This is a genomic window from Desulfatitalea tepidiphila, assembly GCF_001293685.1.
GTDB classification, from domain to species: Bacteria; Desulfobacterota; Desulfobacteria; order Desulfobacterales; family Desulfosarcinaceae; genus Desulfatitalea; species Desulfatitalea tepidiphila.
The window spans coordinates 284,760-515,445 of record NZ_BCAG01000006.1 but is presented as its reverse complement, the minus strand read 5'-3'; the positions used below and the strand labels follow the sequence as shown (position 1 = coordinate 515,445).

Below are 230,686 nucleotides of genomic sequence, written 5' to 3'. Positions count from 1 at the left end.
CGCGGCTGGTATTCCAACGGCGCCGCTTTCGCCACGGCAAGCCATGTCCCGCGAGCCGGCGCTCAACCCGGCGTTGCTGGCGGCCGTTGGCGTGCCCGATGCGGTCATGGATGCCTGGCGTCTGGCCATGGCCTTTTTTGCCACGGCCCGGGCCAACGGCGCCGCGATCCGAACGTTTTGTGAAGTGACGGACCTGAAGATGCTCGGCAGGCAGGTGGCCGGCGTCCGGGTGATCGACCACCGCAGCGGCCTGAGCGAGACCATCGGCGCGGATCTGGTGGTCAACGCCGCCGGCCCCTGGTCCGGCCGCATCGCGGCCATGGCCGGTATCGGCGTGCCCATCCAGCCCGGGCCGGGCGTGATGGTGGCGGTGCGCGGCCGGGTCACCCAGGCCGTGGTCAATCGCCTGCATCCGGCCGGTGAGGGCGACATCATCGTGCCCCAGCGCCGCTTGAGCGTGCTGGGCACCACCGCCTGGCTGGCCGACGATCCGGACCAGGTCACGGCTCCGGCCGAACACGTGGCCCGCCTCTTCTCACTCTGTGCCGAACTGGTGCCCGCCGTGGCCGCCATGGCGCCCCATGCGGTCTGGAGCGCCAGCCGCCCTCTGCTGCAATCCAGCCAGGATCAGGATCCCTTCGCCATCAGCCGGACCTTCGATTGTTTCGACCACGCCGCCCGGGATGGAATCGAGGGGCTGGTCACCCTGATCGGCGGCAAGGCCACCACCATGCGGGCCATGGCCGAGCAGACCGCAGACCTCATCGGCCGCAAGACCGGCCGCGACATTGCCTGCCATACCCGGGAGACGATCTTGCTGCCTTATCGGCGCTATTGGCGGGGTGACATGGGTAATTAATGTCGTTTGCCTAAGGCGTTCAGGTGTCCTGCGGGCGGGGATTAACCCCGCCCCTACGCCGCCGGTGCATGGTAGCGGCCGGTGCCACCACCCGAATCTCGTAGGGGCGGGCTTTACGCCCGCCCGAAACATCCGTATCATTTAAACGACAGTGACATGAAAAGTGAAACGACCGAAAAAAAACCATCGCCTCAAATCGAATTCAGGATCGAACGCTACAAGCCGGGTCTGATCGATCCGCCCCGCTTTCAATCCTTTCGCGTGGCGGTCGATGACCAGATGAGCGTGCTGGACGGTCTGGAGCAGATTCGACTGCGCCAGGATGCCGGCCTCATGTACCGCCACTCCTGTCACCACAGCGCCTGCGGGACTTGCGCCTGTCGCATCAACGGCATCGAACGGCTGGCCTGCACCACCCTGATATTATCGCTGAATACGGAAACCGTGGTGCTCGAACCGTTGCACGGCTTCCCGCGCCTGGGAGATCTGGCCGTGGAAATGACCCCATTTTACCGGGATATCGATCCCGCCTGGTCGCTGCTCACACCGGCCGAATCCATCGAAGGCGCCGCCGAGCCGGCCGCGGATCCACCCCTACGACTGGAGGCCTGCATCGAATGCGGCTGCTGTGTCTCTTCCTGCCCGGCGGCCCACCGCAACGCCGAGTTCATGGGACCGGCCGCTTTGGCTGCCCTACATCGCCAGATGGCCAAGGTGGATTCCCCCCGACAGCGTGACCTGCTTGCCGCGGCCGCCTCGCCGCGCGGCGAGCGCCTGTGCGAGCGCGCCCTCAACTGCAGCCGGGTTTGCCCTACCGACGTCTACCCGGCGCGTCACATCGCCGACCTGCGGCGACTGGTAAAAGCATAGGGGACGGCGCCGTCTCGCAGAAAAAAAATGCCCGACCGATAGAACGGTGCGGGCATTTCAGGAATCAGAAGAGGCAAGCTCATCGATCCGGACAACTCGGTTTACTCTTTCTGGGCAGCCGCCTGCTCGTGGGGATCGCGATCTTTGAACAGCAACCCCTTGAGCCATTTCACGCCGAATTTGAACAGGGCCACATCGTCGGTTTTGAGCTGCGCTTCGGTCTCCGGATCCACCGGCATGCGTTTGAGAAAGGTGCTGCCGAAGACGAACTCCCGGAATTTGTCGACGTTGTAGCTGACCATGAAGAACATCTGTTTGGCCTGCTCGGTCAGTTTGATGTTGGGGGGAAACGAGCGTTTGCGCACCACCAGGTCGGTCCATTCGGCGTTGACCGCGTCGCGTTCGTCCACGGCCTGGTCTTTGCGCCACTCGGCGACGGTCCAGTCGCAATCCTCCTCGAACCCTTTGCAGTGCGGTTCGTTGATGAAAAAAAAGAAACCGTCGTCATCGGCGCCTTCCTTGTGTTGCAGGCTGGCCACGCCCAGCGGATAGTAGCGGCAGGCGGTGGGGCGGTCTTCATAGACGATGCAACCGTCCTCGCGTACAAACGGACACGACTCTTGTTCGTCGTCGAGGTGCTTGAGGGTGACCATGGGCAGGTCGGTCTTTTCCAGCAGGTGGGGTTCGGTGTAGATGGCCAGAAACTGGTCCGAGGGCAGATCCAGGCGCTTCTTGAGGCGGATCACGTCGTAGGGCGTCAGGATGATGTTGATACCCCGGCAGCACTGGGTGAAGCAAGAGATGCCGGGGTGGCATTTGAATTTGAATCGGCTATTGTATCCGAGCCGCATGGGATTGATGCGTGCGTCGGTGGCTTGATTGTCGGTCATGATCGTTGTTTCCTTTCTTAAACCGCCTGGGCTCTTTCTCGTACGATGTCGTACACCCGGTCCAATTCGGCCAGTGTCAGGGCCGCGATGGGTACAGGTGGATTCAGAAAAGCGGAAGGCGTCATATATTTCATCATCATGTGCTGAAAATGCTCGTGGTCACTGAAATCCTCCCGGGCATAGGTCTTGAGTCGCCGCAACTTACCCTTTCGGCTCAATTGGAAAAACACATACCCGCTTCCATCGATCAGGCAACCATGATAGCCCCGGGTGTGGTATTTGAGCGCAATGATCTCCATATGCCGTCTTCATGGGCGGCGCAGCCCGCCGTGGACAATTCAAGCATCCTACATCAGCTTGGCATTGATCCACAAGTGACAAAAGATGCCGGCCACATACCCGAGGGCGATCACCGGGGTCCATTTCAGGTGCGCGCCGAAGGTATATTTGCCCCGGGCCGTTCCCATCAGGGCCACGCCGGCCGCGGATCCGATCGACAGCAGGCTGCCCCCCACGCCGGCTGTGAGCGTGACCAGCAGCCACTGGCCGTGGGACATTTCCGGCGACATGGTCAAAACGGCGAACATCACGGGGATATTGTCCACGATGGCCGATAGTATCCCCACCATGGCGTTGGCCATGGTGGGGCCCAGGTCGTGATACATGAATTGGGAGATGACCGCCAGGTAGCCGAATTGGGCCAGGCCGCCCACGCAGAGGATGACCCCATAGAAAAAGAGCAGGGTGTCCCATTCGGCCTGGGATATGCGCTTCATGATGTCGAAGTGGGCCACGGCCTGTTTCTGAGCGGTAAAATCCTGCAGCACCTCCACCGCGCCGATCACCCGACCCTCTCTATCTTTCAACGGCAAAGCCGAAAAGGTGATCCATTTGCCGCCGTTGCCCACCTCGGGAAAGAATGCGCTTGAATCGTAGGCGTTTTCTACATGGGGGTTTTTACGAAAGCCTTGTTTGTAATGTTGTTCAATGGCCTTTTCAGGCTGGTAGTCGATGATCAGATCGGCCATTGAGGGCCGCTTGCGCGGGTAAAATGGCTGCCACTGGTTCTGGGTGCCGATCATCTTTTCGGCCTTGAGTCCGGTGAGTTCCTCCAGGGCATGGTTCCAATGGGTGATCACGTGGTTTTTATCGATGGCAAAGGTGGGTTCGGGAATCCTTTCAATTATTTTGTCGAAACTCACCTTGCGTTCCACCAGCCGCATGAGCGGCTGGTAGGAGAGGTCGCCCCGGGTGCCGAGGATGCCGTCGTAGGATTCGCTGCGGCCCTCATACCATTTGATATAGTAAGCAAACCCGCCCAGATAGGCCATGCCCAGCATCATGCCGGCGGCCGGCGGCAGATGCAGAAAGTTGTGGAACGACACGGCGGTGATGATGGTGGCCAGAAACAGGCCGATGATGACGAAGCCGCCGAACTTGACCCGGATCTTCTCCTTGAGTCTTTGGGGAGGCTCGTTGCCCACGGCCAGGCTCATGAAAATCGCCGGGATCAACCAGTTGACCGCCGACGGCAGGAAGATGTCGAAAAATTCATGAAAGGCCAACTTGCCTTTTTGCCACACCATCAATGTGGTGATGTCGCCGAATGGCGAAAAAGCCCCGCCGGCATTGGCCGCCACCACCACGTTGATGCAGGCCAGGGCCACGAATTTGACATTGTCGCCGGCCACGGCCATGACCACCGCTCCCATGAGCAGGGCCGTAGTGAGGTTGTCGGCCACCGGTGAAATGAAAAAGGCCAGCAGACCGGTGATCCAGAAGATCGACCGCAGTGAAAAACCACGGCTCACCAGCCAGGCGCGCAGGGCCTGGAACACGTTGCGCTCTTCCAGGGAGTTGATGTAGGTCATGGCTGCAAGCAGGAACAAGAACAGCTCCGCATATTCGAGGAGATTGTGTTGAATCGCCGCGTGGGCGCTGTGGGTGTCGCCCTGTTGCAGATAGGCCAGGGCCAGCAGCACCCAGATGACTCCGGCGGCCAGTAGTACCGGTTTGCTTTTGCGCAGGTGGATCTTGTTTTCCAGGGGTACGAGGGTGTAGGCCGCGACAAACATGAAGATCCCGAAATATCCATAGAAAGTGCCGGTCATGTCGGCCACTGCGGCGCCATGCCCATCAGCGGCCAGAGCCAGTGCCGGTACCCCTATGGTCATTAAAATGAGGATGATCCGTATCATTGCATTTCCTTTGTCATGGTGCGCCGCCCGACCTCCCGGTACCGGGCGCTGCAACCCATCGGCAGATCGTTTGTCCGGAAGATGCAGGCGTTGTGCGCTCTCCGAAGATTAAAAAAACGACCAACTTATGTGGATCACTTCCCCAGGTCAAGGAAAATGTCCTGGGGCTATCGATTCTAACTGAATGCCATTCAGTAAACCCGGAGAGGGTGGGGCAGGTGGCCGATGCCTGTTTGGGCGTTTATGGTAAAAAGGGGTTGAATCAGACGGCTGGATTGACCGCTTGACCGGATGCGGATTCCGCCTTGAACCGGTTGTGGTAGTGCAGCACTTTTTTGATGTAACGCTTGGTGGCGCCGAAAGGCGGGATGCCCCCATATTTATGCACATATCGGCTGCCGGCATTATAGGCCGCCAGGGCGAGGCGCACATCCCCCGAAAAGCGGTTGAGGAGTTGCTTGAAATAGCGGACGCCCCCATCGATGTTCATGGCTGGATCAAAGCTGTCTTTCACGCCCAGCGCCTTTGCGGTGCGTGGCATGAGTTGCATGAGGCCTCTTGCGCCGCGATGGGATACGGCCTGGGGATTGTAGTTGGATTCGGCAAAGATAATGGCCCGGATCAGGTCCACGTCCACCTCATAGGTTTGCGATGCCTGCAGAATGTGCTCGTAAAATGGAGGCGCTTCTGAAGGTTCTTTCCGATCTTCCCCACCGGCGGTCAGGACGGCCGGTGGGGGAAGGGTGGCGGGTTGGAGGTTATCTTCGAATGCGTGCAAGGGCATGTTGCCGATCAGGTCGAGGGATAGTCTCGGTACGGAAGGTGCCATCGTTTCCGGTAAAAGGATGTCGATGACCGGAACAATGTGGTGGCCCTGGCTGCAGATGCCGGATGGGATGACCAGCAGGCCCAGCACGACATAGAGTACGATGCCGTGTTTCAGAGTCCTTTGCAGGTCCTTTTGTTCCATATGACCCATCCATGTCATTCTGAAGAAAGTGTTCCTCCTGTCGGTGTGGCGCTGATGGTTGAGTACAGTACCATCAACAATCGTGCCAAGGCGGTTAAATGATAAATGCATATAAAAAATCAGGTGGTTGAATAGTTGTGCGCAACGGGTTGTTGTGAAAAGGAGGTTATGGTTTTTGAGAAACAGGGTTTTGAATTGTGAATTCCAGTTCATAGTACTGCCTCCATGCGTGTGATATCGCCCAGTAGAGGGAGCAATGGATGTACCATCGTCGTTGTGGGTGGGCCTCGCACATGGATAAGAATTTGAAAATAATATAAAATATCATAATTGAGGTTGGCTTGGGGGGGAAAGGGGCGGCCCTATCCGACGATCAATCTGACAGGTTGACGGGTCCGAGGCACAAGCGGCCGCTTTCAATCTGATAGCCGCTATCTTGAATAGCGTCCCGGCATGGCATGATCCCCGGGCTCAAAGTCGAAATCGACAGCGTCGATGCCGGGCAGGGAGGTGAGGGTGTACGTGACCGACTGGAGATAGCTCGTGGCACCGGTGGTGCCCATGGTCTGGGTCAGTTGCAGGTCCGGCACGATGCGCACATAGGCGACAGTTCCCTCGATTTTGATCAAATCGGCGCGAGGCAGTTTGGACTGGCCGAACCTGCGGTTCAGTTCGGCCAAAAGGGTGGTGGGTTTGGCATAGTCATAGGACTTGACCGGTAACGGTTTTTCACCTTCTCCAAAATACCAGACGCTTGGACCGAAGCGTTGTGCGAGTCTGCGGGACCATTGGGCGAGTTCCTCGTTTTGGGCCGTCAGGTTATCCTGTTCCACCCGCAGGTCTGCCAGCTCGGATTCGAGTTGTTGACAACGTTGTGCGATCCGTGCGTTTTGCGCATCGAGGGATTGGATGATGCTTTGGCGTTGATCGAGTTCATGCCGGAGCGAATCAACCTTCTGATTGTCACAGCCCGCCTGGCAGGCCACGACGGCGAGGCAAGCTAAAAGCAGTCGCCAGGATGATGTCATGGGCCATTTCGCTTGTTTCAAGGGTTGATGGTCGTGTCGGTCATCCGGTGGATGCGCCCGCGTGTTAACGGCCGGTTTCGCTTCGCTGCAGATACAACTTGGCATCGGCGCTACCGAAATTGGCCGCTCGGGTCATTTCCACCTGGGCCTCCTTGTGGCGGCCTGAGCGAAGCATGATCCAGGCACGCCCATACAGGTACCGACCGTTGGTCGGGTCGAGCCGAATGGCCTTTGACATATTTTCCAGGGCATTTTGATAGTCGCCCATTTCGCCGTAGGCGACGCCCATATCAAAATAGGCTTCGCTGTTATTGGGGGACAGGGCCAGCGATTTTTCAAAGGCCCTGATGGCGGCGGGAAAATTGCCATAGGTACTGTACAAGCCCCCCTTGTCCATCCAGTAGGCGGCCGTATCTTGCCCCGGCACGGCGGGGTTGCGGTACTCGGCCTGTGTTGTCGGCGTGTGGATCATCAGGGCGATCAAGCCTATAAAGACGAAACTTGCCACTTTCTGACAGATCGTCGCGTTGGGCATGGCGAGAGACTCCTTTAAATGAGTATGACGTTTCGTTTGCCGATTTCATGCATCTGCTTGAACGGCATCATCTCATCACAATACCGGACCGTTTGACAACCCCGATTTTGGTTTCAGTGGAAATGCGGCGATGGACCGTATCCGACACGGGTGAGGCGGTCCTGGATGAAGAGACGGCGAAGGGTGGCGGCGGGTGAAAAAAGCAAAAGGGCGCAGGTTTCGCGCCCTTTGCAGTTGGATGGGCCAGAAGCTCCGGCAACGATAATTGCCGGCCGGTCTTCGGGTTATTTCAAGACCAGATCGGGGGATCGAAACCGACCGAGGCAACGGCGAACAAAAGATGTGGCCGCATAGGTAATGCCGATCGTCACGAACGAGAGGCAGAAAAACAACACAAACATCAATGCCAGGTAGAGCACTGCGGCGATGATAAAGTCGATCATGGCACGACACCTTTCCTTTTGGGGTTCCTTTGATCAACGATAAAGCAATTAGTTTGCCATAAGGTCGAAATGCGCGCGGGTACCATGAAACAGTTTGATCTTTTTATATATTATTTTTCAAAAAGCCTGGCTCGATCCAGGGGCGGAACATGGCGGGCACTTCACTTTGAGAGGAAAAGGCAATATAAAATGAGAAAATCATTTCATACTGAGAGGGTTGGCTGAACCGGCCGCAAGCTTTCGTACAAGGCGATTCCCACGGCCGTTGACAGGTTGAGACAACGAATCTCCTCACAGATGGGAATATAATAGGTATGGCGTTCGAATCGAGACAGGATGGCTGCCGGCAGCCCCCGGGTTTCGGATCCGAATACCAGAAACAATCGGGTCATCGCCGGCAGCCGCCAGTAAGGCTGTCGGCCGCCCTTGGTCAGCAGGACGATTTCCTCCTCTTTGGGTGCCATACCGGCCATGAAGTGTTCAAAGTCGTCCCATACAGAAAGGGAAACCCTGGGCCAGTAATCGAGGCCGGCACGTTTGACCTGTTTGCTGTCAAGGGAAAAGCCCAGCGGACGCACCAGGTGCAGCATGGCGCCGGCCCCCAGGCAGGTTCGACCGATATTGCCGGTGTTCCAATGCACCTCGGGGGCCACCAGGACCACGTGGCGCTGGCGGCCGGTGACCTCCGCCATGGATCGACTTGGGTTCAAGGGTTCGATTTCTCCTATGGTTTCCGGCTTTGGTCCGGCCGTTGCGATTTCCTTCTATCGTCTCCCGATTCACTTGACAATTATCAATTCAACCCGTTCCAGGCCGCCGAGATGCAGCCGGACTCAAGTATTTTTCGCAGGGTGCGATAACATGCATGATGAGGATCGGCCCGGAAGGAATCGTACATGGAATTATCACCCATAAGCACCAATACGGCAATGGCGGGTATCGTGCGCCAGCTCGAGACCAATGCCACGATGCAAACGGCCATTCTCAAGCAGATGGCCGAAAGCCAGCAGGAGATGGCCGAAATGTTGCAGCAGCTCGGTCTTGGACTGAGCGTCGATTTACACGGGTGATGCCCGAAGTGCCTGTTTTTAATAAAGTTTAGCGCACCGATGGCGATAGCAGGCATGAGTCCGTACGGCCGAGGGGGGGCACCTATGCCGAGTTTGCAACGCCAGGACGAAATGTTCGGCGACATTGCAGTGAGAGAAAACCTGGTGACCAGGGAGAAGATCGAACGCGCCCTGGTGATCCAGCGCTGCATTTCGGGCCGAACCAAAGTCTATATGCCCCTCGGATCCGTGCTGCACAAAATGGGGTTGTTGACCGAGGAGCAGGTGGACCGGGTGCTGGCCTTGAAAAACGGCATCCTGCCTGAAGAGGCGGCGGCAGGGGAAGATGCGGCTGTTGACAACGGCCCCCAGTATTGCGACCCGAACACCTGTCTGAACATCGCCGTCTCCGATGACAAGCTCACCGTTACCATCGCACCGGCGGGTAATAACTTTGTCGCACCCCCGATCCATGATGTCAAACGCCTCTTGGCAGAGCGCGAGATCGTTTTCGGCCTGATCAGCGATCAATTGCTCTCCGCCCACCTCGAAAAGAGCCCCATGCCCATCGACCCCTTTATCGTTGCGCGGGGAGAACCACCTGTTCCAGGACGACCGGCCGAAGTGCGCTACTATTTCGACACCGATCCCATGCGCATCGGCACCCTGCTCGAAGATGGCACCATGGATTGGAAAAACCGTGGCGACATCCCCCAGGTCAAGGAGGGGGATCTGCTGGCGGAAAAAGAGGGCGGTGACCCAGGCCGGCCGGGAACCAATGTCTATGGTCTGGAAGTGCCGCCGCCGCGGATCAAGGAACCGGCCTTGAAGTTTACCAAGGGTGCCGGACGGTCGGAAGACGGGCAGCAGATCGTGGCCAAATGCGACGGCATGCCCAAGCTCGGTATCGATGGCCGCATCGGTGTGTTCAAGGTGCTGCCCATCGATGGGGATATCGGCGTCGAAACCGGCAATATCGACTTTGACGGCCACATAGAGGTCAATGGCGGCGTTACCAGTGGTTACAAGGTGACCGGCGCCAGCCTGAGCGTCAAGGAGATTCAGAATGCCAGGATCGAACTGAGCGAGGATCTGATCAGCGATGCCGGCATTTATGGGTCCAAGGTTATCGTCGGTGGGAACCTGAAGGCGAGCCACCTCCACAATTCCACGGTGGAGGTGCTGGGCGACCTGGTAGTGCAAAAGGAGATCTTCGGTTGCACTATCGCCATCAACGGCCGTTGCCTGGTGGAGAGCGGCAAGATCATCGCCTCCACGATCACGGCAAAAAAGGGGGTCCAGGTCAAAGACATCGGCACCCAGGCGTCCAAGCCCAGCGAGCTGACCGTGGGGGTGGATTTCAAGTTCCAGCGCGACATGGAGCTGGCCGAACAACAGATCGAGCAGTTGGCCGAGTCGCGCGCGGCGGCCGAAGCGGAGGTGGCCCAGCTCAGGGGCCGAATCGATGATCTGGATGCAGAGTTGGGCGCCGTGGCACAGGACCAGGACGGTTGCATGGTGCAAAAGCGTCAGCTTGAAGCAAAGCTCGAGACGCCGACCATCGCCGCCAGCGCCGAAAAACGGAGCCTGATTGAGGAGCTGATAGACGATTTGGGGAAAAAATACGATCAGCTCGATGAGCAAGTCAAAAGAATCATGTCCCAGGACGACCTGGTGCGCGCCAAGATGGCCGCCTTGCAACATCAGATCAAGGAGATGGAAGAGCAGAGCGACGCCGCGGCGGAACAAATGGCGGTTTTGGAGGAGGCCGCCAAACTCGATCCCGGCATCCCGGTGGTCAAGGCCAGCGGCATGGTCTACTCTAAAACCTCGGTGGTCGGTCCCCACAAAAAGATCATTATCCCCAATGAGATGCAAAACGTTCGCATCGCCGAGTACGAGGAAGATCCCAAACAATACGCCATGAAGATTTCAAGTCTCCGCTAGTTGCTTGACAGCTACCCCACCCTAGGCTAACTCTACCCACGAGCTTTTCAGGTCCCTGCTGTAGACCCGGTCCAAATCCGTGTTGTGGCCGAAACCCATTCAAATTGAAGGAGAGGTTATGAAAGACGTCGTTATCGTTTCGGCTTGCCGAACGGCTATCGGTGGTTTTGGGGGTTCCTTGCGCGATCAACATGCCGCCCACATCGCCAGTGTGTCGATGAAGGAGGCCCTATCGCGCGCCAAACTCGATCCGGCCCTGGTCGACGATGTGCGTTTCGGCTGCTGCATGGAGCCGGCCGATGCGCTGAACGTCACCCGCGTCGGCGCTCTGCTGGCCGGTATTCCTGACAGCGTGCCAGCCGTGACCATCAATCGGGTCTGTATTTCCGGCATGGAGGCGGTCATCTCCGGCATGGCCATGATTCAAACCGGGATGGCGGACATCATCCTGGCCGGCGGCGTGGAGCACATGTCCGGCGTCGCCTATCAGGTGCCCAAGGCGCGCTGGGGCTGCCGCCTCCAGGACCACACCTTTGTGGATGCGCTCATCTGGGCCCTGCACTGCGGATCGCACATCATCCCCCATCCCGAAGACGGTCCGGTGGATGCAAGCCAGCCGCCGCTGAGCCTCTTTAAAGGCAAACCCTATATCATGGGGCACACGACCGAATTCATCGCCCAGCATCACGGCATTTCCCGCGAGGAGATGGACGAGGTGGCCCTGCGCAGCCACAACAATGCCGAGCGTGCCACCCGCGACGGCGACTTCAAACCCGAAATCGTGCCCATTGAAATCCCCCGCAAAAAGAAAGAGCCCCTGGTGTTCGACAAGGACGAGCATTTCCGCCCCGGCCTGACCATGGCCGATCTTCAGAAACTGCCCCCGGCCTTTATACCCAACACCGGCAAGGTGACCGCCGGCAACAGCAGCGGCATCAACGATGGCTCGGCCGCCATGGTGATCATGTCCGCCGAAAAAGCCAAGGAGCTCGGCTTGCAGCCCCTGGCACGCATCCGGGCCGTGGGCCGCGGGGCCTGCCATCCCTCGGTCATGGGACTTTCCCCGGTGCCGGCGGTGCGCCATCTGCTCGACCACAGCGATTTGAAGCTGTCCGACTTCGAACTGATCGAACTCAACGAGGCCTTTGCCGGTCAATACCTGGGGTGCGAACGGGAATTGAACCTCAACCGCGAGATCACCAATGTCAACGGCTCGGGCATCGGGCTGGGCCATCCGGTGGGCGCCACCGGTTGCCGTATCATGGTCACCCTCCTGCATCTGCTGCGCAGCCGGGGCAAGAACCTGGGGCTGGCCACCCTGTGCGGCGGCGGCGGCGTATCCATGGCCTGCGCCATCGAGACCCTATAGGAGTTCTTATGATCATCGGGGTGCTCAAAGAGATCAAGGCCGAAGAGAACCGGGTGGCCATGACGCCGGCCGGCGTGGAGATGCTGCACCGCGCCGGCCATACTATTCTGGTGGAAAAGGGGGCCGGCCGGGGCAGCGGTTTTCCCGATGAGGCCTATGCCCAGGCCGGGGCCCAAATCACGGCCAAGGCGGCAGCCATCTACAAGAAGGCCGAGATGGTGATGCACGTCAAGGAACCCTTGCCCCAGGAGTATGGGCTGATCCGATCCGGTCAGATCGTTTTCACCTATTTGCATCTGGCCGCCAACGAAACGCTGACCCGGGCCCTGATCGACGCCGGATCGGTCAACATCGCCTACGAAACCATCAAAAAGACGGACGGGACCCTGCCGCTGCTCACCCCCATGAGCGAAGTGGCCGGGCGCATGGCCATCCAGCAGGCCGCCAAATACCTCGAAATGGCACAGGGCGGCCGCGGCGTGCTGCTGGGCGGCGTACCGGGCGTCGATCCGGCCACCGTCGTGATCATCGGCGGCGGCGTGGTCGGCACCCATGCGGCCAGGATGGCCTGCGGCCTGGGGGCCAAGGTCTATCTGCTCGACAACAATCTTCAACGCTTGAGGCATCTGGCCGAGGTCATGCCGGCCAACTGTTTTTTGCTCATGTCCAGTCCGGCCGTTCTGCGCGATCTGATCCAGAAGGCCGACGCGGTGATCGGTGCGGTGCTGATTCCCGGCGCCAAGGCGCCCCGCCTGGTGACCCGGGAGATGCTCAAGACCATGAAACCAGGGTCGGTGCTGGTGGATGTGGCCATCGATCAGGGGGGATGCTTCGAGACATCCCGTCCCACGACCCATGCCGATCCGGTGTATGTGGTGGATGGCATCGTTCACTACACCGTGGCCAACATGCCGGGGGCCGTGGCCAAGACCTCCACCTGGGCCCTGACCAATGCCACTTTGCCGTATGCCCTGGAGATTGCCGACAAGGGATGGCACCGGGCCATGCAGGAGAGCGCGGAGATGAGATCCGGTGCCAACGTCGTTCTGGGCAAAGTAACCCACCCGGCGGTGGCCGAAGCCTTCGGGATGACCTATTCACCGTTGGAGCAGGTGCTTTAAATGGCAGGACCGGCATCTGCGCACCTGGTCTGGGCCGAGATCGACCTGACCGCCATTGCCCATAACGTCCGCGAGCTGCGGCGCATCGTCGATCCGAAGGCGCGCCTGCTGGTGGCGGTCAAGGCCAATGCCTATGGTCACGGTGCCGAGCAGGTGGCGCGCATGGCCCTGACAAACGGGGCCACGGACCTGGGGGTGGCCCGCATCGACGAGGGGCTGGCGCTGCGACGGGCCGGTATCGCGGCTCCCATCCTGATTTTTGGATTCACGCCGTCCGACCGGACGGCCGAATTGATCACCCATGCCCTCGTGCCCGCGGTCTATTCCCTGGAAAACGCCCGGGCCATGGCCGCCGCAGCCCGGACCCAAGGCCGAACCCTGCCGGTTCATATCAAGGTCGATACGGGCATGGGGCGACTGGGAATTCCTTGCGGGGATCAGGGCGGCGCCGGTATCGACACGGCCGCCGAGACGGTCGAACGCATCTCCCGGATCGACGGCCTCGTCATCCAGGGGATTTTCACCCATTTCGCCACCGCCGATCAGGCCGACAAAGGCTACGCCCGCCGGCAGTTCGATCTTTTTTCGAGACTTCTCGATCGGTTGGCCTCCCGCGGGGTGAAGGTAGGGTTGCGTCACGCCGCCAACAGCGGCGCCATCATGGAGATGCCCGAGACCCATCTGGATATGGTGCGGGCCGGCATCTCCCTCTACGGTCTCTATCCCTCCGAAGAGGTCGATCGCGGCCGCATCGATTTGAAGCCGGCCCTTTCACTCAAAGCCAGGATCGTCCATCTCAAACCGGTGACGGCCGGCACCTGCATCAGTTACGGATGCACCTTCCAGACACGCAAACCCACAGTTATCGCCACCGTGCCGATCGGATATGCCGACGGTTACAGCCGGGGATTGTCCAACCGGGGCACCATGCTGGTCCGCGGGCAACGGGTGCCCATCGTCGGCCGGGTCTGCATGGATCTAACCATGATCGACGTGGGCGGGGTGCCGGGTGTATCTATGGGCGACGAGGTGGTGTTGATCGGCCGTCAGAATGGGGCCGGGATCAGCGCCGATGAAGTCGCCGCGACGCTGAGCACCATCAACTATGAGGTGGTGGCGGCCCTGACAGATCGGGTGCCGAGGGTCTATATCCTCAATTCTGAACGATCGGGCTGATCTGAATGGTCACCCGTCGGTTGGCCGATCGGCCTTCGGGGGTGCTGTTCGAGGCGATGGGCTGGGTTTCGCCCCGGCCCGCGATGAGCAGACGCTCTGGCAACACCTTCTGGCCCGCCAGGTATTCGGCCACGCTGCGCGCCCGCCGTTCGGACAACTGCTGATTGTAGCTCTCCGCGCCCACATCGTCGGTATGGCCGATCACGTCGATGGTGGTCTTGTTATATTCGTTGAGCACGATGGCCACCGAGTTGAGCACCTCGTAAAAATCGGCGCTGATGTCCGATGAGTCGGTGCGGAAGGTGACATTGCCGGGCATGTTCAGCATGATCTGGTCTCCGACGCGGGTCACGCTGACGCCCGAGTTGCCCAGGCGCTGGCGCAGCTTGGCTTCCTGGACATCCATATAGTAGCCGACACCGCCGCCGGCCAGGGCGCCGACGCCGGCGCCGATCAGGGCATTGCGCTGCCGGTCCTTGCTCTTGGCGGTGATCAGGCCGATGGCCGCGCCACCCAGAGCACCCACACCGGCGCCGATGGCCGCCTTGCTCACCTGTTTTTCCTGGGTATAGGGATTGATGGTCGTACAGGCAGAAAGGGCGAATTGGGCACACAGTGCCAGAGCGAACCAACGGGTCATCGTTTTCTTCATTTTTTCCTCCTCTTGGGGCCGTTGCGCCTGGTCCGCAGACGGTTAACGTCGCTTGGTGTTTTTGGAATGGCCGCCGCCATAGCGGCGCGCCAGGTCACGATACGCCAGCTGGCGGCCGCCGAAGATATCCAACGCACTGCCCACCGTAAAGTCGATGCGGCCGTCTCCCAAGCGTTGGATGGTTTCCAGGGCGGCCTGGGAATCTATACCACCGGCGTAGGTGATCGGAATGCCCGCCCATCGGCCGAGCAGGGCCACCAGGTCGGTTTCGATACCCTGGCAGCGGCCTTCGACGTCCACGCCGTGCACCAGGTACTCATAACAGAAAGGCGCCAGGCGGTCCAGAAGCCGGGGCGTGATACATTCACGCGTAAACGTCTGCCATCGGTCGGTGACGATAAAATAATCGTCGCCCTTGCGCCGGCAGCTCAAGTCGAGGACCAGGCGATCCGGACCCACGAGGCGGCTTAGCTGCCGGAGCCGATCCATATCCACGGTGCCGTGGTGAAACACCCAGGAGGTCACGATGACCGCCGCGGCGCCCGCATCGAGCCATCGGGCGGCATTGTCTATTGTCACTCCCCCGCCGAGTTGCAGACCGCCGGGCCATGCGGCCAGGGCCGCTTCGGCCGCCTGCCGGTTGCCGGGTCCCAATTGAATGACATGGCCGCCGGTCAGGTTGTCCCGCCGGTAAAGGCGGGCGAACCACTCGGGGGGTTGCCCGGTTTCGAAATTGGTCTGCACCCCTTCCGGATCGTCGTCCGACAGGGAGCCGCCCACGATTTGTTTGACTTTGCCTTGATGCAGGTCGATGCAGGGGCGAAAACGCATGGTGTCGATGGCCCTATCCTCGCGATAATCGAGCATTCGCCGAGCGAAAAACCTTCTCTTACCATCTTTTGCCGACACTGAGAAGCCATGAATGGCCTTGGCAGATATTGGATTTTTTCGGTGTCGTCAAATTTCACCGTTGCGCCGATGCCGCTTCGCTCTGTTCGATCAATTCCATCACGGTTTCCAGCATGGGCGATGGCAATGGCCGCCATTTGGGGTGCATGGCCTTGTCGTCGAACCAGGTGAACTCAACGGCGTCGATCTTGGCCGGAATGACACGCTCGTTGTTCATGCCATAGCGTGAGGCGGGGTAATACTCCACATAGGTCATCCGCTGGGGTGCGATGTTGAATTGATGGGCGACGCAGGTGGCGATGTGGCTCGTACAGCTACGTACCGACACCGATCTCAAGCCGGTGCCGGTGTGCGGCAGGTCGGACACGACCACCACGATGGGCTTCAGAAGCGTGACGTTCCTGTGGTCGCCCCGTGACAGATCGAAAATACGAAGGCGGCATCTGCCGGCCGCCAGCTGATAGACGCCGCCGAACCCCTTCCAGGTGAAAATATCGTCATGGATCAACATGGCCACTCCGTTGTTTGAGATGGCAGATAAGCTAATCATGCGAAGCGGTTTCGTCGAGACCGGGAAAAGAATGGTCCTTATAACCGCTTGGTCAGGGTGCCGTACAACCGGACCAGCTTGTCGGGCAATTCGCGCACATCTCCGATGACATGGTGGTGCAGGCGTCCGTAGAGATCGTCGAGTCTCGGATCGCTGCCGATGTTGACGGTGATGGCCTTGACATGAATGCTTTTGGCGCGGGCCTCCTGCACCGCGCGCCGGGTGTCGGCGATGGCGTAGTCGGCCTTGTAGCCCAGGTCGTTGGGAAAGCCGTCGCTGACGATGATGATCAGTCTCACCCGCGACGGCACCGGCGCCAGGCAGGCGGTGGCGTGGCGGATGGCGGCGCCCATGCGGGTGCTGCGTTGGGGCGTGAGGGCCGACAAGCGCGCCTGAACCTTTCCGGCGAAGGGATCGTCGAACCCTTTGATGCGGAAATAGTCCACCGAGTGACGGCCGGTGCCTGAGAACCCGGCGATGGCAAAGGTGTCTCCCACCACCTGGAGGGCTTCGCAAAAAAGCACCAGGGCCTCCTTGGCGACCTCCAGTACCGTGCCTCTTCCCCCGACGACAGGATTGGCCGTGGATCGCGATAGATCGACCAACAGCAGGACGGCCACGTCCCGTTCGTGTTTGAGCCGTTTGATGAAGAGGCGGTCCGAAGGCGTGCGGCCGGAGCGCAGGTCCACCGCAAAGTCGATGAGAGCGCGATGGTCGAAGGCGTCGCCGTCCGGCCACTGCCGCAGGATGGTCAAGCCCTCGGGTTTGAGATACTCGAAAGCCCTGCGGATGTGCGCCACCAGACCACGGTAATGATCCAGGGTGCGACGGTAAAAATCGCCGTTGCCGCCGGCGGGCACCACCGACTCCTGCACACGGACATGATCATGCAGATAGTCCTGGAGTTGGTCGTTCCACTCCGGGTAACGAAACCCGGTCGTATCGTCGCCGGACACCCCCGCCGATTGAACCCCGGCCTTTTCCAGCAGAAGATTCAGGTCAGCCTCGTTCAAATCGAGGGACAAGGCGGCCTGGCGGCCCCTGATCCGGGCGCGCGACAAGACGAGGCTGCGCACGTCCTCGGCGGAGAGGCGGCCCTGCCCGTCGCTCAGTTTGTCCTGCACGTCGGACAGATAGACGGAGAGCCCCTGTTCGGCCAGCCGGATCTTGACCCTTGCGGCTTGCATTTGCTGTTCGGCCGAAGCCCTGGCGACCAGGTCCCAGTGCAGGCGGCGTCCGAAGGGGGTGGTCAACCGGTCGTATCGCCGGTGCGAGGCGCGCAATTCCGCGATGAAGTCGTCATAGGCCAGGCAGACCAGTCGAGCGCAGCATTCGATCGGGGCGTTCGCGTTCAGGTGGCCGCGCCACGTTGCGGCCCGTTTGTGAAAAAGAGGAGCAGGGTGCCGGTACGTGCCGGCGGGTCCGATCGGCATATCCAGCACCAGGTGATCGTAGAGTCCCACCAGAACAGATGATCTGGATGAGGATCGCTTCAGAAGCAGCGCTTCGGCCCGCAGCAGGGGCAGGGCCTGTTTCATCAAGCCAGGATAATGGCCGGCCAGGTAGCCCGTGTTTCGGGTCTGGGCGAAGAGTTCGAAAAGATCCTCGGCCAGGCCGGGATGGTCGAAGCCGTTGATAAACCGCAGGACATCGTTCGCCGTCGCGTCGGCGGCCTGCTCCCGTCGGGTGCTGTGTTCGGCCACCTCGGGATAGAGATCCACAGCTTTCTCGAGATCGAAGGCAAAGGTGCCGTTTTCGAAATATCCGGCTTCCAGGCGGACCAGGATTTTGGCCAGTTGAAGGTTGTCGTCGCGGCGTTCGAAGCGGTCGATCTCGTCGGCCAGATAGATCGTTCTGCCATCCGAGGCGATCCATTGAATGTCCGTTCGAGTGGGGCCCGAGAGCGCCTTGACGGGCACCGGCCGACCGATTCGGGCATTGAGGTAGCGGTCAAGAGGGCCCTTGACCTGGGCGAGGGGCACCACCACGAGCAGTCGGGCATAGGCCGCCTGGCCCGCCTTGGAGGACAACCCGATAAAGGCGAGACCTGCATTGGCCGATTGGCGATATCTGGCCAGGGCCTGGTCGAGGTAATCGTTCAGGTCCCGGGGCGCCAGAAGTCCCAATCCGTTTTGCATCCCTTCCAGAAAGGCGTCCACCAGTTGCAGATCGATCGCCACCACCCGGACAAAGGCTTCGATCTGGGCGGCCCGGCGTCGCGGCACAAAGCTTCGCACCGCCCTGGGAACCACATAGACCAGCCGGACGCTCAGGTTGTAACTGATCTGCTGTTCGAAAAGCGTTGACAGGAGTTCCAGATAGGCCCGGGCCGATGCCCCCTCGCCCGCTTGGAGCAGCTCGGTCAGGACGGCCAGGGGCTCTTTGAGGGTATAGGTGCCCTTGGTGCGCATGATCGCCAGGGCGTGTGTGAAGGGTTCGAGCAGCGGAGGATCGGCTAAGAGGACCGCGGCCAGGTGGTCGGCCAGGATGCGCCCCAACGCCGGACCAGTGCGGGTGGCTTCGCGGACCCGATCCATGTAAACGGTCGTTTTGGATGGATCGCCCCGTTCGACCAGGCGCATCAAACCGTCGCTGACAGAGCGGCCCAGGCCGGCCTCCTGGGTCAGCGCCCAGATCATGTCATCCACCACCCGGGCAAGCCATTCGTCATCGGGCCGGTCGGCGAGCAATGCCAGTCGTCCGGTCACCCGGACATGAGTCTCCGGATCGGCGATGCGCAGTTTTTCCAGTGGGGCCATTTCGTTCATGATGATGTGGGCTATATCCGGATTCGGGTGCAAAGACAAGGTGGGGTCAGGGAGATGCCGCCCCCGGACAGCCCAGGGGTTTGGAGGGAATGACGAGGCGGTTATTCGCCGGCTTCGATGTCAGGGCTGCCCTCCACGATAGCGCCCATGCCGCCGCAATGCCGGGTGATGTCGCCCACCCGGGCTGCTGGCCGGCCGTCGATATAAATCGACTGGCTCGCCCCGGCCACGGTCCAGACATTGGCGCCGCAGCACTGGGCGTGCTTTCCCGTGTCGCCCAATCGCAATGCGGGTTTTTGATTGATCAGGACGGTGTCGGACCCGGTCACGGCGGGGCCGATCACCGTATGGCTGCATTCCGGACACCCGTGGCTGTCTTTTTCCGCGCGGGCCTTGTCTCCGAGCCGGGCCAAACCGGGCAAGGGGTCCTCCTTCATCGTTATGATCCTTTGAGATGTCGGTCAGCGATCCTGTCTGCCTGCCGCGCACATGGAATCGAGGAGCGCATCCCACAGGTATAGTTTTTCTTCCAGGTGTCCGTCCCTGGATTCCATATCGACGACGACCCTGGGCCAATGGGCGGAATCCTTTTTCCCCAAATGCATCCAGGTGAAGGACAGGGTATTGCGGCCGTTTTCCGTAAATCTTTCGATCAACTCTTCGCCCGGCAGGCCTGCGACCGTGCGCTGGCCGGAACGCAGCTTCTCGATCTTCAGATCTCCGACGAGCTTCATCATCAGGGAGTTGGCCGCCCGCTCCAACAGGCCGATCTTGTTTTCCTCGTGCACCACCCAGGTCATGATATGAATTTTGAGCCGATCGTCCAACGCATGTTCCCGAAAGACGATATCCACGCTCTCTTTATATTCGAAGGGCAGATCGACGGCACCGTACCGCAGGTAAAAGGCATCGCGGCCGTCGACGACCTCGACACGGTTGAACCGCTTTTCCGGGGCACGATAGGCCCGGGCGATGTCGGTGGAAATTTCATAGATCGTCTCCTTGGCAGAGAGCTTTTTGTCCCACGCCTTGATCCATAAGCCGGTTGGACCCGTATTGAGCAACAAATCCATGGCGCCATAGTGGGGATCCAACGGTTCATTGAAGTATAGTACCGTTTTACACCACACTCCGATTCCAGCGATCTCCCGCTCTTCGATGAGCGCACTGGACACCCCTTTAGGCGCCTCGCGTCGGTTAATTTTTTCAATGTGATGGTTCCAAGTATTTAGGGGGTCTTCTTTGTCTTGCCAGACGATTTCCTCGATTTTGCGACCCTGAAAAGAGTATCCGCCGGAAAAGGTCATGGCGGCAGGGATGTCGACGACAAAGCGGCCGACGCCGCAGGTGCGCGTGTGTTCGTTGAAACGGTGCATGGGTTGGTTCCTGTTCGTTGGGGCGCAGCCGGCCATGATGGCAACTGTTGCCAGGGCGGCCGCCCATCTGCAAAAGATGGGGCTCATGCGCCGGTTTCGTGTCTGATCTTGGCTTTGCATAGGTTTTCAATCACCTTTATCGTGATGTGCCGGGCCGTCGCCGTGTTAAAGATCCGGTCGTGGGTTCGGGCATGGTCGTTTTCATCGTCGGCATCGATGGACACCGTTCCGTCGGGGCCCTTGTCGTAAAAACTGGGGCGGGCGGCCAGGGCACGGCCCGATGCGTCGGGCACCGTGCCGTCGCCCGAGCCTGTGGGCGGCGATACCGCGTAAGCCCAGATCGATTCGGTGTGCCAGCGGTTGGGGATCTCGAAGGCCGCCGGATCGTCCAGATACATATCGCGATCGGTATCGATCACCTGGTTGTGCGCGTCGCGGAACTCGAAAAAGTGCTTGCCCTCCAGATGCTGCAGGTCGAAGAGCTGCCGGCCGGAAAACTTCTGGCAGCCGATTTCGATGCGATCTGGGGTTTCGAGCGCCGTACCGTAAAACTGGTAGGTTTCGGGATGGGCGTAGTTGCCGAGATTCTCATGGAATACCTTGGCCTTGTTTAAATTGAAGGAGAAATTGTGCCACGCACTTTTGTCTTCACTTGTATGGCGGCTGTTTTTGCGACTGGTTTTTTCTCCCAGCCACCGGGGATCGATCAAGCGAAAGGGGGCCTCTTTGGCGCCGTAGATTTCGTCGTAGGGATCGCCCCGGCGGGGCAGATCGAGGCTGTGGCCGTGGCGGCCCCGGTAGTGCAGCCACTCGGCGCGGCCCTCGTTGGTGCGGTACGCCCGGGTGGGCAGCAGCTCCAGGCCGCCGGGCATGTGGGCCATGAGCAGGGTCACCTCAGGGCCTTCGTCGCCCAGCACCCGTTCGGTGAGCGTGTCGGAGATCTTGCGGATCGGATGGCACAGCCAGTCCCACAGCGAGCCGTCCAGCTCCCGGAACCCGTGCTTGATGCGCTGGTAGGCGGCCGGGGCCCCGAAGGCGGGCTGGGCGCCGTGCAGCACCCCCAGCACTTTGGATTCGGCGCCGTGCAGCTTGCAGGCCGAGCGGGCCACCAGCCCGCCCATGGAGTGGGTCACCAGGATCACCTGCCGGCAGGGCTGGATCCGGCCCTGTTCATCGATCACCCGGTCGATGTAGTCCGCCAGGGCCCGGCCCGAGGCGTGGCTGGAATCGGTCCAGTTGTAGCCGAAGGCGTACACCGGAAGGTCGAAGCAGACATCCAAAGTCGCGGGCCACTCGTGGCCGGCCAGGGCGCCGAGCAGGCTGCCGTAATGCTGCCAGGCCACCGTGCCCCATCCGCGATCTCTTCCCGGTTCGGGCACTTCGGCGTTGTCCGGATCGACGACCAGGAAACCATCGCTGTAAATTGTATCCCCGATGAGATACTTTTTGCGATCCTCGGGGGTGATAAAAATCCGCCCATACTTTATCAGCATGAATCCCTTGGCATCCGGATCCCACACCTTATCCCCACCCGCGGCTTGTTTGAGACGGCTGCCCATGATGCCGGGAACCAGGATGATGGGCAGGGTCTCCTTGCGGATGGCGATCTGATTGATCAATGGATCATTCTCCGGTGCGGTCTTGAGTCCCTGGATCGGCTTGAACAGATCCTGCCACCCGATGTCGATACGGTGGATGCGCTCATGAATCATCGCATTTGTCCTGTGTTTCCATCCCTTGAGATCCCTTGATCGCCTCCGCATCAAGGCAAAAACCATTCAGGCGCAGGCCATACTCTCCAGTCGGCACGTCCCGGTTCCAGATGGCGTTGAAAGACGAATCGAGCGGCCCGGGTTTTGTCATCCGCGTCGGGCCGTCGATGTCATAGCCTGTTTGCAACCATGCGGACAGATCGATTTTGGAATCGGCCAGGGTCTTTGCATGCTGAAAGCAAGCCGACAGGTTTTCGACATCGGGCAGGTTGCAGTCGTTTTTCCGATTCGGTTCCATGGCCACATCATCGGGTGACGCTTTCCCGTGTGAATCTCTTCCGGCGGCCGGTGGACCATCGGTTTGGCCGGGCAACGCCCCGATCACCTCCTGGGGCTGCCGCGGGGCCTGGACAATACAGCCGCGGCCCGTTCCCGGGCTGCCACCGCTGTTGAGCTTGATGCGGGGGCCGACCAGCGACACCCCGTCCGCATCGATGGTCATGAATCCGGCCCCGGCCTTGAGGGTCAGGGTCTTGCCGGCCGAAATCAACAATTCGGTGCCGGCGTCGATATGGATCTGGCGATCGCTGGCCAGGCCGTAATGGCCGGCGACCCTCTCCTGACGGTCGCGGCCGACGGTTTGGGACACGCTGCCGTCGACCTGCTGGATGCTGTCGGCGTGAACTGTGAGGTGGGCGTCGCCCGCAATCGCTTCGATCACATCCTTTTCGATGCGAGTGTGGGCATTGGCGCCCACGCGGGTGCGTCGGTCGTTGTTTACTTGCAGGTCCATGTCCCGCTGGGCATGGACGAAGATGTGTTCTTGCGCATGTCGATCCTCGAAACGGATTTCGTTAAAGCCACCGCCGCCCGGTGTACAGAGGCTTTTGAACGTAGAGATGCTTTTGTGGGCGGGCAGGTCGTAGGGTGGCGGATTTTCGCCGTGAAAGGCCCGGCCGGTGATCAGGGGGCGATCCGGGTCGCCTTCGAGGAAGTCGACCACCACCTCCTGGCCAATGCGCGGGATGAACATGCTGCCCCAGCCCGTGCCGGCCCAGCTCTGGCTCACCCGCAACCAGCACGAGCTGCGATCGCCGGACCGACCCCGGCGGTCCCAGTGAAAACGGACCTTTACCCGCCCGTACCGGTCGGTGTAAATTTCTTCGTCTTTGGGTCCGGAGACGATGGCGGTCTGGACACCCGGAACCGTAGGCTTTTGCATAGGTGCGGGTCGGAAAGGCACATCGGCGGGCAGCGCCTCGAAGTCGTTGATATATCGGGTGCCCCGGCCATGGTCGCTTCGTTCGGCCAGCACCTGGGGCTGCTCGCCGCGGTGAACGATCGACTGGAGCAGAAAATCTCCTGCACTATCGCCGCTGTCCAAATGGAACGTAAACCCGGGAACAAAGCGGGCCACCACGCCCTGCCCCTTGATCGTGCGGCGGGTCATCACCGTCTGCTCCAGGCGTACCCTAGCCAGTCGGCGGCCATTTTCGGGCAGTGCATAGATGCCGGGATAATCGTAGCGTTCGAGGCGGGCGAAGCGGTCGCACTGATCGCCGGTGGTGAGGTCAAGGGCCGGCTTTTTGAAGTTGAAATCGCGCTGGGTATAGCGGCCGCTCGTGATGCGTCGCTCGTGCTGGATCGTCAGGATGGTCTCCCGGTCGGCCGATAGACCGCCTCCAGGGTTCAGCGATATCGGTTCTCCGTCGGGAAGGGGGGGATAACACACCGTGCCGTCGCCAAAGACCATCCGATGCTGATCCCGGCCGTGTTCGAAGAAAAAGAAGATGCCTTCTTCGGCCAGCAGGCGGCGGATGAAATGCAGATCGCTTTCGCGGTACTGTACACAATAATTTCGCCGGATATACTTCTCTTGAAGACGGAAGACATAGGCCTCTGGAGTGATGCCGGCCTCCTCGAAGACCTGGGCCACGATACCGGGCACATCCAGATCCTGGAAGATCCGGCAGTCGTGGCGCAGATCGAGCAGGGCGGCCTGTGGCATCAGCAGAGCGTCGTAAAGATGGAACCGTCCCGATCGACCGGTGTGCCGGCAGAGGTATACGACGCCATGGAAGAACCGATCGCCATCGTTGCTGTCGATGGTCAGCAGACCGCTATGGCCCAAGGCCGCATCCGTTTCGATCTCTTCTTCGACGGCCAGATTCAACTCCACACGGTACAACTCGGACAGGTCCTCCCGGGCCTTGAAGGCGGCCACCCTAAAAGAGATGCCGCCGGCCCGGAAGTGAAAGCGGGATTGATTGGATGCCGTGTGACCGGCCATTTTGCCTCCGTGCTTACTCTTTGGGTGACCGCCAGTCGTCCGAGCCCGAGGTTCCGGCCGCTTCATGGGTCCAGGTGATGCTTCGGTAGGTGAAGGAGACTTCTTCCAGATGGGTGAAGTGGACCATTCCCGGGTCCTGGCAATTGGGCATGTGCGCTGTGATGTCGGTGATGATCGCGTCTTCGAGCTCGATGGTGAAGTAGTGCTCCTGAGTGCCGGACGGATCTGTCCGGAACCATTTGAGCGTGCAGGTGTTGAGCTTTTCGCCCGAGCAGAGTGCCGTGTAGAGCATGGGCGAAGATTTGTCGAACACCTTGGTGACGACCAGGGGTCGGTGCACGCGTTGGCCGGTAGGCTGCCCGCTCTGCGGATCGGTCGGTACGGTCACCTCGTGTTTGAATCCCTGGATCAGGATTTCGTCTTCGTGGCCCTCCTGGTAGACGTTTCCCACACTGGTGATGGTAAAAGCGCCTTCGGTGATGTGGCCCTGGCTGGCGCCTTGGATGGTCAGGTAAGCTGGGGTCGGCATGGGGATTCCTCCTTTTCTTTTTCTTCTTTACTTGGGTTGGGGCATCCTTCGCAAAAGGATCAGCCCGGATAACATTGGGATGAACCATCGATTTCCGTCAGAATGCGTTCGCACGCCGGAAGAACATACGCGCCGCGGTCGAGTCGCCGCCGTGACGCAAAAAAAGACAACGCAACACAGAGTGGGAGATCCTCACGTTTCAGAAATGGTCGATTGGCGTGTGTGACAGCCTGTTCATCTCGCCGCGCGGTCCCATGAGAGATGGGCGGAGGTTCCGAGACATGCTTCAGATATGAGAGCGATCGGACCGATCGGGTCTTAAAGCCAGACGGGCTTTCGGACATACCTGCGCGGCAGGGCAAGACGCGATTATCGCTATCGCGGGGCTCAAGGGCGTTAATGGTTGCGATGATGGGATACCCGCTGAGCCGCTTTTCGTCATGTCGACGTTCGCGGATGACTTAGGAAAAATAGAACGGGCTGTCAACCCAAAATTTCGCGTGGCTGGATCTTGTGCTTTTTTGGGCGATTCAGAGCAATGACCGGAGACGGGGTCATCAAATTGTAGGGCTCGAATGTTTCCTTGCACCGAAGGCGCATTCAGTCTGCGTTCCAATGGGGAAGAATCGCGTCGTTGACTCGTCGCCAGAGATCTCCGCCTTCGGGGCGGACCTTGTTATCGACGCCGATGACCGGCACGGTCCCCATCAGGGCATTGGCGGCGAGTACCTGGTCGGCCTGAAGCAGCATTTCGGGCCGGACGATGGTTTCGTGGATACGATATCCCCACTGAGCCAGCAGCCGGCAGGCGGCTTCGGCCATCACGCCTGGCAGGACGGTCGGCGATGCGGGGCGGATCACTTCGGCGCTGTTTACGATCAGAAGATTGGCGGTGTGTGTCTCCGAAACGCTTCCGTCCGGATTGAGCACCAGTGCTTCGTCGTATCCGTTCTCCCTGGCCCATTGACCGCCTTTCAGGTAGTAAAGATAGTTGAGGGTCTTGTGGCCGGCCAGGGGGCTCTGGCGTGGGTGGGGGAAGGTGCCTAGTCTGATGCCGGGTGTGTTCAGCGTCTTCAGCCGGTGGCTGTAGGGTCGCGCGGTCACGAACAGGGCATGGTCCCAGGGCGCTCGATCGCGGCTGCCGCGGGTGGCCAGAATTTTAACGGCGGCGCAGCGTCGGGACAGGTCATTGGCGGCGACCACCTGGGCAATGACGTCGGCCCATGTCAGGTCGGGCGGGTCGTCGGGCATCAGGGCGCGCCAACTGCGGTCGAAGCGGGCCACGTGGCCGTCGAGCAGTGGGACGGCGCCGCGATCCACCCGTATGGTTTCGAAGAGGCCGAAGCCATAGAGCAGGCCCTGGTCGGCGATGGAGACGCGGGTATCCGCCGCACGCATCAGTCGACCGTTGTGCCACACGATGGTCTCGGGCGCCGGCAGCGTGCATTCGTTCTGGCACGCGGCCATAAGGGTTCGGCCCTTGTGAAGGGTCTCTTCGTATTCGGCCTGGGGGTCGGAGTCGAAGACGATGCCGCCGCCCACGGAGAAGCAGAGCGATCCGCCGGTGATCGTTGCCGTGCGGATGGCGATGGACAGATCCATGGTGTCGTGGAAGCTGATATAGCCGATACTGCCGCAATAGACATGTCGCCGGCAGGGCTCCAGTTCGTCGATGATCTCCATGGCGCGAACCTTGGGGCAGCCGGTGATCGAACCGCCGGGAAAGGCAGCCCGGATCAGATCCGCGCTGTTCCGGTCTTCATCCAGTTCGCCTTCGATGATCGAGACCAGGTGGTAGACATTGTCGTAGGCCTCCAGGCGTTTGTGATGGGCCACCGTGACGCTGCCGGCCCGGCACACTTTGCCGATGTCGTTGCGCAGTAGGTCGACGATCATCGACAGCTCGGCATCGTCTTTCGGGCTCTCGAGCAGTTCCCGGCGCATGGCCTCGTCCTTTTCGGCCGTGCCGCCGCGCGGGCGCGTCCCTTTGATCGGCCGGGTTTCTACACGGCGGCCGTTTTGCAGCAGGAAGCGTTCGGGCGAGGTGGAGACGATCTGGTGGTCGCCGGCTTGGACGAACGCGAAAAAGGGGGCCGGGTTCAGGGTGAAAAGCCGCCGGAAGTAGGCAAAGGCACTGCCCTGAAATGGCACGCTGAATCGCTGGGAGAGGTTGACCTGGTAGACATCGCCGGCACCGATATAGTCGATGATCCGCTGCACCGCAGTGCGGTACCCGTCGGCCGTGAAATTGGCGGAGGGGCCTTGAGCTCCGATGGTAAAGGCTTCGCTCTCCACCGGGAATGTGTTCACGGCGTCATGGAATCGGGACACGATGCGAACCGCATCGGTTTCGGGTTCCCGGCGCAACGGGACCATCAGCCGGGTCGATTCGGTTTTTCGATCATGCACCACGACGAGGGACGGCGCCGTTAACAGCATGTGCGGCAGTCGCAGGTCGTCCACGCTGGTTTTGGGCAGCCGTTCGATGTCGTCCTTGAGATCGTAGGCCAGGTAGCCCATCAGCCCGGCGGCCAGAGGGCCGGGCCAATCGCCCTCGGGCAGCCGCACCGTGTCGACGATCTGGCGAAGCAGATCGCTGGCCGAACCGGAGAGTTCAAAGGAGCGATCGTCGAGGCTGAGGGCCATGCGGTTTTTGCGGCTTCGCAGCGTCATCCAGGGATCGATACCCAGAAGATGGTGGCGGGCACTGTCCTGCTCGCCGCCGCTGAGCAACACGACCGTACCGGGCAGATGGGCGAAGCGTGCGGCCAGATCGATGAACGGCATTTTCAGCGGGTAAGGCTGCACGTGCACGCCGGTCAGGGTGGCCGGAGGGATCGGCGGTTTAGTGGGCGATGCGTTGGTCATGGGGATTTTCCATGGGTCCGAGTTTGAGAAAGTTTTCCACCAGGGTGAAGCCGTGTTCGGTGAGAAAACTTTCCGGGTGGAATTGCACGCCGCACAGTGGGTATCGCTGGTGGCACATCCCCATGATGGTGTAATCGTCGCTGCGGGCGGAGATAACCAGTTCTTTCTCCAGCGCCGCGGGAGCCGGCGATACGGCCAGGCTGTGATAGCGGGCCGCGCGAAAGGGATTGGGCAAACCGGCGAAGATTCCTTTGCCGAAGTGGGTGACCGGGCTGGTCTTGCCGTGCATGGGGTGGCGGGCCGGAACGGTGCGGCCGCCGAACACTTCGTTGAGGCACTGCATTCCCAGGCAGACCCCCAGAATGGGAACACGTTGGTACCAGTGCCGGATCAGGTCCATGGAGATGCCGGCGCTGGCCGGATCCTTGGGTCCGGGGCTGATCAGTATATAATCGGGCCCGAGGGCTTCGGAACGGTCCAGATCGATGGCGTCGCTGCGATAGACCTCCACCGTCAACGGGTACTGGCGAAACATCTGCACCAGGTTGTAGGTGAACGAATCGTAGTTGTCGATAACCAGCAGCTTCACGGTTTATTACCCCAAAGAAAACAGCCACCCGACATGAGTCTGGGTGGCTGAGCCTATGGCATAACTCATCTTGGAATCAAGCCTTGGATGGCTTGATTGAATCCATCGCGATGATTGATAGGGGAAAACGTGCGGTCCGTCAAGCGGAATTGCGGGCCGTCAGCGATTCCAACGGAATGCGATTCATTAAATCCGGCCCGGGTGGAACAGGTGGCCGATGCCACACGCCAAGCGGTCAAGAGCCAGTAAAATGCACGGCGGGCGGCCCAGAAACTCGCTGCGCTCAAACAGTCTGGGCCGCTTGTCCGCCGTATGCATTTAACTGGCTCTAAGACCGCAGGCTCACGTGGCCCTGGCCACCTGCCCCACCCGGGCCTGCCATCTCCATTGTGATGCGGGTGTAAACTTCAAAATATTATTGAAAAGCACGTCCTTCAGGGTGAATCACATTCAGGCAAAATTGCTGGCAAGCCGGACAATGGACTATGGCCTGCACCCATGATAGAAATTGCATATCCTGCTTGGAAAGGAAACGCCGCCCGTCGATGACGCCGCCATTCGCCCAACGCCGACTCATCCTGTTCGGCCGCTATCCGCGCCCGGGAGAGACCAAAACCCGGTTGATACCGTTGCTCGGGCCTTTGGGGGCGGCCGAGCTTCAGCGCGAACTGACCGAGCGAACCCTGGCGACGATGACGCGTGCCGGTCTGGCGCCGGTGGCGTTTGCCTATACCGGCGGTACGCCGGCGCAGATGGGGCGTTGGCTGGCCGGCCGGCGGGTCGGCCTTTATCCCCAGGAGGAGGGGAATCTGGGCCAACGCATGCAAAGCGCCCTTGAAAACGCACTGGCGACGGGCGCACGCCAGGCGGTGCTGGTGGGAACCGATGTTCCCGGCCTGTCCGCATCCCACCTGGCGCAGGCTTTCGCGGCCCTGGACTCCCACGACCTGGTGTTCGGGCCGAGCCGGGACGGCGGTTACTGGCTGGTGGGAACTCGGCGGCCGGCGGGGGTGTTCGACGGCATCGCGTGGGGGACCGGCCGGGTGCTCGACCAGAGCCTGGATCTGGCCAGGCGGCAAGGCCTGTCGGCGGCCCTGCTGCCGCCCCTCGACGACATGGACACGCCCGAGGATCTGCGCGCCTGGCGGCCGGCTTATGATTGGCGCCGGCCCTACCTGAGTGTCGTCATTCCGGCTCTGAACGAGGCGCCGCGCATCGCCGCAGCCGTGGAACAGACCTTGCGGCCGGGCGTCGAAACCCTCGTGGTCGACGGCGGCAGCCGCGACCAGACACCGCTGCTGGCGCGCCGCGCCGGCGCCGAGGTCCTGGTCACGTCGCCCGGTCGGGCTGTGCAGCAGAACATCGGCGCCGCAAAGGCCCGGGGGCGGGCCCTGCTCTTTCTGCATGCCGATACCCGCCTGTCCGCTGATTTCGATCTGCAGCTGTTCGAGGTGCTCATGGATCCGCGCGTGGCCATGGGCGCCTTCCAGTTCAAGACCGATCTGCAGGGGCGGACCATGCGCTGGATCGAGGCTGCCGCACGCCTGCGGGTGCGGTGGCTCAGGCTGCCTTACGGCGACCAGGCCCTGTTCATGCGTCGAGCAGGTTTTTGGCGGGCGGGCGGTTTCCCCGAGGTGCCCATTGCGGAAGACCTTTTCCTGGCCCGAAACATGGCCGGGCTGGGCCGCATCGTGCTGGCCCCCGGTGCGGCTATCACCTCGGGCCGGCGCTGGCGCCGGCTGGGCATAGTGCGCACCACCCTGATCAACTACCTCATCGCCGCCGGCTGCCTGGCCGGGGTCGATCCCAATAGACTGGCGCCCCTTTACCGGTTGGGCCCGCCCTGTCCGCGGCGCTGCTCGAAGGGAATGACAGCGATTTGGAATCGGACTTTCCATTGAAGGCGGTTGGGATTTCCCGCGGACTTCCGAAACAGGCGCGTGCACCCGAGGCTTCCAACTCGTCCCTGGTGCCGTACCCCCAGAGCACGCCGAAGGCGGGAATCCTGTTTGCCTTTGCCCCGATGATGTCGTGCTCGCGATCCCCGATCATTGCGGTTTCGGACGAATCGATGGATTCAGCATCCAGGATGTGGGCGATCAAACTCGCCTTATCGCCCCGTGCGCCATCGAGTTCGCAGCCGTAGATGCTTTTGAAGTGGCCGCTGAGGCCGAAATGATCGACAATTCGTTCGGCGAAAATCCATGGCTTGGCGGTGGCCACATATAGCGTGTGGCTGAAGCTTGAGAGGGTTTGAAGCATTTCGGGGATGCCGTCGTAGACCCGATTTTCAAACAGGCCGACCGCACCGAACCGCTCCCGATAAGCAGAAACCGCCTCTTCGACCAGTTTATCATCATCCGTGCCGAGCAGCACCGCCAGGCTTTTCCTGAGCGGTGGCCCGATGCACCAGCGCAGCTCGGCAAGCGGGGGGCACGGCCGACCCATGACCGCCAAGGCATGCGCGATGCAGCGGGTAATCCCTTCAAATGGGTCGGTCAGCGTGCCGTCGAGATCGAAAAAGAGATGCATGGCCCACCCTTTGCGTTAACCTCGTCGGATTGCGACGGCAGGTTATTTCTTCTTGATGGCGCGATACACGACCAGCAGCAGAATGGCGCCGCCTGTGGCCAGGACGATGCTGCCGATATTAAAACCGGTGACCGGCCCGAGCCCCAGAGAGGATCCAATGAATCCGCCTACGAAAGCGCCGCCTATGCCAAGCAAAATGGTGATGATGATCCCTCCCGGGTCTTTGCCCGGCATGATGAACTTGGCGAGCACCCCAACGATCAAGCCCATGACAATCCAAGACAGAATTCCCATCGCCGACCTCCCTTTTCAATGCCACCTTCGGTTTAATGCCTTTTTGCAGACGACACCCGGATCGTGCTTGTTCTTTCAATCGCTTTGTACCAATCATTGTCCACTCCGGGCAAGAGACGATTCGGCTTGTTTTTCATAACGATCTTTGCGACAAAAAAGAATGCCGGAATGCCGGTCGATCCCTGATACACATGCCTCTCTTACCGACGTGAAGGAGTCCGCAATGAACCCGGAAGGCTCCCCGCCAATGGACCCAATTCAAGCGTCCGTCCCTACCCCGAACACTGTCATGACCTTCTCATGGATGCGCCCGTGGGGGTTTTTATCTCTACGCCCGAGGGTCGCCTCCTGTACGCCAATCAGCTCCTGGCAAGACTGTATGGCCATGACACGCCCCAGGCCATGCTCCGTTCCGTTACGGACATCGGTGAACAGCTCTATGCCGATTTCAAAGACAGAGATGAATTCCGGCGGCTTTTGCACGCGAACGGGCGAGTGGCCAACCATGAGTGCCGGATGATTCGTCGGAACGGATCCATTTTTTGGGCGTCACTCAACGCCAGTGTGATGCGGGAAGAAGAAGGGGGGGCGGTCCTGTTTCAAGGTTACGTCCTTGATATCACCGACCGCAGGCAGGCCGAGGAAAATTCCCGCCTTTCCGAAGAAAAATTTGCCCAGGTCTTCATGGCCGCGCCGAACGCCATTGCTATCATTCGATTGGACGATGGCATCATCGTCGACGTGAACGCGGCTTTCGAAGAAACTACAGGCTGGAAGCGAAGCGAGATTATGGGCCAGGCTATGGCAGCCAGCGGGTTCGGGGTCGATCCGCAAGAGCGGCGAACCCTGCTGACCGAACTGAAAAAGGGCCGCGATGTGTTGAACCGCGAGTTCAGGTTTCGCTGCAGGAACCTGTCAGATCGCGATGGGCTATATTCGGCCCGTCCGATCCTGATCGATGGCGTGCCGCATTATATTTTCATTCTGCAGGACGTCACCCAGAAAAAGCAAGCCGAAGAGGCCATGTTCCTGACCCAGTTCGCCATGGATCAAGCTCCGGACAGCATCCTCTGGGTGGATGACCAGGGTCACCTGATTTACGCAAACCGCGCGGCCTGCTCATCCATGGGGTTTACCCAGAATGAGCTTTTGCGAATGAAGGTCTTCGATGTGGACCCGGATTTCCCTGCATCGGGTTGGGAACAACACAAAATCAACTTGAAGCGATTGGGTCGGATGACCTTCGAAGGCCGCCACCGGACCAAGGAGGGCCGGCTCTTTCCCGTGGAGGTGACCACCAATTATATTGAATACAAGGGCCGCTTTTTAGGCATCGCCTTTGACCGGGACATCACCGAGCGGAAAAAGGCCGAGGAGGAACGGGACAAATTGCAGCTTTCCCTGTTCCAGGCCCAAAAGATGGAGTCCCTGGGTATCCTGGCCGGGGGTGTGGCTCACGACTTCAACAACCTGCTTCAGATTATGGGGGGCAACATTGAGGTGCTGCTCGCCAAAAGTCACCCCGGTGATCCCGACGGGAGCCGCTTGGCGACCGTGTCCAGATCCATTGAGCGGGCCGGAAGGCTCGTTCAGCAACTGCTTTTGTTCGGCCGCAAGGCCTTGGTGCAGCGCAAGCCTCTGGACCTGAACCGCGAGGTGGACGAAGCCGTCAAGATCTTGGAGCGGACCATCCCCAAGATGATCCTGATCAAACGGCATTTGGCGGGCAACCTCTGGCCGGTGAACGTGGATCCGGTCCAGGTGGAGCAGGTTTTGCTCAACCTGGGCGCCAATGCCGTGGACGCTATGCCCCATGGCGGAAAACTCGTGGTGGAGACCAAGAACATCCTGCTGGACGTCGGTCTTGCCACGGGAATGGGCATGGAAGCCTCGCCTGGCCCTTACGTGCTTTTAACGGTGACGGATACTGGATGCGGCATGACCAGGGAAACTTTGGCCCACGTCTTCGACCCGTTTTTCACCACCAAGGAGGTGGGCAAGGGCACCGGCTTGGGTCTGGCCTCGACTTACGGCATCGTCAAATCCCATGGTGGACACATCCAATGCTACAGCGAACCCGGACAGGGTACGACTTTTAAAATCTATTGGCCGGCATTGGACCAGGAAGAACTTTTGCCTGAATCCCCTCTTGCCCTGGACATGCCCCGGGGCGGGAACGAGACCGTTCTCGTGGTGGACGATGAGCCGGAAATACGGGATTTGACCCGGGAGATTTTGAAATCCTTCGGGTATCGAGTGCTCCTGGCGGAGAATGGGGAACAGGCCCTGGAAATTTTTGACCGGAAAAAGGGAGAAATCCAATTGATCCTCCTCGACTTGAACATGCCCGGCATGGGCGGAACCAAGAGCTTGCAGGAGCTGTTGTCTCGTGATCCCTCGACAAGGGTGCTCATATCCAGCGGCTACACGCAAAACGGCCATGCCCGCGAGGCGTTGGTTTCAGGGGCCAGGGGGTTCATCGGCAAGCCATACCAGATCAAGGATCTGGCGGCCAAGGTGCGTGCGGTCCTGGATGAATAGAGCCGTCGGCTGATCGTCTGAATGCAAGAAGGCCATCGCTCGATATCGGGCGATGGCCTTTGGATTGTTGCGTTCCGGATCGCAGATCGAACAGACCGTTCCGGTGGCAGGTCGGTTACCGGTTGGCTTTGCGGTAGCCGAGCTGATCCTGGGCGATGATGGTCTTGCAGATATTGGCAGAGCCTTCCACCATGACGTAGGTGGGGATGTCCCGGTAGAACCGGGCGATGGGATACTCGGTGGAGTAGCCGTAGGCGCCGAGGATGCGCAGGGCGTAGTTGGCGCACTTCATGGCGGTTTCGCCGGCGAAGTATTTGGCCTGGGCCACTTCCATGCCGTTGCCCAGCTGGCCGGCGTCCTTCTGCAGGGAGGCCCTGTAGACCAGCAGGCGGGCCGCTTCCACGTCGCAGACCATCTGGGCGATCAGGTCCTGGTTCATCTGGAACTTGCCGATCTGCTGGCCGAACTGCACACGCTGGTTGCAGTACTTGGTAGCGATGTCCAGGCAGGCCTGGGCACAGCCCACCGCGCCGGCGGCCGCCGACAGGCGGGTGTTGTTCAGGGAACCGAAGACGATTTTGGCACCGTCGCCGACATTGCCCAACAGGTTCTCCTTGGGCACGCGGGTGCCGTCGAAGAAGATCTCGCCGGTGGGCGAGGAGTAGGAGCCCATCTTGTCCAGGTCGGTGGTTTTGATGCCGTTGAAGTTGCGCAGCTCGACGATGAAGGCCGAGAGCCCTTTGCCTTTTTTGGCCTTGTCGGTGAAGGCGTAGCAGATCACCACGTCGGCCTGGTTGGCATTGGATATCCAGGTCTTGGAGCCGTTGAGGATGAAACAGTCCTCTTTTTCCTCGGCCTCGGTCTCGATGGACATGATGTCCGAGCCGGCATTGGGTTCGGTGATGGCAAAGCCGCCGAGGTAATTGCCTTCGCACAGCTTGCGCACATACTTTTGTTTGGCGGCTTCGGTACCGTATTTATAGATGGGAAATGCGCAGCCCAAAGCCGACAGGTTGTACTGCACGCGCAGCGAGCTGGAAACCCGGGCGATCTCTTCGGTGATGATCGAGGCGGCCAGCCACCCCATGTTTTCTCCGCCATACTCTTCGCCGATGACGGCGCCGAAAAATCCCAGATCGCCCATGGGACGAATCACCTCTTCGATGGGCAGGTAATGTTTGGCATCCCATTCGTCCACGAAGGGGGCGATTTTCTTCTTGGCGAAATCCTGTACGGCCTTGCGCAACATTTCATGTTCTTTGGAAAGTTTGAAATCCATGGTTGACTCCCTTTAAGTTTTTTATTCGAAACCGTATCGCTGAGTGGTGCTGATGCCGGCAATGCCGGACTATTTCCGTTCCAGAATGCCGGCAATGCCCAGGCCGCCACCGCCACAGATGCACTCCATGGCCATGCGGGTGCCGCGCCGCCGCATTTCGTGCAGCAAGGAGACCAGCACGCGGGTGCCGGTGGCGGCGATGGGATGACCCAGGGAGATGCCCGAGCCGTTGACATTGACCTTGCCGTAATCATCCGGGCCCACGCCCATCTCTTTCAGGTCGGCCAATACTTGGGCGGCAAAGGCCTCCTGGATTTCGATCAGTTCCATCTGTTCGATGGTGGCGCCGGTCTTTCTCAGGACCTTGTCTGCGGCCACGGCCACCGTTCGATAAGCGTGGCGCGGGTCGTCGCCGGCCACCACGCAAGCCTTGAAGGTGGCCATGGGTTCGATGCCCAAAGCTTCGGCCTTTTCCCGGCTGGTCACCACCACGGCGGCGGCGCCGTCGTTTTCAGTTGAGGAGTTGCCGGCCGTGCAGACGCCGCCGAGCACGGGCTTCAGCTTGGCCAACTGGGCCAGGGTGGTGTCGCTGCGAGGGTTTTCGTCCTGGGTCACGAGGATCGGGTCACCCTTGCGCTGGGGTACCGGCACCGGGATGATTTCTTCGCTGAATTTGCCGGCGGCGATGGCAGCGCAGGCTTTCTGGTGGCTTTCCAAAGCCCACTGATCGCAGGCTTCCCGGGAGATCTGCTCGACTTCGGCAGCGGTTTCGGCCCAGGCCATCATCGAGGGCAGAACCCCAAAGCGGTATTCGGGTTGGGACATGACCCGTGCGCGCTGGATGCGGTCGTAGAAGCGCAGGCCCCAGATGCTGAGGTCGCCGTGTCCGCGGGGCATGCCACCGGTGCCGCCCACGCCCCATTTGATGTTGCCGGGCAGATAGAACTCGGCGTTGCTCATGCTTTCCACGCCGCCGGCCACCACGATTTCGGCGTCTCCGGACTGGATCAGGGAGGCGGCGAAACGCACCACGTCCAGGCCGGTGCAGCAGCGGCGGTCGAGGGTGACGCCGGTGATGGTGTCCGGCCATCCGGCCGTCAGCAGTCCCATCCGTGCGATGTTGACATATTCACCGTTTTGATAAGCCTGACCGAAGATCACTTCGTCCACATCGGCCGGGTCGACCCCGGCCCTTTCCACCGCGGCATTCATCACCAGGGCGGCCAGGTCGTATGCTTCGATAGTTTTAAGGGCCCCCATGTAACGTCCCACCGGCGTTCGGACGCCGCTGACAATAACCACTTCTTTCATGCGATTTCCTCTTTTGTGCCCATCGACAAACGGCCGATTCGCCTATTTGTAGGCAGGCACCCTTTCTATCCCAGAGATACAGGTACGGAATGGATATCTATCGATCGAGTGTGAACAATCCGCCATTTTGTGCCAAGCAAATTCCCATAACAACATCCTTAAGGTGTGTCAACAATCACCATGGCCTACGGCCGACAGCGGCCAAGTCCCATCAAGTGATGGAATCTCGCCCGGTGACAATTGCCGGCATTGTTCAGGTTTGTCCGGATAGCCGCCAAAAGCATGGTTGCAGGCAGCCGTTCTCACTGAATGTGATTCACCCTGAAGGGCGTGCATCCCAGCAGTTGTTTGATAAAAAGATTCGCGTGGCAACGGTTATGGCAGGCCCGGGTGGGGCAGGTGGCCAGGGCAACGTGAGCCTGCGGTCATAGAGCCAGTTAAATGCAAACGGCGGACAAGCGGCCCAGACTGTTTGACCACGGCGCAGGCCGGGGGAGTTTCTGGACCGCCCGCCGTGCATTTTTACTGGCTCTTGACCGCTTGGCGTGTGGCATCGGCCACCTGGTCCACCCGGGCCGGGTTTAATGAATAGTATTCAGTTAGAATCCCTTAAAGCATGCTTGCAGGCTTGCATGTTGATGGGGTGTGGTGTTATTGTTTTTCAATTCGGCCAGTCCGCACCGTTGCAGCCGGCGATCGATGTACCCATTCCATTGTTTGAGGAGATGTCCATGCAGTTAACCGTTACCCGCAGAGATCAGTTGAAGTCAAAGCCGGACGAAAACAAACTTGGTTTTGGCACGCTTTTCACCGACCACATGTTCAATATGGATTATGCGCCGGATAAGGGTTGGCACAACGCGCGCATCGAACCTTATGCGCCTTTCGTACTGGACCCGGCCACCATGATTTTTCATTACGGCCAGGGCATTTTCGAAGGACTCAAGGCGTATCGCACCGCCGACGGCCATATCCAGATGTTCCGGCCCCAGGCCAACCTCAAGAGGATGAACTATTCGGCCGGCAAACTTTGCATCCCGAAGATCGACGAAGCCTTTGCCCTCGAGGCGCTCAAGGAGCTGCTGCGCGTCGAGCAGGCGTGGGTGCCGTCTGCGCCGGGGACCTCTCTTTATATCCGTCCCACGGTGATCGCCACCGATCCTTATCTCGGCGTGCGTGCATCGCATACCTATCGCTTCTATATCATCCTGTCGCCGGTGGGCGCCTACTATCCGGAAGGGTTCAATCCGGTCAAGATTATGGTAACCCGTGAGCATGTGCGTGCGGTACGCGGCGGCATCGGCGACACCAAGACCATGGCCAACTATGCCGCCAGCCTGCTGGCCGGCGAAAAGGCCCATGAGGCCGGCTATACGCAGGTGTTGTGGTTGGACGGCGTGGAGCAAAAGTATGTAGAAGAGGTGGGATCGATGAACATCCTGTTCGTTATCGACGGCGAGTTGGTCACGCCCATGCTCAACGGCAGCATCTTGCCGGGTGTTACCCGCGATTCGGTCCTGGCGCTGGCCAAGTCCTGGGGGATGCCGGTAAGCGAACGCAGGATCAGCATCGATGAAGTATTCGAGGCCCACACGGCCGGGCGTCTTTCTGAAATTTTCGGTTCGGGCACGGCGGCCGTGGTCTCTCCGGTGGGCGAGCTCAAGTATGAAGATCGTGTGATCACCATCGGCGGTGGAAAGGTCGGTCCCGTCGCCCAACGCCTGTTCGATATCATTTCAGACATCCAATACGGCCGGGCTAAGGACACCTTGGGCTGGATCGAGCCGGTGCTTTAGGCGGCCAGTAGTCCAAGATCCCTTATTCGGGCGACCCTGCCGTACCGGCGGGGCGCCGTTCATAAAGGAGCGATCCATGCAGGTACGCAAGGCTGTTTTCCCCGTCGCAGGTTTGGGCACCCGGTTTCTCCCGGCAACCAAGGCGATGCCCAAGGAGATGTTGCCGGTCGTAGACAAACCGCTGATCCAATATGCGGTGGAAGAGGCACTGAACGCCGGCATCAGCGAAATTATCTTTGTGACCGGGCGCAGCAAGCAGGCCATCGAGGACCATTTCGACCATTTTTGCGAACTGGAACATACCTTGATGGCGCGCAGCAAGGATGCCCTCCTCAAGGAGATCACCCTGCTGGTCCCCGAATCGGGAACCTTTATCTATACCCGTCAAAACGAGCCATTGGGGCTGGGGCACGCCATCTGGTGTGCCCGCAAGATCGTCGGCAACGAACCGTTCGCCGTCTTGCTGGCCGACGACCTGATGAAATCGGAAAAGCCGGTTCTCAAACAGATGATCGAGCGGTTCGAAAGCCTGCAGTCCTCCCTGGTTTGCGTGGAGGAGGTCGACCCGACGGCCACGGCCAGTTACGGCATTCTCGACGCCGATCCACCAAAAGATCGTATTACCCGGGTTCGCGGGCTGGTGGAAAAGCCGGCACCGGCCGAGGCGCCGTCCAATCTGGCCATTATCGGCCGGTATATCCTGACGCCGGAAATCTTCGATATCCTGGAGCGCAAGGAGACCGGCGCCGGCGGCGAGATTCAGATCACCGACGCCATGGCGCGGCTGCTGGCGACGCAGCCGATTTACGGGTACCGCTACGAAGGCGAACGCTTCGATTGCGGCACCAAGGTGGGTTTTCAGATGGCCAATCTCTCGTATGCCCTGGACCGGACCGATCTTCGCGATCGCCTGCTCTCTTTTCTGCGAGGCACCTTGAACGTCTGTGGGTAGGATCGCTCCTTGCGTGCAATGTTCACGCGGTGGGTTGCACATGCACGGCGCTGACATGACCAAGAACATCGGATTCGTCTCCACCCGTTTCGCGGGTACCGACGGGGTGACCCTGGAGGCCAGCAAGTGGGCCCAGGTGCTCGAACAGGCCGGTCACCGCTGTTTCTGGTTGGCCGGGGAGCTGGATCGGGACCCGGAAATCTCCATGCTGGTGCCCGAAGCCTATTTCCGGCACGAGAAGAATCAGTGGATCAATGACCGCGTTTTCGGCCACAAGAGCCGCAAATCCAATGTCACCGATACCATTCATGCGGTCAAGACGCTGATCAAGGTGGCTCTGGGTGAATTCATCGAGCAGTATGCCATCGACATGCTGATCGTTGAAAATGCCCTGACCATTCCTTTGCACATTCCCCTGGGCGTCGCCCTGACCGAATTGATCGCCGAGCGCCAGATTCCCACCATCGCTCACCACCACGATTTTTACTGGGAGCGCACCCGTTTCAGCGTCAATGCGGTGGATGATTTTCTGCGCATGTCGTTTCCGCCCAAGCTCAACAGCATCGCCCACGTGGTGATCAACTCCGCGGCCCAGGAGGAGCTGGCCCTGCGCACCGGCATTTCATCGACCGTGATCCCCAATGTGTTAGATTTTGAAAACAGTACCCCGATCGATCCAGACCATGCCGCCGCATTCAAACAGTCGGTGGGGTTGACGCCGGAAGATAAGATGATCCTCCAACCGACCCGCATCGTCCAGCGCAAAGGCATCGAACACGCCATCGAACTGGTCCGGCGACTCGGCGATCCCAGATACAAACTGGTGATTTCCCACGAAGCGGGAGACGAGGGATTCGAATATGCCGAGTGGCTCAAGGTCTTTGCCCGGGAACACGGCGTGGACCTGCGCCTGGTCAACACGCAGATGAGAGATCCGTTCAATGGTCATGGCCGCCGCGGCAACGCCCCTTATTCGCTCTGGGATATCTATCCGCATGCCGACTTCATTACCTATCCCAGCTTGTACGAAGGCTTCGGAAACGCCTTCCTCGAGGCGATCTATTTTAAAAAGCCCTTGCTGATCAATCGCTATGCCATTTTCGTGCGCGATATAGAACCCAGAGGGTTTGATGTGATCGTCATGGACGGATTCCTGACCGAAAAGAACGTACGCCACGTGCGCGAGACGCTTGAATCCGAAGGGCGGCGTAAACAGATGGTCGAACACAACTATGCCGTGGCCCGGCGCTATTATTCTTACGACGGGTTGCGGCACTGGCTCAATATGCTGATTTACGGCTTTTTCGGGGTGACGGGGGGGTGAAGCCGTCCGGCGCCGCCACTCAGCCGTTGAGTTCTCATCCGTTTGTATTATCTTGCCGATATATGATGTATCCGCCCTGTTAACCCAGACCCAATAGCGTCTTTCAATCCACCTCGGAGCGTTCATGGCATCCAAAACATACAAGAACGTCCAAATCCATCAAACGCCGGCGCCTGGCAGCCATATCCTCCGGTTTCGCGGGGATATGATCCATCTCCATCTCCATGTGGCCCCATCTCCGGCCGGCGCTGCTTACGTTCGGACCAACCTGGGCAAGGCGCGTATCATCCGGCGGGAGATCATCCGTAATATCGAATTCAACGAGGCGCCCCAGGCGCGCGATTGGTACGACATCCCCATGATTCAAACAGGCGAGGGCCACTACGAGGTGAGTTTGCCGCTCAACGAGGTGGGACACTTCGAGGCCAAGTGCCTCTTTCTGCCCGAGGACCGGAATGAGCCCCTGTGGCCGCCCGGATCCAATACGGCCATCAATGTGGAACCGGCCGATACGGTATGCGGCAATATCATCTACAATGCCTTCGTGCGTCAGTTCGGCCCCAACAAGGGCCGGCCGTACAGCGATATGTCGGACGTCGCCGAGTGCATGCGGGTTCTGGACAATGCCCACTATACGGTCATCCCGCCGTCCGGCACCTTTCGCGACGTGATTGCCGAGCTCGATTTTATCATGGGGCGCCTGGGGTGCCGCCTGCTGCAGCTGCTTCCCATCAATCCGCCCCCGACCACCTATGCCCGCATGGGTCGCTATGGCAGCCCTTACGCCGCCTTGAGTTTTACGGCCGTGGACCGGGCCCTGGCCGTGTTCGACCCGGCCGCCACACCGCTCGAGCAATTCATCGAACTGGTCGATGCGGTGCATGCCCGGCGCGGCAAGGTGATCCTCGATATCGCCATCAACCACACGGGTTGGGCCGCCAGCCTGCACGAAACCCATCCCCAATGGCTGGTGCGTCAGGCGAACGGTGAAATCAAGAACCCAGGGGCCTGGGGAGTGGTTTGGGCCGATTTGACCTCCCTGGATTACAGTCACCAGGATATGTGGACTTACATGGCCGATGTTTTTCTCACCTGGTGCCGGCGCGGGGTGGACGGTTTCCGCTGCGACGCCGGGTACATGATTCCCCTTCCGGCCTGGCAGTACATCATCGCCAAGGTGCGCGACCAGTTCTCCGACGCCCTGTTTCTGCTCGAAGGGTTGGGCGGTAAAATATCGGTCACCCGCGACCTGCTCGACCGGGCCAATTTCAACTGGGCCTACTCGGAGCTGTTTCAGAATTACGACCGGAGCCAGATCGAGCACTATCTGCCCGAGGCCCTGGAGATCAGCGACACCGACGGCATCACCGTTCACTTTGCCGAAACCCACGACAACAATCGCCTGGCCGCCACCTCGGCCACCTATGCCCGCATGCGGACGGCCCTGTGCGCCCTGCTGGCGCCCAACGGCGCCTTCGGCTTTGCCAACGGGGTCGAGTGGCTGGCCACCGAAAAGATCAATGTCCACGAGGCGTGTGCGCTGAATTGGGGCGCTTCCGAGAATCAGGTCGACGTCATCGCTCACTTGAGTCGTTTGCTCAAGACCCATCCAGCTTTCGGTCCCGGGGTGCAGTTGACCCTCATCCACCGGGGGGAGGGCAATTTCATCGCCCTGGCGCGGCATCACCTGCCCAGTGGCCGTGGTGTGGTCGTCGTGGCCAACCTGGATGCCGTCCGGCCGGTGACGGCCGGCTGGGATGCCGCCAGGGCCCCGTTTTTAAAGCCGCCGGTAATAGATCTGGTCAGCGGACAGCCCGTCGCCATTGTTCACAAGGATGAGCTGGGGCAGATCGATCTGGCCGCCGGGCAGGTCGTCTGCCTGGCCGACAGCCGGGATGGATGGGCGTCTGCGGCTCCCGAAGATCCCTATACGCCGCCGCCGGCCGTCCTGTTGCAGTGTCTGCGGGCTAAGGCGCTGGAAGTGATGGTGGTTTTCAGAGCCGTCGCGAGCGGTGATCTCGATGCGGCCGCGCGGCGGTTGCAGGCCGATCCAGAGGCTTTTTGCCGCGGTCTCGATCCCCGGGTGGAGATGCCTCGCCTGGTGCGCTGGCAGCTTCCCACAGACCTTCGGCGCGAGGTGATGGTGCCGCCCGGCTTCCTGTTGCTCGTTCATGCGCCTCACCCCATGCGCGCCCGGATCGTGGAGGGCGAACGCGTCCTGGCTCAGGAGGATAGCCTGGCCGGCAGCGACGGGCACGCCTTTGTGCTTTTTGCGCCATTGCCGACACCGGTCGCCCACCGGCCGTGTGAACTGCAGATCGTCAGTTTCGAGCCCGATGGGCCCGTGCACCATCGCGCCAGGCTGCTCTATCTGGCCGATGGGCGCAACGCCCGGGTGCGCACCGCTTTCAGCCGAAACGAGTGTCATCAGACCCCGTTGCTGGTGTTAGGGACCAATGGAAGAGGCGCCATGATGCGGGTGCGCGCCGACTGGCGCCGGTTGGATAGCCGCTACGACGCCTTGCTGGCGGCCAACCTGAATCCTGATTTTCCGGAAGATCGGCGCATCCTGCTGGCCCGTTGCCGCGGGTGGGTGGTCTACCAAGGGTATTCCCAGGAGATCAAACCCGATTGTCTCGAACATTTCGGTTTCGATTATGAGGGCGGTGCCTGGTGGCGCTATCAGATTATCGCCGGACAGGGCGAACACATCGTCTTGCAGGTACGGGCTCGCATGCTGCCCGATCGGGCCAACATGGTGGCTATGCAATTCGAGCGGCTCCATCGGATTTCGGGCGAGGCCGAACTGGCCGATGACCAGGCCGTCACGCTCGTGATTCGTCCTGACATCGAAGATCGCAACTTCCATGAATGCACCAAGGCCTTTTCCGGGCCCGAAACCCTGTGGCCCAATGCCCTCACGGCGCATAAGAAAGGGTTTCGTTTCGCCCCTGGCGCCCATCATGCCCTGGTCATGCAGCAGGACCAGGGACGCTTTGAGATCGAACCGGAGTGGTATTATATGGTGCATCGATCCCTGGAGGCCGGCAGGGGACTCGATCCGAATTCCGATTTGTTCAGCCCGGGCTACTTTTCCTGCCCGCTGAGGGGCGGGCAGCGGATCATGTTGACCGCCTGGGTTGAAACCCCGTCGGCGCCCAAGGCCAAGCCGCCGGCCGCGCTGGATGGGTCCATCGAGGGAGACGACATGCCACTGGAAGGCGCCATGGCCGCCGCCCTGAAACAGTACGTGGTGCTCCGGGGCGAATTCAATACGGTCATTGCTGGATTTCCCTGGTTTCTCGATTGGGGGCGCGATACCCTGATCGTGGTGCGCGGCCTGATCGCCGCCGGCCATCTGGAGACGAGTCGCGCGATCCTGTTGCAGTTCGCCCAGTTCGAGGCCAACGGCACCCTGCCCAACATGATCCGCGGAAACGATGCCGGCAATCGGGACACCTCTGATGCGCCTCTATGGTTTTTCACCGCCTGCGCCGATTTGGCGGTTGCCGAAGGGCGGGACGATTTTCTCGATCAGCATTGCGAGCGCCGTTCGATCCGGCAGATCCTGGTGGACATGGCCGGCGCCTTGATGGCCGGCACCCCTAACGGGATCCGCATGGATCCGGGGTCGGGTCTGCTCTTCAGCCCCGCCCATTTTACCTGGATGGATACCAATTATCCGGCCGGTACGCCGCGCGAGGGCTATCCCATCGAAATTCAGGCGCTGTGGTATGCCGCCCTGGTCTTTCTATCGGATATCGATCCAGCGGCCGGCTCGGCCTGGAAGGATCTGGCCCAACGCGTCCGGAACAGCATCCAGACCCGTTATTGGCTCCCCGATGCCGGCCATTTGAGCGATTGTCTGCATGGTTCCCCGGGCACACCGGCCGACCAGGCCCGGCCGGACGATGCCCTGCGTCCCAACCAGTTGCTGGCCATTACCCTGGGGGCCGTGGAAGATCCCGAAATGGTCCGCCGCATGCTGGATGCCTGCCAGCGGCTGCTCGTTCCGGGGGCCATCCGCAGCCTGGCCGACCAGCCGGTCAAGGCGCCCCTGGTCATTCAAAGGGAAGGACAGCTGCTCAACGATCCCATGGCACCCTACTGGGGCCAGTATCAGGGGGATGAGGACACGCGACGCAAGCCGGCCTACCACAATGGCACGGCCTGGACATGGCCGTTTCCGTTATTCTGCGAGGCCTGGGTTCAGCGGTACGGACGTTCCGCGGCACCGGCCGCCCTGGCCTGGCTGTCGAGCAGCCTGCAGCTGATCAACAGCCATTGTGTCGGCCATGTGCCGGAGATCGTGGACGGCGATATCCCCCACACCCAGCGGGGTTGCGATGCCCAGGCGTGGGGGGTCAGCGAGTTGTTGCGGGTGTGGCGCAAGGTGAGGGCGGTATAGGTTACGGCTTCTGTCACCTGCTCCATCCTTGCCGGGTACAATGATGAGCATAGAGTTAGAATCGCTGAGTTGGAATCGCTTTGGTTGACAAACCGCGGTGCTAAAACTATCTATGGAGCGAACAGCAACCCCATGCGACACCTCTTTCTCGTCGATCGATGGCGCGTGTTTGAGCGCGATCCTTGCTCCCCGCTGGCATGTCTTCATTGTCGATATCAAGCCGCGCATGGCAACCAGGCATAATACCCAGGAGAGAGCGATGAGCACCAAAAAGCAGTATCTTAAAAACAAACCCTATTGCAAAGTGACGTTTCGCCTGACCAAGGAATTTGCCGGTAACGGCAAGAACGCCGGCCTCGCGGGGGAGTTTAACGATTGGCAGGCCGAAAAGACCCCCATGAAGGCCCTCAAGAACGGCGATTTCACCGTAACGGTCAACTTGGCCACCGGAAGGGAATACCAATATCGATTCGTTGTGGATGGCGCCTACTGGATTACCGACACGCAGGCCGATAAATATGTGCATGCCGGTATCGCCAACACCCAGAACGGGGTGGTGGTCGTTTAGGGGTCTCTGTTTCATCCATCGATCGTTCTCAACCGCCGGCAAAACGTGCCGAAAGGGTAGGCGCCTTTCATTCCCAAGCGCGGTCTGAGATTAAACTCGATGGATTCGTAAGTAGGCGTTGCCAGGCGGCGCTGTAAAAGGCTCAAGATCAAGGCGCGCGACATTCCGTGTCCTGAGGTGTACTTGCCCTACGCCGCAAGGACCACGGGATGAGCGCAACGCAGATAATGGACCTTTTAGGGTGACGTCAAACTCGAGTCCCGGCACTGGCCCGGTAACATGTGAATCTGTCCCACAGGAGTCGTCCGATGAAGCACATACAAGCCTTTCAGGTATTTCCCAAGTTGCCAAGCTCGCTGAGTTTTCTCGGCGTTCTGTCGCGCAACTTGTGGTGGTCGTGGAAACCCGACGCCATCGAATTGTTCCGACGCGTGGATCCGCGTCTTTGGGAGGCGTCCGGTCGCAATCCCATTGTTTTCGCCACCAAGGTCTCTCAGATCCGGTTGAAAAAGCTGGCCGCTGACGACAGCTTCCTGGCCCATCTGGACCGGGTTCGGCAGCAGTTTAAAGAACGCGTGCTGGCATCGCCCGATCTGGGCACCAATCCATACGGTTCAACCGCCCGCATCGCCTATTTCTCCATGGAGTTCGGTATCCACGAAAGCCTGCCGCTGTTTGCCGGTGGTTTGGGCGTTCTTGCCGGTGATCATCTCAAGTCCGCGTCCCACATGGGACTTCCCATGGTGGCGGTGGGGTTGCTCTACCGCCAGGGCTACTTCCGCCAACTGCTCGATCCCAACGGCTGGCAGCAGGAGACCTATCCGGAGACGGATCTCTACTCCCTGCCGCTGGTGCGCGTAAAAGACAGCGCCGGCGTCGAACTGCGCATCCAGGTTGAGGGACCTGACGGCGATATTCTGGCCGATGTCTGGAAGATCATGATCGGCAGGGTTCCCCTGGTGCTGCTGGATACCAATGTGCCCGAGAATCCACCGGCCATCCGTAATATCACCGCCCGGCTCTACAACAGCGAGCCGGGCGTTCGTCTCGCCCAGGAGGTGCTGTTGGGGATCGGCGGCATGCGGGCGCTCAAAGCCATGGGGATCGAGGCCACCGTGTGCCATATGAACGAGGGGCACAGCGCCTTTGCCAACGTCGAGCGACTGGCCCAGTGGGTCGAGGCGCATCAAGTTGATCTACCGACGGCATTGGAGGCGGTGGCACGCACGTCGGTTTTCACGACCCATACACCGGTGGCGGCCGGGCATGACGAATTCCCGCCCGAGTCGGTGCGGCCGTATATTCGAAATCTCGCCAAGCGGATGGGCGTGACCGAGGACGAGATCCTCTCCTGGGGGCGAACGGGCAACGCCCATCCCCATGGCCCCTTTTCCATGTTCATCCTGGGGTTGCGTCTCTCCGAACACTGCAACGGCGTGAGCCGCCTGCACGGACGGGTGGCGCGGCGCATGTGGGCCCATGTGTGGCCGGAACGGTCGGTGGATGACATACCGATCAAGCATGTGACCAACGGCATTCACGTATCGAGTTTTATCGCACCCGAAATTTTCTTCCTCTTCGAGCGCTATCTGGGACCGGAGTGGCATTACAGCAGCCGCAAGGGGGAGAATATCGAGCGAATCGGCGAGATCTATGACGAAGAGCTCTGGCGCGCTCATGAAATGGCCCGGGCGCGCTTGATCAGTAAGGTTCGGGACCTGCTGGTCAAGCAGTACGAACGGCGCAGCGCACCGATTTCGGTGGTCAAGGCCGCCGAAAATGCCCTGGATCCAGAGGTGCTGACCATCGGGTTCGCCCGCCGGTTCGCCACCTACAAGCGGGCCAACCTGATCCTGGGCAATCCGGCGCGGCTCAAGGCGATTCTGACCAACACGTCGCATCCGGTTCAGATCCTATTCGCCGGCAAGGCCCATCCCCAGGACAACGAGGGTAAGGAGCTGATCAAAAACATCATTCAGTTCGCCAAAACCCACGACGTGCGCAGCAACATCGCTTTTCTGGAAGATTATGACATGGGCATCGCCCGTCACCTCGTGCAGGGTGTGGATGTTTGGCTCAATACGCCCAGGCGGCCCATGGAGGCCTGCGGGACTTCCGGCATGAAAGCCGCCATCAACGGCGTTTTGAACCTGAGCATCCTCGATGGTTGGTGGGACGAGGGGTACACCTCCGAGCGCGGTTGGAGCCTGGGCAGCGGCCAGGAGACGGCCGATCAGGGGTACCAGGATGCCGTCGATCAGCAGGCCCTCTACAATATCCTGGAAAACGACGTCATCCCGATGTTCTACAACCGGTCTTCGGGCAACATGCCGACCGAGTGGCTGGCCAAGATGAAGGCCTCCATGAAAATGGCCATGGCCGATTTTTGCAGCCACCGCATGATCAACGAATATCAGCAGCGGTTTTACCTTCCGGCCGTGCAACGCCATCGCGAACTGATGGCCGATGGCGGCGCCGAGGCCAAGCGATTGAGCGTCCTGCACAAGCGGCTCAGGGATTGTTGGAAGGATATCCGGATCGAAACCCCCGAGCGCGACCATGAAGGGCCCTTCCAGGTGGAAGATACCTTCACCGTCAGCGCGGTGGCCCATTTGGGCAGTCTCGACCCCGACGAGGTCGATGTGGAGTTGTATTACGGTCGCATGAAGGGCACCGCGGAACTGGAAATCGGACTCACCCAGAAGATGGAGATGGTCGAAGATCGCGGGGAAGGCAGTTATCTGTTCCGCTGCACGGTGACCTGCCGGGATTCGGGGCGTTACGGCTTTACGGTGCGCATCGGCCCCCGCGCGGACGACTGGATCCGATTTACGCCTGGATTGCTCACCTGGGCTTGACGCCGGTTTTACTTTTTATTTTTGGTATTCTATGATGTTTTGATTTTTCAACGGCGCACCCACCTCCAATGCCGGCTCCTTGGGCTGGCTGAAAGATCGATATGGCGAAAAAGCAAAAAAAACCTCGGATCCTGATCGTTACCCCCGAGGTGACCTATCTTCCCGACCGCATGGGTAGCCTGGCCAACTATCTAACGGCCAAGGCCGGCGGCTTGGCCGACGTATCGGCCGCCCTGGTCAGCGCGCTCTTTCATCAGGGCGCCGATGTGCATGTGGCATTGCCCGACTATCGCTCGATTTTCGAGGACCGCCTGGCCCCGTTTCTCAGGCGGGAGCAGCGTACCCTGCACCGGGTGATGCCCAACGACCGCATTCACCTGGCCGAGGATCGGGCCTTTTTTTACCTCAACCGCGTCTATTCCAACTATGGAGGGGAAAACACCCATATCTCCCTGGCGTTCCAGCGCGAGGTGATCAACAACATCGTGCCGCGGGTGCGGCCCGACCTCATCCACTGCAACGACTGGATGACCGGTCTGATACCAGGCATGGCCCGGCAGATGGGCGTTCCCTGCTTGTTTACGATTCACAATATTCACACGGTCAAGACCACTCTCTCCCATATCGAAGACCGTGGCATCGATGCGGCCTACTTCTGGGATCACCTCTATTACGAGAACTTCGCTGCCAGCTATGAAGAGGCCAGGGAGAGCGTCCCCGTCGATTTTCTAGCCAGTGGCGTGTTTGCCGCCCACTTCGTCAACACGGTCAGTCAGCGTTTTCTCGACGAGATCGTCGAAGGACGCCACCATTTCATCGCCCCGCCGCTGCGCCAGGAGTTGACCAACAAGGTCCGGGCCGAATGCGCCACGGGCATTCTCAATGCGCCGGATCCGGGTTTCAACCCGGAGAAGGATCAATTCCTGTTCGAGACCTATGGATCCGAAAACCACTTGTCGGCCAAGCGTAAAAACAAGAGGGATCTGCAGCGGTTGCTCGGGCTCCTCGAAGACGAACGGGCGCCGGTCTTTATCTGGCCCTCGCGCCTCGATCCGGTCCAGAAAGGGTGCCAGTTGCTGGCCGATATCTTCTATGGCGTGATTTCCAAATACTGGGAGCAGGGACTGCAGGTGGTCTTCGTGGCCGACGGTCCTTACCAGAATGTCTTCCGCAACATCGTCAATCAGCACGAATTTCACCAACGGGTGGCGGTGTGCGATTTCAGCGAGCGCCTGGAGCACCAGGCTTACGGTGCGGCGGACTTTGTGTTGATGCCCTCTCTATTCGAGCCCTGCGGCCTGCCCCAGATGATCGGCCAGATTTACGGTGCCCTGCCGGTGGCCCACAACACGGGCGGCATTCATGACACGGTGTCCCAACTCGACGCCGATCGGGATACGGGCAGTGGATTTCTCTTCGATATTTACGACGCCCAGGGCCTGCTGTGGGCCGTGGACCGTGCCATGGACTTTTTCCAGTTGCCCGATCCGATCAGGGAGCGCCAGATCACCCGTGTCATGCGTCATGCCATGGAGACCTTTACCCATGCGTTCAATGCCCGGCAGTATATCGACCTTTATGAAAAAATGCTGGAAAGGCCCTTGCTGCATTAGCGATGATAACAGACAATGACCGGCAGCGCGCCATGCGCTTCATCTCTTCCGACGACTACCTCGAGCTGCACCTCGAGGCCATCGCCCGTCGCATTGCCCTGATCTCGAGCACGTTGCGGGAACTGACCGACGGGCAGGGCGCTTTGGGCGATTTTGCATCGGGCCATACTTACTACGGCCTGCATTTTCATGATGGAGAATGGGTGTTGCGGGAGTGGGCGCCCAATGCCACGGCCATCCATTTGATCGGAGATGTCAGCAGCTGGCAGCCGCATGAAGATATGGCGTTCCAGCGCATCGATGCCAACGGGACGTGGGAATTGCGGTTGCCGGGCGAAAGACTCCGGCACGGGGACCTGTATCGCCTCTATATGCAGTGGCCCGGCGGCGTCGGCGACCGTATTCCGGCCTGGGCTCGGCGGGTCGTGCAGGACCCTGTGACCCATATCTTCAATGCCCAGGTTTGGCATCCGGAAAAACCTTACCCGTGGCAGGTGGAGAAATTCACCGCGGCCGATGAGCCGCCACTGATCTACGAAGTTCATGTGGGCATGGCTCAGCCCGAGGGGCGCGTGGGCGGCTATGTCGAGTTTACCGAAAACGTGTTGCCCCGCGTGGTCGCGGCCGGCTACAACACGCTGCAAATCATGGCCATCCCCGAACACCCCTATTACGGCAGTTTCGGTTACCATGTGAGCAGCTTTTTCGCCCCGTCGTCGCGCTTCGGCACGCCCGAGGAATTCAAGGCGCTGGTGGATGCCGCCCATGGGGCAGGACTGCGGGTGCTCATCGATCTGGTTCACTCCCATGCCGTGAGCAACGAAGTCGAAGGCATCAGCCGCTATGACGGCAGCGAGTACCAGTTTTTCCACAAAGGCCATCGCGGTCGTCACATTGCCTGGGATTCGCGCCTCTTCGATTATGCCAAGCCCCAGGTGCTCCACTTCCTGCTGTCCAACTGCCGCTACTGGCTGGATGAATTCCGCGTGGACGGGTATCGCTTCGACGGCATCACCAGCATGCTTTACCTGGATCATGGCCTGGGAAAAGCTTTTACTTCCTATGAGGACTACTTCAATCCCAACGTGGACGAAGACGCCTTGTGCTACCTGGCCCTGGCCAACCAATTGATTCACCAGGTGCGACCGGATGCGGTCACCATCGCAGAAGACGTCAGCGGCATGCCGGGCTTGGCCAGACCCTGGGAAGAGGGAGGCATCGGGTTCGACTACCGGTTCGCCATGGGTGTGCCCGACAACTGGATCAAGCTCACCAAGGATATCCGGGACGAAGATTGGCACATGGGCGGCCTCTGGTACGAACTGAACAACCGCCGGCAGGACGAACGGACCATCTCCTACACCGAATCCCACGATCAGGCCCTGGTCGGCGACAAGACCCTGATCTTCCGCATGATCGATGCCGAGATGTACTACCACATGGGCATGGGCGACCACCACATGGTCGTGGATCGCGGTATCGCGCTGCACAAGATGATCCGGTTGATCACCCTGGCCACGGCCGGTCACGGATACCTGAACTTCATGGGCAACGAATTCGGTCACCCCGAATGGATCGATTTCCCCAGGGAAGGCAACAACTGGTCTTATCACTACGCCCGCCGCCAGTGGCACCTGGCCGACGACCCCAACCTCAAATACTCCCAATTGGCCCTTTTCGACCGGGAGATGATCGCCCTGGCGAAGTCGTACAACGTGTTGGCCTCGCCCGCCGCCCGCCTGCTCTGGGAGCGCGATGACGACAAGATCCTGATCTTCGAGCGTGGCGGATTGATATGGGCTTTCAACTTCAACCCCACCCGTTCGTTTGCCGACTACCAATTTTCCTCTCCACCGGGAAAGTACGACATCGTGCTCGATTCCGACGATGTGCGCTTCGGCGGCTACGACCGCATCGACCGCACCATCTCCCACGTCGCATTGGCGGCCCGGGATAAATTTCATCCCCCCCATCGGCTCAGCATCTACCTGCCCCATCGCACTGCGCTGGTCCTTAAACCCGGGAAGAAAGTGTAGTTTTAAGTGTTTTGTTTTGATGGCGATGTCAAAAGTCGTTGCCGTTGTGTACGAGAAAGACAAGCCGGCGGCATGACCGGGCGGTCCTCAGCTTTTCTTGTAGAGGTGGAATAACTTCATCACTTTTTCGACGTAGCGCTGGGTTTCGTCGTAGGGGGGAATGGTCTGGTAGCGTTCGACGGCGGAAGGACCGGCGTTGTAGGCGGCCAGGGCCAGGGGCAGCTGGCCGTCGAAACGCTCGATCATGGCTTTGAGATAGCGGGCGCCGCCCATGATGTTCTCCCATGGGTCGAAGGGATCGCTGATGTCCAACAGTTCGAGGTTCTGGGGCATGATCTGCATCAATCCCAGTGCCCCTTTTTTGGAAACCGCCCGCGGGTTGAAGTAGGACTCCACGTGGATCAAGGCCTTGAGCAGCGAGGAAGAGAGGCCGTTTTCCCGCGCCGCTTCGTTGATCACATCGTCGTAGTTCTGGATCGGACGCCATGTCTTGGGACGCGTGGGCGTTTCCCGCATGTAGACCTTATAGTCGCTGGAGGTGGGCGTGTTGGTGAAATGCAGGACCCCTTCGCTGTCGATATAGAGATAGATGTCGGCTTGGGCATACGGCATGACAAATAGTGTCAATCCGACAAAAATTGACGTGCATAACCCGATGATTGTTTTTCGCCCCCCCGCCATTTCGTTTCGCTATCCCCGAATACCGCAACCTTTTGAAAACATATTCGATCGGTCTGTTTACAGATCGCCTTCGGCCGAAGTCAAACTATCGGCCCCTCCATCGAAAAACTTGAATCTTTCGGCTTTTTAAGGCACGCCGGCGATCCGTTCGCCGGTGAAAAATGCAAAAAATATACCTTTTTAATCTTCTGCCACGATTTCAACCTCGGTCGTGATGTCGGCCACGCCGCGCACGGTAGCCGCTACCGAGCAGAATTTTTCCTGGGAGAGTTTCACGGCCTGGCTTACCGCTTTTTCCGTCAAATCTTTGCCGCTGACACGGTACCTTAGATGAATTCGCCGGTAGGCCCATGGTGGTTTGGCATCCTGCTCGCCATCGGCGATGATTTCGAGCATGGTGAGCGGCTTGCGCTTTTTAACCATTATATTGAGGACATCGTAGGCAGTGCAGGCCGAAAGGCCGATCAGCAGCATTTGGGAAGGGCTGACCCCTTTGGCCGGATCGTCTCCGGATAGGACAACGGAGTGATTCCGGGAGTCGGTCCCCACGAACTGTTTGCCCGTCAACCAGCGAACGGTAGTGGTCGGCATGTCGTGCTCCTCTTAGGATGGATGGCGTGATAGGGCAGCTTTCGCAATTTTCGGATGTGACCTACCATACTGATTTCCGGCCAAGGGTGCAAGGCTTTCGAAAAAGCTTCTTGCACCGGCGTCCGGTATGGTAACCTATCCCAAATCGTTTGATCGGAGAAGAGACGTTATGCCCTTTTGGTCTTGGTTCATAGTCGCGCTGCTGCTTGCTGGATTGGGTTGGTGCGGTCTTCGTATCCGCGCCCAGGCCCTGCGGTTGGAACGGCTGCGAAAGGCGCTCAACGAGGCAAAGCTTCGTGTGCACGCCCTGGAAACGGACCAGCAGCGCTTCGATAGCCATCGTGAAAACAAAGAAGATCGCTTGCGGGGCTATTTGAAGCTCATGGACGAACTGATCAACACGATTCCCAACCCCATCTATTTCAAAGATGCCCAAGGCGTTTTTCAGGGGTGTAACCAGGTATTTTCAAGGGCTGTGCTGGGATTGACCCGCGATCGCATCATCGGCCGGCGGCCACAGGATCTGCCCGATCAGATACCGCCCGACTTGGCCGCCACCTATCAGCACCAGGAACTGGTGATGATGCAAAAGGGGTTGTCCCACACTTTCGAGGCTGAGGTGCAGTGCGCCGACGGACAGCGGCGGGATTTCCTGTTCAGCCTGGCGCTCATCCAGAATCAGGATAAAGAGGCGATCGGCAGTGTGGCCGTTCTTTCGGATCTCACCGAAAAGAACCGGGCCGCCCGGGACCGGGCGCAAAAAGAGAAGCTCGAAGGCGTGCTCGAAACCGCGGGCGGCGTCTGTCATGAGTTCAACCAGCCCCTGCAGGCACTTTCCGGTTATCTGGAATTGCTCAGCCTCAAAATCGCGTCGGATGAGAAGGCTTCAGAGTATATCGCCAAGGCGCTCGAACAGGTCGAGCGAATGGGCTCCATCACCTCGAAACTGCAAGGCATTACCCGGTACGAAACCATGTCCTATGCCGCAAAAACCAAAATCATCGATATCCACAAATCTTCGGAATGATCCAGCCGATCGCGTTCATTGAATGGATTGGACTGGATTTATTTTTCAATCATCGAGACGTCCGACACCCCCTTTCCAAAGAACGGACCCATCATTACCGCAACGCATTGAAAAGGGAACTTGTATTTCCTTTTTTAATGGATTCCAAAATTGCTGTTTTATTAAATTAAACTAATAATATCGGATCGTTGTTGGGTCTCATGCGTTTCGTGGAGGCGTTTTAGGGTGGAATTGAAAAAAACAGGAATCGTCGATTCCGATCGGTTCGGGCGGCACAATTTTAACTGCATGATATATCATGGAAAAATATTTGGCACGGGATTTGTCCGCAGCCTGTTCCCAAAGCGTATCACCGACGTCACTTTTAATTGCCGGCCATGCCGGAAGAAGGAGAACCTCGAGCAATGCCTATTCATCAACGACGTCCAGCCAAAGCCAGAGCAGATGTCAAATCCAGTTGTGCCAACACGGTGGCTGCGGAGGTCGAAGAGGAGCCTCCAAGTCAGGAGGCGGCAACGCCCATCAGCCTGCCTGCTGAAAAAAGGATCAAGCACAAGCTTTCCATCCAACCTTCGCCTCCCGACACCCCTACACCGCGCAGACGTTTCAAACAGCTTTACTATCCCACGGTCACCGAACGTCAGTGGAACGACTGGCGGTGGCAGATCGCCAACCGGGTGCACACCCTTGCCCAACTGGAGAAGTTTCTCGATCTAACCGATCGTGAGCGTCACGCGGCCATGGGATTGCAAACCAACCTGCCGCTGGCGATTACGCCCTACTTTATGAGCCTGCTGGTGGGCCACGGATCCGATTATGCCTTGCGCAAAACCGTGGTGCCCGTGGTCGATGAATTTGTCAAATCCGTCGGTGAGGATGATGACCCCCTGGGCGAAGATACCCAGAGCCCTGTGCCGGGACTGGTGCATCGTTATCCCGACCGCGTGCTCTTTTTGACCCTGGACTTTTGTTCGACCTATTGCCGTTACTGCACCCGTTCCCGGGTGGTGGGGCATGGTCGACTGTTTTTCAACCGCCGTCGTCTGGAAAATGCGCTGGACTACATTCGCCGCACCCCCACGGTCCGGGATGTGCTGCTGTCCGGCGGCGATCCACTCACCCTGGGCGATGCGCGCCTGGATTGGCTGCTCACTCAATTGCGCCAGATCAAGCATGTGGAGATCATTCGCATCGGCACCAAGATTCCTGCGGTATTGCCCCAACGGGTGACGCCGCAACTCGTCAAGATGTTGCGCCGCCACCACCCGCTCTGGATGAGCCTGCACTTTACCCATCCCGACGAGTGCACGACCGAGTCTTACCGCGCCTGCCAGCGTCTGGCCGACGCGGGTATCCCCCTGGGCTCACAGACCGTGCTGCTCAAGGGGGTCAACGATTCGGTGGAAACCATGAGCGCGCTGGTGCATCACCTGCTTCAGATGCGGGTGCGCCCCTACTATCTCTATCAGTGTGATCCGATTTCCGGTTCGGCGCACTTTCGTACGCCGGTGGAAAAAGGGTTGGAGATCATCCGCGGATTGCGCGGGCACACTTCCGGCTATGCGGTGCCCACCTACGTCATCGACGCGCCGGGAGGGGGGGGCAAGGTGCCTCTGATGCCCGAATACGTCATGGGCCGTGAACATGGCCATGTCGTTTTGAAAAACTACGAAGGGAACCTTTACAAGTATCCGGACTGCTGTTGAGCGATTCCGGAATCGGCCGCACGACAGAGGGCGGCGATAGATGACCGCGTTATCCAATGAAACCGGCGGGCAGGCCGGGGGAGGGCGCTTTCGGCCCATCGCCCCGGAACCCACCGGTGGGGTGTGTTTATGTCAAACATGTGCCCGCAATGGAAGAAGTTGCTGCCAGGGGCATGATATCTATGTGACATGGGGGGATTGCCGCAGAATACTGAGCCACACCCGGCAATCGGATATTATTGAATACCGGGCCTGCGGCGATGCCGCCTATGCGGATCAGGATGACGATCCGGTCTGGCAGCAGCAGGTCTTTCGGCCCGACGGTACCCGCCGCGTGCTGAGACAGCGCGAGAGTGGAGATTGTATTTTTTTGACCGCCACGGGTTGCCAATTGCCGTTGGCTGTGCGACCCTTGGTTTGTCGTCTGTTCCCCCATGTCTATTCAGCGATAGGGTTGGCCCATCGATGGGACATGGAATGCCTGGCCGCGCGGATCGACCCCGCTGCGGTCGTCGCGGCCGGTATCGCCGGTGTCGGAGATGCGGAAGCCGTATGCTGGCATCGAATGCTGTATGATGAAATCATGTGGGAGGGTCTGGTCGATGAAGATTGGGCTGACCTATGACCTGCGGGCCGACTACCTTGCGGCCGGCTATACGGAAGAGGAGACGGCCGAGTTCGATCGCGCCGACACCATCGACGCCTTGGAGAATGCCCTGGCGTCGTTGGGCTACCAGAGCGACCGCATCGGACATGCTCGTCATTTGATGGCCCGCTTGGCGGCCGGCGATCGCTGGGACATGGTATTCAACATCGCCGAGGGGATGCATGGCATCGGCCGCGAGGCCCAGGTACCGGCCATGCTGGACGCTTACGAGATTCCCTATACCTTTTCCGATCCATTGGTTATGACCTTGACCCTGCACAAGGGCATGACCAAACACGTGTTGCGCGATGCGGGCGTTGCCACGACTGATTTTACCGTGGTTGAAGGCCCCCAGGACTTGCGCCGGATCGCTTTCGGTCCGCCCTATTTCATCAAACCGGTGGCTGAAGGCACGGGCAAGGGGGTGACGCCCGATTCCATCGTGCGCCGGCGGGACGATCTGGGTGCGGCCTGCCGCAATCTGCAGGTCGCCTTTGACCAGCCGGTGCTGGTCGAGCCTTTTTTGTCCGGCCGTGAGTTTACCGTGGGTCTGGTGGGTACCGGCGCCGATGCCCGGGTCCTCGGGACCATGGAGGTGCTTCTGCTCAAGCAGGCTGAGCCCAATGTTTATTCCTACGTGAACAAGGAGCGTTGCGAGGACCTGGTTTCCTATCGACTGGTGCGACCCCAGGAGGATACGGTCGTGGCCCGGACCGAGGCCGTGGCCCTTGAGGCCTGGCGGGTGCTGGGCTGTCGAGATGCCGGACGGGTGGACCTTCGCTGTGACACGCAACAGGATCCCATGTTCATGGAGGTCAACCCCCTGGCCGGCTTGCATCCCCAACATTCGGACCTGCCGATATTGTGCAACCTGCTGGGGATCGCTTACGTGGACCTGATCGGACAGATCATGCGTTCGGCCCTGAAACGGGTCCGCCAGCAAGCCGGGAAAAAGGGGGGGCAGGCCTTTGCGCGTCGTGGTGGTGCATAATGCGGTCCAGGAGGGGGGGGCGCCGGACGAGCAGGATGTGCTGGTGCAGGCCGAAATGGTCGGTGCCGCTTTGCATCGTCTGGGGCATGAGACCCTGCGTTTCGCCTGTGACCTGAATCTGACCGATATCAAGGGAAAAATCGAGGCTGCAGGACCCGATCTGGTGTTCAACCTGGTCGAGGCGCTGGATGGCAGCGGCCGGCTGATTCATCTGCTGCCCTCTCTGCTGGATGCCATGGGGCAGCCCTACACCGGCTCATCGGCCGAAGCGATCTTTCTCACCTCCAACAAGATCCTGGCCAAGACGCGCCTTCACGCGGCCGGCGTGCCCACGCCGGTATGGGTCGGGCCCTGCAACGGAAGCCGGCCCTGTGTGCTTCCCGCCAGCGCGGAGTGGCCGTCGCGCTGGATCGTCAAATCGGTCTGGGAACATGCCTCCATCGGCATCGATGCGTCGGCGCTCATAGAGGGTGCCGAGACCCCCCATCTCAATGCCGTGCTGGCCGAGCGGGCGCCCCATCTGGGCGGCGACTGCTTTGCCGAAGCCTTTATTCCAGGACGTGAATTCAACCTGTCGGTACTCGACGGGCCGAGCGGACCGGTTGTGCTGCCGCCGGCCGAAATCGTTTTCGAGGGTTTCGGTGAGGACCAGCCGCGCATCGTCGGCTATCAGGCCAAATGGGACAGCGACAGCTACGCCTATCACCACACGCCGCGCCGTTTCGATTTCGGCGGCGAGGACGGCCTGTTGCTCGATCAGCTCGAAGCCATGGCTCTTCGCTGCTGGGAGCTGTTCGACCTGAGTGGCTATGCCCGGGTCGATTTTCGTGTGGATGCCGAGCAGTTGCCCTGGGTTCTGGAGATCAACGCCAACCCGTGTCTGTCCCCCGACGCCGGTTTCGCCGCGGCGGTCGAGCGGGCCGGTCTGACCCTGGACGAAGCCGTGGCACGCATCGTCGAGGCCCGGGGTTTGAGCCATGCTTAAAATCAGAAGAATATACGACGATGTGTTGCCCATCAACCGGGAGATCCTCAAACAGGTGCAGCAGATCCTGCGCACGCGGTTCAACGCGGTGCCCGAAGAGGAGATCGAGCAGATCGGCGAAAAGCTGCGCAATCCGTTCAAACAGCGCTTCCGCACCATCTTGCTGGTGGCCGAAAATTTGCGGCGCCGCGTGCTGGGTTTCGCCATGGTGCTGCACGAGCCGGTCATCGGGTTCTGCTACCTGGATTGGATCGCCCTAGCCGGCGGCAAGACCGGCGGCGGCCTGGGCAGCGCCCTCTATGACCGCGTGCGCGGAGAGGCCGTGGACCTGGAGGCCAGGGGGCTATTTTTCGAATGTCTGCCTGACGATCACGAGCGTTGTCCGGATGAGGCCCTGCTCCGGGAAAACCGGGCGCGCCTGAGGTTCTACGAACGTTATGGTGCGCGACCCATCGTGGATTCGGGCTACGAAACGCCGGTGAAGCCCGGCGACACCTGCATGCCGCACCTGGTCTACGACGGCCTGGACCGCACCGCGCCCCTGCGTCGGGACTTCGTTCAGAAGGTGGTACGGGCCATCCTCGAGCGCAAATATGCCGAATACTGTCCGCCCGACTATGTGAACCGCGTGGTGGGCTCGTTTCAGAAGGACCCGGTGCCCCTACGGCCTTTTCGCTATGTGAAGCCCGAGGCGGTGCGCAGCGCGGTGGAAGGGCGCTCCATCGAGCAGATCGCCCTGGTCGTCAACGACAAGCACGACATTCACCACGTGCACGAACACGGCTACGTGGAGGCGCCGGTGCGGGTCAGCACCATCCGCAAGGCTCTGGACCCCAGCGGCCTTTTTGCCGTCAGCCCGCCGCGGGCCTTCGGCGAGAAGCACATCACGGCCGTACACGATGCCGACCTGGTCAACTATCTGCGCCGCGCCTGCGCCGAGATGCCCGAAGGCAAGTCCCTCTATCCTTATATCTTTCCGATCCGCAACAAGACCCGGCCGCCCAAGGAACCGTCGGTCTTGTCCGGCTACTACTGCATCGACACTTTTACGCCCATCAACCGCAATGCCTATCCGGCGGCCCGCCGGGGGGTGGACTGCGCCCTGACCGCTGCCGCCGAAATCCTGGCCGGACGCCGCATCGCCTATGCCCTGGTTCGACCGCCGGGCCACCATGCCGAGCGCTGCGCCTTCGGCGGCTTCTGCTACTTCAACAACAACGCCATTGCCGCCAACTTCCTCAGCGCCCACGGCCGGGTGGCCATCCTGGACATCGACTATCACCACGGCAACGGCCAGCAGGATATCTTCTACCGCCGCTCCGACGTACTGACCATCTCTATCCATGGCCATCCCAAGTTCGCCTATCCCTATTTCACCGGTTTTGAAGACGAGCGCGGCGAGGGTGAAGGGGAGGGTTTCAACCTGAATCTGCCGCTGCCTGAGACGGTAGACGGAGAGCTCTATGCCAAGACCCTGTCCAGGGCCATCGAACGCATCGCGGCTTTCAAACCCTTGTTTCTCGTGGTGGCACTAGGGCTGGATACGGCCAAGGGCGATCCCACGGGTACCTGGCGGTTGGGTGCCCGTGATTTTGAAAACAACGGCCGCATGATTGGTGATCTGAACCTGCCCACCGTTGTGGTCCAGGAGGGGGGCTATCGCAACCGTACCCTGGGCACAAGCGCGGTCCATTTTTTCAAGGGGTTGGTGGCGGCGCGCGTCAAGGCGGCCGAGCAGCAACCGGCGGCGAGGGAGAACATGCACGGCCTGCGGTGGCGCGATACCCTCGAACCCCAGGACCCGGAGCGCATCCGCCGGCTGGTGACCGTCACCGGTTTTTTCAATCCCGAAGAGGTCGATGTGGCCGAGGAGTTGGTCACCGAGCGCCTGGCAAAGGGCGAGGCCAGCGGCTATTACTTCATCATGGCCGAGCATTACGGCCGCCTGGTGGGTTACGCCTGCTACGGACCCATCGCCGGCAGCGCCAACAGTTTCGATCTGTACTGGATCGCCGTACACCCCGAATTCCAGCGCCGCGGACTGGGACGCCGCCTGATCAAGGAGACCGAGCGGCGCATCCACAAGGCCGGCGGCAGGCGCATCTACGTGGACACCTCCCAACGGGCCGAATATGCAAGCACTCGGATATTCTACGAAAATTGCGGCTACCGGCTCGAAGCCACCCTGAAGGATTTTTACGCCCCGGGCGATGGCAAGGCCATCTATTTGAAAATTTTGAAGTAATCAGATTTTTAGGGCATCGGCCAGCGCCCAGGTGAGAAAGCGGGCATAGACCGGCCAGACCCGATCGCCATATCCACCGGCCATGAGAAAAGCGGCGGGAATGTCCTGCCGGCGCAGGAAGCGGTAGATCAGCTGGTCCCGGGCCAGCATCTGGTCGATGGAGAGGCTCAGGCCGGCTGTTGAGGGCAATTCGTCCGCCTCGTAAGGATCGGCCCCGTTCACGACGATGGCCAGGTCCGCCCGCCCCATTTGTGACAACCGCTGCAAGCCTATTTCCAGACGTTCAATGTAGGCCGATTCTTCCCCGGAGGCGATGGGGATCTCGATGTCGCTGGGAATGAATACCGGATTGGCCGTGCCGTCCGGAAGGCAAGCCGGGCCGTCCAAAGGCCAACCGTCGGCCATGTGAATGCTCAAGGTGAGGATGCTGGCGTCGCCGGCGGTCAGCGCGGCGGTACCGTCTCCCTTGTGGGCGTCGACATCGATGACCCATACCCGGCTGACCGCGCCCTCGGCCTGGAGCTTACGTGCCGCGATGACGATGTCGTTGACCATGCAAAAGCCGCTGCCGTGGTCCCGATGGGCGTGGTGCATGCCGCCGCCGAAGTAATAGCAGAAGCCGTGAGCCAAGGCCAGGCGGCCGCATTGGGTGGTGCCGGCCGCCTTGACCAGCATCCGTTCGAACAGCTGGCGCAGCGGGTAAACGGCCTTTTGGGGCGCATAGCGGTGGTAGGTGCCGTCGGCCGCGATGAGTTCATAGGTGGCCAGTATCTCCGTTTCCAGTCCATCCGAAAAGAGACGCTGCACGTATTCGGGGCTGTGGACGCGCATCAGATCATCCCTTGAAAGCCGTTCGCTGACCGTTGGATGATGCCAGCGGCGGACCATTGGGCCGATTGTCGGATGCTCTGTCAGGGCGGCAAACGTCCGTGTGGCGCGGCTGTCGCGGACGGGGATCAGAATGCCGAACGGTTCCAGGCTCATGGGGATGGATGTATCGTAGAGGATCATCTGTTTCTCCCGGGGGGTGAAGGGTTGCTATCAGATGCATCTATTTTGGAACAATAAGTATGAAAGTACGAAAGTACAAAAGTATGAAAGTTAAGGAATCCTATCTATTTTTAAATCGGGGATCCGATGGCGTGGTAATGGTTTTTGACAGTCATGGTAATCCACTTATCTTATTGGCCTGGAAGTACAATGAGAAGGAGAGAGGGGTATGACCCGGAAATCACAGCGTGCACGGGACGGTGTCAAGTGAATGATTGATAATGGAGATGGGATGATAGATCGCAAGCATGTTTGCCCCTGGTGGTTTTGCTACACGTTCGACAATCCGTTACGGAAGCTGTTTCACCGGCCGGACCGCATGTTCGCGGCGATGATACGTCCAGGCATGGCAGTGGCCGACATCGGTTGCGGGATGGGGTATTTCACCATTGGTCTGGCCCATCTGGTCGGATCGACCGGCCGGGTGATCGCCGTGGATCTGCAACCGGAAATGTTGGTGCGTGTGGCGCGGCGGGCGCGTAAGGCCGGAGTGTCCTCGGTGGTCGAAACCCGGCTGTGTCAGAGCGATTCACTGGACATAGATGAGGCGGTGGATTTTATCCTGGCGTTCTGGATGGTCCACGAAACGCCCGATCCTCAGGTGTTTTTCAAACAGGTCCGCGAGATTTTAAAGCCCGGCGGCCGCATGCTGGTGACCGAGCCCAAGTTTCATGTGTCCGATGCGGCGTTTCAACAGGAGTTGGAGATGGCCGAGGCGGCGATGCTGGCGGTCAAGGGGCGCCCGGACACGGCCTTGAGCAAGACGGCACTGCTCGAAGCGGTTTGAACAGAACCGGGTGAGGAGACGTTGGCTCGACGGGGTAAAAAAAGGCCCCCGCTTCTTTCGAAGCGGGGGCCTTTTCGGTTGGAGTGGAGAGAGGTCGTCGAATCCTGACCTATGCCATGGCTTTCGCCTTTTTGTCGGCGTGCCGCTGGTAGATCGGATGAAGCAGCGACGGGTCCTTTTTAATTCGTGCCTTCTGCATGAAGAAAACCGCCGCCCAGAGTCCGATACCGATGAAATCGACGATGATCACCGGCATATCCACGCCCACCGCCCAGATCAGGAGCTTGGGGAAGAAGAGCAGCAGGGTGGCCACCGCATAGATGATCCACTCGAGTATGGTGGTGGGGCAGAGGAAATAACCCATGGTGAGACTGCCGAAGGCGATGGTGCCCAGCACGATGGTGGTCCAGGTACTGATCACCTGGTACCAGGGCATGATGAAATCGGGCCCGCCCAACAGAAATCCCGGTGAAAAGGCGAAGATGAAAGGCCCCATATAGAGCATCTTGGCGAACTTGAACGAGGTCCAGCCTGTCTTCCAGGGGTCTGACCCGGCGATGGCGGCGCCGGCGTAGGCGGCTACGCAGACCGGCGGCGTGATGTTGGAGTCCTGGCTGAACCAGTAGACGATCATGTGCGAGGCGAGCAGGGCCCAGGCGAGCTTGGACATGATGGCGATGTACTGCGGATCATTTGGCATCAAGGTGTCCAGGGGTGCCTTGAATTCGCGCAGGCTCATGCCGAACTGGGTCTGGATGATCATGTCGCTCAAGGCGCCCACAGCCAGAACAGCCGTGATTAGATAGGCCGCAGTGACCGGAACGCCCATGCCCAGCACCAGGGAGGCGAGGCCGACGAGCAGGATCGCCAGGGGCAGGGAGCCGAACGAGAGTTCGATGATGATCTGGGAGAACTTGAGACCGATGCCGGTCAGCTGAATGGTGCCCACGATGATGCCGATCACGCCTACCGTGGCACCGATGACCAGGGTGGAGCGCGATCCTTCGATCATGCAATTGAGGATCTCCTTGGCGCCCATACGGTGGTCGCTGGTCAGCCAACTGATGCCCACGCAGGAGAGAATCGCCCAGAAGGCCGCGTAACCGGGTGAGTAGCCGAGGAGCATCATCACCACGATGATCACCAGGGGCAGGGACATGAACCATTGCTTCTTAAGGATCTGCAGGGCCGTGGGTGCGTTGGGATCCTTGAGACCCACCAGGCCGTAGCGCTTGGCTTCGAAGTGGACCATGACGAAGACCGACAGGAAATACATGAGGGCCGGAAAGATGGCCATCAACATGATCTTGACGTAGGGAATCTGGGTCATCTCGGCCATGATAAAGCCGCCGGCGCCCATGATGGGGGGCATGAACATGCCGCCGATGGAGGCCGACGGCTCGATGGCGCCGGCCACGTGGGGTCTGAAGCCCGCTTTTTTCATCAGTGGAATGGTAAAGGCGCCGGTGGAGACCGTGTTGGCGATGGCCGAGCCGGAGACCGAGCCGAAAAATCCCGACGCCATGACAGCCACCTTGGCCGGTCCGCCTACGGTTCGTCCGGCCAGGGCCATGGGCACATCGAGGAAGAAACGGCTGGCGCCCGACGCTTTGAGAAACGAGCCGAAGAAGATGAACAGGATTACGTAGGTGACCAGAACGGTGGCCATGATACCGAAGACACCCTCTTCTTTCAGATAGATGTGGTTCAGGGTGCGGGTAACGGTGAACCCTTCATGAGCAAAGGCGTTGAGGATGGGGATGTGGTGCAGCACATCACCCCAGAAGCCATAGCAGAGGAATGCCAGGCCAACGATGGTCATGGACCATCCCAGCATGCGCCGGGCCACCTCCAGGGAGACGAGAATACCCAGCATGCTGATGGCCGTGTCCAAGGCATTTTCCGACCCCATGCGGTAGTTGATGTCCTGGTATTCGACCATGAAATAGCCGACCACAAAGGCGGACACCAGGGCCAGCACGACGTCCAGCAAAAGGACGGAACCGCCATGGCGCTTGATTCCCCAGACCTTGATGGGCAGGAAGAACGATACGGCTGCCACGAGGCTGACGATGGCATAGAACCAGTTGATGCCCGCAAACGGCTCTTCGGCGCCCTTGCTGCCCAGCAGAAAATGGAGCGCGAAATAGACGCTCAGGAAAATGCATGCAAAGGAGCCGGCCGCATCGATATAGTACCCTTTCATCTTGGGGTTCTTGTCGGTGAACGGATAGTGGATGCATATCATCATGTAGGTCAGCAGGACATAAATCCCCAGGAAATACTGGGTGTCCACCGGGGTGGCGGCGCTATACATGTAAAAGAGCACCATAAAGATGCCCATGGCTGCGCTGATGTAGAACCAGGTGCCGGTGGCGATGTTGCGGCCGGACTTCTCATCTTTCTCGATAAGCTTCTTGAGTTTTTCCTGGTCGCCGGCCGCTGGGATGTTTTCGGTGTCGCTCATTTTTGTTTCCTCGATGGCATGGGCGGGATCCTGCCCTTAAAAGGTTCGGGTCCCGTTCCAGCAGACAAACCGATTGTTATGGGCAAGGGGGGATCGGCGCATGGCCGTCCCCCCTTTTTCTATTATGCTTTGATATTAATCGCCCAGGACGGTGATTACGGCATCAACTTGGCCGGAATCTCCTTGCCCTGTTCCTTCCAGAATTTCACCGCACCCGGGTGCAGGGGCACCGATGCGCCGCGGAAGGCGTTTTCCAGGTTCATCTCTTCGAAGGTCTTGGCGGCCGTGACCATGGCCTCCATGCCGTCTTTGGACCACAGGGTCTTCATGACCGCATAGACCAGATCCTCGGAGAGATCTTTGTTGGCGATGAGCATGGTCGAGTCCTGGAAGGTCTGGCATTCGCCCACATCCTTGCCGTAGATGCCGGCCGGAATGGTGGTCGGGCTGTAGGCGAAGGCATCGTAAAAACCGGTTTTTTCAGCTTCCAGACCCACGTCGACCAAGTTGATCTTGGCCTGGACACTGGCTTCGATGATCGATCGGTTGGGATAGCCTACCAGCACCCAGAAGGCGTCGATCTTGCCGTCTTTGAAGGCGCTGGCCGCTGCCGAGTATCCCATGAAGGTGGGTTTGAAGTTGTCCCACACGCCGATGTGGCGGAAGAAGCGTTCGGCACTGGCCGCGGCACCGGAGCCCGCATTACCCACGGCCACGCGTTTGCCCTTCAGGTCAGAGGCCGAGTTGATACCGCTGCCGGCATTGATCACGAGCTGGGCAGGTGCGCCGTACAGGTAGCCCAAGACGCGTTGGCCAGAATATTTGTTTTCGTCCTTGGGCAGTTTGCCCACATATCCCAGGGCGCTGTCAACGGCGTAGGCCAGGCCGAAATCGGACTCTCCGCTGGAGACCCGTTTGAGGTTTTCCACCGATCCGCCCGAACCCACGGATGAGGCTTTGATGTTGGCATTGACCTTGGGTACATAGATGGCCATGGCGTTGGAGAAGGTGTTGAAAGTGCCGCCCGTGGGTCCGCCGCCGATCTGGACGCTGTAATCCTGGGCCATGGCCGGTGTCGCCAACAGCGCCAGAGCTGCAACGAGCACCATTAGGTGAAAGCTGAACTTTTTCATGTCTGACCTCCTTGAATTGTTATTGGATCGGATGGGATGAGGGTGAAGCAGGGTGAAGTGCTTGTGCCCCTTTTAATGATCAGACACTATCCGTTGCAACCTCGCCGGTCAATTGGGTGATTTCTGATTTCCATGTAGGTGAATTTCTTACAAACATGGATCTTTTACGGGTCCTTTGGCTCGGGCTGTCCGCATGCGTCATCCTTGCCGGGTCATATGCATAGCATTCAGTTGGAATCCCTGCTGCCTCATCTGTTGACTTGACAGGGCATCGGGCAGCCATATATAGGGGCTAAATTTTAGGCTGTCTAAATATTTTTCTAATTAAACTTTAACCAATTTAAATAATGGGTGACATGATGAATGATTCCGATCAGCTGGAACAGGCCCGGTTCATTTATACCACCGGCCGGCTGATCCACGAACGGATCCTCAGGGTCCACAGCCGCCATCTGGCGGCCCGGGCCGGGGCCATCGGCAGCGAATTGTCGGTGGCCCAGCTGAACATGATCGCCATTCTCAGCCAGCAGGGCCCCCTTTCCATTGGCGGGCTGGCCGACCAGTTGGGGACTACGGCCCCTTCGGCATCGGCCATGGTGGATCGCCTGGTGGAAAAGGGCGTGTTGCTGCGGGAGCAGAGCAGCGAGGATCGCCGAAAGGTGGCGGTGCGGATTTCACCTGAGGCCGTCAAGGAGATCTCCGCCGTGGAAGAGAGCCTTTTTCGGTTATTCCGGGGATTGGTGGAAAAATTGGATCCCGACACGACCCGGAAATGGTGTGAGGTCCTGGCCGCCATCCAAAAGGTGATCATGGACGACGAGGCTTATGGATCGGGCATGGCCGGCTGATGTGCGGCATGCCGGTTATGATGGATAACGGGAAGTGTCGAAGAGGTGATGTTTTGAGTCATGATGCAGCCCCACATTCCCAGGTGGTTCGCCAGCGTTATATGTTGCGGATTGTTCTTTGCACGGTGATCGTGCTGGCCGGTATCTCCGGATTCATCGCCCTGGCCAGCCTGAAAAAGCCGCCGGCCGAGGTTCTGGAGGGCGAGCGGCCGCTGAAAGTCAAGGTGGAGAAGATCCAGGCGGCTTCGATCCCGGTGACGATCACGGGATACGGCCAGGTGCGCACCGTTACGGCGGTCCATATCTCGGCCGAGGTGGCGGGTCAGGTGGTGGCCGTGCATCCCAGGTTGCGGGTCGGCGAGCGCATCGTGGCCGACGAAGTTTTGTTCCGCATCGACGATCGCAATTATGCCGCCGCCGTTGCCCAGGGGATGGCGGAGGTGGATCAATTGGCCGGCGTAGTGGCACGGCTGGAAAAACAGGCCCGGATCGACGCCCAGCGGCTCAGGACCCTGGAGCGCAACCGGGAATTGGCCGGCGCGGAGTTTCAGCGGGTGAGCAATTTGTTCGACGAGCACCAGGTCGGAACGCGGTCGAGCGTGGACCGGGCCGAACAGGCCTACAATACGGCCGTGGACCAGGCCGATCAGATGGCCCAGGCCGTGGCCCTCTATCCGATCCGCATCCAGGAGGCCGGCAGCACGCTGGCGGCCGCCCGGGCAAGGTTGCAGCTGGCGCACGCCAACCTGGCGCGTTGCGAGGTCCGCGCTCCCTTCGACTGCCGTTTGACCCTGGCCGCCGTGGAACAGGGACAGTATGTTTCTCCCGGGCCGCCGCTTTTGACCCTGGCCGACGATCGCCTGCTGGAGATTCAGGTGCCTTTGGACAGCCGGGATGTGCGTCAATGGATGCGTTTTGCCCCGGCATCCGAGCCGGTCAACCAGGCCTGGTTCGGTCAACCCGAAACGGTGGCGTGCCGCATTCGCTGGAGCGAGGACAAGGCGGGGCATGCATGGCACGGCCGTTTGCACCGCATCGTGGCCTACGATGAGAAGACACGCACGATTACAGTGGCGGTGCGCATCGCGGCAGCCGATGCCGTGGCGGGCAATGGGGACCTGCCCCTGGTCGAAGGGATGTTCTGCTCCGTGGAAATACCCGGCCGGACGCTGCCCCAGGCCTTCAGAGTGCCCCGGTCGGCGGTAAGTTTTAAGGATACCGTATTCGTTGCTATGGACGGACGGCTCAAGACCGTGGCGGTGCAGGTGGCCCGGCTCGATGGTGATCACGCATACATCACCGGCGGCCTGAACGAAGGCGATGCGGTCATCGTCACCCGCCTGGTCGATCCACTGGAGAATAGCATGCTTGAAGTACTGAACGATCGCTCCTAGTGAGTTTCCATAGGAAGATTTTCGATGAAACATTTTCTGGCATCCTTTGCTCGTAATACCGTTTTCGCAAACATCATGCTGGTGCTCATGCTGGCCGCCGGCGGACTGACCACCTGCTCGATGACCCGCGAAAATTTCCCCGAATTTTCCCTGGACATGATTTTGATCACCGTGCCTTTTCCAGGTGCCGATCCTGAAGAGGTGGAAGAGGGGGTGAGCCGCAAGATCGAGGAGGCCCTGGAAGGGCTCGAGGGCATCAAGCTGATCGAAACCCACTCGGCCGAGAACGTGAGCACCACCCGCATCGAGGTCTTGGAGAATTATGAGATCGAAACGGTGCTGGACGAGGTGCGCACCAAGATCAACGCCATCTCCAATTTCCCCGTGGATGCCGAAAAGCCGGTGATCGAAGAGATGAGTGTGCTCGATCCGGTGGTCCTGCTATATCTTTCTGCCGACATGTCCGAGCGGCGAATCAAGGAGTGGGCCGAGCTGTTCAAGGACGAATTGCAGCTGCTGCCTGAAATTTCACGGGTCAGCGTCTTCGGCACCCGGGATTACGAAATCGGCATAGAAGTGTCCGAGGAGCGCCTGCGGCGATATGGCCTCTCTTTCGATCAGGTCGCCGCAGCCGTACGGCGCAGCAACCTCAACATGGGTGGCGGCACCATCCGCACCCAGGGCGAGGAGATCCGTTTGCGCACCATGGGGCGCCGTTATACCGACAAGGAGCTGGCCGATATCGTGGTATTGGCACTTCCCGACGGGCAGATCATCACCTTGGACCGCCTGGCCGACATCAAAGACGACTTCAGCGAGGATCCCATCGCCGCTACAATCAACGGCGAACCGGCCGTGATCCTCATGGTTTTCAAGACCACCGAAGAGGATGCCCTGGCCATCTCCAGGGCGGTGCAGGATTTCGTGGCCCGGCGGCAGGCGCAGCTGCCGGCAAGTGTCAGCCTGAAGGTACTCTACGACAATACCGACATGCTCCAGTCGCGCATCGACCTGATGCTCAAAAACGGCTTCATCGGCATGTTCATCGTCTTTGTGCTGCTTTACATTTTTCTCAGCGCCCGACTTTCGCTCTGGGCCGGCATGGGTATCCCCATCTCCATTGCCGGGGCGATGGTGATCTTATGGGCAATGGGCGGCACCATCAACATGATCTCCCTGTTCGGGTTTATCATGGTGCTGGGTATTGTGGTGGACGACGCCATCGTCGTGGGCGAGGCGATCTATGTACACCGCAAAAACGGCGAGCCACCGCTGCAGGCGGCGGTGGAGGGGGTCAGCGAGGTGGGCATGCCGGTGGTGGCGGCCGTCCTGACCACCATCGTCGCATTTCTGCCGTTGCTCTATGTGGGCGGCATCATGGGCAAGTTCATCGCCATCATGCCGGTGGTGGTGATCGCCTGCCTGGCGGTGTCGCTGATCGAATGCATGTTTTTGCTGCCTGCCCATCTGAGCGATCTACCCGATCCCAACCAGGCCGATGGCCGGCCCCATCCCGTCGTGCGGCAGTTCGAACGCCTCCAAAAGGGCACGGCCAACGGCATGGAGTGGTTTGTCGATCGGGTGTATACCCCCTTTTTAAAAAAGGCCCTCTTCTGGCGCTACATCTCTCTTTCCACGGCCATCGCCATTTTGTTCCTCAGTCTCGGCCTGGTGGTCGGCGGCCTCCTCAAGTTCGAGGTGCTGCCCGATATCGACGGCTTCATCATGACTGCTACTGTGGAATATCCCAGCGGCACGCCTGCCGAAGTCACCGCCGATGCTCTGGGGCACATCGAGGCGGCCTTGCTGCGCCTGCAGGAGAAGATCCCGACCCTTTCCGGCGAGCCGCTCATCGAGGATCGCCTCAGTCTGGTGGGTCAGACCCTCGAGGACATTCCGCGCAACGGCCCCCACTTGGGGTCGGTGCAGGCCATTTTGCTCGATTCCGAGCGCAGGGGGATGCATGCCAAAAGGCTCATGTCCCTGTGGGAGCAGGAGATCGGTCCCATCCCGGGGATCAAGTCCCTGACATTTGCCGGCCTGAGTGCCGGTCCGCCCGGAGATCCCATCGAGGTTTGGATTCAGGGCCACCAGATGCCGGATATCCTGGACGCTTCCGAAGCGTTGATGGCGCGGCTCCGAAAGTTCGACGGCGTCTATCAGACCCGCTCCGATTTTTCCCCGGGCAAGAACGAGATCCGCCTTTCGCTCAAACCCGAAGCCCACACCCTGGGTCTCACTGTGGACGACCTCGCCCGCCAGATCCATGCCGGCTATTTCGGGTACGAGGCCCTGAGGCTGCAGCGCGGTCGGGATGATGTGCGCGTCAAGGTCCGTTACACGGCCGACGAACGGAGCCGGCTGTCGGATCTGGCCCAGGTGCGGATTCGCACGGCTGACGGGCTTGAGGTGCCCCTCAATTCGGTGGCCGAGTTGACCCATGCCCCGGGTTATGCCACTATCAACCGGGCCGACGGAATGCGCAGGGTCACAGTGAGCGCCGCGGTAGACAGTTCCAGGGCCAACGCCAACGAGATTATTGCGGAGTTGAATCACTCTTTTTTTCCACAACTGATGTACCAGTATCCGGGTGTGCGGGTGGCCCTTCAGGGAGAACAAAAAAAGATGCGCGAGGCTTTCACGCCCCTCGGCATCGGTTATCCCATGGCCTTGCTGGGGATTTTCGTGGTTATTGCCACCATGTTTCGTTCCTATCTGCAGCCGTTCGTCATCATGTTTACCGTGCCGTTCGGGATCATCGGCGCCGTCTTCGGTCACCTGCTCATGGGCTATGACCTGTCGATGATGAGCGCCTTTGGTATGGTGGCGCTCACCGGCGTGGTGGTCAACGATGCCATCGTGATGATCGAACGCGTCAACGAGAACCTGGCCGAGGGCATGCCCTTTTTCGACGCGATCATCGCCGGTGGGGCACGCCGCTTCCGAGCCGTTTTCCTCACCACGGTGAGCACCGTGGGCGGGTTGGCGCCGCTGATCCTGGAGACCGATTTCCAGGCCAGATTCCTGATTCCCATGGCCCTGGCCCTTGCTGCTGGCGTTGCGTTCGCCACGGCGTTGACCCTGGTGATGATCCCGAGCCTGTTGGCCATTCTCAATGATCTGCGTCGCGTGGTACGGCGATGGCAAACCGGGCAGTGGCCGAGTCGCGAGGCGGTCGAGCCGGCGGCCGGTCGCCGAATCGGCGATCCAATGGCCTCGTCGATGCCGGGGCAGGCGCCATCTTCTGCCGTATCACATTTTAACCTTCCGGCCAGGCCGGACCAGGAGTATGGGGTATGACTTCACTGTTGTATCGAACGCTGTTATCTATCTTGTCCGCGATGGGCCTGTGCGCGATGGGGCTGTTGGCCGTAGCGCCCGTCTGCTCGGCCGTAGAAGGGGTGCCGACAGGCGATCCGACCGAAGCGCTGAAGGAGATTCGGGTTCTGGACCTCCGGACCGCCGCGCAAATTGCACTGGCCGGCAACCCTTCCCTGGCGGCGGCGCAGGCCCGGGTGATGCAGGCGGGTCAGGTCGTCCGGCAGGCCCAGGCTCCCTATTGGCCCCAGATCGATGCCAAGGCCGGGGCTGTCCGCATGGATCTTTCGGAAAGAGAGCTCGACAACCAGCGGCTGTCATACGATTTGATCCGGGGATTGTATCCACCGGGAACCGTTCCGACCTTTGACAGTGTATACAGCAATCCCGAAGAGTACTACTCAGCCGGCCTGTCGGCCACCTGGCTTCTGTTCGACGGTCTGGCCCGTGAGTTCACCCTGGCGGCGGCCCGTTACGGGGAAAAGGCCAGCCAGGCGGCCCGGGACGATGTCGAGCGGCTGCTGCTGTCCGCAGTTACGATCGCCTATCTACAGTCCCAGCTGGCGTTGGAGAATGTCAAGATCGCCAACGAAGACGAGCGCTTCAACCAGCGCCAGCTCGTCGAGGCGCGTCTGCGATACGAGGTGGGCACCGGGGCCTTGAGCGACGTGCTCAATTTCGAAGTGCGCGTCAATGCAGCCAAGAGCGCCCGCATCCAGGAGGAGCGCGGCTACCGCGCCGGTCTGGCCAGCCTGGCCGCTCTGTTGGGACTGCCCCAGGGGCGCTTGCCCGGGCATGTGGGCCTGGCCGAACTGGCGCCGACCACACCGCCGGAACTGGCCGAGCCCGACGGCCCCGGGTCGGTGGCACTGGCCCTGAGCCTGCGGCCCGATTTGAAACGCTTCGATTGGATCGTGCAGCAGGCCGACGCAGGGGTAAAAACAGCCCGGGCCGGATACTACCCGACCCTCGCCCTTACCGCCAGCTATGATGGCGAACGCAGCGAAGATTTCGATTTCGAGAGTGAAGATTTCGGCAACTCCGTCGGCGTGGGGCTGACCTGGAACCTGTTTGCCGGCGGCCTGACGCGGGCGCGCACCAGCGAAGCCAGGGCGCGCCTTTACGAGACCGAGAAGCTGCGCGGCGACGCCCAGGTGCAGGTGGCGTCGGAAATCGAAAAGATCATCGCCGAGATCGAGTCGGCCCAAGGCGTGCTCCGTCTCCAGGAGTCCAATACGGCCCTGGTGCAGCAGCAGCGGGACCTCGTGGAGAAAGAGTACCGTGCGGGCGTGGGCTCGCTGGTGCGCCTGAACCAGGCCCAGCGCGATTTGAATGTGTCACAATCACAGCTCGCCCAGGCCCGGGTGGCCCTGCGGGTGTCCTGGTACAATCTGCAGACGGCCACCGGTCAGATTATAGAAACCTTCAAGAATTGATAAAACCGCAAAAAGCCGCAGAGGCGTCATCCCGGCGAACGCCGGGATGACGGAAAAAACGAATTTCGGACGTTTTACGGTGCCGTTAAAAATTGACGGTTTCGCGAAAGTCCGAAATTCAACGATTCGGCGGTCCTATTCACTGAACCCATAGTGGTAGATTTCATATTTGGTCTGGCCGCCCAGGAGGGCATCGATTTTTTGTTGAATCTGCTGCCGCTCAGTGCTTTCAAGCCATTTGATCCAGTCCTGTGAAGATTGCCAGCTGCTGATGACCAGGAATTCTTCGGAGTTGTTCAGGTTCCGCAGCGTTTCGCCCGAAATGTAGCCATCCTGATTCATGGCCAGGGAACGCATCTGCCTGAACAGGGGAATCATCTCGCGCGCTTTGCTTTCCGGTACGACTCGTTTGATCAGGGCTTTTACTGCCATACGAACCTCCTTAAGGATTAGGGGTTGTTGGACACGGCCTCGGCGGGGCGCGCAGCAGGAGACGGTCAGGTGGTGCGGGAGCGGAGAAAGTTCAACAGGGTGATTGCGGTATCGGCCGTAATGCTCCCCGTTTCAACGAGGATGCATGGTGCGGTATGCATGGCACCACTATATGTGCAGGCCGTGGTTCAAGTCAAAGGCAATTTTACCACCCGGGCCGCTGCGGACCGATTCCGGGATCCCTTCAATCGACCCCGTTCGTCTGAAGATGCATAACTTTGCTTGATATGCGCGTCCGGAGCCATTAGATTGATATCGGTTTCAGGAACGGCATCGGATCCGATTCCCGGGATGACCGGAATGGCGATCGTAGCGGTGCAGCAAGCGGCCCGCGGCCGCCGATTGAAAGCCAAGGAGAAAAAAATGCAGATACTCGTACTTTTCTATTCCAAGGGTGGCAATACGCGCCGTTTGGCAGAAGCCGTTGCAGAGGGGGCCGGTCAAGTGGATGGCGTTCAGGTCCTGTTGCGTCACACCGATGAGGTGAGCCGCGAGGATTTCGTACAGAGCATGGCGGTCATCGCCGGATCACCCGTCTATTTCGGCACCATGGCGGCGCCGTTGAAGAAGGTATTCGATGACTACGTCGGGGTGCGCAGGCGTATGGAGAACAAGATCGGTGCGGCCTTTGCCACTTCGGGAGATCCCACCGGTGGCAAGGAGACCACTTTGATGTCAATTCTCCAGGCCCTGCTGATCTACGGCATGGTCATTGTGGGTGATCCGCTGTCGGCCACCGGTCATTATGGGGTGGCCTGCGTGGGGGCGCCGGATAGCGGGACCAGTGAAAACGCAAAAAAGATGGGCCGCCGCGTGTCCGAACTGGCCAAGTTGATCAGCGACAACGGGATGGTGGGCGTCACTAAATAGGGCCGATCCCCAAATGGCCTGTTTGTGGGCGGCCACTGAATATCTCCCCCTCCGCCTCGTCCACCTCATACAGGTCAGCCCTGCGCCATTTCAGATTCACCCCAGACAGAAAGGAGCGCCACTTGCCCTCTGCGGATTCGTCACAGACATCCCGATTCGATGTGATCATTGTCGGAGCGGGGCCGGCCGGTCTGTTTGCCGCCTATTGGCTGTGCGAGCACTCGGATTTGAAGGTGCTCATGGTGGATAAGGGCAAACCGCCGGAACGGCGCCAATGCCCGATGAAGACGACAGGAGAGTGCCGCCACTGCAAGCCATGCAATGTTCTGTGCGGTCTTGGCGGGGCCGGACTCTTTTCGGATGGCAAGCTCAATTACATCGAAAAGCTGGGCAAGACCGACCTGACCCAGTTCATGAGCCGGTCGGCGGCCCAAACGTTGATCGGGGAGACCGAAACGATCTTCAACCGGTTCGGCATGGACGGCCCCGTCTTTCCCACGGATATGGCCGCGGCCCAGCAGATCCGCAAGGCCGCCAAGCGCTTCGGCATCGATCTGATGATCATCAAGCAGAAGCACCTGGGCAGTGACCGCTTGCCCGCGCATATCGCCGGCATGGTGGATCACCTGCGCGCCAGGGGGGTGGTGATTCACAGCTCCGAGGAGGTGCGCGAGATACAGGTGGACCACGGGCGGGTCGTCGGTATCGCGACCCAACGCAAGGCCTACCATGCCCCATATGTCATTCTGGCGCCCGGTCGCGCCGGGGCCGATTGGATGGGGCGGGTGGCCGCCCAATTCGACCTGGGGGTTCAGCAGCGCGGTATCGAGGTGGGTGTCAGGGTGGAAGTGCACAACGATATTCTGCATGATCTGTGCGAAATCATTTACGATCCGACCTTTTTCATCCAAACGGCCAAGTACGACGACCAGACCCGTACCTTTTGCACCAATCAGGGCGGTTACGTGGCCCTGGAAAACTACAGCCGCTTTGTTTGCGTCAACGGCCATGCCTATCAGGAGCGTAAGTCGGAAAACACCAATTTTGCTTTTTTGTCCAAGGTGGTGCTCACCGAGCCGGTGACCGACAATCAGGCTTACGGTGAGGCGATCGGGCAGTTGGCGACGCTCATCGGCGGCGGTCGACCGATCCTGCAGCGCTTCGGGGATCTGAAGCGCGGTCGCCGCAGCACCTGGCATCGTATCGAAAAGGGTTATATCCGTCCGACTCTGACCAATGTGGTTTGCGGGGACATTGCCATGGCCCTGCCCGAACGGATACTGACCAACCTCATCGAAGGCCTGGAACAGCTCAACCGGGTGGTCGCCGGCGTTTCCAACGACGAAACCTTGTTATACGCTCCCGAAATCAAGTTTTTCGCCACCCAGGTGGAGACCGATGCGCATCTGGAAACCAAGGTTCACGGACTCTATGTCGCCGGCGATGGACCGGGCGTGGCCGGCAATATCGTTTCGGCCGCCGCCACAGGATTGATGCCGGCCAAGGCCATCTTAACGAAGTCGGGATTGGATGGGGGAGGCCAGGAGGATTAGATTAGTGCGGGTTCGGGCGGTCGCCATGCACCATGGGGTTTTCGGGCGCCGCACAGGTGGGGGGCACACCGAGGACGCAGGCGAAGGCCGAGACCATTTCATCGAGGGTAAACGGCTTCTTGAGAAAAAAGTGCCGCCCCTGTTCCAGGATTTTTTTGGAGCGATCGTCCATTTCTGAACCACTGGCAATGATCACCTTAAGGTTTGGGTTCAAGGCAGAGAGGGCCGTGAACACTTCATATCCATCCATTTCGGGCATGATCATATCCAGAATGACCACATCGATGACATCGGACCTGGCTTCATAGATGCGTATCGCCTCTTGACCGCTCGTGGAGAGGAGGGCCTTGAATCCAAGGCCTTCGACCAATTCACCGACATATTCCAGAATCACCGCCTCATCGTCCACCACCAGGACGTTTCTGCCGTTGCTGCCGATGAGCGGTACGGGCGTCTTTTCCCTGGGTTTGGGTAACGCGTCGCCGGCGGCCGGAAAAAGCAGCAGAAAAGTGGCGCCTTCACCCAGGCCGGAAGCAACCCGGATGTGGCCGTGATGGCTCTTGACGACACCGTAGACCGAGGCCAGGCCCAGTCCGGTACCGCGTCCAATCTCCTTGGTGGTGAAAAATGGCTCGAATATGCGTTTGATCGTGGTTTCATCCATGCCGATACCCGTATCGGCGATCCTGATTTCGATATAGGGCCCTGGGCTCAGTTCGCCCCACTGCTCCTTCAACTCCTCGTCCAGGAGCCTGCGGGTGGCGACGGTCAACTCTCCGCTGTTGGGCATGGCATCCACGGCGTTGATGAAGAGATTGAGAAGCACCACCTCCATCTGCCCCTGGTCGGCATTCAAGATCGGCGGTCGTGCCTCCAGATGACGATGAATACGGATTTTCTTGTTGGTCCGCTGAACCACGTTCAGGGTATCCTCGATCAACTGATGTAAATCGACGGGACGAATGACCGACTGTCCCTTGCGGGCATATCCGAGCAGTTGGCGGGTGAGCGAGGCGCCGGATTGGATCTGGTCCTCGATCCGCCTGAGTTTCTCGCGTGCCAGGGCGTCGTTGCCGGCTTCTATCCGCAGCAGCGAGACGTTGGCCTGCATGCCCATAAGAATGTTGTTGAAATCGTGGGCGATGCCGCCGGCCAGGGTGCCGATCGCCTCCATTTTCTGCGACTGCATCAACTGGGATTGCAGGCGGGTTTCTTCGGTGGTGTCCTTGGCAATACCGATGAAGCCGGTGATGCGCCCCTCCTGATCGGAGTTGACCGATGCCGTGAAGTCGAAAATGTGCATTTCCCCGGATTCGCTCTGAACCCGTACACTGCTTTCCGCCATGGTTTGCTTGCCGCTCATCAGGCGCTGGTAGATCTGGTTGCAGCGCCGACGCTCCTCATCGTTGATAAAATCGGTGAAAGGGCGGCCTTCAACGGCATCCTTGGCATGGCCCAGGATTTTTTCCCATGTGGGATTGACGTAGGTGATGATCCCGGCGACGTCGAGGATGACGATGATGACCGGCGCATTTTCGCTGAGCGATTTAAAGCGCTCTTCGCTGCGGCGCAGTGCCTCCTGGGCGGCCATGGCCTCCGTGATGTCCCTGAGGATCACCAGGTGACCGGTTAGTTTTTCGTTTTCGCGCAACATCGATGCGTCGACCTCGAGGAACCGCCGTACCCCGTTGTATTGGATCGAAACAGTGGCCGGCGGTCCCGATTTTTGTGGATCGCTGGGCAGGGTCATTTCAGGTAACCAGGAGATGATCTGGTCCACATCCCGACCGATGACATCGGCTTGCCGCACTTCGGCCAGTTGCGCGGCGGCTGAATTCATATCGAGAACACGACGATGGGTATCGATGACGATAACGCCGTCCCGCATGTTCTGAATGACAAAATCGCGTGCAATGGGAACGATATCGAGCAGTCGATAGCGGATGATGCCCCACATGATGGCCAGACCGCTGATGCTGAAGGCAAAGGGGGTCAGGTCGAGACGGGGGAAAGGATGGGCTCCGGTGAGGAACAGGACGTTGCACAGCCAGGGTGCACCGGCCGCAATCAACAGCGAAATGACCTGGCTGCGGTAAATGCGTTGGGCATCCATCAGGGATTTGGCGATGAAGGCAAATCCCATGAACAGCAATGCATAGGAATAGGCGGTGTGAATCCAGAACCAGATGCCGAATTTTCGTGAAATGAGATAAAAATCACCGTCGCGAAAGGAGGTCATACTCTGAAACATCAGATGATGAAGCCCGTTGGTGGCCACCAATACCACGGTCACCAACGGAATTGCGGCCAGCCAGAACAGGTGTCCCAATTTCAGGGCGCGGATCCGATTGGCATAATAGAGGCTGAAGATGAACCATGCCACCGGGACGATGGCAATGAAGAGATACTTCAGGTCCCCGCTGAATACTTTAGTTTGATGATCATACGAGGCGACTTCGAAGATCGTCAATAAGGCCCACATGGCCACGGACACCATGAGGGCCCCAAAGGCGTGATTGCCCAAGGTCGGGCGGTTTTTAAGCGCCGCAATGGCGAGAATCGTCGAAATACCTACCGCTGCCAGCAGCAAAAGCGTGTACGGTTGATCGAAAAAGGGCATTGGGCTTTAATTCACTGTTCAGAACAATGCATCATCCGTCCGACACCGGTGGCCGTGAACACTCTGCACGGTTGGCCTTTTTGCACCGGGTCAAGCGGCAAGAATGGGTGTCGGGTTCCGTTTGCGTTCGATGTTTCATGTATAAAGGGTATCGGGTTTTGTCAAACGTAAAAGCCGGCGCTGCCCATTCCCCAGCGCCGGCTTTTACATTAAAAAATAATTGCTTAGTCTATAGCCTGGCTCATCACCGTACTCACCAGGCGCGAGAATCGGCCCGGGTCGTCGAGTTTGCCGCCTTCGGCGATGACGGCCAGGTCGTAGAGCATCTGACTATAATCTTTCAATACGGCATTGTCGCGGTCGTTTTCATACACGGCTTTGATCTTGGCCATTACCGGATGGTCCATGTTGAGTTCCAGCACCCGTTTGACCTCCGGCGGCTTCTGCCCGGCCGCGCGCATCAGTTTCTCCATGTAGGCGCTCATGTCGTAGTCTTCGCCGGAGAGGCAGGCCACCGACTCCTTGAGGCGGTCCGAGGCCTTGACCTCTTTGACCTTGGCTTCGAGCTGGCCCTTGATGAAACCGAAGAGGGCCTTGAACTCCTCCTTTTTGGCCTCTTCGACCTTGTCCAGCGCCAGATCACCCTTTTCCGCGCTTTTGAACGGCTTGCCGTCATATTCGGTCAGGGCCTGCATGGCCCACTCGTCCACCGGATCGGCCATGAGCAGCACTTCGTAGGATTTGTCCTTGAGCTTTTCCAGCAACGGGCTGTTGATCAACGCGTTGAGGTCGTCGCCGGTGATGTAGTAGATCTCTTTCTGGTCGGGCTGCATCCGCTTGATATATTCGTCGAGGGAGACCCACTTGCCTTCGGACCGGGTGGTCTTGTACCTCGCCAGCGATGCGATTGTATTCCGTTTGTTGGTGTCGGTATAAATGCCTTCCTTGAGAACGGCGCCGAACTCCTCGTAAAATTTTTCATAGTCCTCGGCCGACATGTCGGTGAGCAGGTCCAGTACCTTCTTGACCAGATTGTTGCGGATATTCATCACCAGCCGGTCCTGCTGCAGGATCTCGCGGCTCACGTTGAGGTTCAGATCCGGGGCGTCCACCACCCCTTTCACGAAACGCAGGTATTCGGGCACCAGTTCCTTACAGTCGTCCATGATGAAGACCCGCTTGCAGTAGAGCTGAACACCGTGTTTGCGTTCGGGCTGAAAAAGGTCGAAAGGCGCCTTTGAGGGGATGTAAAGCAGCATGTCGTACTCGGTGGTGCCTTCGAGCTTCATATGCAGCCGGGCCAGGGGCGGGTTCCAGTCGTGGGCCAGGTGCTTGTAGAACTCCTCGTGGGTCTTGTCGTCGACCTCGTCCTTGGGTTGGGCCCAGATGGCCTTCATGGAGTTGATGGTCTCTTCTTCGACCACGCGCCGTTTGGTCTCGCCGATGGGCTTGCCGTCCTTGTCCTTGATGATCGCCTCGTCGGGCAGGGGCACCTCTTTTTCCACGTCCATCACGATGGGGTAGGCGACGTAATCGGAGTGCTGCTTGATGATCCTGCGGATCTGCCACTGATCGGTAAAATCGGGCTCATCCTTGTCCGCCTGCTTCAGGTGCAAGGTGATGGTGGTGCCGCGCTTGTCCTTTTCGGTGGCCTCGATATCGAAACTGCCGTCGCCGCTGGACTCCCAGCGCACGGCCTGATCTTTTGGCGCGCCGGCCGCGCGGGTGACCAAGGTGATTTTTTCGGCCACCATAAAGGCGCTGTAGAAACCGACGCCGAATTGGCCGATGAGCTCGGGGGTGAGCATTTCGGCGCTCTGGGCCTGCTTGAGCATCTCCATGAAACCAGCCGTTCCGCTCTTGGCGATGGTGCCGATGTTCTCCATGACCTCGTCAAAGGTCATGCCGATGCCGTTGTCGCTGACCTCGAGAGTCCGGGCGATGCCATCGGTCTTGATTTTGATTTTGAATTCGGCGTCGTCGGCCAGCAGCTCCAGCTCGGTCTGGGACTTGAAGCGCAGCTTGTCGATGGCATCCGATGCGTTGGAGATCAGTTCCCGCAGGAAGATCTCCTTGTTGGAATAGAGGGAATTGATGATGAGGTTGAGAACCTGACGAACTTCGGTCTTGAACTGGTGGGTCTGTCGTTTGCTTTCCATACCGACTCCTCTTCGACTCCTTTCATGAAATGATCTTGATCCGGAAATTCGTCTTAATAATGGGTGAAAAAACGCGATTGTCAACCGGGTATCGGCGCTGTCAGCGATTCTATCTGACTGTTATTCATTAGACCCGGCGTGGCTGGAGCAGATGTCCGATGCCACACGCCAAGCGGTCAAGTGACGGTAAAATGCTCGGCGGGCATATCTGAAGTTCGATCCTATGGGTTGGTCCTAAATGCCGTATGGTCTAAGGGTTAGGCCTGGCGGGAGTCTTTTCGCTGATATTTTTTGAGGCGGTGACGCAGCGTGTTGCGGCTGATGCCCAGCATTCGGGCCGCCCGGACCTGGTTGTTGCCGCATGCTTCCAGGGCTTTCAAAATGATCGTTTCTTCCACCATATCGATGACGTTGGCATGGACCCCTTCTTCCGACAGGCGAAGGATATCCGGCAACACGTCCTGCAGCTTCTCCTTCAGGCGCGCCATCAGTTGGTCGCGATCGGCGATTTGCGCCGAGTGGGCTTGGGGAAATGCCTGCAATTCGATATGATCTTCGGTGATAATGTCGCCGGCGCACAGAATCACGGCCCGCCGGATGCAGTTTTCCAGTTCGCGCACGTTGCCCGGCCACGGATAGGCGCGGAACAGCTCCAGGACCTCTTCGGATACGAGCCGGATGGGTTTGGCATATTCCCGGCTGAACCGAAGGACAAAGCAATCCACCAATTCCGCGATATCCTCCATGCGTTTTCGCAAAGGGGGCAGGTGGATGGTGATCACCTTCAATCGCCAGTACAGATCTTCGCGGAAACGGCCGTTTTGGACCTCCTGGGCCAGTTCCTTGTTGGTGGCTGCAATGATGCGGGCATCCACCTTGAGGGTCTCCTTGCCGCCGACCCTTTCGAATTCGCCTTCCTGCAGCACGCGCAGCAGTTTGGCCTGCAGGGCCATGGACATGTCGCCGATTTCGTCCAGGAAGCAGGTGCCGCCGTCACATCGTTCGATCTTGCCGATCTTGGTGCGTTGAGCCCCGGTGAAGGCGCCGGGTTCATAGCCGAAGAGCTCGCTCTCAAAGAGATGTTCGGGGATCGCCGCGCAATTGATGGCCATGAAGGGGTTGTCTTTTCGCCGGCTGTGATGGTAAATCGCTCGGGCGACCAGTTCCTTGCCCGTACCGCTCTCCCCGCTGATCAGCACGGAAACATCCTTTTCTGCGATCTGGCCGATGATTTTGTAAACCGCCTGCATGGTCCTGCTGCGGCCCACAATTCTCAAGGCGCCTTTTGGGGCACTGGATGCATCGGCGGTGGCCGGATCGGGCAGGCAGACCACCTCTTTCATCTGCCGGTTGAGTTCCAGTGCCTCGGCTACGATGCGGCTGAGTTCGTCTCGCTCGAACGGTTTGTTCAAGTAGTCGTAGGCCCCCCGCTTCATGGCCTCGATGGCCGTATCCGTGTTGCCATAGGCGGTCATGATCACGACCGGCGTTTTTACCTGGGCGCTCTTAATCTCCTTCAAGATGTCCAGGCCGTTTTGTCCGGGCATCTTGTAGTCCAGCAGAATCAGATCGAAGGGTTCCCTGGCGATGGTTTCCAGCGCCGTGCGGCCGTTCAGGCAACTGGTGACATCATACCCCTTGCGCTTGAAAAAGCGGCTTAAAAAGTGATTCAGGCCTTCGTCGTCGTCAATGAGCAGAATCTTTTCCATAGGCTTCCGGTGTTGGGGCGGTGATGGGTAAAAACAGTGAAAACACGGTACCGCCGACCTGGTTGCAGACCCGGATTTCACCGCCATGACGCTTGATGGTATTGAGGACCATAGGGAGTCCCAGGCCGGTTCCTGCCGCTTTGGTGGTGAAAAACGGATCGAAAATCAGGTCGAGCTGTTGATCGGCAATCCCCTGGCCCGAATCCGAGATATCGATTCGGATACAGGAACGCAAGCCCCCTTCCGCTTCGAAGGTGTCCCGTGCCGCCGATACGGCAATGCGGCCGTGATCGGGCATGGCCTCCAGGGCGTTGATGAACAGGTTGATCAGGGCCTCTTCGAGCAACTTCTGGTCCGCGTCAATAGGGGGCAACGCCTCCTCGACATCAATCTTAATCGTACACTCCTGTTTGTTGGCCAGCGGCTTGATGATCGATACCACGTCGGTGATCAAGCGCCCGACGTCGAGTCGCGTAAAGAACATATCCTTGGGCTTGGTAAATTCGAGTAGACGGTTGATGGCCGCTTCAATGCGTGCGATTTGTCCCATGGCCACCGTAAAATCTTCGGCGTATTCAGGCGAAATTTCGATTTCGGCTTCGACCGACTCCAAGAAGAGCTTGAGCGAGGTGAGGGGCGTACGGATTTCATGGGCCACGGCGGCGCCCAGACGTCCCAGCGCGGCAAACTTTTCCGATCGTTCGGCGATGAGCTGGAACTGTTTGAGGGTGTGGCCGGTCTCTTTCAGTTCGGCCTCCTTGAGGTTGAACTGATGTTCCAGGTTGTCCTGCCGCTCCCGGATCTTGAGCGCCATGTCGGTGAACGCCCGGCACAGGAGGCCGATTTCGTCCTGGCGGTTGGTTCGGGCGTCGGGTATGTCGCCGATATCTTCATCCGCATTGGCCAGGGTCTGGGCCGAACGGCTGAGCGCCCGGATCGGACGCACCACGTGGAAGGAAATCACCCAGGTCAGTAACAATGCGCTGCTGGCGGCCAGCAAAAGGGTCAAATAGACTTGGTTTTTCAGTTTTTCCACACTTTGGAAGGCCTCTTCGCGGTCCTGCTCGACGACGATGTACCAGTCTGTGCCGCCCACCTTCTGAGAGGTGCCCAGCACCTCGATGTTGCGGTAGTCCAGATAGGTGTCGTCAATGCGGTCCCGGTTTCCGAAGATGTTTTTGAAGCTCGCCGATTGGGAGATGTTTTCGGACAAAATCCGACGCGGCTCCTTGTGGACGAGAAAGCGTCCTTCGTTGTCCACGAGATAACATTCGCCGGTTTGGCCCAGAGAGACACGCAAAATGGTGTTGATGATGCTGTGGGTGCCGACAGTGCCGTAGACCATGCCGAGGCGTCGATTCAGATGGAAAATCGGGGCGGCGATGTAAAAAATGGATTCCTTTTCTTCGGACAGGTAGCTGATGTTGGACATGAAGAGCCCATCCCGGCCGCCGGAATGGTTGCGGATAAAATCAATTGCGGAATAGGGGCCCTCGGTGCTGACGATCATCTCGTCGTCGGCGGAAACGACCGTTATGTTCCTGTAAACCCCGTAGTGTTCTTGAATGAGCGCCAGGTAGGGGACGATGGCCGTCGGATCCATACTTTTGAGGATCGATGTGCCGGCGATGACTTGCAGATCCTGTTTGCGTTCGTCCAGCCATCTTTCCAGGATCGCGGCTTTATCGGCCGCGACATTTTCCAGCTGGCGCAGCACCAGCCGCTTGATCAGCGCTTCGGTGGTGTCGATGGAAAAGGCACCGATGACGATCAGTGGGCCGATGGCCAGGGTGAGAAACAGGAACACCAGTTTGGCTTTCAGCGTGAGTATGGTTTCGATGAACCTCAATCCAAAGGGGCTCCTGGTCTGGATAAACCTTTAAGCATCGCGCCCGTATCGGGCCAACGGTCTTTTTTAGAGTGCGTGTCTCTATCGATTATGGGAAGGGCCGTATAAGATCAACCCCAAACCGTCGCGCTTCGACGGTCCGAAGAGGATTTTCATCATCTGGATCAAATCCGATAGCAGATCATTTTCTGGGTTTGAACATCCGACTGAAGGATCAGCTCTTTTTCTTCCAGCAAATACACCTTCACGACCTCTTCAATCCATTCAGGGCCGGATTCGAACCGGGACAGGGCATTCGGCCGGCCATCGAGCCATCCTGGATTGAAGACGACATCCGCCCTTTCCGGATAAAGGGCTGCATAAAAGACGTTGGCTTCGGTCAGATCATGAAAAAAATGGGTGCCGAAGGAGAGGTCGGGAATCAGGCTGCCGGCCCGATAGCTGATTTCCACCAGGACGTCGATGTGGTTGATTTCCGAAAAATTCACCGGAACGCCCATGGCCGGCGTTTTCGTGCCCCACCGGCCCGGTCCCATGAGCATGGTGGTACGGGTGCGGCGGTCGGCCACCTGGCGGTTGAGTCTACCGATCAACCGGGCCACGCTGTATTTTTCCGACATGCCCAAAGCCGCGTAGGCGGCCGGGTCGACCCAAATGATGGCCGCGATGGGCAGGGACACGTTGCCCCCCATGAAGTTGCCCTCTGTTCTAATAAAGATTCTTTCGGCGGGAACTTTTTCCGGCAGGGCCACATGGCCATGGTTGCCGATGGTCTGGAAGGGGCGGCACTGCAGCAGGTTGATCTGGATCTCCTCCGCTGCATCGTAATTCACGGTGAATTCCACCTCCACGGGCGTAGTATAGGCCTTTTCCAGCCGCTTGAGCATGGCGGCCATGGTCGGGATGAAGTCGGTGTGGGTGAAAAAATGGTCAAAGGTCAAAATCCACTGGTCCTGGTCGGGCCGCACCCCTTCACCGGCATAATGGTGGGTTTCGGTATCCCGGACCGCGATGGATTCCAGATGGATCTCGAGTTCTTTGGCCAGCAGCTGCCGCAGGGCGGTGGTCTGCAGCTCGTTTTCCTCCAGGTTGAGGTAATCCACGTAGTGCTGGGAATACTTCTTAAGGTCCCAGATGCCGGTCAGCGGTTTGACCACCGGATCGTCCATGGCCACGATGCGCGGATAGTCGTCCTCGACCCGGTTGACCGCCCGGGTGCCGAGCCCCATGACGATGCGCAGCATGCCGGCCGCCGGGTCCATGTTCTTTTTCCAGACATAGGGATTGTGGGAGAGACCCACGCCGGCCATTTCGGGAAAGAAGTAGCTTTTGCGATTTGCGCCCGAAACGCGCTGCACGAGGATGGCCATCTGCTCGTCCATTTGATCGAGGCCGCGTTGGAGACGGTAGGCCAGGGCATCCTCGTTCATCGTGCTGGCGTAGATTTGTTTGATGGCCTCTTCGAATTTCTCGTAGCGTTCGTCGGGAGAGGCCTGGTTTACGCAGAAGAAGCTGTCGTACTTGCCGGCAAAGGCGCTGCCGAACGCGTCTTCCAGAAGGCTGCTGGAGCGCACGATTATCGGGGACTGGCCGAAGTATTCGAGCATGAGCTGAAACCGTTCACGGATGCTTTCCGGAAAGGTGCCCCTGAGGATATTCTCTTTCAACTCGGCGGCCTTGGAAAAGTATCCCTCCCGGGTCTTGTGGGCCATGAACAGCTTCCACCAGCCGTTCTGAACGATGTAGGAGTAGAAGACATCCGATCCGATATAAAACGAATCGTGGTGCTCTAAAATGCGTGGCCAGTTCAAGCCGTTGTCGCGGATCAGGATATTGCGCGACAGCAGCATGCCCAAAGCCTTTCCGCCGATAAAACCCGTGCCGATCAACCGCTCCTTGATCTGCAGCAAATCTTCCAGGGACATGTAGCGGCGGATCAGCTCCAGCACCCGTTTGTTGCGGCTCAGCACCAGGCGGCTGAGTTGCTCGACCTTGTCCATTTTTTCGGCGGGGGTGGCCTGGGATGCCACCAGGCTTTCGGCCTGCATGAAGATGCGGTCCCAGTAATCCAGAATCCGCTGGGCATCCACGGCTTTCTCGCGCAGCAGATGGGAGAACAACTGGGTGGCTTCCACGCTGTTGATCACCGGCACGAGCTGGTCGCGCTCCTTGATGTGCGGGAAAAACATGGTGGGCGAGTAGCGGTCCTGGATCTTGATCGGATGGACGACCAGTTTGCGTTGGTAGCTGTAAACATCGATGAGGATCTGGGTTGTCTCCCGGATACGGGCGATGGCCTTGAACGAATGGCAGTTCCTCAATATCGCGAAATAGGCGATGGTATTCAATTCGAAAAGATAGGGGCATGTGACGAAGAAGAAATTGACGATCATCAGATCGGTGGCCCACTCGTGCAGCAGGTCGGAGAGCGAGTCGAAGACATAGAAGATGTCTTTGCCCTCCCGGGTGATGATACTGTGCACCTCCGAAGAGAAGGATTCGAAACCGGCGGCCACATTCAGCGTGTAGATGCGCAGGTTGGGGCGCTCTTCGAGCAGTGGTCCATGTCGCCCGAAACGCATGTAGACCACCCGCTCCTGGTTGGCGATGGCATGGTTGACGAAATTGGAGACCAGTTTGCGGTAGGCATCGATGTCGTCCACCTGCCACACCACGTTATCGCCGCGGCGCAGGTGATCGATGATGCTGTCCAGGCTCTTCCAACCGGTGCTGACGTGGGCGTAGTATGCCATCGGATCATGATCCCTTCGGCAGCGGCGAAGGTGCGGCCGTCGCATGATGGGCGACCCGATCGCACAGGCCGCCCATCATGTCTTGTGTCGAATATGAAATGGAACGATTAAACGATCCCGTAAGCCAGCATAGCCTTGGCTACTTTGAGGAACCCGGCGGTGTTCGCGCCGGCCACGTAATCGCCTTTTTTGCCATAGGCCTCGGCGGCATCGAGGCAGGACTTGTGGATGCTTTTCATGATGATCAGCAGCCGCTGGTCCACCTCTTCACGGGTCCACGACATCTTGAGGCTGTTCTGGCTCATCTCCAGACCCGATGTGGCCACGCCGCCGGCGTTGGCCGCTTTTCCTGGGCCGTAAAGAATATTGCTTTCCTGAAATACTTTGATCGCTTCGGGCGTGGAGGGCATGTTGGCCCCTTCGGCCACGCAGCGGCAACCGTTTTCCACCAGGGCCACGGCATTTTCCCCGCTGATTTCGTTCTGGGTGGCACAAGGCAGGGCGATGTCCACCTTGATGCCCTTCTTGCGGATCACGTCCCACACGTTCTCACCTTCAAAACACTCCGTGTTGTACTTTTCGGCGTACTCCTTGATGCGGCCCCGCCGATTGTTCTTCAGGTCCATAATGAAGCAGCACTTTTCAGTGGAGATGCCCGCTTCGTCCACCACGGTGGCGCTCGAATCGCACACCGTAATGGCCCGGGCACCCAGCTGGGTCACCTTTTCCACGGCGTATTGGGCGACATTGCCGGCCCCGCTGATGGCCACCACCTTATCCTTGAAATCCATCCCCCGGGTGGCCAGCATTTCGGCTGCAAAATAGGCTGTGCCATATCCCGTGGCCTCTGGCCGGATGAGGCTGCCGCCGTATTCGAGCCCTTTGCCGGTCAGCACACCGGTGTGCTCGTTGCGAATCTTCTTATAGTAGCCATACAAGTAACCGATTTCCCGGCCGCCTACACCGATATCTCCGGCCGGCACATCGGTTTCGGCGCCGATGTGCCGGAACAGCTCCATCATGAAGGACTGGCAGAAGCGCATGATTTCGGCGTCGGATTTGCCCTTGGGATCGAAATCGGATCCGCCTTTGCCGCCCCCCATGGGCAGGGTGGTCAGCGCGTTTTTAAAGACCTGTTCGAATCCGAGAAACTTGATGATGCTCAAGTTGACGGACGGGTGAAACCGCAACCCCCCTTTAAATGGACCGATGGCATTGTTGAATTGCACACGGTAGCCACGGTTGACATGGACCTTTCCCCTGTCGTCCATCCAGGGCACCCTGAAGATCACGGCTCGTTCCGGTTCTACGATCCTATCATAAATTCCCGCTTTGACAAATTCGGGATGACGTTGCGCGGTCGGCTCCAGTGTCTCCAAAACCTCTGTGACAGCCTGCTGAAATTCCTTCTGCTCAACATCCAACTGTGCTACGCGTGCGATGACATCTTGAATTACCGACACTGTGTTGCCTCCTTCTTTTGGTGTTTCTCCGATTGATATTCCCATACCGAGTATTTGCCATCATCTCTGATGGTATAAATTTTGGTGGGTTTGCCCTTTTTCAGGGTACTGGGTTGTCGCATCTTGTAGAATGTGAAATCATCGTATGCGATGCCTTGCTTGCCCAGGAATTCGCTCTCCAGCTCGGCGAGGCTGTCGAATCCGCTGCCGTAGAGCTCCAGCTTGGAAAAGAAGGGTTGCAGACTGTGCATGTCGGTCACCACGGCGAAGTGGGTGGGAAATGCCGGATCGCCGATGACCAGCAGATAGCGCTCTTCGGACTTGAGGATGTTGTAATTGGAGGGAACATCCTCCCGTTGGATGGGAACGAAGTGCTCCTTTAAAATGGCCGCGGCCTCCACATCGTCGATCTCTTCGGCCGACAGGATGTCCGGGCATTTCAGAACGCCCAAAACATAGAGTGCGATACTGAAGTTGCTGACCTGCTCGTAGATAGGATGCTCCCGGTTGCAAATCCGGCTGACTTCGTTGATTCTTTCAGAAATGTAAAGCCATTCACGATCCATAATGTCCCCCTTTTTTGGTGCGTTGAGCCGCACGATCCGACTTTTTAAATGCCGGTCGATGAAACGTCGTGGCACGCCGGTCAAGACAACCTTCCCTGGGCAAAAGCCGTGCCGAGTCATGAATAAATGGAGTGAAAATCTAACAGATTGATTATATAATAAATTTTCGATGCAGCGGCGACGGCCGCATAGGATTGCCGAAGACCCGGTGGTGATATATCAACACCCCATTCCGGACATTCGATCATAAAACGTGAAATGGGCCGCACGTCGCCCGGTCGGTCAGCATCAAGAGGTGCTGTTCAAAAATTGAGCAGCAGTGGTGACTCTTGTGCATAAGAAAAGGCGGCCGCTCAGATCACGGATGGTGGTTACGATTTTGCTTGACCCCTGCAGTGGCTGATGATCCTATTTTGGAGTTGCCTGTTTTCAGCGGTTCTAACTGAATGCGATTCACCTTGAAGGGTGTGCTTTCCAAGAGTTTTTGGATATAGAAATTCGCATCGGAACGGGCATGGCAGGCGTGGGTGGAGCAGGCGGCCAGGGCCGCATACGCCTGCGGTCAATAGTGCTGGTTGAATGCAAACGGCGGACAAGCGGCCCAGACTGTTTGAGCGCAGCGAGTTTCTGGGCCGCCCGCCGTGCATTTTACCGGCACTTGACCGCTTGGCGTGTGGCATCGGCCACCTGCTCCACCCACGCCGGGTTTAATGAACAGCATTCAGTTAGAATCCCTGTTCTTTTTTCACTGCGGTTGTCTGAGAATCCAAACTTATGCCAACACCCTCACCCGACAAGGTACCGATGGAACGCGCCGAGCAGCCGGCTCAACCTGCCGACCCATGCGTTTGCGATGCGGCTCGCCCCAACCCCCTGGCCGAGCGTATCAAGGAGCTCAATTGTCTGTACGGCATTTCCAATCTTTCCGAGAATCAGGACGTCTCTTTGTCTTGGATCATGCAGCGAGCCGTCGAACTGATCCCGGCGGCCTGGCAATACCCGGAGAATGCCTGCGCACGTATCATTTTGAACGGTCGCCATTATATCACCCGAAATTTCAAGGTCACCTCCTGGCGTCAGAATACGCGGATCATCCTCAATGGGCGACATGTCGGTGATGTGGATGTCTATTATCTCCAAGAGCCGCCGGGCAGAGGGGATAGCCCCTTTCTCGAAGAAGAGGAACGCCTGTTGAAAGCGATCGCCGAGCGCTTGAGCAAGGTGCTGTGGCTCAAGGAGTCGGAGGAGGCGCTCAAGGAGAGCGAGGAGCGGTACCGGGTGTTGACCGAGCAGGTCGCGGAAGGTGTGGCCTTGGTTCAAAACAGTCGATTCTGCTATGTCAATCCGGCATTCTGCAAGCTGTTCCAGATTCCCTCGGCCGAAGCCATGCGCGAAGGGTTGGTGCATCAACCGCCCCTGGGTAACGGCAATGAGATCGCCCGGTTCTACGGTGACAGGGCGGACCGTATCGTCGAATCCAGGGAGGAGGAGGTCCATGCCTTGTCGCGAGCCGACAAGCCCCTCTGGATTCAAGTGTGTCATAGTCCGATCAGCTTCAGGGGCCGGCCGGCCCTGCTGTCCACATTCAAGGACATCACCGATCTGAAAGAGCAGCAAATGGCCGCCCAGCGCAAGGCCCAGGCCCTGGACGATGAGAACCGGGTGCTGAGGTCCTCTTTGAAAGAACGCTATCGTCTGGGCGGTATTCTGGGGCGATCACCGGCAATGCAGGCGGTATACGAACTCATTCTCAAGGCAGCAGCCACGGATGCAAGCTTGGCCATATTCGGCGAGTCTGGATCCGGCAAGGAGCTGGTGGCGCGGGCCGTTCATGAGCACTGCGCCAGGAGTGGGGGGCGATTTGTGGCGGTCAATTGCGGGGCCATGCAGGAGTCTTTGTTCGAGCGCGAATTTTTTGGCCACTGCAAGGGGGCCTTCACGGGCGCGCATGCCGACGCGCCGGGGTACCTGGATTTGGCCGACGGCGGCACCTTGTTTCTGGACGAGGTCAGCGAGCTGACGGTTAACATGCAAGCCAAGCTGTTGCGGGCCATCGAAGGCAGCGGGTACAGGCCCATTGGCGGTACGGAGATAAAGAACAGCGATTTTCGTATCATATCTGCATCCAACGCTGCTCTCGGCGACAGGGTGCAGGCTGGATTGATGCGCAAGGATTTTTTTTACCGCATCCAGGTGGTGCAGATCGAGTTGCCCCCTTTGCGCCAGCGCAAAGAGGACATTCCGCTGCTGGTCGAGCACTTTTTGCATGAGATGAAACCGTTGCCCGACCCCTCGTGCGTGCCCGGCCGCATTATGGATCTCCTGGTGGAATACGATTGGCCCGGCAATGTGCGCGAACTTCGCAACGTGTTGCAGCGATATGTCACCCTGGGGCATTTAGAATTTTTGGCTCCTGGACCCCAACTCCAAATGGATCCTGTGCCCATCGGCCTCGACCTGCGGAAATCGGTTCAAAAATTGGAAAAATTTCTCGTCAACCAGGCGCTACAGCAATCCGGGGGCAATCGCACCCAGGCCGCCGCATTGTTGGGTATTTCGCGGCGAGCCCTCTTCCGTAAGATGTCCATCTGATTCCGAGTGCCATTGGCGCCCGTTGCCGGGCGATATCGCCCGCTCATTTTTTGTTTTTATTATCAGAATATTATCATCATATTAATATATTTTACGGGCGATTTTGACCCAGGGCCATGGTGCCTTCCAAGCCCATTTAATAAAATAAATTAATGATATCAAGTGGTTATGTTTAATCTCCGAATTGGCATTCCAATTGCTTTATGGTGGCAGCATACAATGTTCTTCAAGAAGTCGATCCGATAAATATTTAAAATCAATTTTTACGGTTTTATCACTTTTCAGAGGCCTCGTGACTCGCCAGGCCCACATAATATGTTGGGATGATTTGTGAAAACTTCGGGCAGGGAGCCGGCAACCATGGAACTGGTCAAAAATATCGCTTCGGGTAAATACTTTATTGTGGTCGATGAGCCCGATGAACAGGCCATTATGGTGATCACCCCCGAAGGCAAGGTCAAAAGCCTCGAACGGCGTTTGTTCGGGCCACAGGTGAGCGTTGAAAATAGTTTTTCAGATCTGGATCGACGACTGACACAGCGTCAATTGGACAAGTATGGCGAGTATGAGGCGTATGTGGACTAAAATTGTAAAAACAGGAGCCTATAATGGATAAAGACCCCTTTGGCAATTTGCGCGATTGGGGGCCGGTACTGGATCAGTTGGAACTTCTGGCGCAAGAAAACCGGCTATCGGATTGCCAGTCCGGCTTGATACGGATTCTTCGATACAAGGGGAACTGGCGGCTTCGAGAGGAGGCGCTCAAATGTGCCGCTCAGATTCAAACCCCGTGTGAGGCCTTGTTTTGTCAGGTGTTGAATATCCTTGCCGACGACAACCTTTACTACGATGCTAGAATATTGGCCAGTGATGCCTTGATTCGGCTGTTGAGATGTTCCGAAAATGGGTGTTCCCAGGATATCGGTCAGGAGCTGTGCAAAATTACGGAAAAGCTGAAAAGTACGCCGCAACCGCCGTTTTTCAACAAGGCGCTGACCCGTCTCTATGCAGAGGTGGATGCTTCCGCCGCCGCGCCTCTGCCGGTACAAGGGGTTTAATCATCTTATCAGTGCCCATCCACGAATAGGCAAATTTGTGGGTGGGCACTATTTTATTGCATTTGCCTGAGGCGATTCCACTATCATGGCCTGCCTCACCACCATGGAGGCCGGCACCAGCGAGACACTTTCCTTGAAGCGGGGTAAAAATTCCTCGAGCACCTGACAGGTGTTGGCATGGGGGTGTGCGATGCCCACGGCGTACCCCTGTTGCTGGGCCTGGTGAATCAGACGCTTAAGTTGGGATCGGATGAAGGCCGGATCATCGATATGATCGATGAAGATGTCCCGTTCGGCAAAGGGCAGTTGCAGCAGCTGGGCCGAAGGTCTCGCAACGGTCTCGGTGGTGGTGCGGCTGTCGATATAGTAAAGGTCGTGCTGTTTCAGGATCGAGAAGACCTGGCGCATGCGGTCGGAGGACGCGGAGATTTTGGATCCCATGTGATTGTTGACACCTTTTATTCCCTTGACCTGATCGAGGTTTGCCCTGAGCTGAGCGATCAGCTCATCGGGGTTCATTTCCGAGAGCAAAGCGCCGGGACCGGGCTTGACGGCCGGGTATTCATTGGGTTCCATGGGTAGATGGAGCATGATTTCAAGCCCCTGGGCGCGTGCCTGTTCGTTGATCTCACGACCGAACGGTGCATAGGGCAACATGGAAAAGGTCATGGGCACATCCATCGCCATAAATCGTTCTGCGATTCGGCGGTCATAGCCGATATCGTCGATGACGATAGCCACCAGAGGGGGGCGGGCTCCCGGCAACTGGGGCAGGCGGGTGGGCGGTTTGGCTGCAGGTGTGCCTTTGGGAAACACCTCGTATACCGGTAACTGGGGGGATTTCACTTCCGGTACGGGCAGACGCTCGTGGGGTTGGACGGCGGCGCTCGGCTGTTCCGGGGCTGTTCCGATCAGCCACTTGGCCACCACGCCGGCAGCCAACACCACCACCACCAGCACGGCGAGGCTGCTGAAGATTTTGAGGAGCTGGAGCGGTAGATCCGGACCTTTGGATGAACGCTTCGTACGTCGTTTGGCCTTGGTGCTCTTTTTAGCCATTGCCCAGTTTCTTGAAAATATCGTATCCGATCAGAATATCGAGAGCTCTGCGTACCTGGCTGTCTTTGACCAGTTGTTCCGGACTCAAAGGGCTCAGGCGGGCTTTGGCCGTGTCCTCTGTCGGCGTTTCGGTCTCTTCATTTTTGGCATCGGGGACCTGTTCGCCTTTACCGGCATCCAGGTGGTTGGCCAGGTCCTTTTCCTTGAAAAGGCGTTCTGCTTCAGAGGGTTGCTCCTCTATGATCCGGTGCGTCACCACGATGTCCGGCTCCACGCCCTTGGCCTGAATCGAGCGGCCGCTGGGGGTGTAATAGCGGGCAATGGTCAGCTTCAAGGCGTAACCGTCGCTGAGCGATTCGATGGACTGCACCGAGCCCTTGCCGAAGGAGGTGGTGCCGATGACGACCGCCCGTTTGTGGTCCTGAAGGGCGCCGGCCACGATTTCAGAGGCGCTGGCGCTCCCCCCGTTGATCAGGACCGCCATCGGATAGGTGCGCGGCGGATTGCTCGGGGTGGCTGGATAGACCTTGGTATGGCGCTGGAGGCGGCCCTTGCTGGTCATGATAATGCCTTCGTCGATGAACAGGTCCGAGATGTCGATGGCCTGGCCGAGAACACCCCCGGGATTGTCGCGCAGATCGAGGATCAGCCCCTTGAGCGGCGGGTCGGTGGCTTCCAGTTTTTCGAGAGCGGCCGTCAGGTCATCGTAGGTGTTCTCACGGAAATGGGTGATCCAGACATACCCATATCCCGGCTGCAGGAGGATCGATTTCACGCTGTGAATGGGGATCACGTCGCGGATGAGTTTAAAATCCAGTGCCTTGGGTTCTCCCTCGCGGATAATGGTGATGGTCACGGGGGTATTTTTAGGACCGCGCATGCGCTTGACGGCATCGGTCAGGTTGTCTGTGGGCGTGCCGTCCACCTTGATGATTTTATCTCCGGCCTTAATGCCGGCACGGTAGGCAGGTGTGCCCTCGATGGGGGAAATGACGGTGACCAGGTTGTTTCGCATGGTAACGTGAATTCCGATGCCGGTAAATTCGCCCTGGGTGTCGATCTGCAACTCCTTGAAAGCGTCCGGGGTCAGCAGGGAGGAGTGCGGGTCCAGGCTGCTCACCATGCCTTGGATGGCATCTTCGATCAGTTTTTTCTGGTCGACTTCGTCCACGTAATTTTTTTCGACGATGTCAATCACGTCTGAAAATATCTTGAGACCCTGGTAGGTCGCTTCGCGGTCGGCGGCAAGATTGCGGTAGGCCCCGGGCAGGAAGAGGGCGGCTGCCAACACGACGATGCCGATCCATATCCAGCGGGAGGTGTTACGGGAGTCAAGCATTGGAGGATCTCCTATCCTTTGTTGATCCACTCCAGGGGATCGATTGGTTTGCCATGGTGTCTGATTTCGAAATGGAGCGCCGGGCCGCTCAATGAACCCGAATCGCCAACCGTGGCAATGACTTCATCTTTGTCAATACGGTCGCCCTTGACCTTAAAGACCTCCTCCAGATGGGCATAGACCGTATAGTAATGGTGGCCATGGTCAATGATCAGCATGTTGCCGAACCCTTTGAACCAGCTCGAGAAAATGACGTATCCCTCCGAAACGGACCGGATCGGTTCTCCCCGTTCGGCGCTGATATTGATGCCGCTCTGGAAATTGACCAGATTGGCCTTTTCGTCCCGGTAAGGGCCGAAAAATGAAATGATCTTACCCTTTACCGGCCAACTGAGCAAGCCCTTGTATTGATCGAACCGTTGGTGGATTCCAAGACGGTCGGGCGCCGGTCGCGCCGTGTCGGCCCCCTGGGGCGGCTCGAACGAGGCCAGTGTGCTGTCCAGGTCCAGGGCGGCCTGGCGAAGCGCCTTGAAGGCCGCCTGTTCGAGCTCCTTTTGGTCCCGGATGTTTCCCAGAAGGGTCGTCCGTTTTTCCTGTTCGGCGTTTAACACGGCGATACGCTGGTTCAGATCGATTCTCAAAGCCTTTTGTTCGGCCCGTTTGGCATTGACCTGTTCCAGCAGTTGTTCCAGGGCGCTCTGATCGGCACGCAGCCGTTCGAGCACCGCTTCATCCTGGCTGAGGATCCGTTCCAGGGACGCCTTGCGTTGAACGAAGTCGTAGAATGAATGGGCCGTGGCCAACAGCTGCACCCTGCCGATCCAATTGAGTTTGTAAAGCGCGCGCAAGCGCTGGGCCGCGTATTCCCGGCCGGCGGCGATTCGCGCGTCGAGGGCGGCGTAGTCCCTTTCGATTTCCTGCGTCTTGGTTTCGAGTTGTTCCAGGGCATGGCGTGTGGCGCGCACCTCCCGGCGGTGCCGATCCAGGGCCTGCGCGGAGGCGTTGATCTCGTCGATCACCGCCTGCTCCTTGCGGCTGACGGCGTCGAGTTGTTTGCGCGACGCCGTCAGCTTGTGCTGGAGATCGTCGGCTTCACGCTGCCACGCCTCGCGTTTTTCGGCAGCCACGCGCTGGTCCGCAGCGAGGGACGTTACGGCCGATTCATCGATGGTGGTCAGCTGGACGTAACGATCGTCCTCAAGGATGTAGCCGGTCTGCCCGGCGTGTTCGATTTTTAGCCACCCCCTTGTGCGACCCAACACCCTGACCCGGCTCTCTTTGGCCAGGCGCAAGACGATCCGATACTCCTTTGCGGGTCCAGAGCGCACATTCAAGTTCGAGACTTGGATCGTGCCCACCTCGGCCGCCGGGGCGTTGCCCGTCCAGACGAGCAGGCCGGCGATCAGGACGATGGCGATATAAACTAAAGGACGATTCATTTCATAAACTGTTTCAGAGAGATCCAGCAGCCCATCCATCCCACCACGGTGCCCCCGGCCACGATCGAAACACAGACCAGAACAGGGAAAAAGCGCAGGGTCAGCAGGCCGCTGGCCAGGCTGGGCTGGAAGTGGCTGCTCAGGGAAAAATAGCCGATGTAAAGTGCGACCAGCCCGATGGTGGTTCCCAGGGCCCCCTGGATCATGCCTTCCAGGTAAAATGGGATCTTGATAAAACGATCGGTGGCACCCACCAGTCGCATGATTTCAATCTCGTCGCGTCGGGAATAGAGTACCAGACGGATCGTGTTGGCCACGATGAAGACGGTGGCCATGAAAAACAGGGCGCCGATGCCATAGCCGGCAATGCTGAACAGGTTGATGATGCTGCTGAATCGCTGGATCCACTGCTGGCCATATTCCACCTCCTCGACGGGTTCCAGGGCCTGAATCCGTTCGGCAAGAAACTGGAGTTGCACACTGTCGCGGGCGGCAGCCTCGAGGGTCACTTCGAAGGCGTCCGGCAGGGGATTTTCTTTGAGGTTTTCCAACAGGGCGGAGTGGTGGGGCATCTGGCCCTTGAGCCGCTCCATGGCCTCTTCCTTGGAGATGTAGGTCGCCTCCTGGACACCGGCGACCCCCTGAATTCGAAATTTGGTGTCCAGCCTGGCCGCTTCGGTGACACCGGGCTTCAGATAGACCATCATGCGGATGCCTTTTTGCCATTGGGTCAGCAACTCGCCGGCATTGATGAAAAAGAGTGCAAATGCCGAAGCGATCAGGATCGACAGGGCGATGGTCACGACCGTGATGGCGGCCAGAAATTGATTTTCCCTCAGGTCGTTGATGGCGCGCTTGAAAAACCGTCTCATTTCAGATCTCGGCCCCTAGTGCAGTTCGTCGGACCACAGCTGGCCGTCCCTTAGTTGCACCACCCGGCTGTTGCGCCGTTCGAGCAGTTTTTTGTCGTGGGTGGCCACGATAACGGTGGACCCGCGGGCGTGGAAGTCATCCAGGAACGTCATGATCACCTCGGCGGCCTCTTCGTCCAGGCTGCCGGTGGGTTCGTCGGCAAGGATGATTTTGGGGTCGCCGACCGCCGCCCGGGCAACGGCCACACGTTGCTGCTCGCCGCCAGAAAGGCTTTGGGGCAACGCGTTCATGCGATCTTCCATGCCCACGGTACGAAGGACGCTGCGGACTTTTTTGTCGATCAGGCGCGGTTTACGGCCGGCCGCTTCCAGGACCAGGGCCACATTTTCATAGACGGTCTTGGTCAGAATCAGTTTGTAGTCCTGGAAAATGATGCCGAATTTACGCCGGAGCACGGGGATGCGCCCCTGACCGATGCGCGACAGGTTCATGCCGTCGATCAGCACCTGGCCCTCGGTCACCGGCTCACCGAGATAGAGCAATTTAAGAAGGGTCGTCTTGCCGGCCCCGCTGCGGCCGGTGACGAACAAGAAATCGTTCTTGAAGATATCCAAGGTGACGTCTTTGAGGGCGAACTTGTTGCCATATCGTTTATGGACATGGAACATTCGAATGATGGCATCGCTGTTGGCTTGGATCATCTATCTCAAAACCCTATTGTATTGACCGCTACCGACAGGCCTGCTAAGAACGGCGCTGAGTTCAAGGAGTGCTGCCCCCAGTTTTCCTTGCTTAGCCTCCACTGGAACCCATCCAACGGCTTCTTCCAAACAGTGGAGGCTTTATTATCTCATAAGTGCTCTATCATCAAGCACTTCTTGAAAATTCGGCGGCTTGAGGCATATAGGAGCAAGGATGAAATCGGAACTGATCGCCCTTTTGTGCGAAAAATCATTCAAATATTCGTCCGAACCGACCTTCAAACTGGTCTCCGGGCGCATGAGCCATTTTTACGTCAATTGTAAACCCACCGTATTGCATCCCCGGGGCATGTACCTGATCGGGCATCTGATGTTTGACGCCATTGCCGATATCCGTCCCGAAGGGGTCGGCGGGCTGACCTTCGGCGCCGACCCCATCGCCATGGCCACGGCCTTCGCCTCCGGGTTGAGGGGTCAGCCCATCCAGGCCTTTTCCATCCGAAAGGCCAAGAAGGATCATGGCATCGCCCGCTGGATCGAGGGCGACCTGGCCGCGGGTGCCCGGGTGGTGGTGATCGACGACGTGGCCACCACCGGCGGATCGACCATCCAGGCCATCGAACGGGCCCGCGAAGAGGGGCTCGAGGTGGTCCGTGCCGTGGTGCTTGTCGATCGCCAGGAGGGTGGGGTGGAGAACATCCGGCAGCATGTCGCCGATGTCCGGGCCCTTATCACACGGGATGAATTGATGGCGAATATTAAAAAAGTTAAAAGTTTAAAGTGTTAAGTTTTAAGTAGTGGGATGTTGCCGATTGTTTATATTGTTTTTTGCGTCCTGGTGTGGGGGCTCTCCTTTTCCGTCACCCGCAGCGCCGTGCAGCAGATTCCGCCGCTGACCCTGGCCAGCCTTCGCTTTTTCCTGGCGGCCGCCCTCTTGTGGCCCTTGACCCGCAAAATGGCGCCTGCACTGCGGCCGACGGACCGTAAGTTGATCTGGGCGCTGGCCCTGAGCGGCATCTCCTTCTATTTCGCCTTCGAAAACATCGGCCTCAAGATGACCACTGCGTCGCATGCTTCCCTGATCATCGCCACCATCCCGTTGGGCACGGAACTGGTTTCGGCCTGGCGCATCCGGAAGTGGCCCGGGGTCAATACCTGGCTGGGCGCCCTGCTGGCCCTCGGCGGGGTGGGGATGCTGGTGGGAAAAGATGACGGCAGCGCATCACTCGCCGGCGATATGGTGATGATGGGCGCGGTGGTCTGTTGGATTGCCTACACCTTTCTGGTGGAACGCGTTTCGGGCCGATATAGTAATTTGTTGATTACCCGCTGGATCATGTGGATCGGCGCCATCACCCTGGTGCCGGGAGCCTTGCTCGAGTGCTGGTGGTACGGCGTTCCGCGACCCACGGCCCTGGCCTGGGGTCAGGTCGTTTTTCTGGGCATCGTCTGTTCGGCCCTGGCCTACGATTTCTACAACCGGGCCGTGCCGGCCCTGGGGCCGGCGGTGGCCAATTCCGCCATCTATTTCATTCCACTGGTGGGTGTGGTCGGCGGTATTGTCCTGCTGGACGAACCGGTCACGGCCGCCTTGTTTTTGGCCGGGGCCTTGATTTTCGGCGGGGTTCTGGTGGCCCGTTTACGGTAGGGAGATGTGATGGTGCGTCAAATAGCAGGCAGGTCGATGGTCTGGGCCGCTATCGCCTGGATCATGGGGGCACAAATGTGGGGCGGTGGTGTCGCGGCCGATGATGGCCGCCGTTTTGTCCATGGCGGAGACGGTCGGATCGAACTGTTCAACACCAAGAACGGCCGTTCTTTTTTAGGAACCTTTCGCCAGGGTGCGGGGCATTATGACCGGCAGGCCCTCGAGGGCATTCGATTGGTGTTCGAGTCGCCCCTGGACGATCCGCTGGCCCTCATCTCCCTGCGGTTGATCGAGTTTATCGATCACCTGCAGGATCATTTTGATCCCGAGGCCCGCATCGAGATCGCTTCCGGATGGCGCAGCCCGACCTACAACGCCAATTTGCGAAAAAAAGGGCGCCTGGCGGCCACCGCCAGTCTACACCAATACGGCCTGGCGGCCGACATCGAGATCCAGGGAGTGGCCTCCGAACGGGTATGGCACTATGTCCGGGAGCTGGGTTTCGGCGGGGCCGGATACTACCATGGTCGCCTGGTGCACGTGGACGTGGGGCCGGCTCGTTTCTGGGATGAGACCAGTTCGGGAGTCGGCTCCGGTCTGTCGGATGACAACAAGCTGATCGGGCTCGTGACCGACTTCGATGTCTACCGGCCCGGAGAAGAGGTGGTGCTGCGCTTTATCCGTATGACCGCTTTCCCCATCGGTGTGACGCCTGAATTTGCCCTGGAGCGGGTGGATGTTAGCGATGGGCCGCGCAAGGCGGCCTGCGGTCGGCCCCATTTCAGCATCGAGATCGACGGCCCTTGTCCCCAGTTTTCATCCATCGCCGAGATGATGGCGATTCGCTTCCGCCTGCCGCAAACGCTGTCTGCGGGCCGCTATGTTTTGCGCGCTTCTTTTTGCCGGTCATACTGGGAGGCCATGCCAACTTCTGTGGCTACCCCGGCGTTCGAAATCGTTCAATTCTGACGGCGCCGTAAAACGCCCAATATCTGCGTTGCGCTCATTCCGTGGTCCTTGCGGCGTACGACAAGTACGCCTCAGGACGCGGAATTTCGCGCGCCTTGATCTTGAACGTTTTACGGTGCCGTCCCGTAGCGGCCGCTGACCAATCTACAGGCAGACCGCTTAGTCTCCAGACTTTGCTTCAAGGTTGGCATTTCATCCTTCGGTTCCTCAGTATCCACGGCCCCGCGCTTCGCAGCAGCACCGCACCGATAATGATGGCACCGCCGATCATCGCCAATCGACCCGGCCGCTCCCCCAGCAATAAAAAGACCCACACCGGATTGAGGATCGGTTCGATGGTGGGGACCAGCAAGGCCTCCAAGGCGGTCACATGGCGGATGGCGATGGAGAACAGGGCGTAGGCCAGGCCGACCTGTACCACCCCGAGGAGAACCAGGCCGGTCCATCCGGCAGGTGAAGGGGCTTGTGCGAACATGAATGGTAAGCCGGCCGCGGCGGCCATCAGGTTCCCGAGGATGACCGAGTGGATCGGGTCGCCGTCTTTCTGTTTGCGCAGGCTGAGGGCCACCCAGGCAAATCCGATGCCCGATATCAGGGCGGCCAGGTTACCCCACAAATTGCCCATTGAAAGATCTTCGGCAAAAAAGAGCACCATGCCCATGATCACCAGGCAGAGGGCATACCAGTCCAGCCGATGGGGTTTTTCTCCCAGGAACCAGTACCCGAAAAAGGCGACGTGCACCGGCGCCGTGTATTGCAGCAAGATGGCGTTGGCGGCCGTGGTCCACTTGTTGGCCAGGACAAAAGAGGTGACGCAGACCGCATAGGCGAACGCGCCGCCGATCACATACCGATCCAGGCGCCAGCGCTTGGGCCGGAAGATCAGGGCCAGAAAGAGTGCGGCAATGGCGCTGCGCAGCCCGGAAACGGCCATGGGCGGCCACTCGACCCATTTGATCAAGAAGCCGCCGCTGCTCCAGCAAAGGGCGGTCAACAGGAGCAGAACGATGGCGCTCGATCGTTGCATTCATTACCGCTTTTCAGGGATGTGATTACAGATTCAGGTATTCCGGCCGCTGATGATCGACCTTGAGTCCCTCGGCGATGCGTTCGAGTACCTTTGGTTTTTCCTCGGGAAACTTGTATCCCTCGTAGCTGTGGGTAAACAACAGGTTCCCATCGCGATCCCGCCAGTAGTTGCCGGCATGATCGAAACAGACCCGCGAAGTGACATCCAGCGCCTCGATCATGCGTTGCAGCTCGATCATCTGTTCATTGGGGGTGAGCATCTGGAAATCGCCCCGCTGGGCCGCCGCGTGAATGGGTGTCCCTGGTATGGTGTAGAAAGGCCGCGACCGGATATAGTGGGGGTTGATGGCGTTGAGTACCCTGGCGGTGTTGATGGCATGGTTTTCCCACATGGCCCGGCCGCCCAGCCCGGGCATCCAGTATTCGGACACTTGGAAACCGGCGGCCATGGCCTTTTGGCCTCCCTTTATGTGACCTTCGGCGGTGACCCCTTTCTTCACCTTTTTCAACAGCTCGTCGTCCCCGGTTTCCAGGCCGATATGCACCCGATCCAGTCCGGCCTTGCGGATGGCGTGCAGCTCTTCGGGCTTTCTCTGGGACAAGGTTTTGGCGCGAGCATAGGAGGTGACGCGAACGATGGAGGGGAAGGTCTTGCGTAAATAGCGCAACGCCTCGACCAATTGCCCGGTCGGCATGATCAGGCTATTGGCGTCCTGGACGAACGCGGTCCTGGCGCCCGACAGCAGCCAGTGGTACACCATGGCAAAGCCCTGGTGGTAGTTGAGTTCCGGATGTCGTTCGATCAGCGCGATGACCGTTTCGCGACGGACCGTGCCGTCTGAACGGCCGCCTTTCAAGTCGTTGCACAGGGCGGCAATGGCATCGATATCGTTTTTTATTTCGTCGACGCTGCGCAGCTCGAACTTTTCGGTTTTATACATGGCGCAAAATTCGCAACGATTCCAAGGGCAGTTGCGGGTGAAACGCACGAGCAGCGAATCACTTCCCCCTTCGCTCGGTGGACGATAGATACCGGTTTCAAAATTATAGCTTTCTGCGGATCGGGTGGACATGAGCACTCCTTGTCATTCTCGGGTCTTTGGTTATCGAGCAATATCATAACCATCCGAGCCGGCAATTCAATCGGATTTCAGATTTGATGGCTATGTAAAAAGTCGCTGTCGGACGGTGACATCAAGATTTTCGGCAGACGACTTATTGGGCATCGCCGGCTGCGGGCAGGTAGACCGAGATGGTTGTACCGACTTCCGGGATGCTGTCGATATCGATGAATCCGTTATGGTTGGCGATGATGCCATAGGCGCTGGAGAGCCCCAGGCCCCGATGTTGACCGAGACCCTTGGTGGTGAAAAAAGGTTCGATGGCGCGTTTGCGCACCGTATCGTCCATGCCGATGCCCGAGTCGCGGATGGTCAGTTTGACACACTTGCCGGTGCGTGCATCCTGATAGTGCTCGCGCCCTTCGGTCAATTCGAAATTTTCGGTTTTGACCAGGATTCTGCCTTTGTCGACAATCGACTGCCATGCATTGAGCATGATGTTCATGACCACCTGTTCCAGTTGTTGGCTGTCGGCCTCAACAGGCCAGAGCGCCGAATCCAGCTCACGAATCAGGGTGATGTGGTTTTCATTGTGGACAAACGATTGGGTCACCGCCTGGATCACGTCGTTGAGATTCAGCTTGGTGACGTTGTATTTGCCGGATTGGGCAAATCCGAGCATCTGGCGGGTGAGTTTGGCGGCGTCCGACACGCACGCCTCGATCCCGCGCAGGTGGTCGCGGCGCACATCGTTCAATCCCATGCTGCGATACAGCAGGGAAACACGGCCCTGAATGCCCATCAGGAGGTTGTTGATGGAATGGGCCATGCCGCCCGACAAGGTTCGCAAGGTGGCCAGGCTCTCGTTTTGGAAATAGTGATGTTCGATCAGTTTCTGGGAGGTGATATCACGTATGATGTTCAGCGTGGCGGGCTGGCCTTCCCATTCGATGCGAACCGCATTGACTTCTCCCCAGAAAACGTCGCCCTGGCGGGTGACGATGCGCAACGGGTACATGTTCAGGATTTTTTCACCCTTCAGGCGCTGTTCATGGCGACGCACCACGATGTCGCGCTCTTCCGGGTGCAGGTATTCGCTGAACGGCACCTTTTCCAGATCCTCGGCCAGGACGCCGCCCAAGGCCAGGGCCTTGGGATTGGCAAAGCGGATCTTGCCGTCTTGCAGGACGAAAATGGCATCGTTGGCATTTTCCACCAGCACGCGGTATTTGTCTTCGGCTTGGCGCAGGGCGTCCCTGAGGCTGGCGACCTCCTCTGTTTTCTGTGCCAAAGCGATACGTTGGGCTTCGTTCTGATCTGCTTTCGAATGCTCTTCCATCGACGCTTCTCCCAGCCTCGTCGAACGTGATCGCGGCAGTGTGGCATGCCCGGGGGGGCCGTTGCGCGATACCCGTCGTAGGGGGTTCGGGTGAGAAACCCACATTTCGGTTCAGGAAATTTCAAATCGGGCGATATCAATAGGTGTCATCTATACCAACGCTGTTCGCGGTGCAAGGGGGGCGGTGAAAAGCCAGGGGGAAATTGGGGCCGTTAATGATTCTAAATCGAATGATGTCGGTAAGATAACCTGATCTTGGGTAGCCGCAACCGTAAATCGGATACCATCCTGCAGGTGCCATGATCGACGCTTTTTCCATATTCATCATACCGCCTCTGTTGTCTTTTCTGTTCGGCGTCTATCTGGCCGTCCTCGCCCTGGTTTCGTTTCGCCGCGTATCGCTCAAGGGACGCGTCTTGTTTGCGTTGGTTTGCATTGGGTATTCGTTGCTGTCACCGGTTTTCATCTGCCACCACTTCATCGACGATGACCAGTTGATCCTATCCATCGAACGCACGGTCCATCTCTTTTACGTTTTTCTGCCGGTGTTGGTTGTGGCCTTTTTTCACCATCTGCTCGGAATTCGTCGGCCGGCCGTGTTGATCGTTATGGCCGTGTTGAGCTGCCTGTTCAGTGTCAGTACCCAGAGCGACTGTTATATCAACGGCCTGTATAAATACGGATGGGGACTTATCGCCAAGGGCGGTGTGGCCTTTCAACTTTTCGGCCTGTATGGCGCAGTCGCGATGGCCTATTCCGTGGTCAGCTTCGTGATCCGTATGAAACGGGAAAACCATCCGACGCTGCGGTTGCGTTTCAAGTACGTGATCTGGTCGTTCGGCATCGCCACGATCTTGACCTTTTTCAATACTCCCGCCATGCACGGCGTGGATTTATATCCGGCGGGCAATTTCAGCTTTTTGCCCCTGGCCCTTCTGGCCTACGGCGTCTTCAAGCACCGGCTGGCGGAGGTGCGGAGCCTGTTGCACCTCTCTTTCCTTCGCGCCATTTTATATGCCATGGTGTTTTTGCCCAACCTGCTGCTTTTCCTCTGGCTTTTCCCGATCATCGCCAAAGCGTCGGAGGCCGCCCAATTCGTTTTTTTGAGCCTCTGGTACCTGTCCAACACCCTCTATGTGATTCCCATCCGGGCACTGGCCCAGCGCTGGCTTTACAAAACGCGCAATGAGTTGCAGCAGGCCGAAGTGTCACTCATGAAAGAGATGCTGGTGTTGGGCGATTCAGGCAGCCTGATTAGTAAGGTCAATGATGCGGTGTGCCGTCTGCTGGCCTTCGATCGGATCGAGATTCTGACCAGTGATGCAACAGAACGGGCTTTGATCCTGCCCGACGGCACGACCTTTCCGCTGCCGGAATCGCTGTACCATCACTTGCGTCACCGGCGGTCGATTTTCGAGGCCTTTTCGGGGAACATGAATGTGCCGGTGACCGCGACGCCGGCGACCCTTCTGGAATTGCTGGCAAAACTCGATGCCATGTATGCCATTGCCCTGGAACATAACGGAAACCTGATCGGCTTGCTGGCCTTGCCGCAGAAACATGACCAGCGGCCGTTGTATGCCGAAGAGGCCGCATTTATAAAAAATATTGCCGGCACCCTGTCACTGGCGCTGTCCAATGCGCGCATGTACCAGCGCATTGCCGGCCTCAAGGATCACCTCCAGAGCCAGACAGAGGCGCTCACCGCTGAAGTCGAAGAGCGGCAACGGGCTGAATCCTCATTGACAGCGGCACAACGCGACCTCGTCGAGGCACACCTGGCCATGGAGAACGCGGTCTTGCAGGCTAACGAGATGACCGCCAAAATGGAGATCAACAACCATGTTTTGATCCAGGAGATGGAGGATCGCAAGAAAGTCGAACAGGCCCTGCGCAAGAGCGAAGAGATGTACCGCCTGATCGCTGAAAACGCCACCGACGTGATCTGGACCATCGATATGGAAGGCAGGTTCACTTTCATCAGCCCTTCGGTTCGGCATTTGCTGGGATATTCCCCCCAGGAGATGTCGGCCCTTCAGATTCCATCGGTGTTGACACCCGAATCGCTGAAGATTGCAACGCAGACCATCGCCGAGGAGCTGGCCCGGACCAGGACGCCGGGCGCCGCATTGAAACAGAGCCGCGCCATCGAACTGGAGCAGGTCAGAAAGAACGGGACGACGGTCTGGACCGAGGTGAACACCCGCTTTTTGATGGATGAGCGCCGGTCTGTCGTCGGGATCCTGGGGGTCACCCGGGATATTACCCAGCGACGCCATGCAGAGCAGGAGTTGATCTATTTGGCCTATCACGACGGACTCACCGGATTATATAATCGCAAGGCCTTTGTCGAACATCTGGAGAGCGAAATCCGTTATGCCGATCGTTATGGTTCCGGGTTGGGATTGCTCTTTTTCGATTTGAACAAATTCAAGCAGGTCAACGACACCTTTGGCCATGAAGTCGGCGACCGGTTACTTATGGGTGTGGCCAAGCGTCTGTTGACCATCGTCCGGGAGACCGATCTGGTGGCCCGGCTGGGAGGCGACGAATTTACCATCATTCTCAAGAATCCCGATATCGTCATGCCCGAGGTGGTCGCCCGACGCACCGCCGAAGCCTTGGCCCGGCCTTATGAAATCGGCGAGGTGGTCATCGATTTCGTCAGCGCCAGCATCGGCATCGCCTCCTTTCCCAAGGACGGAAGATCGGCCGGAGCGCTGATGAAAAGCGCCGACCTCGCCATGTACAGAGCCAAGGAGAGCAGCTCCCACTGGGTGTTTTGTTCCGACCCACCCGTCCAGACCCTCTGATCCGATTCACCCCCAGGACATATTTGCCGGGAAAACTGATTGAAAATCCTTTGGCTTTTTGTCCGAACCCGGGTATGGACTCCTGATGAAAAAATCAAGCCGGCGATCGTCGTGGCCGGCGATACGCCCCTGCATTCTCTTATCGAACGATCATTTTGGCCCATGGACATTGAAAACAGCGTTGATTTGACACCATTGAACACCTTTGGCCTGCACGCGACGGCCGATCGGCTTGTCCGCATTCGCACGGAAGCGGACGTGCAATGCATCGCCCAGCGAGTCGATTTAGCCTGCATACCCAAGTCGGTGCTCGGCGGTGGCAGCAACGTCATTTTGCCCCCGCGTGTATCCGCACTTGTCCTCAAAGTGGAGATCAAGGGAAGGCGGCTGGCCAGCGAATCGGACGATGCCTGGGTCATCGAGGTCGGCGCGGGCGAAAACTGGCACGACGTGGTGGCGTGGACCCTGGACATGGGGTGGCCGGGGTTGGAGAACCTGGCGCTGATACCCGGAACCACGGGAGCCGCACCGATTCAGAATATCGGCGCCTATGGCGTGGAACTCAAAGATCGCTTCGAGGCCCTGGATGCCGTCGATATGCACACCGGCCGCATCGTGCGCATGACGGGGCAGGAATGTGGCTTCGGCTATCGTGACAGTGTGTTTAAACGGGAACTGGCCGGCCGGTTCGTCGTTTCAAGAATCCGGTTGCGCCTGCCCCGCCCGTGGCAACCGGTGATCGGCTATCCGGACTTGAAACGTCGCGCCCAAGGGTTGGGTGGTGATGCGCCCGAGCCTCGGCAGATTTTCGATTGGGTGTGCGACGTCCGGCGGGCCAAACTGCCCGACCCGACGGAGGTGGGAAACGCCGGTAGTTTTTTTAAAAACCCGGTGGTCGATGCGGCCGCCTGGCAACGGTTGAATCGCCATGAACCGGGAATGGTGGCGTTTCCCCAAGCCGATGGAGGATGGAAGCTGTCGGCCGCATGGATGATCGAGGCCTGCGGATGGAAAGGGCGCACGCTGGGCAAGGTGGGGGTCTATGCGAAGCAGGCCCTGGTGCTCGTCAACCGGGGTGGAGGCACCCGGGATGAGGTGCTCGCCCTGTCGGAGGCCATCTGCGACAGCGTCCAGAGTCGTTTTGGCGTGAGCCTGCAAATGGAACCGGTGCGGTTTTAGGCTTTCGCCGCAGCCGGATAATAGGTGGCACAGGCGTCTTCCGATTCCCACGTCGTCACCCGGCTGACCCGGACATCGGTTTCGGAAAGTCGTTTGGCCAGGGCTTCGGCGATGTAGAGGGCAATGTTTTCCGAAGATGGCGCGCCGGGGAAGAGATTCAACTCATTAAGAAATTTGTGGTCCAGGGTATCGATGATCTGTTTGACGCGGGTCTTGAGTTCACCGAAGTCGATCAGCACGCCGGCCGGGTTTAAGCGATCACCGGTCACGCAAACCTCAACCTTCCAGTTGTGTCCGTGCAGGTTTTCACATTTTTTGGCCACCATTTGCAGTTGATGCGCGGCCGCGAAGTGGGTCAGTATTTTGAGTTCGAACATGGTACCACTGCTCCTATGATGATCGGCTATTGAAAGGCTTTGGCCGCCGTATCTTTAATGATGTTTTTCAGCCGCTTGCCCAACTTGGCGTCCTCCAGCTTGGAAAATTCCTTGAGCAGCGCCTCTTGCTTTTTGTTCAGGTTGGTCGGGGTTTTGATGGTCACCTGGACGATTTGATCGCCTTTGCGGCCATTGCGCAACGAGGGGATGCCGTCACCGCGAAAACGGAATACATCTCCGAACTGAGTCCCTTTGGGGATATCCAAGCTCTTTTCACCCTCCAGGGTGGGTACGGTGATACGATCGCCCAGGGTGGCCTGGATGAACGAAATGGGAATCTGGCAGATGACATCGTTTTCGTCGCGCCTGAAAAATTCGTGCGGTTTTACGTGGATAAAAACGTAAAGGTCACCGGGAGGGCCACCCATGGCGCCGGCTTCGCCTTCGCCGCTGAGCCTTAGGCGTGAGTTGTTGTCGACCCCGGCTGGGATTCGGACCGAAACTTTCTTGGAAATCTTTTTCTGCCCCTTGCCATTGCATTTTTTGCACGGGTGGGAAATCACCTGCCCGGTGCCGCCGCAGTGGGGGCAGGTGGTACGGATCGTAAAGAACCCCTGGCTGCGACCGATCTGGCCGGCACCACGGCAATGAGGACAGGTTTCGGCTTGGGTGCCGGGTTCGATGCCGGTTCCGTGACAGGCATCGCAAGTTTCATGCTTATCCAGATCGATGGTGGTTTCCACGCCGAAGGCCGCTTCCATGAAGGTGATACTCAGATCGTAGCGCAGGTCCGCACCCCTGCTGGCGCGCCCGCGACCGCCGCGTCGGCTGCTGAAACCGAAAAAGTCTTCGAAAATATCGCCAAAGCTGGAAAAGATGTCCTCGAAGCCGCCGAATCCGGAAAAACCGCTGCCTTCCAAGCCTTGATGACCATATTGATCGTAAATCTGCCGTTTGCGGGGATCACGCAGCACCTCGTAGGCTTCGGCGGCCTCCTTGAAATTTTCCTCGGCCGCTTTGTCTCCCGGGTTCCGGTCGGGATGGTATTTGAGTGCCAATTTTCGATAGGCGGTTTTCAGTTCGTTATCCGAGGCGCTTTTGGCGACGCCGAGAACTTCGTAGTAGTCTCTTTTCCCTTTCATAAAGCGTTCCGATTGATCCTTGTTGAGAGTCTCTGTTGTGTGTTAGGGATACGGATTCCGGCTATATTAAGCCACAAACGACCCTTGCCGATGGAACGGCCGGCAAAACCCCATCCGCGGCGTAGTGGTCGCATGGGCCGGATCACCGGCCCACTGAATGCTTTATCATTGCAAACGGCATACGTAATCAATGGCGAAAATTAATGCAAGAGCTTAGGTTGTCAATGAAATCGCGGGAGTTGCCATATGTGCGTGATATGTTTAACCACATTGCGCCCCACTACGATTTTTTGAATCGGTTGCTGAGCCTGCGCCGGGATGTGTTCTGGCGGCGGGCGATGGTCGAGGGATTGCGGTTGGCCCCTGGTGCCCGGGTATTGGACGTGGCTTGCGGTACCGGCGACGTGGCCCTCGAGATCGTGCAGCGGACTGGAGAGGGGGTGTTCGTCGCTGCGGCGGATTTTGCACCCCGCATGCTGCACCTGGCCAGACCCAAGGTTGACAATCGCGGTTCCAGAGACTGCATTGCCCTGCTCGCCGCCGACGCTTTTCGGCTGCCGTTCGGCCGAGACCGTTTCGATGCCGTCACCATTGCCTTCGGTATCCGAAACATACAGGACAAAGAGACGGCGCTGCGGCAACTTTATCAGGTGTTAAAGCCCGGGGGTCGGTTGGCGGTTCTGGAGTTGGCGTCACCGGACAGGGGGATGCTCCGATCCGTCTACATGTTTTATTTTCATCGGGTGCTACCCCTGCTGGGCCGCTTGTTCAGCAAACATGGGTTTGCCTACAGCTACCTGCCCGCTTCGGTGGCGAACTTTCCATCGGCCGGAGATTTTGCCGGAATCATGCAGTCGGCCGGATTCGGTAAGGTGGTTTACCGCAAAATGACCATGGGTATCGCGGTGCTGTTTACCGGTGAAAAACCGTGATCGATTCGAGCTTGTCGAGCATGCGGCAGGCGGGGGTGTGATCGAAAAACTGCAACGATAAGGACGGGATATGCAAAGTGCCAATGAGCGCCAGATGAACCTGGGACTGTTGATCATGCGGGTGGGCGTCGCCTTGAGCCAGTTGGTCTACGCCCTGCCGCGCCTCATCGATGGAACGGGGGCCTGGATTTCGGTGGGCCGTGAAATTCGCTTCTTGCAGGCCGATTTTTCCGTTCAAGTGGTCGGTCTGGTGATCCTGGCCGTGGAAATCCTGGCTGCGGTGGGGTTGCTGACCGGTTATCTGTTCCGCGTCTGCGCCTTGTTTCTGGCCGTCGTCTATGCCCTTTATTTTTTCAATTTCATACATATAGGATACAAGACCCTGCCATTGTATGCCGGTGCCCTGGCGTGCGTCTGCCTGGGGCTGCTCTTTTCCGGTCCAGGTCGATTTGCCGTCGCCGTGAAAATCGAAACCAAGTGATTGCGCTTGGCCGGTCCACTGTCGCACGGTGGATCAACCGACAAACAGCTATCGAGGAAACAACATGGCGTCCGCATCTGAAGACATACCCATTTACAATCGCCGCTCGGGCCGAATGGAGATCGAACAGGTTTACGGCCGTAAATGGATGGACCTTTTTTACGGTACACCCTGGGGCCGGGCCGCTACCAGCCGATTGCTGTGCCGGCCGATCTGGTCAAAGATTTACGGCCGGATGCAGCAACATTCCTGCAGCCGCAGTAAAATCGCCCCCTTCGTGGATCAGTATGGCATCGACCAGTCCGAGGTTCGGGTTCCCCGTGACGGATTCGCCAGTTTCAACGATTTTTTTATCCGACAGCATAAAGATGGGGCGCGTCCCATCGACGCCGATGCCACGGCGATGATATCGCCGGCCGATGCGCGCTTGAGCGTTTTTTCAATCGAGGCCGACACGCGGCTGACCATCAAGGACGCCTCGATGACCGTTCCCGAGCTGATGGGGGGTGCCCGTCTGGTTGATCTATTTGACGGCGGCGTCTGCCTCGTCTATCGTCTCGCCCCCTGCGACTATCACCGTTTCGGCTATGTGGAGGATGGCGTTCAGGGGCCGGTGCACGTCATCGAAGGCCCGCTTCATTCGGTCAATCCGCTGGCCTTGCGCCATAAGCCCGATGTGCATTGCACCAACTACCGCCACTGGTGCCTGGTCGAGTGCGCGCGCTGGGGCACCACGGTCCAGGTGGAAGTGGGGGCCATGATGGTGGGCAGCGTCGTGCAGCACCAACCGGCCGGCGGACGCTGCCGGCGTGGCCAGGAAAAGGGTTATTTCCAATTCGGCGGCTCCACGGTGATCGTTCTGGTGGGTCCGGATCGTCTCCGCGTGGATGCGGATATCCTGGAAAAATCGAGCCGGGGCGTCGAAACCCTGGTGCGTTACGGCGAGCGGGTTGGACGCTGGACAGGCACTATTTAAGGATCAACAGGCTCCCGCAGCGCTCCTGGCATGCCACGTGGATTTGAAAGGATCGCGAGGCGCCGCCCAGGACGCGTTCAACCGTGTCCAGTGCTTTTTCCGGTGTGTTGTTGGTTTCGCTCAAGTGCGCCAGGATCACATGGCAGAGACCGTCGTGCTGGATCTCGGCCAGCAGATGGCCGGAGTCTTTGTTGGACAGATGGCCGTTACGGCTATTGATCCGCTGTTTGAGCGGCCAGGGATAGGGACCGTTGACCAGCATGTCCGGATCGTGGTTGGCCTCCAGCACGAGCAGTGTACAATTTTTGAGATGTTGCCGCACCATTCCGGTGGCCACGCCCAGATCCGTGGCGATGCCGACCTTCTGGCCGTTGCGGGAGATGGTGAAGCCGGCCGGATCCTGGGCATCGTGGGATGTGGCAAACGGATGGAGCGCCAAATTATTGATAGCAAACGAACGGCCAATGTGAAATGGCCGGATGTCATGCAGTCGTCCCATCTGGCTGCCGGCGGCCTTCAGGGTATCCGGGGAGATGTAGACCGGCAGCTTGTAACGCCGTGACAGAACCCCCACGCCGCGGATATGATCGCTGTGTTCATGGGAAACGACGATAGCGCTGAGCCGCTCCGGGCTAAGCCCGGCCCATTCCATCCGGCGCTGGATGTCGATACCGGACAACCCTGCATCCACCAGCAGCGACGTGGCCCCATCGCTGACATAGATCGCATTGCCTTTGCTGCCGCTGGCCAGCATGCACACCGATAGTCCGCAAGGCCCGGCTCCGTCCAGGGCGTCCTCTGCATCCATATCAGGCACCCGATCCAGTACTGCCGAATCCACCGGCATTGCGTTTGGTGGTGTCCAATTCGTCGGCCTGTGAAATCTGGGCCCGGCATACCCGCTGGATCACCATCTGGGCGATACGCTCGCCGCGACGGATTGTATAGGGGGCTGTGCCCAGATTGATCAAGCCGATCTTGACCTCTCCCCGATAGTCGCTGTCGATGGTCCCCGGCGAATTGACCACCGTGATCCCATGATGGATGGCCAGGCCGCTGCGCGGTCGGATCTGGGCTTCGTAGCCGTGGGGCATGGCCATGGCCAGGCCGGTGGGGATCAAGGCAATCTGTCCGGGTGCAAGGTCGATGGGATCGTCGACCGCGGCACAGACGTCCATGCCGGCGGCATGGGGCGTCATGTAGCGAGGTAAGGGAAGGTCGTCGTCATGTTCGGGATTCAGGCGTTTGAAGGCAATGAGAGGATCCTGTGGCATGGGGTCGCTACTTTACGCAATCAAGGAAATGTATGAAATATTTTATTAACTTACCGGTTATAAGAGATTTTAGAAAAGTTTTAAGTCTAAAGTTTTAAGTTTAAAGTGAAGGAATGGTGTCATTTGATTGTTGTTATGGATCGAATGGTTTTATTTCAAAAGCTGAAAATGAAACGATCCATTATTCATCGAAAATGGCTTCAAAACGTGTTGCCTTGTCGACCGGCCCGAGCAGGGTCAGGGCGCTTTGATCGCTTTGAAACAGTTGGGCGCCGGCGGCCTGGATGTCGTCTGTGGAGACCGCTTCGATGTTTTGAACCACCTTGTCCACCGGGATGTATTCGCCGAAATTCAGTTCGTTCTGGGCCAACCGCACCATTTGGTTGTCGACGCTTTCGGCGGCCAACAGCAGGTTGCCCTTGGTGTACTCCTTGGCATCCTGCAGTTCATCCGCAGATACGGGCGTGCGGCCGAGTTTCCGGATCTCCTGAAGGATCAGATCGATGGTGCGTTGGATCTGCTCGGCATTGACCGCGGTGTAGACGCCGAACATGCCGGTATCCACGTAGGACATCATAAACGAGTAGACCGAATAGGCCAGGCCGCGTCTTTCCCGTATTTCCTGAAAGAGGCGTGAACTCATGTTGCCGCCCAGAATGGTGCTCAGCAGGGAAAACGCGAACCGACGCGGATCGGTGACGGAAAGACCCTGGGTCGACAGGCAGATGTGGACCTGTTCCAGGGTACGCGCCTGGCAGCTGGTTTTGGGATGGATGTCCGGGGTGGTGCGGGTGGGCAGCGGATGGCCGTTGTGGATGGTGGCGAAGGTCGGTCCGACGAGGTCGGTAAAATGGTCATGATCCACATTGCCGGCTGCCGAGATGACGATGCGCTCCGGATGGTACAGGCGCTGAAAATAGTCTTTGATGGTCTCGGCGGAAAAGCCCATCACGTGTTCCCGGGTACCCAGGATCGAGCGGCCCAAGGGATGATCGCCCCAGAAATCCCCGCCGGCCAGCACATGCACGAACTCCTCGGGTGAGTCTTCGACCATGCCGATCTCCTGAAAAATGACCGGCCGTTCGCGCTCCACCTCTTCGGGGGCAAACACGGAATTGAGGAAGATGTCCGACAGGATATCGACCATGGTCTCCAGGTGGGCATCCATGACGCGCGCATGGTAGCAGGTATTTTCCGTGGAGGTGAAGGCGTTGGTGTGGCCGCCGACGGCATCGAAGGCCTTGGCGATTTCATAAGCGCTTCGGCGGGCCGTCCCTTTAAAGATCATGTGTTCGATAAAGTGAGACAGCCCGCTTTGTTCGTCGGATTCGTCCCTGGCCCCCACGTCGACCCACACTCCCATGGAGACCGATCGAACGTGAGGCATATGCTTCGAGACGATGCGGATGCCGTTGGGAAGTCGGGTTTTATTGACCACCTTGGTTCTTTTCCTCTTCCAGGGCCGCCTTCAGACTGAGCCGGATGCGGCCGTCCTGGGACACCTCCAGGACCTTGACGCGGACGATGTCGCCTTCCTTGACCACATCGGTGACTTTGGCCACCCGCCGGTTGGCCAACTGGGAGATGTGGACCAATCCGTCGGTGCCCGGCGCCAATTGCACGAAGGCTCCGAAATCGGTGGTCTTGACGACCTTGCCTTCATAAATGGCCCCTTCTTCGGGCTCCATGGCGATGGCCTGCACCTGCTCCAGGGCCAGTTTCCCCTCGGCCTCGTTGGTGGCTGCAATTTTGACCAGACCGCTGTCATCGATTTCGATGCGGGTGTTGGTTTCGGCCTGAATGGCGCGGACCACCTTGCCGCCCGGACCGATGAGGTCGCGGATCTTGTCGGGGTTGATCTTGATCGTCAAGATTTTGGGGGCGTATTGAGAAATGTCCTGTCGGGGCTGGCCGATGGCTTCGAGCATTTTGTCGAGAATATGCAGCCTTCCGGCGCGTGCCTGGGCCAGGGCCCTCTGCATGATGTCCCGGGACAGCTCCTTGATCTTGATGTCCATCTGAAGCGCAGTGATACCTTCCCGGGTGCCGGTGACCTTGAAATCCATGTCGCCGGTGTGGTCTTCGTCGCCCAGGATATCGGAGAGAATCACCACTTGATCTCCCTCCTTGACCAGGCCCATGGCAATTCCCGAAACCGGCGCCTTGATCGGTACGCCGCCGTCCATCAGCGCCATGGTCCCGGCGCAAACGGTGCCCATGGATGAGGAGCCGTTGGATTCCAGTACCTCGGAGACCAACCGGATCGTGTAATCGAAATTTTCCCGATCCGGCAGGATCTTTTCGATGGCGCGGGTGGACAAGCCACCGTGACCGATATCGCGGCGGCTGGGGCCCCCGACGCGTTTGACTTCGCCCACCGAGTAAGGTGGAAAGTTGTAATGCAGCATGAAGGGGCGCATCTCTTCTCCGCTGAGGGTTTCCACGCGCTGCTCATCCGGGCCCGATCCTAAAGTGAGCACGCCGAGTACCTGGGTCTCGCCTCGCGTAAAAAGGGCGCTGCCGTGGGGACGGGGAAGCAGCCCGACTTCACAGGTGATCGGGCGGATTTCATCAAACTTGCGTCCTCCGATACGCAGTCCCTCCTTGAGGATCATCTGTCGTGAGATTTTTTTGAGCAGATCTCCCAAAATTTCCATGCATTCGGCGCGGCGCTCGGTGTAGGCGTCTCCCAGGCCATCGACAATCTCCGCCTTCAGTGCGCGCATGGCGCTGTGTCGCGCCATTTTGTCATGGATATCCAGCGCTTGACGAATGCGTTCGCTGGCGATCGCCTCCAATTGGGCGGCCAGGGCCTCGTCCGTTGCCGGTGGCGCGAAGGGGCGCTTGGCTTTGCCTAAAGCGGCCCGAAGCTCTTCCTGGATGTCGATAATCGGTTTCAGGGCTTCGTGGCCGAAGAACAGCGCCTCGAGCATATCGTCCTCGGTGATGATCTGTGCGCCGCCCTCCACCATGACCACACCGGTCTTGGATCCGGCCACGACGAGGTTGATATCCGAGGATTCGATCTGGCTCAGCGTCGGATTGGCGACGAATTGGCCATCGATGCGTCCCACGCGGACACAGGCAATGGGGCCGTCGAAGTGGATGTCGGAAATGGTCAGGGCCGCCGAGGCACCGACCACGGCCAGGACGTCCGGATCGTTCTCCTGGTCCATGGAAAGCACCGTGGCGATCACCTGGGTTTCATAGCGCCATTTTTTAGGGAACAGCGGCCGGATCGGTCGGTCGATCAATCGTGCGGTGAGCGTCTCTTTTTCACTGGGGCGTCCGATTTCACGCCTGAAATAGTTGCCGGGGATTCGGCCGGCGGCGTAAATTTTTTCCTGATACTCAACCGAAAGGGGTAGAAAGTCGGCCGGCCGTTCGTCGTTGGCGGCCACGGCCGTGACCAGTACGATGGTGTCACCGTATTGGACGACGACCGCGCCGTCGGCCTGCTTGGCCACTTTCCCGGATTGGATCGTGAGCGGCTTTCCCCCAACATCGGTTTTTACATTTATTTCCATTCAATTTCTCCTTAAAATATTGCGGCCTTTCATGAAACACACAATCAGCTGCGAGTTGCGGCACCGTACCTAATGGTATTGGGCCGCCGTTCAATTCAATGCAGCGACGACCGGCGACACCGCACCCTTTCGGATGCGTTGGCGCTCCGGTCTATGGCCGCAGGCGTGATCCGCGGACTGGATGGCTATCGGCGAAGTCCTAATGTGTCGATAATCGTGCGATAGCGTTGCACATCGTTCTTTTTGACGTAGTTGAGCAAGCGACGACGGCGGCCCACCAACATCAACAACCCGCGGCGTGAATGATGATCTTTCTTGTGAATTTTCAGGTGCTCGGTGAGATAAGAAATCCGATGGGTGAGCAACCCGATTTGAACTTCCGGGCTACCGGTGTCGGTGTCATGCAGTTTATATTGCTCAATCAGCTGCTTTTTATCCTCTGTTGTGAATACCACTTTCGTGCTCCTCCTTATTGATCAACCAGTTTGATGAGTTTGCTATGAATTATTTAAAAACACAACCATAAACGTAGGTGCCGTCTTCCGGGGACCACTCGATCAGCGCCCTTAACGTGTTGGCCCGATCAACGATCATCAGGGTGTCGGCCGGTGAGCCCATGGGGTCGCGCTCCTTGAACCATTCGGGCTTGAGCGGGCGGCCCTGTTCCATATGGGCGATCATCTGGTCATCGGCCGTCACGGACGGCATGCCTTTCAATGCCTCGGCCATGGGGATCAGCACCTGCCATGGGTCGAGCTCCCCGAGTCGGTCGAGCGTTACGGCCTGATCGAGACCGAAGCCGCTGCTTTCCGTACGGCGCAGCTCGGCCAAATGGCCACCGCATCCCAACGTCTGGCCGATGTCGTGGCATAAGGTGCGCACATAGGTGCCGGCGGAACAGGCCACCTCAAAACGGACATCGGGCAACGCGACCTGCAGGATGCGCAGGGTCGAAATGGTGACCTGACGGGGCGGCTTTTGGACCGGTTTGCCACGACGGGCCAGCTTGTACAACGGCGTGCCTTGGTGCTTAAGGGCCGCGAACACCGGTGGATGCTGCCATTGTGGCCCTTCCAAACCCCGAAACACCGACGCCAGAGACGATTCATCCAGATCGGGCAGGGGCGCCGTGGCGACGATACGGCCCGTGGCATCCTGGGTGTCGGTCGTCGAACCCAGCCGCATGACGGCCTCGTACCGTTTTCCACCGTGCAAAAAGAAGCGCGCCAAGCGGGTGGCTTGATTGATACAACATATCAGTACGCCGGTGGCGAAGGGGTCCAGCGTTCCGGTATGCCCCACTCGGGCGGCTCCCATTTTTTTTTGACTTCGGCCACCACCTTGGCCGAGCTCATGCCCGCCGGTTTATCGACGACGACGATGCCGTTCAGACCGCTTCGCATGCGTCGCTGAAGGCTTCGGAAAGTTGCATGAGCTGCTTTTTGAGGTCGGTCAGGGTGCTGTCGATACTGAATCCTGCCGCCTCGGCATGCCCGCCGCCGCCGAATTGGGCGGCGATTTTAGCCACATCGACACCGCTGTCCGAGCGCAGGCTCACGTGGTATCGCGCTTTGCCCCGGGTGGCGGCGCCATTGTCGCACAACTCATGAATCAGCGCGGCCACTTTGACATCCTCAATGCGGCGGGCATAGTTGATGATGCCATCGATATCTTCGGCCTGTGTGCCAGTTTCGCGCAGCATGCGTTGGCTGAGCGTCATGACGGACAGTTTTCCATTGGGTGAAATCTCCAGCGAATCCAAGGCCAGGTTGAGCAGTTTGATCCGGCCCAGCGAATAGGTGCCGTATACGTGTTGGGCGACCTGGTAAGGATCCGCCCCCAGGCCGATCATCTTTTCGCAGATGGCGAATGCCGACCGGTTGGTGTTGGAAAAACGAAACGAGCCGGTATCGGTCAAAATGCCGGTGTAGATGGCGGTCGCCATGGCGCAATCGATCGGCACCGGCAGCTTCTGGATCAAATGATAGAGGATCTCGGCAGTGGCGCAGGCATTGACATCGATGAACTGAAGATCGCCGAAACGGGTGTTGGTGATGTGGTGGTCGATGTTGATGACCAAACATTTTTTACATATGGCGACCGCTTCGGCACCGATGCGATCGATATCGCCGCAATCGAGGACCAGGGCCACGTCGAATCGGGCGTCCGGGTCCAGGGTCTGTTTGATCTCCTGCACCGAAGGCAGGAAGCGATAGACCATGGGGATGGGGCTCGGGTTGAACAGTTGGACCTTTTTGCCCATGGCTTTTAGCGCCAATCCGAGGGCCAGCACCGATCCGATGGCATCTCCATCCGGGTGGATGTGGGAGGCCAGCATGAAGGTCTGGTGTCGCTTGAGTTGATTAATGATGGTTTGCATCATTTTTTTTCACCGCTTTTAACAACTGCTCGATGCGGGCACTGTAGTCAATGGTTGTATCGTAAAAAAATTTAAGGTCCGGCATATATCGCAAACCCAGGCGTTGGGCAAGCTCGCGCTTGACAAATCCATGGGCCTTTGCAAAGCCGTCCGATGCAGCCTGGCTCGTGTCCGCCCCTTGGGGGGTGGCAAAATAGATCTTGGCGTTACGCAGGTCGCGGCTCATCTTCACGCCCGTGATGGTGACGCCGGCCAGGCGCGGATCGCTGATCTGTTTTTGCAACAGTTCGGCCATGGTCTCCTTGATCAGTTCGCCCACACGGTCGCCGCGCGTATATGGTCTCATGCCAACCCGCTTTGTTATGGTTACAGATGGATAATTTCCATCTCGCTGTCGATCATTTCGGCCAGTCCCAGCTCCTCGACGAAATCGAGGAGCTTGTCGATCTTGGCGTTGATCACCTGGTGATCCGCGCCGGCCAGTGCGAATCCGATCTGGGCGCGCTGATGAATGTCGTTGGCCCCCACCTCGGCCACCGAGGCGTTAAACTGGTTGCGCACCTGATGAATAATCGCCTTGACGATGCCCCGCTTGGTTTTCAATGAGCGGCACTCGTGCAGCCGGAAGGTGAGCACGCCGATGCCCACCACCATATGCGCCTGGGCAGAGGATTTTTTAGCCATGCGCTAAACGACTTCCGGCTTGATCTCCTCCAGATAGTAGGCCTCGATCACATCGCCGATTTTAATGTCATTGTAATTTTCCAGAGCGATACCGCATTCATATCCACTCTGAACCTCTTTCACGTCGTCCTTGAAACGGCGCAGCGAGGTGTTTTTGCCTTCATAGATAATGACACCGTCACGCAATAGCCGACAGAGCTGCCCCCTCTCGATTTTGCCATCGGTCACATAGCAGCCGGCGATGGTGCCCACTTTGGGAATGTGGAACACTTCGCGCACTTCGGCGTGCCCCACGGCATGCTCTTCGAAGGTCGATTTCATCATGCCCACGATGGCATCTTTGACCTCTTTGATGACATTGTAGATGATGTTGTGGTAGCGGATGTCGACATTTTCTTCGTTGGCCATCTCCTGGACCTTGGGATTGGCCCGGACATTGAAGCCGATGATGATGGCCTCAGAAACCGCCGCCAGAGAGATATCCGACTCGGTAATGGTGCCGGTGGCCGAGTGGATGATGTTGATGTTCACCTCTTCGTTGGAGAGCTTGAGCAACGAGTCGCGAATCGCCTCCATGGAGCCATCCACGTCGGCCTTGATAATGACGTTCAGGTCCTTGACCTCCCCCTCCTGCATGCGCTCGTAGAGTTTTTCGAGACTCAGGCGGCTGGTCTTGGCCAGTTCTTTGGAACGCTGTTTCTGGATTCGGTATTGGCTGACCTGCTTGGCATCTTTTTCATCCTTGAGGGCCACCATTTCATCGCCGGCCATGGGCACTCCAGACAGGCCGATCACCTCTACCGGGTGGGAAGGTCCGGCTTCATCGACCTTTTGTCCGCAGTCATCGAGCAGCGCGCGCACCTTGCCGTAGTGTACGCCACAGACCACCGCGTCGCCGGCGCGCAACGTTCCCTCCTTAACGAGAACGGTCGCTACCGGGCCGCGCCCGGAATCGAGCTTGGCTTCGACCACGTGCCCCACGGCCAGCTTGTTGGGATTGGCCTTGAGTTCCAGCAGTTCAGCCTGCAGCAGGATCATCTCCATCAAGTCGTCGATGCCGGTTTGCTGCTTAGCCGAAACCTTGACAAAAATGGTATCTCCGCCCCAATCCTCGGGGGCAACTCCCACTTCGGACAATTGGCGTTGGACGCGATCCGGATTGGCATCCGGCTTGTCTATCTTGTTGACCGCTACGATGATCGGCACCTTGGCGGCCTTGGCGTGGTTGATGGCCTCCACCGTTTGGGGCATGACGCCGTCGTCGGCGGCCACCACCAGAATGACGATGTCGGTGATATGGGCACCGCGGGAGCGCATGGCCGAAAACGCCTCATGGCCCGGGGTGTCCAGAAAGGCGATCTGGCCCTTTTCCGTGCCGACCAGGTAAGCGCCGATATGTTGGGTGATACCCCCAGCCTCGCCAGCGGTGACACGGGACTTGCGAATCACATCCAGCAGGGATGTTTTGCCGTGGTCGACATGCCCCATGATGGTCACCACCGGTGGTCTCGGCAGCAAGGTTTCGGGTGCATCGGTTTGGGTGGTCTGTAAAATGGTTTCCTCCTCGAAGGCGGCGCGTTCGACTTCATACTCGAATTCGGATGCCACCAGTGCGGCCGTGTCGTAATCGATGGTTTGATTGACCGTCACCATGACCCCCATGGCCATCAGTTTCGCTATCATGTCGCCGGCCTTGATCCCCATGCGTTTGGCCAGATCCGACAAGACGATGGTGTCGTCGATCCGGATGCGGCGCTTGATCGCCTTGGCCGTGGTGATCTGGGTTTTTTGGGCCGCCGGCTGGGCTTTGACCTTGCCGCCCTTACGACCCTTTTTGGGCCTGGCACGATCGTACAGATCAGCCCCTTCGACGACTTCTTTTTTCCGGAACGAAATTTTCTTTTTCAGGAACTTTTTGTCTTGCAGGCCCTCTTCTTCTTCGGCCGCCTTCTTCTTGCCCTTTTTCTTAGGCCGCTCGCCCTTGGGCGGCGCAGCGGCTTCTTCGGTTTTCACGACCACCGGTGCTTCGGGAACCGGTTCGGGCACCACCTCGGGCTCAGGTTCCGGCGCCACAGGGCGTTCGGGCAGCTTGATGATTTTGGCCGCCGTCTCTTTTTTCTTTTTCTTGGGTTTGGCCGCAGCCTTGGCCGTGGTCTCCGTTTCGCGGGACGGCTCAGCGGAGGCAACCGTCTCTTCGGCCGGTGCCTGCTCCTCGGCCGTCACCGTTTCGGTTTCTCCTTCCGGCGCTTCGGGGGTTTGGGCCGGTGCTTGCTCTTCGGCCGGTGCCGCAGGCGCTTCCGCGACTTCTTCGATAACGGCCTCGACCTTTTCAGGTGCTTCGGTGACCGCTTCCACCGGCTCCGCCGGTTCTTCCGCGACCGGCTCGACCGGCTCGGACTCGGGCGTCTCTTCCACAGGCGCTTCGACCGCCTCTTCCGCCTCTGCCGGCGCCGTTTCGTCGGTCGTTTCGGCGACGACTTTGCGGCGTCTGCGAATCACCGTGGGCTTGACGCGCTTTTCTTCAAGTTCGGGTGCGGGACCGCCTTGGATGAAATGTCGAATCTTTTCCTCTATCTCTTCATCGATTGCGCTCATGTGGGAGTTGAGGCCAAGATCGAGCGGGCTGATCGTATCAAGCAGATCCTTATTGGTCATATTGAGCTCGCGTGCCAGCTCGTAAACTCTTTTCTTGGTTTGTATCATCCATCCCCCTTAACTTGATTGTCCTTGCCGTCGCTCGGCACAGCCTTCCGTTCTGCTTGCGGCTAATTTTGGGGCGGCACGTCAGTTTCATCCGTATCCCCCTGTGCGGATTCCTGTGCCGCATCAGGTGGATCGGCCTCATCGGCCGACGGTTCGGTATCTGCCTGTGTTTCCGCATCCTCGCTGCCCGATTCCGATGCCGTGGGCGTTTGGGGCGCGTCGGCGGCCTGGGCCTTGACCTTTTTGGCCTTTTTGAGGGCCTCCTGGGCATTGGCGATCAGTTGTCTGGCCTTTTCCTCACCGATGCCGCGAATCTGCACGAGATCGTCGATATCGGCCGCAGCCAACTCCTCTGCGGAGTAATATCCTTTTTCAAACAGCGCATCGGCCATGCTCACCCCGACACCGTCCACCTGAACGAGGGAATCGTAACCACTCTGCATGGCTTGGTTGTACTGGGTTTCACTGTTGACGTCCAGATGCCAACCGGTCAATTTGGAGGCCAGGCGCACGTTTTGACCTCTTTTGCCGATAGCCACCGAAAGAAATTCGTCGGGTACGATCACTTCCATGGAGCGATTTTCCTCGTCGATGATCACCCTGGAGATTTCGGCCGGTGCCAGGGCATTGCAGACAAACTTGGCCGCATCGACGTGCCATGGGATGATATCGATTTTTTCACCCCGCAGTTCCTGGACGACGTTTTGAACCCGGCTGCCCTTCATGCCCACACAGGCGCCGACCGGATCGATATCCGAATCCTGCGACGACACGGCGATTTTGGCACGGCTGCCCGGCTCCCGCGCGGCCCCTTTAATGTCGACGATGCCCTCGGCGATTTCCGGCACCTCGGTCTTGAACAGCATCACCAGAAATTCCGGATGGGTCCGGGTCAAGACGATCTGGGGCCCACGGGTTTCATACAGTACATCCAAAATCAGGGCCCGAATCCGGTCACCCCTGCGGTAGCTTTCGCGAGGCACTTGTTCGCGCACCGGCACGACCGCTTCGGTGGCCCCCAGGTTGACGATGATGTCGCCGCGATCGAATCGCTGAACGATACCGTTGATGATTTCGCCCTTACGATCGATGAAGCTGGAATAGACGGCGTCGCGTTCGGCGTCCTTGAGTTTTTGGATGATCACCTGCTTGGCCGATTGGGCGGCGATGCGGCCGAATGTGCTGGCATCCATTTTGGTTCCCAGGCTGTCGCCGACTTCACAATCGGGATCGAGGCGGCGCCCCTCTTCGAGGGTCAGTTGCAGGTCCGGCTCATCGATCTTCTCCACGACCTCTTTGAACTGAAAGACTTCAATTTCACCGGTTTCTTCGTTGTAGTTGGCTTCAATATCGATTTTAGCGCCATATTTTTTTCTGGCCGCGGAGCGTAAGGCTTCCTCCAACGCCTGGATGAGAATCTGGCGGTCGATGCCTTTGTCGCGGCTCACTTGTTCGACAACGCGTTTAATGTCTGCTATCAACATGCGTTTTCTCCATTGTGTTATAAAAGATGCGCCTTGACGATATCTGCAAAAACGATGTCCCTGTTCTGATCGTTGATTTTGAGGCGAACCATCGTTCCATCAATACCTTCCAACGTTCCGGTGAAATTTTTTTGACCGTTCAAAGCCCTTGCAATTCTAATTTTCACCCGGTGTCCGCGATACCGTTCGAAGTCGCTTAACCGGCCCAAGGGGCGCGATATCCCCGGAGAGGAGACCTCCATGTGATACGACTCCTCCACGTCCAGGGCAACGTCCAGCAGATCCCCCAACTGACGACTGATGCGGGCACAATCGTCGAGGGTGATACCACCGGGCTTGTCCAGGTAGACACGCAGCGTACGGCCACCCGGTTCGCGTTGGTACTCCACGTGCACCAGCTCTACGCCCTCGCTTTGGCACAGTGGTTCGGCCACCTGCCAGACCCGACCGACGATCGGATTGCCCGTGATTCCGACCACGGAAAGCGCACTATCGTCGTTACCGGCCACCATCTGCCTGCCCTCCTGGCGAAAAAACAAAAACGGGCTTGAAGCCCGTTCCCCTGTAAAGTAGATCCTTCTCAAGAAGGATGCGCGTATCCGCTATTTGGAACCGATCATCTGAATCACAAGTTCAAAGCCGCACCTACTTTGCCTCTACTTTACCAAGTTCGGTTCAGATGAAATACCGGACTTTTGGGTGGAGCGGGCAACGAGATTCGAACTCGCGACACCAAGCTTGGGAAGCTTGTACTCTACCAACTGAGCTATGCCCGCTCGCAGAAGCCCTATATAGGACAGCCTTTCAATGATGTCAACCGGTTTCATCGGTTCGTCAACATTCTATCCAAGCATGTCCCTGATCGCTTTCAATTCAGCGTACAGCTCTTTGATGACGGTATCCTTATCGGGGGCCACGGCGGCATCGGAGCGGCCTTTTTTGAGATGCTGGCGGGCGCCTTTTATCGTAAACTTGCGCTCGTAAAGCAAGTGTTTGATCCATAGGATCAATTCGACGTCGCTGCGGCGGTAGAGCCTTTGCCCGGCATCGGTGCGCTGCGGTTTGATGCGCGGAAACTCATTTTCCCAGAATCGCAGCACGCTCGGTGGAACCTGGGCAATGCGGCTCACTTCGCCGATGCGGAAAAAAAGCTTGTCCGGAATGTCGGGCGGGTTTTCTGTCGGTGCATTCATCAGCGCTCCTTTTTACTTTTGGAGCGTGCCGGCGATGGTGACCGGCGTTCCCCTAAAGCTTATCCCCGTCGGGTGGTCATGTCCACTGCGCGCCTGGCGCTTCGGTCAAGTGGGCAGGCCTGCATTGAAGTGGTCTACCAGCCGATCGGTAATGCGTTTGTGCAGGCGGTTCACCTCTTCGTCTTCCAAGGTTTTTTCCCCCGATCGGTAGACGATGCGCAGCGAGACGCTTTTGCGGCCCTCGGTGATGGGGGCACCCTGGAATACGTCGAACAGCCGGACCTCTTCGACCAGGGATTCGTCCATCTGATCCACCAGACGGAGCATTTCCGCCGCTTCTATGGCCTCGTCCAGGATCAAGGTGGTGTCCCGTGCGGTCGGCGGATACTTGGGCAGCGCCGTAAACTGGATCGTTTCCGGAATATGGGGCAGAAGCCGGGCCAGGTCCAGTTCGAAAATGAACGCGTCCTGCTTCAGCTCGTAAACGCCGCACACCTTGGGATGGACCTGGCCGACGAGGCCCACCTCATTTCCGGCCACCATGATTTTAGCGGCAACCCCGTAACGCAAGTAGGTGCACTGCTCGGGCTCGAGCCGCGTAAACCGAACCGGCGCGACGCGCAACCCTTCGAGTACCCCCTCCACGGCCCCTTTGATATCGTAAAAATCGCACGGTACAGGCCTGGTGTGCCACTGTTGATCGATGCGATCCCCGCTCCACAAGGCGACGAGCATGTCCTTTTCAACCGGTTGGCGGTCGTTTCCTTCGCTGATGAAGATCTTGCCGGTTTCGTACAGCTTCAGGTTTCTGGACTGGTAAGAGAGGTTGCGCCGCATGGTTTCGAGCATGCCGGGTATCAAGCTGGTGCGCATGACGGCTTGGTCTTCGCTCAGCGGGTTGAGGATGGCCAACTGGCGGCAGCGCGGATCTGCTTCAGGCAACCGCAAGCGTCGGCAGGAATCGTTGTGCACGAAACTGTAGTTGATCGTTTCCGTGAAGCCCATACCGGCCAGCAGGTCGCGCATTCGCTGGCGTTGGGTCAGCAGTTTGGGCGGTGGCTGGATGGCCGCAGGCAGGGTCGGAAAGGTGACCGGGATGTTGTCATATCCCATGCGCCGGGCCACCTCTTCCATGAGGTCTTCCTGACGGCTGACATCCACCCGGAAGCTTGGGGTCGCCACTGTCAGCAGGTCGTCGCCCTTGATGGCTGTCTCAAATTCAATTTCCGTGAGCAGGCGTGCGATCTCGTCGCGTTCGACCGCCGTGCCCAGCAGACGGTTGGTCGCCGATACGCTCAGTTCCAATGTCGGGGCCTGGGGCAGGTCATAGGTCACATCGATGCACCCTTCGACCAGTTGCCCGTTGCCGATGTCAACCATCAGTTGGGCGGCGCGATCCAGCGCATAGCGCGTGCCTTTCGGATCCACCCCCCGCTCGAAACGATGGGAGGCATCGGAGTTGATGCCCAGGCGCTTGGCGGTCTTGCGGATGCTGATGGGGTTGAAGTAGGCGCTTTCAATGAGCACGCGGGTGGTTCCCGGATCTATCTCCGAGTTCAGGCCGCCCATCACGCCGCCCACGGCCACCGGCTTCCGGCCGTCGCAGATCATCAGCATGTCCGCTTCCAGGATGCGCTCCTTGCCGTCCAAGGTGGTGAAGTGTTCGCCGGCACCGGCGGTGCGCACCACGATGCGATTTTCGGCCAATCTGTCGAAGTCGAAAGCGTGCAGGGGTTGACCGGTTTCCATCATCACGAAGTTGGTGATGTCCACGATATTGTTGATCGGCCGCAAACCCACGGATCGGAGGCGGTCCTGCAGCCAGAAGGGAGAGGGGCCGACCGTAATGTTTTCCACCACCCGGGCCGCATAGCGCGGGCAGTGATCCGGGGATTCGATGGTCACCGAGGTCATCTGTTCGATGCGGCCATGGGTTTCGGGCAGCCGGATCTCCGGGCGCCGGATCGAGGCGCTGTCCAGGGCGGCCACTTCCCGGGCGATGCCGATCACACTCAGGCAATCGGGCCGGTTGGGGGTGAGGCCGATCTCGAGAACCGCGTCGGTCAGCTTCAGGGCCTGGTTCAGCGGCGTGCCGGGCGGCAGGTCGCCCTCCAGCGCCATCAAGCCCGAGTCGTCCGCCCCCAGGGCGAGTTCGGCCGCACTGCAGAGCATGCCTTCCGAAGCTTGCCCCCGAATCGTGCCGATTTGAACCACGGTACCGTTGGGAAGTTCGCAGCCGACTGTGGCCAGCGGGGCCAGCATGCCCTCGGCTGCATTGGGCGCACCGCAGACGACCCGGCAGGTGCCCTGGCCGGTGTCCACGGTGCAGAGCTTCAGCTTGTCGGCATTGGGATGGGGGGAGATCTCGCGGATCCTGGCGACGAGCACCTGGTCCAGGTAGGCGAAACGCTCCTCGATCGCTTCGACCTCCAAACCCGCCATGGTCAGCAGGTGGGCCAGACGATCGACCTCCATTTTTACCGGAACATAATCTTGCAACCAGCTCAAACTAATTTTCATGATCTACCTGCTCGCTTCAAATTTGCCGCGCTAGAACTGTCTGAGGAAGCGGATGTCGTTTTCATAATATCTGCGGATGTCGTCGATGCCGTATTTGAGCATGGCGATGCGTTCGACCCCCATGCCGAAGGCGAAGCCGGTGTACCGGGCCGTATCGTAGCCGACATTTTCCAGAACGGCCGGGTGAACCATGCCGGATCCGAGGATTTCAAGCCATCCGGTCTGGGAGCAGACCCGGCAGCCTTTGCCGCGGCAGATGACACAGAGGATGTCGACCTCGGCGCTGGGTTCGGTGAAGGGGAAAAAGCTGGGACGGAAACGCACCCGGGTCTGGGTGTCGAACATCTGGTGCACGAAGCTCGTCAGGGTGCCTTTCAGATCGCCGAAAGAGACGTTTTCGTCCACGAGCAACCCTTCGACCTGATGGAACATGGGCGTATGGGTGATATCCGAATCGCAGCGGTAGACCTTTCCCGGGGCGATGATGCGCACCGGCGGCTGCCGTTTCTCCATGACCCTCGGCTGAGTGGGAGAGGTGTGGGTGCGCAGGACGATGTCGTCCGACACGTAAAACGTATCCTGCATGTCGCGGGCAGGATGGTCTTTGGGAATGTTCAAGGCCTCGAAGTTGTAGTAGTCGCTTTCCACTTCCGGGCCTTCCACCACTTCGAATCCCATCCTGGTGAAGATATCGCAGATGCGGGTGGTGATGAGGGTGATGGGATGACGTGATCCGGGGGCAGTCTTTCGGCCGGGCAGCGAGACGTCGATTCCCGCCGACTGGTCCGCGCCGTCCCTCTCGATGCGTTCCAGGGCCGCCAGGCAGGCCGCGGCAATGGCCTGCTTGACCTCGTTGGCCTTGCGGCCGGCGGCCGGTCGATCGTCTGCGGGCAACTGGGAGACGGCGCGCAAGGCCTGGGTCATCAGCCCCTTGCGGCCCAGGTACCTGGTATTGATGTCCTGTACGGCGTCGACGGTGGTCGCTGTGTCAATCTCTTTCAGCGCCGCTGCGCGGATTTGATCGATACTCTCCACGATAGTCTCTTTTTGTTCGATGGTTGCCAATATGACCTGCGGCCGTCACTCGAAAGGACGGCCGCAGTATGGGTAGTTTTCCCGATGGGAAAAGCGGCTACTGTTGCGAAGCCAATGCAGCGATTCTGGAAAAACCGGTGGGGTCGGACAAGGCAAGCTCAGCCAGCACCTTGCGGTCCAAAGCGACATTGGCCTTTTTCAATCCGCTGATAAATTTGCTGTAAGACAGGTCGTTCATTCGCACCGCCGCATTGATGCGGGCGATCCACAGGCGCCTGAAATCCCGCTTGCGCTGGCGTCGATCCCGGTAGGCGTAGTTGAGTGCCTTGTCGACCGAATCGGCGGCCGTACGGAACAATTTGCTGCGGCCGCCGCGGAAACCCTTGGCCAGCTTCAACACCTTTTGACGCCGTCGGCGGGCCTTGAATCCTCTTTTGATACGCATGATCTTTCTCCTTATCCGTTGGGCAGCAACCGGCGCACTTCTTTCATGTCGCTGGCCTTGATCAATTGTGGCTGCCGCAGTCCCCGTTTGCGTTTGGGGCTCTTCTTGGTCAAAATATGGCTGGCATGGGATTTGGAAAACGCGTATTTCCCGCTCCCGGTTTTACGAAACCGCTTGGCAGCCGCGCGATTGGTTTTGATTTTGGGCATCGTCCGTTTCTCCTGATAGTGTTGCCGTGTCTGGTGGCATTTCTGCTTTGTATGTGCAAGATCTAAAAAAACAGTTGGCGCGAGCGCCGCATTTGAGGCGCCAAATCCACGCCAACGACATTATCAAACCGGATCCGACTCAGGGACCTCGCATTCGGCTGGTGATTCTATCGCCGATCCTATTTCGGCGCCAGCACCATCATCATGGTTCGCCCTTCGAACTTCGGGAGTTGCTCGACGATGGCAAGCCCCTCCATTTCCTGGGCGATCTGTTCGAGCAGCTCCCTGCCTCGGTTGGAAAGGGCGATCTCCCGCCCTCTGAACATCACCGTCACCTTGACTTTATCCTTACGCTCAAGGAACTTGCGGATATGCCCGAGTTTGGTCTGCAGATCATGGTCGCCGGTTTTCGGTCGCACCTTGATCTCTTTGACCTGAAAGGTCGTCTGCTTTTTCTTGGCCTCTTGCTGTTTTTTGGTCTGCTCGTATTTGTACCGCCCATAGTCCATGATTTTGCAAACCGGTGGATTGGCGGTGGGAGACACCTCGACAAGATCGAGTCCAAATTCCGAAGCAGCCGCAAGGGCCTCACGGATCGCTAAGATGCCGAGTTGGTTACCGTCCGGATCGATAACGCGAACTTCCCTTGCACGAATACCCTGATTCAATCGTGTTCGTTGCGACGAATCATCCTTTGCAGATTTATATTGAGCTATGCCAACACCTCCTAGACTACGGGTTGGGTCGTTTCGGCCCCTACCGACCATTGCCGATATGTAGCCCATTGAAATCAGCGAAAATTTTTAAGGGCTACGCTTCTAAAAGTTTATTTCATTATATAAACACCCGCGGAAATGCAAGAAAAAAAGACGTTGACCAGTGATTCTAACCTAATCCCATTCCTTGAAACCCGGCGTGGGTGAAACGGGTGGCCGATGCCACACGCCAAGCGGTCAAGAGCCAGTAAAATGCACGGCGGGCGACCCAGAAACTCGCTGCGCTCAAACAGTCTGGGCCGCTTGTCCGCCGTTTGCATTTAACTGGCTCTAAGAGCGCAGGCTCACGTGGCCCTGGCCACCTGCCCCACCCACGCCTGCCACCTCCGATGTCATGCGAATTTTTTTATCAAACACCTTTTGTAATGCATTTCCTTCAGGGTGAATCACTTTCAGTTAGAATTGCTGGACGTTGACCTGTTGAACATTCGTGGACGAGCATCCCTTGGTCCCCCGTCAGGTCTGTGTCAATGTGTATCTGGCCAGGTCGCTGTCCTTCCAATAGTCGATATGGGGTTTTCTATAAAAGGATTGAAACAGGGACAGGCTCTCCTTTCGGCAAATGCCGGATATGATGTGCAGTCCGTTGCCGCTGTAAAGCGAGGGCAGCCGGGAGCGGTCGCAGGCGGTACCGCCCCCCATGGCATCCTCGTAGGCGTAGACCAGCGTGCCGATGCCGCTGATCAGAATGGCCCCGAAACACATCAGGCATGGTTCCAGGGTGGCGTACAACACCATGCGACGGCGATCCAGGGTCGCATCAACTCGCTCCAACTGCCGCAAGGCGAGGATCTCGGCATGGTCCAGCTCGCTGGGAAGGGACTGCCGGGTGTGGATCCGTTCTCCTTGGGCGACAATTTCGCCATCGGACACGATGACGCAGCCCACCGGAAACTCATCTTTATCAAGCGCTTGCCGCGCAAGGGTCAAGGCCTGTTCCATGTATCGTTCGTGGTGCATGATTCGATCCTATTCCAAACGACATATGGTGCCATCGCAAGGGCACCGATCATCCACTTCGAACGCCATGACGATCCGGGCCGCCATCTGGGCGTGCAGGTTCGATACAGGCGCCCAGAGGTGATGTTTCAGCCGGTCAACGAGCTGAGCTTTCGAAGGAATCTGGTCAAGGCCCGAAGCCGTTAGGCGTCCCGTGGCCCCGTCGAGGATGTCGGCCTCTTCGCCATTGGTGACGACCACCACGGGAACCTGGTCGGACGCCACCAGTTTGGCCAGCGCCAGGGCCGGCCGGTGCCGCGTGATCAGCGACCCGGGACCGTATTGCAGCACCATGACCATATGGTCGTCCCATTGAACGATGAAAGTGACCGGAACCAAAGCGGATTTCCCGCCGGCCGTGACCTTCACCGGTTGTCCCGAACGAATTTCCGAACGATCATACCCCTTTGTTTCCAATAGTAAACGCGCAATTTTCTGGCGATAGCGCTCGTCGTGGGTGTCGTCTACGATACGTCCGGTGAGGACGTCTTCCAGTTGGCCCAGTATGAGGTGATGGTCATTCATAGCGTTCCGTTGCTGTTACGAGCGGGTTGAACCACCGATGCGCAGGTCCGCCTTGGGGCGGAATTTCAAGTTGCCTGGCAAGGCGGAATGGGGTACCTATGGTCGACATAACAGCCTATATCACATTGGCAGGCGGCTGTTAAATCGATAGTGTGAGCGTCGGCCCTGCCGGAAGATCGAACAGAGACATGACATTACGTGAGGAATTTGAAAGACGCGAGGCCAATTTCATGTCGCCCTATGGGTGCCTGAGCGCCCACTCACGCGGGCGGTGGCGGCCCGAACCGGCCTGCCCGATCCGAACCGCATTCCAGATCGACAAGGACCGGATTCTCTTCAGCAACGCCTTCCGGCGGCTCAAGTACAAGACCCAGGTCTTTCTCAATCCGTCCGGCGACGAATATCGCACGCGCTTGACCCATACGTTGGAGGTGGCCCAGATTTCCAGAACCATCGCCCGGGCCATGTTTCTCAACGAGGACCTGGCCGAGGCCATCGCCTTGGGGCACGACCTGGGGCACACCCCGTTCGGACATGGCGGCGAAGCGGTGCTCAAAGAGATTTTTTCCAGGGGCTTCACCCACCAGGCCCAGAGTGTGCGGGTGGTTCAGATCCTGGAGAATTCAGGCCAGGGGCTCAATCTCACTTATGAAGTGTGCGACGGCATTTTGAGGCATTCCAAGGGATATGGAAAGATCATGCCCGACAACCCCCGCGAGCTGCCGGCTACTGCCGAGGGTTGCCTGGTGCGGGTGGCCGATATCATGGCCTATCTGAATCATGATCTGGACGATGCCATTCGCAGTGGCGTGATCACCGAGAGTGATGTCCCCGAGGTTTGCACCCGGGTGTTGGGCAAGACTCCAGACGAGCGCATCACCATCATGATGACCGACCTGATCACCACCAGCCGGCCCTGCAATGGCCAGATGGTGTGGGACATGACCGACAAGGTCTATGGCGCAATGACGGTTCTGCGCGAATTTCTGTACGAGCGCGTCTATCGTTCGCCGCTGGTGCACAACGAATTCATCAAGGCCAAAAAGGTCATGTCCGAGTTGTATGACCACTTGCTCGAAAACGAGCCGCTGTTGAATGACGAGCTGGCCAAGATGCGCCTGCCGGCTTTGGATGCCAACGGCTCCTCCAGGGAGCGCCGGGTTTGCGACCTGTTGGCCTGCATGACCGATCGATACGCTTTGTCCCTGTACACCAACACTTTTTTCCCTGCCCAGATGCGTTGAGATGAGCGGCAAGACAGGATCGACCATGGACCAACATCGCCATCTCATGGCAGCGCTGGCAACCCTTTATGCCGAAATGGACCAGGCTTACGAGGAAGCCGCGCGAAAAAACGGTTTCACATGCCATGGCTGCGAGGAGAATTGCTGCCGCACCCTGTTTTATCATCACACCCTGACCGAATATTTGTTTCTCCAAGAGGGATTGGGGCAACTTTCGGCCGAAACGCGGCGTCGATTGGCCGGGCGGGCCATTGAAGTGCGGGATCGAATGCAACAGACCGAAGCGGCCGGCAGACCGGTGTCTGAGATGTGCCCGTTGAATGAAGACGAACGCTGCATACTCTACGCCCATCGTCCCATGATTTGCCGCTTGCATGGTGTTCCGCATCGGTTGGAGCGGCCCGGCGGACAGAGCCAGGTCGGTCCCGGGTGCCGTGAGTTCGATCGCCAGTGCGGCTTGCAGCCCAAGGCGCTCCTCGATCGGACCCCGCTCTACACGGCCATGGCCCAACTCGAGAGGCGGGTTCGGGCCTTGTGGGATTATCGGAACAAAATCAAAATGACGCTCGCCGAAATGATCGCCACCATTCTTTCGGACGATGACGGCGGGCCGTTGGCGGCTATGAGAAATGAAATACATCGCCCCTGATCAGATCGAACAGGTGCCCGGTCGGCAAATTCGTCCCGGCGAGCACTTTGCCTTTCGCTGCCACGCGCAACTGTCCTGCTTCAATCAGTGTTGCCGGCACCTCAACCTGTTTCTCTATCCCTATGATGTGCTGCGTCTCAAGAATCACCTGGAGATGACATCGGACCAGTTCATCGACCAGCACGTGGACGTCTTGCTTCGCGAGGGGCATTACTTCCCCGAGGTGCTGCTGCGCATGAGCGAAGAAGGCGACCATCCCTGCCCGTTTCTCACCCCGCAAGGCTGTCGGGTATACCCGGCGCGTCCGCACACATGCCGTCTGTTTCCCATAGAGCAGGGGGTGCTTTTCGATTCGGCCCGGAAGCGCACGACCCCGGTCTACTTTTTTCGGCCCTTCGATTTTTGCAAAGGGCCGGGAGAACCCCAGACCTGGACCGTTGAAGCCTATCTGAAGGACCAGGACGCCGGCACGCATTATCAAATGAACCTGAAATGGGCTCAAGTCCGGCAGCTGTTTCAGGCCGATCCGTGGGGCCTCGAAGGCCCCCGGGGGCCCCGGGCCAAGATGGCCTTCATGGCTGCATACAACATCGACCGTTTCCGGGAATTCGTCTTCGGCAGCAGTTTTCTAAAACGCTATCATGTCAAGTCCACGTTGGTGAAGAAGATACGCCAATCAGACGAGGCCTTGCTGGAATTCGGATTCGAGTGGATCCGTTTCTTCGTGTGGGGCAAGCCGTCCAATCAGATGAAGGTGCGATAATAAAATAACAGGTAGGAAAGTCGGAAAGTAAGAAAGTATGAAAGTTAAGGAATTCTGACTATGGATTAAATTTTTCGCGCAACGCCGATATCGTGACAATTGGTCATTTGTGGATGGGCACTGCTTATGTTTAGGCGCGTTTCATTCGACATCACAGGCCAACCTACGGTTCAGCCGGCTCCGGCATGGGCGCGATCTTCTCTCCCCCCAATACATAGCCCCCGTCAAGGCGCAACACACTGCCGGTCATGAAGGGCGCATCTTCGATGATAAAGCGGACCGCCTTGACCACGTCATCCAAACGTCCGGTGCGCCCCAACAGGGTGTGATCCGTGACAGCGCGACGCTGGGCCTCGTCGAGCAGGCCCCATCCGCGTGTGCCCTGGGCGTGGCGGGTCTCGAAGATGCCCAGCATGATTTCGTTGACGCGCACCGTCGGCGCGCCCAATCGCGCCCAGGTTTCTGTGAGCAGGGAGATGCCGCGGTTGGCGGCAGAGTACCCTTCGTTGAAGAGGTAGCTCGCCGGTCCGCTGCGGCCCACCAATCCAGCGATGGAAGAGAAGTTGATGACGACCCCGTCTCCAGATTGCTTGAGATGGGGCAGCGCGGCCATGAAGGTCCACTGTTTGGCCCGCAGCGTAGTGGCCAGTTCCATATCCCATTGCTCACGGATATACTTGCCGTGGACGATCGGCATGCCCCCGCGCTCGATGTTGTTGATCAACATATCCAGACGGCCGAAGCGCTCGATGACCTGCTGCACCAGGGCGTCCACGGCCGCCGGGTCGGTCAGATCGACCGGTACGATGAGATGCGTCGGGTTGGCCGCCGCCGCGTCCTCCTTCAGGGAGGGCAGGCTTTCGGGCCAATCGTGATAGGTATAGGCGACGCGGACGCCGGCCCGCGCGAGGTCCAGGCCGATGGCCTTGCCGATCCCTTTGACGCTGCCCAGCACCAGGGCCACCTTGTCGGTCAGTTGCATGGTTGCAATCTCCTATACTTCTGCGGGTTGCCCTTTAAGTCTCCTGCCAAAACCATCATTCAAGGGCAAGACCGTAAACTTGGGCCGGCGATGGGTACGCTTTTTCCTAAAAGATCCTGAAAGGTGGACTGTTCGCTCGGATTCCTATCATAGCGATATAGGGTCTTCAAGATGTCTCTAATTTTTTCATTGACCGAAAAATCGTTGCCTCACGACATGGACATTGACATTTTTTCTGGAGGCATGGACGTGCCCCCGTTTTTATGATGCTCTCAAATGCGAGGCTCTCTGCGGAATACTTGGGAGAGTGCTGGGGAGAAGGGGGCGCAATACCCAGTCGGGAACAGTTCTGACCATGGACACCGAGGATGGTTGAAAATCGCGCCGACGAAGCGGTGGTATTCGTCGGACACGGCACGGATCATCCTGCCTGGTGCACCTACACTGCATTGACGCACATGCTTCAGGAACGCTTCGGCAGCAAGGCGCATGTGGGCGTCGTCGAGGAGGGGTATCCCCAGGGCGACGCCATTGTGCGGGCCGTTGCGGCAGCTGGATATGGCCGGGTTCGGCTCGTTCCGCTCATACTCGTCGCCGGGGTGCACTTTGAAGAGGATCTGGCTGGAGATCAAAGCTCGTGGAAGTCGGATTTCGAGGCGTTCGGTATCGAGGTGGTGCTCGAAGGCGGCGGCTTAGGGTTTTATGCGCCCGTTATCGAGCAGTTTTGCCGTCATATGGCCGCGGCATTGGAGGTCATTCCCAGAATCACCTCCCACATGATGAAGCAAGGCGCAGGACTCGTTGTCACCGCGAATCAAAGATGAATTTTTTTTTGGCCATTGACCAACATTGGGATTGTGCGTAGTACTTGCAGCGTTTGCCGACGCGTCGGCATCGATGCTAGTAGGCCAGGCTATGCCGGGCCATGCCGGCACGTTGGCCTGTCCGCAGTGTTTGTCGAGCCGTGGAGGGGTGAAGCGATGGGAAGACTGCGCCGTTTCTATTATGATGTGTTTTCAAACTTTTATGATCTGATCATCGACCTGCACGCCAGCGACCGGAGTGCCGCCCTCAGGCGATTTCTGGTCGACTCGTCGGGAATCAAACCAGGCGATCAGGTTCTCGATATCTGTACCGGCACCGGTTCTGTCGCCTTGATGGCCGGCGAGGCGGTCGAGGGCCATGGCGGCCAGGTGGTGGCCCTGGATTTTTCCCACGGCATGCTGAAAAAGGCGCGGCGAAAGAGAGTGGCAAAGGGCCGGGAAAACGTTCACCTCGTGCAGGCCGACGTCTCCCGTATGCCCTTCGCGGACAAACGCTTCGACTGTGTGACCTGTTCCCATGCCATGTATGAGCTGACCGAAACGGCCAGAAAAAAGGGTCTCGCTGAAATCAGGCGAGTCCTCAAGAACCATGGTTCATTCGTCATGATGGAGCACGAGATTCCGGAAAAGCCGGTTGTAAGATTTCTCTATCATGTTCGGCTGACGACCATGGGATCGAGAAAGAACCGCAGTTTTGCAACGGACGAGAGAACGGAACTGCGTTCCTATTTTTCGGATGTCATAAAAATCCCCTCGCCCACCGGCAGGTCCAAGCTTCTCTCTGCGAAAACGAAAAATGCAGACGCAGCGACTTCACAGAAGTAGACGGCCTTTCCTAAGTCTTTTTGAAATAGTCGTAACGTTATTCTTCCGCCATTCCCATGACATTCTCTCCATTCTAGACATACACCCCGTATGTCTTGGCTTCTATTAAAGTGAAATGATCTTTCAATTTTCGACGGTTCGTGTGTTCGCCGGCCGGTCCTGTCCGCTTGACGCCAGGGCGGCCTGCAGGTTGCGGCGTGTGGCGGCGTTGTCCGGCCTGAGGCGCAGGGCGGCTTGAAAATAGGGGATGGACTGTTCCGGCTTCCCTTGCATGAGGAACAACAGCCCCAGGTTGTGGTGGGTCTCGGCATTGTCGGCATCGATGCCCAATGCGGCCGAAAACGATGCGTACGCTTCCGCAGCCTGCCCCTGGCGCAGCCGGACCAGGCCCAGTTCGTTGAGGGCGACGACGTCGTCCGGCGCCAGGCGCAGGGCGGCTGACAGGTGTTGGGCCGCGGCGGCCGGGTTGCCGGCGCGGGCTTCGGCCATCCCCAAGTTTTTATGGGCATCGGCCCGGTTCGGGGCCAGGGCCGCGGCCTTGCGCAGATGGGGCAGGGCGTCGGCGAATCGGCCGCCTTGGGCCGCCAGCAGGCCCAGGGCCGTGTGGGCTTCCCGATGGTCGGGGTCCAGGTCGAGCGCCTTCTTGAAGGCATTGACAGCATCGTCGATCCGCCCGGCGGCGGCCACGGAGACCCCCAGGTTGTAGTGATCCGCCGGGCGTCCGTTGTTTTGGTCCAAGTGCCTTTCAATCTGTCGAACCTGAATCTCTGCGCAGGCCTGTTTGGCCTGGTCGTTGCCCAACAGGCGGAAGGCGGGCACCAGGGTGGCGGTGCAGTAATTTTTTACGATATTCATATAGCGGGCTTGCCGGTCCTCGCTGAGTCCGGAGGGATCGAGCCGGGCGAAGAGGGGCAGGTGGATCGATGCGCCCAGTTCGATCAGGTTGAGCAGGTTTTCGGCCCGATCATGGCTGGTCAGCAGCGTTTGGGTGGCCGCTGTTAGCCGGAGTCGGTCGGCAGCGGCGAATTCCAGGTCCAGGCCGCCGGCATACAGCCGGCGCGGCGCGGCGTACTCGAGCCGGGGCCGGTCGTCGGTGTGCAGCGGTCCGGGATCGAACAGGTGGGGCAGATCTTCGGTGGCCACCAGGTGGGCCAGGCTGGCGATGTCTCTGATCACCATGTGTCCGGAGCGCTGGGTGAAGGCGAGGTTGTTGCGGGCCGTATCCCAATCCAGGCCGCCGCGGTGTGCGAACCCCAGGAGCAGATAATCGCCCGGCCCGACCTTGAACAGGGCGCCGTCGCCGAACACTGCGGTAAAGGTGCGCCCCAGGAGGTTGAAGGTCTCCCAGTCCATTTCGTAGGCTTGAATCCATTGGGCGAAGATGCCGTGGTCGGTGAGACGCTGCCGGACCAGCTGGAAGAATTCCAGGGTGTAGAGGTTGGCCAGGCCGGCCATCCAGGGGTTGGAAGGTTCGGAGATGATCACGTCGTAGCGCTCGCCGGTCAGGGCCAGGTGGTTGCGCCCGTCCTGGACGATAAGGCGGGTGCGCGGGTCGTTGAGGCAATCGCGGTTGAAGGGCGCAAAAAAGCGCCGGCAGGCTTCGACCACCTGGGCATTGATCTCCAGGATGTCCAGCCGCTCCACGGGGTAGAGCAGCACCTCGCCCGACGTCATGCCGCTGGCCAGCCCCAGGACCATGACATTTCGTGCGCCGGGGTGAAAGAGCAAGGGCAGGTGGCCGGAGAGCGTCTGGGTGGAGCGGTCGCCGTGGGAGGAGGCATCCGCCTTGCCGCTGTTGAACATGGCCCATTCCACGGTGCCCAGGCTGGTGGTCTCCCGCTCTACGGTGGTGAAGCCGCCGACGCCTTCGCCTTGAAAAACCACGTCCTGTCCACGGCGCTGGCGGGCGAGCAATGAATTGCCTTGCCTCAGGGCCGTCCACCAACCGGTCCGCGCCAGGGTGTCCTGCAGGGCGCCGAAATCGCGGTACCAGCCCCTCGAGAGCAGGCCGGGCGGCCAGTCCGGAAAGTGCCAGGCGATCGGCAAGGTGGACAGGAGGATGGTGGCGGCGGTCAGGCGGCCGGCCCAGGGCCGGCGCGCGTTCCGGCTTTGAATGAGCCACCCCAGGCCGGCGATGGCGCATTGCAGGCCGATGGTCAACCGCAGGCCGATCTCCTTGCCGACCAGCGGAATGAGAATGAAGCCGGCCCCGAAGGCGCCGAGGATGGCCCCGATGGTGTTGACGGCATAGGCGCCGCCGATGGATCGGCCCAGGGTGGCGAGCTGCCGGGCGCAGATGCGGTTGACCAGGGGGAAGGCGGCTCCCCAGCAGAGGGTCGGCCCCAGGAGAAGCACGAACAGGAGCAGGGCCTGGAATTGCATCAATCGGGCGTACTCGTGCTGCAGGCTTTGGATCACCTTGGCGAAGAAGAACTGGCTGTCGCCGAGCAGCTGGCTGACCCCCAGGGACAAGAGGGCGGCCGCCAGCTGGGTGACGTGCAGCAGGGTGAGGTCGCGGTTCAGGCGGTCGGCCAGCCAGCCGAACAGCATGCCGCCGGCCGCCAGGCCGATGATAAAGGTGGCCACCACCACGCTGAAGGCATAGACGGTCGGCCCGATGATCAGGCCGATCAGGCGGGTCCAGAATACCTCGCAGGCCATGGCGCAAAAACCCGATACGGCGAAGAGGGTCAGGGCCCACAGCTGGACCCGATCGAGGCTCCGATCGGTTGGTGTCGCACTCTTGCCGGGTTCGGATTTCACTGCGCCGGGGGAGACCGCGGCCCTGATGGTGGTGCGTCGTCGGGCCAGCAGCAGGCAGCATGCGCCGATAACGAGATTCGCGGCCACGGCCGCGTAAAGTGTTCCCGACACCCCCAGTCGCGGGACGAGGACGAAGCCGCACAGCAGGGCGCCTGCGGCCGCGCCGATGGTGTTGAGGCTGTAAAGCGCGCCGGCCCGGGTGCCCAGGGCGTCGAGCCGGGTGACATGGTAGCGGCAAAGCACCGGCAGAGTGGCGCCCATGAGCGTGGTGGGCACCAGCAGCAGTAAAAAGCAACCCGCAAAGGTGAACAGGGCGTAAGCCCAGGGATAGGGCCACAGGTGGGCATAGGCCAGGACGTAGAGCGGCTTGCAGGCCGCGGCCAGGGTTTCGAAGCACAAGGCATAGAGGCCGATGCCGACTTCGATGGCCCCATAGAGGGTCAACAGCTTGCCACGTTCGGTCCAGCGGTCGATCGTTCGACCGGCCGCCCAGCTTCCCAGGGCCAGGCCGCCCATGAAGGCGGAGACCACGGCGGCCACGGCAAAGGGCGCACTGCCGACCACTTTGTCGATCATGCGCACCCACAGGGTCTGGTAGACCAGGCCCGCCGCGCCGGAAACCAGGAAGCAGGCCAGCACCACCGCGGCGGTGCCGGGCCAGACCCATGACCGGGAAGCGCGGCGCAGAAGAGGCAGGCGTCCCATGTTTTCAGTGAACGGTTTCATCAAGAATATGTCCGAAAGTGACCGGCGGCGGGCGCTGGGCCGGGCGCCGACCCGGCGAATTCAGCGGTTGTCGCGCCGTTGCATGCGCCGGCCGCGCCAGCCGTAGAATGTGCCCATGAGGCCGAAGATGATGCCCAACCCTGCCACGGTATTGGCGATGCGGCTGCCCGAGGGACGGGACATCGCCACGGGCGCATCGGGCGGCCGGGTTGCGGCGTCCGGTTCGGGCACCACCAGGTCCAGGGCCAGGCGATGGCCCATGCCGTCGCTGACAACCGCCTGCCAGGGGCCGGGGCGGTCGGGCCGAAACATCATGAGGCCGTTGCGGTCGGTTCGTCCGGTTTGAAAGGCAATGTCGGCATCCGGGCCCTTGATCTCCACGGCAGCGTAGCTCATGGGCTCGCCGTCATCGTACATGGCCGTGACCCGATATCCCTGGGCCGGCGTAATGTGTCCCTCCACGCCGTGGCACCAGGCAGGCAGGGCCCAGATCAGGGTCGACAACAGAACGGTTACGATGGTCCAAACACGCATATCAGGTATTCCTTTCCGGTTTCGCCGGGTTTGAGCGCTGGAAAAAATGATAGACGGCCAGCCCGGCCGCGATGGTGGCCAGGCCGGCCAGGCCGGCCACCGGCCGGCTCTTCAGGGAGAAGAAGATGATCCAGGCGTTTCCCAGGATGAAGATCAAGGGTGTCACGGGATATCCGAAAGTCCTGTAGGCGAGTGCCGCCGCCTCATTGCGCCGGCGGATGCGCATCAATCCCATGACCGTCAACATGGCACACAGCGCCAGGGTAAAGCCGATATAGATCAGCAAGGTTTCGAAGGAGGCCGTGAGCACCATGACGACGGCCAGCGCCGTTTGCAGGAAGATCGCCGCGGCCGGGGTCCTGCGCGCCATGTTGAGCCGTCCGAATATGCTGAAAAAGAGTCCGTCCCGTGACATGGCATAGTAAATCCGCGGGCCGGTCATGATCATGGCGCTGAGCACGGAGAGAATGCCCAGGGCCACGGCGCCGCTGAACAGCTGGCTGATGTTGGCGCCGAACAGGGCCGTCGCCGAACGGGCGCCGACCTCGAGCACGCCCTGCATCTGGCCGGGCGGCAGGGCATAGAGATAAACGCCATTGAGCAGCAGGTAGACAACGATGACCGTGGCGGTCCCTAAAGCCAGGGCCAGGGGGATGTTGCGCTGGGGCCGGACGATCTCGGCCCCCAGGTAGGCGGCCGCGTTCCATCCGCTGTAGGCGAACGAGACGAAGATCAGTGCCACGGCAAACTTTTCGGCCGACAGCGATGTCGTGGAAGCGGCCATGAAGTTGGTCGCCGACCCCTTGCCGAACAGCACGCCGGCCAAGATGAAAACAACGATCAGGGCGATTTTGAAAATGGTCAGGCCGTTCTGGATATTACTGCCCACGTGAAGGCTGTGGTAATGAACCAGGGAGAAGAGGATCACCACCACGATGGCAATCGCGTTCAACCAGGAGAGCGTAACGATCCGCCACTCTCCGATGGCAATGACCACCGGATCGCCCACGGGGATGGACAACGCCTGGAAGCTGTAAGTGGCAAAGGCAATGGCCGCGGCCGCGATGGGCGCTGAAAAGCCGACGAACAGGGAGATCCAGCCGGACAGAAATCCCACCGGCCGGCCGAAACTCTCCGTCAGGAAGACATACTCGCCCCCGGCCCTGGGAAAGCGGGCACCCAGTTCGCCGTAGCACAGCGCGCCGCATAGGGCGAAGATACCCCCGAACAGCCAGCACAACAGCAGGGCACCGGCAGACCCCACTTCCGCCAGGATAAATCCGGAGGTGGTGAAGATGCCGGTGCCCACCATGTTGGCGATCACCAGGATCGTGGCCGAAAACAGCCCGATTTCGCGGCGCAGGCCATCGCCGTTGAGTGGTTTTTTCATCGCCGCCGCTACCGCACTTCCAGGGTATAGGTCACGTTGTACATATACTCGTCGCAAACTTCTTTTTCTGGGTAGTCGGGCTTGTGGGAGAGGATCAACAGCCAGTAGCCGGGCCGGTCCACGCTGATCTCCACCCGGCCCTGGCCATCGGTCCGGGTTTCCACAGGGTAGTGCCCGCCCGAGTGGCTGTGCCCCTTGTTCGAGGTCTTTTGGCCCTCGTCCTTCTTGGGTTCAAACCCGGCATAGGCCGCTTTCACCGGGGCATCGGCCAGGGGTTGGTTGTTATATAGAACCGTCGCTGCAAATGTCCCGCCGGCCTTGACGGCACTGGGATCGGTCACGGGAACCAGCGTCAGGGCCTGATCCGAACCGGCGTCGAGGTTTCTGGCGTCACCGCCGGCGATCAGGACCGCCTTGGCCTCGATGTGAAAGTTGGTGCACTTGACCGCATTGGCGATCGCTTTCTTGTCCCCCCATTTACGACCTTCGGGCGTCATGGTGAAAAAGCCGGGCTTGATCCGCGCCGTCACCACATAGGCGCCCGCTTTCTCGATCTTCAATTGATAGCGGTCAACCGCCGCCTGGACCAGCGGCACCTTGCGGCCGTCGGGATCGATGGCCGCGATGGTTTCCACCCGGTCCGCCTTGACTTCCTGGTCGGTGCGTTCGGCCGGATACGTGTGGCCCCACCCGATGCCGATGTCCACCGTGGATCCCACCGCCGGATAGTAATCCATGGGGTTGAGCCAGAGCATGTGCGCCTGGGCAGCGGCGCAAAGCAGCAGTAGAAGTGTCGTCGCCAAGAATCCAGAGAGTAATCTTTTCATATTTCCCCTTTCAATTTCCTATATGGGTGCAACAATCAAAAACAACATCAAAAACTTTAGCGGCCGCGAGGGCGGGCATAAAACCCGCCCCTACGAGATCCGACAATCATCCAATCGACAGCATACCTTTAACTTTCCTACTTTCGGACTTTCCTGCTTTCATACTCCATTTTTCTAATTCGCCACCCGCCCGCCGTCCGCCAGAAAGTCGCCGACGTAAAGCAGGTATTCGAACGGCATTTTATCCCCGCCCAGTTGAGCCAGGATGGTGCCCAGGGTGCCGCGGGTCACCTGCTCCTCCCGGGCGTAACCGGCCTTGGAGACGATGGCCACCGGCGTTTCCGCTGGATAGTGCCTGGACAAGGCGTCGACGAAATGCTTGAACTCCTTGCGCATGGTGAAGAGCACCATGGTGCTTTGATGCACCGCCATTTCATCCACGGACCAGCCCGAGGCCAGCAGCACCGAATGGCTGCTTTTGCCCTGGGTCACCCCGGCCTGCAGGGCCGCGTTGGCGGCGTTGAAGCAGCTCAGGCCGGGCACCACCTCGGTGGGCAGGTCGCGCAAGGCGGTCAGGGACCAGGAGCAGGGGCCGTAAATCAGGGGGTCTCCGGTATCCAGCATGGCCACGGTCTGGCCCTTGGCCACGGCGTCGCGCACCAGCCGTTCGAACTCCGCCTGCTTTTGGTGGTAGGCCTCGCAGCTCATGCGCTCATTGGCCCGTTCGGCCGGGGTGAGCGTCGCACAATCCTTGCCGTAGAAGGGAAACAGCCGGCCATAGCCGTCCAGCACCTTCTTGCCTTTGAGCAGGGAGGCGTAACGCTTCTGGTACTTGTCGCTGGCAAAGATCAGGTCCGCCTTTTCGATCACCCGCACGGCCCGCAGGCTGGCCAGGTCGGCGTCCCCCGGGCCCATGCCCACCAGGTAGAATCTGCCCGTTCCGGACGGCATGGGCGTTTCGTCGGCATTGAATTGGGCCTGGGCCAGGGCCTTGCCCACGTAGACCAGGGAGAGTTGCACGTCCTGATCCTTCAACCGGTCGCCGATATCGGCCACCGTGCCCATGACGGCGTTTTCCTGACCCACATGACCGGCCCGGCTGACCACGGCGACGGGGGTGTCGGCCGGGTAGGCCGCGGCGAGACGTTGGAGCAGTTTGGGCATATCCCGGGGCATGAAGATGACCATGGTGGCCCGTTCGTGGACGGCCAGCCGTTCGATGGTGTCCGCGCGGCCTTCGCGGTCAAAGGGGGCCGTGATGATGACTTCGCCCAGGCCGGCCTTGAGCACGGCATTGGCCGCGTTGAGCGAGCTGATGCCGGGTATCACGGTGGGGTTCAGATCCTTGAGCGCCTTGATGCTCCACAGGTCCGGACCGTAAATGGTCGGGTCGCCGCTGCTGAGCAACACCACGTGCCGGCCGGATTGGACGGCGGCCTGCACCATGACGATAAATTCCGCCTGTTTGCGGTGAAATTCTTCGCAGGTCCGGCCGTGCCAGGTGCGCTCCGCTTCAGGCACCTGGCGGCAGTCCCGGCCATAGAAGCGGAACAGCACGCCGTAGCCGTCTTCCACCTGTTTTCCGGTAAAATCGATCACGGATGCCAGCTTTTCCCGGGTCTTGGGATTGCAGAAGATCAGGTCGGCCCGCCGGATGGCCTCCACGGCGCGCACGGTGAGCAGGTCGGCGTCGCCGGGGCCGATACTGACGAGGGTGTAGCTGCCGGAAGCATCATGACCTGATGTGGCGGGTGACGCCGCCGGACCGGCGCAGCAGGCGATACCGGCCCATATTAAGGCCAAGAGGATTAAAAAACTCCTGATTTTCCATAACTTGTTGCAGTGCATAGAATTTGTCTCCTGTTGGTTGGAAAATATGCCTCTTTGTCGCCCTTTATCGGAGCTTTTCAGGCGGCTATTGTGATGATGTTAAATCCCAAATTGAAAGCTGACACCAAAGGTGCGGTCAGTACCCGGATGCCCGGAGGAATTGTAGTAATCTTCGTCGAAGATGTTCTTGACCCATACTTTGGCCGTGCCGTTTTCGAAGAATCCGATCTGTTTAAACAACTGCTGCTGAACCCCGAAGTCGAAAACGCTGTATGATGGATTCTCCACTTCGGTGAAAAACCACACATCGGGAGCAATTTCTTCGGAGACCTCGGTGATCTCCTTGTCCTGGTAGTAGTAGTCCAGCATCAAGGTGGTGCGCTCGAACAAGGCATAGCGCAGGCTGGCCGTAATCCGGTTCTCGGCGCGTTGATGCAGTGTGGTTTCACCGGCCGGTTCATCCCCCCGGTTATAAAATTGCTGCCAGGCGTAGGTCAGGCTGAAGGATAGATCGTCTATGATATGGCCGCCGAGAGTGACATCCACGCCATGCCGGTGGACGCGCTCGAGGTTGATTTTATAGTCGCTGTATCTCAGGTTGCCGGCCCCGGCGCCCGAGTAGTTGGCATAGGCGCTGTTGCTGGCGATGTAGTCCTTGATGTCGTAAAAGGCGTAGTTGATTTGCAGAGAGATATCCCGCCAGAGCCTGCGGTCGAGCACCAGGTCGTAACCGATACCGTGTTCGTCCTCCAGCCAGGCACCGGCCGGTCGCCCCTGGGGATTGTAGTCGCCGTGATAATCGGGAGCGCGCCAGATTTTGCTGACACCCAGGGAGAGAGCAGTGTCCCGCAGCCAGGGGGCCACGCCGTCCATGCGCCAGGTGGTGAAGGATTTGGGGATCAGCTCGTTCCAACGGCGATTGATGACATCCTCCCGATTGGGAATGGCGCCGAAGTTGGTCACCCAGATGCGCACATCCTCATAGCGAAGCCCGGCCCTGATATCCACGGAAGGCAGGATGCCCCACTTGTGCTCGATGAAGGTGCCCCGCTTTTTGATACGTTCTTCCTTGTGTTCGTTGATGCCGTCGTCATAGAGTCGTGCGATGTCAAACCCCACCGTGGTGTGATGGTTGGCGGACCAGCGGATATCGTCTTGGATTTTGCCGCCTTGCGCATACCAATCGGTTTCCATTTCGCTGCGTGTCGTGTCCGTTGTACTGGCATAGTACGAGCGATCGCGGAAATCGTGGGATTTGTAGGCCCCGATCTGCAAACGGCCGATGATGGGCAACGACTGCTCGTAGTTGAGGCGGTAGGTGGTAGAGCGGCTGTCCCAGGTCGGTTTGGCGTAGGGGTCGAAGGCCCCGCTGTCCGTCCTCGGGTAGTCCGAATCGTAATCCGAGCCGTCGCTGCTGGGGTTGTTGACCGGCGCCTCGCGGTCGGTATCGGCATAAGACGAACTCAAGGCGAAGAATCCATTCCCGGGCAAAACGACCCCGACTCGTCCGAACACCGTTTGGTTGTCCGTCTCGCTATTGCGCAGATAGCCATCGGTATGGGTGTACTGATAGCCGAAGTCATAGACGAACGCGCTGATGGCGCCGCTCATGGAAGCATTGTTATTCCAACTGTCATAGGATCCGTAGCTGGTGCTGAATTTGAGATCGGGTTTGGCGCTCTCCCGGCGCTCGGGTTGGCGGGTGACGAAATTGAGAACCCCGCCGATGGCCTTGCTGTCAAAGCGGGCCGAGTGGGGCCCGGGCAGCACTTCGACCTTGTCAATCAGAAAGGCCGGCAGGGTGGCGTAATCTACGATGTTGGAGGACTTGCGGCCTCCGGTTTTGAGGAGCGTCAGGTCGTCGATGGCCGTGACGAAGCGCGTGGCGTCAAATCCGCGCACATAGATGCTGTCGATCCCGGGGTCGAAATCGGAATCCCCCCGGAAATCCACGATGGCGTGGGTCTTGAGCACATCCACGATGCTGCCGGGAGGTGCCATGGTGGCGTACTTGTCCAGTTCGATGACGGTTTTACCCGGGCTCGTGGTCAACCCCGGCGCCCCGCCCTTTTCCTTGACCTCCAAATCCTCGAGGCGCTCCACATTGTCCGCCGGTGTTTCCGTTTCCGCTGCGCCGATGCCGCAAATCATGAGCACGCCCGCGACGACTGCCAATAAAACCAACCCCATCCGTTTCATAACCAGTTCCCTCCTTTTCATAGTTCCAGTTGCCAATTCAATGCGATGGGTGGGCGCCCCCGAGTTCATGTGTTGCCGTGATTGACGGCGGGGTTTCGTCGATGCTAAATTTGCAAGTCGAAGCCCCCGGTCACCGGGAGTTTCACCCCAAGGGCCGTCGCCGCATCCCTGGCCGGAAGGCGGCGGTCCTTTTTTTCTGCTGTCCGTTCAGTTGCCACTAGAGAAACAGGCAAATGGGTCATTCGTGAGGCGTCAAGATCTAATCCCCCTCGGGGATGAAAACGATCTTGTGATCCACGAGGTTCATGCCCTTGAGGCGTCCCCGGATGATCTTCTGTTCGCCGAAAATCGTCACCATCCGAAAGGTGTTGTTTTCCTGCGGTTCGATCACATCCACGGATTCCAGGATCATCTCTTCCGCTCCATTGCGGTCCAGATAGACATTGGCTTCACACATGGTTCCATACCTCCTTGATCTCTTTTTCCACCAGGCGCTGCACGAAATGGGGCAGCGGTTCGCTGACGATGCCGACGATCCGGGTCCGCTCCTGGGAGAGCGGCAACAGGATCTTGAGGGCCGGACAGGATGTGACGGCTTCGGCCATGCGCGGGGTCACCTCGCCAAGCATGGCGTTGGCCCAGGTGATGGCGATGGGGCCGACGATGCAGTCTGCCAGGGGTACGGTGTGGCAGATGGCATTCTCCCCGGAGGCGCCCCGGTTGGCGCCGGCCTTGAGCATCTGGGCCGTGGCGATGGCGTTGGTGCCCAGGGCGATGAGTTCGATGGTTTCGCCATAGGCGCCTTTCAGATATTTGATCAGGGTGGCGCCGATGCCGCCGCCCTGGCCGTCGATGACGCAGATGCGTTTGTGCAGCGTGAGGTTCATTGGTTGCCTAATTGATTTTCTGCAGTTGTCGCATGGCCAGCAAGGCTCTCTGACGATGGGGTTTAAAGTCGGCGGCTTTTGTAAACGCTCGTCGGCTGGTATCGATGTCGTTGGCCTGCCACGCGGCATAACCGGCCATAAGCCATGCGTTCCCGGCCCGGGAGTGGTCTTCGCGGGCCGCACGCAGGTAGGCCGCTGATGCTTCGTCATACCGTTTTTGTTCATAGAGCAGGTCGGCCCTGAGCATGAGCAGTTCCGGGTCCTTTCCCAGGTCAGGCGCGCGGTCCAATTGGGCCAGGGCGGCTTCGGGCTGCCCCAGGCGGCGGTAGGCCGTGACCAGGTTTTTCAGCATCTCTTTCATTCCTTTGGCGTCGTCGGCGTCGGCCAGCATCTTTTCATAAATCGGTGCCGCCTGGCCGGGAATGCCCAATTGGAGGCTCAGGTCGGCCCACAGTTTCCGTTCTTCTTCCGAAAGTGGGGTAAGGTATCCATAGATCGTCATGGCCGCCAGGGCGTCGGCATAGGCGCCATCGCTCAGATCGAGCTGGGCGGACATCTTCCACCAGCGCGGCTCGGCGGGGGTCTGCCGGGTGAGAGCGCGGGCATAGCCCCGGGCCTTGGCGGTCATCTTGAGCTGAACATATTGATAGAGAAGAACTTCCTGCCAGCGGACGCGTTCTTCACCGGTGTGTCCGGCGATCAACGCTTCGATGTGGGGCAAGGCCCGCTTCGCCTGGCCGTCGGCCAGCAGGGCGTGCACCCAGTGGGATTTCCAGGACAGCTGGATCTTTCCGGGATGACGTTCGAAAAGGCGTTCGAAGGTGTCGATGGCCGCCTTGTAGTTTTGGGCCATAAGATCGGCGGCGGCACTGTAGTAGAGGTGCTCGGGCTGTTTTTCGGCGCAGCGGTCGTAGGCTTCGCGGAAATGGTCCGCGGCGGCGGCATGTTTGCCCTGCTCGTAGCAGGCCTTGGCCAGGTTGAGCCAGGCGGCGGTGAGATCCGGCTGACGCCGGACCGCCTGCGCTAATGCGGCTTCGGCCTGGGCGTAGCGCTCCTGATAGAGACGGCAGTTGCCCAGCGCGAAATAGACCATGGGGTGGTGGTGGACATCGTCGCCCGCGGCGGTTTGCGGTTCGGGTCCGCCCTTGGCCTGGAATTCGGTCAATCGTTTGACCGCGGCATCATAATTTTTCTGATCGATCAGGCGCCCCACGTCATTGAACACCCATCGCACGGCGGCCGGCAGCTCTTTTGCATCTTGTCCGGCTCCAGCGGCCATCCCAGGAAGCGTCATGAGCACCATGACGGCCAGCGCCGTTGCGATGCATCGGTCGATGAAAGGATGGATTGAAAATTGGCAAAGACTTTTCATGGCTTTAATCCAGTGTGAAGTGGATGGTGGTCTCGGCCCACACGCGGACTGGCTGCCCATCCACCGTTCCAGGTTGAAACCGCCATCCGGAAACACAGCGCAGCACCGCCTCTTCGAAGGTGTCGGGCGGCTGGGCATGGATGATGGTGGTCTTCTCCACCGACCCGTGTTCGTTGACGATGAAGCGCACCGTCACCGATCCTTCGATGCCCCGGCGTTTGGCGCCCAGGGGGTAGATCGGCGGCATGCGCGTGAGGGTGATCAGGGGCTGGTCCAGGTCGCCCACGCCGAAAAGATCGCCGATGCCCAGGGCCTTCAGGTTGGTCTCCAAAGGCGGCAAAGCGATCGTGTCCGGACCGCCAGGCAGGCGGGCGTTGATTTCGAACGGCCATACCGGCCGCTGCAGGGCGGCGCTGTTGAGGTCGGGTTGCGGTGCCGGCTGCTGCCGTTTTACCTCGGGGGGGCGAGGCGCATCACGCGAAATCGGGCTTTCGGGACGTTTGAGGCGAACCACCTGGATCTGGGGCAGCAGCGTATCGAACGTGGGCTTGGCCGGCGCCGAGTGCAGCAGATGGGGCATCAGCATGAAGAGCGCCAGATTCAACCCCATGGCCGAAAGCAATGCCCATGTCCAGGCGCCGCGGTTGCGTTGGCGAAGAATCTGGCGATAATCGTTCGGACGGCTCATGGGGCGTTTCCCCCGGGCAGGCTGGCGGCCAGCGAGACATTCTTGGCCCCGGCCATGCGGCACCCGTCCATCACTTCGATGGCCATGCCCGTGCTGCTGGCCCGGTCGGCCACGACCACCACGGCGCCTTCGGGGTTTTCGGCCAATGCGCGCTCCACGTTGGCCCTTACGGCGCGGACGTCGATTTCGCGGTGATCCATGTAGATGCGGTTGGCCGGATCGATGGCGATTAGGATGGTCGCCTTGGACTGGCTGACGGCGGTGGCGGCAGTGGGCCGGCTTACTTCGATGCCGGTCTCCTTGACGAAGCTGGTGGTGACCAGGAAGAAGATCAGCAGGATAAATACCATATCGATGAGCGGCGCGATGTTCAGCTCGGTAGCGCTGCGGCGGCTTCTGCGGGTGGCGGTGATGTTGAGCAAGGTGACCCCCTTCGGGGATGAAAAAGAAGTTTAAAGTGTAACGTTTTAAGTCTAAGATTCTAAGTTTAAAGTGAAGGTATTCTGTCGATTTGATGAGCGGCGTTGATCTCCATATTGAGTCACGCCCGCCCATTGTGACGAATACTTATATGCTTACCAACTTCTCCCCGTGGGGCGGGCTTTAGTCCCGCCCGGGATGATCGCAAACGCCTACAAATGCCGGCGCAAATAGTAGCCGACCGTCTTGACCCGCTGGATCAGGTTGTCGGCCCGGCGATCGAGAAAACCCTTCATGTAAAGGCCTGGAATGGCCACCAGCAGGCCGGTCTGGGTGGTGATCAAGGCCTCGGAGATGCCGCCGGCCATGGCCTTGGCGTTGCCGGTGCCGAAGACGGACAGCACGTCGAAGGTGGCGATCATGCCGGTCACCGTGCCCAGCAGGCCTAAAAGAGGCGCGATGGCGGCCAGCACGCCGATCAACGCGAGATAGTCTTTCATGCGCCGGTTGATGTGCTGAACGCGCTCATCCAGGATGAAACGATCCAGCATGCGGTCGCCGCTGCGGTTTTCCAAGAAATCGGCCACCAGCAGCGATACGATGCCCCGGTACTCTCCGGGATCGGGCATACGCTGTTGTTGAATATGCTCCCAGGCCGAACGGGCGCTCATCGTCTTGCGGTACAAGCGCCTGAAAAAGAAGATGCGGTCCATGATCAGGACCCACATGAGCAGGCTGACCAGCACCAGGGGCAGCATTACTACGCCGCCGTCCTGCAGGTAGGCTTCAAGTCGGAACCAGGTTTGTTCTAGTAGTTGAAGCATTTTTTATTAAGTTTTAAGTGTAAAGCTTAAAGTGTTAAGTGAAGGAATTCTATCAATTGGGAGATTCGGGTGATGCAATCAACGACGAAAAATCAAATCGATATTTTTCCTTCACTTCAAACTTTAGACTTTTCTTTTCTCCCTATTCTTATGAACAATATTGACCAGCGCCACCGCTTTTTCCTCCATCTGTCCGATGCGGTTATCCACCGAACGGTTGAGCAGGGTGTGGGCCAGCATGATGGGGATGGCCACGGTCAGTCCCAGCATGGTGGTCACCAGGGCTTCGGAGATGCCGCCGGACATCATGCGCGGATCGCCGGTGCCGTGCTGGGTGATGACGTGAAAGGTGTCGATCATGCCCGTGACGGTGCCCAGCAGCCCGAGCAGGGGCGCGATGGCGGCCAGCATGCCTAAGGTCGATAAAAAGCGCTCCATGGGTGGAATTTCGCGCAGAATCGCCTCCTGCAACGCGTTCTCCATCTCTTCGCGCGCCATCTTGCGGCAGTTCAGGCCGGCGGCGACGACCCGTGCAATGGGTTTCCCGCGGGCGGCTTCGCACAGCTGATGGCACAGGTCCCATTTCTGTTCGACGACCCGGGCGGCGATGCCGTTCATCAGGCGGTCGCCGTCCAGGTGTTTGCGCCACAGGAAAACCACCCGTTCGATGACGATCACGATGCCCACGGCCAGAATGGCCAGGATGGGCCAGACGATGATCCCGCCCTTTGGAATCTGCTGCCAGAGGCTCAATTCATGGGTCAATTGACGCAGTGCGCCCCCACGGGAGACGTCCATGGGGACCGCATCGCTCGATCCGTCCATGTAGTCGTCCAGTTGGCGTTGCATTCGCCCGGAAGGCAGACGCGAAAGCGCATAAAGGTTGCGGCTGGCGGGGGCATAGGTCAGAAAACCCGCCTCGTCTTCGATTCTGTAGGCCGCAGTGAAGTTGCCGATGGTCAGGATATCGGCCTCGGCCTGCAGGCCGGTCCGGTCGGTTATCGTGCCGCTTTGGATAGATACTTCTCCGCTGGCCTGAATCGTCTCGAAAAGCAGAGCGATCATTCGGCGGATGTCGGCCATGCCTGGAAATCTCGCCTGCTCGGCAATCGACGCGAGAAAAGCGACATCATGGTCTATCATCGCGCTCTTCAGGTTCTGTTCGATCAAGGCCAGCAAGTCCTTGGCGTTGACTCGGATGACGCCCACCAGTTCCCGCACCATGCCGTCGCTTTCGGCCAGGCGTTGGGTGAGGTCTTTCTCTTCGGCCGTCAGGCGCTCCATTTCAGCGCTGAGCCGGCCGACTTCCTGGTCGAGCGTCTTGTGCCGGGCTTCGAGCTCGGCCAGCGCTTTTTTGAGCACTGTACGGTCCTGGCCGATTTTTTCGCGGCTTCGGGCCGCGGCCTGCTCGGCGGCGCGTTGCTCTTCGGCGGCGCGGTCGATGAGCGCTTTGCGGGTTTCACGGGCTTGGATCTGCGCTTCACGCATGTCCTGGGCGGCCGCCTGGGCGGCCGGGAGATTCAAGAGGAACAGCATAAGGGCGCCTGTGAGCCATCGTGGAGTCCGTTTCATCGGATCGCCATCCTTCCTACGGGCAGGTTGAGCAGTTCGACGGGCTGCCGTTTGGCCCCGATCTCAATGGCGGTTTCGATGGCCGCGTTGTAATCGCGCGGCAGGGGTTCCCAGCGGGAGGTCGCCACGTTGAACGCACCGCATTTGCGAAGGTCCAGGGTTTGAAAAAAGAGGCTCATGCGTCCCAGTCGGAAGACATGGACCAGCATCTCCTGATCTTCCACGGTGATGGTCTCCTGGTGGACTTCGATGGTGTTGCCGTATTCAGCCTCGATCGTCAGCGCCTCCATCACCTTTCGGAATTTTTCGCTGACCGCGACTTCAGGATCACCGGACAGTTGCGACAGCCGTTCGATGCGCGCCTGGCGTTCGGCGCGCAGGAATGGGAGCCCCGAGGCCACGAAGGTCTGCAGTTGGCCGATGACCTCTTCGACCAGGGGGGCGGATGCCGGCGCCGATCTGCTCGATATCGGCGAGCTGTTGGGCTTTGGCGGCGATGCGCCCGCGGGTGTCTTGGTTGGACTGCTGCAGCGCCGTCCGGTGGGTTTCGAGCTGTGCGATGGTCTGCTCCAGGGCTTCGTATCGGGCCATCAACTGATCACGTTCGGCCCGCCACTGCTCCTCTTCCGCCTGGGTGGTTTGCCGGGTGGTGATCGCGTTGCGCACCGGTTTTTCGATCCGCTCGGTGACCTCGTCGGACCCCACTGCCGTATGGGATCCCAGCCACAACAGAAAGGCCAGAATCCAAGAGATTAAGATCTTCGACGAGCGCATGTATACTCCTTTTTCCTCCTCATCGCGGGGTATGGCCAAAAAAAAATAAAAAGGCCGGGAGATCGACGATTGGGATTCTTCCCAATGCGACCTTCCCGGCCTCGGTGTCCTTCTGTATTCAGGGCAAAAAGCCTGCGATGCCTTTTGCCGCTATTCTATCGCCGCATATCCCCTTTGAGTCAGGTTGGTTTACCAGGGGGGCGGCCGATTGTTGCTTTTTTGTTATACGAACCAGGCACTTTCGTAGCACCTCTTGGAACGGCCTCACAAATACTGGATGGAAACGGCACTGTCAAGACAAAGTTGACGGCATGGTCAGCGTCCAACAACGGTATTAAATACGATATGCGTAGCGTGTCTGCAGGGCCTAGTCCTGCTGGCCGAATAACGCCCGCTGCAGCCAGGCCATGGCCCACGAGAGCCATTGGTGGTCATCCTCCCTGTCGGGCATGGGGGGCAGGGCGTCGGTGTCCATGGCCGGCAGTCGGCCGGCCTGGGCCTGATCCTTGAGTCGCTCCAGATCGTAAAACGCCATGACCGCCCATTGCCGTTGCTCCGGGGCCAGTGGGCCTGGACGCAATCGATTTTTCAGAGCGATGAGTTCCAGCATGGCATCGCTTGCATCCAGACCGGCCCGGGCGCCCTGGGACTCGATCCACTGCCGTGCGGTTTGGGTCGGCCCCTTTTCGAAACCATGGCAGTGGGGCTCCTTGAGCAGAGCGAAATGTTCGCTGATGCGCCCCTCGATTCGGGAGCGTTGGATGGCCCGCGCCACGGGATAGAGCCGGCAGGAGGTGGGGCGGGCCGGATAGACGCTGCAGCCTTGGGTCGTGACGAACGGGCAGTGCCGGCCGGCCCGGGTCGCAAATCGCAGGGAAGCCACCGGCAGGCCCGTGGCAGGTCCGCTATACAGCATCACGTGCTGTTCCTGGATCTCTTGCCAGGAGAGCTTGAGGTAGCGCCTCAGCTCGAGCACGTCGAACGGCGTCAGGGCTTGATTGAGATCCTGGCAGCACTGGTTGTAGCAGGCGATGCCGGGACCGCACGTGAAACGGAAAGGTTCGTCGGGTCCGAGGGCGAGCAGTTCGGGTTCCGATGTCGGATGAGCGGTGTCGTTTTCCATGGCCCGGGTTCATATCCGCCTTTGGGTCGATTGTCAAAGGGTGCCAGGCATCGGCAAGAGAAAAAGCTATGTGCTCTTTTTTCTGGCAAAGGTCGCCGCGTTGATTCCTGCCACGCACCCTTCTCCCACCGCCTTGGCGATTTGCCACGGCGGTCCGCACACATCACCCGCCGCGTAGATGCCGGGGATGTTGGTGGCCTGCTGTTTGTCGGTCTGTAAATAGCGCATCTCATCGTCGAGCATGATACCCAGGTTGGTGGCCAGTTGAATCAAGCCCTTGGCCCCCAATTCGATGAAGACGCCGCCCACCGGAATGGTGCGGCCGTCCTGGAGTTGGACGCTTTTGACCGCTTGATCGCCTTCGATGGCCTTTACCGTTGCGCCCAGGTGGATCCTGATCGAACTGCTTTCGAGGCGTTTTTGCAGGGCATCCGATACATCGAGCCGGTCGCAGATCAGGTGCACTTCTTTGGCGATGTCGGTCAGCGCGAGGGCCCCGTCCACGGCAGCGCTCTCATTGCCAATCACCGCGACATCTTCGCCCCGGTAGAAGTTGCCGTCGCAATCGACGCAATAGCTGACGCCCTTGCCCAGGAATTCTTTTTCGCCTTTGGCGCCCAGTCGGTTTCTTTGGGTGCCGGTGGCGATAATCAAGGCATGGGTTTCGATTTTGGCGCCATCTTCGGTTTCAAGTTCAAAACCGTCGGCGTGCTGTTGGATCGACAGCACATCCGCCTCCGAGAATTCGGCGCCGAAACCGGCCGCTTGCTTGCGCCCGGTGCTGAGGATTTCATTTCCAGCCACATTGAAGATGCAGCAGAAGTTTTCAATGTGGGCGTGATACATGCTGCTTTTATTCTCCTTGCCCAAAACGAGCACCGAGACTTTTTTGCGCGAGGCATGAATGGCTGCCTGAAGGCCGGCCGGTCCGGTGCCCAGGATAACGACGTCATAATGGAGTTTGGCGTTCATTCCGTCCTCCCGGTCTTTTTTGGATAGATAGTGTTTTTTCGATGCATTTAGTCCCATATACTGAGCATCTATGTCAGAAAGGCAAGTGAAACAGGATCCTGCTGCGGATGCGCCCTATCGGGGGCGAAGCTTGCTTCGCGGTCGATTCGACTTATATTGGCTTTGAATTTTTGCACCCAATAGAGGAGCGGACGGTATGGATAAACCCAAACGATCCACCCAGGCGGATCACCAGGATGGAGATGCCTGCAAGCTGGAAATGGATGCCTGTAAAAAAATGAAGGCCCGCGTGCCCGAGCTGGCCGAAATGATCATTTCCCAGTGCAGCGACCATGATTGCTACACCCACATCGAATATGAACCCATCCCAGCGGAGGCCTTCGTTTCCGATTTGATCGACAAGTTTCGGGAAATCATTTTTCCGGGGTATTTTTCGCGGGGCAAGCTCGATCCGGCCAACATGAAATACAGCATCGGGCAGAGTGTATCGGTGTTGTTCGATATGTTGTCCGAGCAGATCACGCATCATGTGCGCCATGATTGTCTGCGATATGACCTGCCCTGCAGTGAATGCGAACATAGTGGTCAGGCTAAGGCGCTGGCCGTTCTGGAATCCATCCCCCGGATCCGAAAGATGCTGGCCACCGATGTGCAGGCCACCTTCGACGGCGATCCAGCCGCCAAGAGCCATGATGAGATCATCTTCAGTTATCCCGGCATTTACGCCATCATGGTGCACCGGGTGGCCCACCGTCTTTTCGAGCTGTCGGTTCCTCTGTTGCCCCGCATCATGAGCGAACACGCTCACAGCTTGACCGGCATCGATATTCATCCGGGAGCCACCATCGGCCCGCGTTTCGTGATCGACCACGGCACCGGGGTGGTCATTGGTGAAACGGCCGAGATCGGCACCAACGTGAGGATCTACCAGGGCGTCACCCTGGGGGCGCTGAGCCTGCCCAAAGATGCCGGGGAGAAGTATCGCGGCAAAAAGCGCCACCCCACGATCGAAGATGATGTGATCATCTATTCGGGCAGCACGATCCTGGGGGGGGATACGGTGATCGGCGCGCGTTCGGTGATCGGCGGCAACGTGTGGCTGACCGAATCGGTGCCGCCCGATACCACCGTGATGACGGAACACCCGCGCCTGATCTACAAATCGGCCGGCAATTATGCCAAAGGAGATGCATCATGAAGATATATGAGACCATCGGTGCGACCATCGGCCACACGCCTCTGGTGCGCCTGAAGCGGATCGCACCGGAAACATCGGCCGAGATTCTGGTAAAATTGGAATACCGCAACCCCCTGGGCAGCGTAAAAGACCGTATTGCCGATTACATGATCTCCGAGGCCGAACGTCAGGGGCTGATCGATGATCAGACGTTGATCGTGGAGCCGACCAGCGGCAACACCGGCATCGGTTTGGCATTCGTATGCGCGGCCAAGGGCTATCGGCTGTGTCTGACCATGCCGGAAACCATGAGTGCGGAGCGCCGGAAACTGCTCTACCATTTGGGAGCCGAGCTCGTATTGACACCGGGACCGGAAGGCATGGGAGGCGCCATTGCCAGGGCGCGAGAAATTGTGGCGGCGAACGCCAACGCTTACATGCCCAACCAATTTGAAAATCCAGCCAACCCCATGGCGCATCGGGAGACCACCGGCCCAGAGATTTGGGCGGACACCGAGGGGCAAGTCGATTTCCTGGTATCTGGGGTGGGGACCGGAGGCACCATTACCGGCGTCAGTCAATACATCAAAACCAAGCGGAAGGATTTCAAAGCCATCGCCGTGGAGCCGGCCAACTCGCCGGTCCTGTCCGGTGGCGCCAAAGGTCCTCATAAGATTCAAGGTATCGGGGCGGGGTTCGTTCCCGCCGTTCTGGACCGCAGTCTCATCGATGAGGTCGTTACCGTGGGTGATGAGGCCGCCTTTGAGACCGCCCGTCGCCTGGCGGCCGAGGAAGGTATCTTGTGTGGAATCTCTTCGGGGGCGGCGGTGTGGGCGGCCCTGCAAGTGGCCCAACGTTCGGAGAATGGGGGCAAACGCATCGTCGTGATCTTGCCAAGCACCGGAGAGCGGTATATAAGTACCGATTTGTTCAAACCGGACACTTAGAAGCATTTATTAAATAATTGACATTTTGTTGCATTTGTTCCATGTAAGCGCCTGTTCGAATTTGAATGGGCCTTATTTGTTAAATGTCTTGAATGGTATGGTCGTGCATCACCTGCTGTGGATGGTTGCATATTGGCTTTACGAATAATTTGAGTATGAAATCAGTCAGGAAAGCGAAGAATGGGAATTCAAGAACGAAAGGAACGTGAAAAAGAAAGGCGGCGCCAGCAGATTATCGTGGCTGCCAAACGGGTGTTCTCGGAAAAAGGCTTTAATAAGGCCACCATGGAAGATATCGCCAAAGAGGCGGAGTTGAGTCCGGGCACCTTGTATCTCTATTTTAAAAACAAGGAGGAGCTATACGCTTCGTTGAGTCTCAGGATTTTGCAGTACCTGCATATCCGGGTGTCCCATGTGATCAACCAGACCGAATTGGACCCGTTGGCCAAGCTTGCCGCTCTGGAAGAGGTCTTGTTTGATGTCTATGATTTCGATCCACTGATCATCATCAATATGTTCCATCTGCAATCCAGTGAAACGCTTAAAAATCTATCCGAGGAACTGATCGAGGAGATCAAAAACCTTTCCCGGAACTCCATCGGTGCCATTGCTAAAATTTTTAAGGAAGGTATCGATGCCGGCATCTTTATCGATCGGCATCCTGTGGCTTTGTCCGATATCTGCTGGTCTCTTTTTTCGGGCGTTGTGTTATGGGAGGCGAGCAAAAAGATTATCGACGAAAGGAAGGATCATTTAAAGTCGACATTGAAAATAGCCTTCGAGATCTTCGATCAAGGCATCATCATTCAGAAAAAATAGTCGGGGCTTTTTCAGGAAGCGAAGAACACGCACCTGCCGGTCCGGGTGGAGACGCGAGTCATCCATCCGGTCCGGCAGGTTTATTTCGAGCTTTCCTGAAATCTTACTCCGCGGGATGGCATTGGATACAACCGGTGGGGCCGGTGGGTTTGATGACGGCGCCGGCCAACTGCATGGCCTCGGCCTTGAGGTTCTCTTTTTTAATCTCTTTGTGGCAGCCGATGCAACTGCTGTGAAAGGCGTTTTTGTAATAACGAATCTTCTGTTCGGCATCCGCGGTGACACGCCCCTGATCATCCTTGGGAAGTTCCGCAAGGTCATGGCATCCCGAGGTGCCGCAACTGGTAATGGGGGTTTCAAGATCCCATTTGTGGTGGCATTGCTGGCAACTGAAGCTGAAATGGACGGCATGTGGAAAGGCCACCGCAGAGCGTTCCGGCTCATCGGTCAGGGGAGACAGGGTGATCTCTCCCATGGGCACACACATTTCCTCTTCAGCCGATACAGCCGGTCCCCAGATCAATATCAATACCATCAATCCTGTCGCTAAGGCCAATGTGATTTTTTGCATGTTATCCCCCCTCTGGCGATCTGAAGAAAATTTCCTGCCCGCTATAGTATGTTCAGACTGAATTTTCAATCAAAAACAGGTGCCGTCACCGGAAGCGTTTCGTGATCGAAAGCGTTCAGGGGCGCACGGCGCGTACGGCACCGCACTCGTCCTGGTTGCGCTGAATCCGCTGGAAATAGGTTTCCGGTCTAGTGGTCACCACATCGGCCACGGCGTGGTATCCCCGAACATAGACATCGGCGGTCCAGTACCACTCGGCCTGCGTGTGCGGGAAAAACGGTTTCTGCTTATAAATGGCGGCCAGCTCGTTCGCGGACGGCATCCGCCAGTCGCCATATCCTCCCAGACGCAAGCCGCGAAGGTAGTCCTGCGCCCCTTTGAAATCGACGCAACCCCCCAGCGCATCGTAGGAGTCGGCCAATGCCCAGGTCAATCCAGTGGTTTGATCGGTCACGGTGCCGTTTCCATTGACCCGGTACCGCGTCGACCCGCTGAGCTGGCGTTCCATATCCTGCTGCACCTGTTTGACCCGGCGCAATTGGGCGGCCCGCTGTTCCGCTTCACGCTGGAGCCGCGCTTTTTCCGCCTGTTGTTGTTCTTCTATCTGGCGTTGATGCTGTGACATCCTGCGCTGGGCTTCCAGCTGGTTCATCAGATCCTGGGCTTCGCCGACATAGGGGCTCGACAGGTTTCGCTTCAGATAGCCATCGACTCTTTGGATGCGATCATGGAGCCTGTTGTTGGCATTGGTGGCGTAGCTCTGGACCGAAAGCCATTGACGCTGAAGTTCCAATTTCAGGGCCAGCGCCTTCAGTTCCTCCTCGATAACCGATTTTTGCGTGGTATCAGGATTTGCGGCGAGATAGTCCTGGTATGCCCGATAGGTCGTTTGATAGTCTTTACCGGCCTCTTCACCGAGTTTGCGCAATTGTGCCAGATCGCGCTTGTCCGTCAATGCTTTCATTGCCAGCCGCGCTTCGTCCGCCAGCGGCAGCCCCTCGAAGCTCGCGATGAATTCTTTATAGCGCTGGATGCAGAACTCCCACCGTTGGTTCTGTTCGCATTGGCCGTCTTCTGATTTGAGATAGTTGAGATGCTGCTCGCCCATTTCACGAATCAGGACCGTGACGTCCCGATGATAACGGCCGCCCGGAAAGCGTTCCAGATAGTTCTTGTAGACCGCCAATCTTTTGTTGAGATCCATCCGGGCGGCGCGCTTTAATTCTTCGTAGTAGTATTGATCGACCAGTTTCTTGATATCGGAGATGGCGTCGTTGATTTGTTCGGAAAAGGAGCTGTTCGGATATTTTTCCATGAACCCGGCATACAATTCGACGGCAGCCTCCTCGAAATGATCGTCCACCGGCAGGCTGCTGATCTGCAGGGTGACCTTTTCGAATTCCTGTTCTTCTATTTTTTGTTCGGTCTCTTCGATACGGGACTGGATCTCTGCAGCGTGGGGTGTGCCGGGATGGGCTTCCAGAAAATCGTGAAGAAGTTTGAGCCGATCCTCCAGGGAGGTCACATCGTCCGCCTTCGCACTGGCCTGCTCCCACTGATCCGCCGTGTCGCGGGTGTTCATCACGTGGAGGGCGACCACCGCGGCGGTGCCGGCGATGACCACCACGGCCAGGGCGATGGCGAACAACGTGATGAAACTGCGCCGCTTGCGCGGCACTTTGGGACCCGGTGCACGCTCGAGACGGACCAACCGTTTTTGGGGCTGGCTGCCGGCGGGTTGCCCGGCCCCCTTTTTCTTTTTGGCAGGCGGCGGCACAGGGGGGCGTTCCAGGGGGGACGTGATATCGTCCTTGATCTTGAGGCTCTCCATGAGCACGTGCATCAACGGCTGCTTGATCTCGTCCGTTTTAGATGCATCTGCGGGCGCGATTTCGATGGTCGCTTCATCCCAGGCAATGATGCGATAGGCCGCCTCACGACCCGTCCATCGGTCGTGCTCGGCCGCGATCAACTGACCTTCCAGGACATGCAGGGTGCCGGCCTGCCCGCCCGAAGTGATGCGCAGGCTGAAGGTGGACTGCTCCATTTCCGACATTTGCAGAAAAGAGGGCAGGCCGATGCCATGAATCTGCCCGCCAACATTGGTATCCATCTTTTCAAAAGCGCTTTGGGTCACACTGCGTTTGATGAGGGTTTCCAATTGCTGATAATGTTCGTCGATCATCCAGTCGGAACAGTATCCCAGATGGATCTCCACCTTGGCTTTATTGCGGCGCCAAGGCCACAGTGCGCCGTAAAATTCACCGGTTTTCAGCGGCAATAAAAACAGGGATTGATCCTTTTCGATGCCGCCCAGGTACCGAACCGAGCTGTTTTTGCGAAGTTTGCGCGGCAGGGGCTTATCGGCGGATTTCACCGGGGGGCCGAAAAAATCAGACAGGATCGCTTCCAGCTGATCGATGGACAGGTTGGTGGACAGGTTGGTGCAGGTGGCCTGGTACAAGCTGCGGGATTCTTCGTAGAAGCGCTTGCTGATGTCCGGCATTGCGTCCAGTTTTCTGGCCAGGTCGATGAACGCTTCCAGTATGGACGTGTTCGCCAGGAGATCGGCAATCTCGTCGCTGTCGCCGGTCAAGATGTCCGTAATAAGTGTTGGGGGCATGGACACTCCCTGTGTTTATAGCCACCTATGCACTGAATAACCTGCTGAATGTGCTCATTTTTTATCCGGATCAATATAGGGAAAAAGTCTTGTTTTGTCAAAGGGAACCTGCAACCGGCCTCAGGCCCGGCGGCCTTTAGGATGTCGGCAGGCATTGGGTGTGACGCGGCCATTATGCCAATTGGATGATCAGCAATTGGGTAGTGACGGCCAGGATATGGAATAATACGGCCGGCCAGACGCTTTGGGATCTTTCTCTGGCAAAACCGGTCGAAATTCCCAACAATAATGCGCCGACAATGGTCATGGCCACATCTCCCAACGCGATGGGTCTCATGTCGAGCCGGCAACAGTAGAGAAAGGTGAGGGCAAAAGCCGCATAGAGAATGGCACCGCCGAAAATCGGCCAGCTCAGAAACCATCGCGAGTCACAGCGTTGAATTCTGTTGTCTTGAGCCAATAGGCCATGGGCCAGGCTTCGGAAGAGCAGTTCAAGGGTTAAGGGCGACAGCACCAGACCCACTGCCCCCAAAACCATCCAATCCCCGGATAGGATGAGATCTTTGGAGATCCATGACCCGCCGATGATGCCGCCGGCCAGTGCCGCCGGCAGCAGCAACCACCATTGTTTGCCGATCGGCAGATTCCATCCATATTGCCAGGAACGACCGTACGCAACGAACATCAGGCTGATGGTCAAACCGATCAGCAACGCGAGAATGAAACCGAAATCGGGTGAAATCCACGGCAATTGGAGATTTTCCTTGCCCAACCATTGGGCGGGAGCCCAAATCAAGCGCACGATATGAGCGATCAGCGTGATAAAACCCACCAATGCCGCCGTGACGGCGAGGCGATAGGCCTTTTTGGCCCAATCGGGCTTGCGCACGGCATCGCGGCAGGCCTGAACGAGATCCAGCGGCGTCAGTGCCGTTCCAGAAGTGCGCGGCGATCCGCCGATATCGGCCGCCCCGCCCCATTTGTTGCCGAGCGTGCGGCATCTCACCGCTGGATCCACGAAGTTGAGCCGGTCGTAAACATCATCGAGGGTCAGCGGCATAAACAGGTCCATCTGGCGAACCGTATAGCTCGCAGCCCCCTTTTTCAGGAAAACCACACCGAGCCGATTGCTGTATAATTTGTTCAGGTGGGGTTCAATTTCGTAGATTCCCATATCGGCCTCGACCACGGCGCAGATGCGCTGGTCGGTCAAATCGATGCGGGCCAACTCTTCAACGCCTTGATAATCGGCGAAGTCACTGGGTTTATAGAAGATCTGATCAATTTTGTGCAGGGTTCGGACGGTGTAGCTGAGATAGTCCGATTTGTCCCAGACACCTTCTTTTTTGATGGCGAGCTCCTCGCTGCGCAGATGATCGACCACCCGTTGAATTTTGCGCATCAACTCCGGGGGGAGGGCGCTGAGTTCCTTGAGTTCCAGCCCCAACGCGTCGATCACCCCCTCGTAACGCACCAGGGCGAATAAAATGCGGCGTTGGGTGCTATCCTGGCTGCCGATGCGCGCGTGGTTGAGAATGATCCAGATGGCCATCAGGGTATCCAGATCGGGCTCGTTGGCGAAAACATTCCACTCGCGGCCTTGCAGATCCAGCCCTTTCATGTACATCACCAGCGCCTGTTCGCAGGTGGAAAGGGTAAAGGCTCGCACACAGCCCTCATGGTGGTCAAGGTTGTAGACTTTGCGCTCGTGATCCATGAAGGGCTCGCATTGGGCCACACCATCGAGAAAAATCGTGCCTGATGGAGATTTTTTAGCCACGGAACCCGAAAACGATAGACCGTTTTCGATATGCACATTCAGGTTCGGGGCTTCGAGGCAGGTCAACACCCGGTCATCGCCGCTGGTTTTGATAATATAGCGCTCGGGAAGGTTCGGCGATATTCCCGGCCGGACTTTGTCGAAGGAACTGGTCTGGTTGGGTCTGGGATCAGGTGCCGGGGCGTCACCATTCAAATGGTGGGCATGGTTTTTGTCGGCAGGAGCGCTCATTTAAGATCCCCATTGGCGAAGGTACCCGGTCATTCTGACGGCCTGTCGCGAAATCAGCTATTGTACAGTGTGCTCGGGTTTTGATGCCAATCGTTGCATTTCGTTCCAAGGCGTTCGGTTTATGCTATATCCCGTATCACTCCACCCAACCACTGAACGCGCCCATCGCGTGTCCAGTATCCATAGCAGCCGATCAATGAGCGGTCAAGACTGATCCGGTCAGATAGGCTGCCGTAAAGAAGCACTCGGGTGTGGGTTCTTAAAAACAGATTGCGCGGCATCATGGTCTTGTCATATGAGTCCGTTCCATATGACGTATCTGGTCTCGCACTCCTTGAAGACGTGCCGAGGATTTCATCATCGAGCGTCACGCACTGGAGTCGGGATCGCGGCTGGTCGAATAAAGTCATGAATCGAACAGAGACCTCATGGAAATCTATATTCTTGCATTAGCGCTGCTTTTTTTGTTTGCGGTGGTGGATCTGATGGTCGGTGTCAGCAATGATGCCGTCAATTTCCTTAACTCTTCGGTGGGTTCACGAGTGGCCCCGCGGCAGGTGATCCTGGTGGTGGCCAGCGCGGGCATTCTGGCGGGGGTGACCTTTTCCAGCGGCATGATGGAGGTGGCGCGCAAGGGCATTTTTTACCCCCGTTATTTCATGATGCCCGAACTCATCGTCATCTTTCTGGCGGTCATGCTGACGGACGTGGTGCTTCTCGACCTCTTCAATACCTTTGGACTCCCGACCTCCACGACGGTTTCCATCGTTTTTGAACTTCTGGGAGCCGCCATCGCCGTGTCGCTGATGAAGATTTTCGACAGTGGTCAGAGCCTGCTGGATCTGGCCCATTACATCAATACGAGCAAGGCCCTGGCGATTATTGCCGGTATTTTGCTGTCAGTGGGCATTGCCTTCGTTTGCGGTGTCCTGGCCCAGTTCTTCACCCGTTTGCTCTTCACCTTTGATTATAAAAAGCGGTTAAGGCGATATGGCGCCGTATGGGGCGGTCTGGCGCTGTCGATGATCACCTATTTTATTCTGATCAAAGGGGCCAAGGGCGCCTCATTTTTCACACCGGAGATGCTGGCGTGGATCAAGACGCACACCTGGACCATGCTGGGTGGCGGCTTTATTTTCTTTGCACTGTTTTTTCAATTGCTCATGCTAACGACCCGCATCAACATTCTCAAACCGGTGGTATTGGCCGGAACATTCGCGTTGGCCATGGCGTTTGCGGCCAACGACCTGGTGAATTTTATCGGTGTTCCCCTGGCCGCCCTCCACGCGTATGTCGTTGCCAATGCCAGCGCCGCGCCTTTGACGGTGTTGATGGCTGCGCTGGAGAAGCCGGTGCACACCCATACGCTTTTTCTTTTGGCCGCCGGCGTCGTCATGGTGGTGACCTTGTGGTTGTCGCGCAAGGCGCGCACCGTGACCCGAACGGAACGCAGCCTGGGACGGCAGGAGGAGGGGCTCGAACGCTTCGATTCATCCCATCTTTCCCGGATCATCGTGCGCATGACGATGCACCTGTTCGAAGCCTGGCAAAGGATCTGTCCCGTGAGAACGCGGCGCTGGGTGCGGCAACGGCTCAACGCGACCGGCTATCAACCCGAGCCCGGATATGACGGCAAGGTGCCCGATTTTGACCTGCTGCGGGCCAGTGTCAATCTGGTGGTGGCCAGTGCCCTGGTGGCCGGGGCCACCAGCATGAAACTGCCGCTTTCGACCACCTATGTCACGTTCATGGTGGCCATGGGGTCGTCCCTGGCCGACCAGGCCTGGGGTCTGGAGAGCGCCGTATACCGGGTCACCGGGGTACTGGCGGTGATCGGCGGCTGGTTTTTTACCGCGCTTACGGCCTTCAGTATCTCTCTGGTCTTTGCGTTTGCCATCGGTTACCTCGGCGGCTTTGCCGTTTTCGGCCTGCTTCTGTTGGCCGGATATGTGTTGTTCCGCAATTTAAAGCTTCACGGCCTTCGGGAAAAGGCGCTGCAAGAGCTTGACCTGTTGGATTTGAAGCGCGTAACCGATGCGGACTTTGCCGTGCGTACCTGCTTCGAACATAGCGGCCGTTTTCTGGAGGTGGTGCAAGACGATCTGGCCACCTGCTTTGACGGCGTTCTAACCCAGGACCGCAAGCAGCTCAAAGCGCTGCGTCGTCAAACGAGCAACATCCAGAAATGGTCCAACATGATCGTTGCCAATATTTTCAAAACGTTGCGGCTGCTTCAACGGGAGGACATCAAAAAGGCCGGGAAGTATGCCTATGTCGTTTCGGCGCTTCAGGAGATTGCCGAAAGCCTGCGCGACCTGATCCTGCGTTGTCACGTTCACACCTCGAATCAGCATGCCGGTCTGCTCCCCGAACAGCGCAAGGACCTTCAGCAGGTGCGAAAGAGCGTCGAAGCCATGTTGTCCCAGACCGCCGCCATCCTCAAGTCCAGGACCCCGTTTGAATACCGTGAGGTGGCCGCCCACTATGTGGATCTCAAGCAGTTCCTGGAGCAGTGCGATCACCGTCAGATCGAACGAATTCACTCGGGTCAATCCAAAACCCGTCTAAGTATCTTGTTCTACGGCATTAACAACGCCTGCTTGAAGATCAGTGAACAGACGCTCCAATTGTTGACCATCTTCGACGAAACCTTCCACATGGCGTCCAAAAGCCAGGAACCCGATCGTTAATCGGCATGATACGGAAAGATCCATGTGCCCACCATAACAGCTGATGTCGGCTTGCTTATTTTACCAACTCATCCGGATTCCTAAACCATTCCGTCAAAATTCATCATCGAGAATGATTGACACCTGCGGCCGAGGTGGCCTATAGGTGTAAAAGCCGATAGTGCCGAACAGCGTTCCCCTTCCAGCCGTTTTTTAGGGCGTGATCCTCCGTAATTCAGAATTACTTTTGCCCATATGCCGAGCGCATCAGCCGTGTATTCCAGGAAATTTTAAAGCTCTGGGATCGGGTATAGCGCCTTGTTCGTGGGGGAATTTCCTTCACATAATTGCACGATAAACGAAAGGAGCGGATCGTATGAAAAAGATGAGGTGGGTGACAATCGCGATGGTGCCCGTGGTGTTGGCGCTTTCTGCCTGTACAACTTTGAAAGCCACCGGGCGTCAGGCCAGCGCCACGCTGGACAAACACTATCAACTCGAATCGCTGGCGCCCGATTCACCCTTTCCCGGTGTGAACGGAGCGACCATTGGATCGGACGGCCACCTGTACGTGACCCATACGGGCAACGGCACGGTCACCCGAATCGATTTGTCGACCCTCGAACCATCGACCTTTGTCCCTCCCTCGGGCGCTGTATTCATTCCGGATGACATCGCCGCGGACGACAAGGGGAACCTCTATGTGACCGGCACCACCCCCCTGGTCGGCGAGGTCTACCGCATCGATCGTTTCGGAGCCAAGACGATCATCGCTGACGGCATGGCGGCGCCCAACGGCATCGAATACAATCCCAACAACGGCCGGCTGTTCGTCACCGAGTGTTTTCAAGGCAACCGGGTATACGAGGTCGATCCCACGGGCCGGAAACCTGCGCGCCTGTTGATCGATAAGGATGTGATTCCGGTGCCCGAAGGGTTTGGATTCGATCCCGATACCAACGATCTGGTGATTCCGGACATGGGTACCGGCAAAATTCTGCGAATACACCCGGACACCGGGGCGATCAGCACTATTGCCGAAAAATTCGTCACCCCCATTGCCCTGACCATAGGTGCCGACAAGATGATCTACATGCCGGAATTGGCCACCGGCATTGTCTACCGGGTGAGCCTCGACGGCAGTCGACGGGAAAAGCTGGCCCAATTGCCGCCAGGCCTGGACAACGTGGCGATCACCCCCCAGGGCCGTCTTTTCGTGACCAGTTACTGGAACGCCACCATCTATGAGGTCTCTACCGATGGCAGCGGTCAATTCAAACAGCTGTTTCCCAACGGGCCCAACCAGACCCTCGGGGTCGTGGTCAAGGAGGGTGCCGTGTGGGTGGCCGATGCCATAATGATTCGTAAGGTGGCCGATGGACAGTATGAGCCAACCAAACTCAATGCCTGGGCATCCCATGGCATGCCGTTGACCCTGAGCCTGGCCGATGGGCCGGGCGACCAGCTTTTCTGGACCGACTGTATTCATGGCGTGGTGGCTATGGGCAACCCGATCAACGGTGAGTTCAAACCCGTGGCCGGTGGCTTGAACCGACCTGCTGCCGCCTTAATGAATCCCAAGGCCCCGCAGCTCTTTGTGGCCGAATATGGGGCCGGCCAGATCACTACCGTCAGCCTGACGGATGGTTCCAAATCCGTATTGGCCGAAGGCTTGGAGGGGCCGCTGGCCCTGGCAATGGTGGGCGACACGCTCTATGTGGCCGAGAGTAAAGCCGGGCGCGTCAGCGCCATCGATTTAAAATCGGGTCGCAAGGAGGTGTTCCTGGCCTCCGAGGTGGGCAAGCCGGGCGCCATTGCCCATGACGGACAAGGCAATCTGCTCGTTCTGGACGGTGCAGGCCAAAAGTTGCTCCGTGTGGATCCCAAGACCCGGGCCCTGTCGATGGTGGCCGCCCATTTGCCGGTGAAGTATGCGACGGTCGGCAGTTACCCGGTCGTGGAGTTTCCCTTGTCCATGTTCGTCACCCCGAACGGCGATATCTATCTCAACAGCAGTGACCGAGGATTGTTTTGCCTGAAGCAGCGCGTCAAGTAATCCATCGGGATCAAATTAAAAACTGGTCCGGGCGTAAAAGTGGAAGCCCGGACCAGTTTCAGCGGTTCACCTGGATAAGGGTGAGGCAGCCGGGTTTAATGGGTAGCATTCAGTTAGAATAGCCGATGGTTAGGCGGGAACAAACCGCAACGTCAGTCGCAAATCGCACTGCCCGTTTTGTCCGACAGCCAGGTGTGAATCCAGAACAGGCTGGTTTCGACATCGGCATCGGCCAGGCGGGCGCTTTTTTCAAGATGCGAGACCACCGTTTGCGCTCGTCGCGTATCTTTCAAAAGGGCATAGATCTTTGCGCTGCGCTTAAAAAAGTCTATTGCCCGGAGGTGCTGGTCGACCGCGGCATAGGTCATGCCGATGGCCTCCAGATCCCGGGCGATATCGTGGGGAACATGCTTTGCTCGATCCAGGGCCAGCGCCTGATCGAATCGCGATCTGGCCTGGTCCGGTTGATTGTTTTGCATGAACAGGTGACCCATCGCAAAATAGATGCTGCTGAGAATATCTTCTCCACCGGAGCCAGATGCCTCCAATGCCGCTTCGAGATAATCCCGTGCCCGATCGTGCTGCCCCTCATGAATGCACCCCAGCGCCAGGGTTTTCAGGTAAAGCGCCTGTTCCCCGTTTGTTTTTTTCAGGTCTGCGGCCCGGTCTAAAGCCAAACGGGCCTCTCGTCCGCGATTCAGATTCATCAACGCGGCCGCCTGGTTGCTCAATGCCCGGGCCAGGCCGGGGTGATGGGTGTCAGCCTGGGAAAGGTCGATGGCATCCCCATACACCCGCAAGGCGCTCTCCATGTCATCCAGACGGAAGTAGGTGTCGCCGATGCTGTTGAGGGCCTGGATGACGCCCGCACGGTCATCGGCCGCCGAAAAGAGTTGATGGGCATCCAGGAAGTAATCCATGGCCCGGAGGTAGCACCCCCTGGCAAACAACTCCGTTCCCTGATTGAGATAATAGATGCTGTTGCGGGTCTGTTCGGAAACACGCTGCGGCGCAGGCCCGGCGGCACAGGCCGAGCAAATCAGAATGACGAGCAGCAGGGAAGATAATTTGCGATCCATGGTCGACTCTTTTCTCTTTTATAAAATAGAATGGTGTCTATCCGGTTTGCAGTTTCTCGATGGGCGGCAATACCGGGAGTTCAAAATGAAAGGTGGCGCCTTGCCCCAGTCTGCTCTCCACCCAGATGCGCCCTTTGTGATACTCGATGATGCGTTTGGTGATGGCCAGGCCGAGGCCGCTGCCCTGAGGCCGGCCGCGATCCGTGGATGGGGTGATTTGACGGAACTGTTCAAAGACCGCGTGTTGATCTTCGGGACGGATGCCGATGCCGTTGTCTTTGACACTCACGTGAAGTTGATGGCGGTCGTGGGTCAGGCGGATGGCGATGGTTCCGTCCTGCGCCGGGCAGAATTTCACGGCGTTGGAGATCAGGTTGACCATGGCCTGGATCAATTGATCCCGATCTCCGGAGAGGCTGGGCACGGCGGGTGGCAATTGCAGATGGAGGCGAATTCGCTTTTCATTGATCAATTGGCGGGTGGCGCCCACGGCCGCGTCAATCACCTGGATCAGATCCACGGGTGCGGCCTGCCATTGAAGCTTGCCCGATTCGATTTTCTGGAAATCGAGTACCTGGTTGATCAGCCGGGAGAGGCGATGGATCTCGTTGATCATGATCTCCAGGAACTCTTTCTGCTCCATCGGGTTGGTTTCGGGGTAGTCCCGCAGGATTTCGGCAATGGACCGGATAGAGGTTAACGGGGTTCTTAGCTCATGCGATACCGTGGAGATGAAATCATCCTTGAGCCGGTCCAGCTCCTTGAGCCGTTCGTTGGCCGCTTTCAGTCCGGCCGTCACTTTTTCCAGTTCCCGGCTGTAGATGATGACCTGGCGGGTTTCATCCAGGATGTCCATGACTTCCTGGACGCCCAGCGGCTCCTCCTTGACCACCGAGGAGACCATGACGCGCGCCGAGGCAGATCCGATGGCGCCGGCCAATATTTTTTCCGCATGGGTGACAAATCCGGGGTCTGCCTTGAGGGTGAGGCCCCAATCCATGTTGCGGGTCTGGGCATACAAGGCCAGTGCTTCTTCGGTGCGCTCTTTGCCCAGAAAACGCTCCAGCAAGGATTTGATATCCGGAATCAATGCTGTGCCTCGCCAGACTAATGTTTCTTCGGTTTCCGAGGAAAAACGGAACACATCCACGAACATGGTGGCCTGGGTGTGTTCCAGGGCCGAAGGCCGGTCGAACAGCGATACGCCCACGTAGGTAAGGGTATTGATCATGAGGCTCCATACGACGGCGTGCGATACCCGGTCCAACCCTTTCAGCCCGAACAATGAAAATGGGTTGAGCCAGGCAATACCCCAGGGACCTTGATCGATAAAGGAATGAGAGATGATCCCGGCGGCCGCCAGTGAGGGCAGCACCAGGGTGTAGCCCCAGATCACGAAGCCGGCGGCCATGGACCAGAGGGCGCCTTTTTGCGTGCCGCCTTTCCAGTAGATGCCGCCCAGCAGGGCAGGTGCGAATTGTGCAACGGCGGCAAACGACACCAGGCCGATGGAGACAAGGGTGTAAAACTCTGCGGTCAGATGAAAGTAGATGTAGCCCAGCAAAATCACCAGAATGATCGCCGCGTGGCGGATGGCGATCAACCAGGTGCTCAGATCGGTTCGGCTGGCCAGGTTCAGCGATCGCAGATGGAGCAGCAGCGGCATGACCAGGTTATTGCAGATCATGGTGGAAAGCGCGATGGTTTCGACGATCACCATGCCGGTGGCCGCGGACATGCCGCCGATAAAGACCAGCAGGGTCAGGGCCTTTTGCTGGCTGACCAGGGGCAGCTTCAGCACGAAGATGTCGGCATCCACGGGCTGGCCCGCAAAGTGGAGCATGCCGGCCATGGCCACGGGGAGCACGAACAGATTGATGGCCAGCATGTAGAGCGGAAAGAGCCAGATGGCCTTTCGCAAATGATCTTCTTCTACATTTTCGATGACCGTGATCTGGAATTGGCGTGGCAGCAAAACGATGGCCAACATGCTCAGGACGACATAGACCGTCCAGTCCATGTAGGCGTCGCCCCCCTGACGTTCGAAGGTAAACAGGTCGACCAGATGGTCATGGGTTGCGGTCTGGGAAAAAAGATCGGCAAAACCGTCGAACAACCCATAGGTGACAAAGAGGCCCACTGCCAGAAATGCGATCAGTTTGATCATCGACTCCAGGGCAATGGCCGCCACCAGGCCTTCGTGTCGTTCGGTGGCTTCGGGTTTGCGGGTGCCGAACAGGACGGCGAAAGCCGCCAGCAAAATGGCGACGTAGAAGGCCGTGTCCTGGAAAAAGGGCATCCGCCGAACTACTACATCGCCGCTGGGGAAACTGCTCATCACCTGAAAACTGGTGGAAATGGCCTTGAGTTGCAACGAGATGTAGGGGACGATGCCCAATACGGCAATGATCGTCACCGCGCCGCCGAGCAGGATGCTTTTGCCATATCGCGATGCCAGGAAATCGGCAATGGAGGTGATGCGATGAACCCGGCTGATGCGCATGATCTTGCGCAGCACCAGCCATCCGAGTGTGACCATGAGGGTCGGTCCAATATAGATGGAGAGAAAGGCGGGGCCGGAATGCACCGCCCGGCCGACACTGCCGTAGAAGGTCCAGGCCGTGCAATAGACCGCCATGGAAAGGGCGTAGACATAGGGGCTGTTGATGATGCTGCGGCCCGCATCGGCCCGTTTGTCACCGTAGTAGGCGATGGCGAACAGCATGCCGATGTAGCATATGGAAACAAAGAGTATGGTTTCGGTCGCCAGCATGGTCATTCGGATTGGGTTGACATGGCAGAACCAACGAAGCTGCCGATGGCTACATCCCGCTGGAACGGGACCTTGCCGTAACGCCCACCAGGACGATCAACAGCGCCCAAACCACAAAAATATAGACATAGAGCAACGGTACGCCAAAGACCCTGCGCGGCACGTCAAACAGGGAGAGCAGTGGATAGTTGAATGCCAATACCCCCACAATAAAGAGGTAGGTAAAGCGTTGGGCGCGGGTCCTGCTGCTTTTCATGGGGTGTGCCTTCCAGCCCTTGTGCAACCGCGTCGCTCACGCAGCCCGATGAGAAGGCGCGGGCGCACATGTTGATCGGGCAGGGAATGAATGGTTTGAAAAAATATGAATTGTCTTCAAAAAAGATTTTTGATATTTTCAAAATCATATGGTCGACTTTAATTGAATTGGGTCATAGAGTCAATCGGGCAATCCGATGGATCGTGGTATCTTAATCGTTCCTTATGCCGATTGAAAAGATATAGCGCCATGACACAATCTACCATCTTGATCGTCGATGACGAGATCAGCATTCTGGTACCGCTTAAATTTCTGCTGGAGAAGAACAACTTCAATGTGGCCTTGGCACAGAGCGGTAAGGATGCCTTTGACGCCATCACACAAAAAAAGCCTGACCTGATCATTCTGGATATCATGCTGCCGGATCTGGATGGTTACGAGATTTTTCAGGTCATCCGGCAACATCCTGAATGGAACGATATCAAGGTTATTTTCCTGACCGCTAAAAACAGGGATGTGGATGTCGCCAAAGGACTGAACCTGGGCATCGATGCTTACATCACCAAACCATTCTCCAATGCCGAGTTACTGCGTGAAATCAAACGACTGCTTGACAAGGCCCCGGTTGCATGACCATCAAATCAATATGATAGACACACGACGCGTTTGAACCCCATATGTGGTGTTTTGTTCATAACTTTGAACGGAAAATAGGCAAAAAAAGCAACAGGTAAGGTATTGGAACGCCCATGCGAGGATCCCCGGGTTCAAGATTATGAACAGCTGTCGAATTTTATCAATATTTAATAAAAATAACATGTTATAAATTTTCAAGTCGCTTTTGAGTTCAAAATTTTAAACCCTGACCTCACACAGGTGGGGCGCCATGGCCGATGGAAGGTTTGCAAGTATCTGTTTGAAATTTTATAACCTATTGAAACAATAGATAAATAATAGCGAACAGAAGAACAGGCGATGTTTTGACACGCAAATGGCAAGCAGCTTGCATTATCCTAAATTGCCAAACCAATAGTTTTTTCATCTGTTCTCCTCCTTTAACGGCCAAATGATGCCAATTCATTTGGCCGTTTTCTTTTGGATGTTGCCGAATCCATTGCCTCCACGATGGGTTCGGCATTCGACACAATTCATGAGGTGCGAGGGAACTTGAAATCTTTTGCATGGATCGCCGCATGGATATTGGCTGCCGGTGCCGCGTTCGCAGCGGACAGTGCGACAGTGCAACCGGCCCTTAATAACGTCACCCTGACAGGTTATACCCGCAGCAATACCACGCAGATCCTTGCCTCGGAAGTTTCCGGCAAGGTTCTCCATGTTCATTACGATGTGGGCGGGGCGATTGGAAAAGCACCATTCCTCGAAGTGGACCCGGTGTTCATCGATTTCCAGATCGAGCAGACCCAATGGAGTCTGGAAAAACTCCGCGTCGCCCGAGAACGAAACGCGTCGCGGGCCGCTTACCTGGAAAAGGAGTTTCGTCGCATCGACCGGTTGCATGCGGACAATGTCGCCACCCAGTCCAACTGGGATGCGGCCGCCGAGGAACTCGCCCAGGCACACCTGGCCTTGCAAGCCACCGATGTCGAACTGAAAGCATTATCCGTCCAACTCGAGGAGCTTAAAGAGCGACGCCGGCGTTACCGGCTTCCGGCGCCCGAGGGATGGATCGTGGTGCACCGGCAGGTGGAGCCGGGCGAGATCATCGCCGCCGGGACCCCTTTGGGCCAGGTGGCCGATTTTACCCGGCTGGTCGTGCCCTTGTTCGTATCCGGTCCGGAGTTGGACGCCCTGCGGGAACCCGAGCGATTGAGCGTCACCGTGGCCGGACAGCCCGCTCAGGCCAGAATCAATTGGGTCAATCCTGAGTTTGACGAGCGTACCCGCAAATGGGCCGTCGAGCTCGCGTTGCTGGATTACCGGGGGGAAGCCATGGGGGGGCTGTTGACAGAACTCACTTTCGAGGTCGCGACCGAAGGGTTGATGGTGCCACGGTCCGCCGTCGTTCAACGGTATGACAACCCCTTCGTGGTCCTGCAGGCCGACGGCCGCAAAGTGCCCGTCGTCGTAATGGGGGAAACCGCCGATCACGTGTTGATCGCCGACCACGGGATTTTGAAACCGGGCATGGCCTTGCGGCAGGGAGCGTCACCGCCGGCGAAATAAGCATCTAACCCTTTCAGGAAGCTGCAGATCCCCATGATGCCCACGGTCGTCAAATACACCCTCAAGCAGACCGTTTTCATCAATGTCTTTTTCGTCATCCTGGTTGTAGCCGGGGTGTTCAGCCTGCTCACCAATCCCACCGAGAACCTGCCCCTGGTCGATATCGGCAAGGTCTTCATTCACACAGTATATTTTGGGGCCTCGGCCGAAGATGTGGAGCAATTGGTTACCCGTGAAATCGAAGAGTCCCTGGAGAGCATGGAAGATGTGGAGTATGTCCAGTCCAACTCCTATCGCAATTTTTCCTCGGTCCAGGTCAAGTTCATCGACGACACGGATTACCAGGAGCTTTACAACGAGTTGCGCTTCCGGGTGCTGAATATCAAAGACGAACTTCCCCAGGGGGTCGATGAGCCTGATTTCATATGGATCGATACCAACATCTGGATGCCGGTGATCATCGTTCACCTCAGCGGCGATTTGCCGCCCCAGAGCCTGGAGCGCTATGCCGAGGAGCTCCGTGCCACCTTGATCAGCGTGCCGTCGGTGAGGGACGTGGATATCGAAGGGGAGCCGGAAGATGAGTTTCATCTCTCCCTCAACCCGGAACGCCTGCGCCGATTCGGGGTCACCTTCAGCCAGGTGGTTCAGGCCGTATCATCGGCCAGCACCAAGATTCCTTCGGGCCGGTTTCGCACCGGCGACACCGCCTACATGCTCGATGCCGGCATCCGTCTGCGCAGTCAGGATGACGTGCTCGATGTGATCGTGCGCCGGGATGGGGACGGCAACTATGTCCGCGTCAGGGACCTGGTGACCAGCGCCCGCCTGCACTATCGGGACCGGATCACCGTGCCCTCGGTCAATGGCCATACGTCCGTCCGTCTGGTGGTGACCAAGGAAGAGAAGGGCAGTGCGGTCGCCATCAGCGAACAGGTCAAGGCGCTCTCCCGCCGTTTTGGGCAGGTACATGCCGATGAAGGCCTTCAGGTCGTGTTCACCAACGATTCGACCATTGAGATCAACGACTCGATCCGCATTCTGGGAGGCAACCTTGTCCTGGGAATGGCGCTGGTCGTGCTCGTGCTGTGGCTCTCCCTGGGGTTTCGCAATGCCATGCTGGCCGCCATCGGCATCCCCTTCTCCTTTTTGTGCGCCATTGCCATCATGAAGCTGAGCGGGGTGACCATCAACACGATCAGCATCTTCTCGTTCGTGCTGGTCACCGGCATTCTCGTGGACGATGCGGTCATCATCGTGGAGAACACCTTCCGCCACATGCAGATGGGTAAATCGAGGCGCCAGGCCATCATCGACGGGGCCTCGGAGGTGATGCTGCCGGTGATCAGTTCGGCCCTGACCACAGCCCTGGCTTTCCTGCCCATGCTGATCATGACCGGCAGCACGGGAGATTTCTTCGCCATCATTCCCAAAACCGTCAGCTACGCCCTGGCCGCCTCCCTGCTCGAAGCGCTGTTCATCCTGCCCATCCATATTTTCGACTGGGGTCCCAAAAATGCCGAGGCCCTGCCGGTGCACGAGGACGAAGATGCGCCCTTTGTCCATCTGCAGAGCGGCCTGTTCGGACCCACCTGGCGCATCTACCGCCGGGCCGTCGTCTGGGTGCTCGACCACAAGGCCGCCGCATTGGTCGGTATCAATCTGGCTTTCGGGTCGGCACTGGCGATTCTGCTGCTCTCCATGTTCGGCATCGCACCGCTGATCAAGGTGAAATTTTTCCCGGGCAATTATTTCCGCTACCATGTGACCCTGCAGACGCCGGCCGGCACCGCCCTGGAGCGAACCGATGCCATCGTGCATGACCTTTCACGGTTCATCATTTCCCTGGGGCCGCAGCAGGCCGATTCCACGGCCGGTTACACCGGCTATTACGAAGACCAGGACTATGTCCGCCATTATGGTGCCAATTACGGCCAGATCGTGGTGACGCTCCCGGAAAAGCGGGTGCGCGATTTCCCGGACAACCCTACCAACGATCCCATGCAGCACCTGAGTTACATGCGCGAACATATCAATGCCTATGTGGCCGAGACATACACCGGTGATCCGGCGCGGCCCGCCGTTCAGATTTTCGAGGAGGGCGACGGACCGCCCACGGGCAAACCCGTCAATGTCCGGGTCCAGGCCGAAACCATTGCGTCGGCGATTGAGGCGAGCGGTCGCCTGCTGGCCGCGATGCGGCAGGACGGCGATCTGGTCGATCTAGTGGATCTGGGAGACAATCGTCCGGTGCATCATCGCACCGTGGCGTTCGAACCCCGCCAGGAAGCGGTCTACCAGTATAATCTTTCGGCGGCCCAGATTACCGCCATCGCCGCCGGGGTGCTCAACGGCCATATGGCCGGGCCGTTCAGGGCCGCGGATGAAGAGGTGGACTTGATGGTGCGCCTGGCCCGTTCAGATGACCTGGTCAGCGACAGTGCCAGCTTGTCATCGCCTTTGGACATCTTGTCGGTGCCCGTCATCGAGGACAGCGCCGCCCCCATCTATCTGAGGGACCTGGTGACGGCTCGCATCGTGGAGGAACCCAATGTGCGGTCGCGCTACCAGGGCAAACCCACCATCACCATCAGCGCGGATATCCGAGCGGGATCCAAACTTTCGCCGGCATTGGTCCAGAATAAGGTGCAGGCCCATTACCAGCAGCTGCGCGCACAAATGCCGGGGGTGGCAGTCTCTTTCGGGGGTGAGTTCGAGTCTACCACCAAGTCCTACATCTCTCTGGCCATAGCCTTCAGCATGGCCTTGCTGGGTATTTACATGGTGCTCGCCTCCCAATTCAGGGACTATCTGCAGCCATTGTTGATCCTGACTGCGGTGCCATTTGCCATTATCGGCGTGGCCTACGGCATCTTTTTGACCCGTACCCTGTTTACCATCGGCAGCTTCATCGCCACCATCGGCTTGTCGGGCGTGGCCGTGAACAACACGATCCTGCTCATCGATTTTATGAACAAGCGCATGCGTGCGGGCAGAGAGCTGCGGCAGGCCATATTGGAATCTTGCGCCGCCCGCATCCGTCCAGTGCTGATCACCACCGTCACCACCCTGTTGGGCCTGCTGCCCATGGCCATCGGCATCCCTTCCAAATCGATCTCCTGGGCGCCTATGGCTACGGCCTTCGTCACCGGCTTGTGCAGTGCCACACTTCTGGCCCTGCTGATCACCCCGGCCAACTATGAATTGCTCGCTCAATGGAAAGGGCGCTGGCGACGGCGCCGGTTCAAACGGTTGCGAGAAAAACGGAGAAACTGATCGTCGCCCGGCAACAGCGAACAAAAAGGCCCGGCGGAGAATCCGCCGGGCCTTTGCAATCGAACGATCAGGATCAAACAGAAGTTAACCCTGCTCCACCTCTTCCTTGACCCCCACCGCCATTTTATACAGCACCGTCAACACCAGTGCGCCGATGGCATACACGCCGATGGTGATGACGATCTCAGGAAAAGTGGGCGCATACTCGTTGACTTCGTGCAGGGGGTTGGGCACAAAACCACCGGAGATCATGCCCAGGCCCTTGTCGATCCAGGTGCCGGCGATGATCACGGCACAGGCCACGGCCAGGGTGGCTTCGTTTTTGCGGGTCACCGGGTTGACCGTGAGAATGATGCCGATCACCATCAACGCCATGGAGGACCACATCCAGGGCACGAGGGCGCCATGTCCATGAAGCCCCACGAACAGGTATTTAATGTGATCCATGTGTTCAGGGATATTGCTGTAGAAGGCCACGAACACTTCGCAGAGGAAGAAGAACACGTTGATACAGATGGCATAGGCCACGGTTTTGCCCAGGCTCTGGATCTGCTCCTTGCCCGGATCGAACTTGGTGGTGTTGCGGATGAAGAGGCACAACAGCACCAACAGGGCCGGACCGGCGGCAAAGGCTGAACTCAGGAAGCGCGGCGCCAGGATGGCCGTCAACCAGAATCCGCGGCCGGGAAGGCCGCAGTAGAGAAACGCCGTCACGGTATGGATGCTGACGGCAAAGGGGATGGAGAGGTAGATGATCGGTTTGAGCCACTTCTGGTAGTGCACCCCGTTGCGCTCGGCTTCCAGCACGTTCCATCCCACGATCAGGTTGATCAGCAGGTATCCGTTGAGCACCATGGCGTCGTAAAAGAGCACGCTGTTGAGCGTGGGGTAGAGCAGCACGTTGAAACCGCGCATCGGTTGCCCGAGATCCACGATGATGAACAGCAGGCACATGATCAACGCGGCGATGGCCAGAAATTCACCCAGGATAGTGACGCGGCCGTAAGCTTTATAGTCGTGCAGGTAGTATGGGAGCACCACCATTACGCCTCCGGCGGCCACGCCCACCAGGTAGGTGAAGTTGGCGATGTAAAAACCCCACGACACATCCCTGCTCATGCCGGTGATGCCCAATCCGAACTGGAGCTGCCAGAGATAAAAGATGAATCCGGCTCCGATGACACCCAACAGGGCCACGATCCATGTCCAATACGTTTTGTTTCCTCTTATGGCTAATTCAAGCATACCCACCTCACACGATATAGTAGACGCACGGTTCGGTGCCTAAGTTCTGTTTGCGTCGAATGGTGAAATTCTCACGCAGCACATGCCTCACCTCGGAATCGGGATCCGCCAGGTCACCGAACACGATGGCGCCCTTGGAGGCCTCCACGCAGGCCGGCATCTGTCCCACGGCCAGCCGCTCCTCGCAAAAATTGCATTTTTCCACCACACCCTTCATGCGGCGCGGGTACTTCAGGTTAACTTCCTTGATAAACGGCTGCGGGTCCCTGAAATTGAAACTACGCGAGCCATAGGGGCAGGCGGCCATACAGAAACGGCAGCCAATGCAGCGATGCATGTCCATTACGACAATACCGTCTTCCCTCTTGAAGGTGGCCTTGGTCGGGCATGCTCTGACGCAAGGCGGGTTTTCACAGTGGTTGCACAACACCAGGTAGGGACGATGCTCGACCTCTTCGCTGGTGAAACGGTTGGCGCTGCCAGGGAAGGCGTTGTGGAAATGGGTTTCCCATATCCATTTGATTTCGTGGTGTTTGTCGGTGAAATGGGGCACATTGTGGACCGAATGGCACGCCTCGATGATCGGCTCCAGGTCCGCGGCGGTTTTAAGACGCCGGGTGTCGATCACCATGGCCCATTGCTTGGCGGTCAGTGCTTTGGGACCTTTGTGGAATTGCATCTCGGTCCCATGTCCTTCTGCGGCGGGTGCGATGGCCTTGATCGCCGGCTGAGCGCCAAGCCCCAAAGCGGCAATGCCCGCCATTTTCATGAAGCTTCTGCGGCTGCTTTTCATTTCATCTCTCCTTGGGGGTTATCGATATGGCAATCCCAGCAATAGGGTCGCACGGAAGCATAATTGTGACAGCGATCACAAAATTCCGCCTTGTTGCTGTGGCAGTCCAGACAGGTGTTCGACAGACTCATGTCAAAGGTTTTTCCCTCGGGGTTGACAAATTCGCGTTCCAACCCGCGCACCACCTTGAGCCGCCAAAGATCGAGCAGTTGCATATGCTCGGTTTTCATGAAGTCGGTGGGCATGACGCACTGCTTGGCCACCTTTGCCTTCTCGGTCAGCACCACTTCCGGCGCAGGGGCAGCGGTTCCCATTTTGACCAGCAAGTTGTACCAAAACGGGGAAGCGAACAGGCCCAGGAAGATAATCAAGCCTATTACGATCCATTTTTTACTCATCGGCGTCCTCCATTCCCGGCAGCGGCTCGCCGCGCAGGTCCGTGGTTCGTTCTTGTTCTCCCGGCAGGATCAGGGCGTTGGCCACCAGTTCGTGCAGGCCGGTCACTTCCACTTCCGGCACCCAGTATTCCATCAACGGGGGCAGCGCGGCCCGGTCTATGGCGCAAACGCAAGCCAGCATGTTCACGCCGAATTTCTCGTGGACATATTTGACGGCGTTGGCCCGTGGCAAACCGCCGGCCATGCGCTCTTCCATGTTCTCGCCGGCATTGAGTCCCGATCCGCTGCCGCAGCAGAATGTCTGCTCGCGGATCGTGTTGGCCGGCATTTCATAGAAGTGGTTGGCCACATTTTTGATCACGTAGCGCGGCTCATCCAGCATGCCCATGCCTCGGGCCGGGTTGCACGAATCGTGGAAGGTGATGATTTTGTTGTCGTTGCGCTTCGGATCCAGATCGAGCTTGCCGTGTTTGATCAGGTCGGCGGTGAATTCGGCGATGTGCACCATTTTGGTCGACTTGGCGTTTTCGAATTTGGTGCCTGTGATGGGATTGACCGGTTCTTCCAGGAAGTCGGCCGGGCCGTTCATGGTGTCCATGTACTGGTGGATCACGCGCCACATGTGTCCGCACTCGCCGCCCAGGATCCATTTGACGCCCAGGCGCTTGGCCTCGAGGTACATCTTGGCGTTGAGCCGTTTCATGGTCTCGTGGGAGGTGAAAAAGCCAAAGTTGCCGCCCTCGCTGCCGTAAGTGCTCCAGGTTACGTCCAGTCCGTACTTCTCCTTGAGGAAATGAAACAGGATCATGTACCCCATACAGGAGTAGGTCCCCGGGTCGGCGAAAACGTCACCCGATGGCGTGATGAAGAGGATGTCGGCGCCCTTCTTGTTGAAATTGGGTTCCACCCGGATGCCGGTGATCTCTTCGATGTCATCGACGAAGAAATCGAGCATGTCCTTGAAGGCGTGGGGCTGAATGCCCAGATGGTTGCCGGTGCGGTAGCAATTGGCCACTGGGGTGGCGATCCAGTCGATGTTCAGGCCGAGCAGGTTGAGCAGTTCTCGGCCGAAGATGGTGATTTCGGCTGTGTCGATGCCGTAAGGACAGAACACGGAACAGCGCCGGCATTCGGTGCATTGAAACAGGTAGTACCACCACTCCTTGAGCACTTCGGCGGTCATGGGGCGGGCACCGTTCAGGCGGCCCAGCAGTTTACCCATTTTGGTGAAGTCGTTGCGGTAGACCGAGCGCAGGAGTTCAGCCCGAAGTACCGGCATGTTCTTGGGGTCGCCGGTGCCGAGAAAGAAGTGGCACTTGTCGGCGCAGGCCCCGCAGCGCACACAAATGTCCATGAAGACTTTGACCGAGCGAAACCGTTCCAGGCGCTCCTTGAAGCCTTCATGTAGGATTTGCTGCCAGTTGTCCGGAAGCTGCCAGTCGTCTTCAATGGGGTTCCACTGCCGTGCGTTGGGCAGGCCGAGGTATTCGACGCTTTTAGGATTGGCCGCATAACAGTACATACCCTTGCGGATTTCGGTGGGTACGTCCATCCACTGTCTGGCGGGCGGACGATGATCTATTTGAGCCAAAAAATCTTCGGCTTTGGGTGTTTCATCTGCCATGATCGTTTACTCCTTTTCCTCTTCCGCGGTCGGTTCTTCAGGCGTGGGTTCCGGCATCTTGTCCACCGGCAATCCGGCTTCGACCATTTTTTCGCGGAACTCGTTTTCGTAGGCCTCGTAAGTGTGGACCTTCACCGGGTAGTTCCACGGGTTGACGTGGCGGACTTCGCGGGTGTTGGCCGTCATGTTGCGTGTGGGACTCAGGAAGACGCCGCCCATATGCATCAGCTTGCTGAAGGGGAAATAGGCCAGCAGCACGCTGACAAAAAACAGATGAATGTAGAACAGTGGGCTGATGCCCTCCGGGATGGTGGGGTGAAACGTCACCAATCCCATGGTGAGCTCCTTGATATTCGCGATATCCACCTTCGTGAAGTAACGCATCAGGATGCCGGTGAAAGCGATGCCCATGATCAGAAAGAGGGGGAAGTAATCCGAGGCCAGGGAAATGTATTTGACTTTGGAGATAAAGAGGCGCCGCAGGAAGAGATAGGTCACGGCAGCCAGCAGAACCAGACCTGACAGGTAGATGCCCGGAAGTCCGAACTGGATCAAATCATATGAGATTTCCACCCGGAAGAAGCTGTCCACGCTTTCGAGCATTTGCAGACACCAGGGGACCGGTTCCAGGAAAAATCGAAAGTGGCGCAGCACGGTGACCAGAAAGGCGTAATGGAACGCCAGGGCGCCCACCCAGAGGAAGATCTCCAGGTTGTAACTGAACCGCCCCTCATGGGTCAGCTTCATGCGGGTGTTGCGGAAAAGTGAACGAAATGTCAGGATTTCCAGAGCCATCCGGATGAAAACGCCGAACTTGGTCGAGGGGTTGTCGATTCGGGCCGGTTTGATCCAGTCCAAAGACTTTTGCTGACCGCAGGTGGTGGGAATGGCAAAGGGAACGGCCGACCGCGCCCAGCCCATCATGCGCCTTGCGACACCCACCATGAAAACCAGGACGGCCAGATACGGCAAGACAATCCCGAAAAGCCAGGGTAGACCCAAGGAACCCACCCAGGCGATCAGGGCCAGCACGAATACCGCCAGCAGTGATGACATGTAAAATTTATTCATCTACCCGCACCTCACTTTTGACCCCGAAACAATGGTCGGGGCCCGCTATATGAAAAGGGTTTAAAACTGATCAGGCAACTGAGCGACGTCCGCTCCGGGCATCTTTCGATCCCGGAGATCATACGTTCGTTCAATTGCCTGGTGGGACCGGGTTCAATCATCCTCCGGCTCCTTTATCAAACCTGCTTTTGCAAACGCCTTGAACGTGCGTTGCTTGGTTTCATTGGCTTTCAGATCGTAAATTTTTTCACGACATTGCATGAAAAGATCAAATGCAATCAGCGCAAGCTGGTCGATAAGGTGGTCGATGTGGTCCATTTGATCGGCGTCGGTGGGTTTCACGGTACATTTTTTGCGGATAACCTGCTTCAGATCGAAAACGAAACCCGTGGCCTGGGAGGCCGTAAAACTTTGAATGGCGCGGATGCGGATAATCGGGTCGAGGGCATCCCGGGCGGCTTCTCTATCCAGTCCTTGCCCGAGAAGATCGACCAGGATGGTCAGGCTCCGGTAGGTGGTCTGACCGACCGGATTTGCGAAGGGGTCTTTTTGCTTAGCCAGAAAATGGGCCGTTTCGGGAGGGTAGGTGTTGATTACCCGTTCAAACCAGCTCTGGGTCAATGCATCTTTTTGTTTTTCCAGCTGCGCGATCAATTCCATGGGGCTCAATTCCAGAATTGTGGAAGCGAATTTCCTCGCCCTGCTTCCAAGCTCGATACAAAAGGCCCTGGCGGCGCTTCCCTGTTGTAAGATGGTCAACCGAATTAAAGACCGACCTATAGTCAAGATGGTATCTCATGTCAAGAATAAACGGGGTGGGGTTTTGTGGTCGGCTGTAGCGAATTTGCCTTTGTTTTAAGGGGGTAACGGCACAGCCGAGGATGCTCTAAAAGAGATGGCCAGCCGGCGGGTTGTTGGCGGGTGAGGCGGGAGCCCTTCCGATCCCGGTTTTTTAGATAGTCCCGTTTAGCGGTACTTGCTTTTCCATGCGTGTTGAAGGCTTCGCCGTGCATCGGCCAGGGCGAGATAAAATGCGCCGACAGCCAGTTCCGCGCAGTGGTAGTGATTTTGGGGCAGTGTCTCCAGGTATCCGGAAACCATTTCGGGGGTGATGTCCCATGCCTCGTCCAGCGGGCGTTTTTCCGCCAGGTCGATGACGGCATTGGCGCATGCGTTGGTGTTCATGCATCCATTGACGGCATAAGAGATCGTTTGCAGCCGGTCATCCTTTACCATGAGGAAAAATTCCACGGTATCACCGCATTCGCCGGTTTTTTTACCATGTCCGTCAGCCCGGTGTACGGTCTCTTGACGATCGGCGCGAAACGCGCATTCGAGGAACTTCATCGAATGGCTCTGCCAGAAATCGTTGTTCGTTTCGTTCATCTGCATTTAAGGGCTGCCCTATGTTGTTTTAGTACGGCTCTTCGGCCAGTCGGCCCACGTTACATGGCGGTCGTATTCCGGCTCGCAACGGCCGCACCATATGCCCACGCCTGCCTTTTGTCAAATCTGCTGCTTGTCGATCCGGCTGTTTATTGATCTGTTTTCCGGGGCTTCGCCACAGACTTGCCGCTTTTTGCCGGCAGCAGGTCGATGATCGTGATTTCGGGGGGGGCAAGGACGCGAATCGGTGGACCCCACGTGCCGGTTCCCCTGCTGGCGTACAGGTAATGCTTTTCGGCGATGTGGTAGAGGCCGTCTGACATGGGATAAATAAACCTGACAACCAGGGTGAACGGGAAAATTTGGCCATTATGGGCATGCCCTGAGAGCTGCAGGTCGAAGTAACCGATTCGATTCCCATCGAAAAGGGGGCGGTGTTTGAGCAATACCGAAAATTGTTCCGGGGATATGCGGGAGAGCAGCTCATTTTCTTTTCCACTGTTCGGGTGCCCATCCAGGGTATCGTCAACCCCGACCAGCACGATGCCGTTGCCGACATCGGCGCGCTCGCCGCGCAGTGGCTTGAAACCGGCTGCCCGCGTGAAGTCCATGGATCTTTCGATGCCGAAGTAATGCTCATGGTTGCCGCTCACGGCGAATTTGCCGATCCTGGCCGGCAGGGCGCGCAACGCCGCGGCGATTTCCTGTTCCCCTCGGAACGGCCCGTCGATCAGGTCGCCGGTAGAAACCAGGATGTCCGGCTGTGCCTGGCGTATTGCCGCCAGGATCGGATGCAGGCGCCCGGGGTAGAGCATCGGCCCTAAATGAAGATCGGATATCTGCACGAGGCGCACCCTGTCGACCGTGTCCGGGATTTTGTCGCTGCTGAGGGCTACCTGTTCGATGCGGACATGGTAGGCCGCGTAGGCGCCATAGATCATCACGCCGCCCGCACAGATCGCCACCAGGGCGAGGTTGTTGCGCCGCAGCATCATGATATTGGTCCAATCCACATTGAAAAACTGTTGGAGCCCGCTGACGATCAAATGATAGAGGTCCAGAGGAATGGCCAGACAAACAAAAAGAAAAAGGTAGGCCATCCACAGGTATCCGATCCAGGTCAACGCCAGAGAAAAGATCGGGTATCCCTGGGTGAGCATTCTCGCATTGATGGGCGCCGTCATCAAAAACAGCAAGACCACCACCAACAGGATGTAGCTCCACCTGTCGAGATAGAGGGCGCGCCTCACCTTGATCAGGATATAGAGATGAAGCGAGCCGTATATGCAGAAAAAAGCGGCCAGGAAGATGACCCAGCGGCTCAGTGACGCCATATGTGTTCCTTCCGGTCCACCCTGTGGAGAAATTTACAGAACCGCGCCGTTGCGACCCAACCCAAGCCGCGGTGCCCGCCCGAGCAGGCCCACAGCCACGCTGCAAACGGTGACGGTGTCAATGCCGTCGGTTTGGATGTTTATCCCATTTTACCCATGAAATAAAGCCAGGCACTACCCGGCGGGACGCATGAACTCTCGCGTGATCATGGTGGCATACGCGCCCGGCGGCAGGGTAAACGCCAGTTCCAGGCCGTTTTGCTCTGATCGTACCGTTAGATCGTCGACGCGCAGGACGGCCTGGCGTCTGGCGCCGGGGGCCCTGAGGCGTTTGAACGTATCCAGATCCAGATCAAAGCGGTTCAGTACCTGGGCTTCGAATTCGGCCGCCGGATGGCCGGCTGCCATCATTTTGGGCCCGAATATCGGGCCGGTGTAAACAATGGCGCCCCTTCCAAACCTTTCCATCGCTTCGTCCACATCGTCTACTACGAACAGCCCGCCGGTATCTGTTTTTTGGGCCACATCGCCGGCGAGAATTTGATGGTATTGATTCCGGCCGATTCTTTCCGTCAGCCAGATGTTAAAAAGCGCGCTTTGAATGACCGAGACCAGGAAGGCTTCCTGCTTGCCGCGCGCGGGCCGCTGTCGTTCGACCAGTTGCATGGCGCGGTCGATGTTGGCCTTTTCGATACCAAAGCGCTGTTCACCATAGAAGTTCGGGATGCCGTTGTGACGAATGGCTTCGGCAATGGCCGTCGCCGCATCGATGGCGCCGGGGGCGGTCTGTGTGATCAGAATGCGAAATCGGTTGCGGGCCACATGGCCTGTCTTGAGTTTGTTGCGATGGCGCTGAACGGAAAGGATGGTGAAGGGCAGTTCGGTCAGGGTGGCTTCGATCCGGTCCATCGGCGTGGACATGGACAGGTGCAGTGAAAAGGTCTGGGTGGTGACTGCCTGCTTGTCTTTTCGCCCGCCCCATCCCACCTCCATGCTTTTCAGGCCGAAACACCTGGCCAATGCCGCCGCCACATCGGCCGTATTCCAGCCGGCCCGCCGCAGGGTGACAAATAGGTGCTCGCCCTCCCCGCAGGGTGCATAGGGTAAGATTTCCTCAACCTGGAAATGTTCGGGTGCCGCCTTGATCTCTCCCCCCACGCCGGGAAGATGGGTGGTGGTGTAGGGCAGGTGGTGGAGAATCTCTTTAACAGACTGGATATGTGAGTTCGGTATAACCATACAGGTTCTCTTTAGCTCAAGTGGGAATGCGAATAAAGAACAATCCACCGAACCTCAAGCCCGAAGGTACATCATCTCAGACTGGAAATGAACTCTCCTACGGCATCCACCCCTCTCTCTTCGACTATCCGGATCGTCTGGGTACCGATGACCGCGATGTCGACCTTACCGGTGAGAAACTCGATATCCGCCCGATCCTTGACGCCGAATCCCAGGGCCAGAGGCAGTCCGGTCACCGCTCTGCAGCGCGCCAGATAGCTTTGCAGCGTGTCTGAAAAGTCGGTTTGCAGGCCGGTGACCCCCTTGCGCGCCACGCAATAGACAAAACCTGCGGCGTGTCTGGCGATCTCACGCATGCGGGTTTCGCTGGTGGTAGGCGCGAAGATAAAGATGGGGGCGAGATCGTTTCGGTTCATGGCCGACAGATAGGTGTGACCCTCTTCATGAGGCAGATCCGGCACGATGGCACCGCGCAGCCCGTCGGCGGCCATGTGGTCGGCAAAACGGTCTACGCCGTATTTGAACAGGATATTATAATAGGTCATCAACAGGAACGGGATGTCGCACTCGGCGGCGGCGCGTCGGGCGAAATCCATGCAGTCGCTCACCGTGATGCCGTTGGCCAGAGACGCCTGATTGGCCCTAAGTATTACCGGACCATCGGCGATGGGCTCTGAAAAGGGAATCTGCAGCTCCATGAGGTCCACACCGGCCGCCACCATGGCGCGGACGATGTCGAGAGATGCTTCCAGGGAGGGGTAGCCGATGACGATGTGGGTCATCAATAAAATCTGTTTTTGCCGCAGTCGGCCGCGAATATAAGCTTCGAGCATCTTCGAATTCCTTCAGGTTGTGCTCATCCACAAACGGCCAAATGGCCTGTTTGTGGCCGGGCGCCAGGTTGAATGGGTTGGAAAGTGGAAAACCTTTCCTACTTTCCGGTTTTTTTATAGCCGTTTGCCTTTTCACATATGAAGGCCTGCCACTTGGGATCGTCGAAGGCATCGGCGATCGTGAAGATGTCTTTATCGCCGCGGCCCGACTGGTTGATGATGATGATCTGCTTCGGTCGCATGCAAGGGGCCTCCTTGAAGGCTTGGGCGAAGGCGTGGGCCGACTCCAGGGCCGGAATAAGTCCCTCCTTGCGCATGGTCAGGTCGAGGGCCGCCACCACCTCGTCGTCGGTGGCCGCTTCGAAGCGTGCCCGGCCGGTTTTTTTGAAATGGGAGAGGATGGGCGACACGCCGATATAATCCAAGCCGGCGGCGATGCTGTGGGTCTCGCGCATCTGGCCTTCGCTGTTTTGCAGGAAATAGGTTTTGTATCCCTGGGCCACGCCGATACTGGCATCGGGCGCCTTGAGCCGCGAGGCATGCAGGCCGCTGTCCAGCCCCTTGCCGCCGGCCTCGACGCCGACCAGTTCCACCGGGTCGTCCAGGAAGCCGGAGAAAAGCCCCATGGCGTTGGATCCGCCGCCCACGCAGGCGAAGACCTTGTCGGGCAGGCGGTTTTCCGCCTCCAGAATCTGCCGGCGGGCCTCCTTGCCCAGGATCGATTGAAAATAGGTGACCATTTCCGGAAAGGGATGCGGCCCGCAGGCCGTGCCGAGAACATAGTGGGTGGTGTCCATGTTGCTCACCCAATCCCGGAAGGCTTCGTTGATGGCATCCTTCAAGATCCGCGTGCCGTTGGTGACTGCCACCACCGTGGCTCCCAGGCGTTCCATCCAGAAGACATTGGGACGCTGGCGCAGGACATCCACCTCTCCCATGTAGATGGTGCAGTCGAAGCCGAAGCGGGCCGCCATGGTGGCGGTGGCCACGCCATGCTGCCCGGCCCCGGTTTCGGCGATGACCCGGGTTTTGCCCATGCGTTTCACCAGCAGGCCCTGGCCCATGACGTTGTTGGCCTTGTGGGCGCCGGTATGGTTGAGATCTTCACGCTTGATGTAGATGCGGGCTCCGCCGAAGTGATGGGTGAGACGCTCGGCGAAGGTCAGCGGTGTGGGGCGTCCGGAATAGTTGGCCATCAGCTCCTGGTAGGACCTCCAGAAGCCCGGATCGGACTTGGCCTTCTCGAAGGCCGCCTCCAATTCGTCAAAGGTGGCCGCCAATATTTCCGGCAAGAAGGCCCCTCCGAATTCATCGTAATATCCTCGTTTATGCATATCCGGTCCCTCCAATGGTCTGTGAAAAGACGAATTGATCCGTTCGACACCAAAGTATGGCATAGACGCCGTTTGCGGTTTGCGGGAAATGGAGCCAGCGCTTGACCATCAGGAGGGGTGTTTTGGCGGATACCCCCAGGTAGCCGGCGATGTGATCGTCGGGGTAGCTGACAGAAAAACTCTGTTTTCCGCCGGTCGGGCGAAGGTAGTACGTTTTCTCTGCGATGGCGGACAGCGACTTTCCGCCCAGGTCCATTTGATCGATGCCGGCAAAGAGCGTGGCATGCAGGTAGATGTCCTCCACCAGCACCGGCGCACCGGCGACGCGGGTCAGACGGTAGAGGGTGTAGGCCTGTTGGTCGCTGAACGGGTTGTCGCCTTGGCTCGATATCCGCTCCAGGGTGGCGGGGGATAGTATACGGGTGTCGACGGAGACGCCGGTTTTTGCAAACGATGCACTGGTCCCGTCCAGGGAAAAGAGGTCCACCTCTTGTTGGGGGTCGCACACATAGGTGCCGGAGCCCCGTTTGCGGGTCAACAACCCCCTGCGGACCAGCAGATCGATGGCCTGTCTGACCGTGGGCCGACCGAGGCCGTGCTCGGCCACCAGCTTGGGCTCGGATGGAATGCAACTGCCGGGACGATAGGTCCCGTTGCGGATGCCATCGGCAATCTGGTCGGCCAATTGCCGGTAGAGCGGAATGGGGGCGTTGGGGTTGAGCATGGTGTCCATTTCCTTGAAATCGTATGGCAGAGGATATGCTGGAAATTTGTAAAGTTGTCAATACAAATTTTAGGGATACCCTATCTCGACCACCGCTTTTGCCTTGGCATGTCAGGCGGGCTCGTGATAAGCATTTGGCTTTCTTCATACAATTCGATCGGGGAAAAAGAATGCAAAATGCGCGGGCTGCCCAAATACAGACGATCCTGACAGACGCCTATCTGTTTTTCACCAGCCATATCAAAACCATAATAGCCGTGTGTCTGCCATTTTTGTTTGCCGCTTCGTTTTTTGATTTCATCTTGGCAAAGAACTTCCGGGAGACGCCGCTCGCCATTTTTTCACCATTGGCGCTCAATTTGCTTATCTATCCCCTTTATACTGCGGCACTGATTCAATTGATGGCTGCGCGGGCCCGTAAAGAGCAACCCGGTAACGGTGCGTTGATCGTCGCGGCACTGCAGCAATGGTTCCCGTTGCTCATCCTTAAAACGGTCTCGGTGTTTATCATTGGACTGGGAATCAGCATGCTGATCCTGCCGGGAATATGGTTGGCCGTGCGGTTGGCGTTCGCCGAATTCCACCTGGTCTTGTTCGGTGTGTCGCCTAAGGTGGCCATACAAAAAAGTTTTGCAGACACCCGCAATCATATCGGTCTCGTTTTTGTTCTGCTGTTTGTCACCTATGTACCGATTTTCATCTTGGGGCTGGGGGCGGATTCTATAGTCCAGACCCTGACCGGCAATGAGTTTCTTCGCATCGTGGTCAATACGGTGTCATCCTTGATCGCGCTATTTGTCCACGTGGTTCTTTTTCGCGCCTTTATGGATGTGATTGCCGAACCAGCCCAGGCGCCGCCGCCACCCACGGACGGCCCGCAACTTCCCTGAGGTCATTCGCGGCTGCGGTCGATGCCGGCGACCATGATCGAGTGATGGGTCCCATTCGATAGGAATGTTATCATGAAATTTTCTCAAGCCAGACAGGGGCGGATCTTCGTGATTCGCCTGGAAGATGGCGACGTCGTGCACGAGACCATCGAACGCTTTGCCCGGGAGCAGCAGGTCCGGGCCGCCGCCCTCATCATCGTTGGTGGCGCGGATACCGGGAGCCGATTGGTGGTGGGGCCGGAAGAGGGGCGGGCCGACGTCATCATTCCCATGATGCATCGACTGGACGAGGTTCACGAGGTGGCCGGTACCGGCACCCTTTTCCCGGACGAGAACGGAACTCCGCTGCTGCACATGCACATGGCTTGCGGCCGGGAGGGCAAAACCGTGACCGGATGCATCCGCGAGGGGGTCAGGGTATGGCATATCATGGAGGTGATCCTTTTTGAACTCCTGGACACCGGGGCCCGGCGTGAGGCCCAGCCGCCCATGGGATGGAAATTCTTGCGACCCTGACATGCGCCGTTATCCGCCAATGGCCTGAAACACCCCATGTTCCCGCAGGATGTTGAGGCCGATGGCCAGCAGGACCAGCGCGCCGATGGCATCGGCATAGCGCCGGATCAGCGCGGCTTTGGCCACACGTTTGCCCAGGTGCATCCCCATGGTGGTGAATGCCGCGGCCACCATGCCGATGATCAACGACGGCATCCATATGGAGACGTTGATCATGGAAAGACTCAGGCCGACGGCCAGGGCATCCAGGCTGGTGGCCAAAGAGAGCATCACCATGGTCGCGCCTCGCGTGGGGTCTTTGGGGGATTGGGAATCGTCGCAGTCGCTGAAGGCTTCCCGCAGCATGCCCTGGGAGACGAAGATCAGCAGGGCAAAGGCGACCCAATGGTCGTAGCGTTCGATATGCTGGCGGATGGTCAGGCCGGCCGTCCAGCCGATAACGGGCATGGCCGCCTGAAAGAATCCGAAATGCCATGCCAGTCTGAAATTCTGGCGCAGGTCGACCCTCCCCAGTTTTATGCCGGCGGCGATGGCCACGGCAAAGGCATCCATGGCCAGGGCGATGGCGATCGCGGTGATGTTAAAGAGGGTCACGGCGGCTTTCCCCATGAGTTGAACTTTGCCGATCCGCAATGATGATTATTTTCCCGAATCGGCAAAAACGAACGTATGACATACTCTTATCAAAGGATGGATTCAATGGACAAATGGGAAGAGAGACTATCCTGTGCGTTGGCGTGCCATCGCTGCGGCGCGGCCCTTGGAAAGGACGACAAGCGCATCCTGTCCGTTTACGACCACGAACCGATTTGCATGGCCTGCAAAAAAGCCGAGGAACAGCGGCCCGATTACGAAGCCGAGTCCCGAGAAACCATCGGCCGGTGCATGGCCGAGACAGAGGTCCTGTACAGCGACCCCGGTGGTTACTGCCTGCATCATTTTTATCCATTTACGTGCAAATAACCCTATCCTAACGCGACCCTAACACGACGCTAACCATTTACAGGTTAAAAACGTCAATTCGACCGCCACGCATGGATGGCGTCTCCGAGTCTGGGGACCCGAGCCGGATAAAAGGGTCGGATAAAAACCTGATGGATTCGTAAGAACTCGTTGCCAGACGGCGCCGTAAAAGGTTCAAGATCAAGGCGCGCGAAATTCCGTGTCCTGAGGCGTACTTGTCGTACGCCGCAAGGACAACGGGATGAGCGCAACGCAGATATTGGACTTTTTACGGTGTCGTCAAAACCTACGAAGGGTTTGGATATGGGCAAGGAAACCATCCTGGTCGTGGACGACGAAGAGGATATTCTCGAACTGGTGCGGTTTCATCTCAGCCGTGAGGGGTATGAGGTGTTGTGTGCCGAAACCGGCGAGGAGGCCTGGCGTCAGATCAAGTCCCATCACGTGGATCTGTTGGTCATCGATCTGATGCTGCCGGGCATCGATGGCCTGGAGTTGACCCGCAAGTTGAAAAACGACTCGCAGACCCGCCAGATTCCTGTGGTCATGCTAAGCGCAAAGGGCGAAGAGGTGGATATCGTCACCGGGCTCGAGTTGGGGGCCGACGATTATGTGACCAAACCCTTCAGCCCGCGTGTGCTGATCGCCCGGGTGCGCGCGGTTTTCAGGCGTCGCGCCGCACCGGTGGCGCCCGACGACGAAATCATCCACATCCATGGGCTGCACATCGATCGCGGCCGACGCAGTTTGTCCATCGGTGACCAGACGGTCGATTTGACCTACACCGAGTTTCAGGTGCTGGCCTTTCTTGCCGGTCGACCGGGTTGGGTCTTTACCCGGTCGCAGATCGTGGATGCGGTCCGCGGTGACGACTACCCGGTCACCGATCGAAGCGTGGACGTGCAGATTGTCGGGTTGCGAAAGAAGCTGGGCGACAAGGGACATTTGATCGAAACCGTCCGGGGGGTGGGGTATCGGTTCACTGAACGCGCCGCATAGCATGTTTCCCACGCCAATCCGAAAAACCTAAAACTCAAGAAACTCAACGAGCTCCATGCACCCGAAAAGGAGGGGGCATCGAGTATGATCAAACGCAGGCGCCTGGTCTGGCAGCTGTACCCCTCTTATCTGGTCCTGATTCTGATCGCCCTGCTGGCCACCGGTTGGTACGCCTCATATGCCATGCGATCGTTATACATGTCCCAGGTTCGCCAGGACCTGCTGCACCAGGCCCGTTTTCTGACCTATCAATTGTTGCCTTTGATGGCACCACTCGATCAGCCGGCACTGGATCGCACATGCAAGCAGGCCGTACTCGACATTCCCACGCGATTGACGGTCATATTGCGCGACGGCCAGGTGGTCGGCGATTCGGAGACCGATCCGCTTAGGATGGAGAATCATGGGGATCGTCCCGAAATCGAACAGGCCTTGGCGGGCCACATCGGGACTTCCCTGCGCTACAGCGATACCCTGGGCCAGCAGATGATGTACCTGGCCTATCCGCTGAAGCCGGAAGCGGGCAAGGCAGAGGCTATCCAGGGCGTCGTGCGTGTCTCCCTCGCCTTGACGGCCATCGACCGGCAGTTGGATGCCTTTCGGCTGCGGTTGGCCATGGGGGGCATCGTCGTCGCCGTGCTGGCATCGTTGGTTTGCCTGGTCATCTCGCGACGCATCAGCCGCCCCATCGAAATCATGCGCCAGAGTGCGGCCCGTTTCGCCCAGGGTGAGCTATCCCACCGGCTGGTGCTGCCCCAAACCGCCGAGTTGGCCGGGTTGGCCCAGGCCTTGAATCAGATGGCCCAGGAACTCGAACGGCGTATTCAGGCTATCGTGCAACAGCGCAACGAAAGCGAGGCAGTGCTCTCCAGCATGGTGGAAGGGGTCGTGGCCCTGGATGCCGAGGAACGCATCACCCATTACAATGCCGCCGCCCTGCGTCTGTTGAAAGGCAGCGCCGAGTCCCTGCAAGGACGCAGCATCCAGGAGGTGATGCGCAACCGCGAGTTGCATCACATGGTTCGGGCCACCCTGGACTATGGGGATGTGGGGCAGGGAGACATCGTTTTGTATCAAGCGGGCGAACAGATCCTGAACGCCCATTGCACACCGCTCTTCGATGACCAGGGGCGTCGCGTGGGCGCGCTGTTGGTCATGAATGATGTGACGCAGTTCCGACGGCTGGAAACCATGCGCAGCGATTTTGCCGCCAACGTCAGCCATGAGATCAAAACGCCGCTGACCGCCATTCAAGGGTTTGTGGAAACCTTGTGCCAGGGATCTGTTGCCGATCCGGAAGAGGTCAAAAGGTTTTTGGCGATCATCGAGCGGCATGTCAAACGGCTCACCGCCATCGTAGACGATTTGATGCAACTGGCCCGTATCGAGCAGGACGCCGAAAAGCCCTACGTGCGCCTGGAAAGTGTTCCGGTCCAGCCGATCCTGCAGGCTGCCGTGCAGTTATGTCAACCCGGTGCCGATGAAAAAGCCATGACCATCGACATGGTGTGCGAGGACACGCTGAAGGCACGCCTCGATGCCGATCTGATGGAGCAGGCGATCGTCAACCTGCTGGACAACGCCGTGAAATATAACCCGCCCCACAGTCGCATCGAGCTCTCCGCCCGCGCGATGGACGGCCGGTTGCACATCCAGGTTAAGGACGAAGGCATCGGGATCGCCAAAAAGCACCTGTCCCGGTTGTTCGAGCGCTTTTACCGGGTGGACAAGGCCCGCAGCCGCCGGATGGGCGGTACCGGCCTCGGCCTGGCCATTGTCAAGCATATCGTCCAGGCTCACAGCGGTCAGGTCACGGTGGAAAGCGTGCAGGGAAAGGGCAGCACCTTCACGATTGTTTTGCCCGCCGTGTCGGAGCGTTGATGCGATCGGCCAACGGCGGATGTCGCATCCTATTTTTCGGCCCCTCACTCATTTGGCGCTTGACGTTATTGCAACGGTTTGATATGGTTGCAAATCCAAACCGGTTGGCGGTAGTGCGGGTACAATGGTCGATCCGACCCTCCCCGTTGCCTGTGAAAATTCCGACAGCCCGGCACCGAGGGGGCGACACCGGATGTTGACCGAGCAGGAAAAACTGGACAGTCTGACGCGTCTGGGGATCGAGTTGAGCCAGATCAACGATCTGGACATCCTCATGGAACGCGTCTTGACCCGCGCGCGCCAATTCGCCAATGCCGATGCCGGATCGATCTATATCCGCCAGGAGGACTGGCTCAACTTCTCATACACCCAGAACGATACCCTTCAGAAGAAGCTTCCCAGAAATGAAAAACTGATCTACTCGACCTTCAAGATCCCCATCGATACCAAAAGCATCGCCGGATATGTCGCTGCCACGGGGCGCACCTTGAATATCCGGGACGTGTACCGCCTCGAGGCCACCCTGCCGTACCGCTTCAGCAAGCGGTTCGATGAAACCGCGGGATATAAGACCCAATCGGTCCTGACCATCCCCCTGGAGAACAGCAATCGTAATATTTTGGGTATACTGCAGATTATCAACACCCAGGATGACGAAGGGCGCATCACCGAATTTTCCCATCGGGACGAACTGATGATGCACCATTTCGCATCGGTAGCGGCCGTTGCCCTGGAACGCGCCCAGATGACCCGCGCCCTGATTCTTCGCATGATCCGAATGGCCGAAATGCGCGACCCGCGCGAGACCGGTCCTCATGTCAATCGGGTAGCCGGCTTTGCGGTGGAAATCTACGAGCAGTGGGCCCTGCGGCATCACATCGACCATAAAGTGATCGACAAAAGCCGTGACGTTCTGCGCATGGCCGCCATGCTTCACGATGTGGGCAAGGTGGCGACCTCGGACCTGATTCTAAAAAAGCCGGCGCGGTTGAATGCCGACGAGTATGAAGACATGAAACAGCACACGATCCAGGGTGCGCGCCTGTTCGAGCAGCAGCAATCGGATTTTGACGAGGCGGCCGGTATCGTGGCCCTGAATCACCACGAGCGATGGGACGGCAAGGGCTATCCCGGCCATGTCGATTTCCGCACCGGCCTTGCGATCAAGGGATATACGCTGCCCGATGGCAGCGTCCGCGGCAAACAGGGCAACGAAATCCCCCTGTTCGGTCGTATCGTGGCGCTGGCCGATGTTTTCGATGCCCTAAGTACCAAGCGGACTTACAAAGAGGCTTGGGATGAAAGCGACATTCGTGAACAGATCGAGAAAAACGCCGGCACCCATTTTGATCCCGAACTGGTCGAGATTTTTTTCAGTCGCTACGAGATGCTGCGATCCATCCAGAAGCGCTATACAGAGGAAGCTTGTTAAAGACCGGCGCCTCCTGCCCGGGCACCATGTCATCCATCCTGAATGAGGACCGAATCAATGTAGGGCAGACGCTTGTAAAGCGACTAAAATGCGTTAACTTACGGTGCATTGAAAAAGTGCCGGATGGTTCAAGGCCACAACGAAGAGGCAAAAGAACGCCCGTCGACATCGATCCGGACAGATGGGCGGAAAAGTGCGTTTACGCTTTTCGATCGCCGTAATGACCGGTTGTGTTCAAGCATCGGCGGGCGAAAATCGAGTTCATTCCATATCAATCGTGAGGATGGGCGATGAGCAGAGGGATCAAAGATATCAAGAAGGACATATTGGATCAATTCAGGGCCATTGAAGGCGAAGAGAACGACACGCTTCCGGAAAACTGGCTTGTCGAGGAATATTTGCCTTTTTTAAACGGGTACGAGAAAAAAGACTTTGAAAAGGCAATCAAACAATTGGCCGCCAAGGGATTTGTGAAATACGAGATGAAGGGTGCCATTCCGAGGCTGAAGCTTACGGAAAAGGGGGCCAACCTAATCCATTAGAATTAAACAAGACCCATGCCCCAATGGATAAAAAGAACGCTCGTCACCATCCTTTTGCTGGCGGCCATCGTGTTGGCTGCCCGAGGGGTGATCGATCGAGGGCTGGGGTGGTGTGGGTTGAACCGGCTGACGGAAACCAACACCCGCTATCTCGACCGTGCATTCGACAGTGCGCTGGCCGGGTTTATGATTCTTTCGGGGATTAAGAGCGGCCTGGCAATTGTCGAGGGATCTTCGGTGGGTGTAGGGGTTAACGTCGAGCTGGGCGATGTGGTTCAGCCGGTATACGATTACGTGGACATCGCCTGGCGAGCGGCCATGGCCGGGGCCAGCGTGATTGCCTTGATGCAGTTGGCGTTACAGGGCCTCGCCTTGGTCGATCACTGGGCCCTGGCCTTGTTCCTAGTGATGTGGATTACCGCCTGGCTGGCCGCCGGCCTCTGGCCGCGGCGCTTTCAAAGACACGCGATCCTCAAGGCAGGCGTTCGTTTCACCGCTACCCTATGTCTGGCACTCTATCTGCTGCTACCGCTGACCATTTCAGGCGCCTCACTGATATCCCAGCGGATTACCCAACCCCTGCACGACAGTTCCCAGGCCCAATTCGAAACATTGGGTTCCACCCTCTCTCCAGAGGGGCTGTATAGGCGTTTTTTCCCGGAGGGCGAGGATGCGGATGAGACCTCTCCCTTTGATTTTAAGGGTAAAATATCCAAAATGGGCCGTGAAGTAAAAGCCCTGGCCGCCTTTCTCAAGCTGGAAACCGAGCATCTGGCCGCCACGACGCTCAAATTGATCGCCGCCTACTTGTTCGATTGCATTCTGTTCCCGCTGTTCTTCGGCTTGATTTTGATGACCATGCTGAAAAGCGGCGTGCGTTATCTTTTCGAGTTGGATCGGACCTCATCCCCTTGACCGGGCCTTCAATCCTCGCCCTTATCCCCAGCCAGCGTACCCCGTCGGATTGTTCGTTCACCATACCTTTCGGCAATGGCGTCGATGGCGCGGTCCACCTTCTCCCATCGAACGCCTGAATGGCCATGGCTCTCGGGGAAAAGGGATTGCTGCACAGGTTGCGACGCGGGCTGCAGGCCGCCGGTGCCGACACCGATCAGGCGTACATCCTGGCTCAGCACGAAGTCGTTCAACAGGCTGATGGCGGTTTGATAGATGGCTTCCGATGCCTGCACCGGACGCGCCAGTGTCTGGCTACGGGTATGGCGTTTGAAATCGGACGTCTTCAGTATCAGTGTGACCGTGCGTGCTCGCATGTCATGACGCCTGAGCTGGTGGGCCACCTTTTCGGCGTGTTCCAGCAGATGGCCGGCCAGGGTGTTGCGGTCCCGTGTGTCCTGCGCCAATGTCGTTTCGCTGCTGATCGATTTGGCCTCGCTTTCGGGAATCACCGGTGAGTCGTCCCGGCCGCTGGCCAGGGCCGCCAGGCGGTATCCGAACTTGCCCAGTCGTCTGACCAGTTGGTCAATGGAAAACAGGCGCACCTGCCCCAGGGTGTAGATGCCGCAGTCGTTCAGGATCTGCAGGGCGTGGTGTCCCACGCCGGGCACCTTGCCGATGGGCAGCGCGTCGATAAACGAGGCCACTTGATCCGGGGTGATTTCGGTCAGCCCATCGGGCTTGCGCAGGTCCGAAGCGATTTTGGCAATGAATTTGTTGGGAGCGATACCCACCGAGCAGGTGAGACGGGTTTGGCCGTGAATTCGGTTTTTTATGGCCAAAGCGGTTTCCCGCGGCGTGCCGTGCAGCCTCTGGCAACCGCCGATATCCATATAGGCCTCATCGATGGAAATCGGTTCCACCAGGGGGCTGAACGAACGGAGGATATCCATGATGTGTCGTGAAAGTTCACTATACCGCTTGCGGCGAGGCGGCACGACAATCAGGTGCGGACATCGTCGGAGCGCCTGAAACATCGGCATGGCCGAATGGATGCCGAATTTGCGTGCCTCATAGCTGGCCGCCGCCACCACACCGCGATGCGAACCACCCACCACCACGCAACGGCCGAGCAAGGCCGGGTCATCGAGTTGCTCCACGGAGGCAAAAAAGGCATCCATGTCGATATGAAGGACAGTTGTGCTTGCCATTTGTTACAAATTTGTTATGGTGTGGGGCCGTGACGGCAGATTTGTTGTTAACCTCATGAACGCGAGTGGTCAGTCAGATGAAACCCATCGAGGAAATCACCCTTTTATACGAGATCAGCCAGGCCCTCAACGAGCATCTGGAACTGAAAAAATCTTTATATAAAGTCTTGGATATCCTGTCCAGTTCGATGAACATGGTGCGCGGCACGGTCTCGATCCTTGACCCGCTGCACAACGAAATCAATATCGAGGTGGCCCACCACCTGTCCTTGAGCACCATCGAGCGCGTCAAGTATAAATTGGGTGAGGGCATCACCGGCCGGGTGATTCAAACGGGCAAGGCCGTGGCGATCCCCAAAATCAGCGAGGAGCCCATGTTTCTGGACCGCACCGCCGTGCGTAAGAAATTGAAGGATTACGAGGAGCTTTCATTTATCTGCGTTCCAGTCAAAAAGGGCAACCAGGTGGTCGGCGCCCTGAGCGTGGACCGCCCATATGATCAGCACTATTCCCTCAAGGATGGCCAGAAACTGCTCTCCGTAGTGGCCACGATGATCGCTCAGCACGTGATCAATTTAGAAACCATCCGGCGGGAAAAAGAGCAACTGCGCGCAGAAAACAAACGGCTGCGCGACGAGCTGGAAAACAAGTACCGCGTGACGAATATCGTCGGCAACAGCAACAAGATGCGCGAAGTGTTCCAGATGATCTCCCAGGTGTGCAAGAGCAGCGCCACGGTCCTGGTGCGCGGGGAGAGCGGCACCGGCAAGGAACTGGTGGCCAATTCGGTCCATTACAACAGCCCAAGGGCCAAGGGGCCGTTTATCAAGGTGAACTGTGCCGCCATTCCGGCCAATCTGATCGAAAGCGAACTCTTCGGCCACGAGAAGGGGGCCTTTACGGGGGCTATCAAACAGAAGCTGGGCAAGTTCGAGTTGGCCCACAAGGGAACCCTTTTTCTGGATGAGATCGGCTCCATCGGCCTGGATGTGCAGGCTAATCTGTTGCGCGTGCTCCAGGAAAAGGAGTTTGAACGGGTCGGCGGTCAGCGGACTATCAAGGTCGATGTGCGGATAGTGGCCGCCACCAACAAGAATCTTGAAAAGGCGGTCGAAGATGGTTCATTTCGCGGGGATCTCTATTACCGGCTCAACGTCTTTCCCATATACATGCCGCCCTTGCGGGAGCGCAAGACCGACATTCTTCTGCTCGCCGATTTTTTTCTCGAAAAGTACGGCAAAGAAAACGGCAAGGATATCAAACGGTTTTCAACACCGGCCATCGACATGCTGATGGATTACCACTGGCCGGGCAATGTGCGCGAATTGGAAAACTGCATCGAGCGTTCCGTGCTGTTATGCGACGGCGGTGTCATTCACAGCTACCATCTGCCGCCCACCCTGCAAACGGGAAAGGAATCCGACACGCTGCCCGAACTCTCCCTGGAGGATGCCGTCGCCAACCTGGAAAGAGAGATGATCATCGATGCCTTGAAAAATACGCGGGGAAACATTACCGAGGCCGCCAAGGTGTTGAAGACGACGGTCCGAAAGTTCGCCTATAAGGCCAAACGCTATGGTGTTCAATACAGCCATTACCGTTAGGCGGGCTTGCCGCACTCCTTGCAGCGGCCGTCCGGTCCGATGACGCCGATACAGTTTTCATCTGTGCACAGTCTGCGTTGTGCCCATTCATCGTCGGAGGCGGCCGTCTCGTCATCCGGCGCAGGGTGATCATCGATATCCGAGTCTTGCTGTCTTTGCTCCTCGTCTTCTGCGGCACGTGGCGTGGTTGAAACGGTGCCGGGCAGCTCTCCTTCATACGGCCGACCACACTCTTTGCAGCGACCATCGGGGCCGATCACGCCGATACAGCTCTCGTCGCTGCACAATATCCGGTCTTCCCAATCTTGATCCATTCTGAACCCAGGCCTCCTTGTTTCATGAGATATAGGTGAGGGTCGGTTTTATATACCCTCAAGGAATGAAATTGTCTACCGCCCAGGTCGAACGGCAGGGATGCTAACTGAATGCTGTTCATCAAACCCGGCGTGGATGGGACAGGTGGCCGATGCCACACGCCAAGCGGTCAAGAGACAGCAAAATGCCGGCGGGCGGTCCAGAAACTCGCTGCGCTCAAACAGCCTGGGCCGGTTGTCCGCCGTTTGCATTTAACTGGCTCTAAGACTGCAGGCTCACGTGGCCCTGGCCACGTGCTCCACCCACGCCTGCCATGTCCGTTGCGATGCGAGATCTTGTATCACATATCTTTTTTCGACGCCGTCACCTGTTGTAAAGCATGCCCTTCAGGGTGAACATTTTCAGTTAGAATTGTTGGTCCAACGGGTCGTCGACCTTATTTCCCTGCACATTGACACCATGGGGGGATGGGTATAAGTTGGTTCGACGATCGGGATAACCTCCCAGAATGTCAAATAGACAACGATAGGTGAAACGTGAGGGTTAAGCAGCCGGTCAGAGGCGCAAAAATCGGACGAAACGATCCCTGCCCATGCGGTAGTGGAAAAAAATACAAACATTGTTGCCTGGGCAAGGAGGGGCCGTCGCGTCCCCGCACCCATCCTGAAATGCCGAAAATCAAATTGAAATCGGAAGCCGATGTGGCCGGTATCCGGCGTACCGGCAGACTGGTCGTAGAGACTCTGGACCTGGTGGAGAGCCGCCTGGAACCCGGCATCACCACCGATGACGTCAATACCTGGGTCCACGAGTTCACCCTTCAGCACAAGGGGATCCCGGCGCCCCTGAACTATCGGGGTTATCCCAAAAGCGTCTGCGTATCGGTCAACGAGGTGATCTGCCACGGTATCCCCGGACCGCGGGTTCTCAAAGACGGCGATATCGTCAATGTGGATGTGACCACCATACTGGACGGCTATTATGCCGATGCCAACAAAACGTTTTTCATCGGGACACCCAGCCATGAAGCGCACAGAATTGTAGAAACGGCACGCCAAAGCCTGAAAGAGGGGATCGGCATGGTGAAACCGGGCAACCAGATCGGCGATATCGGTTGGGCCATTCAAACCTACGCGGAGGCCCAGGGGTGTTCAGTGGTGCGAGATTTCGTGGGCCATGGCGTTGGCTTCGATTTCCACGAACCGCCGCAGATTGCTCACTTCGGCCAGCGCGGCCAGGGTGTACATCTGGTCCCGGGCATGGTGTTTACCATCGAACCCATGATTAATCTCGGCACCTTCGAATTGATCATCCTGGAGGATCAGTGGACGGCGGTGACCAAAGATGGTTCCCTGTCGGCCCAGTTCGAGCAGACCCTTCTCGTCACCTCCGACGGATGCGAGAGTTTGACGCCTTACCCGCTTTAAGAAGAGTCTCCAAGGGGTTAAGGGCCCCCTTTGGCATAGCCCCACCAGCAGCTTCCCAACAGAAGAGCGACGGTCAAAAAAAACGACCCGGTTTGCATCGGCCGGGACGTCGGCCGGTCGAGAACCCATAGGCAGAGGCCGCCAAAGCCGAACCCCGCTGTCAGCCCGAACAGATGCGCTGCCAGATCGCTGCGGGGTGAGCTGCCCAGCCAGCCCAGCAAGGCCAGCGCACCGGCCAGCGAGAGCCACGAACGTCCTCTTTGACCGTGGTGTTGGTAGCGCCGCCAGAACGCCATGACGGCGCAGATTCCCAAGGCCGCGAAGATGCCGGTCGAGGCGCCGATGGATAGGTGTTGGTCGCCATACCAAAGAGCGGTCAACCCATTGCCCAGCGCGCCGGAGAGCACGATCAGAAGCCATCCGATTCCCCAGCCACAGTAGCCGGACACCAAGGTGCCGAAGAGAAGCGTGCCAACCAGATTGGCCAGCAGGTGGGAAATGTCGTTATGCAGCAGCAGCGCCGTCACGCAGCGATAGACATCACCATCCACGATCTGGCGGGCATCGGCGCCAAAGGTCGAAATCAAGGTATCCTTTTGCCGGCTGGTCGTCACGGCCACATAAACGACAACCAACAACAGGCCGACATAAAGGGCGGAAATGGACCGCGGTGACGCCGGCGGATGCGGGGCATCATGATCAGGTGCCATTGGGTTTTCGGCCCGATACATGGATATGGCGCGTAGTGCCCCCGCACGGTCCTGACGCGCCACGCCGATCGACCAGCGTCCATTCCGATGAAACAGGCCATGCGCGATGCCTGAAGCGGCCAGGACCAGACTGTAGGTCCGGGCTTGCTCGGCATCTAAATGGGCGAATACCGGTGTGGGCGCGTCGCTGTGTTCTGTGGGATTTTGAATCAGTGGCGTTGTTGTCGATCGGGCGGGGCTGGTGTTATCGGCCCGGCTCTCCGGCTTGGGGGGCATGACGGCCATTAGAAGAGGCGGCGGAAACCGGACGACGACCTAATAGCCGTCATTGTCCGGATCATCAGTTTCACTATTGTTTTCGGCGCCTTCCTCTTCCTCTTCATCGTCATCGTCGTCGTTTTCATTTTCCATCTGCTTGGCGAGCAGGGTCTCTTCGAGCCGCAGCTTCTGATCGGCGGCATCCTGGAGCCGGTGGGTCTGATTGTAGGCGTCGATGGCTATTCTGGCGAGCCTTTCTCCGCCAAGTTTCAAATAGAGTGCGATGGCCTCGATGCTCTGTTGATCGTTTCGCAACCTGGCCGACATATAGGGCATAATTCTTTGAAATGACGTCTGCAACTCTTGGGGCAGGGTGAAACTCTGTTCCATGGGTGGCTCCTTGTTTTTCCAGTCGGTCGACCGCGCAAAAATATAATCAAGTCGAGCCAAATGTAAAGCGCTATTTCCCATTCCCTGTGAAACCGATGGTGTAGGCAGACCGGTCTTTCGGAGCCGATGGCGTGGAAAAAATGACCTGGCTGGACGCCTATCCCTGTTCTTGACAGGTGATGGCCGCATTCTCTATATAAGGCCAGATTTACGACACGTTTTGATCACTAGACAAGGGTGTTGGATGCCGTTGCCGTTCCTCGGTTATCCATGAACAAAGCGAGCCCATCCAGGAAATGACCCATTGGCCATTTGTGGATGGGCACCCAATAAGACCACCGTCAGGGACATCCGCTATGGACACGACGATCGATCCCCATGCCTGGGTTTATGTGGCTGTACAGAATCCGGGCAATAACGAAACCATCATCGGCCAGTATGATGCCGAACACGATATCCATTTTATCCCGCTGTTCAAAGATAGGGATGCCGCCATGCAAGGGATCCTGCACCTGGCCAAAAATCGGGGGCAGACCATGGAGATCCAGGCCATCATCTTCGAAGATCTGATCAATTACGCAATGCAGGCGGGCCATTTGCTTTTTGTTCTCGACGGCAGCGGTCAAATATTGTCGAAAAGAGCACCGAATGGCGAGCCTCTGTAGGCATGGTTTCGGAGTGTTGCGTTTTCAGCGGTGCTCTCTCTTTCTGAATGCCGTTCAGACATTTGCAAATGGCGATCTTTATTGCTACGTTGACACTTCTTGGAAATCGTAGTCGGTACACCCTAGAACTTCCGGCCAGGCCGGACCAGGTCAATAACCGTGCGAATCATTTCTCGGCCCGATTTTGATGGCGTTGTCTGTGCGGTGCTGCTCAAAGAAGCATTGGGCGGGGATCTGCTCCTGCGCTGGACACAACCCAGCGATATTCAAAATGGCCGCTTCCGGCTGTTGCCCGGCGATGTTTTGGCCAATCTGCCCTTGGCCGGTGATGACGACCTCGCCATGTGGTTCGATCACCATGTATCCAACGTGTCCGAAAAGAATTACCCCGGCATTTTTCGTATCGCGCCATCGGCTGCAGGTTTGGTGTACGAATTTTTTCAAGACCGATGGAACGGGCGCTTCAAGGAGCTGGTGCGCCAGGCCGATCGAATCGATTCCGCCCAACTGACCCTGGACGAGATTCTCCATCCCCAGCACTATCCTTATGTATTGCTTTCCATGTCGATTGCCACACGGCGTTCCCTTGAGGATGCGATCTATTGCGACCACCTGGTGTCGTTGCTCAGAGCACATGACGACATCGAAACGGTCATGCGGGATGCGACGGTGCGCCGGCGATGTGATAACGCCGTGGTGGCCAATCGGGAGTACGAGAGGTCCTTGCGCGACTATACCGAGTTGGAAGGCCACGTCTCCATCACCGATTTCCGTGGGCTCTCACCGGCACCGGATGGCAACCGCTTTCTAGTGTACTCGCTTTTTCCGGATGCCGTGGTCAACGTCAAATTATATGATGAAGGGCCGTTTGTCGTCGTCAAGCTCGGTCACAGTATTTTAAACCGCGGCTGCAGAGTGAACGTGGGCAAACTGTTGAGTCGCTACGGCGGCGGGGGGCATCGCGGCGCCGGGGCCTGCCGCTTGGAACGCGACCACGTCCGGTCCCAGGTGGCCGACATCATCGCCCTGCTGAGGAAAAACGCGGCCGAAGGCGATTGATATCGTCGTGGCGCAATCGATTTAAACCCTTCCTTGCGCTTGAAATCCTGGAAAGCGTGCTGATGCTTTGAAATCATGCAGTGCATGTGATACGTTGAAACTGACTTACAAAAAATCGGCATTGCACATAAAGAGAGGAGGGGCCCATGGCACATCTTATACACCTTAAAAAGAACCAGTGTCGGAGGACAGAGGCGTGGGACCCGGATCAAAAGCTCGCCGAAGCCCTTGAACAGCGGGCGCGCTTTTTGGATCAGTATCCCCAATACCAACCTTTTCAGAACGAAATCGATACGATTCTGGACAAAGCCGGTAGTCCGGAAAATAGAATGACGGTGCTGGCGCTACTCATCGAAGCCAAACTCATCGAGCTGAACACAGAGTTGAAACATCTCAACAGAATCCTGCTCAGCATGCCGGCCGAAGGTTCCGGCGTCTCTTAAACGGCGGATTGAAGTATCCCTGAGCGTTTTGCCTGAGCGTTTTGATCGATAAGTCGCCTGCTGACGGTCGTGGAGGCCCGGGTAGGGCACCTGGTTCTGGCCATCTGTCTCACCCGGGCCGGTTTTAATCAATAGCCTTCATTCAGAATGGCTGTTTTGGGCGTGCACTATCAGTGTCCGTCCACAAATAGGCAAATTTGGTTGAGATCAAGGCGTGCGAAAAATTTCACCGCAGGCATGTAGTTGATATTCCGAGGATAAAATTTTGAGCAGAACGCAGATATCGGGCCAATTGGCCATTTGTGGATGGGCACTATTTAATGGACATCAGAAACGTTCGCAGGTTCACGTTTTTGTTTTTGATATGAAGCTTGCTGCGGATACTGTGGCGGTAGGTATCAATGGTACGGGGCGACAACCCCAGCAGCTGGGCTATCTGGCGCGTGTTTTTGCCCTGGCGGATGAAATTGGCCACCTTCAATTCGGCGGCTGATAAGCCATAAAACCCCAGTGACAACCGCCGGGAAAAATTGCCGGTAATATCGTTGAGGTTTGATTCGATGATGCTGACATAATCCTTGTGGCGTGAATCGGTGCTCTCCTTTGCAATTTTTTTCAAATAGGGGAGCACCATGCGACTGATATTGAACATCACCTGTTCCTCGAGCGCACGCTTGTCCAGCTCGCGTCGTTTCAACAATACTTTCAATGCGGTATTGGCTTCCTGGAGATTGGCCTTTTCCATCTCCAGGCTTTTTTCACGATCCCGTTTCCGGCCTCTTATCTTCGCCGGCGAATCCATTCCCCGCAGCCATTCGTTGCCGGCAGGCAGGGAGTCATCGCCCGCGTCCTGGGCGTTGGCATCCTGTCCTTCGTTGATTGTGGCCGATGGTCGGTCACCACGAAAATTGTCGGTAATATCGCGGCACATCCCCTCGTGCATGATAAATTGCCCCTGGGGGTCGAACGCGATGATCGCGTTCGCCTCCAGCCATCGAATCTCGCCGGTTTTGGTCAGGACGCGAAATTGGAGTGATTGAGCACGCGTTTGGCGATTTGCAAGCGCACCGATATATGCCCTGGCCATGCGGTTTCGGTCGTCTTTATAGATGAATTCGAGAAAAAAGTGGCCGATCAACTCCTCCTGGGTATAGCCCAAGGTGCTGATGGCCCTGTTCACCATTGTAATCCCCCCTTTATCATCCATGGCATAGATGACATCGGTTGCATAGTCGGCACGAGTTGGTTTTTTGGGGTTTGGGGTTTGTTCGGGTGTTGCCGGCGTCACAGGATGCGACGTATGGCGCGGCAGGCGTTGATCGCCCCTTGACAGGTCGGTTCCGGGTTGCCTCCCGGCAGATGTTTCGTGCGGTTCGATGTGTTTACCCGTGGATCCCATGATGCCTGGTGCCGGTAAGGCGTGATAACGATGTCCAATAGTGGACCAAAAGAGGGTGACCCCATGCCAACCCATGTGCCCCTACCGAAATTGGTTTCTGATGTCAAATCATTCTCCGGCTTTGTCCTTGCCTTGATGCCGGATCGGCGTTACAAGTACCCCCGTTTTAATCATATAAAAAAGCAGCCGGGGATGCTGGAACGGGCGCAGGGGTTCGCCGTTTCGGGCATTGGCCGGCAAATCAGATATGGGGAGAGAATTATGAAGTTGGGGTTGATCGGACGAACCGGGGCAGGCAAGACTACCCTTTTCGAAGCGTTGACCAAGTCGCGTCTCGACCCGGCCCAGCGCAAAGAGAGCCGCATCGGGACGGTAAAGGTGCCCGATGAGAGGGTGGACCGGCTGTCGGCCATGTATCAACCCCGCAAGACCATCTTTGCCCAGGTGGAGTATTTACTACCGGCACCGGCCGAGCATGTAAAGGAGAAGGCCAGGGAGCAGAGCATCTGGACCCAGGTTCGCGATTGCGATGCCCTGCTGCACGTCATCCGCAATTTCAGCGGGTACGGTCTGGCGGCGCCCACGCCCCAGGACGACTTCCAGGCGGTGGACCAGGAGTTGATCCTGTCCGATCTCGTGGTGGTCGAAAAACGTCTCGAGCGCTTTGTCCTGGATCAGAAGAGAGGGAAGAAACCCAATCCCGAAGAACAGCAATTGATCCAACGCTGCGCGGATATCCTGAACCAGGAAAAGCCGCTCCGCCACTTTCCCGAAGTGGCCGGCGCCCATGTTTTGCGCGGGTATGCCTTCTTGTCGGGTAAGCCCTGCCTGGTGCTCGTCAACAACGAGGACGAGGACGAATCGCTGCCGGACCTGGGGCCATGGGTCGACCAGGAAACCTGTTTGGCCGTTCGTGGCAAGCTGGAACAGGAGTTGGGGCAAATGGACCCGGAAGAGGCCCGGGAGTTCATGGCCGAATTCGACATTCGTGACCTGGCCATGGATCGGATGATTACAGCGTCCTATGCGCGGCTGGGGTTGATGTCGTTCTTCACCGTGGGCGAAGACGAGGTGCGGGCCTGGACCATCAGGAAGGGAACCGCTGCTGTCGATGCCGCGGAGGTCATCCATTCGGATATCAAAAAGGGATTTATCCGTGCGGAAGTATTGGCCTACGAGGATTTGATGGCCGCCGGCTCGTATGCCGAGGCCCGTAAACTCGGCACCGTGCGCCTGGAAGGCAAGACCTACGAAGTCAAAGACGGCGACATTATCAATTTCAGGTTCAACGTCTAAAAGATGGCATCGATCGAGAGTATTTCACCGTTGCGTCATCCGGCCCCTGACATTGCCGACACGACCGCGGCCCCATGGAAAAGCATCCTTGATAAAAGCATGGTACATCTGCGGGACCTTCCTGTCCACCTGATGGCCGGTGGTGATGCCTTGGATGCCGTGACGGACTATTTCCCCATGCGCATCAATCCCTATATGTTGGGGTTGATCGATACGCCGGACGGCCCCATTGGGCGCCAACTGCTTCCCCGGGCCGAAGAGCTCGACGATCTGGATCGGGAAGGCGACCCCTTGGCCGAAGAGCATCAGTCTCCGGCCCCTCAAATCATTCACCGTTACCCTGGCCGCGTGGTGTTTCTCGTCTCCAATCAATGTGCCGTGCACTGCCGTTTCTGCATGCGCAAGCGGCGCGTGGCCGACGGCCGCCAGGTCCCCCGGGAATCCATCGACCTGGGTATCGACTACATCCGGAATCATCCCCAGGTGAACGAGGTCGTGCTGTCCGGCGGCGATCCGTTGATGCGCAGCGATTCGCAACTGGTTCGGATTCTGGAGACCCTGAAAGAAATTCCCCATGTGAGACTGCTGCGCATCCACACCAGGATGCCGGTGGTTTTGCCCCAGCGGATCACCCCGGCCCTGGCCGGCGAATTGTCACGATGTCATCCGTTGTATTTGAATCTTCACTGCAACCATCCTGCCGAAATCACAACGGAAGTTGCTTCCGCCAGCCGCCTGTTGGCCGATGCCGGCATACCGCTGGGCAGCCAGACCGTTCTGCTCAAGGGCGTGAACGACGATGCCCGCGTCCTTCAGGAGTTGTTCGAGGCACTGCTCCAGATCCGTGTCCGACCGTACTACTTGCACCAGCTCGACCGGGTGCCCGGCACGGCTCATTTCAGGGTGCCCGTGGAAAGAAGTATCGGATTGCTGCGGGAGTTGCGCGGTCGTCTTTCCGGCATGGGCATGCCCCATCTGATGGTCGATCTGCCCGGAGGGGGCGGAAAAGTGGCGCTCGGCGAGGCGTCCGTCGTAGACAGAAGTGAAGACTTCTGGAAAATCAGGAATTGGCAGGGGCAGATCTACGATTATACGGTCAGGCAGTGAACGCGCGACCTTCGATGGCGACAACAGCGGATGGGCAATTTGCGCAAACTGCGGCTGAGCAAGGGCGCGTTCCTTGATCAGTCGCCGCAATGGGCGCCTTGCGGCGGGGCACGATTGATCCCCACGTCATGGTCAATGATTAAATTTTGAACTGATCGACCATTCGTTTCAGTTGGTCGGAAAGCTCGGAAAGTGCCTGGGCGTTCAGGTCTATTTTCGAACCATTGCTGGCCATCTCATCCATGGCACCGCTCACACCGGCAATGCCCTGGGAAATTTCAGCGGATACCGCAGCACTCTGATTTGCGTTCTGGTTCATTTCCTGGATCCCCTGGGATGCCTGGGATACATTGGCTCCGATTTCGACGCCGGTTAACGGGGCGTGGTTACCGCCGCTGATTGTGACGATGGTGGGCCTGAAGGAGACCAGGTCATCGCTTTTATTTTGATTATTTTTCCAAAGCCGCAACAGGCTCCTGACCGGGGGCAGATGGAAATGGATTCGCAGGGATTTGCCGTCGTGCATGTCCTTGTATCCCTGTTCAATGGACGAAAGGGGGCGCCGAAGTTGCTGGCGGGCTGATTCCAGCTGGGGGTCGCCGGCATCGTTCAGGTTCCCCTGATAGGCGGTGGCATACGCTGCCATTACGGGTTCAGCCCGGCTGAACAGAGCTGCCTGGGCCAGTTTTTTCGTCGGCAATGCGGGTGATGTTGGATGTAATGTCGGTGACTTTGGATCTTGCGTTGTTTTCGAGATTTTTACCCAGCAACTGGGTGACCGTCGATCCTGCCACGACATACAAGGCGATCGAGAATAGAAGCGTTGCCAAAATCCCCGGAAACAGGATTTTTGTGCTGATTTTGTTCCATTTCAACATGATTTAGGGTCCTTTCGTGACAGTCCCATCGCAGCTCGGTGACCAGAAGGCGATATCGGCTGTTTCAAAAGGATCTTATTAAATCATATCGTCAAGAGCGATGGCTTACAGGCCCGAGACTCTGTTCCGTCCGGCTTTTTTGGAGTGATACAGCGCCTCATCGGCGCGTTGCAGGAAGCGTTCGACCGTATCGTCCTTTCTGAAAGCGGTGACGCCGAATGAGAGGCTGATCTTTCCCAGGCTCTCCCGGTTGTTCTTTCTTTTCAGGTCGATACATTCGAAGGTGTGCTGCAGATTCTTGGCCACCTTAAGGCCTCCCTCAAAGGGCGTGTCCGGCAATAGCATGGCAAATTCTTCGCCGCCGATGCGCGCGACCAGGTCTTTGCCCCTGATGGCGTTCTTTATGGTGGCGGCCACCACCCGCAGTACATTGTCTCCCACGAGGTGTCCATGGGTGTCGTTGATCTGTTTGAAGTGATCGATATCGGCCATGATCAAACACAGCGGCGTTTTATCTGACTTGGATTCGTCGATGACACTTTCCAGTTTTTCTTCAAATCCCCTGCGGTTGTCGATTCGCGTCAAGGGGTCCAGGAATGCCTCGTTACGGTATTGCGCCATTTTGGTTTTCAGCTGATCGATTTCCCGGGTGGCCTGTTGGAGTTGCTCCTTGAGCGAGCTGCTCGTCGATTCCAGGCGTTTGATTTCGTGTTTGATCTGTTCGACGAGCAAGTCCACATCCGCTTCGGTCAGATTGGGCAACAGCGCCTGGTTTATATTCTCCAGTTGATTTTCGGATTCGGAAAAATGCTGGCTCGTGGCTTTGATGGCCTCGATGATCTCGGCAAACAGCTTCTTGAGTTCTTCCCTTACCACTTCTGTCAATCTGATTTGAGATTCGGCGATGTATTGATTGAAAAGCTTTTGAATCACTTCTTCCGTGAAGCTCTTTTTGTTTTCCAGATGCCGGTCAATGGCCGCATTGAGAGCCGCGTTTTTTCCGGAGGCATATTCATACCAGATGCTGTAGGTCAACGGTTCCGCAGTAAGACCATGCTGGCTGATCAATTCGAGCGTCAGACGCAGGTTTTTACGTGAATCCTCGATTGTCTCTTCGAGTGGCATCCTGTTTTCCCTTGGTGAACGGATAAATCTTCGATATGCGTCCGAGGCCCGCGACTTGAAGCATGATGACGCGACTTGAAACCAAAACCCGCTTGTTGAAATGCTTTGTAGAGGGGCTAGGGGGAGCTGTCAAATGAATTTTTCAACGCGTCGGCTCCTGCTGGAAAGGGCTGATCGGCGTTCGAAACGGTTGCCAGCCCCATCGCTTTGTGCCATCATCCGCGTTTCGCGACGAGCGGTTTTATACAAGCCTTTTGCCGGATAGCTGCGCATGCATATTCTCACCACCATTATTCCGATCTTCATCATTGTCATGTTGGGTTGGGTCGTTCATCGGCATGGTTTTTTGCCCGACGAATTTCTGGGGCCGGCCAACCGGCTGGTTTTTTACGTGGCGATCCCGGCGATGATTTTTCAATCCATCGCCCAATCGACCTTCGGCGATTTTTTCAATCCACTGGTGATTGTCCTTACGCTGTCGGCCGCGGCCCTGATCTATGCGGCCGCCTGGCTGACGAGCCGCGGGATGGGTATGCAACGCTCCCTGGCCGGCACCTTTATCCAGTGTTCGGGGCACGGCAACCTGGGATATATCGGTCTGGCGGTGGCGTTCTATTTCCTGGGAGACGAAGGCCTCGTGCACGCCAGCGTGGTGGCCGGTTTTCTCATGATCCTTCAGAACATTCTATCGACCGTGGCCCTGCAGACCCATGCCACCCAAGCGGTCGCCGGGTCCAGCTATCGTCTGATCGTGGTCAAGGTCATGGGCAATCCGGTCATCGTGTCGGTATCGCTCGGCATGCTCTTTTCGGTCTTTTCGATTCCCCTGCCGCTCATCGTGGCGCGCAGTCTGACGATTCTGACCGGTTTGGCGCTTCCCACAGCCCTGCTGGTGATCGGCGCGTCGCTGTCGCTCGAACGCATGGCGGCCCAAGGCCTGACGGTCGCCGGCGCCGTGGCCTTCAAGCTGCTTGTGTTGCCGGGAGCGGGCTGGCTTTTGTTTCGCTGTTTCGGTCTGCAGACAATCGATATTTTGCCGGCCTTGATTCTGCTGGCATCACCAACGGCCACCATCTCTTTCGTCATGGCCAGGGAGATGCAGGGAGACGGGGACCTGGCCACCGCCGCGATTTCCGCGAGTACGCTGGGATCGGCACTGACCTATATCATGTGGCTGAAACTGGCTTCGTAACCATGCGTGTCCACCCACAGATGGCCAATCGGCCCGATATCGGTGTTGCACGATAAATTCAATCATCGGAAGAGGACGGGCCTCTGTCGGGTCAGGCTTTATCCAGTTCCGAGCGAACCGCCAGTCCGATCTGTTCGAGGGTATACGGCTTTTTCACATAGGTGCCGGCACCCAGTCGCTGCGTCTCGTGCACCTGATCCGTTTCGGCATATCCGCTGGCGATCACCGCTTTCTGGCATGGGTAGACGTTTATGATTTGCCGATAGGTTTCCTGGCCGTTCATGCCGTCGGGCATGATCATGTCCAGGATCAGCAGGTCATAGTTTTGTTTCCGGATCAGGCGCACGGCCTCCTCGCCGCTGGATGCGCTGTCGGCCCGATAGCCGAGCCGTTTGAGCATTTCGGTGGTCAGCTCGCGTTGTTCGGCGGCATCGTCGATGACGAGAATCGATTCTCCTTTGCCGAGATAGTCGTCGATATGGGCCGGCACCGACGCTTCCAATCTGAGGCGCGAGGCGGGGAAATAGAGGACGAAGGTGGTGCCCCGGCCCTCCTGGGTCCGAATGTCGATAAAGCCTTCATGATCTTTGATGGTGCCCCACACCACCGACATGCCCAGGCCCGTGCCGCTGCGGCCCATGGTCTTTTTCGTGTAGAAGGGTTCGAAAATATGCTGCAGGTCGGTGTCCGATATGCCGATGCCCGTGTCGGCCACCTCGAGGGTGCAGAATTCACCTTTCGGTATGACTTCGAACCCTTGCATGGGCTTGTCGATGTAGCAATCTCCGGTCGATATGGTGAGCCGGCCGCCGTTGGGCATGGCGTCCACGGCATTGGACACGAGATTCATGAGGGATTTGGAGATGTGCACCTCGGATCCGGTCACATGGAGTGTCTGATCGGCGATACGGGTTTCCACCTGCAGGTCGTTCTGGGAAGCGGTGATGTTCCGATATTCAGGAGAGGTCATGAACTCTTCGACGATTCGGTTGAGATCGATGGCCTTTTTGGTGGCAACGCCCCGGCGCGCCAGGGTCAAAAGATCTTGAACGATGCCGGCCGCCTTTTCGCCGGATCGTTTGATGGTCTGCAGCGGAACCCGCAGGGGGCTTTCTTGCGGCAGGTCGAGCAGAAGCAGCTCCGGGTAGGTGACGATGCCGCTGAGAATGTTGTTCAGGTCATGGGCCACACCACCGGCCAGTCTCCCCAGGGATTCCAGTTTCTGGGCGTTGTGGAGCTTGATTTCGAGTTCCCGCTTTTCCGCTTCGGCCCGTCTGATCTGGGTCAGGTCGTGGACCACGGCCATGGCACGCTTGGGCACGCCCTCTTCGAAAAAGAATTTGGTATTGGACAGCACCCAGAACTCCCGCCCGTCTTTTACCTTGACCTGATACTCGGTGGCCGGCGGGTCTTTGCGGCCCTGGAAAACCTCCGCGACCAGCCCATCCATTGTCTTCCGGCTCTCTTCGTTTAACAGATCATAGGGATGCAGGGCCAGAAACTCTTCTTTGGTGTATCCGGAATATTCGCACATGACGTCGTTGACACTGATGAATTTCATCTTCTCCAGGTCGAATTCATAAATTCCCGCCGGCGCGTATTGAACGATCTCCCTGTACTTTTCTTCACTGATTTTAAGGGCTTTTTCGGCCTCCACCCGTTCGGTGACATCCCTGGCCGCCCCCAATACGTAATGGGGTTTTCCCTCTTCGTCCAGAATCAGACGGTTTTTGTATTCGAAGATGACCTCGCGACTGGATTTGGTAACGCCCCTCAACAACCCTTGAGCCGACCCGAAACGAAGGATATGGGCCATGTAGTCGTCGAATTGGCGCCTATAGCGGTCCGGGATAAATTCACGAATGTTCAAGCCCTCCAGATCCGCTTTTCGCCAACCGTACTCTTCCTTGAACGGAATGTTTGTTTCAATTAGCGTGCCGTTCATGTCGTGGAGGCAGAGCAGGTCCATGCCGTGTTCGAAGATGTCGCGGTATTTCCTTTCGCTTTGCGCGAGTTCCGCTTCGGCCCGTCTGCGCTCGGATATATCGCGGGTCACGCCCATGATGGCAACCGGTTTGCCCTGGGCATTGCGGAGAAACGATACGATCATTTCGGCCCAGGCATACCCGCCGCCGGACAGGGAATGTTCGACCTCCAGACGGCGTGAACGCTGGGGATCGACACCCGCCTGACCATCTCGGGCCAACTCCTCTTCCAAATACCGCATCAAGGTTTTCAAAGAGGCCGGCGACAAAGATTCCTCCGGCGTCTGGGCCAAAGCTTCTTCGGCCGGAAACCCGCGAATGCGCTCCACCGATGGGCTGATATATTCCAATCGACGGTTCGAAAGGCTGAACACCCAGATGACGTCCGTGGCGTTTTCTGCTAGAAGGCGATATTGCTGCTCCGATGCGGCCAGTTTCCGGTTGGCGTTTTCGAGGTCCGCCGCCAGTTGACGGACTTGGTCATATTTGGCTTGAATCAGACCGTTGGCCCGCAGAAGGTCCTCGACCGCCTGGTCGTAAAATTTTCGCTTCCCGAATAGACGCCGCCACCACGATCGATTCGGCTCCCATCGGACATGGTACAGGCATCCGCTGCCTCCTTGTGTGGGACGATCCTGCCGTTCGCTCCCCGCAGGTGGCGACTCGGCCACCTGGCATTGGATCTCTTCCACTTGCGCCGGCGGCAACCCGATGAATGTCGGTATGGCGGCCAACGCCCCCCGGGTCAGATCACAATCGAATCGCGTTTTCGGGTAGCCGCTATGTGCGCGATCCTCCAGAATGGCCCAGGAGGGTCCGATGTCATGCAGATGGATGTCGGCCGTGTTTTTGAGACTTTTATAGTACTTGGGTGCCAACAAATAGATCAGTTTGGGGCTGCCCACCAGTCTGGCGACATGATCCAGCGGGGCCAGGGATTGAAATCGAGCCGCGGCCACCGTCATGTTGTAAACGGCATCATCGTCGCCTAAAATCCTGATCATGCGCGCGCAGAGTCGCTGCAAAAAGGCGTGGGAAATCCAGTTGTTGGTGTCCAGGAGATAGGCCTCGTCGAAAGGCAGGTCCTCCAGAAGACCGCCCAACCGCCCCTGGTTGTTTCCGCGCACATACAGGATCAGTGTCCGGGTAATACGGCAACTGATCTCTTTGGCGCTTTCGGGTCGTGGGTGTTCGGTCATCGTTATTGCTGCACCAATCCTGAAGTCCAATTTCGGCTCCTGATCGAGCCGCTTTCGCGCACAAGTCAATATGTGCCCACAGGAGTCTATCGCCAGGAGGCTGAAAAACTTTAAGAATCATACGGATCGCAGCAATCCTAAATGAACGCGATTCATTGAACCCGGCGTGTGTGGAACAGGTGGCCGATGCCACACGCCAAGCGGTCAAGTGCCGGTAAAATGCACGGCGGGCGGCCCGGAAACTCGCTGCGCTCAAACAGTCTGGGCCGCTTGCCCGCCGTTTGCATTCAACCGGCACTATCGACCGCTGGCTGACGTGGCCCTGGCCACCTGCCCCACCCACGCCTGCCATCACCGTTGCGATGCGAATTTTTTGTCAAACATCTTTTGTCATGCATGCCCTTCAAGGTGAATCACATTCTGTTAGAATTGCTGTGCGGATCGGGTGAGTCCGCCCATGGTCGGTGTCTCATTTGGTGCGGTGGCGGAACAGCCAGCCGGCCAGGGGCAGGGTGATGGCGGCCATGAGGATCAGCGGCCAGATATCGGGCCAGATGGCGGCCGTGTCGGCGCCTTTGAGAAAGATCGTGCGCAGCGCGATGATGATATAACGGACCGGATTGAGCAGTGTGCCGGTCTGCAGCCATTGGGGCATGTTGGCGATGGGAGTGGCGAAGCCCGAAAGGATCACCGCCGGCATGATAAAGATAAATGCGCCGAGCAGGGCTTGTTGCATGGTCATGGAGAGCGACGAGACCAGCAGACCGATGCCCACCATGGCCACGATGAAGCACAGCAGGGCCAGGACCAGCGCCTGAATGGTACCGCGAAAGGGCACGCCGAACCAGTAGACCGCACCGGCCGCAAAGATCAGCGCATCGGCAAGACCAAAGACGATGCCCGGTATCGATTTGCCGATCAGGATCTCGCCGGGTTTGAAGGGTGCTACCAGAAGTTGGTCGAAGGTGCCGAACTCCCGCTCGCGCGCCACAGACAGGCTGGTCAGGATCATGACCACCACCATGCTGATGATGCCGCCCAGGGCCGACACGATGAACCAGCGGCTCTGCAGATTCTCGTTGTACCAGGCCCGTTCGACCCGCACGATGGCGCCGCCGGCCCGGTCTGGAATCGACGTTTGCATAATCTGCCGGTTGAACTCCTCCACGATGGTGCCGACATATCCCATCGCGATAAGGGCCACATTGGAGTTGCGGCCATCCACGATCACACGCAGTTCGGCCGATGCCCCCCGGTGAAGGTCACGGCTGAATTGAGGGGGTATATGCAGCACGAGTCGGGCCGCTTCCCGGTCAATGGTAGGTGCGATGTCTTGGGTGGTGGAAAGGGTGCGGGTGAGCTGAAAATGGGACGAGCCTTCGAACCCGGCCAGGAGCTGGCGGGATTCGGTGGTCCGGCATTCGTCCAGCACCGCGTAGCGTACGTTTTTGACGTCGAAGGTGGCTGCATATCCGAAGACAAAAAACTGGATCAGCGGTGGGCCGATGACCACAAACCGGCTCTTTGAATCCTTGAGGACCATGGTGAACTCTTTGATGATCAGCGCGATGATGCGATACAGGCTGTCCATGATCATTCCAGGCGTTTGGTGGTTTTTCGGAATGCAAGCGCGAAAAAGAGAGCCGCCATCGCCGCCAGGGCCAGGGCATCGGGCAGCAGCACGGGCCATATGTCGCCCGCCATGAAAAGCGTGTGGCTGATATCGACGAAGTAGCGTGCCGGCACCACGCGGCTGACCATCTGGATGGGCAGGGGCGTGCTTTCCAGGTCGAACAACAGCCCGGATAAAAAGAGGGCCGGCAGAAATCCCGTGACGATGGAGAGCTGGGCCGCCACGAATTGGACCCGAATGGCCGACGATATCAGCAATCCCAGTCCCAGGGAGGCGAGCATGAACAGAGCGCTCATCAAGATCAATACCGCCAGGGAGCCGTTGAGGGGCACTTTAAAGAGCGTGACGGCGGCCGTCACCGTCAGTCCCATGCCCAGCATGCCCAGGACAAAATAGGGCACTATTTTTCCCATGAGAAAATCGATTCTGCGCAAGGGGGTGACCATCAACGCTTCCATGGTGCCGCGTTCCCATTCCCGCGCCACCACCAGGGCCGTGAGCAGGATGCCGGTGAGGGTCATGATCAGGGTCACCAAACCGGGAATCAGGAAATTGCGGCTCTGTGCCGAGGCGTTGAACCAGATCCGCTGGGTGACGCTGACCGCAGGGGCGGCCACTGCTTCTCCTTGAACCGTGTTGACTTCGATCCATTTTTGCAGCACGCCGCGGGTGTAGCCTTGGATCAGGCGCGCCCGGTTGGCATCGATGCCGTCGACAATCAGCTGGATACGGGCCAGACCGCGGCCGCGCAGGCGGGATGTAAAATCGGACTGCACCTGGACGATGCCGTCCACCTCTCCATGTTCGAGCCATCGGATCGCTTCGCCCATGGTGTTGAGATGGGTGACTTGAAAATAGCGGGACCCTTCGAATCGGGCCGCCAGCTCCCGGGCCGCTTCGCCGCGGTCATCGGCCACCACGGCGATGGGGACATTTTCGGCATCCAATGAGACGCCGTATCCGAAGAGAAACAGCAGGACGATGGGCAGCACCATGGCCAGGGCGATGCTGCTCGGGTCCCGCCGGATTTGGAGGGCCTCCTTGCGCAACAGGCCGCGCATACGCATGAGAAATCGGTGGCTGCCGCTCATGGGGCTGCCTCCCGGACCGCGTCCGGCGCCGGCCCGCCGGCACCGGGCGGGCGTCCCTCGGCCAGGGCGATAAAGGCATCCTCGATCGTCGGATCGGGCCGCTCCTGGGATCGGACCAGGGATCGGATTTGCGCGGGCGTCCCCATGGCCAGGCGTTCCCCCTGGCTGATGATCAGGATACGATCACAATATTCGGACTCTTCCATGAAATGCGTGGTCACCACGACCGTGACCCCTTGCTGAGCAAAACCGTTGATTCGGAGCCAGAACTCTCGCCTCGCCAGCGGATCGACCCCCGAGGTCGGTTCGTCCAGGAAGAGGATGTCCGGGTCGTGCAGCAGGGCCGTTGCCATGGCCAGGCGCTGTTTGAACCCACCGGGCAGCTGTCCGGCGGATTGATTGCGCCAGGCCGCCAGTTCAAATTGAACGAAGGCCCATTCGATGCGTTCTTCCAGCCTACGGCCGCCCAGGCCGTAGGCCCGCCCGAAAAAGCGCAGGTTTTCCAGGACGCTCAGCTGGCCGTAGAGTGAAAACTGCTGCGCCATGTATCCCAGCCGGGCCCGGGCGCGCGAAGGCGAGCGCCGCAGGTCATTGCCCGCCACGCTCAGTTCGCCACCGCTGGCTCCAAGCAATCCGCAAAGCATCCTGAAGGTGGTGCTTTTACCGGCGCCATTGGGACCCAACAGGCCGAAAATCTCGCCTCGCCGGACTTCGAAACTCAAATTTTTGACCGCTTGGAAGTCGCCGAAGTTTTTTTGTAATGCCTTGACTTGGACCACCACCTCGGCGGCGCCTTTGGGTGTCCCAGCGGCCGGCACCTTGCCGGCGACCTGCAGATGTTCGCCTTTGTGGGGGATCAGGCGCATGAAGGCGTCTTCGAAATTGGGTTCTGCGGGCGTGACGCCGGCCTGCCAGGCGTCGGGCAGCAGTCCGATCACGGTATCGATGCCGGGTGTGTCCGCAACCACGCGGACGCGTCCGGAGTGTATGGTGACGTCTATGACGTGGTCGCACCCGGCCAGATGGGTTTGAATATCCCGGGGTTTGACACCCATCGGCGGGTCGATCAGGGTGACGCCGTCCATCCGGCGCTTGAAATCGATGGGGCGTCCTTCGGCCAGCTTGCGCCCCTGATGCAGCAGGATCACCCGATCACAACGTTCGGCCTCGTCCAGGTAGGCGGTGGACACCACCACCCCGATGCCCGCTTCGCTCACCAGGCGGTAGACGATTTTCCACAGTTCCCGGCGCGAGACCGGATCGACCCCGACGGTGGGTTCATCCAACAGAAGCAGTCGCGGTGATTTGACCAGGCAGCAGGCCAGTCCGAGTTTCTGTTTCATGCCGCCCGAGAGCGCACCGGCCAGTCGCCGGGTATAGGGCTGCAATCCTGTCATTTCCAGCAATTGTGCATAACGCGACGGTCGCTCGCCCGTCGGCACGGCCTGCAGATCGGCATACAGATCCATGTTCTCCTGGACCGTCAAATCCTGGTAGAGTCCGAATTTTTGAGGCATGTAGCCGACCTGCTGCTGAATATGGATGGCATCGGTCACGCTGTCGAGCCCCAGGACGGTCACCGAACCGTGTGTCGGCACGAGCAATCCGGCGGCGGTGCGGATCAGGGTCGTTTTGCCGGCGCCGTCGGCGCCGATCAACCCCGTGACACGGCCCGCATCGGCTTCGAACGATACGGAACGCAACGCCTCTACGGGCGGTCCCTTTTTCGTCTCGAACGTCTTTTGCAGTTCACGAACCGCCATTACGACCGTCGCGTCCGAAGCGGGTGCCGGGTTCTCAGTCGCGGCCATGGCCGGTCTATCCTTGGGCTGCCGAGGCGGGTGTCGCTGCAGGGGGCGGCGCATCGGGCGACATCGTGGAGTCGATGGATACGCTGACCGGCATGCCCAGGCGCAATTGATCGTCCGGATCTTTCACAAAGATACGCGTTTCATAGACCAGGTGGGGTCGCAACTCTTCGGTTTCGACGCTTTTGGGTGTGAATTCAGCGACCGGGGAGACGAAGCCGACCCAGCCGTGGAAAGGCCGATCCGGATAGGAATCGGTGTGAATATGGGCATTGAGGCCGAGTTTGACCTGGCCCAGTTTAGGTTCGGGCACATAGACCCGCACCCATTTCGGGTCGGTCAAGGCCAATGCGATCACCGGGCGATTGGGATAGGTCATCTCTCCGGGCTCGAGGATGCGGTTCTGCACCACCCCGTCTGCCGGTGCACAGAGCGTCATGTCCGCCAGGCGCACCTCAAGCAGCGACCTGGAAGCCTCCAGGGACGCCAGGGTATGGCGGGCGGCCTCGATGTCTTCCTTTCGTGGGCCTTCCAAGGCCAGGGCCAGTGCCTTGTCCTTCACCTGGAGTTGGGCCTGGGCCACATCGAGTTGCGCCCGCGCATCGTCTCGGGTCTGGACGCTGGTTACACCGGCCTGGGAGGTGGTTTTCAATCGCTCGAAGCTCAGCTGGGCGTTCTTGAGGACCGCCCTGGCAGCCACTACCTCGGCCCGTGCCTGGGCGATCTCTTCGGGACGGTTGCCGGTCTCCAACCGTTTGACGACTTCCTGTTGGGCGGAAATCTGGGCGCGGACCTGTTCGATCTGGGCCTCGACGCGGCGTGTGTCCTGAAGGGCCAGCGGCTGGCCGGACCGGACCCGCTGCCCCTCTTCTACCCAGATCTGGACGATCCGTTCCTGTTCGCTGAATCCTAAATCGGCGGTGCGGATATCGATATTCCCATAGAGCTTGATGGGATAGGTGGCGTCCTCCGCTTTTTCCACCGACAACCATCGACCGGCAATCGTGCCGACGGCAATGAGAACAGCCGCTGCGATCGCAATCTTGACTTTACCCGTCATACATCCGATTCTCCGTGGGTGCCCGGCAGAGGTCCGAGCGAGCGTTTTGAGGATGTGCGGCAGTTTACGCGGCTTGATGCTAAAGTGCAAGGGCGCTGGAGGGACGTCAGCAATTCTAACTGAATGTGATTCACCTTGAAGGAGTGCCTTCCAAAAGTTTTTAATATAAAAATTCGCATCGCAACGGACATGGCAGGCGTGTGTGGGGCAGGTGGCCAGGGCCACTTGAGCCTGCGGTCCTAGAGCCAGTTGAATGCAAACGGCGGACAAGCGGCCCAGACTGTTTGAGCGCAGCGAGTTTCTGGGCCGCCCGCCGCGCATTTTACTGGCTCTTGACCGCTTGGCGTGTGGCATCGGCCACCTGTTTCCTACACGCCGGGTTTAATGAATAGCATTCAGTTAGAATCCCTGGAGGGAAGTGGAAAAAAGGGACCGGGCACGGTCAGGTCGACGTGGCTTTCCGCGAAAGGTACAAAAAAAACGCCCGTTCCTTTTGGAACGGGCGCCGTAGATGGTATTCCCCCGTGGATCATGGGGAACCTGATATTGGATTTAGTACATGTCTTCCATGCCGCCGCCCGCGGGCATGGCCGGGGCTTTCTTCTTCTCGGGCTTTTCGGTGATCATGGCCTCGGTGGTCAGCATGAGACCCGATACCGATACGGCGTTTTGCAGGGCGAAGCGCACCACCTTGGTGGGGTCGATCACACCCGCAGCGACGAGGTTTTCGTAGGTGTCGGTATCCGCGTTGTAACCGAAATCATCCTTGCCTTCCAATACCTTGTTGACCACCACCGATCCTTCAAGGCCGGCATTGGTGGCCAATTGGTACACGGGCGCCTTGAGGGCCCGACGCAGGATATTCAGGCCGTTTTTCTCCTCGCCTTTGGCCTGGACGTTGTCGAGGGAACCGATGCAGCGCAACAGGGCCACGCCACCGCCCGGAACGATACCTTCTTCGACGGCGGCCCGGGTGGCATTGAGGGCGTCTTCCACGCGCGCTTTCTTCTCTTTCATCTCTGTCTCGGTAGCGGCGCCGATGTTGATGACGGCCACACCGCCCACCAGTTTGGCCAGGCGCTCCTGCAGTTTCTCACGGTCATAATCCGAGGTGGTTTCGTCGATCTGGGCCCGGAGGGTCTTGATACGGCCCTCGATGGCATCCCGTTTGCCGGCACCGTCGATCAGGGTGGTGTCGTCCTTGTCGATACGTACGCTCTTGCAGCGCCCCAGTTCATTGACCGTAATATTTTCCAGTTTCACGCCCAGCTCTTCGGAAACCACCTGGCCGCCGGTCAAAATGGCGATGTCTTCCAGCATGGCTTTGCGCCGGTCACCGAATCCTGGAGCTTTCACGGCCGCCACTTTCAGCGTGCCCCGCAGCTTGTTGATGATCAGCGTGGCCAGGGCTTCGCCGTCCACATCTTCGGCAATGATCAGAAGGGGCTTGCCCATCTTCGCCACCTGTTCGAGCAGCGGCAGCAGATCCTTCATCGAAGAGATCTTCTTTTCGTTGATCAGGATGTAGGGCGAATCGAGTACGCAAACCATCTTTTCCGGCTGGGTGACGAAGTAGGGCGACAGGTATCCGCGGTCGAACTGCATGCCTTCGACCACCTCCAGGGTGGTTTCCATGCTCTTGGCCTCTTCGACCGTGATGACGCCCTCTTTGCCTACGCGCTCCATGGCGTCGCTGATCAAGCGGCCGATCTCCTGGTCGTTGTTGGCCGAAATGGTGCCGACCTGGGTGATTTCGTTTTTGTCCTTGGTCGGTTTGGAAAGCTTTTTCAACGCATTGACGACGGCGGTCACGCCCTTGTCGAGGCCCCGCTTGATCGCCATGGGATTACCCCCGGCCGCCACCAGCTTCTGGCCTTCGTTGTAGATCGCCTGGGCCAGAATCGTGGCGGTGGTGGTGCCGTCACCGGCCGTGTCGCTGGTCTTGCTGGCGACCTCTTTGACCATCTGGGCGCCCATGTTTTCGAATTTGCCTTCGATTTCGATCTCCTTGGCAACGGTTACGCCATCTTTGGTCACCAGCGGCGAACCAAAGGATTTTTCAAGCACGACATTGTTGCCTTTGGGGCCGAAGGTCACCTTGACCGCATTGGCCAGGGTGTTGACGCCGCTCAGCATTTTGGCTCTGGCCTCCGAGCCGTAGCTTATCATTTTCGCAGCCATGATCTATGTTCCTCCATTTCTATATGTGTTCCTGTAATCATTTGGCAGTCTGGTAAAAAGTCCGAAATTCGCGTTTCCCCTCATCCCGTCGAAAGCCGGGATCCAGTATTTTCAATAGGTCCTGGATGCCGGCGTTCGCCGGCATGACGCCTCTGTGGTTCTTTCGGGTTTATCATCATTTGCCGGATAGCAAAAAAAACTATTCCAGAACCCCGAGGATATCCTCTTCACGCATAAAAAGGTGTTCGACGCCATCGATCTTGATTTCCGTCCCGGAATATTTGGAAAACAGGACGCGATCACCGGCCTTTACTTCCAGGGGGATCCGCTTGCCGTGTTCGTCGATTTTCCCCGGGCCCGCGCTGATGACCTTGCCCTCCTGGGGCTTCTCCTTGGCCGTGTCCGGGATGATGATACCGCCCGCTGTTTTCTGTTCCTGCTCCGTTCGCAATACCAGGACGCGATCATTCATGGGTTTGATCTTCATCTGAAATACCTCCGCTGATAATGAAATATGTGTTGCTGATAAGCGTGCCGGAATCGGCACGATGATTAACGTTGGGCCGGATCGCGCAACGGTTAGCCGTCGTGCAACGGCTTGATTAAGTCACGAATTCCAAACATCGATGGGTGGTGGAGGGGTAGATGGTGGTGGTTTCGGGTTCCATGATTGCAATGAAATCCTAATGTCTTCTTCATCGCAAGCCTCGATATCCTTTGGCCATAACGATACGGTTTTTAATGCTATTTCAGCTCATCCCAATGGTTACGGCGAAATTTTAACCACCGATTTTTCCTTGTCAATGGGCTTGGCGGTTAAATTTGGCGGCACCGTATGCGATTCACTGGAGAATCAGAACCCGGAGGTCTTCCCGCCCTATCCATGGTCTTGACCCGCTAAAGATCAAAGGCTTTAGGATCAAACACTTATAAGAATGGCACCTTCCTTGCTGCCTGTTGAATGTTCTTTTTATGCCCCGTGCGGTGCTCGACGGGGTGGGATAGGAATCGAGGTGCATTCAGGGGGGCATGGCACGGTGGTCGAGGAGCATTTTCAGCCGCGTGTCGAAACGGCATGGCAACCTTCGCGTATCGATGGGTTGGATCTGGCGCGGGCCATTGCCTTGATGGGCATGGTGCTGGTCAATTACAAAGCCTACATGCAGGTCGGTACCCTATCTCCCCTGTGGCTCAATTCCCTGGTGGATTTTATCTTCGGCAGGGCGGCAACGGTCTTCGTCATCCTGGCCGGGATATCGGTGACGCTCATCTTCAGGCGAACCGGCAGCCCCGGCAGCGGCAACGGCTTCCGGCGATACCTGCTGCGGCGCGGCATTCTGTTGCTGGCCGCGGGATCATGCCTGTGGCACTGGTGGGCCGCCGATGTCCTTCATTTTTATGCGCTTTACATCGCCCTCGGTGCCTTTCTGGTCGCCTGGCCTGAACGCAGGCTTTGGCTCTTGACCATCGTCATCGCGCTGATCTCCCTGCCGGTCTGCGCTCAATTGACCGTGATCTATGATTTTGGGGATCATCTGGCAGGCCTCGATGGCCGGGCCTGGGGCCTGCGCCTGGCGGCCGACTATCTGGTGAGCAACTATTATCCGGTTTTCCCCTGGTTTGGCTATTTTCTCGTCGGTCTGCTGCTCGGACGTCGGGAGCCGGTCAACCGGTCTTTCCATTGGCGATTGCTCCTGACCGGCCTGATCATCTGCACGATCGTCGAGACGATTTCCGCGGGTGTGTTGACTTGGCTCGACCAGCAGGATGTTGAAGTCCAGGGCCACTGGGGACTTGCCTTCCTGCGCAGCGAAGCCTTTCCGGTCACGCCGTTGTTCGTCATCTCATCGGGTGCCGGCGGCCTGGCCGTCATCGGGCTTTGCCGTTTGGCAGCCGCATGGGTGGGGCGGTCCCCCTTTGTCTTCCCGCTCTATTGTTTCGGGAAGCTCTCTCTGACCCTGTATGTCGGCCATCTCTTGTGGGCATTCGGGTTCGTTTTCGGCATCGAGGCGCTGGGCGGGCACGTCGGACAAATCGAGATGTTTGCGTCGGTCGGTGTATTTTGTCTGGCTGGGATAGGCTTCGCAATGGTATGGTGTCGTTATTTCAAGAGAGGTCCCCTGGAGACCCTTTTTTACCGGATCGCCCACTTGGAGTGGAACCGGCCGCGGCCAATGGTGACGCTTCCGGAGGCCTGAGTGCGTTGTCGGACCGGTCGAAAACAGGAAACCGCGGGGCCGGTTTTGAATGCGACCCGAACTGGAAGTTCTTCTTAAAAGGGATGGTTTCATGACATCTGACGTTCGCAGATTCGTTGGCTTCGGACTTTTGAAGCGACTCTTTTTTTTGATGTGTCTGAGCGTGACGTTGCCGTGGGCCGTGTCGTTTCCGGCAGCCGCAGCCGGACAGGCGGATCCAACCGAACCGTTGATCTCCATCGAGGCGCAAAACGAGCCGCTCGGCCAGGTGCTCGATCAGATCACGCGGGACACCGCTTACACGTTCATCGTCGACGAGCAGTGGCGTACCTATCCCGTGCGGACCGCCTTTCAGGATCTTACGCTCAACGACGGGTTGAAGCGGATTTTATCCAATCTCAACCATGTGATCGTCTACGAGTCCGCCGATGAGATCCGCATCACCATATACGGTCAAGCCACGCCTCGAACCGGGGGCTCTGCTCCCCGCAGCTACGAGCCGCCGGCCGTTCCGATTCAGCCCCCCGAATCCATGCCCGACGAGCAGGAGCCGCCGATCGAGGAAGATCACCCGACGCCCGCCGAGGCGTCGGAAGAGGGCGAAGGTGCTGTGAACGAGGCGGGTGGCCAGGATAAGGGCGAGTAGTCGAATCGGTTCAGAGAGACATCGATGCGTGCGATGTCGACTTCACCAGCGCATCGACATAGTACCGCTGCAGGTATTCCTTGACCATTCGCCGGGCCGAGAAGCGCGCGGCATTGCTGCGGATGGCCTCTTTCATGACCCGGACCCAATCCTGCGGGTAGCCGTCATCGGACATGCGGTAGTAGGTGGGGATAATTTCCTCCTCGAGAAGATCATAAATCGCCCGGGCGTCGGCGCCGTCGCGATCTCCTTCCACGACCCGATCGCCAAAGGCCCAGCCGTTTTTCCGGTTGTAACCCTCGATCCACCACCCGTCCAGGATGCTGAGCTGCGGCACGCCGTTGAGCGCCGCCTTCATCCCGCTCGTGCCGCTCGCTTCCATGGGCGGCAGGGGGGTGTTGAGCCACAGATCGACCCCATGGACCATGTATTGGGCCATCTGTTCCCCATAATCCTCCACAAAGGCCACCCGGCCGGCCATTTCAGGATTACGGCAGGCATTGAAGATGTTCTGCAGGATGCGTTTGCCCGGATCGTCGGCCGGGTGCGCTTTTCCAGCGAAAATGAGCTGAATGGGCCGCCAGCGGTCGTTGAGCAGGCGCTGAAGGCGCGGCAGGTCGTTGAGGATCAGATCGGCGCGTTTATAGGAGGCAAAGCGACGGGCAAACCCGATGGTCAAAATCGAGGGATCGAGCATTGCCCCACCCGCCATTACAATCGAAGGGCTGGTCCTGTCATTGACCCACCGCAGGCGGCAGCGTGCCCGGATGGCATCCAGGAGTTTGATTTTCATCCAGTAATGGAGTTGCCACAACTCCTTGTCGGGTATCTTGTCCACCCTTTCCCAAACCATGGGATCGTCGTGTTTCGCGACCCATTCATCCCCAAGGTAATGATCGAAGAGCATCCTGAACTTGGGTTCGACCCAGGTGGGCACATGGACACCGTTGGTGATGGCGCCGATGGGTACAGCCGTTTCGGATCGGTCCGGCCACAGGCAGTGCCACATGCTTCTGGCCACTTGGGCGTGTCTCTGGCTGACCGCATTGTGGTAGGCCGAGGCTTTCAGGGCCAGCACCGTCATGTTAAAGCCCTCCTGGGGATTCAGGGGATGCAACCCCAGGTTGAAAAAACGGTCACGGTCCAGCCCCAGCTCGGTCCAATAGGTGTGAAAGTACTTTTCCATCAGGTAAAATGGAAACACATCGTGCCCGGCCGGGACCGGGGTGTGGGTCGTAAACACAGTGGTGGCTCGAACCCTTTCCAGGGCCTCTTCGAAGGTATGGCCGGCCAACATGCCATCCCGGATCCGTTCAAGCAAAGCGAAGGCGGCATGCCCCTCGTTCAGATGGATCAGGCGATTCCGGATGCCGAGCCGTTCGAGAACTTCGGCGCCGCCGATGCCCAGAACGATCTCCTGGCGCAAACGCTGCTCCAGGTCCCCGGTATACAGACGGGCGGAAATGGACCGGTTCCAGGGATCGTTCTGGTCGATATCGGTATCCATTAAATAGATCGTGTTGGTGCCCACGGCAATCTGCCAGACCGCCGTATGAATGGGGGGCTCGATACGCGGCACGGGAATGATAAACTGCGTCCCGTCATCGTTCAAAACTCGCGAAATGGCCGCCGCCTCCTGCTCGAGCGGCTCGTCGAGTTGTTCCTGCCAGCCGTCTTCGCGAATGCGCTGAAGCAGATACCCCTTGGGGTACATGAACCCCACGGCCACCATGGGGATATTTAAATCACTGCACTCCTTGACGAAATCTCCGGCCAGAAAACCCAGTCCGCCGGCATAAAACGGCAGTGAGCGGTGCAGGCCGTATTCGGCGGAAAAGTATGCCAGGGTCGTCTCTCCCGGCGACAGGGCGCCGTTGAGCAGAGATATGTCGCTGCGGCTCATATACTCGCGGAACAACACCATGACCTCATCGTAGCGCCGCAGATAGTCCGGGTTCCGGGCTGCAGCCCGGAGGATATCCGGGGACAATTCCCGCAGCATTTTATCCGGGTTGTGTCCGCTCTCTTTCCAGGCTTGTCGATCCAACGCCTTGAATACCATTCGGGCTTTGGGGCGCCAACTCCACCAGAGGTTTTCCGCAAGCACGCCCAGCCCGGCGATCCGATCGGGAAGATGCTCGAAGATATTGTTTTGGATTTTCATGGCATTTGTAAAAGCAACGGTTATGCCAGGAAAGGAGGCCGGCCGATCGACCGGAGGATGGCGGCGCCAGAGATCGCTGTCGATTCATTTCGAGAAGGTGTTCGGCGAATTTCTGTCGAAACAGGATGCAGATTGCAAGAAAAGCGGACACCTGGGTGCCAGCCGGTGTCATGCCGCAGACCATAACTCGATACGGTGCCCCTCCGGATCACGAAAATAGAAGACCCGCGCACGCCATTTGGTCTGGATCGGTCCAGGGGCTGCGCCGATGGCAGTGATTCGGTCATGCATTCCCGCGAGGTCCTCGACTTGCCATGAGAGGGTAATACCGGCACCGCCGGAGCCGGTGATGGTAGCGCGGTTTTCATCGGCGAGGCTGATGAAACTCCTGTCGGTCAGCTTCAGTTCCACAAGCCAATCGGTGGCATGGGAGATGGGCAGCCCCAATTTTTCGTGATAGAAGCGCACGGTCTCCTGCCACCGTCGGCAATATAATATGGTGTTGGTGCGCCGGACCTGTAGGTTCGTCATCACCGTTTCCATCAGATGGGCGGTGCGATGGTCACCAGAACGCGCATGTCGGTCTTCGCACGGACCCCATGGGG

General features: G+C 58.4%; 194 protein-coding genes, 1 tRNA gene and 1 pseudogene (2 of these 196 only partly in view). 73 read left to right on the top strand and 123 right to left on the bottom strand.

Translation table 11 applies throughout. The features are described 5' to 3' along the window. Together DFT_RS22220 and DFT_RS22215 are read left to right on the top strand one after the other, a co-directional pair. Nucleotides 1-859, top strand: partial view of an FAD-dependent oxidoreductase gene (locus DFT_RS22220; protein WP_054033442.1) — the 3' portion only. The gene continues 311 nt to the left of window position 1, outside the view; the window shows 859 of its 1,170 coding nt (coding positions 312-1,170); the start codon falls outside the window, past its left edge; the stop codon is at nucleotides 857-859. Between the two features lie 156 nt (nucleotides 860-1,015). Beyond that, entirely contained in the window at nucleotides 1,016-1,729 is a 714-nt protein-coding gene (locus tag DFT_RS22215; RefSeq protein WP_054033440.1) for a succinate dehydrogenase/fumarate reductase iron-sulfur subunit, read from the top strand. A 101-nt stretch (nucleotides 1,730-1,830) separates the two neighbouring features. On the opposite strand, the gene DFT_RS22210 is transcribed toward DFT_RS22215, so the two are convergent. The 8 genes from DFT_RS22210 to DFT_RS22180 all read right to left on the bottom strand — a co-directional run bounded on the left by DFT_RS22210 (nucleotide 1,831) and on the right by DFT_RS22180 (nucleotide 8,503). Further along, nucleotides 1,831-2,619, bottom strand: coding sequence for a YkgJ family cysteine cluster protein (locus tag DFT_RS22210; RefSeq protein WP_054033438.1), 789 nt, complete (start codon nucleotides 2,617-2,619; stop codon nucleotides 1,831-1,833). A gap of 17 nt (nucleotides 2,620-2,636) precedes the next feature. Then, a complete protein-coding gene (locus DFT_RS22205; RefSeq protein WP_054033435.1) occupies nucleotides 2,637-2,918 on the bottom strand; it encodes a hypothetical protein in 282 nt (93 codons plus the stop codon). 48 nt (nucleotides 2,919-2,966) lie between these two features. Beyond that, nucleotides 2,967-4,817: a sodium:proton antiporter NhaD gene (gene nhaD, locus DFT_RS22200; protein WP_054033433.1), complete on the bottom strand. Its 1,851-nt coding sequence runs from the start codon at nucleotides 4,815-4,817 to the stop codon at nucleotides 2,967-2,969. A gap of 262 nt (nucleotides 4,818-5,079) precedes the next feature. Further along, the gene (locus DFT_RS22195; protein ID WP_054033432.1) at nucleotides 5,080-5,787 is read right to left on the bottom strand and encodes a lytic transglycosylase domain-containing protein; all 708 of its coding nucleotides are present in this window, start codon (nucleotides 5,785-5,787) and stop codon (nucleotides 5,080-5,082) included. Nucleotides 5,788-6,218: 431 nt separating this feature from the next. Next, nucleotides 6,219-6,815, bottom strand: a complete 597-nt coding sequence (locus tag DFT_RS22190) for a hypothetical protein (protein WP_054033430.1) — start codon at nucleotides 6,813-6,815, stop codon at nucleotides 6,219-6,221. A gap of 64 nt (nucleotides 6,816-6,879) precedes the next feature. After that, nucleotides 6,880-7,350, bottom strand: coding sequence for a tetratricopeptide repeat protein (locus tag DFT_RS22185; RefSeq protein ID WP_054033428.1), 471 nt, complete (start codon nucleotides 7,348-7,350; stop codon nucleotides 6,880-6,882). A gap of 284 nt (nucleotides 7,351-7,634) precedes the next feature. Beyond that, nucleotides 7,635-7,793, bottom strand: coding sequence for a hypothetical protein (locus DFT_RS26385; protein WP_161807231.1), 159 nt, complete (start codon nucleotides 7,791-7,793; stop codon nucleotides 7,635-7,637). 203 nt (nucleotides 7,794-7,996) lie between these two features. Continuing rightward, nucleotides 7,997-8,503 carry a tRNA (cytidine(34)-2'-O)-methyltransferase gene (locus tag DFT_RS22180; RefSeq protein WP_235506304.1) on the bottom strand — a complete coding sequence of 169 codons (507 nt, stop codon included), beginning with the start codon at nucleotides 8,501-8,503 and terminating at the stop codon, nucleotides 7,997-7,999. Between the two features lie 186 nt (nucleotides 8,504-8,689). On the opposite strand from DFT_RS22180, the gene DFT_RS26380 reads away from it, so the two are divergent. From DFT_RS26380 to alr, 5 genes are all read left to right on the top strand, one after another. Then, nucleotides 8,690-8,863: a hypothetical protein gene (locus DFT_RS26380; protein WP_161807230.1), complete on the top strand. Its 174-nt coding sequence runs from the start codon at nucleotides 8,690-8,692 to the stop codon at nucleotides 8,861-8,863. 84 nt (nucleotides 8,864-8,947) lie between these two features. After that, nucleotides 8,948-10,789: a FapA family protein gene (locus DFT_RS22175; RefSeq protein WP_054033424.1), complete on the top strand. Its 1,842-nt coding sequence runs from the start codon at nucleotides 8,948-8,950 to the stop codon at nucleotides 10,787-10,789. A 118-nt stretch (nucleotides 10,790-10,907) separates the two neighbouring features. Continuing rightward, nucleotides 10,908-12,158, top strand: a complete 1,251-nt coding sequence (locus DFT_RS22170) for a thiolase family protein (RefSeq protein ID WP_054033422.1) — start codon at nucleotides 10,908-10,910, stop codon at nucleotides 12,156-12,158. A gap of 8 nt (nucleotides 12,159-12,166) precedes the next feature. Next, nucleotides 12,167-13,279 (top strand): alanine dehydrogenase, encoded by a 1,113-nt coding sequence (gene ald, locus DFT_RS22165; RefSeq protein ID WP_054033420.1) that lies wholly within the window; start codon nucleotides 12,167-12,169, stop codon nucleotides 13,277-13,279. Next, nucleotides 13,280-14,455: an alanine racemase gene (alr, locus tag DFT_RS22160; RefSeq protein WP_054033418.1), complete on the top strand. Its 1,176-nt coding sequence runs from the start codon at nucleotides 13,280-13,282 to the stop codon at nucleotides 14,453-14,455. It begins immediately after the preceding gene. Here alr and DFT_RS22155 read toward each other — a convergent pair. The 11 genes from DFT_RS22155 to DFT_RS22105 all read right to left on the bottom strand — a co-directional run bounded on the left by DFT_RS22155 (nucleotide 14,433) and on the right by DFT_RS22105 (nucleotide 28,698). After that, complete coding sequence (locus DFT_RS22155; RefSeq protein ID WP_054033416.1) at nucleotides 14,433-15,107, bottom strand: YiaD family glycine zipper/OmpA-like lipoprotein; 675 nt, start codon at nucleotides 15,105-15,107, stop codon at nucleotides 14,433-14,435. The genes alr and DFT_RS22155 overlap by 23 nt on opposite strands. Before the next feature lie 42 nt (nucleotides 15,108-15,149). Next, complete coding sequence (hisA, locus tag DFT_RS22150; RefSeq protein ID WP_305791200.1) at nucleotides 15,150-15,974, bottom strand: phosphoribosylformimino-5-aminoimidazole carboxamide ribotide isomerase; 825 nt, start codon at nucleotides 15,972-15,974, stop codon at nucleotides 15,150-15,152. 97 nt (nucleotides 15,975-16,071) lie between these two features. Further along, entirely contained in the window at nucleotides 16,072-16,527 is a 456-nt protein-coding gene (locus tag DFT_RS22145) for a hypothetical protein (protein ID WP_054033414.1), read from the bottom strand. A gap of 77 nt (nucleotides 16,528-16,604) precedes the next feature. Then, nucleotides 16,605-19,334 carry a nitric oxide reductase activation protein NorD gene (locus DFT_RS22140; protein WP_054033412.1) on the bottom strand — a complete coding sequence of 910 codons (2,730 nt, stop codon included), beginning with the start codon at nucleotides 19,332-19,334 and terminating at the stop codon, nucleotides 16,605-16,607. A 101-nt stretch (nucleotides 19,335-19,435) separates the two neighbouring features. Beyond that, the gene (locus DFT_RS22135; protein ID WP_076750832.1) at nucleotides 19,436-19,771 is read right to left on the bottom strand and encodes a PAAR domain-containing protein; all 336 of its coding nucleotides are present in this window, start codon (nucleotides 19,769-19,771) and stop codon (nucleotides 19,436-19,438) included. Between the two features lie 24 nt (nucleotides 19,772-19,795). Beyond that, entirely contained in the window at nucleotides 19,796-20,797 is a 1,002-nt protein-coding gene (locus tag DFT_RS22130) for a T6SS immunity protein Tli4 family protein (RefSeq protein WP_152972116.1), read from the bottom strand. Then, on the bottom strand, nucleotides 20,794-22,422 hold the full coding sequence (locus DFT_RS22125; RefSeq protein WP_054033408.1) for an alpha/beta hydrolase: 1,629 nt from the start codon (nucleotides 22,420-22,422) through the stop codon (nucleotides 20,794-20,796). The genes DFT_RS22130 and DFT_RS22125 overlap by 4 nt, the downstream gene beginning before the upstream one ends. Then, complete coding sequence (locus tag DFT_RS22120) at nucleotides 22,412-24,712, bottom strand: type VI secretion system Vgr family protein (protein ID WP_054033406.1); 2,301 nt, start codon at nucleotides 24,710-24,712, stop codon at nucleotides 22,412-22,414. Before DFT_RS22120 ends, DFT_RS22125 begins: the two co-directional genes overlap by 11 nt. Nucleotides 24,713-24,725: 13 nt before the next feature. Next, entirely contained in the window at nucleotides 24,726-25,241 is a 516-nt protein-coding gene (locus tag DFT_RS22115; protein WP_054033404.1) for an Hcp family type VI secretion system effector, read from the bottom strand. 600 nt (nucleotides 25,242-25,841) lie between these two features. Beyond that, nucleotides 25,842-28,109: an aminodeoxychorismate synthase component I gene (gene pabB, locus DFT_RS22110; RefSeq protein WP_054033402.1), complete on the bottom strand. Its 2,268-nt coding sequence runs from the start codon at nucleotides 28,107-28,109 to the stop codon at nucleotides 25,842-25,844. Then, nucleotides 28,087-28,698 carry an anthranilate synthase component II gene (locus tag DFT_RS22105; protein WP_076750831.1) on the bottom strand — a complete coding sequence of 204 codons (612 nt, stop codon included), beginning with the start codon at nucleotides 28,696-28,698 and terminating at the stop codon, nucleotides 28,087-28,089. The genes pabB and DFT_RS22105 overlap by 23 nt, the downstream gene beginning before the upstream one ends. A 485-nt stretch (nucleotides 28,699-29,183) precedes the next feature. Between DFT_RS22105 and DFT_RS22100 the strand changes: the two are divergent. After that, nucleotides 29,184-30,467 (top strand): annotated as a pseudogene (locus DFT_RS22100) (TIGR04283 family arsenosugar biosynthesis glycosyltransferase); the annotation flags it as partial. A 4-nt stretch (nucleotides 30,468-30,471) separates the two neighbouring features. On the opposite strand, the gene DFT_RS26870 reads toward DFT_RS22100, so the two are convergent. Both DFT_RS26870 and DFT_RS22090 read right to left on the bottom strand, forming a co-directional pair. After that, nucleotides 30,472-31,230 carry an HAD family hydrolase gene (locus DFT_RS26870; protein WP_076750830.1) on the bottom strand — a complete coding sequence of 253 codons (759 nt, stop codon included), beginning with the start codon at nucleotides 31,228-31,230 and terminating at the stop codon, nucleotides 30,472-30,474. 42 nt (nucleotides 31,231-31,272) lie between these two features. Further along, on the bottom strand, nucleotides 31,273-31,524 hold the full coding sequence (locus DFT_RS22090) for a GlsB/YeaQ/YmgE family stress response membrane protein (protein ID WP_054033397.1): 252 nt from the start codon (nucleotides 31,522-31,524) through the stop codon (nucleotides 31,273-31,275). Nucleotides 31,525-31,824: 300 nt separating this feature from the next. Between DFT_RS22090 and DFT_RS22080 the strand changes: the two genes are divergently transcribed. Next, nucleotides 31,825-34,065, top strand: a complete 2,241-nt coding sequence (locus DFT_RS22080) for a hybrid sensor histidine kinase/response regulator (protein WP_076750829.1) — start codon at nucleotides 31,825-31,827, stop codon at nucleotides 34,063-34,065. A 115-nt stretch (nucleotides 34,066-34,180) separates the two neighbouring features. Here the strand turns inward: DFT_RS22080 and acd are convergent, their stop codons facing one another. Both acd and DFT_RS22070 read right to left on the bottom strand, forming a co-directional pair. Continuing rightward, entirely contained in the window at nucleotides 34,181-35,344 is a 1,164-nt protein-coding gene (gene acd / locus DFT_RS22075) for a glutaryl-CoA dehydrogenase Acd (protein ID WP_054033392.1), read from the bottom strand. Nucleotides 35,345-35,413: 69 nt separating this feature from the next. Then, entirely contained in the window at nucleotides 35,414-36,655 is a 1,242-nt protein-coding gene (locus tag DFT_RS22070) for a thiolase family protein (protein WP_054033391.1), read from the bottom strand. Between the two features lie 731 nt (nucleotides 36,656-37,386). On the opposite strand from DFT_RS22070, the gene DFT_RS22065 reads away from it, so the two are divergent. The 8 genes from DFT_RS22065 (at nucleotide 37,387) to DFT_RS22030 (ending at nucleotide 52,210) form a co-directional block, all read left to right on the top strand. Further along, the gene (locus DFT_RS22065; RefSeq protein WP_054033390.1) at nucleotides 37,387-38,451 is read left to right on the top strand and encodes a branched-chain amino acid aminotransferase; all 1,065 of its coding nucleotides are present in this window, start codon (nucleotides 37,387-37,389) and stop codon (nucleotides 38,449-38,451) included. A 76-nt stretch (nucleotides 38,452-38,527) separates the two neighbouring features. Further along, nucleotides 38,528-39,403, top strand: a complete 876-nt coding sequence (galU, locus tag DFT_RS22060) for a UTP--glucose-1-phosphate uridylyltransferase GalU (RefSeq protein ID WP_054033389.1) — start codon at nucleotides 38,528-38,530, stop codon at nucleotides 39,401-39,403. A 40-nt stretch (nucleotides 39,404-39,443) separates the two neighbouring features. After that, a complete protein-coding gene (locus DFT_RS22055) occupies nucleotides 39,444-40,727 on the top strand; it encodes a glycosyltransferase family 4 protein (protein ID WP_200907127.1) in 1,284 nt (427 codons plus the stop codon). A gap of 124 nt (nucleotides 40,728-40,851) precedes the next feature. Further along, nucleotides 40,852-45,135 carry an amylo-alpha-1,6-glucosidase gene (locus tag DFT_RS22050; RefSeq protein ID WP_054033387.1) on the top strand — a complete coding sequence of 1,428 codons (4,284 nt, stop codon included), beginning with the start codon at nucleotides 40,852-40,854 and terminating at the stop codon, nucleotides 45,133-45,135. 259 nt (nucleotides 45,136-45,394) lie between these two features. After that, a complete protein-coding gene (locus DFT_RS22045) occupies nucleotides 45,395-45,703 on the top strand; it encodes an isoamylase early set domain-containing protein (RefSeq protein ID WP_054033386.1) in 309 nt (102 codons plus the stop codon). 308 nt (nucleotides 45,704-46,011) lie between these two features. Then, nucleotides 46,012-48,561 carry an alpha-glucan family phosphorylase gene (gene glgP, locus DFT_RS22040; protein WP_054033385.1) on the top strand — a complete coding sequence of 850 codons (2,550 nt, stop codon included), beginning with the start codon at nucleotides 46,012-46,014 and terminating at the stop codon, nucleotides 48,559-48,561. 101 nt (nucleotides 48,562-48,662) lie between these two features. Further along, a complete protein-coding gene (locus tag DFT_RS22035) occupies nucleotides 48,663-50,174 on the top strand; it encodes a glycogen synthase (RefSeq protein WP_054033384.1) in 1,512 nt (503 codons plus the stop codon). Nucleotides 50,175-50,176: 2 nt separating this feature from the next. Next, a complete protein-coding gene (locus DFT_RS22030) occupies nucleotides 50,177-52,210 on the top strand; it encodes an alpha amylase C-terminal domain-containing protein (protein ID WP_054033383.1) in 2,034 nt (677 codons plus the stop codon). 87 nt (nucleotides 52,211-52,297) lie between these two features. Here DFT_RS22030 and DFT_RS22025 read toward each other — a convergent pair whose 3' ends face one another. After that, nucleotides 52,298-52,822: a lytic transglycosylase domain-containing protein gene (locus DFT_RS22025; protein WP_235506303.1), complete on the bottom strand. Its 525-nt coding sequence runs from the start codon at nucleotides 52,820-52,822 to the stop codon at nucleotides 52,298-52,300. Nucleotides 52,823-53,071: 249 nt separating this feature from the next. After that, the gene (locus tag DFT_RS22020) at nucleotides 53,072-53,482 is read right to left on the bottom strand and encodes an OsmC family protein (protein WP_054033381.1); all 411 of its coding nucleotides are present in this window, start codon (nucleotides 53,480-53,482) and stop codon (nucleotides 53,072-53,074) included. A 169-nt stretch (nucleotides 53,483-53,651) separates the two neighbouring features. On the opposite strand from DFT_RS22020, the gene DFT_RS22015 reads away from it, so the two are divergent. The 6 genes from DFT_RS22015 to DFT_RS21990 all read left to right on the top strand — a co-directional run bounded on the left by DFT_RS22015 (nucleotide 53,652) and on the right by DFT_RS21990 (nucleotide 61,082). After that, nucleotides 53,652-54,509, top strand: a complete 858-nt coding sequence (locus DFT_RS22015) for a PAS domain-containing protein (protein WP_054033380.1) — start codon at nucleotides 53,652-53,654, stop codon at nucleotides 54,507-54,509. Nucleotides 54,510-54,913: 404 nt separating this feature from the next. Beyond that, nucleotides 54,914-56,215, top strand: coding sequence for a KamA family radical SAM protein (locus tag DFT_RS22010; RefSeq protein WP_054033379.1), 1,302 nt, complete (start codon nucleotides 54,914-54,916; stop codon nucleotides 56,213-56,215). A gap of 40 nt (nucleotides 56,216-56,255) precedes the next feature. Continuing rightward, entirely contained in the window at nucleotides 56,256-56,840 is a 585-nt protein-coding gene (locus tag DFT_RS22005; RefSeq protein ID WP_054033378.1) for a YkgJ family cysteine cluster protein, read from the top strand. Beyond that, on the top strand, nucleotides 56,818-57,852 hold the full coding sequence (locus DFT_RS22000) for a D-alanine--D-alanine ligase family protein (protein ID WP_054033377.1): 1,035 nt from the start codon (nucleotides 56,818-56,820) through the stop codon (nucleotides 57,850-57,852). The genes DFT_RS22005 and DFT_RS22000 overlap by 23 nt, the downstream gene beginning before the upstream one ends. Next, on the top strand, nucleotides 57,839-58,837 hold the full coding sequence (locus tag DFT_RS21995) for a D-alanine--D-alanine ligase family protein (protein WP_235506318.1): 999 nt from the start codon (nucleotides 57,839-57,841) through the stop codon (nucleotides 58,835-58,837). Before DFT_RS22000 ends, DFT_RS21995 begins: the two co-directional genes overlap by 14 nt. Then, on the top strand, nucleotides 58,830-61,082 hold the full coding sequence (locus DFT_RS21990; protein ID WP_054033375.1) for a GNAT family N-acetyltransferase: 2,253 nt from the start codon (nucleotides 58,830-58,832) through the stop codon (nucleotides 61,080-61,082). Before DFT_RS21995 ends, DFT_RS21990 begins: the two co-directional genes overlap by 8 nt. On the opposite strand, the gene DFT_RS21985 is transcribed toward DFT_RS21990, so the two are convergent. Next, complete coding sequence (locus DFT_RS21985; RefSeq protein WP_054033374.1) at nucleotides 61,083-62,093, bottom strand: histone deacetylase family protein; 1,011 nt, start codon at nucleotides 62,091-62,093, stop codon at nucleotides 61,083-61,085. A 271-nt stretch (nucleotides 62,094-62,364) separates the two neighbouring features. Between DFT_RS21985 and DFT_RS21980 the strand changes: the two genes are divergently transcribed. Next, nucleotides 62,365-62,919, top strand: a complete 555-nt coding sequence (locus DFT_RS21980; RefSeq protein ID WP_054033373.1) for a class I SAM-dependent methyltransferase — start codon at nucleotides 62,365-62,367, stop codon at nucleotides 62,917-62,919. Between the two features lie 109 nt (nucleotides 62,920-63,028). On the opposite strand, the gene DFT_RS21975 is transcribed toward DFT_RS21980, so the two are convergent. Both DFT_RS21975 and DFT_RS21970 read right to left on the bottom strand, forming a co-directional pair. Then, nucleotides 63,029-65,386, bottom strand: coding sequence for a TRAP transporter permease (locus DFT_RS21975; protein WP_054033372.1), 2,358 nt, complete (start codon nucleotides 65,384-65,386; stop codon nucleotides 63,029-63,031). A gap of 155 nt (nucleotides 65,387-65,541) precedes the next feature. Then, entirely contained in the window at nucleotides 65,542-66,519 is a 978-nt protein-coding gene (locus DFT_RS21970) for a TAXI family TRAP transporter solute-binding subunit (protein ID WP_054033371.1), read from the bottom strand. A gap of 359 nt (nucleotides 66,520-66,878) precedes the next feature. Between DFT_RS21970 and DFT_RS21965 the strand changes: the two genes are divergently transcribed. From DFT_RS21965 to DFT_RS21950, 4 genes are all read left to right on the top strand, one after another. Next, nucleotides 66,879-67,367 (top strand): MarR family winged helix-turn-helix transcriptional regulator, encoded by a 489-nt coding sequence (locus DFT_RS21965; protein WP_054033370.1) that lies wholly within the window; start codon nucleotides 66,879-66,881, stop codon nucleotides 67,365-67,367. Between the two features lie 101 nt (nucleotides 67,368-67,468). Beyond that, on the top strand, nucleotides 67,469-68,761 hold the full coding sequence (locus DFT_RS21960; RefSeq protein ID WP_054033369.1) for an efflux RND transporter periplasmic adaptor subunit: 1,293 nt from the start codon (nucleotides 67,469-67,471) through the stop codon (nucleotides 68,759-68,761). Between the two features lie 24 nt (nucleotides 68,762-68,785). Continuing rightward, nucleotides 68,786-72,061: an efflux RND transporter permease subunit gene (locus tag DFT_RS21955; protein WP_076750828.1), complete on the top strand. Its 3,276-nt coding sequence runs from the start codon at nucleotides 68,786-68,788 to the stop codon at nucleotides 72,059-72,061. Next, nucleotides 72,058-73,515 (top strand): TolC family protein, encoded by a 1,458-nt coding sequence (locus DFT_RS21950; RefSeq protein WP_054033368.1) that lies wholly within the window; start codon nucleotides 72,058-72,060, stop codon nucleotides 73,513-73,515. The genes DFT_RS21955 and DFT_RS21950 overlap by 4 nt, the downstream gene beginning before the upstream one ends. 135 nt (nucleotides 73,516-73,650) lie before the next feature. Here DFT_RS21950 and DFT_RS21945 read toward each other — a convergent pair whose 3' ends face one another. Continuing rightward, on the bottom strand, nucleotides 73,651-73,947 hold the full coding sequence (locus DFT_RS21945; protein ID WP_054033367.1) for an antibiotic biosynthesis monooxygenase family protein: 297 nt from the start codon (nucleotides 73,945-73,947) through the stop codon (nucleotides 73,651-73,653). Nucleotides 73,948-74,307: 360 nt separating this feature from the next. Between DFT_RS21945 and DFT_RS21935 the strand changes: the two genes are divergently transcribed. Next, nucleotides 74,308-74,877, top strand: a complete 570-nt coding sequence (locus DFT_RS21935) for a flavodoxin family protein (protein ID WP_235506302.1) — start codon at nucleotides 74,308-74,310, stop codon at nucleotides 74,875-74,877. A gap of 122 nt (nucleotides 74,878-74,999) precedes the next feature. Next, a complete protein-coding gene (locus tag DFT_RS21930; protein WP_054033365.1) occupies nucleotides 75,000-76,430 on the top strand; it encodes an NAD(P)/FAD-dependent oxidoreductase in 1,431 nt (476 codons plus the stop codon). A gap of 1 nt (nucleotide 76,431) precedes the next feature. Here the strand turns inward: DFT_RS21930 and DFT_RS21925 are convergent, their stop codons facing one another. The 7 genes from DFT_RS21925 to DFT_RS21895 all read right to left on the bottom strand — a co-directional run bounded on the left by DFT_RS21925 (nucleotide 76,432) and on the right by DFT_RS21895 (nucleotide 89,549). Continuing rightward, nucleotides 76,432-79,050: a histidine kinase N-terminal 7TM domain-containing protein gene (locus DFT_RS21925; RefSeq protein ID WP_054033364.1), complete on the bottom strand. Its 2,619-nt coding sequence runs from the start codon at nucleotides 79,048-79,050 to the stop codon at nucleotides 76,432-76,434. Between the two features lie 224 nt (nucleotides 79,051-79,274). Beyond that, nucleotides 79,275-81,209, bottom strand: a complete 1,935-nt coding sequence (htpG, locus tag DFT_RS21920) for a molecular chaperone HtpG (RefSeq protein ID WP_054033363.1) — start codon at nucleotides 81,207-81,209, stop codon at nucleotides 79,275-79,277. 257 nt (nucleotides 81,210-81,466) lie between these two features. Further along, nucleotides 81,467-82,918: a sigma-54-dependent transcriptional regulator gene (locus DFT_RS21915; RefSeq protein ID WP_054033362.1), complete on the bottom strand. Its 1,452-nt coding sequence runs from the start codon at nucleotides 82,916-82,918 to the stop codon at nucleotides 81,467-81,469. After that, on the bottom strand, nucleotides 82,896-84,767 hold the full coding sequence (locus DFT_RS21910) for a sensor histidine kinase (protein ID WP_054033361.1): 1,872 nt from the start codon (nucleotides 84,765-84,767) through the stop codon (nucleotides 82,896-82,898). The genes DFT_RS21915 and DFT_RS21910 overlap by 23 nt, the downstream gene beginning before the upstream one ends. A gap of 164 nt (nucleotides 84,768-84,931) precedes the next feature. Then, complete coding sequence (locus tag DFT_RS21905) at nucleotides 84,932-87,520, bottom strand: PEP/pyruvate-binding domain-containing protein (protein ID WP_054033360.1); 2,589 nt, start codon at nucleotides 87,518-87,520, stop codon at nucleotides 84,932-84,934. A gap of 107 nt (nucleotides 87,521-87,627) precedes the next feature. After that, on the bottom strand, nucleotides 87,628-88,974 hold the full coding sequence (gdhA, locus tag DFT_RS21900; protein ID WP_439950922.1) for an NADP-specific glutamate dehydrogenase: 1,347 nt from the start codon (nucleotides 88,972-88,974) through the stop codon (nucleotides 87,628-87,630). After that, the gene (locus DFT_RS21895) at nucleotides 88,974-89,549 is read right to left on the bottom strand and encodes a hypothetical protein (protein WP_054033358.1); all 576 of its coding nucleotides are present in this window, start codon (nucleotides 89,547-89,549) and stop codon (nucleotides 88,974-88,976) included. The genes gdhA and DFT_RS21895 overlap by 1 nt, the downstream gene beginning before the upstream one ends. Nucleotides 89,550-90,323: 774 nt before the next feature. On the opposite strand from DFT_RS21895, the gene DFT_RS21890 reads away from it, so the two are divergent. The 3 genes from DFT_RS21890 to DFT_RS21880 all read left to right on the top strand — a co-directional run bounded on the left by DFT_RS21890 (nucleotide 90,324) and on the right by DFT_RS21880 (nucleotide 93,199). Then, the gene (locus DFT_RS21890) at nucleotides 90,324-92,141 is read left to right on the top strand and encodes a sigma-54 interaction domain-containing protein (protein ID WP_083453703.1); all 1,818 of its coding nucleotides are present in this window, start codon (nucleotides 90,324-90,326) and stop codon (nucleotides 92,139-92,141) included. Between the two features lie 360 nt (nucleotides 92,142-92,501). Continuing rightward, the gene (locus tag DFT_RS21885) at nucleotides 92,502-92,726 is read left to right on the top strand and encodes a hypothetical protein (RefSeq protein ID WP_054033356.1); all 225 of its coding nucleotides are present in this window, start codon (nucleotides 92,502-92,504) and stop codon (nucleotides 92,724-92,726) included. A gap of 23 nt (nucleotides 92,727-92,749) precedes the next feature. Continuing rightward, the gene (locus DFT_RS21880) at nucleotides 92,750-93,199 is read left to right on the top strand and encodes a hypothetical protein (protein ID WP_054033355.1); all 450 of its coding nucleotides are present in this window, start codon (nucleotides 92,750-92,752) and stop codon (nucleotides 93,197-93,199) included. 48 nt (nucleotides 93,200-93,247) lie between these two features. Here the strand turns inward: DFT_RS21880 and DFT_RS21875 are convergent, their stop codons facing one another. Genes DFT_RS21875 through ftsE form a run of 5 tightly spaced genes read right to left on the bottom strand, consistent with a single transcriptional unit; the run spans nucleotide 93,248 to nucleotide 98,610 of the window. Beyond that, a complete protein-coding gene (locus tag DFT_RS21875; protein ID WP_054033354.1) occupies nucleotides 93,248-94,258 on the bottom strand; it encodes a divergent polysaccharide deacetylase family protein in 1,011 nt (336 codons plus the stop codon). Then, nucleotides 94,251-95,597 (bottom strand): S41 family peptidase, encoded by a 1,347-nt coding sequence (locus tag DFT_RS21870; RefSeq protein ID WP_054033353.1) that lies wholly within the window; start codon nucleotides 95,595-95,597, stop codon nucleotides 94,251-94,253. The genes DFT_RS21875 and DFT_RS21870 overlap by 8 nt, the downstream gene beginning before the upstream one ends. Nucleotides 95,598-95,608: 11 nt before the next feature. Continuing rightward, entirely contained in the window at nucleotides 95,609-97,036 is a 1,428-nt protein-coding gene (locus DFT_RS21865) for a peptidoglycan DD-metalloendopeptidase family protein (protein WP_054033352.1), read from the bottom strand. After that, nucleotides 97,033-97,908 (bottom strand): permease-like cell division protein FtsX, encoded by an 876-nt coding sequence (gene ftsX, locus DFT_RS21860; protein ID WP_054033351.1) that lies wholly within the window; start codon nucleotides 97,906-97,908, stop codon nucleotides 97,033-97,035. The genes DFT_RS21865 and ftsX overlap by 4 nt, the downstream gene beginning before the upstream one ends. A 15-nt stretch (nucleotides 97,909-97,923) precedes the next feature. After that, nucleotides 97,924-98,610 (bottom strand): cell division ATP-binding protein FtsE, encoded by a 687-nt coding sequence (gene ftsE, locus DFT_RS21855; protein WP_054033350.1) that lies wholly within the window; start codon nucleotides 98,608-98,610, stop codon nucleotides 97,924-97,926. A 214-nt stretch (nucleotides 98,611-98,824) separates the two neighbouring features. Between ftsE and pyrE the strand changes: the two genes are divergently transcribed. The 3 genes from pyrE to DFT_RS21840 are packed head-to-tail and all read left to right on the top strand — an operon-like array spanning nucleotide 98,825 to nucleotide 101,227. Beyond that, nucleotides 98,825-99,397, top strand: coding sequence for an orotate phosphoribosyltransferase (pyrE, locus tag DFT_RS21850; protein ID WP_054033349.1), 573 nt, complete (start codon nucleotides 98,825-98,827; stop codon nucleotides 99,395-99,397). Nucleotides 99,398-99,412: 15 nt separating this feature from the next. Beyond that, a complete protein-coding gene (locus DFT_RS21845; protein WP_054033348.1) occupies nucleotides 99,413-100,258 on the top strand; it encodes a DMT family transporter in 846 nt (281 codons plus the stop codon). A gap of 9 nt (nucleotides 100,259-100,267) precedes the next feature. Beyond that, a complete protein-coding gene (locus tag DFT_RS21840) occupies nucleotides 100,268-101,227 on the top strand; it encodes a YcbK family protein (RefSeq protein ID WP_083453701.1) in 960 nt (319 codons plus the stop codon). Between the two features lie 178 nt (nucleotides 101,228-101,405). Here the strand turns inward: DFT_RS21840 and DFT_RS21835 are convergent, their stop codons facing one another. The 3 genes from DFT_RS21835 to DFT_RS21825 form a co-directional block, all read right to left on the bottom strand. Then, a complete protein-coding gene (locus DFT_RS21835) occupies nucleotides 101,406-102,254 on the bottom strand; it encodes a DMT family transporter (protein ID WP_054033346.1) in 849 nt (282 codons plus the stop codon). 25 nt (nucleotides 102,255-102,279) lie between these two features. Then, nucleotides 102,280-103,329 carry a radical SAM protein gene (locus DFT_RS21830; protein WP_054033345.1) on the bottom strand — a complete coding sequence of 350 codons (1,050 nt, stop codon included), beginning with the start codon at nucleotides 103,327-103,329 and terminating at the stop codon, nucleotides 102,280-102,282. Between the two features lie 142 nt (nucleotides 103,330-103,471). Beyond that, nucleotides 103,472-104,656 (bottom strand): two-component system sensor histidine kinase NtrB, encoded by a 1,185-nt coding sequence (locus DFT_RS21825; RefSeq protein WP_054033344.1) that lies wholly within the window; start codon nucleotides 104,654-104,656, stop codon nucleotides 103,472-103,474. Nucleotides 104,657-104,955: 299 nt separating this feature from the next. Here DFT_RS21825 and DFT_RS21820 point away from each other — a divergent pair, with 299 nt between their 5' ends. Both DFT_RS21820 and murB read left to right on the top strand, forming a co-directional pair. Continuing rightward, nucleotides 104,956-107,469 carry a diguanylate cyclase domain-containing protein gene (locus DFT_RS21820; RefSeq protein WP_054033343.1) on the top strand — a complete coding sequence of 838 codons (2,514 nt, stop codon included), beginning with the start codon at nucleotides 104,956-104,958 and terminating at the stop codon, nucleotides 107,467-107,469. A 39-nt stretch (nucleotides 107,470-107,508) separates the two neighbouring features. After that, nucleotides 107,509-108,648: a UDP-N-acetylmuramate dehydrogenase gene (gene murB / locus DFT_RS21815; protein WP_200907126.1), complete on the top strand. Its 1,140-nt coding sequence runs from the start codon at nucleotides 107,509-107,511 to the stop codon at nucleotides 108,646-108,648. On the opposite strand, the gene queD is transcribed toward murB, so the two are convergent. Together queD and dnaJ are read right to left on the bottom strand one after the other, a co-directional pair. Continuing rightward, nucleotides 108,645-109,025: a 6-carboxytetrahydropterin synthase QueD gene (gene queD, locus DFT_RS21810; protein WP_054033342.1), complete on the bottom strand. Its 381-nt coding sequence runs from the start codon at nucleotides 109,023-109,025 to the stop codon at nucleotides 108,645-108,647. The two genes, murB and queD, sit on opposite strands and share 4 nt — an antisense overlap. Nucleotides 109,026-109,051: 26 nt before the next feature. Continuing rightward, the gene (gene dnaJ / locus DFT_RS21805; protein ID WP_054033341.1) at nucleotides 109,052-110,167 is read right to left on the bottom strand and encodes a molecular chaperone DnaJ; all 1,116 of its coding nucleotides are present in this window, start codon (nucleotides 110,165-110,167) and stop codon (nucleotides 109,052-109,054) included. 203 nt (nucleotides 110,168-110,370) lie between these two features. Here dnaJ and ubiE point away from each other — a divergent pair, with 203 nt between their 5' ends. From ubiE to DFT_RS21790, 3 genes are all read left to right on the top strand, one after another. Continuing rightward, nucleotides 110,371-111,099, top strand: coding sequence for a bifunctional demethylmenaquinone methyltransferase/2-methoxy-6-polyprenyl-1,4-benzoquinol methylase UbiE (ubiE, locus tag DFT_RS21800; protein ID WP_369688340.1), 729 nt, complete (start codon nucleotides 110,371-110,373; stop codon nucleotides 111,097-111,099). Nucleotides 111,100-111,169: 70 nt separating this feature from the next. Continuing rightward, nucleotides 111,170-111,580: a DoxX family protein gene (locus tag DFT_RS21795; protein ID WP_054033339.1), complete on the top strand. Its 411-nt coding sequence runs from the start codon at nucleotides 111,170-111,172 to the stop codon at nucleotides 111,578-111,580. Between the two features lie 64 nt (nucleotides 111,581-111,644). After that, the gene (locus DFT_RS21790; protein ID WP_054033338.1) at nucleotides 111,645-112,556 is read left to right on the top strand and encodes a phosphatidylserine decarboxylase; all 912 of its coding nucleotides are present in this window, start codon (nucleotides 111,645-111,647) and stop codon (nucleotides 112,554-112,556) included. On the opposite strand, the gene DFT_RS21785 is transcribed toward DFT_RS21790, so the two are convergent. The 22 genes from DFT_RS21785 to DFT_RS21685 form a co-directional block, all read right to left on the bottom strand. Next, entirely contained in the window at nucleotides 112,549-113,364 is an 816-nt protein-coding gene (locus tag DFT_RS21785) for an MBL fold metallo-hydrolase (RefSeq protein WP_054033337.1), read from the bottom strand. The two genes, DFT_RS21790 and DFT_RS21785, sit on opposite strands and share 8 nt — an antisense overlap. A 1-nt stretch (nucleotide 113,365) precedes the next feature. After that, nucleotides 113,366-113,830: a dUTP diphosphatase gene (gene dut, locus DFT_RS21780; RefSeq protein WP_054033336.1), complete on the bottom strand. Its 465-nt coding sequence runs from the start codon at nucleotides 113,828-113,830 to the stop codon at nucleotides 113,366-113,368. 181 nt (nucleotides 113,831-114,011) lie between these two features. Next, nucleotides 114,012-115,268: a M16 family metallopeptidase gene (locus DFT_RS21775; RefSeq protein ID WP_054033335.1), complete on the bottom strand. Its 1,257-nt coding sequence runs from the start codon at nucleotides 115,266-115,268 to the stop codon at nucleotides 114,012-114,014. After that, entirely contained in the window at nucleotides 115,258-117,357 is a 2,100-nt protein-coding gene (locus DFT_RS21770; RefSeq protein ID WP_054033334.1) for a polyribonucleotide nucleotidyltransferase, read from the bottom strand. Before DFT_RS21770 ends, DFT_RS21775 begins: the two co-directional genes overlap by 11 nt. A 185-nt stretch (nucleotides 117,358-117,542) precedes the next feature. After that, nucleotides 117,543-117,812, bottom strand: coding sequence for a 30S ribosomal protein S15 (rpsO, locus tag DFT_RS21765; protein WP_054033333.1), 270 nt, complete (start codon nucleotides 117,810-117,812; stop codon nucleotides 117,543-117,545). Nucleotides 117,813-117,861: 49 nt separating this feature from the next. Beyond that, nucleotides 117,862-118,659: a tRNA pseudouridine(55) synthase TruB gene (gene truB / locus DFT_RS21760; protein ID WP_161807228.1), complete on the bottom strand. Its 798-nt coding sequence runs from the start codon at nucleotides 118,657-118,659 to the stop codon at nucleotides 117,862-117,864. After that, nucleotides 118,614-118,760, bottom strand: a complete 147-nt coding sequence (locus tag DFT_RS26375; protein ID WP_161807227.1) for a hypothetical protein — start codon at nucleotides 118,758-118,760, stop codon at nucleotides 118,614-118,616. Before DFT_RS26375 ends, truB begins: the two co-directional genes overlap by 46 nt. Beyond that, nucleotides 118,745-119,740 (bottom strand): DHH family phosphoesterase, encoded by a 996-nt coding sequence (locus DFT_RS21755; protein WP_054033331.1) that lies wholly within the window; start codon nucleotides 119,738-119,740, stop codon nucleotides 118,745-118,747. Before DFT_RS21755 ends, DFT_RS26375 begins: the two co-directional genes overlap by 16 nt. Then, nucleotides 119,721-120,083, bottom strand: coding sequence for a 30S ribosome-binding factor RbfA (gene rbfA, locus DFT_RS21750; protein ID WP_054033330.1), 363 nt, complete (start codon nucleotides 120,081-120,083; stop codon nucleotides 119,721-119,723). The genes DFT_RS21755 and rbfA overlap by 20 nt, the downstream gene beginning before the upstream one ends. A 20-nt stretch (nucleotides 120,084-120,103) precedes the next feature. Next, nucleotides 120,104-120,421, bottom strand: coding sequence for a DUF503 domain-containing protein (locus tag DFT_RS21745; RefSeq protein ID WP_235506299.1), 318 nt, complete (start codon nucleotides 120,419-120,421; stop codon nucleotides 120,104-120,106). A gap of 3 nt (nucleotides 120,422-120,424) precedes the next feature. Beyond that, nucleotides 120,425-123,124: a translation initiation factor IF-2 gene (gene infB, locus DFT_RS21740; RefSeq protein ID WP_054033329.1), complete on the bottom strand. Its 2,700-nt coding sequence runs from the start codon at nucleotides 123,122-123,124 to the stop codon at nucleotides 120,425-120,427. A gap of 62 nt (nucleotides 123,125-123,186) precedes the next feature. Further along, nucleotides 123,187-124,608, bottom strand: a complete 1,422-nt coding sequence (gene nusA, locus DFT_RS21735) for a transcription termination factor NusA (RefSeq protein WP_054033328.1) — start codon at nucleotides 124,606-124,608, stop codon at nucleotides 123,187-123,189. A 17-nt stretch (nucleotides 124,609-124,625) separates the two neighbouring features. Then, complete coding sequence (rimP, locus tag DFT_RS21730; protein ID WP_076750827.1) at nucleotides 124,626-125,120, bottom strand: ribosome maturation factor RimP; 495 nt, start codon at nucleotides 125,118-125,120, stop codon at nucleotides 124,626-124,628. 188 nt (nucleotides 125,121-125,308) lie between these two features. Beyond that, nucleotides 125,309-125,384, bottom strand: a tRNA-Gly gene (locus tag DFT_RS21725). A 66-nt stretch (nucleotides 125,385-125,450) separates the two neighbouring features. Beyond that, a complete protein-coding gene (locus tag DFT_RS21720) occupies nucleotides 125,451-125,801 on the bottom strand; it encodes a MerR family transcriptional regulator (protein WP_054033327.1) in 351 nt (116 codons plus the stop codon). 105 nt (nucleotides 125,802-125,906) lie between these two features. Next, a complete protein-coding gene (pheT, locus tag DFT_RS21715; protein WP_054033326.1) occupies nucleotides 125,907-128,321 on the bottom strand; it encodes a phenylalanine--tRNA ligase subunit beta in 2,415 nt (804 codons plus the stop codon). A 30-nt stretch (nucleotides 128,322-128,351) separates the two neighbouring features. After that, entirely contained in the window at nucleotides 128,352-129,359 is a 1,008-nt protein-coding gene (pheS, locus tag DFT_RS21710; protein WP_054034101.1) for a phenylalanine--tRNA ligase subunit alpha, read from the bottom strand. 94 nt (nucleotides 129,360-129,453) lie between these two features. Continuing rightward, the gene (gene rplT / locus DFT_RS21705; protein ID WP_054033325.1) at nucleotides 129,454-129,801 is read right to left on the bottom strand and encodes a 50S ribosomal protein L20; all 348 of its coding nucleotides are present in this window, start codon (nucleotides 129,799-129,801) and stop codon (nucleotides 129,454-129,456) included. Between the two features lie 11 nt (nucleotides 129,802-129,812). Further along, nucleotides 129,813-130,010: a 50S ribosomal protein L35 gene (gene rpmI, locus DFT_RS21700; RefSeq protein ID WP_054033324.1), complete on the bottom strand. Its 198-nt coding sequence runs from the start codon at nucleotides 130,008-130,010 to the stop codon at nucleotides 129,813-129,815. A gap of 179 nt (nucleotides 130,011-130,189) precedes the next feature. Next, the gene (gene infC, locus DFT_RS21695; RefSeq protein ID WP_054034099.1) at nucleotides 130,190-130,726 is read right to left on the bottom strand and encodes a translation initiation factor IF-3; all 537 of its coding nucleotides are present in this window, start codon (nucleotides 130,724-130,726) and stop codon (nucleotides 130,190-130,192) included. A gap of 516 nt (nucleotides 130,727-131,242) precedes the next feature. Continuing rightward, on the bottom strand, nucleotides 131,243-131,746 hold the full coding sequence (locus DFT_RS21690; protein WP_054033323.1) for a nucleoside deaminase: 504 nt from the start codon (nucleotides 131,744-131,746) through the stop codon (nucleotides 131,243-131,245). A 9-nt stretch (nucleotides 131,747-131,755) separates the two neighbouring features. Further along, nucleotides 131,756-132,310: a type I restriction enzyme HsdR N-terminal domain-containing protein gene (locus DFT_RS21685; RefSeq protein WP_054033322.1), complete on the bottom strand. Its 555-nt coding sequence runs from the start codon at nucleotides 132,308-132,310 to the stop codon at nucleotides 131,756-131,758. 188 nt (nucleotides 132,311-132,498) lie between these two features. Between DFT_RS21685 and DFT_RS21680 the strand changes: the two genes are divergently transcribed. The 3 genes from DFT_RS21680 to DFT_RS21670 are packed head-to-tail and all read left to right on the top strand — an operon-like array spanning nucleotide 132,499 to nucleotide 134,966. Further along, nucleotides 132,499-133,554, top strand: coding sequence for a deoxyguanosinetriphosphate triphosphohydrolase (locus DFT_RS21680; RefSeq protein WP_054033321.1), 1,056 nt, complete (start codon nucleotides 132,499-132,501; stop codon nucleotides 133,552-133,554). A gap of 25 nt (nucleotides 133,555-133,579) precedes the next feature. Next, nucleotides 133,580-134,203, top strand: a complete 624-nt coding sequence (locus tag DFT_RS21675; RefSeq protein ID WP_054033320.1) for a YkgJ family cysteine cluster protein — start codon at nucleotides 133,580-133,582, stop codon at nucleotides 134,201-134,203. Beyond that, nucleotides 134,184-134,966: a YkgJ family cysteine cluster protein gene (locus tag DFT_RS21670; RefSeq protein ID WP_054033319.1), complete on the top strand. Its 783-nt coding sequence runs from the start codon at nucleotides 134,184-134,186 to the stop codon at nucleotides 134,964-134,966. Before DFT_RS21675 ends, DFT_RS21670 begins: the two co-directional genes overlap by 20 nt. Nucleotides 134,967-135,129: 163 nt before the next feature. On the opposite strand, the gene DFT_RS21665 is transcribed toward DFT_RS21670, so the two are convergent. Beyond that, on the bottom strand, nucleotides 135,130-135,948 hold the full coding sequence (locus tag DFT_RS21665; RefSeq protein WP_054033318.1) for an SDR family NAD(P)-dependent oxidoreductase: 819 nt from the start codon (nucleotides 135,946-135,948) through the stop codon (nucleotides 135,130-135,132). A gap of 368 nt (nucleotides 135,949-136,316) precedes the next feature. Between DFT_RS21665 and DFT_RS21660 the strand changes: the two genes are divergently transcribed. Next, nucleotides 136,317-136,772 (top strand): sirohydrochlorin cobaltochelatase, encoded by a 456-nt coding sequence (locus tag DFT_RS21660; protein WP_054033317.1) that lies wholly within the window; start codon nucleotides 136,317-136,319, stop codon nucleotides 136,770-136,772. Nucleotides 136,773-136,928: 156 nt separating this feature from the next. Beyond that, nucleotides 136,929-137,597: a class I SAM-dependent methyltransferase gene (locus DFT_RS21655; protein ID WP_054033316.1), complete on the top strand. Its 669-nt coding sequence runs from the start codon at nucleotides 136,929-136,931 to the stop codon at nucleotides 137,595-137,597. Nucleotides 137,598-137,720: 123 nt separating this feature from the next. Here DFT_RS21655 and DFT_RS21650 read toward each other — a convergent pair whose 3' ends face one another. The 17 genes from DFT_RS21650 to DFT_RS21570 all read right to left on the bottom strand — a co-directional run bounded on the left by DFT_RS21650 (nucleotide 137,721) and on the right by DFT_RS21570 (nucleotide 156,498). Next, nucleotides 137,721-141,086, bottom strand: a complete 3,366-nt coding sequence (locus DFT_RS21650; RefSeq protein ID WP_054033315.1) for a fused MFS/spermidine synthase — start codon at nucleotides 141,084-141,086, stop codon at nucleotides 137,721-137,723. Nucleotides 141,087-141,146: 60 nt separating this feature from the next. Beyond that, nucleotides 141,147-141,620: a hypothetical protein gene (locus DFT_RS21645; RefSeq protein WP_054033314.1), complete on the bottom strand. Its 474-nt coding sequence runs from the start codon at nucleotides 141,618-141,620 to the stop codon at nucleotides 141,147-141,149. Between the two features lies 1 nt (nucleotide 141,621). Beyond that, nucleotides 141,622-143,010, bottom strand: a complete 1,389-nt coding sequence (locus tag DFT_RS21640; RefSeq protein ID WP_054033313.1) for an APC family permease — start codon at nucleotides 143,008-143,010, stop codon at nucleotides 141,622-141,624. 8 nt (nucleotides 143,011-143,018) lie between these two features. Beyond that, nucleotides 143,019-143,837, bottom strand: coding sequence for a DUF4198 domain-containing protein (locus DFT_RS21635; protein WP_083453698.1), 819 nt, complete (start codon nucleotides 143,835-143,837; stop codon nucleotides 143,019-143,021). 174 nt (nucleotides 143,838-144,011) lie between these two features. Then, nucleotides 144,012-145,640: an SAM-dependent methyltransferase gene (locus tag DFT_RS21630; RefSeq protein WP_200907125.1), complete on the bottom strand. Its 1,629-nt coding sequence runs from the start codon at nucleotides 145,638-145,640 to the stop codon at nucleotides 144,012-144,014. Nucleotides 145,641-145,766: 126 nt separating this feature from the next. After that, nucleotides 145,767-147,866 carry a TonB-dependent receptor gene (locus DFT_RS21625; RefSeq protein ID WP_054033310.1) on the bottom strand — a complete coding sequence of 700 codons (2,100 nt, stop codon included), beginning with the start codon at nucleotides 147,864-147,866 and terminating at the stop codon, nucleotides 145,767-145,769. Between the two features lie 259 nt (nucleotides 147,867-148,125). Beyond that, the gene (locus tag DFT_RS21620; RefSeq protein WP_054033309.1) at nucleotides 148,126-148,323 is read right to left on the bottom strand and encodes a CooT family nickel-binding protein; all 198 of its coding nucleotides are present in this window, start codon (nucleotides 148,321-148,323) and stop codon (nucleotides 148,126-148,128) included. Next, nucleotides 148,316-148,753, bottom strand: coding sequence for a DUF3842 family protein (locus tag DFT_RS21615; RefSeq protein ID WP_054033308.1), 438 nt, complete (start codon nucleotides 148,751-148,753; stop codon nucleotides 148,316-148,318). Before DFT_RS21615 ends, DFT_RS21620 begins: the two co-directional genes overlap by 8 nt. Before the next feature lie 7 nt (nucleotides 148,754-148,760). Next, nucleotides 148,761-150,125, bottom strand: coding sequence for a tetratricopeptide repeat protein (locus tag DFT_RS21610; RefSeq protein ID WP_054033307.1), 1,365 nt, complete (start codon nucleotides 150,123-150,125; stop codon nucleotides 148,761-148,763). Between the two features lie 4 nt (nucleotides 150,126-150,129). Continuing rightward, nucleotides 150,130-150,813 (bottom strand): energy transducer TonB, encoded by a 684-nt coding sequence (locus tag DFT_RS21605; protein WP_054033306.1) that lies wholly within the window; start codon nucleotides 150,811-150,813, stop codon nucleotides 150,130-150,132. Next, nucleotides 150,810-151,235, bottom strand: a complete 426-nt coding sequence (locus tag DFT_RS21600) for an ExbD/TolR family protein (RefSeq protein WP_054033305.1) — start codon at nucleotides 151,233-151,235, stop codon at nucleotides 150,810-150,812. The genes DFT_RS21605 and DFT_RS21600 overlap by 4 nt, the downstream gene beginning before the upstream one ends. A gap of 210 nt (nucleotides 151,236-151,445) precedes the next feature. Then, nucleotides 151,446-152,057: a MotA/TolQ/ExbB proton channel family protein gene (locus tag DFT_RS21595; RefSeq protein WP_054033304.1), complete on the bottom strand. Its 612-nt coding sequence runs from the start codon at nucleotides 152,055-152,057 to the stop codon at nucleotides 151,446-151,448. 123 nt (nucleotides 152,058-152,180) lie between these two features. Continuing rightward, nucleotides 152,181-153,629 (bottom strand): MotA/TolQ/ExbB proton channel family protein, encoded by a 1,449-nt coding sequence (locus DFT_RS21590; RefSeq protein ID WP_054033303.1) that lies wholly within the window; start codon nucleotides 153,627-153,629, stop codon nucleotides 152,181-152,183. After that, nucleotides 153,626-154,030: a DUF3450 domain-containing protein gene (locus tag DFT_RS27065; protein ID WP_268750706.1), complete on the bottom strand. Its 405-nt coding sequence runs from the start codon at nucleotides 154,028-154,030 to the stop codon at nucleotides 153,626-153,628. Before DFT_RS27065 ends, DFT_RS21590 begins: the two co-directional genes overlap by 4 nt. Next, nucleotides 153,957-154,403 carry a DUF3450 family protein gene (locus DFT_RS27400; protein ID WP_054033301.1) on the bottom strand — a complete coding sequence of 149 codons (447 nt, stop codon included), beginning with the start codon at nucleotides 154,401-154,403 and terminating at the stop codon, nucleotides 153,957-153,959. The genes DFT_RS27065 and DFT_RS27400 overlap by 74 nt, the downstream gene beginning before the upstream one ends. A gap of 367 nt (nucleotides 154,404-154,770) precedes the next feature. Beyond that, entirely contained in the window at nucleotides 154,771-155,526 is a 756-nt protein-coding gene (locus DFT_RS21575) for a YkgJ family cysteine cluster protein (RefSeq protein WP_054033300.1), read from the bottom strand. Between the two features lie 66 nt (nucleotides 155,527-155,592). Then, complete coding sequence (locus tag DFT_RS21570; protein ID WP_054034097.1) at nucleotides 155,593-156,498, bottom strand: NAD(P)/FAD-dependent oxidoreductase; 906 nt, start codon at nucleotides 156,496-156,498, stop codon at nucleotides 155,593-155,595. Nucleotides 156,499-156,694: 196 nt separating this feature from the next. On the opposite strand from DFT_RS21570, the gene epsC reads away from it, so the two are divergent. From epsC to DFT_RS21555, 3 genes are all read left to right on the top strand, one after another. Further along, nucleotides 156,695-157,696 carry a serine O-acetyltransferase EpsC gene (gene epsC, locus DFT_RS21565; RefSeq protein ID WP_235506297.1) on the top strand — a complete coding sequence of 334 codons (1,002 nt, stop codon included), beginning with the start codon at nucleotides 156,695-156,697 and terminating at the stop codon, nucleotides 157,694-157,696. Then, the gene (gene cysK / locus DFT_RS21560; RefSeq protein ID WP_054033299.1) at nucleotides 157,693-158,622 is read left to right on the top strand and encodes a cysteine synthase A; all 930 of its coding nucleotides are present in this window, start codon (nucleotides 157,693-157,695) and stop codon (nucleotides 158,620-158,622) included. The genes epsC and cysK overlap by 4 nt, the downstream gene beginning before the upstream one ends. 180 nt (nucleotides 158,623-158,802) lie before the next feature. Next, nucleotides 158,803-159,441 carry a TetR/AcrR family transcriptional regulator gene (locus DFT_RS21555; RefSeq protein WP_054033298.1) on the top strand — a complete coding sequence of 213 codons (639 nt, stop codon included), beginning with the start codon at nucleotides 158,803-158,805 and terminating at the stop codon, nucleotides 159,439-159,441. Nucleotides 159,442-159,544: 103 nt separating this feature from the next. Here DFT_RS21555 and DFT_RS21550 read toward each other — a convergent pair whose 3' ends face one another. The 3 genes from DFT_RS21550 to DFT_RS21540 all read right to left on the bottom strand — a co-directional run bounded on the left by DFT_RS21550 (nucleotide 159,545) and on the right by DFT_RS21540 (nucleotide 164,646). Next, nucleotides 159,545-160,012 (bottom strand): cytochrome c3 family protein, encoded by a 468-nt coding sequence (locus DFT_RS21550; protein ID WP_054033297.1) that lies wholly within the window; start codon nucleotides 160,010-160,012, stop codon nucleotides 159,545-159,547. Nucleotides 160,013-160,127: 115 nt separating this feature from the next. Beyond that, nucleotides 160,128-162,635 carry an Lcl domain-containing protein gene (locus tag DFT_RS21545; protein WP_054033296.1) on the bottom strand — a complete coding sequence of 836 codons (2,508 nt, stop codon included), beginning with the start codon at nucleotides 162,633-162,635 and terminating at the stop codon, nucleotides 160,128-160,130. Between the two features lie 172 nt (nucleotides 162,636-162,807). After that, nucleotides 162,808-164,646 (bottom strand): CPBP family intramembrane glutamic endopeptidase, encoded by a 1,839-nt coding sequence (locus DFT_RS21540; RefSeq protein WP_054033295.1) that lies wholly within the window; start codon nucleotides 164,644-164,646, stop codon nucleotides 162,808-162,810. A gap of 428 nt (nucleotides 164,647-165,074) precedes the next feature. Between DFT_RS21540 and DFT_RS21535 the strand changes: the two genes are divergently transcribed. Together DFT_RS21535 and DFT_RS21530 are read left to right on the top strand one after the other, a co-directional pair. Further along, a complete protein-coding gene (locus tag DFT_RS21535; RefSeq protein WP_054033294.1) occupies nucleotides 165,075-167,336 on the top strand; it encodes an inorganic phosphate transporter in 2,262 nt (753 codons plus the stop codon). Between the two features lie 355 nt (nucleotides 167,337-167,691). Next, on the top strand, nucleotides 167,692-169,371 hold the full coding sequence (locus tag DFT_RS21530; protein WP_054033293.1) for a Vgb family protein: 1,680 nt from the start codon (nucleotides 167,692-167,694) through the stop codon (nucleotides 169,369-169,371). Between the two features lie 152 nt (nucleotides 169,372-169,523). Here the strand turns inward: DFT_RS21530 and DFT_RS21525 are convergent, their stop codons facing one another. Genes DFT_RS21525 through DFT_RS21515 form a run of 3 tightly spaced genes read right to left on the bottom strand, consistent with a single transcriptional unit; the run spans nucleotide 169,524 to nucleotide 173,479 of the window. Next, the gene (locus DFT_RS21525; RefSeq protein ID WP_054033292.1) at nucleotides 169,524-170,450 is read right to left on the bottom strand and encodes a tetratricopeptide repeat protein; all 927 of its coding nucleotides are present in this window, start codon (nucleotides 170,448-170,450) and stop codon (nucleotides 169,524-169,526) included. A gap of 37 nt (nucleotides 170,451-170,487) precedes the next feature. Further along, entirely contained in the window at nucleotides 170,488-173,223 is a 2,736-nt protein-coding gene (locus DFT_RS21520) for a sensor histidine kinase (protein WP_054033291.1), read from the bottom strand. Nucleotides 173,224-173,272: 49 nt separating this feature from the next. Beyond that, a complete protein-coding gene (locus DFT_RS21515) occupies nucleotides 173,273-173,479 on the bottom strand; it encodes a hypothetical protein (RefSeq protein WP_054033290.1) in 207 nt (68 codons plus the stop codon). 249 nt (nucleotides 173,480-173,728) lie between these two features. Between DFT_RS21515 and DFT_RS21510 the strand changes: the two genes are divergently transcribed. From DFT_RS21510 to DFT_RS21500, 3 genes are all read left to right on the top strand, one after another. Then, nucleotides 173,729-174,112, top strand: coding sequence for a response regulator transcription factor (locus DFT_RS21510; RefSeq protein ID WP_054033289.1), 384 nt, complete (start codon nucleotides 173,729-173,731; stop codon nucleotides 174,110-174,112). A 534-nt stretch (nucleotides 174,113-174,646) separates the two neighbouring features. After that, nucleotides 174,647-175,663, top strand: a complete 1,017-nt coding sequence (locus DFT_RS21505) for an efflux RND transporter periplasmic adaptor subunit (RefSeq protein ID WP_161807226.1) — start codon at nucleotides 174,647-174,649, stop codon at nucleotides 175,661-175,663. 33 nt (nucleotides 175,664-175,696) lie between these two features. Next, nucleotides 175,697-178,939 carry an efflux RND transporter permease subunit gene (locus DFT_RS21500; RefSeq protein WP_200907124.1) on the top strand — a complete coding sequence of 1,081 codons (3,243 nt, stop codon included), beginning with the start codon at nucleotides 175,697-175,699 and terminating at the stop codon, nucleotides 178,937-178,939. A gap of 84 nt (nucleotides 178,940-179,023) precedes the next feature. Here DFT_RS21500 and dsrP read toward each other — a convergent pair whose 3' ends face one another. The 12 genes from dsrP to DFT_RS21440 all read right to left on the bottom strand — a co-directional run bounded on the left by dsrP (nucleotide 179,024) and on the right by DFT_RS21440 (nucleotide 190,920). Then, entirely contained in the window at nucleotides 179,024-180,184 is a 1,161-nt protein-coding gene (gene dsrP, locus DFT_RS21495) for a sulfate reduction electron transfer complex DsrMKJOP subunit DsrP (RefSeq protein ID WP_054033287.1), read from the bottom strand. A 7-nt stretch (nucleotides 180,185-180,191) separates the two neighbouring features. Then, nucleotides 180,192-180,977: a sulfate reduction electron transfer complex DsrMKJOP subunit DsrO gene (gene dsrO, locus DFT_RS21490; protein WP_054033286.1), complete on the bottom strand. Its 786-nt coding sequence runs from the start codon at nucleotides 180,975-180,977 to the stop codon at nucleotides 180,192-180,194. Then, a complete protein-coding gene (gene dsrJ / locus DFT_RS21485; RefSeq protein WP_054033285.1) occupies nucleotides 180,974-181,375 on the bottom strand; it encodes a sulfate reduction electron transfer complex DsrMKJOP subunit DsrJ in 402 nt (133 codons plus the stop codon). Before dsrJ ends, dsrO begins: the two co-directional genes overlap by 4 nt. Beyond that, nucleotides 181,368-182,999, bottom strand: coding sequence for a sulfate reduction electron transfer complex DsrMKJOP subunit DsrK (gene dsrK / locus DFT_RS21480; RefSeq protein WP_054033284.1), 1,632 nt, complete (start codon nucleotides 182,997-182,999; stop codon nucleotides 181,368-181,370). The genes dsrJ and dsrK overlap by 8 nt, the downstream gene beginning before the upstream one ends. Nucleotides 183,000-183,005: 6 nt before the next feature. Beyond that, nucleotides 183,006-184,070: a sulfate reduction electron transfer complex DsrMKJOP subunit DsrM gene (gene dsrM / locus DFT_RS21475; protein WP_054033283.1), complete on the bottom strand. Its 1,065-nt coding sequence runs from the start codon at nucleotides 184,068-184,070 to the stop codon at nucleotides 183,006-183,008. Between the two features lie 153 nt (nucleotides 184,071-184,223). Next, the gene (locus tag DFT_RS21470; protein WP_054033282.1) at nucleotides 184,224-184,730 is read right to left on the bottom strand and encodes an RsbRD N-terminal domain-containing protein; all 507 of its coding nucleotides are present in this window, start codon (nucleotides 184,728-184,730) and stop codon (nucleotides 184,224-184,226) included. 306 nt (nucleotides 184,731-185,036) lie between these two features. Continuing rightward, complete coding sequence (locus DFT_RS21465; RefSeq protein ID WP_054034091.1) at nucleotides 185,037-185,456, bottom strand: iron-sulfur cluster assembly scaffold protein; 420 nt, start codon at nucleotides 185,454-185,456, stop codon at nucleotides 185,037-185,039. A gap of 149 nt (nucleotides 185,457-185,605) precedes the next feature. Then, the gene (locus DFT_RS21460) at nucleotides 185,606-186,790 is read right to left on the bottom strand and encodes a metallophosphoesterase (RefSeq protein ID WP_054033281.1); all 1,185 of its coding nucleotides are present in this window, start codon (nucleotides 186,788-186,790) and stop codon (nucleotides 185,606-185,608) included. Between the two features lie 174 nt (nucleotides 186,791-186,964). Continuing rightward, nucleotides 186,965-188,029: a tRNA pseudouridine(13) synthase TruD gene (truD, locus tag DFT_RS21455; protein ID WP_054033280.1), complete on the bottom strand. Its 1,065-nt coding sequence runs from the start codon at nucleotides 188,027-188,029 to the stop codon at nucleotides 186,965-186,967. Nucleotides 188,030-188,100: 71 nt separating this feature from the next. Next, nucleotides 188,101-188,862, bottom strand: coding sequence for a tryptophan synthase subunit alpha (gene trpA, locus DFT_RS21450; RefSeq protein ID WP_054033279.1), 762 nt, complete (start codon nucleotides 188,860-188,862; stop codon nucleotides 188,101-188,103). 98 nt (nucleotides 188,863-188,960) lie between these two features. Further along, nucleotides 188,961-190,196 carry a tryptophan synthase subunit beta gene (gene trpB, locus DFT_RS21445; RefSeq protein WP_054033278.1) on the bottom strand — a complete coding sequence of 412 codons (1,236 nt, stop codon included), beginning with the start codon at nucleotides 190,194-190,196 and terminating at the stop codon, nucleotides 188,961-188,963. Beyond that, on the bottom strand, nucleotides 190,189-190,920 hold the full coding sequence (locus tag DFT_RS21440; protein ID WP_054034090.1) for a GntR family transcriptional regulator: 732 nt from the start codon (nucleotides 190,918-190,920) through the stop codon (nucleotides 190,189-190,191). The genes trpB and DFT_RS21440 overlap by 8 nt, the downstream gene beginning before the upstream one ends. A gap of 23 nt (nucleotides 190,921-190,943) precedes the next feature. On the opposite strand from DFT_RS21440, the gene DFT_RS21435 reads away from it, so the two are divergent. Then, nucleotides 190,944-191,810: a YciC family protein gene (locus DFT_RS21435; protein ID WP_152972113.1), complete on the top strand. Its 867-nt coding sequence runs from the start codon at nucleotides 190,944-190,946 to the stop codon at nucleotides 191,808-191,810. A 72-nt stretch (nucleotides 191,811-191,882) separates the two neighbouring features. Then, entirely contained in the window at nucleotides 191,883-192,326 is a 444-nt protein-coding gene (locus tag DFT_RS21430; protein ID WP_054033276.1) for a PPC domain-containing DNA-binding protein, read from the top strand. A gap of 9 nt (nucleotides 192,327-192,335) precedes the next feature. Here the strand turns inward: DFT_RS21430 and DFT_RS21425 are convergent, their stop codons facing one another. Beyond that, nucleotides 192,336-192,959 (bottom strand): manganese efflux pump MntP, encoded by a 624-nt coding sequence (locus DFT_RS21425; RefSeq protein WP_235506296.1) that lies wholly within the window; start codon nucleotides 192,957-192,959, stop codon nucleotides 192,336-192,338. A gap of 66 nt (nucleotides 192,960-193,025) precedes the next feature. Between DFT_RS21425 and DFT_RS21420 the strand changes: the two genes are divergently transcribed. The 6 genes from DFT_RS21420 to DFT_RS21395 all read left to right on the top strand — a co-directional run bounded on the left by DFT_RS21420 (nucleotide 193,026) and on the right by DFT_RS21395 (nucleotide 199,058). Then, entirely contained in the window at nucleotides 193,026-193,289 is a 264-nt protein-coding gene (locus DFT_RS21420; RefSeq protein WP_054033274.1) for a hypothetical protein, read from the top strand. Nucleotides 193,290-193,592: 303 nt separating this feature from the next. Next, a complete protein-coding gene (locus tag DFT_RS21415; RefSeq protein ID WP_054033273.1) occupies nucleotides 193,593-194,288 on the top strand; it encodes a response regulator in 696 nt (231 codons plus the stop codon). 84 nt (nucleotides 194,289-194,372) lie between these two features. Continuing rightward, complete coding sequence (pnpS, locus tag DFT_RS21410; RefSeq protein ID WP_054033272.1) at nucleotides 194,373-196,169, top strand: two-component system histidine kinase PnpS; 1,797 nt, start codon at nucleotides 194,373-194,375, stop codon at nucleotides 196,167-196,169. Nucleotides 196,170-196,362: 193 nt separating this feature from the next. Then, the gene (locus DFT_RS21405; RefSeq protein WP_054033271.1) at nucleotides 196,363-197,601 is read left to right on the top strand and encodes an HD domain-containing phosphohydrolase; all 1,239 of its coding nucleotides are present in this window, start codon (nucleotides 196,363-196,365) and stop codon (nucleotides 197,599-197,601) included. Nucleotides 197,602-197,891: 290 nt separating this feature from the next. After that, the gene (locus DFT_RS21400) at nucleotides 197,892-198,143 is read left to right on the top strand and encodes a hypothetical protein (RefSeq protein WP_054033270.1); all 252 of its coding nucleotides are present in this window, start codon (nucleotides 197,892-197,894) and stop codon (nucleotides 198,141-198,143) included. Nucleotides 198,144-198,158: 15 nt separating this feature from the next. Then, a complete protein-coding gene (locus tag DFT_RS21395) occupies nucleotides 198,159-199,058 on the top strand; it encodes a hypothetical protein (protein WP_054033269.1) in 900 nt (299 codons plus the stop codon). A gap of 8 nt (nucleotides 199,059-199,066) precedes the next feature. Here the strand turns inward: DFT_RS21395 and DFT_RS21390 are convergent, their stop codons facing one another. Next, nucleotides 199,067-200,248 (bottom strand): DNA polymerase IV, encoded by a 1,182-nt coding sequence (locus tag DFT_RS21390; RefSeq protein ID WP_076750826.1) that lies wholly within the window; start codon nucleotides 200,246-200,248, stop codon nucleotides 199,067-199,069. A 77-nt stretch (nucleotides 200,249-200,325) separates the two neighbouring features. On the opposite strand from DFT_RS21390, the gene nifA reads away from it, so the two are divergent. Continuing rightward, on the top strand, nucleotides 200,326-201,852 hold the full coding sequence (nifA, locus tag DFT_RS21385) for a nif-specific transcriptional activator NifA (RefSeq protein ID WP_054033268.1): 1,527 nt from the start codon (nucleotides 200,326-200,328) through the stop codon (nucleotides 201,850-201,852). On the opposite strand, the gene DFT_RS21380 is transcribed toward nifA, so the two are convergent. Further along, nucleotides 201,849-202,166, bottom strand: a complete 318-nt coding sequence (locus tag DFT_RS21380) for a hypothetical protein (RefSeq protein ID WP_054033267.1) — start codon at nucleotides 202,164-202,166, stop codon at nucleotides 201,849-201,851. The two genes, nifA and DFT_RS21380, sit on opposite strands and share 4 nt — an antisense overlap. Before the next feature lie 537 nt (nucleotides 202,167-202,703). On the opposite strand from DFT_RS21380, the gene map reads away from it, so the two are divergent. Continuing rightward, nucleotides 202,704-203,594, top strand: a complete 891-nt coding sequence (map, locus tag DFT_RS21375) for a type I methionyl aminopeptidase (RefSeq protein WP_054033266.1) — start codon at nucleotides 202,704-202,706, stop codon at nucleotides 203,592-203,594. A 17-nt stretch (nucleotides 203,595-203,611) separates the two neighbouring features. Here the strand turns inward: map and DFT_RS21370 are convergent, their stop codons facing one another. Next, a complete protein-coding gene (locus DFT_RS21370) occupies nucleotides 203,612-204,580 on the bottom strand; it encodes a rhomboid family intramembrane serine protease (RefSeq protein ID WP_161807225.1) in 969 nt (322 codons plus the stop codon). Between the two features lie 39 nt (nucleotides 204,581-204,619). Continuing rightward, nucleotides 204,620-204,952, bottom strand: coding sequence for a hypothetical protein (locus DFT_RS21365; protein WP_054033264.1), 333 nt, complete (start codon nucleotides 204,950-204,952; stop codon nucleotides 204,620-204,622). Between the two features lie 356 nt (nucleotides 204,953-205,308). Here DFT_RS21365 and DFT_RS21360 point away from each other — a divergent pair, with 356 nt between their 5' ends. From DFT_RS21360 to DFT_RS21350, 3 genes are all read left to right on the top strand, one after another. Next, nucleotides 205,309-205,617 (top strand): hypothetical protein, encoded by a 309-nt coding sequence (locus tag DFT_RS21360; RefSeq protein ID WP_054033263.1) that lies wholly within the window; start codon nucleotides 205,309-205,311, stop codon nucleotides 205,615-205,617. 159 nt (nucleotides 205,618-205,776) lie between these two features. Beyond that, nucleotides 205,777-206,676 (top strand): hypothetical protein, encoded by a 900-nt coding sequence (locus DFT_RS21355; RefSeq protein ID WP_076750825.1) that lies wholly within the window; start codon nucleotides 205,777-205,779, stop codon nucleotides 206,674-206,676. 146 nt (nucleotides 206,677-206,822) lie between these two features. Beyond that, entirely contained in the window at nucleotides 206,823-207,119 is a 297-nt protein-coding gene (locus tag DFT_RS21350) for a hypothetical protein (RefSeq protein ID WP_054033261.1), read from the top strand. 313 nt (nucleotides 207,120-207,432) lie between these two features. Here DFT_RS21350 and DFT_RS21345 read toward each other — a convergent pair whose 3' ends face one another. Next, nucleotides 207,433-208,518: a PAS domain S-box protein gene (locus tag DFT_RS21345; RefSeq protein ID WP_161807224.1), complete on the bottom strand. Its 1,086-nt coding sequence runs from the start codon at nucleotides 208,516-208,518 to the stop codon at nucleotides 207,433-207,435. A gap of 261 nt (nucleotides 208,519-208,779) precedes the next feature. Between DFT_RS21345 and DFT_RS21340 the strand changes: the two genes are divergently transcribed. Both DFT_RS21340 and DFT_RS21335 read left to right on the top strand, forming a co-directional pair. Beyond that, on the top strand, nucleotides 208,780-209,814 hold the full coding sequence (locus tag DFT_RS21340; protein WP_054034088.1) for a DUF933 domain-containing protein: 1,035 nt from the start codon (nucleotides 208,780-208,782) through the stop codon (nucleotides 209,812-209,814). A 3-nt stretch (nucleotides 209,815-209,817) separates the two neighbouring features. After that, nucleotides 209,818-210,921: a KamA family radical SAM protein gene (locus DFT_RS21335; RefSeq protein WP_083453694.1), complete on the top strand. Its 1,104-nt coding sequence runs from the start codon at nucleotides 209,818-209,820 to the stop codon at nucleotides 210,919-210,921. A gap of 139 nt (nucleotides 210,922-211,060) precedes the next feature. Here the strand turns inward: DFT_RS21335 and DFT_RS21330 are convergent, their stop codons facing one another. The 3 genes from DFT_RS21330 to DFT_RS21320 form a co-directional block, all read right to left on the bottom strand. Then, nucleotides 211,061-211,567, bottom strand: a complete 507-nt coding sequence (locus DFT_RS21330) for a hypothetical protein (protein WP_054033259.1) — start codon at nucleotides 211,565-211,567, stop codon at nucleotides 211,061-211,063. Between the two features lie 7 nt (nucleotides 211,568-211,574). Beyond that, nucleotides 211,575-211,799 carry a hypothetical protein gene (locus DFT_RS21325; protein ID WP_054033258.1) on the bottom strand — a complete coding sequence of 75 codons (225 nt, stop codon included), beginning with the start codon at nucleotides 211,797-211,799 and terminating at the stop codon, nucleotides 211,575-211,577. A 105-nt stretch (nucleotides 211,800-211,904) separates the two neighbouring features. Next, nucleotides 211,905-212,924 carry a GGDEF domain-containing protein gene (locus DFT_RS21320; RefSeq protein ID WP_054033257.1) on the bottom strand — a complete coding sequence of 340 codons (1,020 nt, stop codon included), beginning with the start codon at nucleotides 212,922-212,924 and terminating at the stop codon, nucleotides 211,905-211,907. 271 nt (nucleotides 212,925-213,195) lie between these two features. Between DFT_RS21320 and DFT_RS21315 the strand changes: the two genes are divergently transcribed. Then, nucleotides 213,196-214,116 (top strand): AEC family transporter, encoded by a 921-nt coding sequence (locus DFT_RS21315; protein ID WP_054033256.1) that lies wholly within the window; start codon nucleotides 213,196-213,198, stop codon nucleotides 214,114-214,116. 91 nt (nucleotides 214,117-214,207) lie between these two features. Here the strand turns inward: DFT_RS21315 and DFT_RS21310 are convergent, their stop codons facing one another. From DFT_RS21310 to groES, 7 genes are all read right to left on the bottom strand, one after another. Next, nucleotides 214,208-217,300: a hybrid sensor histidine kinase/response regulator gene (locus DFT_RS21310; RefSeq protein WP_054033255.1), complete on the bottom strand. Its 3,093-nt coding sequence runs from the start codon at nucleotides 217,298-217,300 to the stop codon at nucleotides 214,208-214,210. 469 nt (nucleotides 217,301-217,769) lie between these two features. Next, on the bottom strand, nucleotides 217,770-218,891 hold the full coding sequence (locus tag DFT_RS21305; protein ID WP_152972112.1) for an ABC transporter permease: 1,122 nt from the start codon (nucleotides 218,889-218,891) through the stop codon (nucleotides 217,770-217,772). A gap of 2 nt (nucleotides 218,892-218,893) precedes the next feature. Continuing rightward, nucleotides 218,894-220,024: an ABC transporter permease gene (locus DFT_RS21300; protein ID WP_054033253.1), complete on the bottom strand. Its 1,131-nt coding sequence runs from the start codon at nucleotides 220,022-220,024 to the stop codon at nucleotides 218,894-218,896. Next, the gene (locus DFT_RS21295) at nucleotides 220,021-221,835 is read right to left on the bottom strand and encodes an ATP-binding cassette domain-containing protein (protein WP_076750823.1); all 1,815 of its coding nucleotides are present in this window, start codon (nucleotides 221,833-221,835) and stop codon (nucleotides 220,021-220,023) included. The genes DFT_RS21300 and DFT_RS21295 overlap by 4 nt, the downstream gene beginning before the upstream one ends. A gap of 7 nt (nucleotides 221,836-221,842) precedes the next feature. After that, nucleotides 221,843-222,892, bottom strand: a complete 1,050-nt coding sequence (locus DFT_RS21290) for an HlyD family secretion protein (RefSeq protein WP_076750822.1) — start codon at nucleotides 222,890-222,892, stop codon at nucleotides 221,843-221,845. Between the two features lie 552 nt (nucleotides 222,893-223,444). Beyond that, nucleotides 223,445-225,073 (bottom strand): chaperonin GroEL, encoded by a 1,629-nt coding sequence (gene groL / locus DFT_RS21285; RefSeq protein WP_054033252.1) that lies wholly within the window; start codon nucleotides 225,071-225,073, stop codon nucleotides 223,445-223,447. 199 nt (nucleotides 225,074-225,272) lie between these two features. Beyond that, nucleotides 225,273-225,560 (bottom strand): co-chaperone GroES, encoded by a 288-nt coding sequence (gene groES, locus DFT_RS21280; RefSeq protein ID WP_054033251.1) that lies wholly within the window; start codon nucleotides 225,558-225,560, stop codon nucleotides 225,273-225,275. 199 nt (nucleotides 225,561-225,759) lie between these two features. Between groES and DFT_RS26030 the strand changes: the two genes are divergently transcribed. From DFT_RS26030 to DFT_RS21270, 3 genes are all read left to right on the top strand, one after another. Next, nucleotides 225,760-225,966 (top strand): hypothetical protein, encoded by a 207-nt coding sequence (locus DFT_RS26030; protein WP_152972111.1) that lies wholly within the window; start codon nucleotides 225,760-225,762, stop codon nucleotides 225,964-225,966. Nucleotides 225,967-226,086: 120 nt separating this feature from the next. Beyond that, the gene (locus DFT_RS21275) at nucleotides 226,087-227,271 is read left to right on the top strand and encodes a DUF418 domain-containing protein (RefSeq protein ID WP_161807223.1); all 1,185 of its coding nucleotides are present in this window, start codon (nucleotides 226,087-226,089) and stop codon (nucleotides 227,269-227,271) included. A gap of 91 nt (nucleotides 227,272-227,362) precedes the next feature. Further along, entirely contained in the window at nucleotides 227,363-227,917 is a 555-nt protein-coding gene (locus DFT_RS21270; protein WP_152972110.1) for a hypothetical protein, read from the top strand. Nucleotides 227,918-227,927: 10 nt separating this feature from the next. On the opposite strand, the gene glgP (DFT_RS21265) is transcribed toward DFT_RS21270, so the two are convergent. From glgP (DFT_RS21265) to DFT_RS21255, 3 genes are all read right to left on the bottom strand, one after another. Next, nucleotides 227,928-230,081: an alpha-glucan family phosphorylase gene (gene glgP / locus DFT_RS21265; RefSeq protein WP_054033248.1), complete on the bottom strand. Its 2,154-nt coding sequence runs from the start codon at nucleotides 230,079-230,081 to the stop codon at nucleotides 227,928-227,930. Nucleotides 230,082-230,249: 168 nt separating this feature from the next. Next, complete coding sequence (locus tag DFT_RS21260; protein WP_054033247.1) at nucleotides 230,250-230,612, bottom strand: VOC family protein; 363 nt, start codon at nucleotides 230,610-230,612, stop codon at nucleotides 230,250-230,252. 11 nt (nucleotides 230,613-230,623) lie between these two features. Next, nucleotides 230,624-230,686, bottom strand: the 3' portion of a protein-coding gene (locus DFT_RS21255) for a cupin domain-containing protein (protein ID WP_235506295.1). 258 nt of this gene lie beyond the right edge of the window; 63 of the gene's 321 nt are visible here — the last part of the coding sequence; the start codon falls outside the window, past its right edge; its stop codon occupies nucleotides 230,624-230,626.

Bases quoted from the DNA above. Each gene is read 5' to 3' on its own strand.
- DFT_RS21770 (WP_054033334.1), bottom strand. From the start codon at position 117,357: ATGGAAATAAATGTAAAAACCGATGTTGGGGGAAAGCCGCTCACGATC.
- cysK (WP_054033299.1), top strand. From the start codon at position 157,693: ATGAAGATATATGAGACCATCGGTGCGACCATCGGCCACACGCCTCTG.
- DFT_RS26380 (WP_161807230.1), top strand. From the start codon at position 8,690: ATGGAATTATCACCCATAAGCACCAATACGGCAATGGCGGGTATCGTG.
- truD (WP_054033280.1), bottom strand. From the start codon at position 188,029: ATGGTTATACCGAACTCACATATCCAGTCTGTTAAAGAGATTCTCCAC.
- DFT_RS21390 (WP_076750826.1), bottom strand. From the start codon at position 200,248: ATGGCAAGCACAACTGTCCTTCATATCGACATGGATGCCTTTTTTGCC.
- DFT_RS22080 (WP_076750829.1), top strand. From the start codon at position 31,825: ATGGATGCGCCCGTGGGGGTTTTTATCTCTACGCCCGAGGGTCGCCTC.
- DFT_RS21865 (WP_054033352.1), bottom strand. From the start codon at position 97,036: ATGAATCGTCCTTTAGTTTATATCGCCATCGTCCTGATCGCCGGCCTG.
- DFT_RS21895 (WP_054033358.1), bottom strand. From the start codon at position 89,549: ATGGATCGTGAATGGCTTTACATTTCTGAAAGAATCAACGAAGTCAGC.
- DFT_RS21330 (WP_054033259.1), bottom strand. From the start codon at position 211,567: ATGGCAGCGTATGCCACCGCCTATCAGGGGAACCTGAACGATGCCGGC.
- DFT_RS21320 (WP_054033257.1), bottom strand. From the start codon at position 212,924: ATGCCACTCGAAGAGACAATCGAGGATTCACGTAAAAACCTGCGTCTG.
- DFT_RS26385 (WP_161807231.1), bottom strand. From the start codon at position 7,793: ATGATCGACTTTATCATCGCCGCAGTGCTCTACCTGGCATTGATGTTT.
- glgP (WP_054033385.1), top strand. From the start codon at position 46,012: ATGAAGCACATACAAGCCTTTCAGGTATTTCCCAAGTTGCCAAGCTCG.
- DFT_RS21885 (WP_054033356.1), top strand. From the start codon at position 92,502: ATGGAACTGGTCAAAAATATCGCTTCGGGTAAATACTTTATTGTGGTC.
- hisA (WP_305791200.1), bottom strand. From the start codon at position 15,974: ATGCTCGATTATCGCGAGGATAGGGCCATCGACACCATGCGTTTTCGC.
- DFT_RS21960 (WP_054033369.1), top strand. From the start codon at position 67,469: ATGTTGCGGATTGTTCTTTGCACGGTGATCGTGCTGGCCGGTATCTCC.
- DFT_RS21465 (WP_054034091.1), bottom strand. From the start codon at position 185,456: ATGAACGAAACGAACAACGATTTCTGGCAGAGCCATTCGATGAAGTTC.
- dsrK (WP_054033284.1), bottom strand. From the start codon at position 182,999: ATGGCAGATGAAACACCCAAAGCCGAAGATTTTTTGGCTCAAATAGAT.
- DFT_RS21820 (WP_054033343.1), top strand. From the start codon at position 104,956: ATGATCGACGCTTTTTCCATATTCATCATACCGCCTCTGTTGTCTTTT.
- DFT_RS21935 (WP_235506302.1), top strand. From the start codon at position 74,308: ATGGCGATCGTAGCGGTGCAGCAAGCGGCCCGCGGCCGCCGATTGAAA.
- DFT_RS21395 (WP_054033269.1), top strand. From the start codon at position 198,159: ATGCCCCAATGGATAAAAAGAACGCTCGTCACCATCCTTTTGCTGGCG.
- DFT_RS21290 (WP_076750822.1), bottom strand. From the start codon at position 222,892: ATGACGGGTAAAGTCAAGATTGCGATCGCAGCGGCTGTTCTCATTGCC.
- DFT_RS21650 (WP_054033315.1), bottom strand. From the start codon at position 141,086: ATGAAACCGTTCACTGAAAACATGGGACGCCTGCCTCTTCTGCGCCGC.
- DFT_RS21890 (WP_083453703.1), top strand. From the start codon at position 90,324: ATGCCAACACCCTCACCCGACAAGGTACCGATGGAACGCGCCGAGCAG.
- DFT_RS22005 (WP_054033378.1), top strand. From the start codon at position 56,256: ATGACCGCGTTATCCAATGAAACCGGCGGGCAGGCCGGGGGAGGGCGC.
- DFT_RS22145 (WP_054033414.1), bottom strand. From the start codon at position 16,527: ATGTTGATCCATGACGATATTTTCACCTGGAAGGGGTTCGGCGGCGTC.
- DFT_RS21655 (WP_054033316.1), top strand. From the start codon at position 136,929: ATGGGAAGACTGCGCCGTTTCTATTATGATGTGTTTTCAAACTTTTAT.
- dut (WP_054033336.1), bottom strand. From the start codon at position 113,830: ATGCCACAGGATCCTCTCATTGCCTTCAAACGCCTGAATCCCGAACAT.
- DFT_RS21470 (WP_054033282.1), bottom strand. From the start codon at position 184,730: ATGGAATTGATCGCGCAGCTGGAAAAACAAAAAGATGCATTGACCCAG.
- infB (WP_054033329.1), bottom strand. From the start codon at position 123,124: ATGATACAAACCAAGAAAAGAGTTTACGAGCTGGCACGCGAGCTCAAT.
- DFT_RS26375 (WP_161807227.1), bottom strand. From the start codon at position 118,760: ATGCGAAGCGGTCTGAACGGCATCGTCGTCGTCGATAAACCGGCGGGC.
- DFT_RS22120 (WP_054033406.1), bottom strand. From the start codon at position 24,712: ATGGCCGGTCACACGGCATCCAATCAATCCCGCTTTCACTTCCGGGCC.
- DFT_RS21440 (WP_054034090.1), bottom strand. From the start codon at position 190,920: ATGCTCAACCCCAACGCCCCCATTCCGCTCTACCGGCAATTGGCCGAC.
- DFT_RS22055 (WP_200907127.1), top strand. From the start codon at position 39,444: ATGCACGGCGCTGACATGACCAAGAACATCGGATTCGTCTCCACCCGT.
- DFT_RS21680 (WP_054033321.1), top strand. From the start codon at position 132,499: ATGACATTACGTGAGGAATTTGAAAGACGCGAGGCCAATTTCATGTCG.
- DFT_RS21500 (WP_200907124.1), top strand. From the start codon at position 175,697: ATGATGCCCACGGTCGTCAAATACACCCTCAAGCAGACCGTTTTCATC.
- DFT_RS21340 (WP_054034088.1), top strand. From the start codon at position 208,780: ATGAAGTTGGGGTTGATCGGACGAACCGGGGCAGGCAAGACTACCCTT.
- DFT_RS21370 (WP_161807225.1), bottom strand. From the start codon at position 204,580: ATGCCCCCCAAGCCGGAGAGCCGGGCCGATAACACCAGCCCCGCCCGA.
- DFT_RS21915 (WP_054033362.1), bottom strand. From the start codon at position 82,918: ATGGAAAAGATTCTGCTCATTGACGACGACGAAGGCCTGAATCACTTT.
- DFT_RS21635 (WP_083453698.1), bottom strand. From the start codon at position 143,837: ATGAAAAGATTACTCTCTGGATTCTTGGCGACGACACTTCTACTGCTG.
- DFT_RS22195 (WP_054033432.1), bottom strand. From the start codon at position 5,787: ATGGAACAAAAGGACCTGCAAAGGACTCTGAAACACGGCATCGTACTC.
- DFT_RS21335 (WP_083453694.1), top strand. From the start codon at position 209,818: ATGGCATCGATCGAGAGTATTTCACCGTTGCGTCATCCGGCCCCTGAC.
- DFT_RS21570 (WP_054034097.1), bottom strand. From the start codon at position 156,498: ATGAACGCCAAACTCCATTATGACGTCGTTATCCTGGGCACCGGACCG.
- DFT_RS22035 (WP_054033384.1), top strand. From the start codon at position 48,663: ATGGCGAAAAAGCAAAAAAAACCTCGGATCCTGATCGTTACCCCCGAG.
- DFT_RS21795 (WP_054033339.1), top strand. From the start codon at position 111,170: ATGCAAAGTGCCAATGAGCGCCAGATGAACCTGGGACTGTTGATCATG.
- DFT_RS21380 (WP_054033267.1), bottom strand. From the start codon at position 202,166: ATGGATCAAGATTGGGAAGACCGGATATTGTGCAGCGACGAGAGCTGT.
- dsrM (WP_054033283.1), bottom strand. From the start codon at position 184,070: ATGAATAAATTTTACATGTCATCACTGCTGGCGGTATTCGTGCTGGCC.
- DFT_RS22210 (WP_054033438.1), bottom strand. From the start codon at position 2,619: ATGACCGACAATCAAGCCACCGACGCACGCATCAATCCCATGCGGCTC.
- DFT_RS22020 (WP_054033381.1), bottom strand. From the start codon at position 53,482: ATGCCGACCACTACCGTTCGCTGGTTGACGGGCAAACAGTTCGTGGGG.
- groL (WP_054033252.1), bottom strand. From the start codon at position 225,073: ATGGCTGCGAAAATGATAAGCTACGGCTCGGAGGCCAGAGCCAAAATG.
- DFT_RS22215 (WP_054033440.1), top strand. From the start codon at position 1,016: ATGAAAAGTGAAACGACCGAAAAAAAACCATCGCCTCAAATCGAATTC.
- DFT_RS21540 (WP_054033295.1), bottom strand. From the start codon at position 164,646: ATGAGCGCTCCTGCCGACAAAAACCATGCCCACCATTTGAATGGTGAC.
- DFT_RS21520 (WP_054033291.1), bottom strand. From the start codon at position 173,223: ATGCTGGCGACCGAAACCATACTCTTTGTTTCCATATGCTACATCGGC.
- DFT_RS21755 (WP_054033331.1), bottom strand. From the start codon at position 119,740: ATGATGCAAACCATCATTAATCAACTCAAGCGACACCAGACCTTCATG.
- DFT_RS21975 (WP_054033372.1), bottom strand. From the start codon at position 65,386: ATGAGCGACACCGAAAACATCCCAGCGGCCGGCGACCAGGAAAAACTC.
- trpB (WP_054033278.1), bottom strand. From the start codon at position 190,196: ATGCATAAACGAGGATATTACGATGAATTCGGAGGGGCCTTCTTGCCG.
- DFT_RS21295 (WP_076750823.1), bottom strand. From the start codon at position 221,835: ATGGCCGCGACTGAGAACCCGGCACCCGCTTCGGACGCGACGGTCGTA.
- DFT_RS21460 (WP_054033281.1), bottom strand. From the start codon at position 186,790: ATGGCGTCACTGAGCCGCTGGGTCATCTTCCTGGCCGCTTTTTTCTGC.
- DFT_RS21720 (WP_054033327.1), bottom strand. From the start codon at position 125,801: ATGAATGCACCGACAGAAAACCCGCCCGACATTCCGGACAAGCTTTTT.
- DFT_RS21675 (WP_054033320.1), top strand. From the start codon at position 133,580: ATGGACCAACATCGCCATCTCATGGCAGCGCTGGCAACCCTTTATGCC.
- dnaJ (WP_054033341.1), bottom strand. From the start codon at position 110,167: ATGAAAGGGAAAAGAGACTACTACGAAGTTCTCGGCGTCGCCAAAAGC.
- DFT_RS22140 (WP_054033412.1), bottom strand. From the start codon at position 19,334: ATGAACGAAATGGCCCCACTGGAAAAACTGCGCATCGCCGATCCGGAG.
- DFT_RS26870 (WP_076750830.1), bottom strand. From the start codon at position 31,230: ATGCATCTCTTTTTCGATCTCGACGGCACGCTGACCGACCCATTTGAA.
- DFT_RS22025 (WP_235506303.1), bottom strand. From the start codon at position 52,822: ATGCCGTATGCCCAAGCCGACATCTATCTCTATATCGACAGCGAAGGG.
- DFT_RS22015 (WP_054033380.1), top strand. From the start codon at position 53,652: ATGCCCTTTTGGTCTTGGTTCATAGTCGCGCTGCTGCTTGCTGGATTG.
- DFT_RS22130 (WP_152972116.1), bottom strand. From the start codon at position 20,797: ATGAGCCCCATCTTTTGCAGATGGGCGGCCGCCCTGGCAACAGTTGCC.
- DFT_RS22045 (WP_054033386.1), top strand. From the start codon at position 45,395: ATGAGCACCAAAAAGCAGTATCTTAAAAACAAACCCTATTGCAAAGTG.
- glgP (WP_054033248.1), bottom strand. From the start codon at position 230,081: ATGAAAATCCAAAACAATATCTTCGAGCATCTTCCCGATCGGATCGCC.
- htpG (WP_054033363.1), bottom strand. From the start codon at position 81,209: ATGGAAAGCAAACGACAGACCCACCAGTTCAAGACCGAAGTTCGTCAG.
- dsrP (WP_054033287.1), bottom strand. From the start codon at position 180,184: ATGCTTGAATTAGCCATAAGAGGAAACAAAACGTATTGGACATGGATC.
- DFT_RS22135 (WP_076750832.1), bottom strand. From the start codon at position 19,771: ATGAAGGAGGACCCCTTGCCCGGTTTGGCCCGGCTCGGAGACAAGGCC.
- DFT_RS21640 (WP_054033313.1), bottom strand. From the start codon at position 143,010: ATGAAAAAACCACTCAACGGCGATGGCCTGCGCCGCGAAATCGGGCTG.
- DFT_RS22170 (WP_054033422.1), top strand. From the start codon at position 10,908: ATGAAAGACGTCGTTATCGTTTCGGCTTGCCGAACGGCTATCGGTGGT.
- DFT_RS22010 (WP_054033379.1), top strand. From the start codon at position 54,914: ATGCCTATTCATCAACGACGTCCAGCCAAAGCCAGAGCAGATGTCAAA.
- DFT_RS21610 (WP_054033307.1), bottom strand. From the start codon at position 150,125: ATGAAAAGTCTTTGCCAATTTTCAATCCATCCTTTCATCGACCGATGC.
- DFT_RS21575 (WP_054033300.1), bottom strand. From the start codon at position 155,526: ATGGAAAACGACACCGCTCATCCGACATCGGAACCCGAACTGCTCGCC.
- DFT_RS21870 (WP_054033353.1), bottom strand. From the start codon at position 95,597: ATGCTTGACTCCCGTAACACCTCCCGCTGGATATGGATCGGCATCGTC.
- DFT_RS21315 (WP_054033256.1), top strand. From the start codon at position 213,196: ATGCATATTCTCACCACCATTATTCCGATCTTCATCATTGTCATGTTG.
- DFT_RS26030 (WP_152972111.1), top strand. From the start codon at position 225,760: ATGTCTTCTTCATCGCAAGCCTCGATATCCTTTGGCCATAACGATACG.
- rpmI (WP_054033324.1), bottom strand. From the start codon at position 130,010: ATGCCCAAAATCAAAACCAATCGCGCGGCTGCCAAGCGGTTTCGTAAA.
- pheT (WP_054033326.1), bottom strand. From the start codon at position 128,321: ATGAAAATTAGTTTGAGCTGGTTGCAAGATTATGTTCCGGTAAAAATG.
- DFT_RS21605 (WP_054033306.1), bottom strand. From the start codon at position 150,813: ATGAGCCGTCCGAACGATTATCGCCAGATTCTTCGCCAACGCAACCGC.
- DFT_RS21350 (WP_054033261.1), top strand. From the start codon at position 206,823: ATGGCACATCTTATACACCTTAAAAAGAACCAGTGTCGGAGGACAGAG.
- DFT_RS21555 (WP_054033298.1), top strand. From the start codon at position 158,803: ATGGGAATTCAAGAACGAAAGGAACGTGAAAAAGAAAGGCGGCGCCAG.
- trpA (WP_054033279.1), bottom strand. From the start codon at position 188,862: ATGCTCGAAGCTTATATTCGCGGCCGACTGCGGCAAAAACAGATTTTA.
- DFT_RS21950 (WP_054033368.1), top strand. From the start codon at position 72,058: ATGACTTCACTGTTGTATCGAACGCTGTTATCTATCTTGTCCGCGATG.
- ftsE (WP_054033350.1), bottom strand. From the start codon at position 98,610: ATGATCCAAGCCAACAGCGATGCCATCATTCGAATGTTCCATGTCCAT.
- queD (WP_054033342.1), bottom strand. From the start codon at position 109,025: ATGTTCGAACTCAAAATACTGACCCACTTCGCGGCCGCGCATCAACTG.
- ald (WP_054033420.1), top strand. From the start codon at position 12,167: ATGATCATCGGGGTGCTCAAAGAGATCAAGGCCGAAGAGAACCGGGTG.
- ftsX (WP_054033351.1), bottom strand. From the start codon at position 97,908: ATGAGACGGTTTTTCAAGCGCGCCATCAACGACCTGAGGGAAAATCAA.
- DFT_RS22090 (WP_054033397.1), bottom strand. From the start codon at position 31,524: ATGGGAATTCTGTCTTGGATTGTCATGGGCTTGATCGTTGGGGTGCTC.
- DFT_RS22070 (WP_054033391.1), bottom strand. From the start codon at position 36,655: ATGAAAGAAGTGGTTATTGTCAGCGGCGTCCGAACGCCGGTGGGACGT.
- DFT_RS21660 (WP_054033317.1), top strand. From the start codon at position 136,317: ATGGTTGAAAATCGCGCCGACGAAGCGGTGGTATTCGTCGGACACGGC.
- DFT_RS21625 (WP_054033310.1), bottom strand. From the start codon at position 147,866: ATGAAACGGATGGGGTTGGTTTTATTGGCAGTCGTCGCGGGCGTGCTC.
- DFT_RS22155 (WP_054033416.1), bottom strand. From the start codon at position 15,107: ATGAAGAAAACGATGACCCGTTGGTTCGCTCTGGCACTGTGTGCCCAA.
- DFT_RS21260 (WP_054033247.1), bottom strand. From the start codon at position 230,612: ATGACGAACCTACAGGTCCGGCGCACCAACACCATATTATATTGCCGA.
- DFT_RS21905 (WP_054033360.1), bottom strand. From the start codon at position 87,520: ATGGCATACTACGCCCACGTCAGCACCGGTTGGAAGAGCCTGGACAGC.
- groES (WP_054033251.1), bottom strand. From the start codon at position 225,560: ATGAAGATCAAACCCATGAATGATCGCGTCCTGGTATTGCGAACGGAG.
- DFT_RS21515 (WP_054033290.1), bottom strand. From the start codon at position 173,479: ATGAAAAGCAGCAGGACCCGCGCCCAACGCTTTACCTACCTCTTTATT.
- DFT_RS21745 (WP_235506299.1), bottom strand. From the start codon at position 120,421: ATGGCTAAAAAATCCTCTGCCCAGGCGCATATGGTGGTGGGCATCGGC.
- rimP (WP_076750827.1), bottom strand. From the start codon at position 125,120: ATGGTGGCCGGTAACGACGATAGTGCGCTTTCCGTGGTCGGAATCACG.
- pnpS (WP_054033272.1), top strand. From the start codon at position 194,373: ATGATCAAACGCAGGCGCCTGGTCTGGCAGCTGTACCCCTCTTATCTG.
- DFT_RS21970 (WP_054033371.1), bottom strand. From the start codon at position 66,519: ATGAAAAAGTTCAGCTTTCACCTAATGGTGCTCGTTGCAGCTCTGGCG.
- DFT_RS21785 (WP_054033337.1), bottom strand. From the start codon at position 113,364: ATGGATGCAGAGGACGCCCTGGACGGAGCCGGGCCTTGCGGACTATCG.
- DFT_RS21345 (WP_161807224.1), bottom strand. From the start codon at position 208,518: ATGGGATCCACGGGTAAACACATCGAACCGCACGAAACATCTGCCGGG.
- DFT_RS22115 (WP_054033404.1), bottom strand. From the start codon at position 25,241: ATGCCGACCCCAGCTTACCTGACCATCCAAGGCGCCAGCCAGGGCCAC.
- alr (WP_054033418.1), top strand. From the start codon at position 13,280: ATGGCAGGACCGGCATCTGCGCACCTGGTCTGGGCCGAGATCGACCTG.
- DFT_RS21880 (WP_054033355.1), top strand. From the start codon at position 92,750: ATGGATAAAGACCCCTTTGGCAATTTGCGCGATTGGGGGCCGGTACTG.
- DFT_RS21365 (WP_054033264.1), bottom strand. From the start codon at position 204,952: ATGGAACAGAGTTTCACCCTGCCCCAAGAGTTGCAGACGTCATTTCAA.
- DFT_RS21305 (WP_152972112.1), bottom strand. From the start codon at position 218,891: ATGGACAGCCTGTATCGCATCATCGCGCTGATCATCAAAGAGTTCACC.
- DFT_RS21530 (WP_054033293.1), top strand. From the start codon at position 167,692: ATGAAAAAGATGAGGTGGGTGACAATCGCGATGGTGCCCGTGGTGTTG.
- DFT_RS21925 (WP_054033364.1), bottom strand. From the start codon at position 79,050: ATGCCCTTTTTCGATCAACCGTACACGCTTTTGCTGCTGGCAGCGGTA.
- dsrJ (WP_054033285.1), bottom strand. From the start codon at position 181,375: ATGAGTAAAAAATGGATCGTAATAGGCTTGATTATCTTCCTGGGCCTG.
- DFT_RS21620 (WP_054033309.1), bottom strand. From the start codon at position 148,323: ATGTGTGAAGCCAATGTCTATCTGGACCGCAATGGAGCGGAAGAGATG.
- DFT_RS21550 (WP_054033297.1), bottom strand. From the start codon at position 160,012: ATGCAAAAAATCACATTGGCCTTAGCGACAGGATTGATGGTATTGATA.
- DFT_RS22050 (WP_054033387.1), top strand. From the start codon at position 40,852: ATGGCATCCAAAACATACAAGAACGTCCAAATCCATCAAACGCCGGCG.
- DFT_RS21825 (WP_054033344.1), bottom strand. From the start codon at position 104,656: ATGGAAGAGCATTCGAAAGCAGATCAGAACGAAGCCCAACGTATCGCT.
- DFT_RS22125 (WP_054033408.1), bottom strand. From the start codon at position 22,422: ATGATTCATGAGCGCATCCACCGTATCGACATCGGGTGGCAGGATCTG.
- DFT_RS21405 (WP_054033271.1), top strand. From the start codon at position 196,363: ATGTTGACCGAGCAGGAAAAACTGGACAGTCTGACGCGTCTGGGGATC.
- rbfA (WP_054033330.1), bottom strand. From the start codon at position 120,083: ATGAGACCATATACGCGCGGCGACCGTGTGGGCGAACTGATCAAGGAG.
- DFT_RS21430 (WP_054033276.1), top strand. From the start codon at position 191,883: ATGAAATTTTCTCAAGCCAGACAGGGGCGGATCTTCGTGATTCGCCTG.
- DFT_RS21835 (WP_054033346.1), bottom strand. From the start codon at position 102,254: ATGCAACGATCGAGCGCCATCGTTCTGCTCCTGTTGACCGCCCTTTGC.
- DFT_RS21545 (WP_054033296.1), bottom strand. From the start codon at position 162,635: ATGCCCCCAACACTTATTACGGACATCTTGACCGGCGACAGCGACGAG.
- galU (WP_054033389.1), top strand. From the start codon at position 38,528: ATGCAGGTACGCAAGGCTGTTTTCCCCGTCGCAGGTTTGGGCACCCGG.
- DFT_RS21875 (WP_054033354.1), bottom strand. From the start codon at position 94,258: ATGGCTAAAAAGAGCACCAAGGCCAAACGACGTACGAAGCGTTCATCC.
- DFT_RS21510 (WP_054033289.1), top strand. From the start codon at position 173,729: ATGACACAATCTACCATCTTGATCGTCGATGACGAGATCAGCATTCTG.
- DFT_RS21270 (WP_152972110.1), top strand. From the start codon at position 227,363: ATGACATCTGACGTTCGCAGATTCGTTGGCTTCGGACTTTTGAAGCGA.
- DFT_RS21980 (WP_054033373.1), top strand. From the start codon at position 62,365: ATGATAGATCGCAAGCATGTTTGCCCCTGGTGGTTTTGCTACACGTTC.
- DFT_RS21670 (WP_054033319.1), top strand. From the start codon at position 134,184: ATGAAATACATCGCCCCTGATCAGATCGAACAGGTGCCCGGTCGGCAA.
- dsrO (WP_054033286.1), bottom strand. From the start codon at position 180,977: ATGAAAAGCAGCCGCAGAAGCTTCATGAAAATGGCGGGCATTGCCGCT.
- DFT_RS21615 (WP_054033308.1), bottom strand. From the start codon at position 148,753: ATGAACCTCACGCTGCACAAACGCATCTGCGTCATCGACGGCCAGGGC.
- DFT_RS22205 (WP_054033435.1), bottom strand. From the start codon at position 2,918: ATGGAGATCATTGCGCTCAAATACCACACCCGGGGCTATCATGGTTGC.
- nusA (WP_054033328.1), bottom strand. From the start codon at position 124,608: ATGTTGATAGCAGACATTAAACGCGTTGTCGAACAAGTGAGCCGCGAC.
- DFT_RS21310 (WP_054033255.1), bottom strand. From the start codon at position 217,300: ATGACCGAACACCCACGACCCGAAAGCGCCAAAGAGATCAGTTGCCGT.
- nhaD (WP_054033433.1), bottom strand. From the start codon at position 4,817: ATGATACGGATCATCCTCATTTTAATGACCATAGGGGTACCGGCACTG.
- DFT_RS21535 (WP_054033294.1), top strand. From the start codon at position 165,075: ATGGAAATCTATATTCTTGCATTAGCGCTGCTTTTTTTGTTTGCGGTG.
- DFT_RS21325 (WP_054033258.1), bottom strand. From the start codon at position 211,799: ATGTTGAAATGGAACAAAATCAGCACAAAAATCCTGTTTCCGGGGATT.
- DFT_RS21830 (WP_054033345.1), bottom strand. From the start codon at position 103,329: ATGTCCACCCGATCCGCAGAAAGCTATAATTTTGAAACCGGTATCTAT.
- DFT_RS21415 (WP_054033273.1), top strand. From the start codon at position 193,593: ATGGGCAAGGAAACCATCCTGGTCGTGGACGACGAAGAGGATATTCTC.
- DFT_RS21595 (WP_054033304.1), bottom strand. From the start codon at position 152,057: ATGCTTCAACTACTAGAACAAACCTGGTTCCGACTTGAAGCCTACCTG.
- epsC (WP_235506297.1), top strand. From the start codon at position 156,695: ATGGATAAACCCAAACGATCCACCCAGGCGGATCACCAGGATGGAGAT.
- DFT_RS21435 (WP_152972113.1), top strand. From the start codon at position 190,944: ATGGCAGAGGATATGCTGGAAATTTGTAAAGTTGTCAATACAAATTTT.
- nifA (WP_054033268.1), top strand. From the start codon at position 200,326: ATGAAACCCATCGAGGAAATCACCCTTTTATACGAGATCAGCCAGGCC.
- DFT_RS22065 (WP_054033390.1), top strand. From the start codon at position 37,387: ATGCAGTTAACCGTTACCCGCAGAGATCAGTTGAAGTCAAAGCCGGAC.
- DFT_RS21645 (WP_054033314.1), bottom strand. From the start codon at position 141,620: ATGCGTGTTTGGACCATCGTAACCGTTCTGTTGTCGACCCTGATCTGG.
- DFT_RS21525 (WP_054033292.1), bottom strand. From the start codon at position 170,450: ATGGATCGCAAATTATCTTCCCTGCTGCTCGTCATTCTGATTTGCTCG.
- DFT_RS21300 (WP_054033253.1), bottom strand. From the start codon at position 220,024: ATGAGCGGCAGCCACCGATTTCTCATGCGTATGCGCGGCCTGTTGCGC.
- DFT_RS21840 (WP_083453701.1), top strand. From the start codon at position 100,268: ATGGTGCGTCAAATAGCAGGCAGGTCGATGGTCTGGGCCGCTATCGCC.
- DFT_RS21360 (WP_054033263.1), top strand. From the start codon at position 205,309: ATGGACACGACGATCGATCCCCATGCCTGGGTTTATGTGGCTGTACAG.
- DFT_RS21985 (WP_054033374.1), bottom strand. From the start codon at position 62,093: ATGATCCTCTACGATACATCCATCCCCATGAGCCTGGAACCGTTCGGC.
- DFT_RS21955 (WP_076750828.1), top strand. From the start codon at position 68,786: ATGAAACATTTTCTGGCATCCTTTGCTCGTAATACCGTTTTCGCAAAC.
- DFT_RS21790 (WP_054033338.1), top strand. From the start codon at position 111,645: ATGGCGTCCGCATCTGAAGACATACCCATTTACAATCGCCGCTCGGGC.
- DFT_RS22185 (WP_054033428.1), bottom strand. From the start codon at position 7,350: ATGCCCAACGCGACGATCTGTCAGAAAGTGGCAAGTTTCGTCTTTATA.
- ubiE (WP_369688340.1), top strand. From the start codon at position 110,371: ATGCAAGAGCTTAGGTTGTCAATGAAATCGCGGGAGTTGCCATATGTG.
- DFT_RS22030 (WP_054033383.1), top strand. From the start codon at position 50,177: ATGATAACAGACAATGACCGGCAGCGCGCCATGCGCTTCATCTCTTCC.
- DFT_RS21690 (WP_054033323.1), bottom strand. From the start codon at position 131,746: ATGCACCACGAACGATACATGGAACAGGCCTTGACCCTTGCGCGGCAA.
- DFT_RS21400 (WP_054033270.1), top strand. From the start codon at position 197,892: ATGAGCAGAGGGATCAAAGATATCAAGAAGGACATATTGGATCAATTC.
- DFT_RS21590 (WP_054033303.1), bottom strand. From the start codon at position 153,629: ATGAAACGGACTCCACGATGGCTCACAGGCGCCCTTATGCTGTTCCTC.
- acd (WP_054033392.1), bottom strand. From the start codon at position 35,344: ATGGATTTCAAACTTTCCAAAGAACATGAAATGTTGCGCAAGGCCGTA.
- DFT_RS21945 (WP_054033367.1), bottom strand. From the start codon at position 73,947: ATGGCAGTAAAAGCCCTGATCAAACGAGTCGTACCGGAAAGCAAAGCG.
- pyrE (WP_054033349.1), top strand. From the start codon at position 98,825: ATGAAATCGGAACTGATCGCCCTTTTGTGCGAAAAATCATTCAAATAT.
- DFT_RS21845 (WP_054033348.1), top strand. From the start codon at position 99,413: ATGTTGCCGATTGTTTATATTGTTTTTTGCGTCCTGGTGTGGGGGCTC.
- DFT_RS21665 (WP_054033318.1), bottom strand. From the start codon at position 135,948: ATGCAACTGACCGACAAGGTGGCCCTGGTGCTGGGCAGCGTCAAAGGG.
- DFT_RS22190 (WP_054033430.1), bottom strand. From the start codon at position 6,815: ATGACATCATCCTGGCGACTGCTTTTAGCTTGCCTCGCCGTCGTGGCC.
- DFT_RS21420 (WP_054033274.1), top strand. From the start codon at position 193,026: ATGGACAAATGGGAAGAGAGACTATCCTGTGCGTTGGCGTGCCATCGC.
- DFT_RS27400 (WP_054033301.1), bottom strand. From the start codon at position 154,403: ATGCGCTCGTCGAAGATCTTAATCTCTTGGATTCTGGCCTTTCTGTTG.
- pabB (WP_054033402.1), bottom strand. From the start codon at position 28,109: ATGACCAACGCATCGCCCACTAAACCGCCGATCCCTCCGGCCACCCTG.
- DFT_RS21990 (WP_054033375.1), top strand. From the start codon at position 58,830: ATGCTTAAAATCAGAAGAATATACGACGATGTGTTGCCCATCAACCGG.
- rplT (WP_054033325.1), bottom strand. From the start codon at position 129,801: ATGCGTATCAAAAGAGGATTCAAGGCCCGCCGACGGCGTCAAAAGGTG.
- DFT_RS22000 (WP_054033377.1), top strand. From the start codon at position 56,818: ATGAAGATTGGGCTGACCTATGACCTGCGGGCCGACTACCTTGCGGCC.
- DFT_RS22175 (WP_054033424.1), top strand. From the start codon at position 8,948: ATGCCGAGTTTGCAACGCCAGGACGAAATGTTCGGCGACATTGCAGTG.
- DFT_RS21685 (WP_054033322.1), bottom strand. From the start codon at position 132,310: ATGAATGACCATCACCTCATACTGGGCCAACTGGAAGACGTCCTCACC.
- DFT_RS21965 (WP_054033370.1), top strand. From the start codon at position 66,879: ATGAATGATTCCGATCAGCTGGAACAGGCCCGGTTCATTTATACCACC.